At 39.4% G+C, this 230,686-nt stretch carries 200 protein-coding genes, 9 tRNA genes and 5 pseudogenes (2 of these 214 cut by a window edge); 61 read left to right on the top strand and 153 right to left on the bottom strand.

Going from position 1 to position 230,686, the window contains the following annotated elements; all coding sequences use genetic code 11:
* Together ybaK and ACYIB7_RS07900 are read right to left on the bottom strand one after the other, a co-directional pair.
* A protein-coding gene (ybaK, locus tag ACYIB7_RS07905) for a Cys-tRNA(Pro) deacylase (protein ID WP_099465669.1) crosses the window boundary here: on the bottom strand, positions 1-475 show its 5' portion. It extends 23 nt beyond the left edge of the window; only the first 475 of its 498 coding nucleotides appear in the window; it begins with the start codon at positions 473-475; the stop codon falls past the left edge of the window.
* Between the two features lie 2 nt (positions 476-477).
* Complete coding sequence (locus ACYIB7_RS07900; protein WP_480336686.1) at positions 478-2,598, bottom strand: Tex family protein; 2,121 nt, start codon at positions 2,596-2,598, stop codon at positions 478-480.
* A gap of 160 nt (positions 2,599-2,758) precedes the next feature.
* On the opposite strand from ACYIB7_RS07900, the gene ACYIB7_RS07895 reads away from it, so the two are divergent.
* Positions 2,759-4,261 (top strand): PAS domain-containing sensor histidine kinase, encoded by a 1,503-nt coding sequence (locus ACYIB7_RS07895; protein ID WP_234999272.1) that lies wholly within the window; start codon positions 2,759-2,761, stop codon positions 4,259-4,261.
* Here ACYIB7_RS07895 and ACYIB7_RS07890 read toward each other — a convergent pair.
* The 9 genes and pseudogenes from ACYIB7_RS07890 to ACYIB7_RS07850 form a co-directional block, all read right to left on the bottom strand.
* A complete protein-coding gene (locus ACYIB7_RS07890) occupies positions 4,258-5,613 on the bottom strand; it encodes an ATP-binding cassette domain-containing protein (protein WP_103982428.1) in 1,356 nt (451 codons plus the stop codon). The genes ACYIB7_RS07895 and ACYIB7_RS07890 overlap by 4 nt on opposite strands.
* Positions 5,610-6,524 carry an ABC transporter substrate-binding protein gene (locus ACYIB7_RS07885; protein ID WP_200817934.1) on the bottom strand — a complete coding sequence of 305 codons (915 nt, stop codon included), beginning with the start codon at positions 6,522-6,524 and terminating at the stop codon, positions 5,610-5,612. The genes ACYIB7_RS07890 and ACYIB7_RS07885 overlap by 4 nt, the downstream gene beginning before the upstream one ends.
* 82 nt (positions 6,525-6,606) lie before the next feature.
* Positions 6,607-6,680 (bottom strand) — tRNA-Arg (locus ACYIB7_RS07880).
* 34 nt (positions 6,681-6,714) lie between these two features.
* Positions 6,715-6,791 (bottom strand) — tRNA-Arg (locus tag ACYIB7_RS07875).
* Positions 6,792-6,825: 34 nt separating this feature from the next.
* Positions 6,826-6,902 (bottom strand) — tRNA-Arg (locus tag ACYIB7_RS07870).
* Positions 6,903-6,978: 76 nt separating this feature from the next.
* Positions 6,979-9,297, bottom strand: a complete 2,319-nt coding sequence (locus tag ACYIB7_RS07865) for a patatin-like phospholipase family protein (protein ID WP_103982427.1) — start codon at positions 9,295-9,297, stop codon at positions 6,979-6,981.
* 248 nt (positions 9,298-9,545) lie between these two features.
* On the bottom strand, positions 9,546-11,600 hold the full coding sequence (gene htpG, locus ACYIB7_RS07860; protein ID WP_103982426.1) for a molecular chaperone HtpG: 2,055 nt from the start codon (positions 11,598-11,600) through the stop codon (positions 9,546-9,548).
* Positions 11,601-11,832: 232 nt separating this feature from the next.
* Positions 11,833-13,776: an ATP-dependent Clp protease ATP-binding subunit gene (locus tag ACYIB7_RS07855; RefSeq protein WP_394340838.1), complete on the bottom strand. Its 1,944-nt coding sequence runs from the start codon at positions 13,774-13,776 to the stop codon at positions 11,833-11,835.
* 288 nt (positions 13,777-14,064) lie between these two features.
* Positions 14,065-14,388 (bottom strand): annotated as a pseudogene (locus ACYIB7_RS07850) (Clp protease N-terminal domain-containing protein); the annotation flags it as partial.
* Positions 14,389-14,594: 206 nt separating this feature from the next.
* Between ACYIB7_RS07850 and gyrA the strand changes: the two are divergent.
* Together gyrA and ACYIB7_RS07840 are read left to right on the top strand one after the other, a co-directional pair.
* Positions 14,595-17,201, top strand: coding sequence for a DNA gyrase subunit A (gene gyrA / locus ACYIB7_RS07845; RefSeq protein WP_480338436.1), 2,607 nt, complete (start codon positions 14,595-14,597; stop codon positions 17,199-17,201).
* A 40-nt stretch (positions 17,202-17,241) separates the two neighbouring features.
* On the top strand, positions 17,242-18,459 hold the full coding sequence (locus tag ACYIB7_RS07840; protein ID WP_103982423.1) for a tetratricopeptide repeat protein: 1,218 nt from the start codon (positions 17,242-17,244) through the stop codon (positions 18,457-18,459).
* A 360-nt stretch (positions 18,460-18,819) separates the two neighbouring features.
* Here ACYIB7_RS07840 and ACYIB7_RS07835 read toward each other — a convergent pair whose 3' ends face one another.
* The 17 genes from ACYIB7_RS07835 to ACYIB7_RS07755 form a co-directional block, all read right to left on the bottom strand.
* Positions 18,820-19,932 carry a universal stress protein gene (locus ACYIB7_RS07835; RefSeq protein ID WP_103982422.1) on the bottom strand — a complete coding sequence of 371 codons (1,113 nt, stop codon included), beginning with the start codon at positions 19,930-19,932 and terminating at the stop codon, positions 18,820-18,822.
* 117 nt (positions 19,933-20,049) lie between these two features.
* The gene (locus ACYIB7_RS07830; RefSeq protein ID WP_099465680.1) at positions 20,050-20,325 is read right to left on the bottom strand and encodes a DNA-binding protein; all 276 of its coding nucleotides are present in this window, start codon (positions 20,323-20,325) and stop codon (positions 20,050-20,052) included.
* 139 nt (positions 20,326-20,464) lie between these two features.
* Positions 20,465-21,157 carry a phosphatase PAP2 family protein gene (locus tag ACYIB7_RS07825; protein WP_103982421.1) on the bottom strand — a complete coding sequence of 231 codons (693 nt, stop codon included), beginning with the start codon at positions 21,155-21,157 and terminating at the stop codon, positions 20,465-20,467.
* Positions 21,158-21,160: 3 nt separating this feature from the next.
* Positions 21,161-21,934, bottom strand: coding sequence for a tetratricopeptide repeat protein (locus ACYIB7_RS07820; RefSeq protein WP_103982524.1), 774 nt, complete (start codon positions 21,932-21,934; stop codon positions 21,161-21,163).
* Between the two features lie 4 nt (positions 21,935-21,938).
* Positions 21,939-23,753, bottom strand: a complete 1,815-nt coding sequence (locus tag ACYIB7_RS07815) for a BatD family protein (protein WP_103982420.1) — start codon at positions 23,751-23,753, stop codon at positions 21,939-21,941.
* Positions 23,754-23,775: 22 nt separating this feature from the next.
* Positions 23,776-24,513 carry a tetratricopeptide repeat protein gene (locus ACYIB7_RS07810; protein WP_199163445.1) on the bottom strand — a complete coding sequence of 246 codons (738 nt, stop codon included), beginning with the start codon at positions 24,511-24,513 and terminating at the stop codon, positions 23,776-23,778.
* A gap of 14 nt (positions 24,514-24,527) precedes the next feature.
* Positions 24,528-25,547, bottom strand: a complete 1,020-nt coding sequence (locus ACYIB7_RS07805) for a vWA domain-containing protein (RefSeq protein ID WP_103982419.1) — start codon at positions 25,545-25,547, stop codon at positions 24,528-24,530.
* A gap of 15 nt (positions 25,548-25,562) precedes the next feature.
* Positions 25,563-26,549, bottom strand: coding sequence for a vWA domain-containing protein (locus tag ACYIB7_RS07800; RefSeq protein WP_103982418.1), 987 nt, complete (start codon positions 26,547-26,549; stop codon positions 25,563-25,565).
* Positions 26,546-27,556: a hypothetical protein gene (locus ACYIB7_RS07795; protein ID WP_103982417.1), complete on the bottom strand. Its 1,011-nt coding sequence runs from the start codon at positions 27,554-27,556 to the stop codon at positions 26,546-26,548. The genes ACYIB7_RS07800 and ACYIB7_RS07795 overlap by 4 nt, the downstream gene beginning before the upstream one ends.
* 9 nt (positions 27,557-27,565) lie before the next feature.
* Positions 27,566-28,435 carry a DUF58 domain-containing protein gene (locus ACYIB7_RS07790; RefSeq protein WP_103982416.1) on the bottom strand — a complete coding sequence of 290 codons (870 nt, stop codon included), beginning with the start codon at positions 28,433-28,435 and terminating at the stop codon, positions 27,566-27,568.
* Between the two features lie 102 nt (positions 28,436-28,537).
* Positions 28,538-29,533 carry an AAA family ATPase gene (locus ACYIB7_RS07785; protein WP_099465688.1) on the bottom strand — a complete coding sequence of 332 codons (996 nt, stop codon included), beginning with the start codon at positions 29,531-29,533 and terminating at the stop codon, positions 28,538-28,540.
* 154 nt (positions 29,534-29,687) lie between these two features.
* Positions 29,688-30,956: an HU family DNA-binding protein gene (locus ACYIB7_RS07780; protein ID WP_103982415.1), complete on the bottom strand. Its 1,269-nt coding sequence runs from the start codon at positions 30,954-30,956 to the stop codon at positions 29,688-29,690.
* The gene (locus ACYIB7_RS07775; protein WP_099465690.1) at positions 30,949-31,239 is read right to left on the bottom strand and encodes an HU family DNA-binding protein; all 291 of its coding nucleotides are present in this window, start codon (positions 31,237-31,239) and stop codon (positions 30,949-30,951) included. Before ACYIB7_RS07775 ends, ACYIB7_RS07780 begins: the two co-directional genes overlap by 8 nt.
* Before the next feature lie 77 nt (positions 31,240-31,316).
* A complete protein-coding gene (gene rimO, locus ACYIB7_RS07770; RefSeq protein ID WP_480338435.1) occupies positions 31,317-32,615 on the bottom strand; it encodes a 30S ribosomal protein S12 methylthiotransferase RimO in 1,299 nt (432 codons plus the stop codon).
* Positions 32,612-33,565, bottom strand: coding sequence for a signal recognition particle-docking protein FtsY (gene ftsY, locus ACYIB7_RS07765; protein WP_103982413.1), 954 nt, complete (start codon positions 33,563-33,565; stop codon positions 32,612-32,614). Before ftsY ends, rimO begins: the two co-directional genes overlap by 4 nt.
* A 58-nt stretch (positions 33,566-33,623) precedes the next feature.
* On the bottom strand, positions 33,624-34,763 hold the full coding sequence (gene nspC / locus ACYIB7_RS07760) for a carboxynorspermidine decarboxylase (RefSeq protein ID WP_103982412.1): 1,140 nt from the start codon (positions 34,761-34,763) through the stop codon (positions 33,624-33,626).
* A 194-nt stretch (positions 34,764-34,957) separates the two neighbouring features.
* Positions 34,958-37,243: an ATP-dependent helicase gene (locus ACYIB7_RS07755; RefSeq protein WP_480338434.1), complete on the bottom strand. Its 2,286-nt coding sequence runs from the start codon at positions 37,241-37,243 to the stop codon at positions 34,958-34,960.
* A 98-nt stretch (positions 37,244-37,341) separates the two neighbouring features.
* Between ACYIB7_RS07755 and ACYIB7_RS07750 the strand changes: the two genes are divergently transcribed.
* From ACYIB7_RS07750 to ACYIB7_RS07705, 10 genes are all read left to right on the top strand, one after another.
* Entirely contained in the window at positions 37,342-38,646 is a 1,305-nt protein-coding gene (locus ACYIB7_RS07750; protein ID WP_480338433.1) for an alpha-L-fucosidase, read from the top strand.
* 210 nt (positions 38,647-38,856) lie between these two features.
* The gene (locus tag ACYIB7_RS07745; RefSeq protein ID WP_103982409.1) at positions 38,857-40,089 is read left to right on the top strand and encodes a Cof-type HAD-IIB family hydrolase; all 1,233 of its coding nucleotides are present in this window, start codon (positions 38,857-38,859) and stop codon (positions 40,087-40,089) included.
* Positions 40,086-41,180 carry an isochorismate synthase gene (locus ACYIB7_RS07740; RefSeq protein ID WP_103982408.1) on the top strand — a complete coding sequence of 365 codons (1,095 nt, stop codon included), beginning with the start codon at positions 40,086-40,088 and terminating at the stop codon, positions 41,178-41,180. The genes ACYIB7_RS07745 and ACYIB7_RS07740 overlap by 4 nt, the downstream gene beginning before the upstream one ends.
* 12 nt (positions 41,181-41,192) lie before the next feature.
* A complete protein-coding gene (gene menD / locus ACYIB7_RS07735; RefSeq protein ID WP_480338432.1) occupies positions 41,193-42,857 on the top strand; it encodes a 2-succinyl-5-enolpyruvyl-6-hydroxy-3-cyclohexene-1-carboxylic-acid synthase in 1,665 nt (554 codons plus the stop codon).
* A gap of 8 nt (positions 42,858-42,865) precedes the next feature.
* Entirely contained in the window at positions 42,866-43,690 is an 825-nt protein-coding gene (gene menB / locus ACYIB7_RS07730; RefSeq protein ID WP_103982406.1) for a 1,4-dihydroxy-2-naphthoyl-CoA synthase, read from the top strand.
* Between the two features lie 12 nt (positions 43,691-43,702).
* The gene (locus ACYIB7_RS07725) at positions 43,703-44,755 is read left to right on the top strand and encodes an o-succinylbenzoate synthase (RefSeq protein ID WP_480338431.1); all 1,053 of its coding nucleotides are present in this window, start codon (positions 43,703-43,705) and stop codon (positions 44,753-44,755) included.
* A gap of 34 nt (positions 44,756-44,789) precedes the next feature.
* Positions 44,790-45,908: an AMP-binding protein gene (locus tag ACYIB7_RS07720; protein ID WP_103982404.1), complete on the top strand. Its 1,119-nt coding sequence runs from the start codon at positions 44,790-44,792 to the stop codon at positions 45,906-45,908.
* Positions 45,909-45,910: 2 nt separating this feature from the next.
* On the top strand, positions 45,911-47,872 hold the full coding sequence (locus ACYIB7_RS07715; protein ID WP_103982403.1) for a DUF3857 domain-containing protein: 1,962 nt from the start codon (positions 45,911-45,913) through the stop codon (positions 47,870-47,872).
* 5 nt (positions 47,873-47,877) lie between these two features.
* Positions 47,878-49,479, top strand: a complete 1,602-nt coding sequence (locus tag ACYIB7_RS07710) for a DUF3857 domain-containing protein (protein ID WP_103982402.1) — start codon at positions 47,878-47,880, stop codon at positions 49,477-49,479.
* Between the two features lie 172 nt (positions 49,480-49,651).
* Complete coding sequence (locus ACYIB7_RS07705; RefSeq protein WP_103982401.1) at positions 49,652-50,359, top strand: hypothetical protein; 708 nt, start codon at positions 49,652-49,654, stop codon at positions 50,357-50,359.
* A gap of 354 nt (positions 50,360-50,713) precedes the next feature.
* On the opposite strand, the gene ACYIB7_RS07700 is transcribed toward ACYIB7_RS07705, so the two are convergent.
* Complete coding sequence (locus tag ACYIB7_RS07700; protein ID WP_480338430.1) at positions 50,714-51,286, bottom strand: hypothetical protein; 573 nt, start codon at positions 51,284-51,286, stop codon at positions 50,714-50,716.
* Positions 51,287-51,531: 245 nt separating this feature from the next.
* On the opposite strand from ACYIB7_RS07700, the gene ACYIB7_RS07695 reads away from it, so the two are divergent.
* The 7 genes from ACYIB7_RS07695 to ACYIB7_RS07665 all read left to right on the top strand — a co-directional run bounded on the left by ACYIB7_RS07695 (position 51,532) and on the right by ACYIB7_RS07665 (position 56,274).
* Complete coding sequence (locus ACYIB7_RS07695) at positions 51,532-51,879, top strand: DUF3876 domain-containing protein (protein ID WP_103982399.1); 348 nt, start codon at positions 51,532-51,534, stop codon at positions 51,877-51,879.
* A gap of 69 nt (positions 51,880-51,948) precedes the next feature.
* Positions 51,949-52,380: a LytR/AlgR family response regulator transcription factor gene (locus tag ACYIB7_RS07690; RefSeq protein ID WP_455628054.1), complete on the top strand. Its 432-nt coding sequence runs from the start codon at positions 51,949-51,951 to the stop codon at positions 52,378-52,380.
* 79 nt (positions 52,381-52,459) lie between these two features.
* Positions 52,460-53,335 (top strand): DUF2589 domain-containing protein, encoded by an 876-nt coding sequence (locus tag ACYIB7_RS07685; protein ID WP_103982397.1) that lies wholly within the window; start codon positions 52,460-52,462, stop codon positions 53,333-53,335.
* Positions 53,336-53,365: 30 nt separating this feature from the next.
* Positions 53,366-54,178 carry a hypothetical protein gene (locus tag ACYIB7_RS07680; RefSeq protein WP_103982396.1) on the top strand — a complete coding sequence of 271 codons (813 nt, stop codon included), beginning with the start codon at positions 53,366-53,368 and terminating at the stop codon, positions 54,176-54,178.
* A gap of 9 nt (positions 54,179-54,187) precedes the next feature.
* On the top strand, positions 54,188-54,802 hold the full coding sequence (locus ACYIB7_RS07675) for a DUF2589 domain-containing protein (protein ID WP_103982395.1): 615 nt from the start codon (positions 54,188-54,190) through the stop codon (positions 54,800-54,802).
* Between the two features lie 241 nt (positions 54,803-55,043).
* Positions 55,044-55,463 (top strand): hypothetical protein, encoded by a 420-nt coding sequence (locus ACYIB7_RS07670; protein WP_103982393.1) that lies wholly within the window; start codon positions 55,044-55,046, stop codon positions 55,461-55,463.
* 7 nt (positions 55,464-55,470) lie between these two features.
* On the top strand, positions 55,471-56,274 hold the full coding sequence (locus tag ACYIB7_RS07665) for an N-acetylmuramidase domain-containing protein (RefSeq protein ID WP_480338429.1): 804 nt from the start codon (positions 55,471-55,473) through the stop codon (positions 56,272-56,274).
* A gap of 297 nt (positions 56,275-56,571) precedes the next feature.
* Here ACYIB7_RS07665 and ACYIB7_RS07660 read toward each other — a convergent pair whose 3' ends face one another.
* The 8 genes from ACYIB7_RS07660 to ACYIB7_RS07625 all read right to left on the bottom strand — a co-directional run bounded on the left by ACYIB7_RS07660 (position 56,572) and on the right by ACYIB7_RS07625 (position 64,653).
* Complete coding sequence (locus ACYIB7_RS07660) at positions 56,572-56,823, bottom strand: fibroblast growth factor (RefSeq protein ID WP_103982391.1); 252 nt, start codon at positions 56,821-56,823, stop codon at positions 56,572-56,574.
* A gap of 230 nt (positions 56,824-57,053) precedes the next feature.
* The gene (locus ACYIB7_RS07655) at positions 57,054-57,509 is read right to left on the bottom strand and encodes an ATPase (RefSeq protein WP_103982390.1); all 456 of its coding nucleotides are present in this window, start codon (positions 57,507-57,509) and stop codon (positions 57,054-57,056) included.
* Positions 57,510-57,559: 50 nt separating this feature from the next.
* On the bottom strand, positions 57,560-59,380 hold the full coding sequence (locus tag ACYIB7_RS07650) for a V-type ATP synthase subunit I (RefSeq protein WP_103982389.1): 1,821 nt from the start codon (positions 59,378-59,380) through the stop codon (positions 57,560-57,562).
* Positions 59,377-60,000: a V-type ATP synthase subunit D gene (locus ACYIB7_RS07645; RefSeq protein WP_099465719.1), complete on the bottom strand. Its 624-nt coding sequence runs from the start codon at positions 59,998-60,000 to the stop codon at positions 59,377-59,379. The genes ACYIB7_RS07650 and ACYIB7_RS07645 overlap by 4 nt, the downstream gene beginning before the upstream one ends.
* A 76-nt stretch (positions 60,001-60,076) precedes the next feature.
* Positions 60,077-61,396, bottom strand: a complete 1,320-nt coding sequence (locus tag ACYIB7_RS07640) for a V-type ATP synthase subunit B (protein WP_099465720.1) — start codon at positions 61,394-61,396, stop codon at positions 60,077-60,079.
* A 24-nt stretch (positions 61,397-61,420) separates the two neighbouring features.
* Complete coding sequence (locus tag ACYIB7_RS07635) at positions 61,421-63,178, bottom strand: V-type ATP synthase subunit A (RefSeq protein WP_103982388.1); 1,758 nt, start codon at positions 63,176-63,178, stop codon at positions 61,421-61,423.
* A 2-nt stretch (positions 63,179-63,180) separates the two neighbouring features.
* Entirely contained in the window at positions 63,181-64,059 is an 879-nt protein-coding gene (locus ACYIB7_RS07630) for a DUF2764 domain-containing protein (protein WP_480338428.1), read from the bottom strand.
* 3 nt (positions 64,060-64,062) lie between these two features.
* Positions 64,063-64,653, bottom strand: a complete 591-nt coding sequence (locus ACYIB7_RS07625; protein ID WP_099465723.1) for a hypothetical protein — start codon at positions 64,651-64,653, stop codon at positions 64,063-64,065.
* A 156-nt stretch (positions 64,654-64,809) separates the two neighbouring features.
* Here ACYIB7_RS07625 and ACYIB7_RS07620 point away from each other — a divergent pair, with 156 nt between their 5' ends.
* Both ACYIB7_RS07620 and ACYIB7_RS07615 read left to right on the top strand, forming a co-directional pair.
* The gene (locus tag ACYIB7_RS07620; RefSeq protein ID WP_103982386.1) at positions 64,810-65,310 is read left to right on the top strand and encodes a GNAT family N-acetyltransferase; all 501 of its coding nucleotides are present in this window, start codon (positions 64,810-64,812) and stop codon (positions 65,308-65,310) included.
* Positions 65,303-65,467, top strand: a pseudogene (locus tag ACYIB7_RS07615) (pyridoxine 5'-phosphate oxidase C-terminal domain-containing protein); the annotation flags it as partial. The gene ACYIB7_RS07620 and the pseudogene ACYIB7_RS07615, both read left to right, overlap by 8 nt.
* A 66-nt stretch (positions 65,468-65,533) precedes the next feature.
* On the opposite strand, the gene ACYIB7_RS07610 reads toward ACYIB7_RS07615, so the two are convergent.
* The 3 genes from ACYIB7_RS07610 to ACYIB7_RS07600 form a co-directional block, all read right to left on the bottom strand.
* A complete protein-coding gene (locus ACYIB7_RS07610; RefSeq protein ID WP_158228549.1) occupies positions 65,534-65,686 on the bottom strand; it encodes a hypothetical protein in 153 nt (50 codons plus the stop codon).
* A gap of 66 nt (positions 65,687-65,752) precedes the next feature.
* Positions 65,753-66,670, bottom strand: coding sequence for a DMT family transporter (locus tag ACYIB7_RS07605; protein ID WP_103982385.1), 918 nt, complete (start codon positions 66,668-66,670; stop codon positions 65,753-65,755).
* Positions 66,671-66,684: 14 nt separating this feature from the next.
* On the bottom strand, positions 66,685-67,908 hold the full coding sequence (locus ACYIB7_RS07600; protein ID WP_103982384.1) for an MFS transporter: 1,224 nt from the start codon (positions 67,906-67,908) through the stop codon (positions 66,685-66,687).
* A gap of 207 nt (positions 67,909-68,115) precedes the next feature.
* Here ACYIB7_RS07600 and gad point away from each other — a divergent pair, with 207 nt between their 5' ends.
* Together gad and glsA are read left to right on the top strand one after the other, a co-directional pair.
* Positions 68,116-69,558 (top strand): glutamate decarboxylase, encoded by a 1,443-nt coding sequence (gene gad / locus ACYIB7_RS07595; protein ID WP_480338427.1) that lies wholly within the window; start codon positions 68,116-68,118, stop codon positions 69,556-69,558.
* 3 nt (positions 69,559-69,561) lie between these two features.
* Positions 69,562-70,524: a glutaminase A gene (gene glsA, locus ACYIB7_RS07590; protein WP_480338426.1), complete on the top strand. Its 963-nt coding sequence runs from the start codon at positions 69,562-69,564 to the stop codon at positions 70,522-70,524.
* 259 nt (positions 70,525-70,783) lie between these two features.
* On the opposite strand, the gene ACYIB7_RS07585 is transcribed toward glsA, so the two are convergent.
* On the bottom strand, positions 70,784-71,551 hold the full coding sequence (locus tag ACYIB7_RS07585) for a potassium channel family protein (RefSeq protein WP_099465730.1): 768 nt from the start codon (positions 71,549-71,551) through the stop codon (positions 70,784-70,786).
* 232 nt (positions 71,552-71,783) lie between these two features.
* Between ACYIB7_RS07585 and gadC the strand changes: the two genes are divergently transcribed.
* Positions 71,784-73,280: a glutamine/gamma-aminobutyrate antiporter GadC gene (gadC, locus tag ACYIB7_RS07580; protein ID WP_103982381.1), complete on the top strand. Its 1,497-nt coding sequence runs from the start codon at positions 71,784-71,786 to the stop codon at positions 73,278-73,280.
* A gap of 93 nt (positions 73,281-73,373) precedes the next feature.
* Here gadC and ACYIB7_RS07575 read toward each other — a convergent pair whose 3' ends face one another.
* The 7 genes from ACYIB7_RS07575 to ACYIB7_RS07545 are packed head-to-tail and all read right to left on the bottom strand — an operon-like array spanning position 73,374 to position 82,870.
* Positions 73,374-74,771 (bottom strand): putative oxidoreductase C-terminal domain-containing protein, encoded by a 1,398-nt coding sequence (locus tag ACYIB7_RS07575; RefSeq protein WP_103982380.1) that lies wholly within the window; start codon positions 74,769-74,771, stop codon positions 73,374-73,376.
* A 33-nt stretch (positions 74,772-74,804) separates the two neighbouring features.
* Complete coding sequence (locus ACYIB7_RS07570) at positions 74,805-75,809, bottom strand: Gfo/Idh/MocA family protein (RefSeq protein ID WP_103982379.1); 1,005 nt, start codon at positions 75,807-75,809, stop codon at positions 74,805-74,807.
* Positions 75,806-76,597 carry a glucosamine-6-phosphate deaminase gene (locus tag ACYIB7_RS07565; RefSeq protein ID WP_103982378.1) on the bottom strand — a complete coding sequence of 264 codons (792 nt, stop codon included), beginning with the start codon at positions 76,595-76,597 and terminating at the stop codon, positions 75,806-75,808. Before ACYIB7_RS07565 ends, ACYIB7_RS07570 begins: the two co-directional genes overlap by 4 nt.
* Positions 76,598-76,605: 8 nt before the next feature.
* Positions 76,606-77,799 carry an N-acetylglucosamine-6-phosphate deacetylase gene (nagA, locus tag ACYIB7_RS07560; RefSeq protein ID WP_480338425.1) on the bottom strand — a complete coding sequence of 398 codons (1,194 nt, stop codon included), beginning with the start codon at positions 77,797-77,799 and terminating at the stop codon, positions 76,606-76,608.
* A gap of 1 nt (position 77,800) precedes the next feature.
* Complete coding sequence (locus ACYIB7_RS07555) at positions 77,801-79,132, bottom strand: sugar MFS transporter (protein WP_103982376.1); 1,332 nt, start codon at positions 79,130-79,132, stop codon at positions 77,801-77,803.
* Between the two features lie 30 nt (positions 79,133-79,162).
* A complete protein-coding gene (locus ACYIB7_RS07550; protein ID WP_103982375.1) occupies positions 79,163-80,503 on the bottom strand; it encodes a Gfo/Idh/MocA family oxidoreductase in 1,341 nt (446 codons plus the stop codon).
* Positions 80,504-80,536: 33 nt separating this feature from the next.
* Positions 80,537-82,870, bottom strand: a complete 2,334-nt coding sequence (locus ACYIB7_RS07545; protein ID WP_480338424.1) for a glucuronyl esterase domain-containing protein — start codon at positions 82,868-82,870, stop codon at positions 80,537-80,539.
* Between the two features lie 228 nt (positions 82,871-83,098).
* On the opposite strand from ACYIB7_RS07545, the gene ACYIB7_RS07540 reads away from it, so the two are divergent.
* The 3 genes from ACYIB7_RS07540 to ACYIB7_RS07530 all read left to right on the top strand — a co-directional run bounded on the left by ACYIB7_RS07540 (position 83,099) and on the right by ACYIB7_RS07530 (position 87,170).
* Positions 83,099-84,658 (top strand): DUF4435 domain-containing protein, encoded by a 1,560-nt coding sequence (locus ACYIB7_RS07540; protein ID WP_103982373.1) that lies wholly within the window; start codon positions 83,099-83,101, stop codon positions 84,656-84,658.
* Between the two features lie 97 nt (positions 84,659-84,755).
* Positions 84,756-86,528, top strand: coding sequence for an ArnT family glycosyltransferase (locus tag ACYIB7_RS07535; protein WP_103982372.1), 1,773 nt, complete (start codon positions 84,756-84,758; stop codon positions 86,526-86,528).
* A gap of 3 nt (positions 86,529-86,531) precedes the next feature.
* Positions 86,532-87,170 carry an HAD family hydrolase gene (locus tag ACYIB7_RS07530; RefSeq protein ID WP_480338423.1) on the top strand — a complete coding sequence of 213 codons (639 nt, stop codon included), beginning with the start codon at positions 86,532-86,534 and terminating at the stop codon, positions 87,168-87,170.
* A 92-nt stretch (positions 87,171-87,262) separates the two neighbouring features.
* Here ACYIB7_RS07530 and ACYIB7_RS07525 read toward each other — a convergent pair whose 3' ends face one another.
* From ACYIB7_RS07525 to ACYIB7_RS07505, 5 genes are all read right to left on the bottom strand, one after another.
* Positions 87,263-87,748: an outer membrane beta-barrel protein gene (locus tag ACYIB7_RS07525; protein WP_099465741.1), complete on the bottom strand. Its 486-nt coding sequence runs from the start codon at positions 87,746-87,748 to the stop codon at positions 87,263-87,265.
* Between the two features lie 45 nt (positions 87,749-87,793).
* Positions 87,794-89,434: a dipeptidase gene (locus tag ACYIB7_RS07520; RefSeq protein ID WP_103982370.1), complete on the bottom strand. Its 1,641-nt coding sequence runs from the start codon at positions 89,432-89,434 to the stop codon at positions 87,794-87,796.
* A gap of 13 nt (positions 89,435-89,447) precedes the next feature.
* Positions 89,448-90,857: a sodium:proton antiporter NhaD gene (nhaD, locus tag ACYIB7_RS07515; protein ID WP_103982369.1), complete on the bottom strand. Its 1,410-nt coding sequence runs from the start codon at positions 90,855-90,857 to the stop codon at positions 89,448-89,450.
* A 38-nt stretch (positions 90,858-90,895) separates the two neighbouring features.
* Positions 90,896-91,732, bottom strand: coding sequence for a deoxyribonuclease IV (nfo, locus tag ACYIB7_RS07510; RefSeq protein WP_480338422.1), 837 nt, complete (start codon positions 91,730-91,732; stop codon positions 90,896-90,898).
* Between the two features lie 192 nt (positions 91,733-91,924).
* The gene (locus ACYIB7_RS07505; RefSeq protein ID WP_099465745.1) at positions 91,925-92,464 is read right to left on the bottom strand and encodes a pyruvoyl-dependent arginine decarboxylase; all 540 of its coding nucleotides are present in this window, start codon (positions 92,462-92,464) and stop codon (positions 91,925-91,927) included.
* A 235-nt stretch (positions 92,465-92,699) separates the two neighbouring features.
* Between ACYIB7_RS07505 and ACYIB7_RS07500 the strand changes: the two genes are divergently transcribed.
* On the top strand, positions 92,700-93,347 hold the full coding sequence (locus ACYIB7_RS07500) for a superoxide dismutase (RefSeq protein WP_480338421.1): 648 nt from the start codon (positions 92,700-92,702) through the stop codon (positions 93,345-93,347).
* Between the two features lie 210 nt (positions 93,348-93,557).
* Here ACYIB7_RS07500 and ACYIB7_RS07495 read toward each other — a convergent pair whose 3' ends face one another.
* The 6 genes and pseudogenes from ACYIB7_RS07495 to ACYIB7_RS07470 form a co-directional block, all read right to left on the bottom strand.
* Positions 93,558-94,613, bottom strand: a complete 1,056-nt coding sequence (locus ACYIB7_RS07495; RefSeq protein ID WP_103982368.1) for an alpha/beta hydrolase — start codon at positions 94,611-94,613, stop codon at positions 93,558-93,560.
* A 45-nt stretch (positions 94,614-94,658) separates the two neighbouring features.
* Positions 94,659-95,225: a DapH/DapD/GlmU-related protein gene (locus ACYIB7_RS07490; protein WP_103982367.1), complete on the bottom strand. Its 567-nt coding sequence runs from the start codon at positions 95,223-95,225 to the stop codon at positions 94,659-94,661.
* 8 nt (positions 95,226-95,233) lie between these two features.
* Positions 95,234-95,377 carry an SDR family oxidoreductase gene (locus tag ACYIB7_RS07485; RefSeq protein WP_394340837.1) on the bottom strand — a complete coding sequence of 48 codons (144 nt, stop codon included), beginning with the start codon at positions 95,375-95,377 and terminating at the stop codon, positions 95,234-95,236.
* 26 nt (positions 95,378-95,403) lie between these two features.
* Positions 95,404-95,526: pseudogene (locus ACYIB7_RS07480) on the bottom strand (oxidoreductase); the annotation flags it as partial.
* 133 nt (positions 95,527-95,659) lie between these two features.
* Complete coding sequence (locus ACYIB7_RS07475; RefSeq protein WP_480338420.1) at positions 95,660-96,502, bottom strand: AraC family transcriptional regulator; 843 nt, start codon at positions 96,500-96,502, stop codon at positions 95,660-95,662.
* 197 nt (positions 96,503-96,699) lie between these two features.
* Positions 96,700-97,596 carry a helix-turn-helix domain-containing protein gene (locus ACYIB7_RS07470; RefSeq protein WP_103982365.1) on the bottom strand — a complete coding sequence of 299 codons (897 nt, stop codon included), beginning with the start codon at positions 97,594-97,596 and terminating at the stop codon, positions 96,700-96,702.
* Between the two features lie 219 nt (positions 97,597-97,815).
* Here ACYIB7_RS07470 and ACYIB7_RS07465 point away from each other — a divergent pair, with 219 nt between their 5' ends.
* The 4 genes from ACYIB7_RS07465 to ACYIB7_RS07450 all read left to right on the top strand — a co-directional run bounded on the left by ACYIB7_RS07465 (position 97,816) and on the right by ACYIB7_RS07450 (position 99,992).
* The gene (locus ACYIB7_RS07465; RefSeq protein WP_103982364.1) at positions 97,816-99,069 is read left to right on the top strand and encodes a DUF418 domain-containing protein; all 1,254 of its coding nucleotides are present in this window, start codon (positions 97,816-97,818) and stop codon (positions 99,067-99,069) included.
* Positions 99,070-99,272: 203 nt separating this feature from the next.
* The gene (gene trxA, locus ACYIB7_RS07460; protein ID WP_099465752.1) at positions 99,273-99,632 is read left to right on the top strand and encodes a thioredoxin; all 360 of its coding nucleotides are present in this window, start codon (positions 99,273-99,275) and stop codon (positions 99,630-99,632) included.
* A gap of 164 nt (positions 99,633-99,796) precedes the next feature.
* A tRNA-Thr gene (locus tag ACYIB7_RS07455) sits at positions 99,797-99,870 on the top strand.
* Between the two features lie 39 nt (positions 99,871-99,909).
* Positions 99,910-99,992 (top strand) — tRNA-Tyr (locus tag ACYIB7_RS07450).
* A gap of 191 nt (positions 99,993-100,183) precedes the next feature.
* Here ACYIB7_RS07450 and ACYIB7_RS07445 read toward each other — a convergent pair.
* From ACYIB7_RS07445 to ACYIB7_RS07395, 11 genes are all read right to left on the bottom strand, one after another.
* Positions 100,184-101,281: an ABC transporter permease gene (locus ACYIB7_RS07445; RefSeq protein WP_103982363.1), complete on the bottom strand. Its 1,098-nt coding sequence runs from the start codon at positions 101,279-101,281 to the stop codon at positions 100,184-100,186.
* A 10-nt stretch (positions 101,282-101,291) separates the two neighbouring features.
* Positions 101,292-102,404 carry an ABC transporter permease gene (locus ACYIB7_RS07440; protein WP_103982362.1) on the bottom strand — a complete coding sequence of 371 codons (1,113 nt, stop codon included), beginning with the start codon at positions 102,402-102,404 and terminating at the stop codon, positions 101,292-101,294.
* A gap of 4 nt (positions 102,405-102,408) precedes the next feature.
* Positions 102,409-103,143 carry an ABC transporter ATP-binding protein gene (locus tag ACYIB7_RS07435; protein WP_103982361.1) on the bottom strand — a complete coding sequence of 245 codons (735 nt, stop codon included), beginning with the start codon at positions 103,141-103,143 and terminating at the stop codon, positions 102,409-102,411.
* Positions 103,144-103,155: 12 nt separating this feature from the next.
* A complete protein-coding gene (locus tag ACYIB7_RS07430; protein ID WP_103982360.1) occupies positions 103,156-104,055 on the bottom strand; it encodes an ABC transporter ATP-binding protein in 900 nt (299 codons plus the stop codon).
* Between the two features lie 18 nt (positions 104,056-104,073).
* Positions 104,074-104,964 carry an HlyD family secretion protein gene (locus ACYIB7_RS07425; protein ID WP_103982359.1) on the bottom strand — a complete coding sequence of 297 codons (891 nt, stop codon included), beginning with the start codon at positions 104,962-104,964 and terminating at the stop codon, positions 104,074-104,076.
* Positions 104,965-104,986: 22 nt separating this feature from the next.
* Positions 104,987-106,279, bottom strand: coding sequence for a TolC family protein (locus ACYIB7_RS07420; protein ID WP_480338419.1), 1,293 nt, complete (start codon positions 106,277-106,279; stop codon positions 104,987-104,989).
* Between the two features lie 24 nt (positions 106,280-106,303).
* Positions 106,304-106,933: a TetR/AcrR family transcriptional regulator gene (locus tag ACYIB7_RS07415; RefSeq protein ID WP_103982357.1), complete on the bottom strand. Its 630-nt coding sequence runs from the start codon at positions 106,931-106,933 to the stop codon at positions 106,304-106,306.
* Positions 106,934-107,084: 151 nt separating this feature from the next.
* The gene (locus ACYIB7_RS07410) at positions 107,085-108,077 is read right to left on the bottom strand and encodes a glycoside hydrolase family 43 protein (protein ID WP_103982356.1); all 993 of its coding nucleotides are present in this window, start codon (positions 108,075-108,077) and stop codon (positions 107,085-107,087) included.
* A 29-nt stretch (positions 108,078-108,106) separates the two neighbouring features.
* Positions 108,107-109,306 carry an L-serine ammonia-lyase gene (locus tag ACYIB7_RS07405; protein ID WP_103982355.1) on the bottom strand — a complete coding sequence of 400 codons (1,200 nt, stop codon included), beginning with the start codon at positions 109,304-109,306 and terminating at the stop codon, positions 108,107-108,109.
* 25 nt (positions 109,307-109,331) lie between these two features.
* Positions 109,332-110,465 (bottom strand): acyltransferase family protein, encoded by a 1,134-nt coding sequence (locus ACYIB7_RS07400; RefSeq protein ID WP_103982354.1) that lies wholly within the window; start codon positions 110,463-110,465, stop codon positions 109,332-109,334.
* An 18-nt stretch (positions 110,466-110,483) separates the two neighbouring features.
* Entirely contained in the window at positions 110,484-111,599 is a 1,116-nt protein-coding gene (locus ACYIB7_RS07395; RefSeq protein ID WP_103982353.1) for an acyltransferase family protein, read from the bottom strand.
* A gap of 152 nt (positions 111,600-111,751) precedes the next feature.
* Here ACYIB7_RS07395 and ACYIB7_RS07390 point away from each other — a divergent pair, with 152 nt between their 5' ends.
* A complete protein-coding gene (locus ACYIB7_RS07390) occupies positions 111,752-113,242 on the top strand; it encodes a cobyric acid synthase (protein ID WP_103982352.1) in 1,491 nt (496 codons plus the stop codon).
* Between the two features lie 89 nt (positions 113,243-113,331).
* Here the strand turns inward: ACYIB7_RS07390 and ACYIB7_RS07385 are convergent, their stop codons facing one another.
* Positions 113,332-113,826, bottom strand: coding sequence for a UpxY family transcription antiterminator (locus ACYIB7_RS07385; RefSeq protein WP_099465764.1), 495 nt, complete (start codon positions 113,824-113,826; stop codon positions 113,332-113,334).
* A gap of 212 nt (positions 113,827-114,038) precedes the next feature.
* Here ACYIB7_RS07385 and ACYIB7_RS07380 point away from each other — a divergent pair, with 212 nt between their 5' ends.
* From ACYIB7_RS07380 to ACYIB7_RS07360, 5 genes are all read left to right on the top strand, one after another.
* Positions 114,039-114,548, top strand: a complete 510-nt coding sequence (locus ACYIB7_RS07380) for a ferritin-like domain-containing protein (RefSeq protein WP_099465765.1) — start codon at positions 114,039-114,041, stop codon at positions 114,546-114,548.
* A 180-nt stretch (positions 114,549-114,728) separates the two neighbouring features.
* Entirely contained in the window at positions 114,729-116,033 is a 1,305-nt protein-coding gene (locus ACYIB7_RS07375) for a phenylacetate--CoA ligase family protein (RefSeq protein ID WP_103982522.1), read from the top strand.
* A gap of 29 nt (positions 116,034-116,062) precedes the next feature.
* Positions 116,063-116,488: an acetolactate synthase gene (locus ACYIB7_RS07370; protein ID WP_099465767.1), complete on the top strand. Its 426-nt coding sequence runs from the start codon at positions 116,063-116,065 to the stop codon at positions 116,486-116,488.
* A gap of 73 nt (positions 116,489-116,561) precedes the next feature.
* Positions 116,562-116,702: a symporter small accessory protein gene (locus ACYIB7_RS07365; RefSeq protein ID WP_199163443.1), complete on the top strand. Its 141-nt coding sequence runs from the start codon at positions 116,562-116,564 to the stop codon at positions 116,700-116,702.
* Positions 116,699-118,243: a sodium:solute symporter family protein gene (locus tag ACYIB7_RS07360; RefSeq protein ID WP_103982351.1), complete on the top strand. Its 1,545-nt coding sequence runs from the start codon at positions 116,699-116,701 to the stop codon at positions 118,241-118,243. The genes ACYIB7_RS07365 and ACYIB7_RS07360 overlap by 4 nt, the downstream gene beginning before the upstream one ends.
* Positions 118,244-118,294: 51 nt before the next feature.
* Here ACYIB7_RS07360 and ACYIB7_RS07355 read toward each other — a convergent pair.
* From ACYIB7_RS07355 to rpmB, 10 genes and pseudogenes are all read right to left on the bottom strand, one after another.
* Positions 118,295-118,513 (bottom strand): annotated as a pseudogene (locus ACYIB7_RS07355) (hypothetical protein); the annotation flags it as partial.
* Positions 118,514-118,578: 65 nt separating this feature from the next.
* Positions 118,579-120,246 (bottom strand): DNA repair protein RecN, encoded by a 1,668-nt coding sequence (recN, locus tag ACYIB7_RS07350; protein ID WP_103982350.1) that lies wholly within the window; start codon positions 120,244-120,246, stop codon positions 118,579-118,581.
* A gap of 6 nt (positions 120,247-120,252) precedes the next feature.
* Entirely contained in the window at positions 120,253-121,155 is a 903-nt protein-coding gene (porD, locus tag ACYIB7_RS07345; protein ID WP_103982349.1) for a type IX secretion system protein PorD, read from the bottom strand.
* Positions 121,152-122,363: a bifunctional phosphopantothenoylcysteine decarboxylase/phosphopantothenate--cysteine ligase CoaBC gene (coaBC, locus tag ACYIB7_RS07340; RefSeq protein ID WP_480338463.1), complete on the bottom strand. Its 1,212-nt coding sequence runs from the start codon at positions 122,361-122,363 to the stop codon at positions 121,152-121,154. Before coaBC ends, porD begins: the two co-directional genes overlap by 4 nt.
* An 83-nt stretch (positions 122,364-122,446) precedes the next feature.
* Positions 122,447-123,598: an iron-containing alcohol dehydrogenase gene (locus ACYIB7_RS07335; RefSeq protein ID WP_103982348.1), complete on the bottom strand. Its 1,152-nt coding sequence runs from the start codon at positions 123,596-123,598 to the stop codon at positions 122,447-122,449.
* 4 nt (positions 123,599-123,602) lie between these two features.
* Positions 123,603-124,373 (bottom strand): 3'-5' exonuclease, encoded by a 771-nt coding sequence (locus ACYIB7_RS07330; protein ID WP_103982347.1) that lies wholly within the window; start codon positions 124,371-124,373, stop codon positions 123,603-123,605.
* Positions 124,374-124,383: 10 nt separating this feature from the next.
* Entirely contained in the window at positions 124,384-125,508 is a 1,125-nt protein-coding gene (gene dnaN / locus ACYIB7_RS07325) for a DNA polymerase III subunit beta (RefSeq protein WP_103982346.1), read from the bottom strand.
* Between the two features lie 208 nt (positions 125,509-125,716).
* Positions 125,717-125,869, bottom strand: coding sequence for a DUF4295 domain-containing protein (locus ACYIB7_RS07320; RefSeq protein WP_099465773.1), 153 nt, complete (start codon positions 125,867-125,869; stop codon positions 125,717-125,719).
* Between the two features lie 16 nt (positions 125,870-125,885).
* A complete protein-coding gene (gene rpmG / locus ACYIB7_RS07315; RefSeq protein WP_007657199.1) occupies positions 125,886-126,074 on the bottom strand; it encodes a 50S ribosomal protein L33 in 189 nt (62 codons plus the stop codon).
* A gap of 17 nt (positions 126,075-126,091) precedes the next feature.
* The gene (gene rpmB, locus ACYIB7_RS07310) at positions 126,092-126,331 is read right to left on the bottom strand and encodes a 50S ribosomal protein L28 (protein ID WP_099465774.1); all 240 of its coding nucleotides are present in this window, start codon (positions 126,329-126,331) and stop codon (positions 126,092-126,094) included.
* A gap of 314 nt (positions 126,332-126,645) precedes the next feature.
* Here rpmB and ACYIB7_RS07305 point away from each other — a divergent pair, with 314 nt between their 5' ends.
* The 9 genes from ACYIB7_RS07305 to ACYIB7_RS07265 all read left to right on the top strand — a co-directional run bounded on the left by ACYIB7_RS07305 (position 126,646) and on the right by ACYIB7_RS07265 (position 136,600).
* On the top strand, positions 126,646-127,248 hold the full coding sequence (locus ACYIB7_RS07305) for a nitroreductase family protein (RefSeq protein WP_480338417.1): 603 nt from the start codon (positions 126,646-126,648) through the stop codon (positions 127,246-127,248).
* Positions 127,249-127,389: 141 nt separating this feature from the next.
* The gene (gene lpdA, locus ACYIB7_RS07300; protein WP_480338416.1) at positions 127,390-128,739 is read left to right on the top strand and encodes a dihydrolipoyl dehydrogenase; all 1,350 of its coding nucleotides are present in this window, start codon (positions 127,390-127,392) and stop codon (positions 128,737-128,739) included.
* Positions 128,739-129,467 carry a lipoate--protein ligase family protein gene (locus tag ACYIB7_RS07295; RefSeq protein WP_103982343.1) on the top strand — a complete coding sequence of 243 codons (729 nt, stop codon included), beginning with the start codon at positions 128,739-128,741 and terminating at the stop codon, positions 129,465-129,467. Before lpdA ends, ACYIB7_RS07295 begins: the two co-directional genes overlap by 1 nt.
* Positions 129,468-129,578: 111 nt before the next feature.
* Complete coding sequence (locus tag ACYIB7_RS07290) at positions 129,579-130,925, top strand: dihydrolipoamide acetyltransferase family protein (RefSeq protein WP_480338415.1); 1,347 nt, start codon at positions 129,579-129,581, stop codon at positions 130,923-130,925.
* 21 nt (positions 130,926-130,946) lie between these two features.
* Positions 130,947-132,980: an alpha-ketoacid dehydrogenase subunit alpha/beta gene (locus tag ACYIB7_RS07285; protein WP_103982341.1), complete on the top strand. Its 2,034-nt coding sequence runs from the start codon at positions 130,947-130,949 to the stop codon at positions 132,978-132,980.
* Between the two features lie 27 nt (positions 132,981-133,007).
* On the top strand, positions 133,008-133,547 hold the full coding sequence (locus ACYIB7_RS07280; RefSeq protein ID WP_480338414.1) for a flavodoxin: 540 nt from the start codon (positions 133,008-133,010) through the stop codon (positions 133,545-133,547).
* A 165-nt stretch (positions 133,548-133,712) separates the two neighbouring features.
* Positions 133,713-134,285: a DNA-3-methyladenine glycosylase I gene (locus tag ACYIB7_RS07275; protein WP_480338413.1), complete on the top strand. Its 573-nt coding sequence runs from the start codon at positions 133,713-133,715 to the stop codon at positions 134,283-134,285.
* A 166-nt stretch (positions 134,286-134,451) separates the two neighbouring features.
* A complete protein-coding gene (locus tag ACYIB7_RS07270; protein WP_103982338.1) occupies positions 134,452-135,348 on the top strand; it encodes a hypothetical protein in 897 nt (298 codons plus the stop codon).
* Positions 135,341-136,600, top strand: a complete 1,260-nt coding sequence (locus ACYIB7_RS07265) for an HAD-IA family hydrolase (protein WP_480338412.1) — start codon at positions 135,341-135,343, stop codon at positions 136,598-136,600. The genes ACYIB7_RS07270 and ACYIB7_RS07265 overlap by 8 nt, the downstream gene beginning before the upstream one ends.
* Before the next feature lie 230 nt (positions 136,601-136,830).
* On the opposite strand, the gene ACYIB7_RS07260 is transcribed toward ACYIB7_RS07265, so the two are convergent.
* The 19 genes from ACYIB7_RS07260 to ACYIB7_RS07170 all read right to left on the bottom strand — a co-directional run bounded on the left by ACYIB7_RS07260 (position 136,831) and on the right by ACYIB7_RS07170 (position 157,232).
* Positions 136,831-137,241 (bottom strand): hypothetical protein, encoded by a 411-nt coding sequence (locus ACYIB7_RS07260; RefSeq protein WP_103982336.1) that lies wholly within the window; start codon positions 137,239-137,241, stop codon positions 136,831-136,833.
* Positions 137,242-137,709: 468 nt separating this feature from the next.
* Positions 137,710-137,793: transfer RNA gene (locus ACYIB7_RS07255), tRNA-Leu, on the bottom strand.
* 15 nt (positions 137,794-137,808) lie between these two features.
* Positions 137,809-137,892 (bottom strand) — tRNA-Leu (locus ACYIB7_RS07250).
* Positions 137,893-137,940: 48 nt separating this feature from the next.
* Positions 137,941-138,013 (bottom strand) — tRNA-Gly (locus ACYIB7_RS07245).
* Between the two features lie 96 nt (positions 138,014-138,109).
* Entirely contained in the window at positions 138,110-138,931 is an 822-nt protein-coding gene (locus ACYIB7_RS07240) for a purine nucleoside phosphorylase I, inosine and guanosine-specific (protein WP_103982335.1), read from the bottom strand.
* 41 nt (positions 138,932-138,972) lie between these two features.
* Complete coding sequence (locus ACYIB7_RS07235; RefSeq protein WP_103982334.1) at positions 138,973-140,229, bottom strand: amidohydrolase; 1,257 nt, start codon at positions 140,227-140,229, stop codon at positions 138,973-138,975.
* A gap of 6 nt (positions 140,230-140,235) precedes the next feature.
* Positions 140,236-141,552 (bottom strand): DEAD/DEAH box helicase, encoded by a 1,317-nt coding sequence (locus ACYIB7_RS07230; RefSeq protein ID WP_480338410.1) that lies wholly within the window; start codon positions 141,550-141,552, stop codon positions 140,236-140,238.
* Between the two features lie 3 nt (positions 141,553-141,555).
* Positions 141,556-142,200 (bottom strand): chloramphenicol acetyltransferase, encoded by a 645-nt coding sequence (locus tag ACYIB7_RS07225; protein ID WP_480338409.1) that lies wholly within the window; start codon positions 142,198-142,200, stop codon positions 141,556-141,558.
* A gap of 11 nt (positions 142,201-142,211) precedes the next feature.
* Positions 142,212-143,567 (bottom strand): dipeptidase, encoded by a 1,356-nt coding sequence (locus tag ACYIB7_RS07220; protein WP_480338408.1) that lies wholly within the window; start codon positions 143,565-143,567, stop codon positions 142,212-142,214.
* A 323-nt stretch (positions 143,568-143,890) separates the two neighbouring features.
* On the bottom strand, positions 143,891-144,271 hold the full coding sequence (locus ACYIB7_RS07215; protein ID WP_103982519.1) for a GtrA family protein: 381 nt from the start codon (positions 144,269-144,271) through the stop codon (positions 143,891-143,893).
* A gap of 174 nt (positions 144,272-144,445) precedes the next feature.
* Complete coding sequence (locus tag ACYIB7_RS07210) at positions 144,446-145,789, bottom strand: citrate/2-methylcitrate synthase (RefSeq protein WP_099462847.1); 1,344 nt, start codon at positions 145,787-145,789, stop codon at positions 144,446-144,448.
* Between the two features lie 18 nt (positions 145,790-145,807).
* Entirely contained in the window at positions 145,808-147,067 is a 1,260-nt protein-coding gene (icd, locus tag ACYIB7_RS07205; RefSeq protein WP_103982331.1) for an NADP-dependent isocitrate dehydrogenase, read from the bottom strand.
* A gap of 15 nt (positions 147,068-147,082) precedes the next feature.
* Entirely contained in the window at positions 147,083-149,332 is a 2,250-nt protein-coding gene (locus ACYIB7_RS07200; RefSeq protein ID WP_480338407.1) for an aconitate hydratase, read from the bottom strand.
* A 394-nt stretch (positions 149,333-149,726) separates the two neighbouring features.
* Complete coding sequence (locus tag ACYIB7_RS07195) at positions 149,727-150,725, bottom strand: glycoside hydrolase family 130 protein (RefSeq protein WP_099462850.1); 999 nt, start codon at positions 150,723-150,725, stop codon at positions 149,727-149,729.
* 21 nt (positions 150,726-150,746) lie between these two features.
* Entirely contained in the window at positions 150,747-152,060 is a 1,314-nt protein-coding gene (locus tag ACYIB7_RS07190; protein ID WP_103982329.1) for an MFS transporter, read from the bottom strand.
* A gap of 77 nt (positions 152,061-152,137) precedes the next feature.
* Entirely contained in the window at positions 152,138-152,452 is a 315-nt protein-coding gene (locus ACYIB7_RS07185; RefSeq protein WP_099462852.1) for a hypothetical protein, read from the bottom strand.
* A 49-nt stretch (positions 152,453-152,501) separates the two neighbouring features.
* Positions 152,502-154,922, bottom strand: a complete 2,421-nt coding sequence (locus tag ACYIB7_RS07180) for a cytochrome c biogenesis protein (protein ID WP_480338406.1) — start codon at positions 154,920-154,922, stop codon at positions 152,502-152,504.
* A 44-nt stretch (positions 154,923-154,966) separates the two neighbouring features.
* Positions 154,967-156,058 (bottom strand): chorismate transformation FkbO/Hyg5 family protein, encoded by a 1,092-nt coding sequence (locus ACYIB7_RS07175; protein WP_103982327.1) that lies wholly within the window; start codon positions 156,056-156,058, stop codon positions 154,967-154,969.
* Positions 156,059-156,278: 220 nt separating this feature from the next.
* Entirely contained in the window at positions 156,279-157,232 is a 954-nt protein-coding gene (locus tag ACYIB7_RS07170) for an NAD-dependent epimerase/dehydratase family protein (protein WP_099462855.1), read from the bottom strand.
* 177 nt (positions 157,233-157,409) lie between these two features.
* Between ACYIB7_RS07170 and kbl the strand changes: the two genes are divergently transcribed.
* Together kbl and ACYIB7_RS07160 are read left to right on the top strand one after the other, a co-directional pair.
* Positions 157,410-158,600, top strand: coding sequence for a glycine C-acetyltransferase (kbl, locus tag ACYIB7_RS07165; RefSeq protein WP_480338405.1), 1,191 nt, complete (start codon positions 157,410-157,412; stop codon positions 158,598-158,600).
* 323 nt (positions 158,601-158,923) lie between these two features.
* Positions 158,924-159,769, top strand: a complete 846-nt coding sequence (locus ACYIB7_RS07160) for a histidinol-phosphatase (RefSeq protein ID WP_103982325.1) — start codon at positions 158,924-158,926, stop codon at positions 159,767-159,769.
* Here ACYIB7_RS07160 and ACYIB7_RS07155 read toward each other — a convergent pair.
* The 9 genes from ACYIB7_RS07155 to ACYIB7_RS07115 form a co-directional block, all read right to left on the bottom strand.
* The gene (locus tag ACYIB7_RS07155) at positions 159,766-160,167 is read right to left on the bottom strand and encodes a lipocalin-like domain-containing protein (protein ID WP_480338404.1); all 402 of its coding nucleotides are present in this window, start codon (positions 160,165-160,167) and stop codon (positions 159,766-159,768) included. The two genes, ACYIB7_RS07160 and ACYIB7_RS07155, sit on opposite strands and share 4 nt — an antisense overlap.
* A gap of 1 nt (position 160,168) precedes the next feature.
* Positions 160,169-161,296: a bifunctional histidinol-phosphatase/imidazoleglycerol-phosphate dehydratase HisB gene (hisB, locus tag ACYIB7_RS07150; protein ID WP_103982323.1), complete on the bottom strand. Its 1,128-nt coding sequence runs from the start codon at positions 161,294-161,296 to the stop codon at positions 160,169-160,171.
* On the bottom strand, positions 161,293-162,330 hold the full coding sequence (gene hisC / locus ACYIB7_RS07145; protein WP_480338403.1) for a histidinol-phosphate transaminase: 1,038 nt from the start codon (positions 162,328-162,330) through the stop codon (positions 161,293-161,295). The genes hisB and hisC overlap by 4 nt, the downstream gene beginning before the upstream one ends.
* On the bottom strand, positions 162,327-163,607 hold the full coding sequence (gene hisD / locus ACYIB7_RS07140) for a histidinol dehydrogenase (protein ID WP_480338402.1): 1,281 nt from the start codon (positions 163,605-163,607) through the stop codon (positions 162,327-162,329). The genes hisC and hisD overlap by 4 nt, the downstream gene beginning before the upstream one ends.
* A 2-nt stretch (positions 163,608-163,609) precedes the next feature.
* Entirely contained in the window at positions 163,610-164,461 is an 852-nt protein-coding gene (gene hisG / locus ACYIB7_RS07135) for an ATP phosphoribosyltransferase (RefSeq protein ID WP_099462862.1), read from the bottom strand.
* Positions 164,462-164,709: 248 nt separating this feature from the next.
* Positions 164,710-165,027: a DMT family transporter gene (locus ACYIB7_RS07130; protein ID WP_099462863.1), complete on the bottom strand. Its 318-nt coding sequence runs from the start codon at positions 165,025-165,027 to the stop codon at positions 164,710-164,712.
* A 62-nt stretch (positions 165,028-165,089) separates the two neighbouring features.
* Positions 165,090-165,806, bottom strand: coding sequence for a DUF5036 family protein (locus ACYIB7_RS07125; protein WP_480338401.1), 717 nt, complete (start codon positions 165,804-165,806; stop codon positions 165,090-165,092).
* A 46-nt stretch (positions 165,807-165,852) separates the two neighbouring features.
* Entirely contained in the window at positions 165,853-166,305 is a 453-nt protein-coding gene (locus tag ACYIB7_RS07120) for a DUF4268 domain-containing protein (RefSeq protein ID WP_099462865.1), read from the bottom strand.
* A gap of 3 nt (positions 166,306-166,308) precedes the next feature.
* Positions 166,309-169,173 (bottom strand): M16 family metallopeptidase, encoded by a 2,865-nt coding sequence (locus tag ACYIB7_RS07115; protein WP_480338462.1) that lies wholly within the window; start codon positions 169,171-169,173, stop codon positions 166,309-166,311.
* Positions 169,174-169,304: 131 nt separating this feature from the next.
* Here ACYIB7_RS07115 and ACYIB7_RS07110 point away from each other — a divergent pair, with 131 nt between their 5' ends.
* Both ACYIB7_RS07110 and ACYIB7_RS07105 read left to right on the top strand, forming a co-directional pair.
* Positions 169,305-170,474, top strand: a complete 1,170-nt coding sequence (locus tag ACYIB7_RS07110) for a mechanosensitive ion channel family protein (RefSeq protein ID WP_103983217.1) — start codon at positions 169,305-169,307, stop codon at positions 170,472-170,474.
* 148 nt (positions 170,475-170,622) lie between these two features.
* The gene (locus tag ACYIB7_RS07105; RefSeq protein WP_480338400.1) at positions 170,623-171,897 is read left to right on the top strand and encodes a mechanosensitive ion channel family protein; all 1,275 of its coding nucleotides are present in this window, start codon (positions 170,623-170,625) and stop codon (positions 171,895-171,897) included.
* Here the strand turns inward: ACYIB7_RS07105 and ACYIB7_RS07100 are convergent.
* The 5 genes from ACYIB7_RS07100 to ACYIB7_RS07080 form a co-directional block, all read right to left on the bottom strand.
* Positions 171,878-173,404, bottom strand: a complete 1,527-nt coding sequence (locus ACYIB7_RS07100) for an MBOAT family O-acyltransferase (protein WP_480338461.1) — start codon at positions 173,402-173,404, stop codon at positions 171,878-171,880. The two genes, ACYIB7_RS07105 and ACYIB7_RS07100, sit on opposite strands and share 20 nt — an antisense overlap.
* Positions 173,405-173,418: 14 nt before the next feature.
* Positions 173,419-174,789: a GDSL-type esterase/lipase family protein gene (locus ACYIB7_RS07095; protein ID WP_103983195.1), complete on the bottom strand. Its 1,371-nt coding sequence runs from the start codon at positions 174,787-174,789 to the stop codon at positions 173,419-173,421.
* Positions 174,761-176,209, bottom strand: coding sequence for an SGNH/GDSL hydrolase family protein (locus ACYIB7_RS07090; RefSeq protein WP_103983194.1), 1,449 nt, complete (start codon positions 176,207-176,209; stop codon positions 174,761-174,763). Before ACYIB7_RS07090 ends, ACYIB7_RS07095 begins: the two co-directional genes overlap by 29 nt.
* Before the next feature lie 33 nt (positions 176,210-176,242).
* The gene (locus ACYIB7_RS07085; RefSeq protein WP_103983193.1) at positions 176,243-176,842 is read right to left on the bottom strand and encodes a rhomboid family intramembrane serine protease; all 600 of its coding nucleotides are present in this window, start codon (positions 176,840-176,842) and stop codon (positions 176,243-176,245) included.
* A 109-nt stretch (positions 176,843-176,951) separates the two neighbouring features.
* Complete coding sequence (locus tag ACYIB7_RS07080; RefSeq protein WP_103983192.1) at positions 176,952-177,449, bottom strand: glutamine synthetase; 498 nt, start codon at positions 177,447-177,449, stop codon at positions 176,952-176,954.
* Between the two features lie 395 nt (positions 177,450-177,844).
* Here ACYIB7_RS07080 and ACYIB7_RS07075 point away from each other — a divergent pair, with 395 nt between their 5' ends.
* On the top strand, positions 177,845-179,512 hold the full coding sequence (locus ACYIB7_RS07075; RefSeq protein WP_480338399.1) for a formate--tetrahydrofolate ligase: 1,668 nt from the start codon (positions 177,845-177,847) through the stop codon (positions 179,510-179,512).
* 69 nt (positions 179,513-179,581) lie between these two features.
* Here ACYIB7_RS07075 and ACYIB7_RS07070 read toward each other — a convergent pair whose 3' ends face one another.
* From ACYIB7_RS07070 to ACYIB7_RS07050, 5 genes and pseudogenes are all read right to left on the bottom strand, one after another.
* The gene (locus ACYIB7_RS07070; RefSeq protein ID WP_103983190.1) at positions 179,582-180,403 is read right to left on the bottom strand and encodes an alpha/beta hydrolase; all 822 of its coding nucleotides are present in this window, start codon (positions 180,401-180,403) and stop codon (positions 179,582-179,584) included.
* A 14-nt stretch (positions 180,404-180,417) separates the two neighbouring features.
* Entirely contained in the window at positions 180,418-181,899 is a 1,482-nt protein-coding gene (gene proS, locus ACYIB7_RS07065) for a proline--tRNA ligase (RefSeq protein WP_480338398.1), read from the bottom strand.
* Positions 181,900-182,560: 661 nt separating this feature from the next.
* Positions 182,561-183,049 (bottom strand): annotated as a pseudogene (locus tag ACYIB7_RS07060) (thiamine pyrophosphate-binding protein); the annotation flags it as partial.
* Positions 183,050-183,160: 111 nt separating this feature from the next.
* Entirely contained in the window at positions 183,161-184,243 is a 1,083-nt protein-coding gene (locus ACYIB7_RS07055; protein WP_480338397.1) for a cytochrome-c peroxidase, read from the bottom strand.
* 65 nt (positions 184,244-184,308) lie between these two features.
* Positions 184,309-184,476, bottom strand: a complete 168-nt coding sequence (locus ACYIB7_RS07050) for a hypothetical protein (RefSeq protein WP_480338396.1) — start codon at positions 184,474-184,476, stop codon at positions 184,309-184,311.
* Between the two features lie 263 nt (positions 184,477-184,739).
* Here ACYIB7_RS07050 and ACYIB7_RS07045 point away from each other — a divergent pair, with 263 nt between their 5' ends.
* Positions 184,740-184,868 carry a hypothetical protein gene (locus ACYIB7_RS07045; protein WP_480338395.1) on the top strand — a complete coding sequence of 43 codons (129 nt, stop codon included), beginning with the start codon at positions 184,740-184,742 and terminating at the stop codon, positions 184,866-184,868.
* Between the two features lie 3 nt (positions 184,869-184,871).
* On the opposite strand, the gene ACYIB7_RS07040 is transcribed toward ACYIB7_RS07045, so the two are convergent.
* From ACYIB7_RS07040 to ACYIB7_RS06990, 11 genes are all read right to left on the bottom strand, one after another.
* Positions 184,872-187,262 carry an outer membrane beta-barrel protein gene (locus tag ACYIB7_RS07040; protein WP_480338394.1) on the bottom strand — a complete coding sequence of 797 codons (2,391 nt, stop codon included), beginning with the start codon at positions 187,260-187,262 and terminating at the stop codon, positions 184,872-184,874.
* Between the two features lie 135 nt (positions 187,263-187,397).
* Positions 187,398-188,648, bottom strand: a complete 1,251-nt coding sequence (locus tag ACYIB7_RS07035; RefSeq protein ID WP_480338393.1) for a carboxypeptidase-like regulatory domain-containing protein — start codon at positions 188,646-188,648, stop codon at positions 187,398-187,400.
* A 132-nt stretch (positions 188,649-188,780) separates the two neighbouring features.
* Positions 188,781-189,509: a carboxylesterase family protein gene (locus ACYIB7_RS07030; RefSeq protein ID WP_480338392.1), complete on the bottom strand. Its 729-nt coding sequence runs from the start codon at positions 189,507-189,509 to the stop codon at positions 188,781-188,783.
* A 25-nt stretch (positions 189,510-189,534) separates the two neighbouring features.
* On the bottom strand, positions 189,535-189,882 hold the full coding sequence (locus ACYIB7_RS07025) for a Spy/CpxP family protein refolding chaperone (RefSeq protein WP_480338391.1): 348 nt from the start codon (positions 189,880-189,882) through the stop codon (positions 189,535-189,537).
* Positions 189,883-189,929: 47 nt separating this feature from the next.
* A complete protein-coding gene (locus ACYIB7_RS07020; RefSeq protein WP_480338390.1) occupies positions 189,930-191,285 on the bottom strand; it encodes a formylglycine-generating enzyme family protein in 1,356 nt (451 codons plus the stop codon).
* A 17-nt stretch (positions 191,286-191,302) separates the two neighbouring features.
* Complete coding sequence (locus tag ACYIB7_RS07015) at positions 191,303-192,724, bottom strand: formylglycine-generating enzyme family protein (RefSeq protein WP_480338389.1); 1,422 nt, start codon at positions 192,722-192,724, stop codon at positions 191,303-191,305.
* A gap of 12 nt (positions 192,725-192,736) precedes the next feature.
* Complete coding sequence (locus tag ACYIB7_RS07010) at positions 192,737-193,180, bottom strand: hypothetical protein (protein ID WP_480338387.1); 444 nt, start codon at positions 193,178-193,180, stop codon at positions 192,737-192,739.
* Positions 193,181-193,191: 11 nt separating this feature from the next.
* Positions 193,192-193,521 carry a hypothetical protein gene (locus ACYIB7_RS07005; RefSeq protein ID WP_480338386.1) on the bottom strand — a complete coding sequence of 110 codons (330 nt, stop codon included), beginning with the start codon at positions 193,519-193,521 and terminating at the stop codon, positions 193,192-193,194.
* 4 nt (positions 193,522-193,525) lie between these two features.
* Positions 193,526-194,071: an RNA polymerase sigma factor gene (locus ACYIB7_RS07000; protein ID WP_480338385.1), complete on the bottom strand. Its 546-nt coding sequence runs from the start codon at positions 194,069-194,071 to the stop codon at positions 193,526-193,528.
* Positions 194,055-194,261, bottom strand: a complete 207-nt coding sequence (locus ACYIB7_RS06995; RefSeq protein WP_129942979.1) for a hypothetical protein — start codon at positions 194,259-194,261, stop codon at positions 194,055-194,057. The genes ACYIB7_RS07000 and ACYIB7_RS06995 overlap by 17 nt, the downstream gene beginning before the upstream one ends.
* Before the next feature lie 6 nt (positions 194,262-194,267).
* Positions 194,268-194,630 carry a hypothetical protein gene (locus ACYIB7_RS06990; protein WP_480338384.1) on the bottom strand — a complete coding sequence of 121 codons (363 nt, stop codon included), beginning with the start codon at positions 194,628-194,630 and terminating at the stop codon, positions 194,268-194,270.
* 1,350 nt (positions 194,631-195,980) lie between these two features.
* Between ACYIB7_RS06990 and ACYIB7_RS06985 the strand changes: the two genes are divergently transcribed.
* On the top strand, positions 195,981-196,235 hold the full coding sequence (locus tag ACYIB7_RS06985; RefSeq protein ID WP_480338383.1) for a hypothetical protein: 255 nt from the start codon (positions 195,981-195,983) through the stop codon (positions 196,233-196,235).
* Here ACYIB7_RS06985 and ACYIB7_RS06980 read toward each other — a convergent pair.
* Entirely contained in the window at positions 196,232-198,550 is a 2,319-nt protein-coding gene (locus ACYIB7_RS06980; protein WP_480338460.1) for an Eco57I restriction-modification methylase domain-containing protein, read from the bottom strand. The two genes, ACYIB7_RS06985 and ACYIB7_RS06980, sit on opposite strands and share 4 nt — an antisense overlap.
* Positions 198,540-200,039 carry a type IIG restriction enzyme/methyltransferase gene (locus tag ACYIB7_RS06975; RefSeq protein ID WP_480338381.1) on the bottom strand — a complete coding sequence of 500 codons (1,500 nt, stop codon included), beginning with the start codon at positions 200,037-200,039 and terminating at the stop codon, positions 198,540-198,542. The genes ACYIB7_RS06980 and ACYIB7_RS06975 overlap by 11 nt, the downstream gene beginning before the upstream one ends.
* Before the next feature lie 664 nt (positions 200,040-200,703).
* On the opposite strand from ACYIB7_RS06975, the gene ACYIB7_RS06970 reads away from it, so the two are divergent.
* Positions 200,704-200,907 (top strand): helix-turn-helix domain-containing protein, encoded by a 204-nt coding sequence (locus ACYIB7_RS06970; protein ID WP_480338459.1) that lies wholly within the window; start codon positions 200,704-200,706, stop codon positions 200,905-200,907.
* A 12-nt stretch (positions 200,908-200,919) separates the two neighbouring features.
* Positions 200,920-201,213, top strand: a complete 294-nt coding sequence (locus tag ACYIB7_RS06965) for a helix-turn-helix domain-containing protein (RefSeq protein ID WP_005641696.1) — start codon at positions 200,920-200,922, stop codon at positions 201,211-201,213.
* Between the two features lie 64 nt (positions 201,214-201,277).
* Here the strand turns inward: ACYIB7_RS06965 and ACYIB7_RS06960 are convergent, their stop codons facing one another.
* The 3 genes from ACYIB7_RS06960 to ACYIB7_RS06950 form a co-directional block, all read right to left on the bottom strand.
* Entirely contained in the window at positions 201,278-202,489 is a 1,212-nt protein-coding gene (locus ACYIB7_RS06960; protein WP_480338379.1) for a site-specific integrase, read from the bottom strand.
* A gap of 19 nt (positions 202,490-202,508) precedes the next feature.
* Positions 202,509-203,735 (bottom strand): site-specific integrase, encoded by a 1,227-nt coding sequence (locus tag ACYIB7_RS06955; RefSeq protein ID WP_480338378.1) that lies wholly within the window; start codon positions 203,733-203,735, stop codon positions 202,509-202,511.
* Between the two features lie 242 nt (positions 203,736-203,977).
* Positions 203,978-204,050: transfer RNA gene (locus ACYIB7_RS06950), tRNA-Lys, on the bottom strand.
* A gap of 168 nt (positions 204,051-204,218) precedes the next feature.
* Between ACYIB7_RS06950 and ettA the strand changes: the two genes are divergently transcribed.
* Both ettA and ACYIB7_RS06940 read left to right on the top strand, forming a co-directional pair.
* The gene (ettA, locus tag ACYIB7_RS06945) at positions 204,219-205,907 is read left to right on the top strand and encodes an energy-dependent translational throttle protein EttA (protein WP_103983093.1); all 1,689 of its coding nucleotides are present in this window, start codon (positions 204,219-204,221) and stop codon (positions 205,905-205,907) included.
* Between the two features lie 18 nt (positions 205,908-205,925).
* Positions 205,926-206,582 (top strand): 3-keto-disaccharide hydrolase, encoded by a 657-nt coding sequence (locus tag ACYIB7_RS06940; RefSeq protein ID WP_103983092.1) that lies wholly within the window; start codon positions 205,926-205,928, stop codon positions 206,580-206,582.
* Between the two features lie 44 nt (positions 206,583-206,626).
* Here ACYIB7_RS06940 and ACYIB7_RS06935 read toward each other — a convergent pair whose 3' ends face one another.
* Positions 206,627-207,178, bottom strand: coding sequence for an EamA family transporter (locus ACYIB7_RS06935; RefSeq protein WP_480338377.1), 552 nt, complete (start codon positions 207,176-207,178; stop codon positions 206,627-206,629).
* Positions 207,179-207,345: 167 nt separating this feature from the next.
* Positions 207,346-208,863 carry a replicative DNA helicase gene (gene dnaB, locus ACYIB7_RS06930; RefSeq protein ID WP_103983091.1) on the bottom strand — a complete coding sequence of 506 codons (1,518 nt, stop codon included), beginning with the start codon at positions 208,861-208,863 and terminating at the stop codon, positions 207,346-207,348.
* A 206-nt stretch (positions 208,864-209,069) separates the two neighbouring features.
* On the opposite strand from dnaB, the gene ACYIB7_RS06925 reads away from it, so the two are divergent.
* On the top strand, positions 209,070-209,996 hold the full coding sequence (locus ACYIB7_RS06925) for a magnesium transporter CorA family protein (RefSeq protein WP_099462896.1): 927 nt from the start codon (positions 209,070-209,072) through the stop codon (positions 209,994-209,996).
* A 382-nt stretch (positions 209,997-210,378) separates the two neighbouring features.
* On the opposite strand, the gene ACYIB7_RS06920 is transcribed toward ACYIB7_RS06925, so the two are convergent.
* From ACYIB7_RS06920 to rfbA, 16 genes are all read right to left on the bottom strand, one after another.
* The gene (locus tag ACYIB7_RS06920) at positions 210,379-212,622 is read right to left on the bottom strand and encodes a GH92 family glycosyl hydrolase (protein WP_103983090.1); all 2,244 of its coding nucleotides are present in this window, start codon (positions 212,620-212,622) and stop codon (positions 210,379-210,381) included.
* 79 nt (positions 212,623-212,701) lie between these two features.
* Entirely contained in the window at positions 212,702-214,837 is a 2,136-nt protein-coding gene (locus ACYIB7_RS06915; protein ID WP_480338458.1) for a glycoside hydrolase family 20 protein, read from the bottom strand.
* Between the two features lie 686 nt (positions 214,838-215,523).
* Complete coding sequence (gene rplT / locus ACYIB7_RS06910; protein ID WP_099462899.1) at positions 215,524-215,868, bottom strand: 50S ribosomal protein L20; 345 nt, start codon at positions 215,866-215,868, stop codon at positions 215,524-215,526.
* A gap of 106 nt (positions 215,869-215,974) precedes the next feature.
* Positions 215,975-216,172 (bottom strand): 50S ribosomal protein L35, encoded by a 198-nt coding sequence (gene rpmI, locus ACYIB7_RS06905; protein ID WP_103983088.1) that lies wholly within the window; start codon positions 216,170-216,172, stop codon positions 215,975-215,977.
* Positions 216,173-216,223: 51 nt separating this feature from the next.
* Positions 216,224-216,865 (bottom strand): translation initiation factor IF-3, encoded by a 642-nt coding sequence (infC, locus tag ACYIB7_RS06900; protein WP_103983087.1) that lies wholly within the window; start codon positions 216,863-216,865, stop codon positions 216,224-216,226.
* Between the two features lie 41 nt (positions 216,866-216,906).
* Positions 216,907-218,856 carry a threonine--tRNA ligase gene (gene thrS / locus ACYIB7_RS06895; RefSeq protein ID WP_103983086.1) on the bottom strand — a complete coding sequence of 650 codons (1,950 nt, stop codon included), beginning with the start codon at positions 218,854-218,856 and terminating at the stop codon, positions 216,907-216,909.
* Between the two features lie 51 nt (positions 218,857-218,907).
* Positions 218,908-221,031 (bottom strand): tetratricopeptide repeat protein, encoded by a 2,124-nt coding sequence (locus ACYIB7_RS06890; protein WP_103983085.1) that lies wholly within the window; start codon positions 221,029-221,031, stop codon positions 218,908-218,910.
* A gap of 146 nt (positions 221,032-221,177) precedes the next feature.
* Complete coding sequence (locus ACYIB7_RS06885; RefSeq protein ID WP_099462904.1) at positions 221,178-221,507, bottom strand: acyl-CoA carboxylase biotin carboxyl carrier protein subunit; 330 nt, start codon at positions 221,505-221,507, stop codon at positions 221,178-221,180.
* A gap of 12 nt (positions 221,508-221,519) precedes the next feature.
* Positions 221,520-223,067 (bottom strand): acyl-CoA carboxylase subunit beta, encoded by a 1,548-nt coding sequence (locus tag ACYIB7_RS06880; RefSeq protein ID WP_099462905.1) that lies wholly within the window; start codon positions 223,065-223,067, stop codon positions 221,520-221,522.
* Between the two features lie 10 nt (positions 223,068-223,077).
* Entirely contained in the window at positions 223,078-223,635 is a 558-nt protein-coding gene (gene def / locus ACYIB7_RS06875) for a peptide deformylase (protein ID WP_099462906.1), read from the bottom strand.
* A complete protein-coding gene (gene ruvX, locus ACYIB7_RS06870; protein ID WP_103983084.1) occupies positions 223,632-224,057 on the bottom strand; it encodes a Holliday junction resolvase RuvX in 426 nt (141 codons plus the stop codon). The genes def and ruvX overlap by 4 nt, the downstream gene beginning before the upstream one ends.
* A gap of 69 nt (positions 224,058-224,126) precedes the next feature.
* Positions 224,127-225,524: an undecaprenyl-phosphate glucose phosphotransferase gene (locus ACYIB7_RS06865; RefSeq protein ID WP_103983083.1), complete on the bottom strand. Its 1,398-nt coding sequence runs from the start codon at positions 225,522-225,524 to the stop codon at positions 224,127-224,129.
* Positions 225,525-225,622: 98 nt separating this feature from the next.
* Positions 225,623-226,768, bottom strand: coding sequence for an OmpA family protein (locus ACYIB7_RS06860; protein ID WP_103983082.1), 1,146 nt, complete (start codon positions 226,766-226,768; stop codon positions 225,623-225,625).
* A 112-nt stretch (positions 226,769-226,880) separates the two neighbouring features.
* A complete protein-coding gene (gene gmd, locus ACYIB7_RS06855; protein WP_103983081.1) occupies positions 226,881-228,032 on the bottom strand; it encodes a GDP-mannose 4,6-dehydratase in 1,152 nt (383 codons plus the stop codon).
* 34 nt (positions 228,033-228,066) lie between these two features.
* Positions 228,067-229,140, bottom strand: coding sequence for a GDP-L-fucose synthase family protein (locus tag ACYIB7_RS06850; RefSeq protein ID WP_103983080.1), 1,074 nt, complete (start codon positions 229,138-229,140; stop codon positions 228,067-228,069).
* A 17-nt stretch (positions 229,141-229,157) separates the two neighbouring features.
* Complete coding sequence (gene rfbA, locus ACYIB7_RS06845) at positions 229,158-230,030, bottom strand: glucose-1-phosphate thymidylyltransferase RfbA (RefSeq protein WP_103983079.1); 873 nt, start codon at positions 230,028-230,030, stop codon at positions 229,158-229,160.
* Between the two features lie 124 nt (positions 230,031-230,154).
* Here rfbA and ACYIB7_RS06840 point away from each other — a divergent pair, with 124 nt between their 5' ends.
* Positions 230,155-230,686, top strand: partial view of an HdeD family acid-resistance protein gene (locus ACYIB7_RS06840; protein WP_099464010.1) — the 5' portion only. Its footprint extends 53 nt past the window's final position; the window shows 532 of its 585 coding nt (coding positions 1-532); it begins with the start codon at positions 230,155-230,157; the stop codon falls past the right edge of the window.

Here is a 230,686-nt window from a genome sequence, read left to right as displayed (position 1 = left end):
TCAGATCAGCAACTGTAGCCTGGGTTTCCTTGATCAGATCGGTAGGGGAGATTTGTATTTGCAGTCCACGTTGCCCGGCACTTACATATATTTTATCAAATTGTGGAGCCGTACAATGAATGTAGGTTGGAAAATGTTTTTTCATACCAACAGGAGAACAGCCGCCGCGAATATAACCGGTTAAAGGTAGTAGTTCTTTCATAGGAATCATCTCACACTTTTTATTGCCGGATACTTTTGCTGCTTTTTTTAAATCAACTTCATGATCTCCGGGAATAACACATACAAAATAGCCACTTTTATCACCATGCAAAACTAACGTTTTGAATACTTGTTCAATGTCTTCACCCAGTTGTTCTGCTACATGAATAGCGCTCAGATCGTTCTCGTCTACCTCATACGGTACTAACTGATAAGCAATTTTTGCCTTGTCAAGCAGCCGCGCTACGTTGGTTTTATTTATCTTCTCTTTCATAATCACAAGCTTTTCATAGACAATTGCACACGTTTACGAATTAAATCCACACTAAGTACTTTTACTTTTACATGTTGATGAATGGATACGATTTGTGTAGGATCACTAACATATCTATCAGCTAACTCCGAGATATGGACTAAGCCGTTTTCCTTAATACCAATATCTACGAAACATCCGAAATTTGTAATATTAGTAACAATACCCGGTAATATTTGCCCTTCTTTCAAATCTTCTATTGTTTTAACATCCGGATCAAAAGCAAAAACCTGGATGGTCTGACGAGGGTCCCGCCCCGGTTTATCCAGTTCTTCCATAATATCCAGTAATGTAGGCATACCAACTTTATCAGAAACGTATTTATCTAATTTCAATTTATTCTTTATCTCCTTGTTCGAAATAAGTTCCGCTACAGAACATTGTAAATCTTTTGCCATTTGCTCTACAATGGGGTAACTTTCCGGATGTACGGCCGAATTGTCCAATGGGTTTCGGCCACCTTGTATACGAAGGAATCCGGCACTTTGTTCAAATGCTTTATCTCCCATACGGGGAACTTTTAAAAGCTCTTTGCGAGAAGTAAAAGGGCCGTGTTCAGTTCTATAGTTTACAATATTTTGTGCTAATGTTGGTCCTAATCCAGATACGTATGTCAGTAAATGTTTGCTGGCTGTATTTACATTTACGCCAACCAGGTTTACACAACTCTCTACAGTCTGATCAAGACTTTTCTTTAATGCGTTTTGTTCCACATCGTGCTGATATTGCCCTACACCAATGCTTTTCGGATCAATCTTTACCAACTCGGCTAAAGGGTCCATCAATCGGCGTCCTATACTGACAGCACCACGCACCGTAACATCGTATTCTGGAAATTCTTCACGTGCGGTTTTTGATGCGGAATAGATAGATGCCCCGTTTTCGCTTACTACAAATACCTGAACCTTTCGTTCATAACGAATATTAGTAATAAACTGCTCTGTCTCACGGCTGGCAGTTCCATTACCAATCGCTATTGCATCAATAGCATATGTTGTTACTAATTGAGATACTTTGGATGCAGCTTTGTTCTTTTCATTCTGTGGCGGATGCGGATAAATAGCTTCATTATGTAACAAATTGCCTTGTGCATCCAGACAAACCAACTTACAACCGGTACGATATCCAGGATCAATACCCAATACACGCTTTTGGCCTAAAGGAGGAGCCAAAAGTAATTGGCGCAAATTTTCTGCAAATACACGAATAGCTTCTTCATCCGCTTTAGCTTTACTTAAATTGGCAAACTCAGTTTCTATGGATGGTTTAAGCAATCGTTTAAAAGAATCATCTATGGCTTCAGCCACCTGGTCAGAAGTATCATTACGCCCTTTCACAAAACGTCTTTTCAATCTATCCAGACAAGAATCTGTATCCGGTGATATGCTTATGCGGAGTATTCCTTCTGCTTCTCCGCGGCGTAAGGCCAACAACCGATGGGAGGAACAACGGCTCAAAGGTTCGCTAAATTCAAAATAGTCTTGATATTTAGTGCCTTCTTCTTCTTTACCTTTTACTACCTTTGAAGAAATAACAGCTGTATGACTAAATGAATTTCGCACTGTATTACGAGCATCCTCGTTTTCATTTACCCATTCGGCTATAATATCGCGCGCACCTTGTAAAGCATCTTCTACACTCTTAATTTCATTTTTCACAAAATCTTTAACGCGATCAAAAAGCCGGCTTTCGTTTTGCATCATTATTACTTTAGCCAAGGGTTCCAGACCTTTTTTACGGGCTATTTCAGCCTTAGTAATACGTTTGGGTTTATAAGGAAGGTAAATATCTTCTATTTCCGTACTATCCCATGAATCTTCAATACGTTTTTTTAAATCCAGTGAAAGTTTTCCTTGTTCTTCTATTGAGTTTAAGATTGTCTCTTTTCGCTTTTTTATCTCTGTCAGTTTATCTAACTGATCTTTGATATTGCTGATTTGCACTTCATCCAAACCACCTGTCGCTTCTTTACGATAACGGCTAATGAAAGGAATTGTAGCTCCTTCATCTATCAACCTTATTGTTCTTTCAACTTGTCCTGCCGGAATATTTAATAAACGCGAAATAAGCGCATGAAATAGCATAATTGTAATTTTATTTATGATTCGTACTACAAAGATAACAATTGCATTTTAATTCTGTTTTGCCGGATTAGTTCTTAACCTGAATATTTGTTCCTTTCACGTTCATTTATTAGATTTGCCAATCGATATACCTTGATAAACAACAAATATCATCAGAAGTGTGAATAAAATAAATAACTCTTTAAAACAGTCTTACAAAGACCTCTCCAGCTTATTGTCTAACATAGTCAATACTGTTCCCATGTACTTGTTTGTGAAAGACACAGGAGATAATTTCCGTTACGTATATTCCAGTCCTATGATGAATATGCTGTACGGACGCTATCATGATGAAGTCGAAGGTAAAACAGATTTTGATTTATTTATTGATCCTGTAACCGCACAAGCATTTCGTGATAAAGACATGGAAATTGTAAGTACAGGGAGAATGCAGCATTTCGTAGAACAGATAATCGATCCCCAAGGGCTCTTACGCTCCATAGATACTATCAAAACACTTGTTCCACGAGAAGGAAAACCTCCTTATCTATTGGGAATATCGTGGGATATTACAAAACAAAGTCAAACCGAGGACGAATTGCATCGATATAATAAACGGCTGGCTATGTCTTGTCAGGCTGGGCGAATATATCCGTGGGTATGGGATATGATTAATAACACGGCAGAGATTTCAATAGTGGACAACGGGCAAATCAAGCAGATTTCTATTACCCATGAAAGTTTTACTGATAAAATTCACCCTGACGACCAACAGATGTATCATGATCAAACAGTCGATTTTATTTCAGGAAAACAAGATACGCTTCGTTTTAGTTTCCGATGCAATTTCTTTACGGAAGATGAATATGTATGGTATGAAAAAGTAGGAGAAGTTTATGAATACGACCAAGATAAACGCCCTTATAAATCAATTGGCATACTTCGGGACATCACAGCAGACAAACGTCATGAAGAAGACATGAGAGCTAAACAGTTAGCAGAAGAGAGCGATCGTATGAAATCTGCCTTCATTGCCAACATGAGTCATGAGATACGTACACCCCTGAATGCCATTGTTGGTTTTTCCACATTAATGGCTCAGACAGAAAATCCTCAAGAAAAGCAAGAGTATCTGAAAATTATAGAATCAAGCAATGAGTTTCTGTTACAGTTGATAGGGGACATATTGGATATTTCTAAGATTGAATCAGGAAAATTGGAATTTATTTATTCATCTTTCTCTTTAAATGAATTATTTGCTACACAAGAATACACTTTCAAGATGCGTGTCGAGCCTGGTGTAAAAGTCATATTCGAAAATACGGATTCCAATTACAGCATTATTTCAGAAAAGACACGATTAACGCAGGTATTAAGTAATTTCCTCTCCAATGCAATCAAGTTTACAACGGAAGGATCTATCCGTTTTGGTTATAAAGTAATTGAAAAAGGTATTTATGTGTACGTAACAGATACAGGCATAGGAATACCTGAAGAAAAACGGAATACCATATTTGAACGTTTTGTGAAATTAAATAATTTCAAACAAGGTACAGGATTAGGACTTTCTATCTGTAAAACCATAATTCACATATTAAATGGAGAAATAGGGGTTGAATCTGAAGAAGGAAAAGGTTCAACATTTTGGTTTACAATACCTTGCCATCCGATTAAGAGCAATTAGTTCAAGCAGATGATTTGATCAGCCAGACGTCTTAATTCATCAACATTATGTGATGTAAATATAATGATTTGCCCACTCTTTCTCTGTCTGGACTTTATATATTCAATAATACTGTTACGTACGGCTTCATCTAACCCTTTAAAAGGTTCATCCATAAGAATTAAAGGAGATCGATACAGCAATGCCCTGGCTATGGCAACCCGTTGTTGCTGACCGTAACTAAGTGATCCTGGATAGACTGAAGCTATTACATCATTTAATTGCATTTCTTTCAGAATTTCTTTTATTTGTTGCAGTACTTGACTTTGAGGTATCAAACGGGCAAGAGGCAAAGCAATATTTTCTGAAACAGTAAGCCACGGTAAAAGTTCCGGTTCCTGAAAGACAGATGCTATACCATAATTAAGATTCGCTGTTATTTTACCACGAACCGGTATTAATGTTCCGTTTACCAAATTCAGCAATGTTGTTTTTCCTGCTCCTGACGGCGCGGATATACCATAAATCTTTCCCGGTTCAAATGTATAAGAAAAAGAGTAAAAACCATATTTATATCCTACTTCAGATACCAAGATAGGGGAAAGATTATATTCTTCCCTTTTTACAGATGAAGAGAAGCGAATATTTATTTTTCTGACAGAAAGCCAATTGATTCCTTTGTCAAAAAGAAAACTGACAAGAATAGCAACAATTGTCCACGCCATTAACTCGGGAACAGCAATAAAACTTTGTGCACGTTTCATTTCACTACCAATACCGAATGTGCATTGAGAAAGTACTTCCCCCATAATAATAGCCCGCCACCCGAAACCAACAGCAGAAGCCAGTCCACTATAAAGAAATGGTTTCAACTGCGGATAGATCACTTGTACCAAAGTATTATATCTCCCTATATGAAATAATGAAGCCATCACAGAAAATCCCGATTGCAAATTACGTATTCCTTTCGTCAGATTTTCTGTGAGTAAAGGAAACATAGTTAGAAAAGCGATCATTAGCGGAATACTCTCCGGATTTAAAAAGATAAGTGCAAGTAAAATAAAAGAGATAACAGGTACCGATTGCATAATGATCAGTAATGGGCGGAATAGCTCATATAATAACTCATATCGGGCAAACAAGCTAGCGCATACCGAAGCTACAGCCAACGATAATACCATACCGATTATTCCCCGGGCAATTGTAGCTCCTATAGAAAAATAAAATGTTTCTGCAGATAATAACTCAGTCAATGTATGTATTAACCGCGGAAGGGTAGGGATAAGCTCCGGTTGGTCCAATATATAGGCAAAGACTTCCCATCCGATCAACAATAGAAATATAGAAAATAATATAGTTATCTTTTTTTTCATTCTCTTTTTGATATAAAACTGCTATCCGGCAATCTACCACCTAAAGCTTTGGGTTCATATTGCTCTATTAAGCGAAGAAAAGAATCGATACTCTGTTGTGCTTCTTTTGCTGTTTGGTAATAAATTTTACAACGTTCTATGCATTCCGGAGTAAGCATTCCGGGAGCAAACACATGTCTTTCTTCCAATATTCTGATTGCCTCTACAGGGTGTTCCACAGCAAATTGGCATGAAGCTCGTAATATACTGTCTAACTGTGAAGCATCTTCTGAAAGTAAAATATTGCAGACTATTGCAGTTTGAGGGAATTCCGGAGATAAACCTTCAGGATTATTCAAATCTCCGATGATACGTAATGTTGTATCTTTTCGCAAAGCCATACTGACAAAAGGCTCACTCAAAACAACCATTTCAGCTTTGCCGGCCAGTAGAGCCTGCAATACTTCCGGCGCCGTACTGAATGAATAATTCATGGAATATGTCAACCTTTTACGATCTAAATAATAACGAGTCAAAATGTCAGGAGTTGTACCTGTACCAAACAAGTACAATTCATTCTTAGAAGAAGGAAAATTTTTACCTATTAAATAAAGTGTGCCCCATAAAGGACAGCCTAGTAAAGGATAACGAATTCCTTTATTATATAAATTAGCAGCACTTATCATAGGAAGTACCGCAATATCTGCTTCTCCCTTAATCAAAGATGCCTGTATAATATCAGGAGAATCAGCAATAGTAATAGACACTGCCTTTCCATTAACTACGGGTGGAAATTCTAAACATTGGGCAAAAGCAATTGCAGAAGGCCCTTTCAAAACAGAAACACGTATAACATCCTGTTCCTTTCCTTTTTCTGTTTTTTTACACCCGGCAATGTATAATAAAACTATAAACAGACAGAGATACTTCATAAACAAAAAGTTTACGGCAAAGGTAATAAATAGTAGAAAAAGAAAAAGTTCCAAGAGAATATCAATCTCTGGAACTTTTCTGTGACCGCGACAGGATTCAAACCTGTAACCGGCTGATCCGTAGTCAGCTACTCTATTCAGTTGAGCTACGCGGCCAATCTTTATATTTATGTTTAAACTTGATTCGAGATGGTGACCGCGACAGGATTCAAACCTGTAACCGGCTGATCCGTAGTCAGCTACTCTATTCAGTTGAGCTACGCGGCCAATCTTCTATTTATGTTTAAACTTGATCTTGAAATGGTGACCGCGACAGGATTCAAACCTGTAACCGGCTGATCCGTAGTCAGCTACTCTATTCAGTTGAGCTACGCGGCCATTATTTCTTGATTGCGAGTGCAAAGGTAGACTTTTCTTTTATATATACAAATATTTCATCCTGTTTTTTGTCTTCCTAGTCTAACATTTTAGGGTTAAATATTAAGTAACCAATGTTTAACCCAACATTGAAATTCTTACTTGGATAGCTATATCCATTAGCATACAAGCTGATAGAAAGGAATGGTAATTGTAATACCAGAGCTGCTTCGCCCATATAATCAAACGAATGAAGAAATTTACCATAATAAGGTACACCTATATATGTATCATTTATGGGAATCACTCTTTTCTTGATTTCATACAAAGGAGCAAATCCATACATATCTAATCTTAAATGCAGCAACTTGCTGAACTTAAGAATAGGAGAAACTCCCACTGCAACATACTGATTTGCCCGGAATGCTTCATTAAACACAATTTTACTGTGAGGAGTAGGAGTGAATGCCGGAGCTTGCAAAACAGAAGATGTGTAATTATTCATCAGGTTTTTACTGGAAATTACCATCTCTGCCAAATATCCCATATTAAAGAGATTATTTAAATGTTGATACCATAACCAACGGCCTTTCATTTGCAACCAACTATGAGTTGTCTGCTCGAAAGGCTCTTTTAATGACTTATTCGCAGACGGTTGATATTTCTCTATCCCTGTAACATATTGGGCAATGACAAACTGCTGACGTCCGCTAATGGGGAACTGTTTCGAATCCAATGAATTTTGTTCAATGCTTAAAGAACCACTGAATAAATCATACCTGCTACGATCAAATGATGCGTCAGGAAAAGCCACTTTCGACGTTTGCAGATAATAATCGTTCAATTGTCCGTAAGCAAAACCTATTTCAGCTTTAGCTTTCGTTAAAAAGGCAAAGCCCAGTTTAAGTTTCATATATAACTCTTTTTGTTTTATGAACGAAGGAACAACATCTTCATAAAACAAAGACTGGCTTTCCGAAAACCTTCTTTCCGAATATACACCTTGCCAGTTTACATAGGATGGAATACGTGACTGAAGATAGACACGTCCGTTCAACATTACTCCGCTAAAAGAATTACCTACCTGGAAGTTTGTATTCACATCTGCGGCAAAACGCCCCAAATATTGATACCCAAGTCCTAAATATAACTGATTGGCCTGATGAGACGATACATTTCCGCCAAAACCGACAGAGACTTCTTCTTTCATCTTCACATCCAGATACAAGTCAAATTTCTTTTCTTTCCTGTTGTATACCGCATGAGGCATAATCTCTTTTATCTTTGAATAAGTGAGCATCTTAAAGTATGCGCGCTTGAATTCTTCCATCGAAAATTCACGATTAATGTCTCTATGCAACTGTGATTCTATATATTTACGCTGAGATTCCGAAACACCTGTAACATAGATGTTCTGGAAGATCAGGGGAGGAAGATTCTCTTTATATACCTTTCTACGCATATTCAGACTATCCAGAGAGACTCTTCTCGGTACACGTTGTTTGATGGAATCAATTATAGACATAGTCCGTTTATATCCAATATCCATCAATTCTTTTGATTTTTGGAAATCTAGTAATGAGACATTGGGAAAATTAAACTTAATCATCATACCTTCATCTTCCGGCACATCATAATCTGTTTTTTGCATAATCATCGTTTCCAATTGACTATAAGCATTGCTGGACGGCTTATTATTTCCCCCCGCCACAACAGAGCCAAATATAAAATCAGGATGAAAAGCATCTTTCATAGGATTAACGGGGAAATTATCATAAATACCTCCGTCAAAAAGCGGTACACTATCTTTCCAGATAGGCTGAAAGAAGAAGGGAAATGTCATTGAAGCACGAACAGCATCCCCTAAATCTCCATTTTTAAATACAATAGCTTTTTTAGTATAAATATCGGATGCCACACACCGGAAAGGAACAAACAAATTATCGAAATTCCATCCGGCTTTTGCCGTTGCTTGCGAAAACAATGCCATAAAGGCCTGATTCATCTGGATTGGATTGATCAGGCTTTGCGGCAAAAAACTGGCTTTAATCTGTAGAGAATCGGACATATCTATTGAAAAATGAGCAAACTCGGGAGTAGGATAGGGTTCTTTAAAGTAATAGATATATTTTTCTTCCACGGTTCCGCTTTGCCAATAGCTAAATTCCTTAGATAACATCAACTCTAACATTTCTTCGGGCGTATATCCCATAGCGTAAAGACTTCCCACAATTGCGCCGGCCGATGTTCCGGTTATATAATCTATAGGTATCCCGTTTTCTTCTAATGCTTTTATTACTCCCAAATGTGCGGCTCCCTTAGCTCCACCGCCACTAAGTACCAAACCTACTTTCTGAGCCGATAATGGGTGTATAAGTGTAAAAAAAAAGGCTATGAGGATTGTAATTTGCTTCATATTTATGCTTCAACTCTGTTTATGGATTCAAATGTACAGGTTATTTTATGTAATACAAACAGAGGTTTGCATATTTTTGTTTTCAAAGCGGGACTTCTTATTGAATAAACCTACCTTTTCAAATCATCAGGATGTTTTTTATAAATCATCGGGATGATTTCGTGAAATGATCGGGATGATATTAAAACGAAACAGGCGCTTCATTATAAAAATGAAGCGCCTGCAATAGAAGATTCTTTAATATATAACTATTGACCAATCATTTGAACACTTCTTTTGATAAAACGGCTCAAAGCCTCACCCTTCAACATGCCATTACCCAGTAAAGCAAGATCAATCAACTGGCTAACCATATTATTGGAATTAGCATATTCACTTAAAATAGTATTGGCTTTTTCGTGAAGTTCTGCAATTTTATGGCTTGTATTTGTCATATCTTCTTTTTCCTGGGAAGATATTTCTTCTTCTTTTTTCTTACTCTGAGCTTCACGAAGGTCTGCCTGACGAGTCTGCCAACCTTTCAAATCGGCAAGGATCGGTTTTAATGTTTCACCGCATGCATTTTCTTCATCCGTCAAAACTTGTTTGATCAGTGAATGATCTGTGTTTAATACCAAATTGTAGCTATCCGGCATTTCACCATAAAATGACATACCCGGTTGCATAGACGACATTTCGCGCATACGGCGCATATATTCACCCTGTGTCAGCATAACCGGATTAGCATTTTCGCCCAGTGCTTCAAATGTAACATAGAATTCTGTCTTTTCAATTTTAGGCATCTGGCTTTTGAAGACTTCTTGTAAAGCATTTTTTTGATCTTCATCCAATGTAACTTTTCCGGAATCTTCCTTGCGAATCAAATTATCAATAGTATCACTGTCTACGCGGACAAAGCGTGTCTTCTCAAACTTCTGTTCCAGTTGGCCAATAACGTGTACGTCCAATTGGCCGTCCATAAGCAAGACACTATAACCTTTATCTTTTGCAGCTTGGATGTAACTATATTGTTCATCTTTTTTAGTCGTATAAAGATAAATCAAATTACCGTCTTTGTCGGTCTGGCTGTCTTTAACCAATGCCTTGTATTCTTCAAATGTATAATAGACATCATCTACGTCTTTCAATAAGGCAAACTTGGCTGCGCGATCATAAAATTTTTCGTCTGTCAGCATACCGTATTGGATGAACAACTTCAGGCTATCCCATTTTTCTTCAAATTGAGGACGTTCCGACTTAAATATTTCTTCCAGGCGGTCTGCAACTTTTTTAGTGATATGATTAGATATCTTTTTCACATTCTGATCACTTTGCAGATAAGAGCGGGAAACATTTAGCGGAATATCCGGAGAATCCAATACGCCGTGAAGCAGAGTCAGGAATTCCGGAACAATACCTTCTACAGAGTCCGTTACAAATACCTGATTACAATATAGCTGTATCTTATTGCGATGCAAATCTATATTGCTCTTGATACGCGGGAAGTACAGAATACCAGTCAGGTTGAATGGATAATCTACATTCAAATGAATCCAAAACAAGGGTTCTTCGCTCATTGGATAGAGGTCACGATAAAACTTCTTATAATCCTCGTCTGTCATATCAGCGGGTTTACGTACCCATGCCGGTTTGGTATCGTTTACAATATTGTCTTCATCCGTATCTACGTATTTACCGTCTTTCCATTCCTGTTTTTTCCCAAAAGCAATGGGTACAGGCAAGAAGCGGCAATATTTGGTTAACAGCCCGTTAATCTTATCCTTATTAAGGAAGTCTTTATTGTCATCATCAATATATAGTATAATATCAGTACCCCGGTCTGCTTTTTCGGTTTCTTCCATCGTATATTCGGGCGTACCGTCGCAACTCCACTTCATTGCAACAGCACCTTCTTTATATGATTTGGTAACAATTTCCACTTTCTTTGAAACCATGAAAGAAGAGTAGAAACCGAGTCCGAAATGACCAATAATGGAAGCCGCATCATTTTTGTATTTTTCTACAAATTCTTCGGCTCCGGAAAATGCGATTTGGTTGATATACTTATCTATTTCTTCGGCTGTCATACCGATACCACGGTCGGAGATCGTGATCGTATTGTCGTCATATTTTACGTGAACAGTAAGATCACCCAGATCACCTTTAAATTCGCCTACGGATGAGAGCGTTTTTAGTTTCTGGGTAGCATCTACAGCATTTGACACTAATTCACGTAAAAAGATTTCGTGATCACTATACAAAAATTTCTTGATAATAGGGAAGATGTTTTCGCTGGTAACACCAATGTTTCCTTGTTTGCTCATAATCTTATGTCTTTTATTTATTGATTACTTTTATCATTTACCCTTATTTATACAAAATAAATGCCAAAAACCGGATGACTGACATAACGTAAAATGAGGGTGACATTATTGCAGGCGGTGTGTCTTCCTCCAGTAATTTCCGAAATATCATCCCCTAAAAAAAGAAATTCCTTCCGAAAGAAATAAAGATTTCTCTCGGAAGGAATCAAAATAGAGTAGAGAGGAAACGGGGCTATTCCGCAGCCTCTTTCTTTTTAATATCGGTTGTTATTTTCTGTTCTTCGGAATTAAAGTCTACTGTAATCGTATCGCCATCTTCGACAGATGCACGTATAATTATTTCGGCCATTTCGTCTTCCAGATATTTTTGGATAGCACGTTTTAACGGACGGGCACCAAACTGTACATCATATCCCTTGGTTGCGATAAAATCTTTAGCCGCATCTGTAATAGATAACTTATATCCCAGATTAGCCACCCGCTTATACAGACCTTCCAGTTCAAGATCTATTATCTTATGGATCGCTTCTTTGTCAAGCTGGTCAAACATGATAATATCATCTACACGGTTCAGAAATTCGGGAGCGAAGGCTTTATTCAACGCTTTCTGGATAACACCGCGAGAGAAATCCTTATCTGTCTCTCCTGCAAGCGACGTATTAAAACCTACCCCCCGGCCAAAATCTTTCAACTGACGAGTACCGATGTTTGAAGTCATAATAAGAATTGTATTCTTAAAGTCAATTCTACGTCCCAAACTATCTGTCAAACGTCCTTCGTCCAACACTTGCAACAATAGGTTGAACACATCCGGGTGAGCCTTTTCTATTTCATCCAAAAGAACGACAGAGTAAGGTTTACGACGCACCTTTTCTGTTAGCTGACCACCTTCTTCATAGCCCACGTATCCCGGAGGCGCTCCTACAAGACGGGACACAGCAAACTTCTCGAGATATTCGCTCATGTCTATACGTATTAAAGCATCTGATGAGTCAAACAGATATTCGGCCAATTTCTTAGCTAAATATGTTTTACCTACGCCGGTAGGCCCTAAGAACATGAAGGTGCCAATAGGCTTATTCGGGTCTTTCAAACCAACACGGTTGCGTTGAATTGCTTTCACAATTTTCTGTACCGCATCATCCTGTCCGATTACTTTATTCTTTAAAACTCCTGACATTTCAAGCAATTTCAGGTTTTCCGCTTTTGCAATGCGTTGAACCGGAACACCGGACATCATGGCAATAACTTCTGCAACTTTGTCTTCATCAACTATTTCACGATGTTCCTGCAGTTCTTTTTCCCATTTAGCCTTTTCTGCTTCCAGTTGCAACAGAAACTGGCGCTCTTTATCCCGGAAACTAGCTGCCAATTCAAAATTCTGAGATTTTACGGCTGCCAGTTTTTCGTTCTTTGTATCTTCAATCTTAGCTTCGAGTTCTTCTATGTTCTTTGGAACTACAATATTGGAGATATGCACGCGTGAACCTGCTTCGTCCAACGCATCTATAGCTTTATCCGGAAAATTTCGGTCGCTGATATATCTTTCTGTCAGCTTCACACATGCTTCCAATGCTTCCGGTGTATAGATAACATTATGATGTTCTTCATAACGGGGTTTGATATTATTCAATATCTGAAGAGTTTCCTCGGCTGTGGTCGGATCAACAATAACTTTCTGGAAACGACGCTCCAAAGCACCGTCTTTCTCTATATTTTTCCGGTATTCATCCAAAGTTGTGGCACCAATGCATTGTATTTCACCACGTGCCAAAGCAGGTTTCAACATATTGGCTGCATCCATGGATCCGGACGCAGAACCTGCTCCAACGATAGTATGGATTTCATCAATAAACAGAATTATATTCGGATTCTTTGCAAGCTCATTCAGAATAGCTTTGATACGCTCCTCAAACTGTCCGCGATATTTTGTTCCTGCCACAATAGATGCCATATCAAGACTGATTACGCGCTTATCAAACAAAACACGGGAGACTTTGCGTTGAATAATACGTAATGCAAGTCCTTCTACAATTGCAGATTTACCAACCCCCGGTTCTCCAATAAGAACAGGATTGTTTTTCTTCCTACGGCTTAAAATCTGTGCAAGACGCTCTATTTCCTTTTCGCGTCCAACTATCGGATCTAAACGATTCTCGGCAGCAGCACGTGTCATATCCGTACCAAAGTTATCTAAGACAGGCGTATCATTAGATGACTTTGGCGATGCTCCTCCTTGTTGTGCACGAGGTGATTCTTTACGTGCAGAAAAACTTTCCTCTTCATCATCCTCTTCGTCATCTGTAAATCCATCGCTTATCTCGTCAAAATCATCCTCTTTTATACGGGTTAATCCTGTTCCGCTTACCAAATTATTGTAAACGGCACGGTAGTCGACACCAGCTTCATTCAGGACTTTAGCTGCAACATTAAATTCTTCTTTCAGTATAGCCAGAAGAAGATGCTCTGTACCTGTCTCTTCACTTTTGAACATACGGGATTCCAACATACTCATACGTAAAACACGCTCTGTCGTTTTGCTGATTGCTATTTCATGTACTGAATCCTCCGAATCAAATGTATTCTTTATTTCCTGTTCTATCTTTTTCTTTATATCTAAAGTATCGGCGTTCAACTCACGCAATACCTGCATGGCTTTCCCGTCGCCATCGCGAATGATGCCAAGCATCAAGTGTTCCGGTCCGATATAGCTGTTTTGAAGCCTCGCAGCTTCTTCACGGCTATACTCAATCACATCAATTAATCTTTTTGAATAATTATTTTTCATACTATATATTAATGTACTAGTCTATGTGCAAAGTTAATAATCTCTTCTAACTATTCATCAAATTTCGTGCCATTATTCACAAATGGGAAGAGAAAAGGCTTTATAACTAAAATTTCGTGATAAAAGCTTTCGTGATAAGCGGAAAAGCATTACTTTAGTGCAATTTTTCAGAGGTGAAATATTGAGTGTAATTAATATAAAACTAAATGGTTGATCAAGACAGAATTATTAAGATTAACATTGAGGAAGAAATGAAATCTGCATACATTGATTATTCAATGTCTGTTATCGTTTCTCGTGCTCTTCCTGATGTTAGGGATGGTTTTAAGCCGGTTCACCGCCGCATCTTGTTTGGAATGAATGAACTGGGAAATACATCCGACAAACCTTATAAAAAATCTGCGAGAATTGTTGGTGAAGTTTTAGGTAAGTACCATCCACATGGAGACTCGTCCGTGTACCTTGCGATGGTTCGTATGGCACAAACCTGGTCTATGCGTTATCCGTTAGTAGACGGGCAGGGAAACTTTGGATCCGTTGACGGCGATAGCCCTGCTGCAATGCGTTATACAGAAGCTCGTTTGAGTAAACTTGCCGAAGAAATGCTTCGCGATATAGATAAGGATACTGTAGACTTTCAATTAAACTTTGATGATACTTTAAAAGAACCTACTGTTCTTCCTACACGTATACCTAATTTATTGGTAAATGGTGCTTCCGGTATTGCTGTTGGTATGGCAACCAATATGCCTACTCATAACCTAAATGAAGTATTGAATGGTTGTATGGCATATATTGATGCCCGTGGAGAGATTGAAGTAGAAGACCTGATGCAATATATCAAAGCCCCTGATTTTCCAACCGGAGCAACCATTTATGGATATGCCGGCGTGAAAGAAGCTTTTGAAACGGGTAGGGGACGTATTGTATTACGCGGTAAAGCTGAAATAGAACAAGACGGCAATCATGAAAAGATTATTATTTCCGAAATTCCTTATCTGGTTAATAAAGCAGAGCTGATTCGCTATATTGCTGATCTGGTAAACGAAAAGCGTATAGAAGGCATCTCTAACGTTAATGATGAATCGGACCGTAGCGGTATGCGCATCGTTGTGGATGTAAAACGTGATGCCAATGCAAATGTTGTATTGAACAAATTATACAAGCTAACTGCTTTACAATCCTCTTTCAGTGTAAACAATATTGCCCTGGTTAATGGCCGTCCAAGACTGCTGAACTTAAAAGACCTTATCAAAGCTTTTGTTGAACATCGTCATGAGGTAGTAATTCGCCGTACTAAGTTTGAATTACAAAAAGCAGAAGAAAGAGCTCATATTTTAGAAGGCTTAATCATTGCTTCCGATAACATCGACGAAGTTATCGCTATCATCAAGTCTTCTAAAAGTCCGGTGGAAGCCATTGAGCGATTAATGGAAAGATTCTCATTATCGGATGTTCAATCCCGTGCGATTGTTGAAATGCGTCTTCGCCAATTAACAGGACTTGAGCAAGATAAGCTGCGTGCAGAATATGAAGAAATTGAAAAGTTAATCGCATATTTGAAAGAAATTCTGGAAAATGATGATCTTTGTATGAAGGTTATCAAAGATGAATTACAGGAAATCAAAGACAAATTTGGAGACGAGCGCAAAACCGATATTATATATGCTTCTGAAGAACTGAATCCGGAAGATTTTTATGCTGATGATGAAATGATCATTACAATTTCACACATGGGCTATATTAAGCGTACACCGCTTAGCGAATTCCGGGCACAAGGTCGTGGAGGAGTAGGGGCTAAAGGTTCCGAAACACGTGATGAAGATTTTGTTGAGTATATATATCCTGCATCAATGCATGCAACGTTGCTAATCTTTACAGCAAAAGGCCGATGTTATTGGTTGAAAGTTTATGAAATACCGGAAGGAGCTAAGAACTCTAAAGGCCGTGCTATTCAAAACATCTTAAATATAGAATCGGGTGATAAGGTAAATGCCTTTATCCGTGTTAAAAAGTTAACAACTGATACAGAGTTCATCAATTCCCACTATTTGTTGTTCTGTACCAAAAGAGGTATAATTAAAAAGACCTTATTGGAAGCATATTCCCGTCCTCGCCAAAATGGAGTAAATGCCATTACATTACGTGAAGATGATGGATTAATCCAGGTTTGTATGACAAATGGAAATAATGAGGTATTAATAGCAAATCGTAATGGCCGTGCCATCCGTTTCCATGAAAATGCAGTTCGTGTAATGGGACGTACAGCTACCGGAGTAAAAGGTATGACTCTCGACGAAGACAGTATTGACGAAGTTGTAGGAATGGTTTGCGTAAAGAATAAAGAAACCGATACGATACTGGTTGTATCTGAACAAGGTTACGGAAAACGTTCTAACATTGAAGATTACCGTATAACAAATCGTGGTGGTAAAGGTGTGAAAACAATCAATATTACTGACAAGACTGGTAAACTGGTTGCTATAAAGAATGTAACTGAAGAAAACGACTTAATGATTATAAATAAATCAGGTGTCGCTATTCGTGTAAAAGTATCAGATTTGAATGTAATAGGTCGTGCAACTCAAGGTGTTCGTTTGATTAACCTTGATAAACGAAATGATGAAATAGCTTCTGTTTGTAAAGTGATGTCTGAATCTGAAGAAAAAATAGCAGAAGAAAAAGCAGAACTGGAAGCTTTGAGTGAGAGAACCGTAAATGAAAATGTTGTATATTCGGGCACAAGTCTTGAAGATGTTGATAATGAAATCAATAACGAAAATAATGATCCTGAAAATACAACAGAAGAATAATTTAAACAAATAGAAATATTAATCTCAAATTAACATCGCAATGAAACGAGTATTATTAACAGCTGCACTATGTATTGCAGCATCTGCCTCATTCGCGCAGAAAAAAGCCGTAAACGAGGCTCAAAGTATTGCAAAGGGAGATAAACCGGATTTTACTGAAGCAAGAACTCTCATAAAAGGAGCTCTGGAAAATCCGGAGTCTAAGGATGATCCTAAGACTTGGTATGTTGCCGGTTTTATTGAAGACCAACAGTTCAGCAACGAAAGAACAAAACAAGTGTTAGGTCAACAACCAAACGAACCTGTTATGTATGAAGCGTTAGGTAATGTATTACCATATTTCAAGAAAGCTTACGAATTGGATCAGTTACCCAACAAAAAAGGTAAAGTAAAACCTAAATTCACAAAAGATATTAAAGGCATTTTGGGAGCTAACCACTTGTATTATATAAATGGTGGAGCTTATTATTTCGATCAGAAAGATTATCCAAAAGCTTATGATTTCTTCCAGCAATATCTTGAAATCTCAGATCTGCCAATGTTTAAAGGCGAACAAGTTGCCGAAAAAGATTCAAATTACATGACCGTTCAATTTTATGCAGCTGTTGCAGCTACACAACTTGGCGATTCTCAGAAAGCTATTGCAGCATTGGAACGTGCAAAAAACACAGACTATAGAGCGAATGACGTATATCAGTATTTGTGTTATGAGTATGAACAAGCCAAAGATACTGTTAATCTGGAAAAAATATTAGAAGAAGGTAGAATCAAGTTCCCGGATGAAAAGTATTATTTGATGAGCTTAATCAATAATTATATCTACTCTGATAGAAATGAAAAGGCTATTGAATACTTAAATACTGCAATCGCTAAAGATCCCAATAATCCCGAACTTTATAATGTAATGGGTAGAGTTTACGAAACAGGTTTGAAAGATTATGACAATGCAGAAAAATTCTTCCGTAAAGCATTAGAATTTAATCCGGACTATACAGATGCTCTTAGCAACTTAGGTCGTATATTTTATAATCAAGGTGTAAACAAACAGGGTGAAGCCAACATGATCAATGATAGCAAACAATATCAGGAAGAATTAGCTAAAGCTAAAGATTTATTCAAGAAAGCACTTCCATATTATGAAAAAGCTCATCAATTGAAACCAGAAGATAAAGAATATATGACAGCATTAAGAGGCATCTATTATAACCTAAACATGGGTAAAGAATTTGATGCCATAGAAGCTGAAATGAATCAATAATTATAATGATCAAAAAATAAAGGGACAGTCTTTAGTAAGGGCAGTCCCTTTATTTTTTGTATTAGTTTTGTTTAGTTCCCAATTTTATCTTCCAAGATACTTATTAAACATAATCGTAATTATAATCCAAAACCTTTGAATATCATATTAACTCCTGATTTCATGCAAAAACAAAAAAAGCCCGTATACAACTTCCCAGTTACATACGGACCAAACAAATAACAAACTCTACTTATATGAAAAAACAAATACTACTAACAAATTATTATGAAATTGACAACGGTTATTTGTCGCTTTCATTTATATAACAAGGAACAATATCAATAGTTCAAAATACATATAATTTTTTTCGTGTTTTTTCTACGCATGCATTACCAACAACGGCGTATCAGTATGAAATAACATTTTCCTTGCAATACTTGGATTGAACATACGAGCTAATAAATTTCTACGATAAGTGCTTAGCGCAATAACATCGATATGCTTATCACGTACAAATTTTTCTACTGCAATCAGCAAATCTCCATCATCTAAAACAGTATGGCTTATATTAGCATCAGGATAATGTTTTTTGAAATATTCGCGGACTCCTGACAAACGTATTTCATTCCATTCATTTTTACTCGTCGAAATATTAAAAAGATGAATATGTACATCATATCCTTTAATGATCTCCATAAATTCATCGAATGCAACAAGGTCGCGTTGATTAAAAGACGTTGCAAATGCTATATTTTTAGCTTCGCCCAAATCATTAAATGGAACATTTTCAGGAATAGCTAATACAGGAACTCTGTTTACTTCTATTACTTCACCCGTAACACTTCCTATCAGATCCATGTCTTTCTGGCTCTTGCCTCGAGTACCCATAACAATCAAAGTAGGATGATAATCTTTGCTATATGCAATGATTTCTTCTTCTGGTAATCCTTCCCGTAAGACGTAATCATATTTTACTTTTGGCAATTCTCCAGAATTCATCTTCCGATTAATATGCATACAGATATTTTGCATATCCACTTGTACGCGTTTCAATACATTCTGAACAGATTCCTCTTCATTTACCTGATATGCAAGCGTATCACCCATTGGTATTGCAGACGGGAAATATGGACTAAAATATGCATGCATCAACATTACTTCTGCACCTACTTTATGTGCATAATTAATACCAAGTTCACATGCTTTTATCGAATAATCAGAGAAGTCTATTGGAATCAAAACCTTTTTCGTTTTAGACGTTTCAGTTTCTGCTTCGTCTTCTTCACTTAACCATTTATGGTCTTCAATTATGCGTAAAGCATGTGGTAAGTCACTTTCCTTAATTCTCACACGTACACCCGCAGAAATTACAGGTTGAATCTGATTTACATTCATAATGTAAACTTCAATACCTTCTGTTTCCAGTATAGTTTTCAAAATCTGAGCCTTTTCATACGTGTGAATAGCTAATGTAACCAATTTGTCTTCCATACCAATTAATTTTATTTATTAAACAATCGGAATAATCTAAAAGTTGGTCTAAAAAAAAAATCCCAAAGCATCTCTTTATTTCAGCTATGGGATTTTTTATAAAAGTTGAAAATATCTTTACGCTTCCTGTGCTATCGACACTTCGTCTTTTTCAGCAAGTATCTGTATAGCACGCTCAAATATTGTTGTATCATCTAAAACAACCAATCCTCCATCCGGACCTGGTTCAATATGTATACCACAGCTTTTTCCGTCTTTAAAATTATGTCCGCCAAAATAATTACGAACAGTTTCGACTGATATACCCAATTCATCTGCGATACGATGAGTACTGCCGTCAGGCAAATTGTCTTTAATTCTACGCAATTCGTTAAATGTGATCGTTTTTGTCATGGCTTCCTTATTTTGAAGGTTAATACTTTATTGTTAATTTTGATGCCACTAACTTAGCAATTTAAAATTACAGAAGCAAATTAATTTCATTGAAATAACATTATAACCCTTATGCTTTACGACATATTATAACAAAATGTCACCTAAGACAATTAATCAATAATTGATTGAATATCAAAATCATAAGAATAGTAGCCCATATAGCATAAACAATCAGATTCTTCTGTTTTGTGGTATAAATGAATGAAGGTAGCTTCTCCCCTGCTCCATCAACAAGCTTACAACGTACGTGTACATATATATAATATGTCAAATAACCGAAAATTATACCAGCTATTGCACCGGGAATAATATCTGTAATAAAATGAACACCTAAATATATACGTGAGTAAGCAGTCAAAGTAGCCCATATAAATATGGTCCAAGTAAATAATCTGTATCGCAGCAGTAAAGTCATCAAAGTCGCAAAACCAAAAGCATTCGCCGCATGGCTTGATATAAACCCATATTTACCTCCACGATATCCAAATACAGTTTTCACCTGATCCATAAAATCCGGATGATGAGTCGGACGGAAACGTGTAAAAATAGGCTTGCATACATGGGAGGCAAATTGGTCACATAAAGTTATAACCAATACAATAGCCAATAAAATAAGAATCCATTCTTTCCAATTCTTTTTGTATACTATCACTAAAAGAATAAATACAGCCAATGGCAACCAGACCACTTTGCCCGAATAAAGCCACATAAACTGATCAAGGAAAGTAAAATTGCTACCATTAAGCATAAAGAACGCATCGCGTTCATAAACCAACAATTTTTCTATCATTAACTAGATTTTTTCTATGTCTTTACTTGGCATCCAACCAACATTTCCATCTTCCAATACGATCTCGCTCCATTCGCCAAGTGTACTTTTAACAGATACTTTAGTACCTTCATGAAGTATGAATAAATCCGTACCACTAGCATCCGGAGAACTCTTCACTGTAACTGTAGGTGCAAAAACAATAGCATGCGTACGATTAACAAGTTCATCTTTCTGATGTTTTGCAAAGATATTGGAAAAAATCACCAACACCAAAAACACAAGCCCCAAGTAAAAACCAGCCTTTTTCAAACGAATCCATCTTGAAAAGAAAAATAGAATAAGACAGCCTATAAATAGGATAAAACATACAATTCCCATACGAGCCCATGAATCTACAGCTGCATTATTCTGAATTGCATTAAACCAATCCGTCAGGAAAAAATTCTCTATAGGTTCAATTTTATCAATAGACTTTTGTCTTGCCATTTGCAAGTTAAAACGAACATCGGCATCACTTGGATCCAGAACTAATGCACGTTCATAATTCAATATTGCCGGTGCAATTTTTCCTGCTTTATAGTATGCATTTCCCAAATTATAAAAAATCTCTGCCGATTCGCCATTACTTTTCAGAATGTTTTCGTAAAGTTCTATAGCTTTGTTATAGTTTTCTTTTGTATAAGCTTCTTCCGCTTCTTTTATAGCCGTATCTTGAGCATATACTATATTCCATGCAAAACATTGAACCAAGAATAAGAAAAATAATATCTTCTTCATATATCTATGTATCTTCATTTCCTTACTTTTTAATTGTATTCTCCATTTTACCAATGGCATCTACCGTTAAATCATATAATTTATCCATTGCATCAGAAGCCTGAGACGGAGCATAACGAGCAAATTCACATGTATTCAAGATATCCATAAACTCATTAATCAGAGTCTCTTCTACTCCATATTTTGTCAATTCCGCTTCTACATTGTCTTTACTAAGATTTGCTTGCGGTATATTAAGTTTATCGCTTAAATAGCCCCATAAAGCACGAAGGACTTCGTCATAAAACTCTTCTTTTTTATTTTCCTTCATTAATTTACCCGCAATCTTCAAACGCCTTACTGCCATTTTATTAGCTTTCTTGGTACGTACCAACGCAATATTAGAATTCTCTTTGACCTGTTTACGGTAAATAAAGAAAAATACAACAAATAATATAGCCGGCACTAAATAGCACATAAAATACATAGCCGAACCAAAGAATATATCATTTGTTGATGTAAAGGTCACACCCTTGGTCTTCAAATAACGAATGTCTTTGCCAAGATACTTTACACTTTCTTTGTTACTGAAGTTAGACATAACAGGTGCATTACCTTCTTCCTCTTTGCCCTTTTCAACATGAAGCTTATAAGGTTCACTAGTGAGTGTTTTATATGAGCCACTTTTCACATCAAAATAAGAAAACGCAATGGCCGGTATCTCAAAGTCTCCTGCATAACGCGGAATGGCCATATATTCAATCGTTTTCGATCCATTTACCCCTGCAGTCGAAATTTTAAAGTCTGTTTCAACTTTCGGATCATAAACATCAAAATCATTCGGAAAAACGACTTCTGGATTTTTTATCAACTTGATATTTCCACTTCCCGAAATCTTTAATTTTATAGTAACAGCATCATTTGTTTTTACATTATCAGAACTTATGCTAGAAGCCATGGTAAAGTTTCCTACTGCACCCGAAAATGACGCAGGCTTTCCCGATGGCAACGGTTTAACGTTTATAGTAACAGGAGCTGTTGTGAGTATCTTATTTACATCTTGATAAGAATCAAAGAAATCATCAAAGATACTACGGACTTTTTGTTGTGTAGCTATACGGATAACGGCATCAAATTTTCCTCCATCGATTGTAATGTTTCCCGAACGCTGTGGAAACAACACCGTCTGTCTAAATATGACAGTGAAATAGTTACGGCCATTATAATGTTCTTGTGTCCACTGTTTATTGGGCAAATCTATCTCTTGTACCAAAAATCCTTCAAACTCGGGATATTTCATATTATTCAATGTACAAGGACGAGTAGCATACAACTTATATGTAACTAAAAAACCTTCTTGTTCAAATACATTCCGATTAGACACTTCCATTCTTACAAAGTAATCGTCTTTACCGATAGCAGTAGCAGAACTGTTGCCACTTCCTTCATTTCCATTGCTACTGTTATTTGCTTTATCAGGAGGAAGTACTTTTATAACTAATCCATTAGACGTATAATTTGCACCTTTTACTTTTATTGATGCCGGAGGAATATTAAATGTACCTTCTTTTTTAGGCATCAGTATATACGTATAACTAATAGATGTTTCACTTTTACTTTGACCATTTGTCCAACTACTGCTATATGACGTAGATTGGGATGGTCCCATCAAAACATCAAAATCAGACAATTCCTGCACTCGAAGATCTTTACATTCGGCATTAACAGTATAAGTTAAACGGAATTGTTCTCCCATTACCACAGCATCAGGCGCAGTAGCCTTGAAAACCACATCGGTTGCTTTTACAGTAATACCTGCTGTTAATATAAGAACGAATAAGAAAATTAATTTCCTCATTATGATTATATATTTCTTTTAATTACCACTCTTTATCTGTTTTACGACGTTGTTGCTGTTGCATTTGCGCCTTCTTCACTTTCTCTTGCGTATCTTTTTCATCCTGCAAGAAAGCATCCAACATTTGCTGAGCATTATCTTTACTCATTTGCTCGTTTTGCTGTGGCTGTTCTTGCGTTTTATTCTGTTTATTATCGTCTTGTTTCTGTTGCTGTTGTTGTTGCTGATCATCTTTCTGATCTTTATTTTCTTGTTTATCCTGATTCTGCTGATCCTGGCTTTGATCTTCATTCTGTTGATCTTGCAACAATTTTTGAGCTAAGGCCAGATTATAGCGCGTCTCATCATCTTTAGGATTTAAACGAAGAGATTGTTTATACGATTCCACACTCTTGCCATAATCCTTTTTTTGCATAAAAATATTTCCGACATTATGGTAAAGCTGAGCCAAACGGTCTTTACCTTCCGGTGTTTCCACCATTTTTTCTCCTTGTCCGGCAATCAATTGATATTGTTCGGCTGCTTCGTCATATTTTTTCTGTTTATAAAGAGAATTTCCTAAATCATAAGTACCTTCGACCGAGCGGGGATTTACATCCAGACTCTTTCGATAGGCAATTTCTGCCTCCGTATACTTTTCGTTTTGATAAAGTTTATTCCCTTCACGTACATTTTTACGTTCAGCCTTTTGGGCAAATATAGTTCCGCTACAGAACACAAGTGCCGATATATATATTATAGTTTTCTGCATATATTTCATCGTCCAATTCATAATTAAGAGAATAATTTCACTTTCCTGAATATACGATTCTTACGATCCAGTGTCATAAAATCTGCAATCAGCAAGAACAAAGCAATCCATGCAAATATCTGGAACCGTTCATCATATTCGGAATATACTTTGCTATCCAATTCCGATTTATTCATTTTATCAACCTCTTTTTCCAATGCTTTTAAAGCGGAATTTGTGTTATCAGCACGCACATACATACCATTTCCCGCTGCTGCAATCTCCTGGCACATTTGCTCATTAAGCTTTGTAATAACAACATTCCCTTCTTTATCTTTCATATAGTTATTACTTCCCGGAACAGGTATCGGAGCACCTTTTGGGTCACCCATACCTACAATATTCACATGAATACCTTTTTCAGCAGCAGCTTTAGCTGCACCTACAGCGTCATCTTCATGATTTTCGCCGTCCGTAATCAAAATAATTGCTTTATCCGATGTCTCATTTGGCGTGAATGATCGAGCAGCCAAGTTTATTGCTGCACCGATAGCAGTACCCTGGCTGGAAACCATAGATGGGTTAATAGAAGACAAAAACATCTTCGCCGAAATATAATCGGAAGTAATCGGTAACTGTGTAAAAGCATCTCCTGCAAAAACGATCAGTCCTACTTTATCATTTGTAAAACCATCCGTTAATTTAGCCAGCATTTGTTTGGCCTTGTCCAAACGATTCGGGGTGACATCTTCGGCAAGCATGGAATTTGAAACATCCAGACAAACCATTATTTCTATTCCCTGACGTTTTACAGTTTCCAGTTTAGAACCAAACTGAGGTCCTGCAATAACAAAAATAACCAATGTAATGGCTCCGAACAACAGCCAAAATTTCAAGTGCTGGCGCTTAGGTGACACTTCTGGCATCAATTCAGCCAATAAAGCTGGGTTACCATATTTTTTAATTGCTTTTTTCTTCAGTATTAAAGCATATACATAAAATGCCACTAATGCCGGCAAAATGAACAGCAAGTATAAAAAGTCCGGATGTGCAAAACGAAACATAAGCCTTTTTTTATTTTATGGTATATTTCTCAACAATGTATTTCTCAACAAAACTTCCACCAGTAACAAAGCAAATACCAATAAGGCCCAGTTCTTATATTCTTCCTGTTTCTTACTGTATTCCTGTACACTGATTTTTGTTTTTTCCATCTTATCAATCTCAGAATAAATCTCTTTCAGGCTCGCATTATCCGTAGCACGAAAATACTGACCGCCTGTTGTTGCCGATATCTGCTTTAATGTCGGTTCATCTATCTCTACCGGAATATTCTGGTATTGAATACCAAATGCCGTCTGGAACGGATATGGAGCCATGCCTTTTGTTCCTACGCCGATTGTATATACACGTATGCCAAAAGTCTTGGCAATTTCGGCAGCAGTTACCGGCGCTATTTCTCCTGTATTATTTGAACCATCAGTCAGAAGTATAATTACTTTTGATTTAGCCTGACTATCTTTAATGCGGCTAACGGCATTAGCCAGTCCTAAACCAATAGCAGTTCCGTCTTGTATCATACCGCTTTGTATATCCTTAAAAAGATTCAGCAAAACTGTATGATCCGTAGTTAACGGACACTGAGTAAAACTTTCTCCCGAAAAAACAACCAAACCAATATTATCATTCGGCCTGCCGTTTATAAAAGATGCTGCTACATCTTTGGCTGCTTCTAAACGGTTAGGTTTCAAATCCTGAGCCAACATACTTCCGGAAATATCCATTGCCAGTATTATATCTATACCTTCCGTTGATGAATTTTGCCAGCTATTTGTTGACTGCGGACGAGCTAAAACCACAATAAGTATTGCAACAGCAGCCATTCTTAAAACGAAAGGGATATGACGCAGATATACTTTCCATGATGTTACTCCCGGTACATTAAACGCCTCAGAAGAGGAAACCTGCAAACTTGCCTGACTTTTGCGTAGTTTGTAAATGTACCATCCGATCATCGGGATGAGCAACAACAATAAATACAGATATAGGGGATTTGCAAATATCATTTTTCTTCTTTCATTATATTTGAATCATTCTTTTCTCCTGGTACTTCCTCTGCTTTTTCAGCTTCAGGAGTAGCAACTTCTTCCACACGTATTGTCTGATTAATGAATGTGTATGCATTAGTCATGCTTAGATCATTTTCATCAGGTAGCGGATGCATCTTTGCAAATTTTACATAATCAGACAACTGCAAAATCTGCTTTAAGTTATTAAATACAGGTTTTGCATCTGCTTCATCACGGAGCACATCCAGAATTTCTGCAGAAGTCATTTCCATTGCATTGACGCCAAAACGTTCAACAACATACTTACGCAACGTTTCCGTTATCAAAGTATAATATTCCTTGTTACGTCCCTGCTGCCATAATTTCTGTTGCTTAATTTCGTCCAGTTCCTTTATAGCCTGTTCGTGAGGCGGAAGTTTTGGTTCCGGCTTCTTAAACGGTATCAGCGATTTTTTGCTACGCAGACGTTTGATAACGTAAGCAATTACACAGATCAGGAATAAAGTTAGCAACACCCCATAAATGATCGGATAATAGTCCGCCAAGACAAAAGGAGGCTTCCATATATCCTTTATATCATTAAACTCTTCCGGTTTATCTGCATTAACAGGTATAGTAGAAACCTTTAGTGCGACCTGATTCGAATAAATGGTATCTAAACCGTCTATCACCTTCAGCGGCGGCAATAAATATAAGGAAGAATCAAACGAGGTTATCAATACATCTTGTTTAATTAACAAGCGGTTATTCTCAATATCCACAGAATCCGGCTTAGAAAGGTTTAACACTTCTACGCCAGTCATCAACGTATCGTTAGGAATAACTATTTGTACAGGACGGTCTTTATCCGTCGTTACTGTCAGATGTAATACTGTCTGTTCACCGATTAATATGGCAGCCGAATCGATTGCAACATCTATCAAGGTTTTCTGCGCATAAACCTTCCCGCTCACCAGGGAAGTAGTCAGTAAAATAAACAGTATGCCTTTCTTTATCAGTTTCATTAGTTCGCTTTAATTACGTTTGTCAAATAGAGCAATCAATGCTTTCACATAATCATCTTCCGTGCGGATAGAAACAGAATCCACTCGACATTTCTTAAATGAATCACTCATTTCACTCTGCCGCTGTTGCCACCATTCCTGATAAGCCTCGCGAACACGAGCAGATGAACTGTCAATCCATTGTTCCAAACCGGTTTCTGCATCCTTAATTTTCATTAGTCCAACATTAGGAAGTTCTGCCTCACGACGATCATACACCTGGATAGCAACTACATCATGCTTACGATTAGCTATTGTCAGTGCATCCTTGAAACTTCCCTTATTAATAAAGTCGGAAATAACGAATGCAGTACAACGTTTCTTGATTGCATTTGTCAAATATTTCAGTACTTGGCTAATATCTGTTTTTGTATCTTCCGGCTGGAAGTCAATCAGTTCACGAATGATATAAAGGATATGCTTTTTACCCTTCTGGGGTGGAATAAACTTTTCTATCTTATCGGAGAAAAAAACAACACCTATCTTATCGTTATTCTGTATGGCAGAAAACGCCAATGTTGCAGCTATCTCCGTAATGATCTCCTTCTTCATTACGTTTACGGAACCAAACTCCCGGCTTCCGGATACATCTATCAGCAGCATCACCGTTAGTTCGCGCTCTTCCTCAAATACTTTGATATAAGGACGAACATATCTCGCGGTTACGTTCCAGTCGATGTCCCGAATATCATCGCCGTATTGATATTCACGTACTTCGCTGAATGCCATACCACGACCTTTAAATGCCGAATGATATTGGCCGGCAAAAATATTACGTGACAGACCACGGGTCTTTATTTCAATCCGACGAACCTTCTTTAATAGTTCACTAGTTTCCATTGTTTCGTTTCCTTTAATTATTAAACTGATTTTTTATTCCTTTCGGATGAAATTTGAATTTCTCCCGAAAGGAATCGGAATTTCTTCCGAACGTATCAATAATTAGGGAACCTCAATCTTGTTCAAAATTTCGCTGATAACTTCTTCGGAGGTCAAGTTGTTTGCTTCAGCTTCATAACTCAAGCCGATACGGTGGCGCATTACATCGTGGCATACGGCACGAACGTCTTCCGGTATAACATAACCTCTGCGTTTAATAAACGCATAAGCCCGGGCAGCCAAAGCTAAATTAATAGAAGCACGTGGAGAAGCTCCGAATGAAATCATGTTGGATAAATTTGCCAATCCGTGTTCCTGAGGGAAGCGGGTAGCAAATACAATGTCTACAATATAACGTTCGATTTTTTCATCCAGATAGACTTCGCGAACAATATTGCGTGCTTCAATTATTTCTTGCTTGGAAAGTGTCGGTTTAATTTCAGGTCTTGCACCACTTATATTTTGACGGATAATTAATTTTTCCTCTTCTTTTTTCGGATAATTAATAATAACCTTCAACATGAAACGGTCTACCTGTGCTTCTGGCAATGGATAAGTTCCCTCCTGCTCGATCGGGTTTTGTGTAGCCATTACTAAAAACGGCTGCGGTAGTTTGTAAGTATGCTCACTGATGGTGACCTGGCGTTCTTGCATGGCTTCCAAAAGCGCACTCTGAACTTTTGCCGGAGCACGGTTAATTTCATCAGCTAACACAAAATTAGCGAAGATCGGACCTTGTTTTACCTGGAATTCTTCGCTTTTCTGACTATAAATCATTGTACCGATTACGTCGGCCGGAAGCAAATCCGGAGTAAACTGGATACGACTGTATTTCGCATCAATCAGCGATGCCATCGTTTTAATAGCCAAGGTCTTTGCCAAACCAGGAACACCTTCCAACAGGATGTGTCCGTCTGAAAGCAGACCTATCAATAATGATTCAACTAAATGTTTCTGACCAACAATAACCTGGTCCATACCCATCGTAATCATGTTCACAAACGAACTTTTGCTTTCAATTCGCTCATTCAACTCACGAATGTCTACTGTCTGACTCATAGAATTTCTTTATTTTGTTGTTACTGTTTTTTGCTTTACTTTTTTTAGATGCACAAAATTAGAAATGTTAAATTCGTAAGCTTCACTTTTGCAGTTAAATAATACTAACTTGCATATTGTCGTTTTGTTTTATTTTACTTAAAAAAGGTGCTTTTTATTTTCCCCCGGATAATATTTGAGTTTGGAGAGCAGCAGCTTTAGCAATCGAAGTACTGCTATGTGCATCTATACCATAAAGTTCTGGTAAGGGAATAACTATTTCAGTGCCGACAGGAACATTATTCGGATCTGCAATGACATTTTTATTATGCTCATATAAATATACCCAGAAAATCTTATGGCCATAATGTTCAAGAGCTACCAAAGTCAAACGGTCGCCTGCTTTGATCTTGACTTTTACCAAATCATTTTTCGCAGGTTTTGCTGTAGCTTGTACGGTCTCTTTTATCTTAACCGGCTCTTTTTCGGGTATTTCTATTTTTTCGGTCATTGTATCTGCTGACGTTACATCCAAGGTATCATTGTAATCAACTACTGCCATATCCAATGAATCCGAAAGTATTGCATTATCAGGCTCTTCTTTCTGTTCTATTTCAAAGGAGCCATTGCCATTACTATAATTATAGGTAAAAAATGGTTTGAAATCAAAAAACAGATACACGCCAACAATACCAACCAAGACGAATGTAAAAAGTACGATAATCATCCGTTTCAAAAAAGAGTGCTCGTTACGGTCGTAATCTTCACGCATAACTTCCTGAAAAGAATAATCCGGATAATCGGCATATTCATTTACTCTTTTTTCAGATCCGGATACATCTTCAATAGGTTCAATAGGCGGCACTTCAGCTTCTGGAGTTTTTTGTTGCTCCTCTTGTTGTTGTTCTTTTTTTTCAACCACCACTTCCTCTAAAGACTCCTGAGAAGTTTCTATTATCTGTTCTTCTTTTTGAAGAATATCTACTACCGGCTCTGAGGGAGTTGTTGGAAATTTTTCGTCAATAATTCTTTCTTCCGGTATTATTTCCTCTACTGATTCATCTTCTGCTTCTCTATCCGAATCATCATCATTAGATTGGTCTGTATCAGAAAAATCCACATTTTCATTAACTTCTGTTGTTTCAAAGAATGAAAAAGGTTTATTTACCAACTCTTTTAGTTCCTTATCAGGAAGAAATGAAAACTTATAATGTTCCGGAATTAAAAAACGTTTCCCTGTATTTACGTGGATACTTTCACGTTTTTCTACAGCTATGATTTTAAATGTTCCCAACCCTTTTATCTTAACGGATTTATCGGTAAAAACACCATCCATCACAACCGAAATCAACACTCTGAGAAAACGTTCTGTTTCCTTTTTATCTTTACCAGTATACTCTGCAAGCAAACCGGCCATATCTTGTATTGTGAGCCGGCTATTCATTATCACTCAATTCTTTAAGTTTTGTTTTAATTGTGGTTCCCGGTTTGAATACCGGAACTAATTTAGGAGGTACTAAATAACGTTTTCCATTTGCAGGATTAACAGAAATACGCTCCGTTTTCTTTTTTATTTCAAACTGTCCAAAGCCCGAAAGATATATAGAATCGTTATCGATTAATTTAGATCCCAAAATAGAATTGAAAGCAGACAACATTTCCGCAGTATCTTGTGCAGTCCAGTTTAATTTATTAGCAACCTCCTCTATCAATTCTTTGTTTTTCATACTTTCCATAAATCTAGATTCAGCTGCTATATTAGTTATTTTTTTGTAAACCGACAAACTTATTTACAGTTTTTATATCAACCTAACACTTTGCCATACAGGTCGAAAGCCTGTGCATCTTCGACTTCTACATCATAAAATTCACCTAAGGTTAGCCGATTGGCTTTGTTAATCAAAAGCTCCGGGTCAACCTCCGGGGAATCAAACTCTGTACGTCCAATGTAGAAACCGTCTTCTTCCCTGTCTATAATAGCTTTAAACGTTTTACCAATTTTTGAGGTATTTATTTCAGAAGAAATACGTTCCTGAATACGCATTATATAGTCCAGCCGTTCTTCTTTCACTTCCTGCAGAATCTCGTCTTGGTAACGTTTATATGCATATGTACCTTCTTCATGGCTATATGGGAAAGCCCCCATACGTTCAAACCGTATTTTCCGGATAAATTCAACTAATTCTTCAAAATCTTTTTCCGTTTCACCCGGATGGCCAACCATCAATGTTGTTCTTAAATGAATGCCGGGAACTTCTTCTCTCATTCGTTGTATAAGGTCGTACGTCTCCTGTTTAGTAATATTACGACGCATCCGCTTTAACATATTATCACTAATATGTTGAAGAGCAATATCCATATATTTGCACACATTCCCACGCTCACGCATTACGCGCAATAAGTCGTAAGGAAAATGAGCCGGATAACCGTAATGTAAACGTATCCATTCCACTCCCGGTATATCGGATATACGTTCTACCAATTCCGGTAAAGCATATCGCTTATATAAATCAAGTCCATAATATGTTAAGTCCTGAGCAATTACCTGGAATTCTTTTACCCCTTGCCGGACGAGCAAACGAACTTCTTCCTCAATAGTTTCCATAGGTAAAGATTGGTAATGTCCGGTACTGATAGGTATGGCGCAATAAGAACATGTGCGATCGCAACCCTCTGCAATTTTAAGATATGCGTAATGGCTGGGGGTCGTAAGCACACGGTCGGCAGATAAATCCTTATTATAAGATTTACCTAAATCAGATATAAGTTGTTTCCAGTTAAATTTTCCGTAAAAATGGTCTACTTCGGGCAGTTCTTTCTGCAGATCTTTCATAAAACGTTCAGACAGACATCCCATAACAAACAGCTTACCTATCTTTCCTTTTTTCTTCGCTTCTCCCAATTCAAGAATCATATTAATAGATTCTTCCTGAGCATCGCCAATAAATCCACATGTATTTACAACGACTATTTCACCATTAATTTTATGAGGGTCATGCTCTACTGTGTAGCCATTGGCTACAAACTGACGCATAATCTGCTCTGAATCCACCAGGTTCTTCGAGCAACCTAATGTTATAACGTCTACCTTATTTTTTCTCATTCTCCAAATAATGAATTTACAAATTCCTTCTTCCGGAACACCTGTAAATCTTCGATACCTTCTCCTAAGCCAATATATTTTACCGGAATACGGAAATGATCGGAAATACCAATCACTACACCACCTTTGGCTGTTCCATCCAGCTTAGTTACGGCAAGCGCATTTACTTCTGTTGCCGCTGTAAATTGTTTTGCCTGTTCAAAGGCATTTTGTCCTGTAGAACCATCCAAAACCAATAAAACTTCATGAGGAGCGTCTGGAATAACTTTTTTCATTACATTTTTAATTTTGGTAAGCTCGTTCATCAGATTTATCTTATTGTGCAAACGTCCGGCCGTGTCTATTATAACAACATCCGCGTTATTTGATTTGGCAGAACTTAATGTATCAAATGCCACAGAAGCAGGATCGGATCCCATTTTTTGCTTCACAATAGGTACACCTACACGTTCGCTCCAAATAACCAACTGCTCAACGGCGGCTGCACGAAAGGTATCGGCTGCACCCAAATATACATTTTTACCGGCTTTTTTAAACTGATAAGCCAATTTTCCTATAGTTGTGGTTTTTCCCACACCATTCACCCCAACAACCATAATAACATATGGTTTATGCTCTTCGGGTATAGTAAAACCATCGGCATCTTCTGTATTATTTTCTGTAAGTAAACTAGCTATCTCATCTCGCAATATAGCAGTCAACTCGTGTGTATTAACGTATTTATCCTGAGCTACTCTTTTTTCAATGCGGGAAATAATTTTCAATGTTGTATCTACACCTACGTCCGATGTTATCAATACTTCTTCCAAATTATCCAATACTTCGTCATCCACCTTATTCTTACCTGCCACAGCCCTGGTAATTTTGGAAAATACGCTTTCTTTCGTTTTAGATAATCCTTTGTCTAAAGTTTCCTTCTTTTCTTTACTGAAAAAGCTAAATATACCCATATTTAAATACTTAATTTATATCAGATTGAATAACACCGCTAAAGTACTACTTTTTTTATTAACTCATCCGGTTTTTATAATCTTCATAACCGAAAGTACGATAAACTTCCAATTTATCCTCTTTGCTCCATAAAGCTAGAGAAGGATGCGGAATACCGTTAAACATAGTTGTCTTAACAATTGTATAATGAATCATATCTTCAAATATAAGTTTGTCGCCTACAACCAAAGGTTTGTCAAATGACCAGTCGCCCATATAATCGCCACTCAAGCAACTGTTACCACCTATGCGATAGCTAAATTTGCCTTCTCCCGGATCCACCGCCTGACGAATAACCGGTTTATAAGGCATTTCCAAACAATCAGGCATGTGACAAGTAAATGATGCATCAATAATAGCCGTTTTGATGCCATGATTTTCTACAACATCCACAACAGTTGTCAGCAAAAATCCTGTTTGCCAGGCAAACGCACTTCCCGGCTCCATTATAACCTCCAGATTCGGATATTTTGCTTTAAATGATTTCAACAGACCAATTAAATGCTCCGTATCATACCCTTTTCGCGTCATTAAATGCCCTCCCCCCATATTGAGCCATTTTATATAAGGCAGAAAACGGCCGAAGCGCTTCTCCACCTCCATCAATGTCTTCTCCAGGTCATAAGATGAAGATTCGCATAATGTATGAAAATGCAATCCTTCTATTCCTTCTGGCAATTTGTTGCCTAACAATTCACTTATAACTCCCATGCGTGAACCGGGAGCACAAGGATTATAGAGTTCCGTTTCCACATCCGAATATTCCGGATTAATACGTAATCCACATGAGACTTTATTACCATCGGCTTGTATCATTGGATAAAAACGCTCAAACTGCGAAAGGGAATTAAATGTAATATGACTGCTATATTTCAGAATAACAGGAAAATCCGCTTCTGTATAAGCAGGAGAATACGTATGCGCCTTGCTTCCCATCTCTTCGTAAGCCAATTGCGCTTCATATTTAGAACTTGCCGTGGAATAAGGGATATATTCTCTAATAATAGGAAATGATTTCCACATGGCAAACGCCTTAAATGCAAGGATTATATTCACATCGGCACGCTCTTTTACACTTTTAATCAGGGACAGGTTATTCCGAAGTAAACGTTCTTCCATCACATAACAAGGTGACGGGATTTTGTTTATATCAATCATTTAGTTCTCTTTTATCCATAATTAGCTGGCAAATGTATGAAAATCTTATAACAATTCCATTGTTGCAACCATTAAAACAATCAAAATAACAAATCTGTTGCCAGTCTTTTTTTATCAGGGTAGCATTAAAATAGAACATGGCAGGCAACCGGCAGCAATTTGGTCGGCATCAAAATCCGAAATGTCCCAAATATTTATAATACAGTCAGTTTAGCAAATTTAAGTAATAATTGTTTCTGACCGAAATGAACAAAGTCAACCGATGCCTTAGCATTACCTCCAGTACCTTCTATCGCCATAACCTCTCCTTCGCCAAAACGGTCATGGCGAACTTTGGCACCTACAACCAAACCGGGCAAGTCTATATTTGCTACAGACGATGTACTTATAGTTGCAGATTCGATTTTAGTCAAATGAGAAGGTTGGGGTTGTTGGAATGGAGAGGTAAATGCCGGACGTTGCTGATATTTATCTCTCATAGATGCGAAAATATCAAACGAGTTTACAGACGATGACGGTATATCCAGATACCGGCCATCAATATCTTTCAAAAAACGGCTTGGTGAACATATTGAACTTTGTCCGTTACGATATCTACTTTTAGCATAAGTCAAAATACAATTTTGTTCTGCGCGGGTTATAGCCACATAGAACAAACGCCTCTCCTCTTCCACTGCGCGCGGATTATCTTTTGACAATTGAGATGGAAATAAATCTTCTTCCAACCCGACAACAAAAACATTCCTGAATTCCAAACCTTTGGCTGCATGCACTGTCATCATTGTAACTTTATTAGCCTGTTCCTCCTTATCATTATCCTGATCGGTCAGCAAAGCTACTTCTGCAAGAAAACCGGCTAAAGTTACTTGCTCGGCACCTTCTTCCTTTCTTATTTCACAATACTCGGCAACACCTTTCAGTAGTTCCTGAACGTTCTCTGTTTTACTAACTCCTTCCACCGAACGGTCTTGCAATAAATTATTGATTATGCCGCTTTGTTTTACCACAAGTGCAGCCATATCTTCTGCTGAGAGGGTTTTATCCTGTTCAATAAATCCTTCAATTAATTCACGGAAAGCGGTTAATTTATTGGAAGTTCCGCTATTTATAGAAACAGTATATTCCAAAGGCGCCTGTAATACAGTCCACATACTTACATTATGCTGGCTGGCGGCAGCCACAAGTTTATTGACTGTTGTATCGCCAATTCCACGAGTCGGATAATTAATCACTCTCTTTAATGCCTCTTCATCATGCGGATTTATAATCAAACGAAAATAAGAAATAACATCCTTAATCTCTTTCCGTTGATAGAATGACAAACCTCCATATATTTTATATGGTATATTCCGTTTACGAAGAGCCTCTTCCAAAATACGTGATTGCGCATTCGTCCTATATAATATAGCAAAATCTGCATAATCATACTTTGGGCCGTTCATCCTCATTTCGCTTATTCTGGCAGCAACAGCGTATGCTTCTTCATAATCGGAATAGGAAGCGATTACTGCAACCTTGTTCCCCTCTTCATTTTCCGAATAAACAGTTTTTCGTATCTGCTCTTTATTTTTATCTATCAAACTATTGGCTGCATTGACAATGTTCTGTGTCGAACGATAATTACGTTCCAGTTTAAAGATACGGCATCCTTGATATATATTCTTGAATTGTAATATATTATCAATATTCGCCCCGCGAAATGAATAAATACTCTGTGCATCATCTCCCACTACACAAATACGTCCGTGTTCTTCGCAAAGACGTTGTACAATTAAATGTTGTGCAAAATTCGTATCTTGGTATTCATCAACCAGTACATATTGAAAATGCCTGCGGTATTTTTCCAATATGGCCGGATGATCCCGAAATAAAATATTCGTCTGTAATAATAAATCGTCGAAATCCATAGCTCCGGATTGTTGGCAACGGCTCTGATAACGCTTATATATCTCACGCAGCAAAGGGATCTTTGCATTTATATCACTTTCTACCAACTCTTTATTCTGTTCGTAAGCTTTCCACGTTATCAATGCGTTTTTTGCATTGGAAATACGGCTCTGAACCATTCCGGGACGATACACCTTATCATCCAATTGCATCTCTTTTATAATTGCCTTCAGAAGACTCTTTGAATCGGATGCATCATATATTGTAAAATTAGACGGATAGCCGATATATTCTGCTTCATAACGAAGAATACGTGAAAATATAGAATGGAAAGTACCCATCCACAAGCGTCTGGCCACTTGTTCGCCGGTGATAGCCGCAATACGTTCTTTCATTTCCCGTGCGGCTTTATTGGTAAAAGTCAGAGCTAAAATACTCTGAGGCGGTAACCCTTGCTGTAACAGCCAGGCAATTTTATAAGTAAGTACCCTTGTTTTACCGGAACCTGCACCGGCAACAACAAGAGATGCCCCTTCACAAAACATTACCGCTTCTCTTTGATTTTCATTTAATTGATTCAAATATTCTTCCACAAACTATCCTTTTTAGTATTGCAAAGGTATAAAATTCGTATTGATTAATACAGATAAAAGTTATACCTTTGTTCACATAACAACAAATTCACATAATAATGAAAAAATCAATTATGAGTCTGCTAATGGCAGCCAGCCTGGCATTCCCGGCTATCGCCCAGCCAGGTTACACTCCAACCAAAGAAAATTTGGACGCACGGAAAGAGTTTCAGGATAACAAATTTGGAATATTCCTTCATTTCGGCCTCTACAGCATGCTTGCCGATGGCGAATGGATCATGACGAATAAGAACCTGAACTATAAAGAATATGCCAAACTGGCCGGTGGTTTCTATCCATCTAATTTTAATGCTGCAGAATGGGTATCGGCAATAAAAGCTTCGGGGGCAAAGTATATTTGTATCACAACCCGCCATCACGATGGTTTTTCACTTTTCAATAGTAAATATACAGATTATAATATTGTAAAGGCAACTCCGTTTAAGCGTGATATTATCAAGGAACTGGCAAAAGAATGTCATAAACAAGGTATAAACCTTCATTTTTATTATTCGTTACTGGATTGGTACCGGGATGATTATTATCCGTTGGGACGTACCGGCCATGGAACAGGAAGAACCACGCACGGAGAATGGAAAACATACTACCAATTCATGAATAACCAACTTACAGAATTACTGACCAATTACGGAAAAATCGGCGCAATATGGTTTGACGGCTGGTGGGATCATGACCAGGATCCGGATTTCGACTGGCAATTCCCCGGAATGTATGAAAACATTCATAAGCTACAGCCGGCTTGTCTGATTGGTAACAACCACCACATTACTCCTTTTGCAGGTGAGGATATCCAAATATTTGAACGCGACCTTCCAGGAGAAAACACAGCAGGTCTTTCCGGCCAGGACATCAGCCACCTTCCTCTGGAAACTTGTAATACGATGAATGGCATGTGGGGATACAAGATCACAGACCAGGATTATAAATCTCCCAAAACATTAATACATTATCTGGTAAGGGCAGCCGGAATGAATGCCAATTTATTAATGAATATAGGCCCGCAACCGGATGGTGCATTACCTGCCGTATCAGTGGGACGTCTGAAAGAAATGGGTGATTGGATGAAGATTTACAGTGAAACAATTTATGGTACCCGCGGTGGATTGGTTGCTCCTCGTGACTGGGGAGTAACAACTCAAAAGGACAATAAATTATACGTCCACATTCTTGAGCTGCAAGATAAAGGATTATTCTTGCCTATTACAGATAAAAAAGTTCAAAAGGCCATTTTATTCAAAGACAAAACTCCTGTCAGATTCACACAAGATAAACAGGGAGTGCTCTTGAAACTGGCAGAAGTTCCAACCGACATAGATTATGTTGTAGAATTAGAACTCAAATAAATCTTCCCGATCATTTTGTAAAATCATCCCGATGTTTTAGTAAAAACATCGGGATGATTTCTTATAAGCTCACTGTATGGATCGATATTAACCCAGCATGCTTTTTACAAAGAATTATATCGGTACATTAAGAATTTACAACAGGAATCCGGCCATAAAAATTAAGAATATCGTTATATTTGTACTTTAATCAGTTAAAATCAAGGCGCCATGAAGTATAAATTATTAGTCCTCGATATAGATGGAACGTTACTCAATGACAATAAAGAGATAACACCCCGTACACAAGCCGCCCTTCTGAAAGTACAACAGATGGGAATACATATCGTATTGGCATCAGGCAGGCCTACCAATGGCGTAATGCCGATAGCCAAGAAATTAGAATTAAATCATTACGGAGGTTTTATACTGTCGTACAACGGCGGGCAGATTATCAATGTCCAAACCGGAGAATTACTTTTTGAAAAGCGGATAAATCCGGAAATGCTTCCTTACATAGACAAGAAAGCTAAGAAAAACGACTTTGCAATTTTCACCTATCACAAAGATTATATCATTACAGACAAACCGGATAACGAACATATTAAGCAAGAAGCAATACTCAGTAATATGGAAATAAGAGGCGTAAACGATTTTGTTGAAGCTGTGGATTTCGCCCCTTGCAAATGTATGCTGGTAAGTGATGACGAAGAAGCGTTAATCGGTCTGGAAAATCATTGGAAGAAACGGTTAGGTGGTGTATTGGACGTATTTCGGTCTGAGCCTTATTTTCTGGAAGTGGTTCCGCAGTTTATTGATAAAGGAAACACATTAGGTGTATTATTAAGTAAACTATCCGTTTTACCGGAAGAAGTAATTGCTATCGGTGACGGTGTGTGTGATGTTTCCATGCTACAGGGAGCCGGACTAGGCATAGCGATGGGAAATGCCGAAGATTCGGTAAAAGCATGTGTAGATATTACAACTTTAACAAACAATGAAGACGGTGTTGCTTTTGCTGTCGAAAAAGCTGTTTTATCAGCTATCCGACCAACAGAAATTCCGTTAGAACAGTTGAATATGCGTGCACGTCATGCACTAATGGGAAATCTGGGGATTCAATATACTTACGCTTCGGAAAACCGGGTTGAAGCAACAATGCCTGTTGACGAACGGACACGGCAGCCTTTTGGAATTTTACACGGAGGAGCTACTTTAGCACTAGCAGAGACGGTTGCCGGCCTGGGTTCTATGATCCTGGCACAACCGGATGAAATTGTTGTCGGTATGCAAGTAAGCGGCAATCACATGTCGTCGGCCCATGAAGGAGATACTGTGCGCGCCGTAGGAACCATTATTCACAAAGGGCGTTCATCACATGTCTGGAATGTCGATGTATTTACTTCCACCGATAAGCTGGTTTCTTCCATCCGGGTAGTAAACAGCATACTGAAAAAGAAATGATAACAGAAGATAATCAAAAAATAATAGATTCGTTAATAGAACAAGGAAAAAGTTTTGCCATATGGCGCATTCCCGGAGAAGATGCAGTCCATTTTCGGATGCAATCATCCGGTTCTCCTTGTTTAATTTATAACATAGAAGACTTGAATAAACGGAGTGGTTTTGTAATCGCTCCGTTCCGGGTTTGTAAAGAACACCCCATTGTGCTAATCCAACCAGACTGTTTCAGTCTGCCGGAGTTTACAGAAGAAAAAGCATACATCCGGAAGAAAAAAGAATTTCTCCCGGAAGAAATCCAAAATTCATCCGAACAGAATGAAAAAGAAAGATATGCACAATGCTTCTCTATTTTCAGTCAAACTCTGCATAAAGGTGATTTGGATAAACTCGTTTTATCCCGAAACCGAACAATTGACAAAAAGGATGAATTTTCACCCGGCGCAATGTATTATGCAGCGGTAAAACGTTACATCCGTTCGTACATATACCTGTGCCATACGCCTGCAACCGGAACCTGGATCGGAAGTACCCCGGAAATACTGCTTGCCGGCCATAACGGGCAATGGCAGACTGTAGCTCTTGCCGGAACCCAACCAATACAAAATGAAGAAATTCCCCAAAAATGGGATGACAAAAATTGGCGCGAACAACAGTTGGTAGCATTCTATATCCGTCATCAACTGGCATCCCTAAATATCAGGCCTCATGAAAATGGTCCTTATGCCATACGTGCCGGAGAAGTATCCCACCTGAAAAGTGATTTCAATTTCTCTTTACCGGATAGCAATAAGTTAGGAAATGTATTAGCTTTGCTTCATCCTACACCGGCAGTATGCGGATTACCCAAAAAAGAGGCTTATCAATTCATCTTAAAAAATGAAGGATATGACCGCAGTTATTATTCCGGATTTATAGGATGGCTGGAGCCACAAGGCAGAACAGACTTATATGTCAATTTGCGTTGCATGCATATTGAAGAAAAGGCATTAACTTTATATGCCGGCGGTGGTTTATTAGCATCTTCCGCCTTGGAAGATGAATGGCAGGAAACGCAGGACAAGATGCAAACAATGCAACGATTGCTTAAATAAAAAACGATACACATGTACTCAGACAAAAAAAACATTCTTCAATTAGTAGCTTTGTTAAAAGAATATGACATCCGTAATATTGTTTTATGTCCCGGAAGCCGTAATGCTCCGATTGTACATACATTAGCAAACCACCCTTTCTTTCAATGTTACTCTGTGACAGACGAAAGAAGTGCCGGCTTTTTTGCTACCGGATTAGCATTACAAAGTGGAAAACCTGCTGCTGTATGCTGTACATCAGGAACGGCATTGTTAAATATACACCCGGCTGTAGCAGAGGCCTTTTACCAGCAAGTGCCACTTGTTGTTATATCTGCAGACCGGCCTTCCGCCTGGATCGGACAAATGGACGGGCAAACTTTGCCACAACCCGGCGTATTCAATTCCCTGGTGAAAAAATCGGTAAACCTGCCTGAAATACACACGGATGAAGACGAATGGTACTGCAATCGTCTGGTCAACGAAGCTCTGTTGGAACTCAACCATCATGGTAAAGGACCGGTACACATTAATATCCCGGTTTCAGAACCTTTATTCCAGTTCACTACCGAAGAATTACCAGAAGTACGCGTTATCACGCGTTATCAGGGACTAAATGTCTATGATAAAGAATACAATAATCTGATCGAACGTTTAAATAAGTACAATAAACGCATGATGATTGTCGGACAAATGAATCTGATTTATTTGTTTGAAAAGAAAATCTGCAAACTATTATACAAACATTTTACCTGGCTAACCGAACATACGGGCAATCGTACTGTTCCCGGAATTCCCATTAAAAATTTCGATGCTGTAATTTATTCGTCTCCCAGTGATAAACAAGAAAAACTTATACCAGATTTGGTTATTACTTATGGAGGGCACATCGTATCAAAACGATTGAAACAACTTCTTCGTAAACATCCACCCAAAGAACACTGGCATGTGTCGTTGGATGGCGAAGTGGCTGATTTGTATGGTTCCATAACTACTGTAATAGAAATGGATCCGTTCGAATTTTTGGAGAAAATAGCTTACATGCTCGAGAGCAGCAAAATTTGTGAATATCCGAAGATGTGGGAAGCTCTTTCAAAAAGTATCCCAGAACCACAAGTTCCCTACTCGGAATTGTCAGCCATAGGCTCGCTTATCAGAACTATACCTGCAGAATCGGCCTTGCATTTGGCTAACAGCTCTACGATTCGCTATGCCCAACTTTTTTCTATTCCCGAATCTGTTGAAGTATGCTGCAACAGAGGTACCAACGGAATAGAAGGTTCGATGTCTACTGCTATCGGTTATGCTTCCGTTTCGGAGAAACTAAACTTTATTGTAATCGGTGACCTGAGTTTTTTCTATGATATGAACGCTTTATGGAACAATTATATCCGTAATAATGTACGTATCATGCTACTTAATAATGGCGGAGGAGAAATATTTCAGTCTTTACCAGGTTTCAAGATGACTGAACAAACACACAGGTTTGTTACTGCAACTCATTCCGCTACGGCACAAGGTTGGGCAACAGAGCGAGGATTTCAATATATGGAAGTCCATAATGATGAAGAATTGGCAGAAGCTATGAAAACCTTTGTACAAGTAGAATTTACAGAACAACCATTATTGATGGAAGTATTCACAGATAAAGCAAACGATGTGAAAATATTAAAAGATTATTATCACCAACTTAAATAAAAAAAGATATGTCAGCAAAAAGAGATTGGACGACCATTAAAGAATACGAAGAGATTCTTTTTGACTTCTATAAAGGCATTGCCCGTATCACAATCAACCGCGAACGCTACCGCAATGCTTTCACCCCAACAACAACAACAGAGATGAGCGATGCTCTATACATTTGCAGAGAGCGGCAGGATATTAATGTGGTTGTACTGACAGGAGCCGGAGACGTTGCTTTTTGTGCCGGAGGCGACATGCACGTCAAAGGTCATGGAGGCTATATCGGTAAAGACGGCGTAGCCCGTTTAAACGTATTGGATGTACAAAAACAAATCCGTTCACTGCCAAAACCTGTTATTGCAGCTGTTAATGGTTTCGCCATTGGCGGAGGCCATGTATTACATGTCGTATGCGATTTAAGCATAGCCTCCGAAAATGCAATATTCGGACAAACAGGACCACGTGTCGGTAGTTTTGATGCCGGATTCGGATCATCTTATCTTGCCCGTATCGTGGGACAGAAAAAAGCACGCGAAATATGGTTCCTTTGTAGAAAATACAATGCACAGGAAGCTTTAGATATGGGGCTTGTGAATAAAGTAGTTCCTCTTGATAAACTGGAAGATGAATATGTACAATGGGCAGAAGAAATGATGTTGCTCAGTCCGTTAGCCCTTCGTATGATTAAAGCCGGGCTTAATGCGGAATTAGATGGCCAGGCAGGAATACAGGAACTTGCAGGAGATGCGACAATGTTGTATTATATGACAGAAGAAGCCCAGGAAGGTGGTAAAGCATTCCTGGAAAAACGCCGTCCGCAATTTGAAAATTATCCCAAATTCCCTTAATACAAAGGTTTTATGAATATACAAATCTTCCCCCGTCTTTTACACTTCAAACAACCGGCCGGGACATCCAGAGGTGTTTATACCACACGCAAAAGTTGGTATTTAATACTCACATCAAAGGAAGAACCGGGACGATTTGGTATTGGTGAATGTGCTCCGCTGCCCAATTTAAGTTGTGACGATTTGCCAGACTATGAAAATATTCTGAAAACTGTATGTGAATCTTTCCAATCGAAACAAATCATAGATAAGGAAGTTCTTCGCCCCTATCCGTCAATCCTATTCGGAATAGAAATGGCTGTCCGTCATTACGAAACCGATAGTTATGCTTTATGGAATACTCCCTTCTCCCGGGGTGAAACCGGAATTCCTATAAATGGGCTAATCTGGATGGGAAGCCATGGCAAAATGCTTGAACAAATCCAGAAAAAAATGGAAGCCGGCTTTCGGTGTATCAAATTAAAAATCGGAGCTATCAATTTTGAAGAAGAAATAGATTTATTGAAATATATACGTAAACATTTTTCCTCCAAAGAAATTGAATTGCGTGTAGATGCCAATGGAGCTTTTTCGCCGAAAGATGCATTAGAGAAGCTAAAACGATTAGCAGAGTTAGACCTTCATTCCATAGAGCAGCCTATCCGTGCAAAACAATGGGAAGAAATGGCTCAGCTAACAACATTGTCTCCTTTGCCCATTGCTTTGGATGAGGAACTGATAGGATGCAACACTTCAAAAGAAAAAGAAGAATTATTAACAACAATCTCACCTCAGTATATAATTCTAAAGCCATCATTACACGGAGGTTTTTCCGGATGCAAAGAATGGATAGAAACAGCCGGTAAATTTAAAATCGGCTGGTGGATTACTTCTGCTCTCGAATCAAATATAGGATTGAATGCTATCGCTCAATGGTGCGCAACGTACGACAACCGACTTCCACAAGGATTAGGTACAGGTTTACTTTTTACCGATAATATAGAAATGCCGCTCGACATCAAAAAAGATTGCCTATGGTATAATCCGGATGGAAAAAAACCCGACATTTATTCTATTAAACAATAAATTAAATGAATCGTGATTTGTCAAACAGTTAGTTATGCACACAACTACTTTAAAAGAATATATACTTGATATTAAAAAACAACATTTGACATTAGAAGGTGTTGTATATACGCAAGATAACATTGAGGATTTATTAAAAACAAATACGAATCAGGATACCGAGTTCAGAAATGATCTATATGCTTTCTTAGCAGACTGGTTCAATGAATCTCCTACTATCACTTTGCAAACATCAGGCTCTACCGGAAACCCGAAAAAACGAACCGTACGGAAAGAACAAATGATGCAAAGCGCAATAATGACCTGTTCATTTCTGAATTTGCAAAAAGGGGACAGAGCCTTACTCTGTATGCCGTTACTATATGTGGGCGGGAAAATGATGGTTGTACGCTCATTGGTTGCCGGATTAAATCTGGTTATTCGTACACCATCCGGACATCCGATGGCTGGCGTAAACACTCCATTTCGTTTTGCAGCCATGATTCCTTTGCAAGTTTATAATACATTACAAGTTACGGAAGAAACAGAAAGACTCAAACAAATTGACATCTTAATCATTGGAGGAAGTGCTATTGACAATGCTTTGGAAAAACAGATAAGAAAACTTCCAAATTCAATCTACTCGACTTATGGCATGACAGAAACACTCTCACATATTGCTCTTCGAAAAATAAACGGAAAAGGCAGATCTGTACGATACATGCCATTCCCATCAGTCAATATTTCACTCTCTCAGGAACAGACATTAACAATACATGCACCTTGTGTGTGCGACAACATATTAGAGACAAATGACATAGCACAGATTTTTCCTGATGGAAGTTTCTCTATCATCGGACGAAAAGACAACGTAGTAAATAGCGGAGGGGTCAAAATTCAGATAGAACAAGTTGAGAAAGCTCTTAATTCTATTATTTCCTGCAACTTTGCTATAACTTCTATTCCCGATCCTAAATTTGGAGAAGTGCTTATTTTGTTAATTGAAAAAGAAGAAGATATTGCACAACACATAAAAGAGATTTTACCCAAATACCAGCAACCAAAGCGTATTTATAAGGTAGAATCCATTCCATATACAGGTAATGGAAAGATAAACCGTCCGGAATGCAGAAAGCTCGCTATTAAATTACAGGTAACAAATAACACTATATAATTATGAAACACTTATTTATTGTAATGTTTTCATTGTTGATATACTCGTCAGCATACGGACAGAGTAACTCTTGTTGTCAGCTACCGCAAGATCCAACAACCGAAAAACAAAAAATGTATGCAACTGCCGATTATATCACTTTACTGGATAGCACTGCCGTTACAGTACAACCTTCGGGATCCGGCTCTTTTGTAATATACAAGAAAATAAAAGTACAAACACCTAAAGGAGCGGTTCAAAATCGGATTATTAAATATGATTATGATCCGTTGACTGCATTTGCAGAGTTTCGTTATGTCACAATCTATCGTACAAACGGAGATGTGATTAATCTGGATATTACTCAAGCTTGTGACTATGCCGCACCGGCACGGGCTATTTACTGGGGAGCACGCCAAATCATGATGGAAGTAGGCCGTCTTTATCCCGGTGATATTATAGAATATAAAATTGCAAAGAAAGGATTTACCTACGCCCTCCTAGCAGGAGATGATGATGAATCACGTTTCGTCCCTCCTATGTATGGACAATTTTATGACATTGTTCCTTTCTGGGCAACAGAACCTACCGTACGCAAAGTATATACAGTTTCCATCCCTATGGAAAAAGATATGCAATTTCAATTCTATCAGGGAGAATGTACTTCGTCAATGCGGTATGAAGACGGACTGAAAGTCTATACTTTTGCAATGAAGGATATGCTGCCATTCAAAAAGGAGCCTAATATGGTTGACTTATTTGACTGTGCACCCAAACTGATGATGTCGTCAACCCCCAAATGGCAAGATAAGTCTCTTTGGTTTAATAAGGTAAACGAAGACTACAATAGCTTTGCACCACTCCCCGAAGCCCAGAAAAAAGTAGATGAACTGATAAAAGGCAAAAGCACGGAAATGGAAAAGATTGCCGTTTTAACACATTGGGTTGCAGACAATATCCGTTATGCTGGCATCTCAATGGGGAAAGGAGAAGGATTTACGCTTCATAATACCAAAATGAATTATACCGATCGCTGTGGTGTTTGTAAAGATATTGCAGGGACATTAATTTCATTCCTTCGCATGGCAGGATTTGAAGCTTATCCGGCTATGACAATGGCAGGTAGCCGTGTCGAAAGTATTCCGGCAGACCATTTTAATCATTGTGTTGCCGTAGTTAAATTATCTAATGGAACTTATATGCCGCTCGATCCGACCTGGGTTCCTTTCTGCCGTGAATTATGGAGTAGTGCCGAACAGCAACAGAACTATTTGCCTGGTGTGCCTGAAGGTTCCGATTTATGCCTTACTCCTGTTTCCGCACCTGAAAACCACTATATACGTATCAAAGCAAACAATAAATTAGATATTAATGGTACTTTACGCGGACAATTTACCATTACTGCAGAAGGACAATCAGACAGTAACATTCGTAGTATTTTTACCCGAGGTTGGCAGTCTGACTGGCAAAATACTCTGGAAAAGCAATTGCTAAATATATCACCTAAAGCAAAATTGCTAAAAGTGGATTATGGTAAAGATCCGAAAAATTATCAGGCAGCGCCTATACGGATGACTTTCACATATGAGATCCCTCAATATGCTTCCGTTGCCGGAAAACACATAATATTTAAACCTATGGTGATGAATAATTTGTATAATCAGGTAAAAAGCTATTTGCGTATTAACACCGATTTAAAAAACCGCAATTACGGATTTAAAGATGCCTGTTCCCGTTTGGTAGAATTGGACGAAACAATTCAATTGCCGAAAGGATATACAATGATGCAAACAGACAAAGAAGACCATAAACAAAGTACGGCCGCCGATTTTGATGGCTCACTCAAACAAAAAGGAAATACTATTGAGCTTCATCAAAAACTTTCCTTAAAAAAACGTGTTTATGAAGCTGCCGACTGGGAAGGATTCCGTGCAGCAGTAAACGCCCATAAAAGTTTCGGAGACTATATAATAATTGAAAAATAAAAACCATGAATAAAATAAATAAAATATCCGTTCTTCTCTTTTGCTTGCTGTTTACCTCAATATCTGCATTTGCAGCATCAGAAGCAGAATACAAGAAAGTGGGAAAAACATACAAATTGAATTCTGATGGCAGTCAGGAATATCGCTACGCTATGGAGTTAACACTCTATACTCATACGGCTATGAATGGCACGTATGGAGAAAGTTTCATTTTGTACAACCCACAATATCAGGAATTACAAATACATTCTTCTTATACCGTACAAAAGGATGGTTCTATTGTTGAAACTCCTCCAAACGCTTTTGTAGAAGTCTTGCCCCGTTTTGCAGCAGACGCCCCGGCTTATAATAACTTAAAAGAAATGGTGGTAGTACATACCGGATTAGAGTTAGGAGCTACTATTTATCTGGATTATTCTATTATATCCAAGCCTGGATTCTATCCGGCACTCGATATAGAAGAGCTTCTATCTGCAACTTCGCCGGTAAAAGAGTATTCATTGACAATTATTGTTCCTCACAACACAACTCTTACGTATCATCTCTATGATTCGAGCGCGAAAGCCATTGAGACAAGCAGCAACGGGCAAAAAACAGTAAATTGGACTTTGCATAATGTTCCAGCCTCTTCCCGTGAAGCATTTCTACCGGAGAATAACGATGGTACGCCTCGTCTTATTGCTACAACTTACACATCACAATCCGAAGCTCTTGGATATATGAAACAATGTTTCAATAATTCTATGAATTATGAAAGTAAAGCGTTTGCACAATATATTACAGAAAACGCAACCAATGATAAAGAAAAGATAGAAATTACTCAACGCCATGTTGTTGAGAATATAGATCTATGCCCAATTCCTCTGGATTATACAGGATTCACCATTCGCAACGCAGATGATGTATTACGTAGCGCTTATGGGACAGCAACAGAAAAAACACAATTACTCTGTTCTATGCTTAATGCAGCTGGTATAAAATCGGAAATAGTTGCTTTCTATCCTGCAAATATAGATGCAAACATTGCAGGTATTCGCAGTATAAAAAAATTTATGGTAAAAGCGACTTCCAACAGTGAAGACCTGTATTTGTCAGCTTTTAACATGGAACCAATTAATGTAAAAGCCCGGGGCATATTAGATAACATTTTCACACTTGATGGAAAACAAATCCAGGTGAATACCCAACCTCTTATTATAAAAGAAAACAAAGAAATAAATATTGATGCCTCTATGGCAAAAGGTGGTTTTATAATTTACACATTACCTGTTCTATTAAAAGGTATAGATACGTGGAATATTTCATCATTGCCTAGCAAACGCACCGGATTGTTTGAAATACCCTCTCTCCTACAGGAAGAAATTACCTACGCAATAAATAATGCTGAAGGATTAACATTAAAAACTCCAGTTGGACAGACCGTGGTAAGTAAGCCTTACGGAAAAGTTACACAAACAATTACTTCCAAAGACAGTACCATTGAAGTAATTCGCACCATCGAATTGAATAAGCAACAATTTACTCCGGCTGAATATAGCGATTTGCGTGTTCTTCTTAATGAATGGACAGATCCAAACAATAGATTATTATTATTTTCAGAAAAATAGAGAAACAGGTTCTACACCAGATTGATCAAATAAAAGCCCTGCGAATTAAAATAATTCCGGGGCTTTTATCTTATAGGAAACATAACCCGGAAAAGAAAATACCATAACCAATAAATAGATTGATTTCTCTCTGGATGAATACCGATATTTACCCTGTAAAAAGAGATAATTCATGATTGGTTTACTAAAGGCTTTATATCAAAAGTTTAAACAACATGCTGATTGGTGGGCTGATTATACAACGGAACTATCTGTCGTAATAATTAGCATTACTGCCACATTTTATGGCGAAAACCTGATAGAAAATTATATAGAGGCAAATGAAGATCTCCAGGTTATGCAAATGATGGTAAACGAACTAGAGTATGATTTAGTTGAGCTTTCCAACATACAAAATCACTGCAAAGATGAAATCGCATTTTCTGAATTACTTTACCGTAATATCATCCAGAAAGAAAATATTGACGAAAATATTGTAAACCGATACTATAATCATCACCGTCTTTATTACTATTGGTTCCTGAAAAATAATGCCTTAGATATGACAAAAGTATCAGGCACCATGCAACGAATGAAAAACAAGCAATTATTGCTTCAACTGTTTGAATGCTACGAATACATTAATATCATAAAAGATATGGATACTCACTATAGAGAAGTCCGGATTGAACAACTCTCCAATTTCTATGCCCATCTACCAAATAATGCACACGTCCCGACCGCAAAAGAGCAATGGAAGCAAATAGCACAAGATAGCACCTTTTGTCAATACATGCTGACTACACTTCCGTTAATGGCAAAATCTATAACCAATACAAGTATAAATACGCAGAAAGTACTCCATAAAACAATTAATATGATCAATGAGGAGTATAAATAAATTCATTTATGGACGAGTTATACAGATTATCAAAATATTCCGCATTATAAACTGAAACATGCGAGCCTATCGTCTTCAACAATTAGCAGAATATGATCGTCATCCAATCCGTTTTTCCGTAGCAATTGATAAATGGGCAGCATAAGCATTCGTCCGCCGGGAACCGTCTGATGTATTATATTCCAATATTAAATGTTTTCCACTATATATAAATCAGCCAATTGGAAATAGGTGTATCCTGATTCTAATCCGTATAATTGATGCATAGGAATATTTTTACCCCCTATCCATTGACGTATGTATGCACCTACACAATCGCCTGTTTTTTTTACCATTGAACCTATTATATCGTAATCAGAATCCTGTTTGCTTTTGTTCTTGCAATATTCCCCTGAAAATATCATCATTATACGATAAGTCACCGAGTCCACCCGGAGTAAATAATACGCGGACCTCATATTGTGTACCTGCTACAAAAATAACAGGAACTCCTCCTACAGGCTCTCCGTTTGTTCCATTAGCTATATCCTGACTAGCAAAATGGATTATTGAAACTCCGGGTATCTCAGGAATATTTATACGCCAGGTTGCATATATAGCATTTTCAGATGTTCTTTTACCATTGATCCGAATAAAAATACCGTCATCCGATACAAAAGAATATTCATACGAATCTTTAAGAACAATTTTGATCCCTGTAATATCTGAAAATAATTGACATGGCACATCACTCGATGTAACCTGAACAACGTATTCACCATCCATATATCCATCCAATTGGCATGTCAGCTTATCTACCGGATAACAAAAATAAGAATGAAACTTTTGTACAACTTCTTTACTTGTTTTACAATTTGTATAATCTGTTTCTTCTTTTGAACAAGACAAACATAATATGGCCAATAATGCTAAAGTGACAGATTTCATAATACAACCTCCTTTTATTATTTATTTATAAATTGATTCGGTTGCAAAACTAGATGAATGCTCTTGACAGAATAATTTTATTTTTTGGTTTGGTGATATTCCTTTTTACAATATTACCGGATAATTTCTATATATCCGGAATTATACCTAAACCAAAAAATAAAAACAATAATCCAAAAAGTTTCTTGCTGCTAAAATAATCAGACTTGTATTTTTGCTTCAAACATCATTCTATTTACAATATTATGAACAAAATTATCATTACATCAATACTACTTTCTTATTGTTTTTTATTTTTATATGATTGTAAGAAACAGACTGATACATCATCCATTGATTACATCTGTGGAAATTGGATAAGCATACAAGGGCGACCGCGTATCTCTATCCTTTCAACGGAGAGTGGTTACATTGCTATAGTGCATCATATTACTGTAAACAGAGAAAAATATCCTATTATTTATCCCATCTTACAAACCCAATATGGAACCTATATTCAAGCAGAAGGACGTATTTTTATATCATATAGCAAGAAAGACAGTACTCTGTTTCTATCCCCTGGTGGAACTTACATCAGAGAGGAATATAAATAAAAAATGATCAGTGTAATTCACTGATATTTCATTATAGCTTTCACCGAGCTCTTTAATTCTATTTTTAGCATGAACACAAAATCTGAATCTATCTGTCATGTAAAAGACGGATTATTTATTCGCCAAAAAGATTTCTTCCGTAAATATCTGTATACCGATATCCAATGGATAGAGGTAGATGGAAGTTACTGTGAAATTCATCTAATGCAAGGTACTAAAATTATTATTATTCATTCATTGACGGAGATGGAACAAAAATTACCGTCAACCATCTTTGTACGCATTCATCGCTCTTATATTGTAAATATGCATAAAGTGGATGCTTTTATAGGAAATATATTATATGTTGGAAAAAAACAATTGCCTGTAAGCTGTCCTTACAGTCAACAAGTATCTGCATGTTTCGATATACTGGAAGAAACAAAATCGCCATTCAAATACAGAAAACGAAAAAATAAAAAGGATATTCCTTCAACTAAAGAAGATAATTTCCACGACTAACGTTTATCCATAGTTTTGCATCGTAAGCTTACGAAAACAACAGTATTAAAAACAACAATTAAAAAAGGAGATTATTATTATGGCTATTGACAAAACTCCGTCGCAAGTTGCAACCAATGCATTGCAGGCAATTCCTTTTGGATCAATTATTGGCGGCCCATTACAAGCATGTATTGAAGCTCAGGCTATGGCAGCACAAACAACCTGGAAATTTATTCAGGAAGTCGGCTTGAACGAAGATCCGGAAACACACGAAAAAACAGCTGTTACCGTATCTTTTTCATTCTTACAAGGAGGACGCATGGTACAGTTGAATGTGCCTTTGTTGACAATCGTTCCTATTCCTTATATCGCTATCCATAGTATCGATATTAATTTTAAAGCCAGTATTTCTGCTTCATCATCCAGCACGTCAGAAGTATCAGAGAACACAAGTATGGGCGGTAGTGCTGAAGTGACTGCCGGTTTGAAAGTTGGCCCGTTCCACATGGATGCAAAGATGAATGCCAACTATTCATCAAAGAAAGACTCTAAAGCTACAGAAGAATCAAAGTACAGTGTAGAATACACTATGGACGTGGCTGTAAAAGCCGGTCAAGATAGTATGCCTGCAGGTCTTGCCAAAGTTTTGGAATTATTAGGTAACGCTTTGGATGTATCCGATCCTGAAGGTACATTGGAAGTTAACAGCACCCGTTTTACAATTAACGGACAGGAAAAAGCACGCTTAATAGCAACGTACAAAAACAAAAACGGCCTATTGTCTCCAAAAGCATTGAAAATTAGCGGCGGAAACTCAAATGGAGAAGACTTTAAGATAGATGGCGACAGTAAAGTTATCGAATTGAGCGCAGGTACATACAAAGTATTTGTAGAAGGCGGCAAGGAAGTCGAAATCAAAGTCGAAACTGCATCAGCCAACAATAATGCTGGAGAAGATGGTATAGAAGATTAAAAGCAAAAAGTTAATTAAAAAAATCATATTATGGCTCAGTTAAGTTCAGTAATAGGCTCTATTTTAAGAGACATCATTTCAGCACAGCATGAAGCTAATCTTTACTCGCTGGCACTTAGCGAATCGTACGGAAAAGACGGAAAAGTAAAAGATTTCCAACTACCAAACGTTATGGTAAGCGATATGGAATTAGAATTGAAGTATGGTGTAAAAAATGCATCGGAAAGTCAACAACAGTTCAATATTAAGTACAATAAATTCAGGCAATTTCTGAATGAACTTTGCGAAGAAACAGCAAAAGTTGTAATCAGTAGCGTTATGTCCACTATAATGACCTCGGACATAGAGGGTAAAGAAGGTGAAAAACACTTTTTTGAAAGACTTAAAAGTGAAACGGCTTTCCATAGAGAATTCTGGGCTTTTCTGAGTCGTAATATGAGAAAAGCTTTCCGGTCAAACATATACGAAGCGGTAGACAGAAACAATGGTTCTATCAAACAAGAAGTTATATTAAGTAGAATCACAGACGTAGTCCGAAAGAAGTTTCTATATGATACTGATCTTGATGAACTATTCTCTGGTACAGAAGGCGATAAACTACGTGAAACAGCAGAAGTAAATATGCAAAAAGCTATTTCCGGATTAATTGAGAAGCTTTCCAAAGATGCCAACTTCAAAAAGTTCAAATCATTTCCCCAACTAGATGTTGCTATTACAGCCGAAGAACTTATAAATATGCCGGAAGAAGCAATCCATTCGTTTAAATTAAAATTTAGTCCACGCAGTTTTTCCCTTTCGCAATTAGAAGAAGAAGAAAACTATGAAGACTTCGTTATGAAATAAACAAAAGTTATGGAAGATAAAAAGAAAAGAACCAATAGCAGCCAGGTAATGGAACTACAGCAATTAATAGCAGGTCCGTTAATTGCAACTATTGAAGCCGATGCGTTATCGTCCCGTAGTTATCTGGATTATCTGATGAAAATAGCTTTTGATTCATACGATCCGGCAACAGGTAAAACAGGAAAAATACGGATGCTGACTTTCAATTATACCAATCAAGATGTGAATGGAAATAAACAGCAAAGTGTAAGCATTCCATTGTTAACACTCGTACCTCTACCTCTACTACAAATTCAAGAAGCCGATTTCGACTTTGACATCAAAATTCTAGATGCGTTAACAGAGACTACTGAAGAACATTTCTCTACAGAAGAAGGAAAAAGTGTCAGTGAGGATAATAATGGAGGATTCAAACTTCGTGCATCATTAGCACCTAAACAAAGTGACGGAACAAATTCCGGTAATATCCAGCAAAGCTTATCAGCCAACATGAAAATCAGGGTTAAAATGCGTCAGGCCGATATGCCTGCCGGATTATCAAACTTACTCCATTTAACGGCAAACAATGTGCAAGTAGAGGATATTGAAGTTGAAGAGGTAACCGAAGAAGAAGGAGGTAAATAATGGCAAATATAGAAGACAATGCCCGTGAGCAAAAAGTCGGGCTCAAATGCCCGCAATGTGGAAAATTTATTCATACATCAATCTATGAATTAATTACATCCCGAGGATTACAATGTCCTTCGTGTCATCTACAACTGACGATAGACCGGACAAAGTCCAAACCCGCAATAGATGCTTTACGAAAAGTAAAACAAGCTCAAGATAATCTTGAAAAGAAAAGTCATTTTAACAGATAATAAAAATGGGATTTGATTTCTTTCGTAAATTAAAGATGCATATATGGCAATTAGTCAGCCGTAAAGGAAAAAACGATCACCAAAAAGGAAATGGATGTTACCAAAAAACAATCTATTTCCTTTTAAAAAATCAATCTCCGATTGGTAAGGCTAAAAGCAAACGACATCCGGAAATAAGGATTATTAAAGTAAGCAGCTTTACAGATGCTTATCTTTTTTTCCTCCGCATGTGTGATCAACGGCTTTTAGAAACACGTAAAGCGGCCGATTACTTATATTACAGTGTAACTTTCCCAAACGGGAAAGGCTATATTGAGTTATCTGATAAAGTCGGAAATATACACAAAAATACAGTAGCTATACTAAAAGTAAAAATTCCCGATTTAAAACCAATTTTTTCTGAAATTAGATTTATAACAACATAGACATATTATGAAAACGATAAAATTAAGCAATACAGGTAAAGATGTCCGTTATCTTCAGGAGCTATTACTTCAAAACGAATATAAACAAGAAATAAATGGTACATTCGATGAAGCCACACGTGAAAATGTCATTCTGTTTCAAAGTAAACATAACCTGGATACCGACGGCATTGTGGGTATTGTATGCTGGGATGCTCTGACATTTTCCAACAGACCTGCACAAGAAAAAATAACTGAAGAAGATATTATTTTAGCAGCAAATATGTTAGATGTGGAACCGGCATGCCTCAAAGCCGTTTTAAAAGTTGAAACCGGCGGACGTGGTGGTTTTTTGGCTCCGGGTAAGCCTGCAATACTTTTTGAAGCTCATCATTTCTGGAGAGAACTAAAAAATGTCGGCATTGATCCTGTCCCTTTACAAAAAGAACATCCTAATATATTATCTCCAACATGGAATCAAGAGCTTTATAAAGGAGGAATAAAAGAGTATGACCGTTTAAATGAAGCCATGAAGATTCATGAAATAGCAGCCTTGATGAGCATCAGTTCCGGCATTGGTCAAATTATGGGCAGCAATCATAAATTATGTGGAGAAAAAAGTGTAATCGTTTTTATGGAAAAAGAAAAAAAGAGCGAACAAAATCAACTCCGCCACTTCATTATATTCCTACATAAGTCTAAATTAGCTCAATTCTTAATCGACAAAGACTGGGCAAATTTTGCAAAAGGACATAATGGTCCCAGCTATGAAAAGCACCAATACCATCTGAAATTAAAAAGTGCATACGAAGAACTGACAAAGCAAAAATAAGTAACCTTATCTTTTATTCTTCATTTCAAAAAAATTATATCTATAGAAGATCATGAATTACATGAATATTATAATTATGACAAAATAATGACATACAAATCAACATAATATTTTGACACAACTGCACAACGAGTATAATCTTTAATTCAATTATATAGTATAATTACCATTAATTTGATCCGATTTTCAACAAAGTTGAATCAAATTCTTAATATTCTACTAACAATGCTCGGTGAAAGCTATTTGGAATATCTGGAATTTAATAAGCGATGCCAGAGCTATTCTCTGACATCGCTTTTACATCAAACTACTATTACAAAACAAAAAATTTCCTGCTCCTGCACCGGCAAACGAACGAATACCACTGCCATCCATTCGTAAATATACGCCCGGATATTTTACAGACTCGATAGTTACAGTACCGTCACTTTGTGCTTTAATATTAAACTTTCCTGTATCTTCCATACCTTTCTGACAGTTTACAACACCACCTCCAGATCCTGTTTTAGATGATTGAATATATAACGGCTTTGAAAAATCTACATTCATAACAATAATCTTAAAAAATTAAACTTTTATCCTTTTGTAAGCTTACCTTACAAAGATGAATCTAAAAGAATGTACTCAAAAAATTAATATTTGAAATGTATATTTTCCTTTGTAAATAACTTAATATTCCACTTTTTGAAACAACTATAAGGACATATTTCCCCTTTTTAAACAACAAAGAAAGGCTTCCCAAAAGGAAGCCTTTCTTCAAAACCTATTCTTTAATTTAATTATGCTACCGGAAGTGTTCCTCCAATCAAAATAACAACCAGTAAAGCCAGAATTGCATATAATTCAGGGAATACGGCCATCACCATAGTTGCACCAAAAACATTATGACCGGCACCAACACCTGCAATACCGTTAGCACAAACCTGAGCCTGACGGATAGAAGAATAAAGGCCGGCAAATCCTAATACCAGACCTGCACCAAATACACCACAAGCTGTTAGCCATGAAATGCCTTCGACCAAAAATTTCTGCATCATAAAATAACCAACGAATCCATACAATCCCTGTGAAGATGGCAATGCACTTAATGCAATATAAGTACCCAGTGCATCCGGATTCTTCTTCATTGCACCTACAACAGCGTTACCACAAATTGTAACACCATAACTACTGCCGATAAAGGTTAAACCTGTCATCAATGCAATACCCAGATAAGCTAATAAAATTGGTCCCATAATAAAACTGTTTTTTTAATTTATTCTTTTGTTGTTACTTAAATTACTATTTATAATTGTTTAAAAGGTTTGTATTCCTTACCGCCACCTTCAAATTCAGCATTTTTATAATACTCAACGAAAATAAGACGAAGCGGATGCACCAATGAACTAATGGTACACAAACCTATATTTATCGAATGTCCTACCAGAAGGATCAGTAACATACAGATAATACGTGCTACAATATTCATACCTTCCGTCATATCCACAGCCAGTGAATTAAACACGCCTCCTAAAATGGAGCCGGTCAGTCCAATTGCAAACAAACGGATATAAGATAGTGTATCACCCAATAGCCCGGAGGCCATATTATAAGTGTTCCATAATCCGGTTCCGAAATTCAGGAATACATTCTTGCCCGGCGTATTGTAAAGGAACGCAACCAGCAACCCTAATCCGGCAATTCCAAGGAAGATATCAGATACTATTTCCGGTAAATGAACATTCAACATAGGAAGACCAAACACACAACACAAGGCCGTGATAATGAACACCCATGCAAATGGAGCAACACCATATTTCGTACCTTTCTGAGACATTGTTTTTAAAGCTGCAACAGCTTTACCAAATATAATCTGAACCAATCCGATAATAATTGAGAATGTCATCAGATTATCACTATTCACAAAGTACTCCTTAACGGCTGAAAATGCAGGAACCTTTGCCAATTCTATACCAAAGAATGAACCTGTACAAGTACCAACAATAACCGCCGCTAATCCCAAATATTGGAATAAGGTCAAATAGGGTTTAAAGTCAGGATTTACCTTTCTTTTCAGAATCGTACAAACTATAAGCACTAACAGGCCATATCCTCCGTCACCAAAGCAAAGCCCGAAAAACAACATGAAAAATGGGGCAAAGAAAGGTGTGGGATCAAATTCCGTATAATTAGGCAACGAAAACATACGTGTAATCGGTTCGTATAGTTTGCTGAACTTATTATTACGTAATTTGATAGGAACAGAATCACCTTCCTCTATTTCCAAAGCGTGGAAGAAATATCCGTGTTTTTCCAAACCTGCTTCCATCGCCGGTGCATTTTCTGTAGGAACCCATCCTTCCAATAACATCAACTTGTCACCAGCTTGTTTATCCGTTTGAACTAAAGCATTTGCTAAATTAAACTCGTTTTGCAAACTCCGGTCAAAAGCATCCAACGTATTATAATCGTCGACGGCCATCCGTTTCAGCTCATTTTCAACATCTTTAATTTCTTGAAGACATTGCTTGTAGCGGATATTCAATTTAGCTATTCCCATTGCCGGCATTTTAGGACGGTCGGCATCGATATCAATCAATGTACCTTCTTTAGTTATTGTTACAAAATAGGTAATCGACTGAAAATTATTTATGAGAAATGCATTATATAATTCACCCCAAACCGGTTCATATTTAGCTGTCGGACAAGAAAAAAAAGTAATATCATATCCGGCTCTTTTCAGACGATTAATATTTTGATAACTAAACTCGCCCCATATCGACATATAGTCAATATCCTTTTCCAGAGATTGCTTATAAGCTACAAGTTGAGTTTTCTTTTCTTGCAGTTCTTCTATTTTATCAAGCAACTTCAAACCATCCTTTTTGTCAAGTTCACGGGCCGGAGCTAACTTAATATCCTTTTCTGAAGCATGCAGATTCTTAAAGAAACGCATCAAGACATTAACCCTTTTGCGTTCAGACAGAAGTTTTTGAAGGTTGTCATCATCAGTAATAGATTTTGTTTCCCGGATATGGACAACCCCCAGTTCACGCAATAAGCTCAGAAAGGTATCATATTCCTTATGGTATACCATATAGGCATATTTGCTCATCTTTACTATCATACTTCAGCCTCCTCTTTTTCTTCTTTTGCCTTACGTTTTTCCTGATTAGACCGCATGATCTTTTGTGAAGATTTAGAAAGACTCTCTTCATCTTCCATAAACCGTTTCACTTTACGAATCGCATCTTTATAGCCCGGAATCTGCACTTTTTCAAAAAGGTTTACTTTTTGAGTAGTCTTTTTCCTGGCATGCTCCAACAACTCCAGCTTCATATTCGAAAACTCTGCTTCAATACCCGTACGAGCCAATTTTTTCAGCAACTCGATACCGTCGGTATACCAGGCAGGAGCATTAAAAAGACTATAGTGTCCTATTTCAAACTTTATTTCGTCGAGTATAGGAACAACCACACCGGCTATTTTCTTTGTCGAAAGAGTCACATCCTGCACTTTAATCAATTCAGGATTAAACTCATTCCACAAAGCAACCATGTCTTCATAACTCTGAATCTCTTGTTCCAGCTGAAGTTCCAATCTATTCGCTTCATCTTTGGTTCGCTTCACTTCGATACGCAACGCACTTTCCTTGCTCTTAATAGTAGGCAGGGAACGTTCACGCATCTTCAGTTGCTTTTCCAGTTGCTGAAGTGATGTTTTATTATATTGAAACTTTATTGCCATATTTATATATTTTAGATTCCATTCGGAAAAAAATCAAACTTCTCTCGGGAGAAATTCCAATTTCGTTCGGAAGGAATTATTTCGGCCAATATTTATCTACCAGCGCCTGCTTAATATTTACTTCTTCCGGAGTGAAATAATGTGCAAACAAATTCCATGCAACATCAAGCATTTCTGTTGTATCCAAATTAACATCAATAGCAAGCAATTTTGATGAATAATCTTTTGCAAATGCCAATGTACGGTTGTCGTAGTCAGTCAGGTCAAAACCATTTTCAAGCTTAGTCTTCGCATTGGCGGCATCGGCGTACAAACGGACTGCCGCATTCATTACCTGAGGATGATCTTCACGCGTTTTCTTTCCTGTTACCAACTGTTTCAAACGTGATAAGCTTCGGAATGGATCTACAATAACCTTACCTACGTCACTGTCACGACGAAGATACAACTGGCCTTCCGTAATATAACCGGTATTATCAGGCACTGCATGCGTAATATCGCCGCCAGACAATGTGGTTACAGCAATAATCGTAATAGAACCACCTGCCGGGAACTGAACTGCCTTTTCATAAATCTTAGCCAGGTCAGAATATAAAGAACCCGGCATTGAGTCTTTTGAAGGAATCTGATCCATACGGTTAGACACAATAGCCAAAGCATCGGCATAGTTAGTCATATCCGTCAACAACACCAATACTTTTTCATTCTTCTGAACTGCAAAATATTCGGCGGCAGAAAGAGCCATATCCGGAATCAAGATACGTTCTACGGAAGGGTCTTCCGTTGTATTGATAAAACTAACGATACGGTCCAACGCACCGGCATTGCTAAATGTATTCTTGAAAAACAGGTAGTCATCATTTGTCATCCCCATACCACCTAAGATAATCTTATCCGACTGAGCACGTAATGCTACCATAGCCATTACTTGGTTAAAAGGTTGGTCTGGATCGGCAAAAAACGGAATCTTCTGTCCTGTCACCAATGTATTGTTCAAGTCGATGCCGGCAATACCTGTAGCGATCAACTCTGAAGGTTGTTGACGACGAACCGGGTTTACAGACGGACCGCCAATTTCCACTTCTTTTCCTTCGGGCACCGGACCGCCATCGATCGGATCACCATAAGCATTAAAGAAACGGCCTGCCAACTGATCTCCAACTTTCAAAGAAGGAGCTTTACCCATAAACACTACTTCTGCGTTTGTACGAATACCTTCTGTTCCGGAAAACACCTGCAGCGTAACTTCGTCGCCGATAATCTTTACTACCTGAGCCAGTTTTCCATCAACGGAAGCCAACTCATCATACCCGACACCTGTTGCTTTCAACGAACAGGTAGCTTTTGTTATCTGGGTAATTTTCGTATATATTTTTTGAAATGCTTTTGTTGCCATAACATTATTTTTAGCTGACGGTTATCATTGTTCAACTCGCTCCTTAACCAAAGCATCCAGTTCTGCATTGAACTTTTTAAACTGGTCACTTTCATATTCGGAATAGTTCATCTGTTTGAAGATATTAATCATCTTCTTAAAATAATCCATAACTTCCAGGAAAGTATCAAACTTAAAATCAGCACGACAGATATTTACTACCTTATCCAGCATAAATTCCTGACGGGCCAGTGGAGTTACGGCGTCAATTGTATCAAAAGCGTCCTGCTGTAAAATAACAAAGTCTATAAGTTCAGACTTCCAAAATGTAACGTGATATTCAACAGGAACTCCATCGTCACCCAAAATATTGATTTGCTCGGCAATTTCCTTACCACGCAACATACGGGTTTTGATTTCATTTACTTTCTCGATCCAGGCAGGAGAAATATGTTTTGCTATATATTCTTGAAATTCGGGATATTCGAGATACTTGGAATAGCTGTCAATCGGATTTACAGCCGGATAACGTTTACGGTCTGCACGTTCCTGCTCCAGCGCATAGAAACAACGAGCTACTTTTTTCGTATTCTCTGTTACGGGTTCCTTTAAGTTACCGCCGGCCGGAGATACCGTACCAATAAACGTTACAGATCCTGTTGCATTATTATTTAAGTGTACGAAACCTGCGCGGGCATAGAAATTTGCCACAATAGCCGACAAGTCCATAGGAAACGCATCCGGTCCGGGAAGTTCTTCCAAACGATTGGACATTTCACGCAACGCCTGTGCCCAACGGGAAGTAGAGTCCGCCATTAGCAAAACTTTCAATCCCATACTACGGTAATATTCTGCAATTGTCATTGCCGTATATACAGAAGCTTCACGTGCAGCAACTGGCATGTTGGATGTATTTGCAATAATAATGGTACGTTCCATCAGCTTACGTCCCGTATGAGGGTCTACTAATTCAGGAAATTCAGTAAAGATTTCCACAACCTCATTTGCACGTTCACCGCAGGCAGCAATAATTACAATATCAGCTTCAGCCTGTTTGGAAATAGCATGCTGAAGTACAGTTTTGCCTGTACCAAAAGGTCCGGGAATAAAACCGGTACCACCTTCCACGATCGGGTTAACAGTGTCTATCGTACGAACGCCTGTTTCCAGCAATTTATAGGGACGGGGTTTTTCTTTATAGCAGGTAATAGCTTTCTTTACCGGCCATTTCTGGATCATAGTAACATTAATATCGTTACCATTCTCGTCTGTAAGGACAGCTATCGTTTCGTTGATGGTATATTGCCCGGCCGCAATTACGGACTTTACAGTAAATGTACCTTGAAATGTAAAAGGCACCATAATTTTATGAGGTTGGAAGTTTTCATCCACTTCACCCAACCAGTCACCGGCAACAACCTTATCCCCGGCTTTCGCCAATGGTTTGAAATCCCACTTTTTATCATTATCAAGCGCAAATGTATATTCTCCACGCTTCAGGAAAACACCATCCATCTTATCCAGGTCATTCTGCAAACCGTCATAATTACGCGACAACATGCCCGGTCCCAACGTTACCTCTAACATGTGTCCCTGGAATTCGGCCTCATCACCTACCCGCATACCACGTGTACTTTCAAACACCTGTACAAAGGCATTCTTACCTATTACTTTAATTACTTCCGACATCAGTTTCACACCTCCGACGGAAATGTAACAGATTTCATTTTGAGAAACCGGCCCATCCACCTCAACGGTTACCAGGTTGGATACGATTCCTTTTACAATTCCTTTCGTAGCCATAATTATTTATTATTGTTTCTTTTAAATTCTTCCAACGCATTTTCACTTCCCTTCTTCATTGCGCCTATTATTTCACGGAACGTTTTCTCGCCTGTATTTTTATCCAAAGTTACCCAACGTTCTATCATTTCCAGCTTCAACAGATAAGCAAATACACTTTCTATATCAAACGTTTTAAAAAACGTGTTATCGTCAAGCCATTTCCATTTCAGAATATCTACTTTTTTTTCACGTACTATAAGATCCGATTCTTCTGCTATCCGCTGTAGTTCGGGTAAATAATCTATAGTATCGCCTAATCCGAAGTCGCGCGCATTAGAAGTACGAATACTTTCTGCAACGTCATTATGCCCCACGATATAACCCGCCTTATCAAAACCATATTTACGGCAAGTAATGGCCGTTAGCATATTGTTTATATTCAGGTTAAGTTCAAACCACTCTCTTACAAAAGCATTCCCGCAATCCATCGCGTATGAATAATATAGAGCAGCCAAACGGTCTTCCCACGAAATATACTCCTTTTCTCCTTTATTTTCCTTAGCTTCTTCTGCCAAATAAAGCTTGAAAAATTCAACGAAATAAGAAGGTATGTTATTGTTTTTAGGAGGTTTTTCTTCTTCTTTCAACGCCTTATAAAGTTCGTTGAATTCGTCGTACGTAATCCTTCCCCGAGGATCAGAGTCTCTGTCCGGATATTTGGCATGATTAATCACGTTCAGATTCTCATACTTGAGAAAAAACAGATCAATCAATTTCCTGTCAGCATCAGACAATTGATTATCAATCTCTTGCCTGAATTCGGCAACAGAATAAGTCAGTTTGCTATCATCTAATGCAATATTGGGGAGTCCGGCTATTAAGTAATAATACTTACTCATAATTTAGAATAACATTTCTACCAACTGCGGACGAAGAAATTCCTTGAAGAATGTCACAAACTCCTCTTCACCAAAGGTTACTTTATAGGAGCCGTCAGCCGGAATAATTGCGAATGAGGTTTCTTTACCGTTTACTTTCTCTATCTTGACACCTTTATTTAGCAGGTCTTTAGCATTAGTTTCAAAATATTTGGCAAGTGCATCCGCATCATTTGTCTGAATAGTAAGAGCTTCATTTTGCACCCATTCTTTTGTCATATCAAGGATTACTTTTTGCATAAATGCCTTATCAGAAACAGCCGCTTTCACATTTGAGGAAACGATTTCTCCTGTAATGAGGTTTGCCACTTCACTCTTTAGCGCCTCAACAGATTGGGTAGCAAATAATTTTAACTCTGCTTCCGTGTTTTTCTTCAATTCGGAAGCCTGTTTTTCAGCGGCGGCAACTATGCGTTTTGCTTCTGCTTCTGCTTCACTTATAATAGTTTGCTTCTGTGAATTAGCATCTGCAATAATCCGTCCAGCTTCTTCATTCCCTTTCTCTACTCCTTCTTGGTAGATTTTGTCGGTCAGTTCCTGAATTTTTGTATCCATTTCCTACTTATATTATAAATTATATTTTCACTTATAGTAAACGCCCACAAAGATATTCTTTTCCTTGAATAAACCTCATTTTAAATGTGAAATCAAGCTAAAATGCAGTCCCATTTATTTTAATTTGTACATTTGTTCGTTTAAAATAAATATAATATGTTCTCAATTAAAAAAGCAACAACAGATGATTGTTTAACAATTCGTTCCCTGGCTTTCCGTACTTGGGGAAACACTTATGGAAGTATTCTATCCAAAGAACAGTTGGATTACATGTTTGACATGATGTATGCACCGGAAAATATCCTCAAACAAATGAACGAATTACATCACCAGTTTTTCATCATATTCAAAGACGATGAACCGGCAGGCTATTTATCTATCGAGAAAAAAGAAAATGATTTATTTAATTTTCAAAAAATATACTCGCTACCCGAAACCCACGGAAGTGGCATAGGGAGATATATCATAGAACAAGGCATTGCTTATCTGAAAAGCATCTGTTCTACCCCTTTTACCATAGAATTATATGTAAACCGGCATAATCCGGCTGTCAACTTTTACAAACATATGGGATTTGAAGAAGTCGCAATCCGCGACCACCATATCGGAAACGGTTACTATATGAACGACTTTATTATGATAATGAAGCTCCCTTGAAGAATCTGATACTTACTTTGCCAACAGACCCTATAAAAGTAGAATAGGTGTCCGGATTTCTCCACAAAGCCAAGTAATACAAAGCAGGCATGACCGCATTTTATACACTCAGAATGGAGACGATAAAACGTGGAAGATTGAAAGGTTGGCTCCATAAGAAAAAATGTTCCCGATGATTTGTACAAATCATCGGGAACATTTTATAAAATCATCGGGATGTTTTTTATTTCTTGGCATCAGTTGTCTTTTTAGGATAATCTACAATCCGTATAGTCGTTACCTTTACGGAATATATAACTGCCAATTTATCGTTTGTAGGTTCCCCCAAAGCTAACCGGTACTTCAACATCTTCCTTCTTGCTTTTTCTCTGTTCATAGCAGATCCGTTTTATAGTTAATACTAACACAGTAACATTTTTGTATATACAATTAGTTCCTGCCTTTAAGAAAGATTTGCAGCTTTTTTCTCTTTTCCTTCAGCAATTTCTACTAAATAAACGCCAAAACATATTAGCAAAATAGCTGTCGTTTGCATCCAGCTAAAACGATCCTGACCTAAAAGTAAAGAAGTTATAGTTGCCACAATCAGTATCAAATAACCATAAATGGCAACCAATGTCGTACTCAAATATTCTAACCCGACAGGAACAAGGAAATAGGTCAGTACAGTTGGAAATATAAGTACAAACATCAACACAACAAATGGCCACCATTGAAATGCATCCGAAAACAAACGTGCCTCGAACCCATAAAAAGGTAAAATGATTAAACTGGAAAATGCAGCTCCCGTAAATGTATAACGTAGCATCGTTATCATATCCACCGACATTAAAACCCGTTTACTTAACACCAGATATACGGCATAAAACACAGAACTTGCCAGACATAGCATATTCCCATTAAATGCATCCGCCGCCAAATCATCACTTTTTTGCGTCAGAATACAAAGCAAGGCACCTCCCAATCCAACGGCAATGCCTAAAATCTTCATAAATGTAACCTTCTCTCTATAAAACAGGACCATGATTACAAACACCCATATCGGTTGCAGACTGGTGAATATAGAACTCGACACGGGTGTAGTTTTACTTAATCCTATCAGGTAAAGGAACATAAAACCATATATTCCGATCGCCCCTAAAAGAAACAACATTACTTTATCTTTCGATGAAGCCGGTTCTTTTTTCATAAACAACCCTATGATCCAAAATGCCACCGCTGCAAATACACACCGCAAAGTAGCCCCCAGCAGAGGACTCAACCAAAACGGCAATAAATACTTCAAGGCATTCATGTTCAAACCGCTGAATGTCTTACCGACAACCATACTGATATTCGCTTCTAACTTTTTATTCTTCACTGTTTATACTTGTTTTATAATTTATCATCAAATAAGAATGAATCTCGTTTTACATAAGCAAAGACAGCCGCAATAAGTGCAATACATCCATTAAAAATAAAAGCAAACTGTTGGGATTTTATATCAAACATCGACTGGAAAAAATCGATAATGAACGGGCATGATAAAATAGCCAGATAATTCATTGACATGACAAACGCAAGCGCCAAAGTCACTTTTTTCGGAATAGCCGTCCGCGTAGTTTTATCATAAGCAATCGGCTGGATAACACCATATCCCAATCCTATTAAAATACATCCCAAACCAATCAACCACTCGGTTCGCGAAACTACTATCAAGGCCATCCCTACAGCAATACTCAGCAAACTGTAAAACTTCGTCTTATTCCTGAGCAAGCCTACTATCTGGTTCAGCATAAGGCCCGGTGCCATAATAGCCAAAAAGAACAACGAAATCATCAGTCCCGAATTGCCACTCGTAAACTTATACTCCTTCATCAGGAAAGGCAGGTTAAAACTAATGATTATAACCAAGTAAGTAGCTAACCCGTAGAAAAGCATAATCTGGATCAGCTTCTTTATATCTACTCCGAGTTTACCTTCTATAACCACCTGACCGGATGGTATTGCCGTCGTTTTTTCGGAAACCGTAGCCGGTTCCACCTTGTCCATATTATTCTTTAAATAAAACGACAGGACAATGGAAACGATAGGCAACAAATATACGGCAAATGGCAGATGCCAGTTAATTTCGGCAAGATAGCCGGTAACAATCGTTGCTATTACCAATGTAACGTTTGTAATAGCAGAACTTAACCCAAATTGTTTCGTACGATACGCCCCGATAAAAAACTTAGAGATCAATCCTGTCGATAAAGGTACTATCAACCCCGAACCTATTCCCATCAATGCACTGACTGCAATTAATTGCCACATTTTATCAGACAGCAAATATAACACACCGCTAAGTGCAAAAATAATCAGTCCTGATTGCAACAGCCATATCGTATTTACTTTCTCATTCAGTTTACCAGCCAAAATAATGAATGGAATAATCAATAAGGAAGGCAACGATGACAACATCTGGATATCCAGTTCCGTCGATTTGGGAAAAATAACGGCCAATTTCCCCAAGATAGGAGACACTGCCAGACCTGGTAACGCGTTTAAGGCTGATATAGACCATATGCCCACCAGTGTGATTAAAGGGATGGTTCCCTGTCCTGTTTGTATTTTCATAAGATACAGTATTTATTCTACGAAAAACAAATCATATACGATGAAAGTTTTGCATATATCGGTCGAGTGTGCTACGGCACTAAAAAACGCCAAATAATGTAAAACGGCAAAACATTCGGAAAAGACATCTGTTTGGCTATAAACGCTCGATGGGACATAAATTCCCATTGATTCAAACATATTATTAACATCAAAAACTAAATCAAAATGAAAGACTCAGATTTCAGAAAAGGTGATGCCAAAACGGCAATTTTCGGTTCCGAAATGATGTTGAATCCCTCTCCGGTAGATAAAATACCTGATGGTCCTACGACCCCGGAGATTGCGTACCAGATGGTAAAAGACGAAACCTTCGCACAAACACAGCCACGTTTGAACTTGGCAACCTTCGTTACCACATACATGGATGACTATGCAACCAAATTGATGAACGAGGCAATCAATATCAACTACATCGACGAAACGGAATATCCGAGAATTGCTGTTATGAACGCAAAATGTATCAACATAATGGCTAACCTTTGGAATTCTCCGGACCCTGAAAAATGGAAAACAGGCGCACTGGCCATTGGTTCATCCGAAGCTTGTATGCTAGGGGGTGTTGCCGCATGGTTGCGCTGGCGTAAAAAAAGACAGGCACAAGGAAAACCAACAGACAAGCCTAATTTTGTTATCTCGGCCGGATTCCAGGTTGTATGGGAGAAATTCGCACAGTTGTGGCAGATAGAAATGCGCCAGGTACCTTTAACGTTGGACAAAACAACGCTTGATCCGGAAGAGGCATTAAAGATGTGTGATGAAAACACCATTTGTATCGTCCCTATCCAAGGTGTTACATGGACTGGTCTGAACGATGATGTGGAAGCCCTTGACAAAGCCCTTGATGCTTACAATGCAAAAACCGGTTATGACATTCCGATCCATGTAGATGCTGCCAGCGGTGGTTTCATTTTACCATTCCTGAATCCTGAAGTAAAATGGGATTTCCGCTTGAAATGGGTTCTTTCCATCAGTACGTCAGGACATAAATTCGGATTGGTTTATCCGGGGTTAGGCTGGGTTGTCTGGAAAGGTAAACAATACTTGCCTGATGAAATGTCATTCAGTGTAAATTATCTGGGAGCCAATATTACACAGGTAGGTTTGAACTTCTCTCGTCCGGCTGCACAGATACTGGGACAATATTACCAATTTATCCGTTTGGGATTTGAAGGTTACAAACAGATACAGTATAACTCTTTGGAAATTGCCAAATACATCCACGATGAAATAGGTAAAATGGTTCCGTTCGTTAATTACAGTAAGGAAGTTGTAAACCCGCTATTCATTTGGTATCTGAAACCGGAATATGCACAGAAAGCAAAATGGACACTTTACGACCTGCAGGATAAATTGCAGCAGAGCGGCTGGATGGTTCCTGCTTACACATTACCGGAAAAACTGGAAAATTACGTAGTTATGCGTGTTGTCGTACGCCAGGGATTCAGTAGAGACATGGCCGACATGTTGCTTGGAGACATTAAGAATGCCATTGTAGAACTTGAAAAACTGGAATATCCTACTCCTACCCGTATTGCCCAGGATAAAAATATTCCTATTAAAGGAAAAGTCTATACACATACCGGTTCAGGGCATTCAACAAAAAAGTAATCTATGGAGAAGCATATAACATTAGCACAATTGAAAGAGGTTGCACAGAAGGCATACAACCAGTTCAAGTCCAACACGGACGGTAAGAATGCCGACTATATTCCTTATCTTGCCAATATAGACAAGAACCTCTTCGGTATCAGCATCTGTCTGCTTAACGGGCAAACAGTCGAAATCGGTGATACGGAGTATCGCTTTGGTATCGAATCGGTATCAAAAGTACATACCGCCATCCTTGTTTTGCGTCAGTACGGCGCGCAAAAGCTACTGGACATGATCGGAGCCGATGCAACCGGACTTCCATTCAACTCCATCATAGCCATATTGCTGGAAAACGACCACCCTTCTACTCCATTGGTAAATGCAGGTGCCATTACAGCATGTAGTATGGTTCAGCCGGTAGGTGATGCAAAAAAGAAATGGGATGCCATTGTATCCAACATAACCGATCTTTGCGGAAGCGCTCCGCAGTTGATTGACGAGTTGTATAAATCAGAATCGGCAACGAACTTCAACAATCGCTCTATCGCCTGGTTGCTGAAGAATTACAATCGTATTTACGACGATCCCGACATGTCGCTTGATCTTTATACACGCCAATGTTCTTTAGGAATTACAGCCAAGCAACTTTCTGTAGCAGCTGCTACGGTTGCCAACAAGGGAGTAAATCCGGTTACCAAAAAAGAAGTATTTGAAGCAGATTTGTCGCCCAAAATCACATCCCTGATTTCTACCGTTGGCTTCTACGAGCATACAGGAGACTGGCTCTATACCTCCGGTATTCCGGCAAAGACCGGCGTAGGTGGCGGCGTAATGGGCGTATTGCCCGGACAGTTCGGTATCTCGGCTTTCGCACCTCCATTAGACGGATCAGGCAACTCTGTTAAAGCGCAGCTTGCCATTAAGTACATCATGAACAAGCTGGGATTAAATGTCTTTGGCGGAGATCACGCTGTATTTGGATAAAAAGCCCGGAATTAAGGAACGCAGGTAACGCAGACTATATTAATTATTAATAGAAGTCTGCGTTACCTGCGTTCTCTGTATACTAAAGGGACAGTTAAATCTAATTCATGCCCTTGTTTCGTAATACCTACGAAGTTAATAACATCGTTCTTTTAAAACCGTCAGACTACTCTGACGATTATAATACGCTCGTTCTACGGTCGGCAGATCATTAAAATAAGGTCAGAAACATACGGCTCGTTATAGCTGAAGGTGTTTTTTATTTCTCCGGCTGGCTTGGTTTAGCGTCTTTGCCCGCATTTGTGGTTTCGTCTGCATTTTTATTCTGATAATATTCCATTTTTTGAGCATTTGCTTTCTGTACAATGCTTGTAACGTAGACAGTAAAGATTGGGAACATCATCATACCCAGTGCAGCAAGCACTACAGACAGAATACGTCCGGTTGTAGTTACGGCCTCAATATTCGATCCTACAGTCGTAACGTCCATGAAGGCCCACCACAGCGCATCACCGTAATTGTGAACCCCGGTGTTCACTCCCAATTCGAGCACATAGAAAATAAGGCTGGAAAAATAAACAGTGGCAAACAACATCGTTATATAAGAAACAAATAACCCCGATGCTCTATTATAGGATAACCAGCCAACTACAATAGCCAAGGCATATCCACCTCTTACCAAAGGAATAAATTGGATAAAGTAATTTACCTCCTGCGAAAATTCAAGTTTGAAGTAATGAATAATGTACTGGTAGGGAATAGCTACAAGAAAGAAGATAAAATGCGAACGAATATAACGCACTTTATTTTTCGATAAGAAAAATTCAAGAAAGAAATCGAAAAGAAAAAACAAACATATCCACAATTGTATCTTCTTGTACGAAGGTTGCGTGTAGAATTCTATATTATTAAATGTATCGAGCGAAATGCTTATCACCAAAAAGAGGGACATAAGCAAAATCAATACATGCAACACTCCGTAAATACCCTTTTTACGAAGTACGATTTCATAAAGAGCCATCTTCATTATATTATTTTTTAGTAGTTAAGAAGTCGGGAAGACTGTAGCTAACTACTCGTCTTCCCGACTTCCTGATTAATGACGATAACAAAAGCATCGGAAAAATTGTTCCACAGCGAAATATGTTAATTAACCAAGTTTGACAAATCCGTCATGAAACATCTCCAGAGTTGTATTGTTATTACCACAGACTTAAACGCAAAGTGACATTGTATTCACTTTTTAAAAACATAAATCTATGGCAAATATTAACAAAGCAGTGAAACTGGGAGTGTTTACTCTCGCAATCATGAACGTAACGGCAGTTGTATCTTTACGCGGACTGCCGGCCGAAGCAGTTTACGGACTGAGTTCGGCATTTTATTATCTTTTCGCCGCAATCGTATTCCTGATCCCTACTTCTTTAGTAGCCGCCGAACTGGCCGCCATGTTCCAGGATAAGCAAGGTGGTGTATTCCGATGGGTAGGCGAAGCATACGGTAAGAAATTAGGATTTCTTGCAATATGGGTGCAATGGATCGAAAGTACGATATGGTATCCTACCGTACTTACATTCGGTGCTGTGTCTATTGCCTTCATCGGAATGGATCATCCGGAAGATATGTTGCTTGCCAATAATAAATATTATACGCTGGCAATTGTATTGATCATTTACTGGTTGGCTACTTTTATTTCCCTGAAAGGTTTAAGTTGGGTTGGTAAAGTTGCCAAAGTCGGTGGCATGGTAGGTACAATTATTCCGGCTGCCCTGCTTATTATCCTGGGTATTATATATCTGGCAACCGGGGGACATTCCAATATGGATTTCAGCGGCAGCTTCTTCCCGGACTTCTCCAAATTCGATAACCTGGTTCTGGCAGCTAGTATCTTCTTGTTCTATGCCGGTATGGAAATGGGTGGTATCCACGTGAAAGATGTAGATAATCCTTCTAAAAACTATCCGAAGGCTGTATTTATCGGCGCTTTAATCACAGTTATCATTTTCGTGCTGGGTACATTCGCATTAGGTATTATTATCCCTGAAAAGGACATCAACTTAACACAAAGTTTGCTGGTTGGTTTCGATAATTATTTCAAATATATACACGCTTCATGGCTGTCTCCCGTCATTGCCATAGCATTAGCATTTGGTGTATTGGCAGGCGTATTGACATGGGTTGCCGGTCCTTCCAAAGGTATCTTTGCTGTTGGTAAAGCAGGTTATCTTCCTCCATTTTTCCAAAAAACCAATAAATTAGGTGTACAGAAAAACATTCTGTATATACAAGGCGCAGCAGTTACTTTATTGAGTTTACTGTTCGTTGTTATGCCGTCGGTACAAAGTTTTTATCAAATCCTGTCACAACTCACAGTGATCCTTTATCTGATAATGTATATGTTGATGTTCTCCGGTGCTATCGCATTGCGTTATAAAATGAAGAAACTAAACCGTCCTTTCCGTATTGGTAAAGGAGGAAACGGTTTGATGTGGATTGTCGGCGGACTTGGATTCTGTGGTTCACTATTAGCATTCATATTAAGTTTCATCCCGCCGAGTCAGATTTCAACAGGAAACAACACCGTATGGTTTGCCGTATTGTTTATCGGAGTAATTGTTGTAGTAGCAGCTCCGTTTATTATCTACGCAGTCAAGAAACCGACATGGGTTGATCCTAATTCTCAATTTGAACCGTTCCATTGGGAAGAGAACAATACGCAAAACACACAGAGTACTCAGAGTGCACCGAAAGCCTGATACATAAATCTGTCTGTTTATTAAATAAGAAAGGATGTATCCCTCACGGACACATCCTTTTTCTTTATAAAATACGTAGGTAGTTGTATGGACTTATTTCGAGTCCCCTGCCATACTCAATGCTGTTGTGGTTAGATAATATTTAGTAAGCATATTAGGAATTTCCCATTCCGGCATATTCCCTTGATTCAAATAACCGAGATATTTCCTTATAACGGACGAGAAATGTTTTTCATGTCCCGACTGAAGTTCAACAGGAACAACGATTTCCCAACGATTCCCCTCCTCTTTAAGGGCTACTCCCGGGTATTCCGTCTGCAAGTCGGCAATTGCCTGATCCAGCATCTGACGGTAAGTGGTTTTATTAATCTTTTTATCTCTTTCTATATATAACTTCGGTACAAATCCTTGCTCTTCTCCCTGGAGAATAGAGATGGTTCCTTTCGTCCCGCGAATAATAGATTTATGAATATCTCCAGCTCCTTTAGGCGCTTCAAAGTTCCATATCACACTTAAATCTATCAGCTTACCTTTTGCCATATATTGAAAAGAGCCGTTAGAATAGACATTCAATACGGAATCAGAAACATATTTACCGAGAAAATCCGGATACTCAGTTAATCCGGTAGACATAGTAAATTGTTGTTTTGACAACGGAGTTGCCCAATGTTTAGCCGAAAGAAGCTGTATATCTTTCTTGTAATCTACAATCTGTTCGGGGAAACACTTCCAATGGATCAGGTCTACCAGGTGTGTTGTAACATCTACTATACCTTCGCCTTGCTGCTCTACATCATAATACCATACCGGACGTATCAACGGTTTACCGGATACCACTTTATAAAAATGATGTATGCTGGAAACAGATACTGCCGGTTCCTTCTCCGTACCATCTACGAGTTCACCGAAAAGTTCCGGATTCTGCATCAAAAGGCGTTGTATCTCACTCCATACATCGTAGCGTTCCGTCATTATATCATAGAGCATTACGTTGTTTTGAGCTGCTACCCCAAATGCCTTCTCCAATTTTTCAAAACTGGCTTTGTCTATAGCCATCGGCTTATCCGAAAGGACATTGAATCCGGCAGATACAGCTTGCAGGATATAATCGGTCTTATCGCGGTTATTACCGGCAAGCACAACAACGTTATGACTTTTCTCAGTCTGTCTTTCCTGCAGCATTTTTTGCAGGAAGTCGTTGCCACGATAAACAACTTCGTTCCAATGCGTAGGTTTCTCTTCGCGGTTATTGTAAGATTGAATAAGTTTAAGATGGCTATCCAATTCCGGCCCGTCGGGTGCATAGACATAAACAGTAGAATCAACACCATCCAAGGCTTCCTTTTGTACTAATGCAGCATGGAAATGGCCGGGAGCTAATGTTATCAGTCTTACCTCTCCGTTCTGATCAGAGGAATTATCTACTGTCTTCTTCGATGCCGGATTGCAGGCACACAAGAGGATTGATAAAAGATATAGTGCATATTTCATAAATACCGAAGTCTTTTTACTTATTTATCCAGCTTAATATTTAGCAACGATTTTAGCAGCCTCGTATCTGGCTTTGTCATAAACAGCCTGCATAGATACCGGGCAACCACCCTGGCGCTTGCTTTCGTTGGAAGCTTCCATGAATGTAAAAATCTCTATAGTTTCTTCCGGTGTAACAGGAACAACTTTTGTCTTGAAAAAATTCACTATCTGAACCAGCAGGCATTCATATCCGCTATATTCGCCAACCTGGACCTTTCCGCCTTCGCAGTATGCCGTTCCACCATAAGCATCCTTACCTTGACGAATACCACGGAAAGTACCGATACGTCCGTCTTCCCAAAGACCAACTACAACATCTGTACCTTTTGCCGACGTACGTGAAACTTGTTTGCAACCTGTACCCATTACAGTGTAAAGAGTTTCCACACCATGTATACCGTACCATGCAAAGTCGGTATGAGATGGTTCGCCAGGAGCTGGAGAACAACAGTCTGCTCCCATGATCTTCCCGAACTTGCCATTACGCAAATCCTGATTTTGCGGAACATAGCGCAAAGCAGAAGAAGAGAATACAGGAACTTTGTATTTATCAGCCAGCATGAAGATGGCAATAGTTTCTGTAAGGTCTGCGGCAACCGGTTTGTCTATATACAAGGTTTTGCCAGCTTTCAAGACTTCAAGAGCTTGTTCAAGATGCAAGTTTCCATCGTTTGTTTCAAGCATAACGCAATCCACTTTCTTCAGCAGGTCTGCAATGGAGTTGACTATCTCAACGCCATTTTCTTTCGCTTTATCTATATATCCCGGAATACGCTTCATACTATTTTCTATAGTACGGGAGCCATACGGATAAGCAGCCACAACTTTAAAACCTGAAAACTCCGGTTTGGGATTCTTGCTATTCAGCATACCTATAAAGGCTGGTGAATGTGAGGTATCTAATCCTATAATACCAACTTTAACCACTTTCTGTGCATAAGTCACACCTATAGCAAGACATGCTATAATGATAATGGATAGAATTCTACGTTTCATAATGCATTTATTTTTAATTTAACTATTTCTTGTTTTAAAAGAGATGCGCTATCAGCATCCAGATACAACGTTGCTCCTTGCTTGCGTCGTAAGATGGAAGCCGGGCAAATTTCGGAAATTTCTCCGTTGATTGTATTATAAACGGCCTGCGATTTTGTCTTGGCCGGTACAATACAATACATAAACCGGGCAGATACGAGTGCCGGTATCGTCAGTGTGAAAGCATGGGTAGGCACTTCGGACAAGTTGCTGAAACAACCGTCGTGAACTTGCTGCATACGACATTTTTCATCAAGTGAAACAACTTTCACCAAACGGGGATCATTAAAATCTGCCACATGTGGATCGTTAAATGCGATATGCCCGTTCTCTCCTATTCCGAGGCAGACAATATCTACAGGGTAATCTTTCAACAACTTGGAATAACGGGCACACTCAACGTGAGGTAAAGTTGTCTGCCCGTCAATGTAGCTCACACTCTTAAAAGGTATACGGTCGAACAACCGCTCTTTTAAAAAATTGCCAAAGCCTTGTGGTGCATCTTGTTTTAACCCGATGTACTCATCCATATGGAAAGCGTTAATTTTGGTCCATTCAATAGTGGTATCGGCAGTCAATGCCTCTAAAAATTCATTTTGGGAAGGGGCAGCAGCAAATATCATATTAATTTCATCCTTTTCCTGTAATAACTTATGTATGCAGGATGAAACTTCCTTAGCAGCACTTTCTCCCATTTCCCGGCGGGTGGAATAAATCTCAACCGTCAACTCATCTTTTGTAAAATTCATTGTAGTTTTTATGGTTTTAAAATATTATATACGACATTTCCTTCTATTATAGTTGACTTGATATTAATATTTTCATCACAGATAACAATATCGGCATCTTTACCTATAGCTAAAGAACCTTTCCGTTCATCTATTCGCAAGATACGCGCAGGCGTAGAGGTAATCATTCGAATTGCTTGGGCAAACGGGATTTCTGCAACTTGTATCATTGTTCTTACCAAGCGATCTGCCGTTGCAACACTTCCTGCGAATGCTGTCCGGTCTGGTAGTTTTGCAACTCCATCTTCAATAATGACAGGTTGTCCTCCTTGCAAACTTCCTAAAACAGATGGTCCATCAGGCATGCCTGCTCCTCTCATTGAATCTGTCACCAATGCTATCTTGTCCGGCCCTTTGAACTTGCAAACAAATTGAAGAAGGCTTTTAGGAAGATGCACACCGTCTGCAATAATTTCAACAGTCATGTCATCTACCATATAAGCAGCCTCAACAACTCCTGCATATCTATATGCATTTCTACGCGTTACAGAAGACATACATGAATAAAAATGTGTAACATGAGTAAAGCCTGCGTCAAATGCCTGTAAAGTTTCTTCATAAATAGCATCCGTATGTGCTATAGAAGGCAAAATATTCCTGGACCGTAATATTCGTCCAAATTCCATAGCTCCATCCAATTCAGGAGCCAGACTCCAACGAATAATGTCGTCTGTTGCATCCAGAATCTTCATATACTCTTTAGGAGACGGATTCCGTAAATATTTAGGGTCCTGTGCTCCTCGTTGGTTATAAGAGAAGTAGGGGCCTTCCAGATGCAGTCCCAGGAAGGTTGCCCCCTTCTTATTTAGTGGTTTTACGTGATTGTATATTTCAAAAGTATGGAACAATTCTTCATTTGTACTGGTAAGCGTTGTTGGTAACAAAGCCGTAGTGCCATGTTTAGCATGCATCTCGGCAGCACCAAGATAAGCCTCGGGAGTTGCATCCATAAAATCATATCCTCCGGCTCCATGCGTATGCATATCAATAAAACCCGGTACTACATAATTACCATTTGCATCTATATAGTCTATAGTACAAACGCTATTTACGGTATCCTTCAGTTCTATAATTTTACCATCAGAATAAGCAAGGTCCTCCCTACTGATTGTACCGTCAGGAAGAAGTATTTTTCCATTCTTTATAATTGTTATTTTATTCATCTCATCTAGTTTTGAATGACCATGATTTAATCTTATGTCCATATACGGCAAAAAAGATCAGATAAAGATAGCATGGTGTCAATATCCAATAAGCATGCCGTATGGAAAACATATCTGCCAAATGACCGTATGCCAACGGAAGTACAGCATTACCGCATAATCCCATTACCAACAAAGACGAACCAATCTTGGTGAAACGTCCTAATCCTTTGATAGAAAGAGGCCATATTCCGGCATATATCAGTGAGTTGGGAAATCCCAATCCGACAAGGAACCAGATAGAAAGATTGGCTTCATGGCCGAACAAAGTTAGATCTATATGAGTGGATAGAGCCACACCAAGAGAGAATATCAATCCAAGTATACAGCAAAACTGAAAGGCACGTGTCTGTGATACATATTTGGGAATCAATACGATTCCCAGCATATATCCGAAAATTGTTGCAGTCAGTGTGTATGAAGGAAATACTTTTGCCTCAAGCAGATTTATTCCCATCGAACCGGCATAACCGATAATAGTATCAATAGCAATTACCTGTGTCCCTACATGCAGAAACATAGCAAATGCTCCCAGAATCAAGTACGGAAACTGGAATATGGAAGTGTGCGTTCCTCCAGAGCTTGCCTCTTCCTTATTTTCTTCCTCCTGATTAATCTCCGGCAATACCGAATAGCGGATAAATATACCTACGGCAAACAAAAATACACTAAGAATAGTATATGGCCATATTACCCGGCAAATCAAATCGTCAAGAACCAGATTTTTCTCTTCTTCCGTATAAAAACCAGCATCCAGTTGATCGAAAACAGCAGCATCACTGACTTTCAGGATTACGGCAGCAAAGATCAGCGGAGCGATAATACCGGCAAACTTGTTGCAGATACCCATTATACTGATTCGCTTCGCCGCACTTTCTATCGGCCCAACAATGGTAATATAGGGATTTGCCGCAGCTTGTAATATAGTCAATCCGGTTCCTATGGAAAAAAGTCCGATCAGAAAAATCAAATACGTACGCATCAATGCTGCCGGCACAAACAACAACGCTCCTGCCGCCATACAAAAGAAACCATACATAATTCCTTTCTTAAAGCCGGCTCGTTTCAGAACATATGAAGCCGGTACGGACATTACCAGATAGGCTATATAAAAAGAAAATGTTACCAGATAAGACTGGAAATGAGTTAACTCACAAGCAATCCTAAAGTACGGAATAAGAATTGCATTCACCCAGGATACAAATCCAAAGATAAAAAACATCATTCCAACAATAGTAATCGCCATGTACATGGTTCGCTTTGAGTGGATCGGTGCAGTATTTTCTACAGACATAATTTTATTCAAGGTTAATTCGATTTATGATTATAACTTCATTTCCCATCCTTTTTCATACGTACGTCCCCAATATTTATTGGCTTCGCAGTCGTTCAGAATACGTCCATTCTGATGGTCTGTGGTTAACATATGTCCAGAACGTTGAGCGATATTACCCAACTGTACTAACAATGTGCTTTTATGACCAGACAGAATATCTGCATTCAATGGAGTACCCTTACGGATACCGTCGAAGAAATTCTGGATATGAAGAGCATCCAGCTGTTCTGCCGGATTCATCAGATTACGAGGATCAATAGCAATCTGACTCTTTACGTGTTTTACAACTTTATCATCCAAATCATATACAGTATACGCATTGGCTCCAGTAATCAGTAAGCTACCTTTTTCTCCGTAGAACATTGCTCCTACCGTACTGCCTTCTACTCCACGACCATTACAGCTACGTCCTTCCCAGGTCATGCATTTATTATTGCCAAATTCTATATTGACTATCTGAGTATCCGGTGTTTCCCAGTCGTCATTATAACAATAGCGTCCACCAACAGATGTGACTTTTGTAGGGTAATCCAACTCCATACCCCAACGAAGAATATCCACCATGTGAGTTCCGTTATTCAATGCTTCACCTGTACCCCAACGCCAGAACCAGTGCCAGTTATAGTGAACAACATTATCTTTATAGGCTACACGGGGAGCCGGGCCTTGCCATAATTCCCAATCCAACCAGTCAGGAACTGCAACCTCTTTACCAATACCAATAGACGGACGATTGTTCGTATACCAGCTCTTTCCGTAATAAACTTTACCGATAATCCCGTTCTTCAACTCCCGAATACCTTCTTGTACATTCGGCCACGAACGACGTTGATTACCCATTTGTAATAATTTGTTATACTTCTGGGCTCCACTAACTAATATTTCCCCTTCTTCCGGAGAATGGCTACAGGGTTTTTCCAGGTATACATTTTTACCGGCTTGCATAGCCAGCAAAGCAGCCGGTGCATGCCAATGATCAGGAGTTGCAATAATGACTGCATCCATATCTTTAGATTCTAACATCTTACGAAGATCTTTGTCTGTCTTCACTTTATTTCCTGCTATCTTCTGGATAGCTGAAGCACACTTCTGGATAGCCCGGCTGTCAACATCACATACATGGTTAACTTCACAACCTTCCTGTTTAGCAAAGTTAGAAGCCAGAGCAAGCCCTCTTGAATTAACTCCTATAGCCCCGACTCTTATCTTGTCATTTGCTCCAACAATATTATTATAACTCTTGGCACTAAAACCTTCCAGTACGCCTCCAAATGATAGCATTGCTGTTCCAACAGCTGCCTTCTTAATAAAATTACGCCTTGTTGTCATGTTTTCTTGGTATTAAATATTAGTTTATTATTTCTATTTTATCTGTTGTTGAAAAAAGTCTGCTATTTGATCTGTCATCTCCCAAGATATTCTATTTATATCCAAAGGCTTTTGCACATTAAGTGATTCCTTTTTTCCATATATATCATATAAATTAGATACAGCATCGATACAGGATTGTACAGCCTTTTCATCTTCATATCTGTCCAACGCCGGTGCAACAATCATCAATGGACGTGGCGCTATGCAAGCCATAATTTCAGCATAATCTACCGGAACTTTTCCCGGTTCATCTACAAACCATCCCAAACGAGGAATAAATCCATGAGCATCGGCATAACTACGAATACTTGCATACTGTTTATTGCTAGTTCTCCATGGAGTAACAGAAGCTACTGCAGCTACCCCGGCAATACGGACATCCTGTGCTGCGGCTATCATACCAACAGTACCACCAATAGTATTTCCTAAAATAAATATGTTTTTATTATCAAGAAACGAAAATGCGTCTACAGCATCAACACAGTATTTAACATCTTCAACCATCTTTCCCATTTTACTCCATTCAGAGAACCGGTCATAAAAATATTGTGCTTCCAGCATACGAGTACCAAATCCGAACATGTCAATTGCCAAAACAGCAAATCCTTTATCTATAAGATGCTGGAATAAATGGCTGTTTCCCCTACCAGTCAGGTCTTTGTTATATCCATGCGCATATCCATGCGCATACGAATACGAATGCAGGTATATTATAACAGGCAGCTTAGCATCCTTTTTCCTGTTTTTAGGGACATACAGGTTTCCACACATATGATTTCCCATAGCCGTATAAGGTGCTATATGCATTATATCAGCATTAGGAACAACCGGACGTTTGGTAATCCATCCTATCCAATCTGTTTCAAAACTTGGAACGGGAACAATCTCTACAGGTTTGACCTGAGGAGGTTTAGTACCTAATAACCAATCAATATGATGCTGAATAAGTTTTTTGTCTGATAAAAATGCGATAGTGTCCCTATATTCTGATTGTAATATTACCGGATGTATCTGGTTTTTCGTTTGCTTTTCAGCCTGATGAGTCTTTGCCCATTTATCAAAAGTAAAATCGAAATAAAGATTGTTTACCCAAGGATACTGCTTCCTGCCGAATTGTATGTCCAGAAAGTCCAAACCTCTTTCCAAATCGCGAGCCATAGCAGCATGTTCTCCTAACCGGGCATATACGGCTATCTTATTATCAGCCTTCAAGAAATCATATACTTTCTTTACTGACTGGTAACATTGTTCATTCGCCCACGGGTTCAATTGTTCCTCTACTATCGAATATTGAAATAATAAAGGACGGGGTGCTATCAAAGAAATCATTAGATTCTGGTCTACCGGCAACTTATCTTCCCGTCCAAAGAAAAAACGTAACCGGGGATGGAACCAATGCGCAGCATTGGCCGTTATATCATCCAGCGTTTGATTACAATATTGTGGGTCGCTAAAGCGCCATGGAGTTATCCCTCCCGTACCACAGCTACTTGTAATAACGGCTGTTATACGATCATCAAACGCTGCCGCCCATAATGATTGTTTGCCATTACGGGAATGTCCGGTAATAGCAATTTTTCCCTTGTCTACTTCCGGACGGGTATACAAATAATCTACCACACGTGAAGCTCCCCATGCTCTACGCATCAGACAGGTAAAGTCATAATCGGGATATATTTCCTGATAATCTTGCGTATCATCTTTTTTATCGGCAGCAGCATAAACACAGGCTATGTATCCGCGTTCAACCGCCAATTGCGCCCAATTACGGTGCGACCATTGTGTCATATAAACAGGAAGCGGACGATCTCCATCTGGAATCATTAATTCTATTGTCATTTTAGCCTTATTGGAAGGACCAAAACGCATCTCTATCATCTGGATAAGTACGCCTCCCTCTTTATGTTCAGACAAGATTACAGATTGAAAAGACGACGGAGCCGGTGGGCGATGGCCTGATACCCAATATTGGTATTTATCTTTTATATCGTTCCTTTTCACCTGCCATTGATCTATTGAGGTAATATTTACCTGCTTACCATTCTTATCCATCACCAAAGGTTCAGGTAAAAACGGAACAGATACCATATTTTGAAAATCCGGCGGCAATTCTCCGGTACGATGCAACCAATCAAGCCATGTACTATCCTGTATAGTTATGCGCCGGCTTATGTTTGCCCGATGATCTTCCGGGACATTTATAGCAAGTATCTCTTTTAAGTACTGCTCACGACGTTCTTGTTCAGCAGGACTTTGTGCATATAACGCAGAACACGTAGCATACAACATACTAACAAGAGCGAATATTATTATTCTTTTAGACATACAATGATTAATTCAAGGTTGACATATTTTCGATTATCAAAGATAAAGGTTTATATACTCATGTGTTACTCAAATTACGCCTAGCTACCTTCATAAAACGTCTTTTTTATATTATCTCAGATACCAATACATAGCCCGAATATAACGTTTATAAAATGTTTTCACAATTGAATATCAAAAAAATTATATACTTTTGAGAAATAAATAATCTTATAATACCGGGATATCATGGAACTAACACTCCCTCAAAAACTAAATACACAAGAACCTATTTCATTTGACACAAAAGTACTAGTTGTAATAGGCACCAATGGAGCCGGCAAAAGTTCTTTCGGAAAAAAACTACTTAACATATATGGAGACCAAGCAAAAGAAATCTCCGGTTTACACGCTTTATTTATCAGCGGAACAAGTGATACCATTTTAGAAGAGGGCAACGAATTCTCTCATCTGCAATCAATGATTACAGAAAGACTTTTTATGCCTCGTCTTTCGGAATATGAAAAACTTATTTTGCGCTTGCAAAGTGAAGAGTTTGAAGCTGCAGTTAATTATAAAGAAGAATGTAAAACAAACCGGGAACTCATTCCTCCTGTCACAAAAATAGATCAGATACAGAAAATATGGGAGAAAATGTTCCCACATAACCGACTAGTTCGCAAATCCGGCTTCATTGAATTAGCATCTACCAGCAAAGACAGCAATTCATATACAGCAGGAAGGATGAGCGATGGCGAAAAACTAGTATTCTATCTGATTGGTGCAATCCTATGCTCCCGCCCTAATTCATTATTAATTATTGAAGAACCGGAAACTTTATTGCACAACTCTATTAAAAACCTTCTATGGGATGAGATTGAAGCAATGCGGCCAGACTGTACCTATGTATATCTTACGCATGATATAGATTTTGCCACCTCACGCCGGGACAGTAAGCGAATATGGATACGATCTTATAATGCCGATGCACAAATATGGGATTACGAGCTAATTGAAAGTAATGAGAGTTTCCCCGAAGAAGTTTACATGGAAATATTAGGAAGTCGCAAACCTATCCTTTTTATAGAAGGGACAGACACAAACAGTATTGATAGCAGATTATATCCTCTTATCTTTCCTGATTATACGGTTAAGCCAATGGGAGGATGCCAAAAAGTCATAGAAACGACCAAAGCTTTCGGGCAATTGAAAGATTTCCATACCTTGGAAAGTAAAGGGATCGTAGACCGTGATCGTCGGACACAAGGAGAAATAAACTATCTGCACGAACAACATATATATGTTCCGGATGTAGCAGAGGTAGAAAACCTGTTGATGATTGAAGAAGTTATTAAAACAGTAGCACACCGTTTAATGAAAGATCAGGACGATGTATTCATGCAAGTAAAAGAAAATGTCATTAAACTATTTGAAAAAGATTTAGAATCGCAAGTTATCCTTCATGCCAAACATAGGGTAAGAAAAAAATTAGAAACAACTGTAGACCGCAAAATAACAACAATCGAACAACTGTCTGAACACGTAGAAGACATACGGCTAAACATCCATGTACAAGAAATATACGACAATATCAAAAAAGAATTTGTTCAATACATTATCAATAGAGATTATAAAAATATACTCAGGGTTTATAATCAAAAAGGGATGTTGCCGCAAAGTAAATTATGCAACATTTGTGGCATAAACAATAAAGAAAGTTATTTGAATCTCATCCTTTCAATTCTTAAAGAGAATAAAGAAGATGCAAAAGCCATCCGTACAGCCATTAAAGAATCTTTAGGAATATAAAAAGTTATCCTAAAAGGGAGGATAAGTCCGCAAAAAATTGTTCTTTTGCATCTTGTTTTTAATACAAAAGGGAAGTCTTTTTATAAACAATAAAAATATGCGCACACCTACTCTACAATACCTTTATCTGCAAAAGCCAATCACAATGGTGGTAATTATTTGTATTATTTCAGTATTACCATGGATTGGGTTAGGAGATTTTTCAACTAAAGGAGAGCCACGCGAAGCGGCCGTTGCTACTTCTATGCTTGAAAGTGGAAACTGGATTCTGCCACAAACATATGCAAATGAATTTGCTTATAAGCCACCGATGGCGCATTGGTTAATGGCTATATTTTCATATCCGCAAGGGCATGTGTCCGAATTTACTTCCCGTCTACCGTCTGCATTAGCTTTTATCACTTTAATAGGTTTTGTACTTTTGTTTTTTGGTAAGCGGATTGTAAAATTCCAGGAAGCATTTATCGCTACTCTCTTGCTGGTAACCTGCGTGGAGTTACACCGGGCCGCTATGACAACGCGTGTAGACATGTTATTGACCACCTTCATTGTTATTGGTCTTTTCCAGCTCTACAGGTGGGAGGATAAACTGGAATTAAAAGGATTACCCGTAATCATTCCTATATTACTTGGTTGCGCTGTTTTGACAAAAGGCCCTGTTGGAGTCATATTGCCATTATTCGTTTTCTTCGTTTATTTATTGATGTTGAATAAATACAACGCCCTTACTATATTCAAAGCATTATTATATATCGGTGTTTCTTCCCTCTTTTTGCCTTTGTTATGGTATGTATCAGCATGGAAACAAGGTGGCGAAGATTTTCTTAATGTTGTATTAGCAGAAAACTTCGGACGTTTCTTTCATTTGTCAACACCAGCCATCAACTATAATTTAGGACACGAAAATGGCATTTTATACAACTTTGGAACATTAGCAGCAGGTTTTATTCCCTGGACAATTTTCTTTTTCTTTTCTTTATTCGGACTAAAAATCAAAAAAACAAATATGTCATTCAAAGAGATACTGAAAGATATTTGGCAACGCATCCGTTCCATGGAAAAAGTTCGTTTGTTCAGCCTGGTAGCTTTAGTCTGTATCATCTTTTTTTATTCCATTCCTTCAAGCAAACGTAGTGTATATTTAATGCCCGCTTATCCATTCATCGCACTATTTCTGGCACAATATGCACTTTATATCACTGAATACAGGACAAAGGTAACACGTATATTTGCTGCATTTCTGGCATCTACCGTAGCTGTGGTTATAATCGCCATATTATTAACCATGTCGGGAATTATCAATCCGGTCACAATTGTTTCTCAATATTCGTCAAATCAATCCGTATTATACAATGTTCAACTTGTAACAAATGTGCTAACATTCAAAAGCTTATTAACTACAACTATAGTTACGGTTGTATTATTATCTCTGGGAACAGTATATTACCAGATGTTCAAAAAGATAAATATTAAAATACTATACGCCACAATAGCTCTTACTTTCACAGTAAATCTGCTTATTGATGGTGTAATAATGCGTAGTATTCGAAATGGTAACTCTTCCCGTCCTTTCGCCGAAAAGATTCGTAAAGAATATCCATTAAACGATAATAATATGTTTGTAATGAATAATCTGAAAGAATATACAAACATGTACGGTTTAAATTTCTATCTGGGAAATAAGTTCCATAATTTTGAAACAGAACAGCCGGAAAGCGGCTATCTTTTAGCTACAGACATCAGTTTGAATAAGATCATACAGAATTACGAGGAAAAATACATATTCAAAATACTTACAACGACAGAATATGCAATCAGTGAATTGCGCCAGAATATGGTATTATGTAGCTTTACAAGAAACAAACAATAGAACATGAAAAAGATAAAAACTGCCCTTTTTGATTTCGACGGCGTAATAGTTGACACCGAACCTATATACGATATTTACTGGAATGAAGCAGCTCACCGCTACGGGTTGGGTATAAACGACTTTGCTTCCCTTATAAAAGGAACAACTTTACCCTATATACTGGAAAAGTACTTCTCCAGCCATTCCGAAGAATTCCGTCAAAGAGTAATAGATGAATCGAATGCATTCGAAAAGGAAATGCCGTTTCCTCCTATGCCCGGTTCCATCGAATTTTTGCATATCCTCAAAGAGCATGAGGTAAAGATAGGATTGGTTACCAGTTCGGACGACATAAAAGTAAAACGGGCTTTCCATCTCCTTCACCTGGACAATATATTTGACACAATAGTTACAGCCGACCGCATAACCAAAGGGAAACCGGATCCCACGTGTTATTTATTAGCTGCATCGGATTTGCAGGAATCCCCGGGCAATTGCCTGGTTTTTGAAGATTCATTTGCCGGCATACAATCCGGCACTTCTGCCGGTATGCGTGTTATAGGGTTAAGTACCAGCAATCCGGCTGAAACAATAAAAGATAAAGTATACAAGGTTATACCTAATTTCGAAGGTTTTACGTTTGCTGATTACCAGAGCTGGTAATCATTGAAAATAAACCGGTTAAATATCTATTTTAAAAGTCCCGTCTTTTGTGTTTAAAAGACAGGACTTTTAATTTACTGTATTACTATTTTTTAGAAATTATATCCGACACGAACACCAACCATAGGTCTGCTCAGATCTTTAATAATCAAGTATTTCACTTCCAGCCCTACACTCAGGTTGTTTGTAGCATATACTTCACCACCCAAACCAATATTGGCACCAAAACGGGTAGCATTAACTGAGAGTCCCTGGCCTAAACTTGATTTCCAAAAAGACATATCTAAACCGGCCAACGGATAAAAACCAAACATTTCACTCAACTTTACTACATAATGAGCATTTACGTCAATAGCCCATGCGCTCAACGTATTATTCTTCACATGATAGGTCAGAGACGGAGCGATACGGAAATCATCCAAAATACAATACCGGTAATCCAAGCCTAACGTAGCATTGCCTATATCATCAAACCCGTATCCGATATTAAACCCAACTGATGATCTTCCCTGTTCCGTTTGTGAATAAGCACCTAAACTAATAACGGCCAGCATAATCATAATGACAAATTTTTTCATACACTTTTATTTTAGTTCAACATTTACATCACAAATATAAACTATTTATTTTACTTTCAACCGTTCTCCGGCACTCTTTACAATACAACGGTAATATTCTTCGTCATATCCCGGAAAATCAGGTGAAGCAGACAATCCATAACCATTTTGTTTAAAATGTCCGTTTTCTTCCTTCTTCACATTACCATCCATATATTTAACCAAAAGATATTCACCCAGTTTTTTCCAACGGGTAGTTGCAGCATCAGCATTGGTTGTACTAAACCAAGTCAAAAAACGAACGGCTTCAGCCGGATTTTTTTCATATAGTTTAACGGCGGCAGCATCTATAGCCGGCAATGCTTCTTTGTAGCTATTTTCCAATTCTTGTTGAACAGGACGTATATCCTGTATCATATAGCTATATTTTCCATAAGCCATATTGGCTACCCAATTGTGAATCCAGAAAGCCGATGTCCACGAAAAATTCATCATGTCTCCATTTCCTACACGATAACATTCCGGTACATCCGTTACAGAACAATAAACCGGAGTAAATACAGCCATGTCCGCGTCGTCAACCCCAAACCAAAGAACACCGCCAACAGCATCCGGCAACCAGTTTCGCATTTGCGGAACAATTACAAAACCTGTTTGTTGTGTAGCAATTGCACGTTCGTTTGTGTATTCCTGCCCATCAACATTAAAGGTCATAGGGCGCCACCGATAAGGAACTTTATAAGAGCCGGCCCCAGCATCCTGCGTCATATCCAAGTCGGTTCCTTCAAAATGGTCACGCATCGCATTCTGAACATCTTGAACAGACAATAAACGATCCGGTTTAATGTACAAAGGCATAGGCTCCTTTGAAGGATCGCCTTTTATAAAATCGGCATATTTATCCATCGACTTATCATATTTTCGGAAGAAAGACCATACACGGGCTTCACATCCACGCAAAGCACTGAACTCATATGGACAATAAGCCTTTGCAAAACTAAAATCCTTATCTTTTCCCTTAAAATACCCTTTTTCACGAGCAAAAGAAACCACATCCGGAGAATACATACAATTTTCCTTGTCGTCAAATGGTATCTGCTGAATACGAGACTGGTTAGCATGTGCGGCAATACAATCGTCAGGAATACGTATAGCAACCCATACCGCACCTTTATTGCCTACACCTTTTCCTATCATTTCCATAATCCATGCTTCATTTTTATCGGCAATGGAAAAAGACTCTCCGCTACTGTAATAACCATATTCTTTAACCAGATCGGTCATTACCTTAATAGCTTCACGTGCTGACTTTGATCGTTGCAAGGCTATATAAATAAGACTTCCATAATCCATAATACCCGTTGAATCTTCCAATTCGGAACGACCACCAAAGGTACTTTCTGTTATAGCAACCTGGTATTCATTCATATTTCCTACAACAGAATAGGTTTGTTCTACCTGGGATATTTCCCCGAGAGGTTTACCCGTATCCCATTCATTCACCTGAAGCATTGTTCCTTTAGGCCATGTTGCAGCAGGCCAACGGTATAATTCACCATACAATGTATGTGAATCGGCAGCATAGCTTATCATTACCGAACCATCAACCGAAGCTTTTTTACCGACTAACAAACCTGTACAAGCTTCTGTTTCCTGACCGGCAAATATAACCGCACAAACGGCTATCAGTATCCATTTTTTCATCATATATAAATAAAGTTTAAGCGAATAATAACATATAAGTAGCAGCCCCGCAACAATAACCTATCAAAGCCAGAATAGAAAATCGTTTCGTATAATACATAAAATCAATCTTCTCTATCCCCATTACTGTAACACCTGTAGCAGAACCAATAATTAAAATACTACCACCCGTAACAGCACAATATGCCAGGAATGTCCAGAAACCGCCATCCGACATGAAAAATTGTGCATAATGAGACAAACCGACAGTCTGTTCTACAACAGGATACATACCCATTGTTGCAGCAACCAGTGCAACATTGTCCACACATGAAGAAAGAGCACCTATGACAAAACTAATAAGATAAGGCTCGTGCACATGCTTATCTAAAAATGCAGACATAATACCTAACTGGCCGGATGTTTCCAATGCCCCTACAGCCATCAAAATACCTAAGAAAAAGAAAATCGTAGACAAATCTATATTAGGTAATAATTGTGCTATACGTAATTTTTGAGATTCATGCATATGTAATTTACTATACATAATATCCGTGTACACCCACAAAATCACTAACCCCAACAATACGCCTAAAAATGGAGGCAGATCTGTCAACATCTGAAACACAGGCACCAATGCCAAAGACAAGATACCTATTATGAATATTATTTTTCGGGAACGTGTTGGAATCTCCGGAACATATTCATCCGCCTGTTCTTCTTCACTCATAACCCGCAATGTAGTTCCTTTTTTAAACAACCAAAAATGGGCAATAGAAAGAGGAACGAGCATATTTATTAATGCAGGAATAAAAACATGAGAAATCTGATGCATAGCTGTTACGTTCTTTCCAACCCATAATAAAATTGTCGTCACATCACCTATAGGAGACCAGGAACCGCCGGCATTAGCTGCTATAATAACCATACAAGCATATTTCAAACGGTCTGTCCGATCTGGTACCAATTTACGAAGCACAGCCATGATAACTATCGCCGCAGCCAGATTATCCAGCAACGCCGAAAAAAAGAATGTTGCAAAACTTATATACCATAACAACTTTCGCTTATTCTCCGTACGTATATAACCCGTTACGGCACGAAAACCACCATGTTTATCCACAATATCGACAATCAGCATAGAACACATTACAAAAAATAATGTTTCCGATACATTTCCCAAATGAAATACAATAGACCGGTTTGTTATGAAATTAACAAATTGGACATGGGCAGGCTGATTCAGCATATCCGGATTTTGTGTCAGAAAGTCCAGGAATATAGGATTCGATCGTTCAATAAAGATGTTATATGCATCAAACATCAAAATCATCCACAGCGAAATGGCCATAAATAAAGCTATGGCTGCTTTGTTAATCTTTATCTTGTCTTCCAGGGCTATCGCCAATATTCCCAAGACAAAAATTACAGGCATCAAAATGAACATAAATGTAATATTTTAGTTAATTTGCCGAATAAAAACGATCATAAGCTATATAAATATTTTATTTCATCAGCCCAGATAGATTCATCTGGCGTCTCTAATATAAGCGGTATATCATCAAAACGGGAATCGTTCATAATCATTTGAAAAGGAATAATTCCCATTACTCCTTTTCCTATGCTGTCATGGCGGTCAACTCTTGATCCCATATCTTTTTTAGAATCATTCAGGTGCATTCCTTTCAAATAAGAAAAACCTATAACTTCATCAAAATGCCGGAAAGTTTCCTTAAAACCATTCTCTGTTTTTATATCATATCCTGCAGCTAGCGTATGAGCAGTATCAATACATACGCCCACCCTGGATTTATCTTCTACTTTATCTATAATATATGCAATCTGCTCAAACGTATAACCAAGATTCGTGCCTTGTCCGGCCGTATTTTCTATTACGGCACAAACACCGTTCGTTTTGCCTAACGCCCAATTGACAGACTCTGCGATACGAGTTAAGCATTCTTCATCTGTCATTTCATTTAAAGAACTTCCGGGATGAAAATTCAACAAGTCAAGCCCCAGTTGTTCACATCGCTGCATCTCATCTAAAAAAGCAGCACGGGATTTCAGCAATCCTTCTTCTTCCGGATGCCCTAGATTAATAAGATAACTGTCATGAGGCAGAATATGTTTAGGTAAATAGCCAAATTCCTCACAACGTTCTTTAAAAAGAGAAATACTATTTTCTGGTAATGGAGCAGATTTCCATTGACGTTGATTACGAGTGAAAAGAGCAAAAGCCTTTGCTCCTATCGCCTGAGCATTCAAAGGTGCATTTTCGACACCTCCCGATGCAGACACATGAGCTCCTATGTATTTCATATTCTGTTTATTTATATTATTCACCTTCAATCTTACATCCGTAAAAATGAATATCAACAATAATTTATGTTTATTGTTATTCGTCCGGAATGGCAACATTTATCTATTCCGGTCAGCAAATATAACAAAAAACCGCCTTCCCCGAAAGGAAGACGGCCTTATAAAAATGTAATATAAAATTCCCCTGAATGCTTATTCTTCAATATCCGGTTGCAAGAAATCCAAAAAGCATAAAGCAGCCAAAGCTGTCCCATATCTTTTTTCGATGGTAATCCCTTCCGTTATAAAGTTAAGTTCACCTAAATAATATTTATCGTACGTCTTCTGGTGAAGATCATTGATTACACGAATCAAACGGGACTCAAGTTCTTCAATACGATAACGACCACTAACCTCACATACAAGTCCTCCCACTTTCTCATCAAAGTTTTCATCCTTGTACATCCAAGCGTAAACCACACCAGCAGATACAAACTCATCCTGGTATCCATGAGACACTGCCATGATAGTTTTCATTTCAGAACCAAATGGAGGAAGATCTATTTCATCCATGGTTGCCAGATGTGCCGTTGCTGGAATAACAGACGAATATGTCATAATATTAAAGTCTGATATACCGGCATCATAAAGAGCCATGTGATAAGAACCCGCATGTTTTTCCAGATCAGATTCACCACTACCCTTTGTAATAAAAAAGGTGTTTGGAATTAAATTCCCAACTTTCTTTACCATCTACAAAATATGTTTTACTTATTAATAATGTATTGAGCGTGCAAAAATAAAAACTTATTCGGGATTTTTCTCCTTTTCCGGGCAGAAATAAATCATCCCGATCATTTTTGCAAATTATCAGGATGATTTATAAAAATGATCGGGATGATTTTTCAAATTCTTTTTTCGTTCCTTTAAACAAATTCAATGCCTGGCATGTTATAATAATACAAACAACATTAAAACATATAAGGCCATGCTTACATTATGTCTTAGTTTATTATTGTTGATTACAAATAGTCAAATAACAGATAAAAAAGAAGAAGTCATGAAATTCGAATTAATTCAATTACCCTATGCAGCAAACGCTCTGGAACCGGTAATATCAAAACAGACCATTGAGTTACATCATGGGAAACATTTACAGACTTATGTAAATAATCTGAACAATCTTGTACCAGATACCAAGTTCGAAAACGCACCTCTTGAAACAATTGTAAAAGAATCGGATGGTGCTATATTTAACAACGCAGGGCAAGTTTTAAATCATAATTTATATTTCACTCAATTTTCACCTAAAGGCGGAGGAGTACCAACTGGCAAACTTGCCGAAGCAATAAATAAGGAATGGGGTTCTTTTGAGAATTTCCAAAAAGAATTTGTTGCTGCAGGCACAGGCTTATTTGGCTCCGGTTGGGTTTGGTTAGCCGAAGACAACAATGGTAAACTTTCAATAACCAAAGAAGCAAACGGCAGCAATCCTGTTGTTAAAGGATTAAAACCTCTTTTAGGTTTCGACGTTTGGGAACATTCTTATTATTTAGATTATCAGAATCGTCGTGCCGATCATTTGAATGCTTTATGGAAAATTATTGACTGGGACGTGGTTGGCAAACGGTACTAACCGAAATTAGCTCAAGTTTAAAATGTAATAAGAAACCGCCGGTAACATTCCGACGGTTTTTTTATTTTAGATTTCTGTCGGTTAGACTTAATCAATTGAGAAATAAAGGCAATGATTTAGCAACCATTGATTTTCAGCATTTTATAAAAAAATAGCCCAAAAGTCGAAAAGACAAATGGGCTACTAAAGTGTGTTTTAAAGTTATTCTACCTAAAAAGATTTTTTAAAAAATATCTCTATCTTATCAAAAGGAATCACTGCCAAATTATCGTATAAGTCTGTGTGGTTCGCTCCAGGGATAATAAGTAGTTCCTTATTCGCTCCGGTCAACCTCTTATAGGCATCTTCGCTGAAATAGCGTGAATGTGCCTTTTCACCGTGTATCAATAACACTGCACTGCGGATTTCGTCTATGTATGCAAGAATTGGAAGATTAATGAAAGACAGAGATGCGGTTTTATTAATTCCATCATTGGAATTGGGTGAGCGGTGATGGTAGCCACGTTCTGTTTTATAATAATCATGATATTGGCGCACAAAAAGCGGTGCTTCTTCCGGTACAGGATTTACGACCCCTCCATCACGATCGTAAGTTCCGTTTTGGTAATCTTTTGTGCGTTGCTTGTTAAGTTGTACGCGAAGCTGATAACGGTCATCGGCAGACATTGTATCAAAGTACCCATTGGCATTTACACGGCTCATATCATACATCGTAGAAGCAACGGTAGCTTTGATGCGGGGATCGTTAGCCGCTGCGTTCAAGGCAAATCCGCCCCAACCGCAAATACCGAGGATACCGATTGATCCGGAATCCACATCCTCACGGGTCAGCAGATAATCGACCGCCGCACTGAAATCGTCTGTACTTATTTCAGGAGAAGTAAGATTGCGAGGAGTACCGCTGCTTTCGCCATAAAACGAAGGGTCGAAAGCAATAGTCAGAAAACCTCGCTCGGCAAGGGATTGTGCATATCGTCCCGATACCTGTTCTTTTACTGCGCCATACGGTCCGCATACGGCTACTGCCGCCAACTGTCCGCTTGCATCCAACGGCTTGTAAAGGTCTGCTACAAGTGTTATTCCGTAGCGGTTATGAAATGTAATTTTAGAGTGGGTCACTTTTTCGCTTTCGGGAAATGTTTTGTCCCATTCTTGAGTTAATTCTAAAGTATCCATGTCTGATGAGTTTTTATACTTAATTGTTTCCGATGCCATGACATCCGTAAGTGACAGAAATATCATTATGGCAATAATTTGTAATTTCATACTATTATTGTTTTTGTTCTATCATATTTCAAATGTTTTTCTAATTTATTTGACTTCAATATTCTTAATAAACCGAGCGGGGTTTCCTGCTACCACCGTCATAGGCGGCACATCTTTGGTAACGACACTGCCAGCTCCGACAATCGCACCGTAACCAATGCGCACTCCCGGAAGAATGGTTGAATTGATGCCAATCCATGCCCTATCTTCTATGACTATCGGACGACCATAGGTTGCACTGCGGTTTTCCGGATTCGGGTCATGGTTGATGGTTATCAGATTGACTTTCGGACCGATGAATACATCATTGCCGATGGTAATACCTCCACGACCAAAGAAAGTGCAGCACTGCTGGATGAAACACCCCTTTCCGATGGTAATCGGCTTGCCATAATCAATATAAAGCGGCGGTAGCACCGTTGTACTCTCTTCGAGTGGTTTACCAAGAATCCGTCCCATATAGTCATGGACTTCTTCAGGAGTACGATAACCTGTATTCATTACTGTTGCAGTCTTAATAGTTTCGAAAATATCGGTAATCAACGCCTCGTAACCCGGTTCGTTTGGGGAAACCATCTCGCCTGACAAATCTTTTTCAAAAATATCTTTCATGTTGTTCCTTATTTAATAGTGATACCTCCGTCTACAATTAAGCCATGCCCGTTCATATAAGTTGCTTGCAGACTGCATAGCCACAATACGGCATCGGCGATTTCTTCGGGCTTACCCAAACGTCCGTAAGTAGCTATAATCCAATCAATCATTTCTTTTACAGCTTGAGTGTCGGACTAATATCTGACAAAACGGTAATATAGCCTGCACGGGCAAATGCTTCTGCACAAGCAAGACCGATTCCCATTCCTGCACCTGTCACCAAAGCCACTTTTTCTTTCATTGTTTTTGTTTCTGCCATAATTATCTGATGTTATCTGTTATAAGCTCTAATTATTTTCTGATGCAAAGGTAAGAGGTCTATGACATTACGGCTTTGTTGTGTGGTTCAAAGTGCTTTGCCGGGAAGTCCATAAATAAAAAAGTCCCGCAATCTATGCGAGACTCATTCCGTGTTGCAGATTCCTTGTAGGAGGAATACCGTATTTTTCTTTATAAACCTTCGAGAAATGCGAGAGATTCTTAAAACCGACCTCAAAACAAATCTCCGACACTTTGCGTTCGCCTTTCTGTATTAGTTCGTGGGCTGCTTCGAGGCGACGGCATATCAGCCATTCACGAGGGGAAAGAGGACTGCATTTTTTGAAATCCCGTTTGAATGTGGAAAGACTACGTCCCGTATAATTGGCTATTTCTTCCATTGAAATGTCATTCATGTAATTGTTCTCCAAGAAATTCAGAATATCAATTTTCCATGGGTCGGTAAAATCGAAAACCGATGCGTACAGATTCTTGTTCGTATTGAGCAGTACATACATTCCCTCAACCATTTTTAGTTGCAGCAACTCTTCTGACGGTTGGATGCCCGAATCGAAATAAGGTGTCATTGATTCGAACAGGCTTGTAATATCCGGACGGTTAGATGGCAACTTATACAGACTTACTTTCTCCCTTTTGGCATCCTTTGGGATTGAGTTCGGTTTTAACTTGTTGTAGAAGCTACGCAAGAATTTAGGCGTAAACATTAGAAAAATAGCCTTAAATTGCTCTCCATTCCACGCTTGTTTTGTCATGCGAACACTGAAATCCTTACAGATAAAGGCGCAGTTGCCTCTATGCAGCTTTGTTGTTTTTCCTTTTTCTTCAATTGCCATTTCACCGGAATAAATATAAACCAACACGTGGGAATGGTTTCGGTGTGTGCAGCTCATACCTCCGTCAAAATACATCGCAAAAAAGATGTCCGAATAACGTAGTGTATTGATTCTGTCTGTCATTTCTTTATTTGATTATAACTATTATTTCTTTTGCAAAGGTAACCCTTTTCAAAAGAAATAATTTTGTTGTATAGCTCAAAAATTAAATGCCTCGCCTCATTTTTTTAAGTGATAGGCTTATATGTTGATATGTCGGTACGCTTTACTCGAATTTACTTTTCCGCTATGTGTTTATTTTAGATTTCATTCGCGAAACTCTAACTTACACTTTTATATTTATTCGGAGTTACACCGACTACTTTTTTAAAAAGACGACTTAGATGATGGGGATACTTAAATCCCAAGGTATAGGCAATTTCACTAACCGATCGATTACCCTCCGAAAGTAGCTTTTTTGCCCACTCAATAGTGACCAACTGGATATATTCTTGTGCCGATTTTCCGGTTTCTTTTTTAATCAGATCACCGAAATAGTTAGCAGACAGGTGTAACTCCCCGGAACACCAGGCAACAGAAGGCAGACCCAATTTTTGGGGCTTATTTGAATTGAAATAGTCGTCAAGGAGGTTCTCGAAACGACTTAACAGATCACGATTTACAATCTCACGAGTAACAAACTGGCGATCATAAAAACGTACACAGTGATTTAGCAACACCTCTATGTTGGCCGCAATAATTTGTTTGCTATGTTTATCAATAGCATGTTCCAACTCTTCACGTATTTCATTAAAACAATTAATAATAATATGGCGTTCACGTTCTGACATGTGTAAAGCTTCGTTCGACTCGTATGAAAAGAATGAATAATTTTTAATCTGCCTATCCAGTAATGTACCGCGCAGTAGATCGGGATGGAACATAAGAATCCATCCGCGCGGATTACGAGTTTCGCCGTTATCATTTATACCTGCAACCTGTCCGGGGGAGACAAAAACAAGTGTTCCCTCCCGGTAATCATACTGATTACGACCATAAATAAGTGGACCGCAATCAAGTTGCTTGAGGATAATACAGTAGAATCCGAAATTCTTACGGCTATGACGGATCACCTCTAACTGAGACATATCAACAACACTTACCAAAGGATGATATGTCTCCACTCCTAACAACTCGTTGTAGTCTTGTATCGAATCTAATTTTATAATATCACTCATATATTCTTTTTATTATTTGGTATAACTTTCTGCAAATATAGGAAAACACATCCAACCCCAATTCAGGCATTCCTAAAATCAGGAATATTGGTTTTTGAAACTGTAATTTATCTATGGACGGGCCTTTGTGCACACTCTATCTTTGCAGAAACAATTTATAGGTGGATCGTTAAAACAACATGCTTACAGCTTTACAAATAATTATCAAATAGTAAAAAAATGGAACAAAGTAAAACTATTTCAGCTCCCCAAAGTCGAATTCACGTTCTGGATGCATTAAGAGGATTTGCACTGCTCGGTGTCATACTTATGCATATGCTGCAACATTTTGGTGTTTTTTCAGGTATACCCGCGTCAGAGCCACAATTTCCTATGCTGGATACAGCTATTCAATGGCTTTCCCAACATGTAATAATGGGTAAGTTTATTAATATTTTTGCATTTCTTTTCGGATTAAGTTTCTTTATACAAATGGATCGGGGTGCCAAAAAAGGAATTGATTTCCGAAAACGTTTTATCTGGCGCATGGTTATTCTTTTTGTGATAGGCATCGTTGGCAATAGCTTTTTCACTGCCGATATTTTACCTATATATGCTGCTTTCGGAGTAATCATGGTATTACTGTTTCCCCTAAAAAACAGAATACTGATTGTTATTGCCCTGCTTCTGTTGATAGGTACGCCCCGCATTATTTCAACGAGTTATGATCGTTTAGTAAAAACAGAACAAGTAGAAAATATGCCACAAAGACCAGTATCTAACGAAGCAAACAAAAACAGACCGACTTCTTCTGGGAAAACAATGGAAAAACCATCATTCTTCAAATCGGCAAAAAGAAACTTAACCACCGGATTTGTAGGGAAATTAAATTATCAATTTGGTTTGAACGGACGCGGATATGTAACAATGGCTCTTTTTATTCTGGGCTTAGTAGTAGGGCGTTTGCGTTTTTTTGAAGGAGTAGAAACACATAAAAAAAGGAACATACTGCTTTTTGTAGGATTTACTCTTGCTTGCTCTCTCATCAGCCTGATCCCATCGCAGGAAGTTACTTTCAGAATGCTCATGTCAGGGGTAAAACTATCTCCCGAAATGCTGTTGTCCATGGCGCTTAATGATATACATACGGTACTGTTTTCCGGAGCTTTAGGACTTGGTTTTATACTCCTGTTCCAGACAGATAGTGTTGGAAAATACCTGAACGCCATCATTCCTTACGGACGCATGGGATTGACTAACTATGTAGCACAAAGTATTGTGGGGGGAATTATATTTTCTATGTGGGGTTTGGGTGCAATATTCGGCAATTGGGGAATCACTGAAGTATTTGTCTTAGGTTTGGTTGTATATGTTATACAAGCCATATTCAGTAGATACTGGCTGAACTACTATCTATATGGCCCTTTAGAATGGTTTTGGCGTTCGGCTACCTATCTCAAAATACAACCATTTAGAAAAAGAATTAATTCTTAATCAGGCAACCTGTTTTTTGGTAAAAAATAATATTGACTATACCTCTGTTTTTAATTTACTTTCAGCGAAATTGTTTATTTTATGATGTCCGAAGGAAATTTGCCAATTATAAAGGAAAAATAGACATTTACAAAATAAACTTATAGCCATATCTTTGTTATATAAAAAACAAAACAATATAAACTAAAAAAGGAGATTGATTTATGAAAGTAACAGAATTAACAAAAGCTGAATTTCTAAACAAAGTTGCAGATTATGAAGCAAGCCCTAATGAATGGAAGTATAAAGGAGACAAACCTTGCATCGTAGATTTTTATGCAACATGGTGTGGTCCGTGTAAAATGATTGCACCGATTTTGGAAGAGCTGGCTGAAGAATACAAAGGTAAAATAGACATTTATAAAGTAGATACGGAAAAAGAAGAAGAACTGGCTGCCGCTTTTGGCATCAGAAGTATTCCTACCTTACTTTTCTGCCCCATGAACGAACAGCCTCAAATGGCAAAAGGAGCTATGGGCAAAACCGATTTTAAAAAGGCCATAAACGAAGTGCTTTTGAAGTAAGCAAACATATTATACTAAAATAGTGGTAGAGAAATGCTATGAGGTTTATCAAATCTCACATTTCTCTATTATTTTTGAGAAAAATACAATTTAATTTTCAAAACCTATTGCATGTATAAAAACAATTGCTACCTTTGCACCCGCAAACAAACAACAAACTATTCGCCTCTTTAGCTCAGTTGGCCAGAGCACGTGATTTGTAATCTCGGGGTCGTTGGTTCGAATCCGACAAGAGGCTCAAAGGATAGACAAAAGTCAATCCGGTTTACTGGAATAAGGGCAGTTACCAGAGTGGCCAAATGGGGCTGACTGTAACTCAGCTGGCTTTCGCCTTCGGTGGTTCGAATCCATCACTGCCCACTTCAACACCAAAGAGACTGGTTAACAATAAAAAGTTAGCCAGTCTTTTTTGTTGTCTACCCTTAATGTTTGATAGCTTACCCTATTCAATTTAATTGCCTACCTGAACAGTTTCAAATCTTTCCTATTTTTGTTTTCTAAAAGAGTGGCTATATCCTGAGTACCGGAGATTCCTTCCGGAAAAAATTAAATCAGTTGCTTTTTCGATAGCCAACAACTGCCAGTATATTAAATGCTATGGCAAAGAAACAAATTACTCCAAAATGTACGGATAGGTCGGCCAATGTACTGCCTTTCATATAAACCATACGCATTACTTCTACAAAATAACGCAAAGGATTAAACAATGTCAGATTCTGCGCCCATTCAGGCATACTGCTGATAGGCGTAAACAATCCGCTCAATAATATAAAAATAATAAAGAAAAAGAATGCCGTAAACATAGCTTGTTGCTGAGTAGACGACACTGACGAAATAGCAAGCCCGAATCCGGTAAACGCTATCAGATAAGCAGCTGCAAAAAGATATATAATTCCAAGATTACCTATTGGAACCAGGCCATATACAAGCCAGGCTATAAAAGTCCCCACAGTAAGCAATATCAGGCCTATTATCCAAAATGGAATTAATTTGGAAAGCAGGAACACCGATTTAGGAACAGGTGTCACATTGATCTGTTCTATGGTTCCTTTCTCCTTCTCGCCTACTACATTGAGAGCGGAAAGAAATCCACCTATAATCGTCATTAAAAAGGCAAGGATACCGGGAACCATAAAATTCTTATAATCCAAATGCGGATTAAAAAGATTAGTAGAGCAGATACCCGACAAAGACATACCGGAATCAAACCCTTTTTCTCTGTTAAAATCCTGAATGATGGAAGAAAGATAAGAACTACCCATTCCTCCCTTCGTGCCATTTACGGCATTGGCGGCAATCAGAACTTCTGCATACCCTTCCTTTCCCAACTGTTTTTCCGTACCCGCCGGTATTTCAAGAATAATATCCGCCCGGTTGCTTTCGATAGAAGCCAATGCCTGATTGTACTCAGGAGAAACATCCGTTAGCTGGAAATAACCTGAAGAAAGAACCTTGTCCGTTAGTTGTTGGGATATAACGGAATGATCATTATCAACAATACTGAGGTAAATATTCCTCATCTCGAAGTTAGCAGCAAAAGGAAGGATAATTAATTGCATCAATGGCACAAGAAATATAATTCGAGGCAAAAAACGGTCGCGCCGAATCTGCTTGAATTCTTTCTCCAATAAATATCGTAATGTTTTCATAAGCCTATTTTTATAAACGGATTTTGAAACGTTTTACACTCAGCAACATCAAAAAAGCTACCATTACTGTAAGGATAGCAATTTCTGGCAGAACAGATCCGATACCCAATCCTTTTATCATCACGTCTTTCACTGCTATAATATACCATTTGGCCGGGACAATGTTGGAAAGCCATTGTAACACAACCGGCATATTTTCTATAGGAAAAACCATTCCACTCAATAATATTACCGGAAGCATCAATACCATAACACAAACCAGCATCGCCGACTTCTGCGTGTCTGCCATCGTCGAAACCAACAAGCCGAGGCATAATGCTACAAATGCATACAATATAGAAATAAAGACCAGCAAGGTAAGACTTCCCGCAATTGGCACGTCCAGCAAAAAATACGCAATAACAAGTATGGTAACAATGTTTACCATACTCAACAACAAATAAGGAATTGCTTTTGCGATAACTATATATGCAGGCTTCATAGGCGAAACAAGTAGAACTTCCATCGTTCCCATTTCTTTTTCTTTTACAATTCCAACCGAAGTCATCATTGAGCAAATCAGAATTAAAATCAATCCCATTACACCCGGTACAAAATTATAGGCACCTTTCATCAGGGGATTATAAAGGAGATGAACAACAGGTACTAGTCGAGAACCAGAAACTGAAAACCGGGAATCTGAAGTTCCGTTTGCAATGCTAAAGTTTCCGTTATCCATTATCAATTGACTCATATATGCCGTTATTTGCGTCGCCTCATTCGGATCGGTGGCATCGGCCAGCAATTGTATGGAAGCATCATTGGAAGTTGCAAAATCTACAGGAAAAACAATAACTAAACGCACCTTGTTCCGGCGAAAAAGCTGTTGGGCTTCTTCCATATTATCTACCATTTTGTATAAATTAAAATACTCGCTGGCACTAATACGGTCTACCAGTTTCCGGGTAATATCCGTACGGCTTTGATCTAACACAGCAACGGGTACACTTCTGATTTCTGTAGTAATGGCATAACCAAATATAATAATAAGTATAACCGGAATGCCCAACAAAATCATCATAGTACGCATATCGCGGAAAATATGATAAAACTCTTTCCGGACAAATGATACAAACTGCTTCATAGATTTACTCTCCTCTTTTTGCTTTACGTGCCAAAGCATGGAATACGTCATTCATATTATCAGTATTGAAAGAAGCTTTAAGGGCAGCAGGACTATCCAAAGCTTCTATCTTACCATCCACCATGATAGAAACACGATTACAATATTCAGCCTCGTCCATATAATGAGTGGTAACAAACACGGTAATACCACGTTCGGCCGCCTGATAAATCAACTCCCAGAACTGACGTCGCGTTACAGGATCGACGCCTCCCGTAGGTTCATCCAGAAAAACGATACGAGGATCATGGATAATAGCGACTGAAAAGGCAAGTTTCTGCTTCCATCCCAAGGGCAGAGAATCCACCAATGTATTACGTTCTCCTTCCAGATCGAGCACATGAAGAAGTTCGTCGGTCTTTTCCTTCAGCTTCTTTCCGGACAATCCATAAATTCCGCCATATAAACGGATATTTTCCCATACTTTCAGATCGCCGTATAATGAGAATTTCTGGCTCATATACCCAATATGTTGTTTAATCTTCTCCGTCTCTTTATAGACATCAAAACCTGCTACACGAGCCTCACCCGAAGTTGGTGCAGATAAACCGCAAAGCATACGCATAGCTGTAGTCTTTCCTGCTCCGTTAGCTCCCAGGAATCCAAATAATTCACCTTCCCCCACGTTAAAACTGATATGGTCTACAGCTGTAAAAGATCCGAAGCTTTTTGTCAGGTTTGTTACATCTATTACATTCATTTCTGTCTCATTTTACAAAGCCATAAAACAATCTTCTATCGAAGGCCTTATAAGCTCCAACGTTACATCCGTATATCCTTTTTCCCTGATAAATTTTTCCAAACCAACTATATCATTTTTACCATCTTTCAATGCCAAATGGTGAGAATCGCCAAATGCGTAACATGAATATGTATCAGGATAAGAGCGCAAATCTATCAGCAATTTATACATAAAAGAACCATGTACTGCATATAACGGGCGAGTATATGTAGAACGAATACCTTCCGGAGTATTAACTGACAAACACTCTCCAGAGCGCATCAGTGCTATACGATCACAACGTGAAGCCTCATCCATATACGGTGTGGAAACAAGAATAGTAATTCCTTCATTCTTCAGCCGATCCAGCATATTCCAAAACTCCACGCGCGAAACAGGATCGACACCTGTTGTCGGTTCATCCAGAAAAAGAACTTCCGGGCGATGGATCAGAGCACAACTCAATGCCAATTTTTGCTTCATTCCTCCGGATAATTTGCCGGCACGACGATTTTTAAAAGGTTCGATCTGCACATAAATATCACGTATTAAACCATAGTTTTCTTTTATAGTCGTATTAAATACAGTAGCAAAGAATTTAAGATTCTCTTCCACTGTCAGGTCCTGATAGAGAGAAAAACGTCCTGGCATATATCCCACACAGTGACGAATTTCCTTATAATCCCGTGTAACATCCAGGCCGCAGACCGTAGCAGATCCACTATCCGCTAACAATAGCGTTGTAAGAATACGAAATAGCGAAGTCTTTCCTGCCCCGTCCGGTCCAATCAACCCAAACAGTTCACCTGGTTTTATCTCCAACGATATATCCCGTAAAGCCGAAACACCGCCATAACTTTTGTTTATATGTTGAACATCTATATTGTTCATAGCTATCAGTCATTATCATCAATTAAATACCGTCTCTCCATACTGTCCTATCTTTAGATAACCATCATTTTTCACCGCTATCTTAATAGCATAAACCAGATTGGCACGCTCATCTTTTGTCTGAATGCCTTTCGGTGTAAATTCCGATTTGTCCGAAATCCATGTGATGACACCAGGATATTCGCGACGTTCTTTATCTCCAAAGTCTGCAAAAACATGTACTGGTTGATTCAACTTCAATTGGGAAAGCTGATCGCCGGTTACATAAGCACGGAGATACAGCAAATCAATATCGGCAATTTTATACAAAGGTTTGCCAGCTGTCGTCACTTCTCCTGTTTCGGCATATTTCACCAAAACGGTTCCGGTAACCGGATTCGTTATACGGCTCTTTTGTAACTGGTCATCCAGTTGCATAATCTGATATTGTATGCTTTCGGCATCCGCATCGGCTCCGCCTTTGGTTTTGTCCAATGTAGAATATTGAGCATCCAATTGCTTTTGAAGAACCTTTATATTATTGACTAGGTCGTCCACTTGTTTTTGATTGCCGGCTTTTGCCTTCACCAGATTTTCCATGCGTTGTTGTTCACTACGTGCAACAGCAATCTGTTGTTCCAACGTAGCAATCTGTTTATGTATGTCCGGTTTACGGATATCCACAGACCTAAGTCCGGCCATTAATTGCATTTTACGAAAATATAATTGTGTGCTATCCACATATCCTACAACATCACCTGCATTCAGGCGATCTCCTTCTTCAATATTTAACTCCATAATCTTACCGGTTGCTTCGGAAGAAACCATCACTTCGGTAGATTCAAATGCACCGGTTGCATCAAAATCTTTCTTATTACCATTGCATGCTGCAAGTAATGCTACCAGACTGAATAAAATCAAGTGTTTCATATCTGTATAAAGTATTATTTTTCTAATTAGTTGTGTACATATAATCATATATTGACTGCAGTTGCTGAACCTTATGCATGGCAGCTGTCTGGCGTGCCATATCTTCGGCATTGATTTCACGAATCAGATCCGTTACTGAGATAACCCCGTTTTCCAATTTGGCTTCAGCAGCTTTCTTTATACTGGTACGCAGACGTATTATATCATTATCCGCACGTATCAGGTCTGTTATTTTACGAATCTCCGTATTTTGTTGTATCAATTGCAAATTGGTATTAAAAAGAAAAACGTCTTTCTGTACTTCTATCATTTGCCTGTTAACATCCAATTTCCGCCTGTCATTTTTCAAAGTGTATAGCTTGCCTAAATTCCAAGTAAGGCGAACACCTGCCATATAAAAACTACTGAATTTATCTTCCAGCATATTCAATCCCGGACGGCCATATCCTCCTTGTAAAAAAGCACCTACACGAGGCATAATTCCGGCTGTAATCTGCTTGTCCTGCATCTCCAGCAACTGGTTCCGGGCATCCAATGCGCGAAGTTCAGGACGGTTGATCGTTTGCGGCAATGAACTTCCCGGCATTAAAGGAGTTTCAAGAATGGCATCTTCTGTAATGGGCTTTCCAACCAATGTTCCCAGCATCTGGCGATAAGCCATACGCGAAGCCTTCAATTCTATCTCCTTCTGACGGGCATTCAAAAGTTCAACCTGCATACTTTCCAGATCAGATTGGTTGGCTACTCCATTAGCTATCATTGCCTCGATACGGTCTATATTTATCTGTAATTCTTTCTGAAGCAAAGCATTTTGAAGAAGTAATTCGTCTTGCAGCAAACAACCGAAATAAAGCTGATTTACGCGTTGGTTCAAAGCATAAAGATCACTCTCCAACTGTTCACGGTTAGCTTCGGCCTCTGCTTTGGTTATCTGTTTGGTTGCATGAATAACACCTCCGTCCCAAATCGTTTGATTTACTTCCGCCACAACTTGATATTGATCTTTGCCCAGTGTAGGAATCTGTATACCCGGTATAATAGCAGAAAACTTATCTGCATCAAACGGCAATTTAGTGACATCGCTCTGATAAGTAACCTTCGCATTTAATGCCACTTGGGGCAACCATCCCTTCCCTGCATTAGCCAAGTTATAATCTCTGGTACGGTTAATTAACCCGTATTGCCGGATTTGAGGATAATTATCATGTGCCCAATCATAACACTGCATAATACTAACTTTACCTTCTTGCGCCCTTAAAGGAACAATAAAGGCACTCACTCCAAACGATAATAGAATTATACAAATTGATTTCATAAATTATTCTGTACAAATAAATGATTACTTATTATCTGGTGTCAGTAAACGGATCATAATATCCGAAATAAAAGTTTTTCGTTCTTCTATAAATGCGTCAAAACGTTCTTCCTCTCCATTAAAAAAAACAGTAGTCAACGGAGAGCGTGCCAACATAGGAAAAATAACTAACCCGATTAAAGTTGAAGCCGTATAAGCCAACGGCATCTTTTTTATCAAACCTTTTTCCATTTCTTCCAGCATCTGTTTCTGTAACTTTATTAAAGGCTGCACCCGGGATGGATCTCTCATCACCACTTTGTACAAATGTTCCGGATCTCTGTTAAATTCATTTACAACAAAAATTGGGAATGAAGGATTTGACTGCATTATAGCAACATACTCGTTAACAATCTTTGGTATCTTCTCAAGGCAAGTCGTAGGCTCATTCATTATAGAATCAATATTTGGAAGCAAAACGCCCATTAATTGTCCGAATACAGCTTCAAAAAGCATTTCCTTGGTTCGGAAATAATAATGCATAGCTGTTCGGCTAATACCCACTTCCTCAGCAATATCTCCCATTTTGGTAGCTTCATATCCTTTTCGGACAAAGACTTGTTTTGCAGCTTCTATGATACGGAATTCCATATCCTGCACTTCTTCTGTATTCATACGTCATATTGTTATTATTTATTTCGTCCCATATGTCTGACATATGTGTCAAAAGTAAAATAAAAAAAGAAGAACATTATAAATATGTTCTTCTTTTAATGTTTTTTATCTTTACCCCAAAAGCATCTGTATACAATAACCAATAGAAAACTTATTTAATTGGCCTTGCTTCTACCCCTTCGAATGTAATCTTTACCGGATTAATAAAACCATCTTTATCAAAAGTCATCTTATCTATACAGGTTACACGATGGTCACGCCCTGTATCTCCCAACGGGCGACGATGATAAACAATATAATAATCTTCAGAGTTTGGTATATGCATTACAGAATGATGTCCTGCACTTGTAGCAACTTGAGGGTCCTGTTGAAGAATCTTTCCTATACGCTTAAACGGACCAAAAGGAGAATCAGCAATAGCATAAGCTACACAATAATCAGGATTTCCCCAGCCACCTTCGCTCCACATAAAATAATATTTACCATTCTTCTTAAACATAAACGGACCCTCTACATAACTTTCAGGAGTAATTTCTTTATAGATTTCACCATCTTCAAAAGGAACAAGACCTGTAAAATCATCATTCAGCAAAACGATGTTACAATGTCCCCAGCCCCCATAATACATATAGTATCGTCCGTCTTCGTCATGAAAAACAAACTGATCGATAGGTTGCGCACCATTTACAATTTCATTGATAAGCGGCTTACCCAACAAATCTTTATACGGTCCTTCCGGTTTGTCGCTTACAGCAACACCGATACCGCCCACTTCGCCTTCATGTACATCATTTGCACTAAAGAAGAAATAATACTTTCCATCCTTACTGATAATAGAGGGAGCCCACATTGCTCTGTTTGCCCACTTTACTTCCGTCGTATCAAGGATAGACGGATGCTTTGTCCACGTCACCAAATCTTTTGATGAATAGCAATCAAAAAATGTCTGTTTTTCGTATAGATCACTTGTGGTTGGATAAATCCAATAGGTATCATCATAAATAATACCTTCCGGATCGGCATACCAACCCTCAAATACAGGATTACCGCTTTTTGCAACTTCTTCCGTTTGCTGTTGCTTTGGCTGACCACACGCAAAAAATAAACTTACAGTCAACAAAGAATAAATAAGGTCTTTTTTCATCTTGAGTATATTAAACACATTAGTAAATATTACCGCTCCATTTTAGCTAGTCCGCCTTCTGAGGTTTCTTTATAAAGGCTCGGCAAATCGTTTCCAGTCTGGCGCATGACTTCTACCACCTGATCAAAACTTACCCGGTGTTTCCCGTCGGAAAAGTTGGAAAATGTATTTGCATCCAGTGCACGGGCAGCTGCAAAAGCATTACGTTCAATACACGGTATTTGAACCAATCCGCACACCGGATCACAAGTTAATCCTAAATGATGCTCCAATCCCATTTCGGCCGCATATTCTATCTGGGCTGGCGTCCCACCAAACAACTGGCTTGCAGCAGCAGCAGCCATAGCACAGGCAACACCTACTTCTCCCTGGCAACCAACTTCGGCACCCGACACAGAAGCATTCGTTCTGACCACATTGCCAAATAAACCGGCCGTAGCCAAAGCACGCAAAATACGTGAATCGCGGAACTCTCTAGAGTCCTTTAAATGATAAAGTACAGCCGGCATAACGCCGCACGAGCCACAAGTCGGTGCCGTGACAATCTTTCCTCCATTTGCATTTTCTTCAGAAACAGCCAAAGCATATGCATATACCATTCCACGGCTTCTAATGCTACTGCCATACCCTTTTGCACGGATCATATAATCGGAAGCTTTGCGACGCAGTCCTAATCCTCCGGGAAGAACTCCCTCCGCTTCCAAGCCGTTACGTACAGCTTGTTGCATAACCTCCCATACCTCAGCTAAATAATCCCAGATCGAAGGCCCTTCGCACTGTTCTACATATTCCCAATAGGAATGCCCGCTTTTCTCACACCATGCCTGAATATCCTTTATCGTCTGCATTTCATAAACCTGTGCCGTTTTCAGTTCATTGAAACTTTCGTTTGCCAACGTACCACCTCCGATACTATAAACCGTCCAACTATCTAACACTTCGCCACTTTCATCAAATGATTCAAACAACATTCCGTTCGGATGAAACGGAAGAAAGTTTTTAGGTTCCCATGTTATGTTTGTTTTAGCTACCGGCGATAATACTTCCAGAATAGCAGCATCCGTCATGTGTCCTTTCCCTGTAGCCGCCAAACTTCCATACAAGGTAACATTAAAACGTACTGCACCCCTGTTACGATCTAAAAACATTTGAGCAGCACGCATCGGCCCCATTGTATGGCTGCTAGAAGGGCCATGACCTATACGATATATTTGTCTGATTGATTCCATGTGTAAGTTTCCCAATTAAATGTGTTTATACTTTTAGAAATATATTGCGTTTATAAAGCAACCACAAAATTACATAAATAACCAATACGTTGCATACGGCAATAAGTACCTGATAATAATTGCCCATATATTGCTGCAAACCAAAAAATAAAGACTCGCCAATACACCTGAAATTAATTACCATAGTCAGCATGTATGCTACAATAGAATTCATTCCATATATCTTTAGCCAATTCAAATGTTTGTTATGTCCTTTGCAATCTATCCAATAATAAAAAATGCCCATCAGCAAAAAACAATACCCACTGCTCACCAACACCATGGAGCTAGTCCACAACTTCTTAATAACCGGCATTTGCAATCCCCACAACCAACCTGCAGCAACCATAGCGACACCAATACCAAACAATAGCTGCAGTTTATATTTACGGGTATATTCATTTTTCAATATCTGCCCGGCAAACAATCCGGTCAACACTGTCACACCAAAGTTCAGGCTACTTAATATCCATGTATAATTATACCAACCGGCAAACACAGTCTGCCCATCAACTATCGTAGCAGCATCCCGGAAACGTCCTAATACAACACGGTCTACCCATTCGGCCAGGTTGCCGTCAGGGGTATAAACACCACCTCCATAACCGTCTACCGTAACAAATTGCATTAATCCCCAATACAACAGTAACAAACCGGCCGCCACACCTATTTGTGCAGCAAAACGAATATGCAGAAACAACATGGCAGCAATCAAATATCCCATTGCTATAGATTGCAAAGTATTCGAATACAAATAAATTTTATCAAGATCCAATGCCAGTAAATTCCCCTGGCACATCATGCCAAATACCCATAATAGCAAAACGCGTTTCCCTATACGACGATACACAGCCGTTTTATCCGGCATTGCCTTATAACGCGATAAAGCAAACGGTATAGATACACCGGCCATAAACATAAAGAGAGGCATTACCAAATCCCAGGAAGAAAAACCCTCCCACTCCACATGCGAAAAGCCCCACATCAATGAATTGAACCAAGGTGCGTCAATCGCACTTTCCAGAGGATATAACACCACCTCCAGGACAACAAGACAAAAAAGGTCGAAGCCACGTAGAACATCCAGTGACTCCAACCGTTTGTAGACCGTCTTTTCCATATAATAATGATAAAAAATTTACACTTTTAAGAATATGCGTTGACGATATAAGAAATAAAGGAATCCCCAACAAATAGCAATATAAGTAACAGCCCCCATTAAAGGTTGAGCTGTTTCCGGCAACAACTTCGTTATTCCCCCGAATATAGAATTTGCAGTAAACGAGAAGTTTATGAAACGTTGTGCCAGATAAATCGTTATGGAATTCATACCGATAACAGTAAAGAATAAAGTCCAGCCCCGAAATCCTTTTACATCTATAATATAATAAAACAAAGCAAACAATATCATAGATATACCTCCTACCGTACAAACAAAAGAACTTGTCCAAAGATTTTTATTAATCGGGAAAAACAGATTCCATATTACACCGGAAACCACCAAAATAAGGCCAACTACCAGTAAATAAAGCACCTTCTTTGTCTCTGTAAACTCTTTCTTTTGTAATTTAATAAATTCGCCAGTAAACATCCCCAGTAAAGCAGTAGCTATAGCCGGAACTGTAGATAAGATTCCTTCCGGATCGTGTATTTTCAAGTAAAGATGCCCAGGCAACATGATTCTGTCTACATATCCAACCAGACATCCTTCCATACTAAACACATCCGCACCATTCCCGTCCGGAGCCGGAACAAATGCTAATAGTAACCAATAACCAATCAAAATTCCCGCCGTGATCCAGACTCTCGTAATAGTACGAGTATTCACAAACAAGATTGCAGCAAACATCCAAGCCAGGCCTATTCGTCCCAACACGCTTGCATAACGTTGGTTTTCAAAATCCAAAGACAATATACCGCCATATACAAGTCCCAATATCACCAATGTAATACCGCGGCGTATAATTTTTTTATAAATAGCCGAATCTGTCATACCCGAAGCTCTTTGCTTTTCCAGAGAGAAAGGAAAAGAAATGCCCGCAATAAAAAGGAATAGCGGGAATATCATATCTTCAAAAGACAACCCATGCCATTCAACATGCTGCATCTGCTGGGCTATAGCCTGAAAAAATGGAGTTGGAAACAATGTTGCCAAAGCAATAAAAAGAGGGCCCCCGCCCATAATGAAAAACATGTCAAAACCTCTGAGGGCATCTAATGACTGTAAACGTTGTGGTTTTTTCTGCACTGTCATTTCTATCTATATTTTAAAGTCAGACGCAAATATAAACAGAAAATTTAAAATTCATCTGCATGAAAACTTAATTTATAAATAAGACAATCAAAGGTTGATCTATTGTTAATTTATCACATAAAAACTACCTTTGCACAACTTACTGAAAACAAATGAAACAACATCTGAAACCCATCATGTTTGTAGGGACTTGCTCCGACGCTGGCAAGAGTGTAATTAATGCAGCTTTCTGCCGTATATTCAAACAAGACGGTTACAACCCAGCCCCTTTTAAGGCACAAAATATGTCTCTTAACTCCTATTCCACTTCTGAAGGTGGAGAAATGGGACGTGCCCAGGTAGTACAAGCCGAGGCATGTGGTATTGCCCCACACACAGATATGAACCCGGTTTTACTAAAACCGACAAACGATAAAAGTTCCCAAGTCGTATTGAACGGAAAACCTGTCGGCAATATGTCTGCCAAAGATTATTTCGGGATACAGAACCAGAAAGAAGAACTCTTTAAAGAAGCCTTCGAAGCATTCAAAAGACTGGAAAGCAAATATAATCCAATCGTTTTAGAAGGTGCTGGCAGCATATCCGAACTCAATCTTCGCGACAGGGATATTACCAATATGCGTATGGCATTAAAGGCAGGCGCCTCCACATACCTGATAGCAGACATTGACAAAGGCGGTGTTTTTGGTTCTGTATATGGAACTATAGCTTTGTTAAAAACAGAAGAAAAGGCATTGATGAAAGGTATTATTATCAATAAATTCCGTGGAGATGCATCTCTTTTTGAAGAAGGTAAAAAGATAATAGAAAAATTGACCGGTGTACCTGTTGTTGGCATTATTCCCTGGTTTCGTGATATAAAAATAGAAGAAGAAGATTCCGTTGCGTTAGATATGAAAACAAACACATTCCGTGACGGAAAAATCAACGTAGCCATTATCCTGCTTAAACGCATGTCCAACTTTACCGATTTCGACGTCTTGGATATGGACCCCCGTTTCAATCCCTACTATACAAATAATATAGAAGAAATAGAGAAAGCGGATATAATTTTATTGCCGGGCTCAAAAAACACATTGGCAGATTTACAGCACTTACGTGCCAACGGAATAGCAGAAGCAATCATCCGGGCGCATAAAGCAGGAAAAAAAGTTATTGGTATTTGCGGAGGCTATCAAATGATGGGCATCCGTCTGGAAGATCCGGAAGGTATAGAGGGAGAAATACCTGCAGTGCCAGGTCTTGGACTCTTGCCACAATGTACAATCATTGAAAAAGAAAAAATAACCAAACAAAGCACATTCAGTTTCTTACCCGAAAAATCCGGCAAAATTAAACAATGCCGGGGTTATGAAATCCACATGGGACGTACTACCTTGCTAAACGATGCCCCTGACAGCCCGGTTGTCTTATTGGAAGACGGTCGGCAAGACGGTTATTACCTGAGCAACCGGTGTTGGGGAAGTTATATGCATGGTATTCTTGATAATCCGGTAGTTCTTGACAATATGGCTGAAGGATTCGATAAGGAAGAAGCAAACAACCTTTTTGATTATGTAGCATTCAAAGAAGAACAGTATGATAAGCTAGCCAATCTGGTACGAAACCATGTAAATCTGGAGTATATATATTCCACATTATAAAACATCCCGATGATTTTACAAAATCATCGGGATGTTTTCCTAAAATGATCGGGAAGACTTAAGAAATTCCAACTATGCAGAGTTAATTATCATTTCAGACGATTGACTCTTGCCACGTCTTCAAGACGCACGCATACGGTAGCACCCAACTGTTCCAGAAACAACAGGGCATGGCTCTTTTTTATCTTTTTTACTTTACCGGAAACAGATTTCATAGCCCCACATAAAATTTCCACTTCATCACCGGCAATAAGAGGATGTTCGGAAGCCATTTCCAAAAATTCTTTAATAGCATCAATCTCTGCCTGCCGTACAACAGCCGGCTTGCCATTATAATATACAATACGTGAAACACCATAAACACGGATCAAATCACGTAACACAGGATCTGTACATCTAACAAAAATATAGGAACTGAATAAAGGGATATCGACCATTTTCACACGATCAGACCACACACGCGGCGTACGATGAAGCGGAAGCCAACATTCTACACCTAAAGCATCTATTCGTTCTTTTACTTGTTTTTCAGCTCGGGCAGCAGTATATAGTACATACCAATTGGTATCATTTGGCTTTATCATGCAAAATCACTCTATTAAATTGAGCGGCAAATATACTATATTTTCACCAAAACAAATATTCTTCCGATTTGGTTATTACAATACAAAGACTAAGAATGCCAATCTTAATTAATGGTAAGCACAATAAAGATTAGATAATTTATAAACAATGAATTTGTCAATTTGTTAGAAGTATATAAAACAATAACGTTTCATTCTAAAATTTTATAATTATGGCAAAAGAAACAGTCGCAATTTTACGAGGAAAACTGGACGTAGAAAATCTTTTATCTCAATTAAACGCAGCTTTAGCCGAAGAATGGCTGGCATACTATCAATATTGGGTAGGTGCATTAGTAGCAGAAGGTGCAATGCGCAAAGACGTCCAGGATGAATTTGAAGAACATGCCGAAGAAGAACGCAAGCACGCTCAATTATTAGCAGATCGCATTATTGAACTGGATGGCATTCCAGTACTTGATCCTCAAAAATGGTTTGAATTGGCAAGATGCAAATATGACGCACCGAAAGAATTCGACACAGTCAGTCTATTAAAGCAGAACGTAGCTTCGGAAAGATGTGCCATACTCAGGTACCAACAAATTGCCCAGTTTACCAACGGATTGGATTACACAACTTGCGACATCGCAAAACATATACTTGCAGAAGAAGAAGAGCATGAACAAGACCTGCAAGACTACTTAAAAGACATTGCCAGAATGGAAAATACTTTTAAGAAATAAATTTAAAAAGAATATTTGTACAGGCATGAGTTCAAAAGGATTCATGCCTGTATTCATTTATAGCCCTTTCTTACCACTATATCGAACAAAAAACAACTACAAATGCTACACAAATTCAAAATAAACAATACATTTGCAGTCTATTTATATGAATTAAACATACTAATAATACAAAAAATCATGATGTATTGGCAGAAAGACATAGAAACCTTAAATCGTGAAGACCTGGAAAAACTACAGTTGGAACGATTAAAAAAAACAATTGAATTAGCCGGACATTCTTCTTTTTATCAAAAAGTATTTGAGGAAAACGGAATTACACCCAATAGCATCCTTTCTTTAGAAGACTTGCAAAAAATTCCATTCACGACAAAAGACGATTTACGCAACAATTATCCTTTCGGTATGGCTGCAATACCGATCAAAGACTGTGTGCGTATTCATTCGTCCAGCGGAACAACCGGAAATCCTACAGTTGTACTACATTCATCAAAAGACCTGGAACAATGGGCAAACCAAGTGGCACGTTGCATGTATATGGTAGGAATACGCGATACGGATGTATTCCAAAACACATCTGGCTACGGTATGTTCACCGGGGGATTAGGATTTCAGTATGGAGCCGAGAAGTTAGGTACATTAACAGTTCCCGCAGCTGCAGGGAACACAAAACGCCAGATTAAATTTATTCAGGATTTCGGAACTACTTGTCTACACATTATCCCTAGCTATGCAACCCGTTTAGCTGAAGTAATGTATGAAATAGGTATCGATCCGCGTAAAGATACAAAACTGCACACCGTATGTATTGGAGCCGAGCCTCATTCGGAAGAACAACGTCGGCGAATTGAACAATTATTAGGCGTAAAAGCATATAACTGTTTCGGTATGTCGGAAATGAATGGCCCGGGAGTTGCATTCGAATGTACCGAACAAAACGGACTTCATATCTGGGAAGACTATGTAATTGTAGAAATTGTAGACCCTGTTACTCTCAAACCTGTTCAGGAAGGAGAAGTTGGAGAGTTGGTTCTTACTACCATAAACCGTGAAGCAATGCCGTTAATACGCTATCGCACACGCGACTTAACCTGTATACTTCCGGGCAAATGCCCATGTGGACGTACACATAAACGTTTAGCCCGCTTCAAAGGCCGTAGCGATGATATGATTATTCTGAAAGGTGTTAATATTTTCCCTATCCAGATTGAAAAAATATTAATGCAATTCAAAGAATTAGGCAGCAACTATCTTATAACGATAGAGACATTCGGCAATAACGACGAAATGCTTATTGAAGTAGAATTAAGCGACTTGTTTACTGACGATTACAGTGTGTTGCAAAGGCTGGCTAAAGATATTACGCGTCAACTGAAAGACGAGTTATTACTTACGCCACACCTCAAACTCGTAGCAAAAGGATCTTTACCCTCTCAGGAAGGAGGCAAGGCTATTCGCGTAAAAGACTTACGTAAATTTGTGTAATTGTATAACAAGATTAAAAATATACAGCCATGACAGTAAATCAAATTTCTATTTTTCTGGAAAACAAGTATGGAAAGCTAAGTGAGATACTGGCTTTACTTGCAGAAGAGAATATACGTATTATAGCTGCCACTGTTGCCGACACTTCCGAGTATGGCATCTTACGTATTATTGTCAGTGATCCGCAAAAAGCATTCAAGATACTTAAAAGCAATAATGTAAGTGCCAACCTGACTGAAGTATTGGCAATTGTCACCGATTCATGTGCAGGTAGCTTTGCCAAAGTATTGACTCATTTCACAAAAGCCGGTTTAAGCATTGAATACATGTACTGTTTTTCTATTAGAGATAAATCGATCATGATTATTCGCACAAACAACCGGGATGCTGCACGGGAGGTTATTCGCCGGCAGAATCTGGAATATATCTGCGAAAACGACTTAATAAAATTATAATCATCTCTTACCCCGGGAAGAAGAATTTTCTCCGGGGTAAATTTTATCTACTCACCATTAAAACAAATAACAAATGTTTGGAATAGACGACCCTGGTATCTGGTTGGCATACCTGCTGGCATTTGCCTGCCTTTTATATTCTATCTGGTTCGGAATAACCACATGGAATAAAGATGATAAAGAAAGTACTAACTCTAAAAAAGAAAAGGAATGAGCACACTTACTCTGGGTATTGTCGTTATTATTTACATGTTTGTCCTTGCATGGTTGGGATATCTTGGTTATAAAAGCACAAAAAATGCCAGTGATTATTTATTAGGAGGACGAAAAGTAAATCCGTTTATCATGGCTTTGTCTTATGGAGCCACATTTATATCGGCATCAGCCATTGTAGGTTTCGGAGGAGTTGCTGCAACATTCGGTATGGGAATCCAATGGCTCTGCTTGCTTAATATGTTTATGGGAGTTGTAATCGCATTTATTTTATTCGGCAGAAAAACACGCAAGCTGGGAGAAGAACATAACGCACGCACATTTCCTCAGTTATTAGGATTGCATTACAAATCCAAAGCTATCCGGATATTTATAGCCACAATAATATTCATAGGAATGCCTTTATACGCAGCTGTTGTTATGAAAGGAGGTGCTGTGTTTATTGAACAAATGTTTAATATAGACTTACACCTGGCTTTACTTATCTTTACGTTGATTGTCGCAGCATACGTTATTACAGGTGGTATTAAAGGTGTTTTATATACAGATGCGTTACAAGCAGTTATCATGTTTTCTTGTATGCTTTTCCTCCTATTCTGGTTCTATAGAATCATGGATATGGGATTCATCGAGGCCAACCGGAAGCTGACGGAAATTGCCCCAATGGTACCTGAACGGTTCAAAGATCTGGGTCATCAAGGGTGGACAGCTATGCCTGTTACCGGTTCTCCGCAATGGTATACATTAGTTACCTCTTTGATTCTGGGCGTAGGTATTGGCTGTTTAGCCCAACCTCAATTAGTGGTTCGTTTTATGATGGTGGAAAGTACAAAACAGCTCAACCGGGGTGTAATAATAGGTTGTATATTTTTAATTGTCACTGTTGGAGCAATATATCATGTCGGTGCTTTATCAAATTTATTCTTTCTAAAAACCGAAGGCGTTGTTGCTTCGGAAGCAATCAAAGATATGGATAAAATTATCCCGTTGTTTATTAACAAAGCAATGCCGGATTGGTTCGGTGCTGTATTTATGCTCTGTATCCTATCTGCCAGCATGTCTACATTAAGTGCGCAATTCCATACGATGGGAGCCGCTTTCGGAGCAGATGCTTTTCCGAAATTAGGACGCAGCAAGAACCCGAATTCAACAATGGGTGTACGAATCGGTGTATTATGTTCTATCTTATTAAGTTATATAATATGCTATGCATTAAGCGACGGAATCATAGCCCGAGGTACTGCATTATTCATGGGAATCTGCGCAGCAACTTTCCTGCCTTCCTACTTTTGTGCTTTATACTGGAAAGGTGTAACCCGCCAGGGAGCATTAGCCAGCTTATGGGTTGGCGCATTAGCAAGTTTATTTGCCATGCTATTCCTGCATAAAGCGGAAGCTGCTCCAATTGGCCTATGCAAGGCTTTATTCGGACAAGATGTATTGGTTAATGTCTATCCTTGGTATGCTATCGATCCTATTTTGTTTGGTCTTCCATTATCATGTATCACTATTGTTACAGTGAGTTTGCTAACAAAAAGATAGAAATAATAGACACAAAAAGCGAAATTAGCATTTCTTATAATTCAAAAAATATTATTTAGCAGTTATAATCTTGACAAATACATAGAAAACCATACATTTGCAATGTGGTTTTTTCATAATAGTATTAGATTTAAGGTTAACAAAGTTGGTTAGGGCTTGTCGGGAGACAAGCTTTAATTGTTTTATAGAGTTTCCTCCTAAAAGAACACGTTTGTCATTCTCCACTACCCTATGAGATACATACGCCAATTGTCCACACTTTACACAAATCGTCCTCTTCCCCGATTCCTGAATATTTGTTCTTCCAATGATGAAGTCATTATCTTTCTCGCGAATTAGTTTGTCTTTAAATGTAACAGTTCCCTGGCATTAGCCATTGATGCCTCGGTCAAAGAAGCACCGCTCAGCATACGAGCCACTTCTAGTATGCGCTCTTCGTTAGTAAGCTGCTTAATACGGGTTATTGTTCTATCGGAAGTATCTTCTTTATATACAAAGTAATGCTCTTTGCCTTTTGCTGCGATCTGAGGTAAATGGGTTATGGCAAATACTTGCATTTTTGTTCCCAAGTCTTGCATAATATCTCCCATCTTATCGGCAATATCACCAGACACTCCTGTATCTACTTCGTCAAAAATAATGGTAGGCAAAGCTGTAAAACCGGCAATCATGGCCTTTAGGCATAACATCAAACGGGAAATCTCGCCACCAGATGCAGTTTGAGCTACAGGCTGCAAATCTCCACTCTTATTTGCTGAAAACATAAACCGGATATCATCCATTCCATCATTATCCGGCTCCTCCTTTGCCATCACATCAACACGAAAACGCGTATTTGGCATCCCCAACGGTATAATCATATCAACCAATTGGCCAGCCATACCTTTTGCTGCAATTTTTCTTTGATTACTAAGTACTGAGGCCTGTTGAAGTAATTCCTTATACGAAACCTCCGATTGTTTACTTAATGATTCTATTTGTTCTTCAAAGGAGTCTATTTCTTTTAATTGGGCTTCATATTTCGATTGAATATCCAATAGTTCTTCCACGGTGGAAACGTGGTGTTTCTGTTGCAGAGAGTAAATTGTATTTAAACGCTCATTCACCCATTCCAAACGTTCGGGGTTAAATTCAACATCTTCTCTCATCGTATCAGTTTCAGATGCTAAATCATTCAAATCAATATATGCAGAACGCAAACGTTCGGATATATCTTTAGCTTTCGAAAAATAATGTTCTAAAGAATCCGCAGTTGAAAGAGCTTCTTTTATATATTGAAGTCCTCCCATTTCATCACCATTTAATAGTTCTGAAATCTTATAAAGAGAGCTTTTTATTTCCTCAGCATGTGAAAGTGTTTCTTGTTCTTGTTCCAAATCTTCCTGTTCGCCGACAATCAAACGGGCTTCGGATAATTGCTCCAACTGAAAACGAATATAATCTTCTTCCTGTTTTGTTTGAGCAGCTTTATCTTTCAATTCTTTTAATTCTTTTTGCAAGGATTGAAAACGATTATATTCTTTCCGGTAAAGAATCAAAAGAATCTCATTTTCAGCCATTACATCGACAACTTTTAATTGAAAGCGATTATCACCCAATAACAGATTCTGGTGTTGCGAATGTATGTCGATTAAACGGCCTCCCAATTCTTTCATTACAGGTAAAGCCACAGGAGAATCATTTATAAATGCACGGGATTTGCCTGAGGCAAAAAGTTCCCGACGCAAAATACAACTTTCATGATCATATTCAAGATCATTTTCCTGAAAAAAAGATTCCAGCTGATATTTCGAAATATCGAATACAGCCTCAATTATGCACTTATCGGCACCATTTTTTATACTTTTCCCATCCGCACGTTGTCCTAATACCAATGATAAGGCTCCCAGAATAATTGATTTTCCGGCACCCGTTTCACCCGTAATTACTGAAAAACCTCCGTCAAACTGAATATCAAGACTATCTATTAAAACAAAATTCTGGATAAATAACGATTTCAACATAGTTTTTTATTTTTTGAGAGGTTCCAAACGTGTTGTCTCGGTAGGATAAATATTGGAAAGGATTTTCAATCCTTCTTGCTTTTCCTGTGTGGTAGCCTTAGAATAAATACTTACGACTTCATCGAGCTTTGCATCGGAAAAGATTTGCAATAAAACAGAAGTAGGGCGTGCGCTCCGAACTTGCTCCAATGCTGGTAAAGCAGAAATTATTGTGGTACGTCCGCGATCCGGATTTGCAGCCATTTCATCAAGGCCTTTTCTATGATATGTATACCACATATCCCGGAATATACCAGAAGTATTATCTGTTAATGCAGTAGAAACAGCATGTCTGTTCTGATTGCTGTCAAATGCTTTCCAGCCTGTCCATGTACCTTGCGCCTGAGCCAAAGTTACAATTTGCTGTGCCTGCTGATAAAAAGCAGTTCCTCCCTGTGGAGAAAAACTGTCAAAGTCCAGTCCTAAAATCGTATAAATATAAAATACAATAGTTGCAATCAAATTACTGTTTACAACATTCTCCGTATATTCCAACGGTTCAAACTGAGTATATTCAAAATCGAGCTGTTTATCACGGAAATTAAGCAACGTAGTCGTATATGTCGAGTTATATACAGGACGACGTGCCTGAACTTGAATTTCCCCTTTAAAACTGTTATCGGAAGCCTCCGACATCACAATGGTAAAACTGCAATCAATCCGTTCATTTACGGCAAACGTAGCATCTGTCCATTTCTTATTATTAATAAATTCGGTCAGTGCTTTTTGTAAAGTAGTAAACACATCTTTATTAGATCCCTGAATTTTATCGCTATTGATAGTTACGCGGGCATTCAATTCCTGTGCCTGCATTGCCCAAGAAAACATCGATAAAAAGAAGAAAAATAACAGTTTCTTAATCATTTTCATTTTAATAATGTTGCCAGCTTATTTATGATATCGGCTGCCACCTCCTGTTTGCTTTTTAAAGGATACTCAATCTTCTCTCCCTGCCTGTCTATAATGGCAATTTTATTTGTATCGCAACGGAAGCCGGCACCTTGATCTCTGAGCGAATTCAAAACGATAAAATCGAAGTTTTTACGCTGCAATTTACTTTCTGCATGAAAAATTTCATCTTTCGTTTCCAGAGCAAACCCAACTAATATCTGATTCTCTCTTTTTATAGCACCTAAAGAAGCTGCAATATCTTTATTAGGCACTAAATGAAGCATCATATCTCCTTTTGTTTCACGCTTTATTTTCTCCGGTTCTTGATTCTCCGGACGATAGTCGGCCACTGCAGCACACAAAACAGCTGCATCAGATGTAGGAAATTCGGATATAGCCGCCTGATACATTTCTCCGGCAGATTCCACATCAATCCGTTTTATATTAGGATGATTAACCTTTAAAGAGACCGGACCCGCGATCAAAACAACTTCCGCTCCTTTCCGGGCACATGCCTCCGCTAAGGCAAATCCCATTTTACCGGAAGAATAGTTACCTATAAAACGTACAGGATCTATCTTTTCATATGTCGGCCCTGCCGTTATTAATATCTTTTTTTTTTCTAATTCGGTTTTTGAGGCAAAAAAGCTTTCCAAAACCTCTATTATCCGGTCCGGTTCTTCCATACGTCCTTTTCCCACCAAATGACTAGCCAACTCACCTTCGGCCGGCTCTATAATATAATTACCAAAAGAACGTAATCTATCCAGGTTTTGTTGTGTTGTAGGGTGAGCAAACATATCCAAGTCCATTGCCGGGGCAACAAATACAGGGGCCTTACAGGAAAGGTAAGTAGTAATTAACATATTATCGGCAATGCCATTTGCCATTTTGCCAATTGTAGAAGCCGTTGCCGGAGCCACCAACATGACATCGGCCCACAAGCCCAAATCTACATGGCTATGCCACGAACCATCCCGATTGGAAAAGAAATCACTAATCACAGGGTTACTGCTTAAAGCAGACAAAGTGATTGGCGTTATAAATTCTTTCCCCGCCGGTGTAATGACTACCTGCACCTCTGCCCCTTTTTTCACTAATCCTCTAATAATGCAGGCAGCTTTATAGGCAGCTATGCTTCCGGTTATTCCCAGTATAATATGTTTACCTTTCAGTATATTTTCCATATAACCTTTTTTAGTTCCATTCGGAAGAAAAAGTAATTCCATTCAGAAGAAATTTGAATTTCTCTCGGATGGAATTATTTTTATTACAAACGCATCATCAGAATTTCACGGGCAACTTTATAGTCTATATTACCATGTTCGCCCAATTTCCAGCCTCTTTGTTTCATAGGTTCAACCAATGCGTCCAAATCAAATTCTTTAATACCATATTCACTCAAACGAGTTTTCAATCCCATATACCGGAAAAAGTCTTCGGTAGCTTGAATCGACTTTTGTACCAATTCATCGGTAGTCTCTCCCGTAATACCAAACACGACTTCACCCATGCGAATAATTTTTGCCTGTTTCTCCTTGTGCATATAAGCCATCACTCCCGGAAGGATAACAGCCAATGTCTGCGCATGATCCAGCCCAAACTGAGCAGTCAACGCATATCCCATACGGTGAGAAGACCAATCCTGAGGAACACCTTGCCCGATCCAGCAGTTCAGAGCATTCGTTGCCGCCCACATCAGATTGGCGCGTATATCATAATCATGAGGGTTCTGTAAAACTTTACGGCCTTCTTCAACGATTGTTTTCATCAAACCTTCGGCAAAATAATCTTGTACTTTCGCATTTACCGGATAAGTCAGATATTGTTCTATCACATGGATAAAAGAGTCGACAACCCCATTTGCAACCTGACGTTCAGGCAACGAATAAGTAACCTCCGGATCTAATATTGCAAATTTAGGGAATACGGCAGGGCTGGCAAAATTCAGTTTTTCATGTGTGGAAACACGTGAAATAACAGCTCTTTCATTCATTTCCGATCCTGTAGCAGACAAGGTTAACACCACCCCCAACGGTAAGGCCTGCTTAATAAATCCGCCTTTTGACAATATATCCCACGGCTCTCCTTCATAGCAGGTAGCCGCTGCAATAAATTTAGTGGCATCAATAACAGAACCACCGCCAACAGCCAGGAGATAGGTTATCTGTTCCTTCCGTACCAGTTCAACGGCTTTCATACAAGTTTCATAATGAGGATTAGCCTCAATACCTGAAAATTCGATTACATTGAAGCTTTTCAATGCCTCAACAACCTGATTGTAAATACCATTTTTCTTAATACTTCCTCCGCCATATATCATCAACACCTTACTACCTACTGGTACTAAAGTAGATAAACGTGAAATCGAACCTTTACCAAATACGACTTTCACCGGATTACAAAACTCAAAATTATTCATTTTTCTATTTTGAATTAAAGCCTCTCAACTTAATTTCTGTAAACATTTTCTTTGTGTTTAACGGAAAATCGCCATTCATGATCCAGGTATAATAACCGGGGTCCGTCTTCAGAACATCTTCTACCAGACGGCCTTTATATTTACCGAAATTAATTATTTCTTCCCCCTTATCATTATAAATCATACGACCGGCAAAGTCTACATTATTATTGAAGGACGAAAATTCCGATAAAAAGTTAATATCATTTTTCAATTCGGAATATCTGTCCAACTGGGCTTTCAGCACTTCGTAAGTAGCCATAGTATCTGCTTCTGCCGTATGGGCATTCTCCAAATCTTTATTACAATAAAACTTATATGCAGCAGACAAAGTACGCTGTTCCATCTTATGGAAAATTGTCTGCACATCTATAAACTTACGCTTATTCAAATCAATATCAACTCCTGCACGCAAAAATTCTTCTGCCAGCAAAGGAATATCAAAACGATTAGAATTATATCCGGCTAAATCGCACCCCTCAATCTGTGCAGCCAGCGATTTGGCTATTTCTTTAAATGTAGGACAATCTTTTACATCCTCATCTGTAATTCCATGAATAGCGGTAGATTCGGCAGGTATCGGCATCTCCGGATTTACCCGGCGTGTTTTTGATTCCTCTTTCCCATTCGGAAAGACTTTTACGAAAGAAATTTCAACTATACGATCTTTTACTATATTTACACCCGTTGTCTCCAAATCAAAGAAGACTAACGGGTTTCTTAAATTTAATTGCATTCTATCTTTATTAATCATTCAACATCATTGGCATAAGCAACATCAGCAGGTCTTCATCTTCTTCATTTTCTGAAGGAACAATCAAGCCTGCACGTGAAGGATCAGCCAATTCCAATATGACTTCTGCCGAATTGATATTACTTAATATTTCTATCAAGTAGGTAGCTTTGAAACCGATGTTCAAGTCTGTCCCATCAAACTGGCAAGCAATCTTTTCCTCTGCAGAAGTCGAAAAATCAATATCTTGTGCAGATACAATCATTTCTCCTCCTTTTAATTGTAGCTTTACTAAACTACTTGCCGGATTTGAAAATACAGAAACACGTTTTAATGCATTCAGGAATGATACGCGGTCTATCGTAACTTTAAATGGATTTTCCTGCGGGATAACGCTGTTATAGTTTGGATAACGACCTTCTATCAAACGGCAAACCATTTCAAAATTAGAACAGTTCACATAAGCATTATTATCGTCAAACTTAATAGTCACAGCCTCCGTTTCCTTAGACAGCAAACCTTTCAATAAATTTGCGGGCTTTTTAGGCAATATAAAAGATGCCCTTTCCGGTGATTTCACCGACAAGTTACGAAGACGAACCAATTTATGACCGTCCGAAGCAACAAATGTCAAATCATCTGTATGGATATCGAAATAAACACCGTTCATCACCGGACGAAGTTCATCGTCTGCTGTTGCAAATAAAGAACGTCCAATACCATTCAAAAGCGTTTGAGCATCCATAGAAACAGAAATTGCATTTTCATTCAAAGGTTTCTGCAATGGATAAGTATCGCCTTTCTGACCAATAAAATTATACTTACCATTCTGGAAATGAATAAAAATTTCCAGGTTTTCATCATTTATATCAAATGTAAGCGGTTGCTCCGGCAGTTCTTTTAATGGATCTAGCAAAATCTTGGCAGATACGGCAAAAAGACCATTACCCTGTGCATTCATCACTTCAACAGAAGTTACCAGACGAGTCTCTGCATCAGAAGCCGTCATTGTAAGTTTATTTCCTTCCAAATTGAATAGAAAACTATCCAGGATAGGTAGAGAATTCTTAGATGCGATAACCTTACTTATAGACTGTAAACGGGATAATAGCGCAGTGCTGGATACATCAAATCTCATAGCTTTTAAATTTATCTGTTATTATTATTGTCTAAACAAAATATACAAATGATCACTATACAGAAAAATAACATCCGTGTATAGCCGAACAAAATTAAAAAAATATTTCATTCATAGCTACTCTATACTTTTAAAAGTTTCAGTATAAAAAAAGAGCCTCTTCCCTTTAAACGGAGAAGAAGCTCTTTTCATCTGCTTTACGCCTATATTACTTAGCGAAATAATCTTTTACTGCTTCATTCGGAATCATTTCTTCCTGAAAAATGTAAGCACCTGTTTTTGGAGACTTAACCATTTTAATCACCTTTGAGAAGGTACGGCCGTCACCTTTTTTAAATGTTGCAACTGCTTTTTTTGCCATCGTTTAAAATCTCCTATTACTTAATTTCTTTGTGTAATGTCATTTTCTTCAGGATCGGGTTATATTTCATCAATTCCAATCTCTGAGTTGTATTTTTTCTGTTCTTTGTGGTAATATATCTTGAAGTACCCGGCATACCACTTTCCTTATGTTCGGTACATTCCATAATAACTTGAACTCTGTTACCTTTTGCTTTCTTTGCCATTTTTCAACTCCTCCAAATTAAGCGTTTAAATAACCTTTTTCTGCCGCCATTTTAATTGCTGCATCCAAACCAACCTTGTTAATAGTACGCAAGCCTGCAGCTGAAATATTCAGGCTAACCCAACAATCTTGTTCTACCCAATAGAACTTCTTAGTAAACAGGTTCACATCAAATTTACGTTTCGTTCTTCTTTTAGAGTGTGAAACGTTGTTGCCAACCATTGCTTTCTTTCCGGTAATTTGACAAATTTTAGACATCTCTTTTTATATTACATGTAATGATTCAAAAATACTCCTTTCGCAATCAGGGCGCAAAGTAAAGCATAAATATCAATCTATGCAAATTTTCACTCCTTAAATGCACGACAAACCTCCATTTCCGAACTAGCATCACGAACAGACTGGGAGATTAATTATGTAACCGCTTATACGTTACGGGGTGCAAAGATATAAATTTATTCTATTTGCTAATAGAAAACAGCTAAAAAAACTAATATTTATTTTCGAAACAAATAAAGCAAGGTCTTTGTTTTTATTACAGATAACATAAAAACAACATAATACATATAACCATGGTACGAAATTTTAAAGAAGCAATTAAGAACCGTAGAAGCTACTACGGACTAAAAAACAGTTCCTCAATAACAGACGGTGAAATCAAAGAAATTATCGAATTTGTAGTTACTCATACACCATCTGCTTTCAATTCCCAATCTACAAGAACGGCACTTTTACTTGGTGAAAACCATAAAAAGCTATGGCAAATAACGAAAGATATTTTGAAAAAGCTATTACCCGAAGAAGCTTTTAAAGCAACAGAATCAAAAATTAACAATTCATTTGAATCAGGATACGGAACAATCTTGTTTTATGAAGATATGTCCGTAGTAGAGCATTTACAAAAATCATTTCCTACCTACAAGGATAATTTTCCTATCTGGTCTTATCAAACTTCAGGAATGCACCAATTTGCAATCTGGACTTTACTTGAAGACAATGGTTTAGGAGCATCTTTACAGCATTACAACCCGCTTATTGACGAGGCGGTAGCAAAAGAATGGAATATTAATCCCGATTGGAAACTGATGGCGGAAATGCCTTTCGGCATTCCGGCGGAAACTCCTGCGGAAAAACAATTCAGTCCTTTAGATAAAAGAGTTATAATATACAAATAGTCTATATATAGTCGCTACTATGACTTTTCGAAACCATAACGATAATTTTCCAAAATCATAACGATGAATCAAAAAAATCATAGTTATGACTATATGTAATTTCGGTTGCCCTGGCAGACGATAAATAAATAAGAATAAATCATGGAATTTGATATAGCAATTATCGGAGGCGGACCGGCCGGCTATACAGCCGCGGAAAGAGCTTCCGAAAATGGATTAAAGACAATCCTTTTTGAAAAAAAAGAAGTAGGCGGTGTCTGTCTGAATGAGGGATGTATACCGACAAAAACATTACTCTATTCGGCTAAGCTTTTAGATCATATAAAAGGTTCGGCTAAATACGGAATCCTGGCAGACAACAATCCGGGTTTTGATTTAGGTAAAATCATCGGACGTAAAAACAAAACCGTAAAGAAACTGGTATTAGGTGTCAAATCACGACTTACCGGAAACGGAGTAACTATCGTGCAAGGAGAAGCTCATATTTCAGGAGAAGAATCAAACAATATCCTGATTCATTGCGGAGAAAACAATTACAGAGTAAAGAATCTATTGCTTTGTACAGGTTCGGAAACCGTTATCCCTCCGATCAAAGGTTTTTCGGATATTGATTACTGGACTTCCCGCGAAGCACTCGATATAAAAGAATTGCCCCAATCTCTTGCCATCATCGGTGGTGGAGTTATAGGCATGGAGTTTGCTTCGTTTTTTAATAGTATGGGAGTAAAAGTAAAAGTTATCGAAATGCTACCGGAAATTTTAGGTAATATGGATAAAGAAGCTTCCGCCATGCTCCGGTCCGAATATAATAAAAAGGGAATCGAATTCTTTCTAAACACAAAAGTAACAGAAGTATCTCCCGGTAAAATAACAGTGGAAAAAGACGGGCAAATTTCGGATATTGATGCCGAAAAGATATTGGTAAGCGTCGGACGTAAAGCCGTTACGAACGGTTTAGGTTTAGAAACCCTGAACGTAGAACTTTCCCCCAAAGGAGTCAAAGTAAACGAATACATGCAGACCTCCCATCCCAACGTATATGCATCAGGAGACATTACCGGATTTTCGATGCTGGCACATACAGCCTACAGGGAAGCGGAAGTAGCCATTCATCATATACTTGGTATCGAAGACCGGATGAGCTATAATGCTATTCCGGCTGTTGTTTATACCAATCCGGAAGTTGCCAGCGTAGGAAAAACTGAAGAAGAATTAATTGCTTCCGGGCAAAATTACCGGGTTCGCAAAATTCCAATGACCTATTCCGGACGGTATATGGCAGAAAATGAAGGAGGTGCGGGCTTATGCAAATTATTGACTGACGATACCGACCGGATTATAGGATGCCATCTGGTAGGAAATCCTGCATCCGAGATCATTGTAACTGCCGGTATTGCGGTCGAAAAAGGTTATACGACCGAAGAGTTTGAAAAAAGTATTTTTCCTCATCCAACCGTAGGAGAAGTCATTCACGAAAGTTTATATATATAATGTTGTGCATTTACAATACATCTACAGACCCTTATTTCAATCTGGCTGCAGAGGAATATCTTTTCTCTACGTCTGCTGATGATATCTTCATGCTTTGGCAGAACGAACCGTCAGTCATAATCGGAAAGCATCAGGATGTATGGTCGGAGATCAATATGGCTCTGGCAAATGAACAACGAATTAAAATAGCAAGACGGTTTTCCGGAGGAGGTGCAGTCTACCACGATCTGGGGAACCTGAATCTTACTTTCATTCAAAATAACACATGCCCTGATTTTACGTTTTTTACCGGTCAAATCATAGATTTTTTGTCTACATTCGGAATCAATGCAGTTCCGGATGTAAGACAAGGTTTAACTGTAAATAACCTGAAAATATCAGGTAGTGCACAATATATAAGAAAAGGACGGATTATACATCACGCAACTTTGCTCTTTTCATCCGACCTGGATGTATTGAACAAGATATTGGATGTTCCGGAAAAACAGATCAACACCGGTAAACAACACAAATATTCCGTTTCATCCGTAAAAAGTGAAGTCACTAACCTATCCACCCTCCTTCCTTCTTATTGGTCAATCAAAGAATTTAAACAAAAGGCAATTAACTATTTCGGTGGAAATAGTAAAACTGGCACTATCTATTCGTTTAATAAAAACGATCTGATAAATATTGAACGTTTAAGAGATGAAAAATATGCTAAAACAAGCTGGAATATAAACACTTAAGCTATGCAAAACATAACATTCTGCCTCTTTCGTTTGTTTTAAAATAGGGGAAGATGATTCAGGCAAAATATACGGAATCCTACCCAACAACTATATAAATCATGTAAACGTATGGCTCTATTTGAAATAAAAATGCCCAAACTGGGTGAAAGCATAACAGAAGGCACCATCATAGCTTGGTCTGTTAAAGTAGGCGACAATGTCCAGGAAGACGATGTCCTTTTTGAAGTAAGTACAGCAAAAGTAAGTGCTGAAATTCCTTCGCCTGTAGCAGGAAAAGTGGCTGAAATCCTTTTTAATGAGGGCGACACTGTTGCTGTAGGCATTGTTGTTGCTAAAATTCAACTGAAAGGTGAAGGAGAAGAAAGCAACTCGGGTTCTCCTATTCAGGAAAAAGAAGCTCCGAAAGCAAACAATACAGAAACTAACTCAACGGAATCCGGACAAAATAAACCGGCAACAGCAACAAACGTGACCATTTCATCAGGAAAAATAACGAACGAAGATGACCGTTGGTACTCTCCCGTTGTTCTGCAAATTGCAAAAGAAGCTCATCTGTCCAAAGAGGAACTCGACCAAGTTCCCGGTAGTGGATATTTGGGACGATTAAGCAAAAAAGATATCAAAGAGTATGTTGAACGGAAAAAGAACGGAAAAGAAAATGCACCGGCAAAATCGGTAGAACCGGTAACATCGAAAGCAACACCTGCTCCACAGAGTACTGCAACTGCCGCTCCTAGTCCTAATATACCTGTCTCTAGCGAAGATAAGGTAATAGAAATGGATCGGGTACGCCGTATCATAGCGGATCATATGGTTCTTTCCAAGAAAGTATCACCGCATGTTACAAGTGTTATCGAAGTAGATGTAACAAAGTTGGTAAAATGGCGTGATCGTACTAAAGATAATTTCTTCAAACGCGAAAATGTTAAGCTAACTTATATGCCGGCTATTACAGAAGCGACTGCTAAAGCATTAGCTGAATATCCATTACTAAATTCATCTGTAGATAGTTACAAAATCATATTAAAGAAACACATAAACATTGGAGTAGCTGTGTCTCTAAACGATGGCAACCTGATCGTTCCTGTCATACAGGATGCAGACAAGCTAAATTTAAACGGATTGGCCGTTAAAATAGACACTCTGGCCACTCAGGCAAGAGATAACAAATTATCTCCTGACAATATTCAAGGCGGAACATTCACTATTACAAATTTCGGTACGTTTAAAAGTTTATTCGGAACTCCGATTATCAACCAACCTCAGGTAGCAATCCTGGCAGTAGGATATATTGAGAAAAAGCCGGCAGTTGTCGAGACACCGGAAGGAGACACAATTGCGATCCGTCATAAGATGTACTTATCCCTTTCTTATGACCACCGTATCGTAGACGGCGCTTTAGCCGGTGCTTTCTTACGCTACATTGCCGATTATCTGGAAAACTGGAACAATTAATTATCCGTTAATGACATAAATATGAAAAAGTACGATATAAATAACACAGACAAAGAAACTTTAGGTAAATGGTATTACCTGATGACTCTTGGACGAGCCCTTGATGAAAAAGCTCCATCTTACCTCCTGCAATCACTTGGCTGGTCTTATCACGCTCCATATGCCGGGCATGATGGCATACAATTGGCAATGGGACAAATATTCCATAAAGGTGAAGATTTTTTCTTCCCTTATTACCGCGATATGCTGGCTGTTCTTTCAGCCGGAATGACGCCTGAAGAAATTATTCTGAATGGTATTTCAAAAGCAACAGATCTTACAAGCGGAGGCCGGCACATGTCAAACCATTTTAGTAAAATGGAATGGCATATCGAGAATGTTTCTTCCGCAACCGGCACACACGATCTGCATGCTGCTGGAGTTGCGCGTGCCATGGTTTATTACAATCATAAAGGAATAGCGATGACTTCACACGGTGAATCCGCTACTTCGGAAGGTTATGTATATGAAGCCATCAATGGTGCAAGTAATGAAAGACTACCGGTTATCTTCGTCATACAAGATAACGGATATGGTATTTCTGTTCCTAAAAAAGATCAAACAGCCAACCGGAAAGTGGCCGATAATTTCTCGGGGTTCAAAAACCTAAAAATCATTCATTGTAACGGAAAGGACGTTTTCGATTCTATGAATGCAATGACAGAAGCACGCGAATATGCAATAGAACACCGTACCCCGGTCATTGTCCAGGCAAACTGTGTCCGTATCGGTTCCCATTCCAACTCGGATAAACATACTTTATACCGCGATGAAAACGAACTGGCTTACGTAAAAGCCGCCGACCCGTTGTACAAATTCCGCCGGATGTTGCTGCGGTACAAACGTTTTACAGAAGATGAGTTAAAAGAGATCGAAGCTAAAGCTAAAAAAGACCTCAGTGCAGCCAACCGTAAAGCATTAGCTGCCCCTGACCCCGATCCTTCAACCGTATCGAAGTATGTTCTCCCCGATCCGTACCAACCTACAAAATATCCGGATGGAAACCCCAAGCAGGATGGAGAAAAAGAGACGATGGTTACGGCTTTAAATAAAACATTAAAAGCCGAATTCCGCCATAATCCCAACACATTCTTATGGGGACAAGACATCGCCAATAAAGAAAAAGGCGGTGTATTCAATATCAGTAAAGGTATGCAACAGGAATTCGGAGAAAAACGGGTTTTCAACGCTCCTATTGCCGAAGATTATATTGTAGGAACAGCCAACGGCATGTGTCGCTTCGATCCTAAAATACATGTAGTAATAGAAGGTGCTGAGTTTGCCGATTACTTCTGGCCTGCTGTCGAGCAATATGTAGAGTGTACACACGAATATTGGAGAAGTAACGGACAATTTACACCCAATATCACTTTGCGGCTGGCATCCGGAGGTTACATTGGGGGCGGATTATATCATTCCCAGACCATAGAAGGAGCATTAGCTTCTTTGCCCGGTGCAAGAATCGTCTATCCATCGTTTGCTGATGACGCTGCAGGTCTGTTGCGAACAAGTATCCGATCTAAAGGGTTTACTTTGTTTCTGGAACCAAAAGCCCAGTATAATTCAATAGAAGCTGCTTCTTTTGTGCCCGACGACTACGAAGTCGCGTTCGGTAAAGCCAAAATACGCAGACCGGGAAATGATCTCAGTATCATTACTTACGGAAATACAACCCATCTTTGTCTGAATGTTGCCGAACAACTGTCAAAAGAACATGGGTGGAATGCCGAAGTAATAGACCTGCGTTCATTAATACCATTGGATAAAGAGACAATCTTTGCCTCTGTCAAGAAAACAAGCAAAGTTTTGATTGTACACGAAGATAAAGTATTTGCCGGTTTCGGTGCCGAGGTTGCCAGTATTTTAGGAACAGAAATGTTCCGGTACCTGGATGCTCCTATCCGGCGCGTAGGTGCATTATTCACTCCGGTAGGTTTTCATCCCGTACTGGAAAAGGCAATCCTACCGGGTGAAGAACAAATATACAAAGCAGCAAAAGATTTGCTTGAATACTAGAATATCAACTTGTAAATCAGAAATAAAATGAAAATAGGATTATTCTATGCTACCGGAACTCATAAAACGGCGTCCGTTGCCCGGAAAATACAACAGGAATTCGGAGAAAACATAGTAGATATCATCCCCATCGAAAATGCTTCCCAAAAAGACTTCGAAGCTTATAGCCATATCATAGCCGGCTCTTCTACCTGGTTTGATGGCGAGTTGCCTTCTTATTGGGATGAAATATTGCCTGAATTATCTACTTTGGATTTAAGCAAGAAGAAAGTGGCAATTTTCGGATTAGGAGATCAGAAAGGTTACCCCGACAATTTTGCCGATGGAATCGGGATATTAGCAAACGAATTTCTATCCAGAGGTGCAATATTAATAGGTGAGACTTCTCCCGAAGGCTATACATTCAATCAATCCCAAGCACTAAGAAACGATAAATTCCTTGGTTTGGTACTCGACATTGAAAATCAGCCCAAACAAACTGACGAACGTATAAAAGGATGGGTAAAACAATTAAAAGAAGAATTCAAAGAGAATAAAACAGGACCTAAGGATAGCTTTATTTGCTAATTTATAAAAACAAAAAATCCATATAATTAACTCAGAATCAAAACTTCCGAATTAGTTATATGGATATGGTATTAAACATGTTTTGCATCAAAAATATAACTTTATTTGGTGGTTACCAATATGAATATTACTTTTACATTAAACGGTACACAAATAAATAGCATTATGCAAGATATAGTAAATGGACGCTGCGGTTGGTGCGGAACCGACGAACTGTATATGAAATACCACGACGAAGAGTGGGGAGTATTGGTAACCGACGACAAAACTCTATTTGAGTTTCTTGTACTGGAAAGTGCTCAAGCCGGATTAAGTTGGATAACTATCCTCAGAAAGCGGGAAGGTTATCGCAAAGCCTTTTGCAATTTCGATGCCGAGCGGGTCGCACAAATGACCGATGAAGATGTTGAGCGCTTGATGCAGTTTGACGGCATTGTGAAAAACCGCTTGAAAATTAAATCGACCATCACCAACGCAAGACTATTTCTTGCGCTGCAAAAGGAGTTCGGTAGTTTTTACAACTACACACTTTCATTCTTTCCCGACAGAAAACCGATTATCAATACCGTTCAATCATTGAGCGAGATTCCGGTATCTTCTCCCGAATCCGATGCAATGAGTAAGGATATGAAAAAACGTGGATTCAAATTCTTTGGAACAACAATTTGCTATGCCCACTTACAAGCTTCAGGATTTATCAACGACCACTTGACAGGTTGTATTTGCCACAAAAGATGAATAACAATATGATTTTCCCATAATAAGCCTAAGACAAACAAAAAAAATTGCATAATTTGTTTTTATATTTATTAATTATATATTTACGAATATAATAATTATTGCCTATTTATCACTTTATTTTTTTGGTCTTGCTAACTGGTTTTAACAAACACACATTACTATTATGGAAGATATTAATAAGAAAAACAAAAGATTAATAATCGCAGCCTATACGATTTTAGTACTTATAGCTATTGGAACAGGTTATTTGGCTTATGAGAAAAAAATCCCTGATTTTACTTCATTTTTTTGGGGAATATCATCTAGCTTCATTGCTACAGTATTTCTCTATACAATCCTAAAGTTTTTTCTTGTTAATTCTGATGATGTTGTAATTAAAAGAATTGATGACATTCAAAAGGAAAAACTGATATCAGATGAAAAGCTTATTCATAGAATAGATGAGATGATGTCATCAAAGATTATGCCTTTGAGCTATAATATTAATGAAGCAGAATCGTTATCAAAATTCTTCAAATCCATTAATTTAGAAAAAACCGATTCCATCTATTTAACAGGTTACAGTATGGCCCACGTATTCCAACAACACAGAAATGATTTTATCGAAATACTCAATAGGAAAATAGAAGTTAAAGTTCTGCTGATAGATCCTGATAGCACCGCAGGGCAACTAATGAAAGAGCGGGTAGGTCCTACCCATATTGTAGGCGGACCACATAGGCGAACATTGAGATATATTGATGAAATTAACGATTCAGTTTCCAACAACTCAAAAATAATAGTCAGTAAGATGTCTTGGATTCCTAGCTGTTCGCTAATATTAACCAAAAATTCCAGGGAAGACTACTTTACATTAATGATCGGAGTCAATGGTTTTAATCTGAACAATGCGAATAAACAAGCTCCCCGTCGATTGTATTCTGTGATCAATTCAACATTTAAAGATGAAAAAATAGCTTTTTATCAATCTAATTTCGAATACTTATGGGAAGAAAATTCAGGGAATATATACCAGGACATAAAACAATATATAAAACAATACTCAAATATATATGAATAAGTTTGCTTTTGTATTAGTTGGAGGAATTTGCAGTGGAAAAAGTACTTTTGCCAACAAACTAGAAAAAACAGGTGACTTCTTCATTGTTTCAAAGGATAAGTGTATCTATGAAAGTGATATGTTATGCCGCGAACATATTTTCAAATCATGGGAAGAGGTACGAGAAGAACATATCAATAATCTAAATGGCAAAAATGTTATACTTGATGAAACACTGAGAATAGGCAAACTTGATAAAATTAAAGAAAAAGGATATACAATCATTGCCGTCTTACTGGAAAAAGACAGAACTATTCGCGAAAAGAGGTTGTTGCAGCGGAATGCATTAAACAAACAATATCTTTTGGAATTATCAAGAATTGCAAATATTGATTTTCATTTATGTAGTCAGGAAGTTCGTAGGAACTATTGGCGTGATAAGCATTTCCGTGATTCGATTCCCCAAAAAGAACAAACTCAATTTGATGAAATATTAAAGAAACTATATTTACTCGGCTCTACTTTTATTAAAGACGAGGAACCCAATCCGGTATGTTATAATCAGATTGATTACATCATAAATGCAGAAGATATAGACGTTGATAATGGAGTTGAGATTTCAGATATCATAAAAAAGTGTACATCATATCATGAATATAAGAAGCAATGGGCAAAAAAAATCAAATTCTGTATTTGGGATGTTGGTGGAGTCTTCTATCATTATTCACTTGAAAAGCTAAGTCAATGGTGTTCTCAAAAAACTATTGACTACCCAAAGTGGGAAAGTCTTAAAGGGACATTCAGTTTCAATGATTATATGTTAGGCATTATTACCTTTGATGAGTTATGTGTAAACATTTGTCAATACTATAGTATTCCATATTTGCCAGAATATAATTCACAGATCAAACAATGCCTGGAAATGGGCGTTGGAGAAGTATACTCTGAAACAGAGGAAGCTATTAAGTATTTAAAGAAGAAAGGAATAGTTAATTGTGTACTTTCTAATGCTTTACCTATTTTAGCAGACGATGGCAATTACCCTGAACTAATTGATTCGGAACATAGATTTTATTCATTTATTTTTCAGAGACTAAAACCTGACAATGATATTTACAAAATGATGCAAAATAAACTCAATACACCATTCGAAAATATGATTTTCATAGATGATAAAAAACGTAATATAGATGCAGCTATCGAGCTCGGAATTTATTCTATTCTTTATCAGCAGGAAAATATTAAAGATGCTATAAAGAAAATATTCGAATAATATACAGTCTCTATGAATGGTGGATGAAAAACAATTTACAAAATTATATTTGTCGAATTTTAAATCATTCTTTGGCTTCTCTAAAAGAAAGATACGTGTATTTAATATATTTGACAAAACTCGTAACTAATTCAGATGCGTTTCTTTTCCTTATTGATGAGTGTTTAGCATACACTGAATATAAATCTTCATGGGAGAATCTTTTTTACTTTCGGAATTCCGGATATCGGTCATTTTTTTAGATCGGAAAATAATCCATATAGTAGCATTTTCCCACCAAGGAGAAATGAAACACCGATTAGGATGGATCCAGCAACGATCAGTTGAATCGCTTCCGTATCAGTCTTTGTTGGAAATTCCATATATTCGGATAGCAATGCCAAAAACATATATATTGATCCCAAAGTAAACAGCAACCCTAGTAAAAGACGACTCCACAGTATCTTTTTGAAAAGTTGCATGATTAGTAATGTTACAATAGTCAGGGAAAATAAAATCATAAATATATTTACAATATGCCAACTAGCAGATAAACTATGAAAATTACTACAAGTCAGTAAAGCAAAGAGGATGATATACCAAATCTCAGGTAAAGAATCTATGAATCTTTTGGACCAAATTTTAATAATTAAGATGTTCATAAATAATTGTGTTTAATGGTTATATTTAAATAACGATCAAGGATTTTTTTTAGTATAATCTGTATTCAAGTTTATTTTGTTGAACAGGAAACAGACCTAATGATCATACGTAGTTTGTCGATATGAAAGGATCTGTAGATTATCTTAATAAGGTTCGTTTTATTTTTATTCAGTAAACATATCCCCTAATCCACAAATAAAAATAGGCTTCTTTTTTAAGGGATGGTAGTCTTGTTACGTAAGTTTACAAATAAATGAAACCGTAATGGCTACTACGGCACTTCTTGCTGGTTGGATTAATTACTTGTCAAGCTTTACAGTCTTTTCAATAAGGTTACTTTTTTATTTATCATCATAATCATTGTTTAGATATTCCCCCCCCGCAGTCACATAATTAAGGCTGGCTGAATTTGATTTTTCCGTAACCACAACAGAATATACTGCAAATCAAACAAATAGATAAGTTAGTGCGCAGGATGAGACTCGAACTCACACGCCGGAACCGGCACTACCCCCTCAAAGTAGCGTGTCTACCAATTTCACCACCTGCGCGTCAATTAAATGCGGTGCCCAGAACAGGACTCGAACCTGCACGATCGCAAAACCACTCGCACCTGAAACGAGCGCGTCTACCAATTCCGCCACCTGGGCATTCATTACAATTGAAAGGATGATCTCATTCACTCCTGCTATCTTGGGAGCGGAAGACGGGACTCGAACCCGCGACCCTAACCTTGGCAAGGTTATGCTCTACCAACTGAGCTACTTCCGCGATAACGGGTGCAAAGATAGGGGTAATTTTCAATTATCCAAAAGAACAATACAATTTTTTCATGCCTTTTATTCCCATCCGTACCCGTTGAAATGACTATATTCTAGCAACCAATTCTTTAAATAAAACAGTCATTACAGAAGCTGCTCTATCTGCTGCCTTAATAACATCGGTGCCATCATTCACGAAGTCATCGGCAAAATGATAACCTTCGTTTGTGATAACAGACATACCGAATACACGTATACCTGCGTGACGAGCAACTATTACTTCGGGAACCGTACTCATACCGATAGCGTCACCTCCCACTTTACCATAACAAGCGTATTCCGAGGGAGTTTCATACGAAGGACCTGTCAGGCCTACATAAACGCCTTTCTTCAACGGAATGTTATGCAATGTGGCAATCTCCTCCATATAACCTATAAATTCGCGGTCATATGCACGGGTCATATCAGGGAAGCGCGTGCCGAACTGTTCATTATTAGGTCCTATAAGCGGATTCGGCATCATATTGATATGATCCCGGATAATCATCAGATCGCCCACTTTAAATGTATTATTGATACCTCCGGCTGCATTTGACACTAACAGGTTCTCTATCCCCAACAGTTTCATTACGCGGACAGGAAAGGTTACCTGCTGCATTGTGTAACCTTCATAATAATGAAAACGTCCCTGCATGGCCAACACCAGCTTTCCACCCAATTTTCCACATATAAGATTTCCTTTATGTCCGGTAGCCGTAGAGCTCATAAAGTTAGGAATCTCCTTATAAGGAATAACCGTAGCCTCCTCTATCTGATCGGCTAGCGAACCTAGCCCACTGCCTAAAATAATAGCTGTTTTCGGATTCCCTACGATGCGGGATGCCAGATAAGCTGCCGTTTCATCGTATAAATCATTCATTTTATCCATAGTTGCCTCCTATTATATATCTGTTTTATTTTCAATGCTTTTCATCGCGACATCAAGTTATAAGCAATCCGCGCTGTCTGTTCCATTATCTCGTCCTCACCCGGAACTTTTTTATTTTCCATCAAAACTTTACCATTACAAATAACCGTATCTACGCAACTGCCATTGGCTGCATAAACCAGATTAGACACGAAGTTAAAGTTCGGCGTAAATGCAGGAATACGCAGGTCTATCAGATTCAAATCTGCCAAATACCTCTCTTTCACACGTCCGGCTTTTATACCTAATATAGAAGCTCCCTGTTCGGTTGCAGCATCCAGCATCTCCGCCGCAGTAAGAGCCTCCGGGTCTTTTCTCCAGGCTTTTCCAAGCAATGAAGCTAATTTCATAGCTTCTATCATATCCAGATTATTGGAAGATGAACAACCATCGGTGCCCAAACCAACTGCAATGCCCGCTTCTTTCATCTCCTTAAACTGGAAATGAATACCGGAAGCCAGTTTCATATTCGATGCCGGGTTGTGAACCACCTTTACCCCATGATCTGCCAGCATCCTGATTTCATCTTTATCCACATATATGCCGTGAGCAATCACCAAGCGGGGAGAAAGTATTCCCAATTTATATAAATAACGTACAGGCGTGAGACCGAATTGTTTGACCGAATTGGTCACCTCCTCTTCTGTTTCTGCCAGATGCAAATGGATCAGCACATTTCGTTCGGCCGAAAATTGATCTATCCACCTCAGAAGTTCGCCCGAAACAGTATAAATAGCATGTGGCCCGATTGCATATTTAATTCGATCGCCATACACATCCATATCCGAATACAGCTTTAGATTATGCGCCTTGCATTTCTCTGCCTGTTCCGGCTCGAAATGATCGAAGCAAACACCCGAAACGACGGCCCGTATTCCCATCTCTTCGACAGCATCAGCCGTTGCACGAAACTTATGATACATATCAAAGAAGCTGGTTGTGCCACTCTTTATCATCTCCAGACAAGCCAGTTTAGCTCCCCAGTAAACGTCCTCGCGGTTCATCTTTGCTTCATTCGGCCAAATCTTCTGTTCAAGCCAAGGCATCAGTGGCATATCATCGCCATACCCCCGGAAAAGAGTCATCGCCGCATGTGTATGTGCATTCACAAAACCGGGCACTACGGCCTTCTTCGTACCATCTATCACCCTATCGGCCGTAACAACCAAGTCTTTTCCAATCTGCTTTATATATTTGCCCTCAACATAAATATCCGTTTCAACGCCATCCAGGTAAACGTTCTTAATCAACAAATTCATAGGTCATCAATTAAATTTAGCTTTCATATTTTTAATCTTTTCATCGCGGATTCGCACTAACAAAGCCGATAGCTTGTCTCGCCTTACCGCAGCAAAGGCACAACTCTCCTTCACCTCTACCACACCCAGATCGTCTTTCTCCAATCCGCCTTTCTGAAACAGGAAACCAACCACATCCTTTTTGCTCAGTTTATCACGCTTGCCGCGATTGATCGTAAGTGTTACCCATTCAGGACGCACCGGTTTCTTTGTTCTCTCAGGAAGAAAGAATTCGTCCGGTTCACGCACGATGTATTCGGGTACAGACTCTATTTCATTCAGTATGATGAAAGCATTCCCTTCCGCATTCATTCGGGCCGTACGTCCGTTTCTATGAATATAAGCCTCCTCATTCACCGGCAAGTGATAATGGATCACATGCTTTACTTCCGGAATATCCAAACCTCTGGCAGCCAGATCGGTCGAGACAAACACAGTAGCGCTTCCATTGCGGAAGTGCGAGAGTGCTCTCTCCCGCTCGGGTTGCTCCATTCCACCGTGAAAATAATCATTCTCCACTCCCATCTCCGTCAGGTAATTGCTTACGCGCTCCACCGCTTCACGAAGGTTGCAGAATACCAATGCAGATTCGCCATTCAGCTCGCCCAGTAATTTATACAACGTTTCCAGTTTATCTTTTACAGGCGACTTCACTATCCGGACAGTAAGACCTTTGACCTGCTTCTCTTCCGTAAGAAAAGATAAACGAACCGGAGCCGTTATTCCAGTAAACGGCGGAATTTCCACCGAAGCCGTAGCAGATGTCAATACTCGTCTCCGTACACCAGACAGATGCGCCAATATTTCCTTCATCTCCGAAAGGAATCCCAATTCCAACGATTTATCGAACTCATCCAGAATAAGCGTTCTCACCGTATCTAAATCAATATTTCCACGCTCAATATGATCGAGAATGCGTCCCGGCGTACCAATAAGAACCGTAGGCGGATGCTCCAGGCTTTTCTTTTCCGTCCTCAACGGATGTCCACCGTAACAACAGTTTACCTTATAACCCGAACCCATCGAGCGAAATACCGTCTCTATCTGCAAAGCCAATTCACGCGACGGGGCAATGATTAATGCTTGTATTTTCTTTTCTTCGTCTGTCAGTGTAGTAAGCAATGGCAGTAAGAATGCCAACGTCTTACCCGACCCTGTGGGACTGAGCAAAACCATATCTTTACTTGTACCTGCATCCAATACAGCCTGCTGCATCTCATTCAATGCCTCAATGCCGGTATTCGTCAGCGCACGTACGACTCTTTCATCTTTCTTTATTTCCATATATTACTTCAGATATTGTTCTACCCGTTTATAAAAATCGGCTATATGAACGCCGTCCACAAAACTATGGTTTACATACAAGGCAATCGGAATTACCAGATTGCCTCCTCTCATAACAGCTTTTCCAACATTCAGCAACGGATAATTGTTGCCAAACTTATGATGTTGCGTATGCGTCATAGACGTAAAGAATAGATCCGGCGTTGCACTTACCAGGATAACATTATACCGGTCATCCTCTGATGCCCCGTTTTCAGCAGCATACGGATCACCGTCTTCCGGAATATTCCGAATGATAGAGGAGGCTTCGGCATGAAACGCTTCAAAGTCTTCTATCCAGGGAATGCGGACTGTAAAGAACTTGCCGTTGTCATTCATTTTGATCGGTGCTAGCGCATCTACTTTATCATAAAATAAAACCTGCTCCCGGTCGTCAAACCGGAACCTTAACTCCTTTATCTCGTTTACCGCACGAAGTATGGCATACAGGTAATGCAAAAAGAAAGACCGGCCGTTTGCCTTTGCTCTTTCTTTTGCCATTTCACACTCTACCTCGGAAGTCACGGAGATGCAAGGATTGATAAAATCCCGGAAGAATTGGTAATTATCCCTCCGTTCCCAGGTTTCAATATCGATAATCTGCTTCATTAATTGAATACTTATTTAAACTCCTTATAAAACCGGGCTACAGCCTCTATACCTTTATAGAATATATCCAACCGGCAACTTTCATTCGGTGAATGGATAGCGTTTTGCTCCAAACCGAATCCCATCAAAACAGTCTTTATACCCAATATTTGTTCAAAAGTAGATATAATAGGTATGCTTCCTCCCCGGCGAACGGCCAGCGGTTTCATGCAGAAAGCAATGCCTACGGCCTTTTCGGCTGCCTGGTAAGCAGGCATATCAATCGGGCAGACATAGCCTTGTCCGCCGTGGCTTGGCGTAACTTTAACCGTCACATAATCCGGAGCTACACGAGCCATATATTCTTCAAACATCCGCGAAATCTTCTCATGATCCTGATGCGGAACCAGGCGGCAGGAAACCTTGGCAAATGCTTTTGATGGCAAAACCGTCTTGCTACCCTCACCTGTATAACCACCCCAGATACCGCAAATATCGAAAGACGGACGGCAACTGTTACGCTCAAGCGTAGAATATCCCTTTTCACCGGACAAAGCCTTCACTCCGATAGCTTCCATATATTTCTTTTCGTCAAAAGGAATCCGGGCAATCATTTCGCGCTCTGCCGCAGAAACTTCTTCTACATCGTCATAAAAGCCGGGGATAGTTATACGTCCGTCTGCATCCGTAATATCAGCCATCAGCTTACACAACACATTTATCGGATTGGCTACCGCACCTCCGAAATGCCCCGAATGCAAATCACGGTTTGGCCCCGTTACCTCCACTTCCCAATAGGCCAGGCCACGCAAACCGGTCGTCAGCGAAGGTGTTTCGGCACTTATCATGCTTGTATCAGACACCAGTATCACATCCGCCTTCAACAACCCCTTGTTCTTTCGGCAAAAAGATTCCAAACTGGGCGAACCTATTTCTTCTTCCCCTTCAAAGATGAACTTTACGTTGCAATGCAGAAGATCATTTTTCAAAGCTGTTTCAAAGCCTTTCACCTGGATCATTCCCTGCCCTTTATCATCGTCCGCACCACGGGCCCAGATACGGCCGTCGCGTAATTCGGGTTCAAAAGGGTTGCTTTTCCACAATTCCAATGGCTCGGCAGGCATTACGTCATAATGGGCATATACCAAAACAGTTTTAGCTTCCGGTGAAATCATCTTTTCGCCATAAACCACCGGATTGCCGTCTGTTGGCATCACAACTGCCTTATCTGCACCCGAAGCCAGCAGGAGTTCTGTCCATCTTTGTGCACAGACCTGCATATCCGGTTTATTTTCATGTTTTGCACTGATCGACGGAATACGTATCAACGAGAACAATTCATCCAGAAAACGGTCTTTATTAGACTCAATATAAGTTTTAACCGACATAGTATTTTACTTTTAGTTTTTTGTCAAAGATAGCTCCTTTGCGCCTATTCTGCAACAGGCACTCTTCAAAATATAAACAATCCGTTTAATTCTTTTCACCGGACATTTTAATAAAAAGGTACTATACATTTATTCTTTTGACCCGGGTCGAAATTAAATTTCACCTGGGTCAAAATTAATTTTAAGCTAGGACAAAATCAATTTTCAGCCAGGTAAAAAGAATAAAAAGTCCTGAACTTTTTTCTAAATTATACGATGTTTTAAATCAGGGAAAAGGATATCCGCAACTTTAACCGGAAAGTATTCAAAGTCAACACATATGGTTAGTGCCTGAACGTAATCTTTTTATTCATCATAAAGTTAACAGCTCCATACACAAAAAGTCCAAGGAACTGAGCCAAATATTCGTTCACGTCTGCAACTTCAACCATCATTAAAAGGGAAAGAAACTGGGCGCCGTATGCACATCCGAAAGCGACCATAAACAAAGGGATTTCTTTTTTAAATTGTCCGTTGCCTGAAGAAAAAATCCAATACTTACTCCAAAAGAAATTATTTATTAAGGCAGCCACATAGCCGGCAACATTTGACCATAAATAATTGCAATCCAGCACATCCATCAATACTCCAATTACAATAGCTGTAATTAAAGCATTTAATGTTCCTACCAAAACAAAACGAAGAACACGTACAGATTCTTTCATACACACAATTATTTGTTTTATTCTGCTGCTCTTAACAGCAAAACAACTGCAAAGATAAGAAAGCCAAAACAAATACGCATACAATACAAGAAAAAGAAAACTGCCGTTTTCCTGCGAATGGAACAACGGCAGTTTATCAATACTCATTTTATAAAGAGCAGCACCCTAATTTTTTCAGCGTTCGTTAAGCGAGGTATAAACTTGCTCGTCAAGTACGTTTTTGTATGCCGGACGAATGATACGCTTTCCTTCAAAGTTAAGTTCTTCAATGCGGTGAGCTGTCCAACCTACAATACGCGACATGGCAAACAACGGTGTATAAATTTCCTGTGGAAGCCCTATCATTTCATATACGAAGCCCGAATAGAAATCTACGTTAGATGAAACACGCTTCTTTGTTCCTTTATGCTTGGCAAAACATTCAATGGCACGTTCCTCCAGTAATTCAAGAAATGCAAATTCTTCTTCACGTCCTTTTTCTTTAGCCAGTTCGCGAGCTAATTCTTTCAATACGATCGCACGAGGATCGGAAATCGTATAAACAGCATGGCCGATACCATAAATCAAACCGGTCTTATTATAAGCTTCCTTGTTTAGCATACGCATAAAATAGGTATCGATTTCATCCACATTTTTCCAGTCGGCAATATGTTCTTTCAGATGATTGAACATATCTACGACCTGTATGTTTGCACCTCCATGCAACGGGCCTTTCAGCGAACCGATACCGGCAGCTATGGCAGAATAGGTATCTGTCCCTGTAGAACTGGTTACACGTACGGTAAATGTAGAGTTGTTACCGCCGCCATGTTCGGCCTGTAACACAAGCAATAAATCCAGTGTACGGGCATCCAGGTCGGTAAAATCGCGTTTCAACATGTGAAGGAAGTTTTCCGCAATAGAAAGATTCTCATGCGGATGACGGATGTGTAACGAACGTCCTTGCGTACTATGGCGGAAGATATTATAGGCATAAGCTATTATCGTAGGAAACTTAGAGATTAGCTCGATAGATTGGCGCATCAGGTTATCGCGCGAGGTATCTTCGGGATTCGGATCGAAAGTGTACATTTCCAATACACTACGAGCCAGAATATTCATGATGTTCTGACCTTCCAGATCCAGAATATTCATCTTTGTCTTCTGCTCTAAAGGCATATTATCATTGATCAGCTCTCTAAAAGAGCTCAATTCTTCTTTATCGGGAAGCCTACCCGACAACATCAGAAAAGCAACTTCTTCAAACCCAAAGCGTTTTTCCTTAATAAGTGCATGTGCAATATCTTCGACATCATATCCTCTATAGAACAGTTTACCGGGAATAGCTTTCAGGCCACCTTCAGGAAGGCGTTCATATCCTACTACGTTACCGATTTTAGTTAATCCTACCAATACACCGGTTCCGTCTTCATTACGTAAGCCACGTTTCACATTATACATCGGGAATAACTCATTATCTATTTTACACGCGCCTCTTGCCTCTTCCGATAATTTATAAATAAGATATTCTTTCTTCATTGCGATACTATTTTAATATTATAAAAGTGATATTATAAGTTCACCAAATTCTTTGGTGCCAAGAGATTTACCGCCAGGCATAAAACGAGCCAGATCGTAAGTTGCTTCTCCCTTCTCAAATGCTTTTTCCAAAGCCGAAGTGATAAGTGAAGCCGCCTCATTCCATCCCATATATTCCAACATCATTACCGAAGAGAGCAATAAGGACGATGGATTCACAATATTTTTACCTGCAATAGTAGGAGCCGTACCATGAGTCGCTTCAAAAATAGCATGTCCGCTTACATAGTTGATATTTGCCCCCGGAGCGATTCCGATTCCGCCTACCATAGCTGCCAGCTGGTCAGATATATAATCTCCATTCAGGTTCAGGGTAGCAATAACCGAGTATTCTTCCGGAATCAGCAATGTGTTTTGCAAGAAAGCATCAGCAATGACGTCTTTTATAATCAGCTTTCCTGCCTTAGACGCTTCAGCTAAAGCTATTTCGGCTTCCTCCTCTCCTTTTTCCTTCTTAATCTTTTCGTACTGTGGCCAGGTAAAAGTCTGACCGGCAAACTCGCGTTCGGCTAATGCATATCCCCAGAGCTTAAACCCGCCTTCGGTGAACTTCATTATATTACCTTTATGAACCAGTGTCACACTTGGCAAATGATTTGTTAAGGCATATTCGATAGCTGCGCGTACCAAACGTTCGGTACCTTCTATAGATACCGGTTTCACTCCAAACGAGGAAGTCTGGGGAAAACGAATCTTCTTTACTCCCATTTCATCGGTCAAAAACTTCAAAAACTTTTGAGCTTCGGGTGTGCCTTGCTGCCATTCGATCCCTGCATAAATATCTTCGGTGTTTTCGCGAAAGATATACATATCCACTTTCTGCGGTTCCTTTACAGGAGAAACTACTCCTTTAAACCACCGGACCGGACGAAGGCATACATATAAATCTAATGTCTGGCGAAGTGCCACATTCAATGAACGGATACCTCCGCCAATAGGCGTTGTAAGCGGTCCTTTTATTCCCACCATATATTCGGTGAATGCATTCATTGTCTCATCAGGAAGCCAGTTGCCTGTTTTAGCAAATGCCTTTCCACCGGCCAAAACCTCTTTCCAATGAATTGCACGTTTACCATTATAGGCCTTTGCTATAGCAGCATTCACAATCTTCTGACTTACAGGAGTAATCTCCGAGCCTACACCATCGCCCTCTATATAAGGAATTACCACCTGATCGGGTACAATCAAACGGTCTTTTTGCTTTGTTATCTTGTCCATACTATTCTATTTAGATTATTCGTGTGCCGCATTCAGTGCAGAACCTGCCTTAAACCATTTTATCTGTAATTCATTATAGGTATGATGTACAGGGAAAGATTCTTCGGAACCATCCGAATGACGAAGTACGGCAATTAAAGGTTTACCCGGAGCAAAAGCATCTAAACCGGTAATTGATATTTTGTCATCTTCTCGGATCTTATTATAGTCATCCTTATCGGCAAAGGTCAGGGCAAGCATACCTTGCTTCTTCAGATTTGTTTCATGAATACGGGCAAAGCTTTTCGCCAAGATTACTTTTACATTCAGAAAACGCGGTTCCATCGCTGCATGTTCGCGCGATGAGCCTTCCCCGTAATTTTCTTCGGCTACAACAATAGACGAAATATCTTCTTTCTTATATTGCTTGGCAACAGCCGACACAGCATCATACATACCATCCAGCTGATTCAAAACATAATTCGTTTTACCATTAAATGCATTCACCGCACCCATCAACATATTATCGGATATATTTTCCAGATGACCACGGAAACGGAGCCAAGGACCAGCCATCGAAATATGGTCGGTTGTACATTTACCTTCCACCTTAATAAGTAACGGCATATCCAACAAGTCGGCACCATTCCAGGGAGCAAACGGTTCCAATACCTGTAAACGGCAAGATTCCGCATTGATTTTTACCTCATCCGACGAAGCAAAGGGAGCGATAAAGCCGTTATCCTCTACCGCAAAGCCTCTGGCAGGGAAATCCATTCCCTGAGGTTCTTTTAATTTTACTTCGCGGCCATCTTCAGTCTTTAACGTGTCTTTAAGAGGATTGAAACACAAATCACCAGCAATAGTCAGCGCTAAAGTCAACTCGGGAGAAGCCACAAAAGCATGTGTATTCGGGTTGCCATCTGCGCGCTTTGCAAAGTTGCGGTTGAAAGAGGTTACAATAGAATTCTTCCGGGTATTATCGTCCGTATGACGTTTCCACTGTCCAATACATGGTCCACAAGCATTCGCCATTATTACTGCACCTATACGTTCAAAGTCTCCTATAATACCATCCCGTTCCGCCGTATATCGAATCTGCTCGGAACCCGGATTAATGATCAGCGGGGCAGCAACAGGAATCTTATCTTCATACGCCTGACGGGCAATCGAAGCTGCCCGGCTCAAATCCTGATATGAGGAATTGGTACAAGAACCGATCAATCCGACTTCCATTTTACGAGGATAGCCGTTTTCTATTACTTTAGCGGCAAACTCTGAAATAGGAGTTGCTGCATCCGGAGTAAAAGGACCATTAATGTATGGTTCCAGTTCAGAAAGGTTAATCACTATCACGCGATCATAATACATATCAGGATTAGCACGTACATCCTCGTCGGCCTCCAGATACGATGAAATCGCTTCCGCTTTAACTGCAATACCTTCACGACCGGTTGCCCGCAAATAAGCAGCCATATTATTATCGAACGGAAAAAGAGAAGTAGTTGCTCCTACTTCAGCGCCCATATTACAGATAGTTGCCTTTCCGGTTGCCGACAAAGAAGATGCTCCAGAACCAAAATATTCAATAATTGCGTTTGTTCCGCCCTTTACCGTTAATATACCAGCCAGTTTAAGAATCACATCCTTGGGAGAAGCCCAACCATTCAACCGTCCGGTCAGTTTAACGCCAATCAATTTTGGCATCTTCAATTCCCACTCCATACCAGTCATCACGTCTACAGCATCAGCACCTCCAACTCCGATAGCAACCATCCCTAATCCTCCGGCATTTGGCGTATGCGAATCCGTACCCACCATCATTCCTCCGGGAAAAGCGTAGTTTTCTAAAACCACCTGATGGATAATACCTGCACCCGGCTTCCAAAAACCGATGCCATATTTACCCGATACTGTCTTAAGGAAATCATATACTTCACGGTTTCCATCGGTTGCTGTCTGTATATCAGCTTTTGCACCAATGTTAGCTTGTATAAGATGATCGCAATGCACAGTAGCCGGCACTACAGATCTGTCTTTTCCTGCATTCATAAATTGCAACAATGCCATCTGTGCTGTAGCATCTTGCATTGCTACGCGGTCGGGACGGAAGTTTACATAGTCTTCACCCCGTTTGTAAAGACGTACGGAATGTTCATCATATAAATGAGCATAAAGGATTTTTTCGGCCAAAGTCATCGGACGGCCTAAACTTTTCCGTGCGCTATCTACCCGTTTTGGGAATTTGGAATAGAACTCTTCCAGCATTTCAATATCTTGCACCATATTTTGTAGTTTTTAGATTATCAAACACCTTATCTGCAGGCTTTTTACAAATATATTAAATAGTATAATTGCTTTCATTTGAAAATGTCTATGAGAAAATAGAGTCTGTCTATAAGTCCTGAAAGTACAATCCCAATCTATTCCCCATACACTCAAACCTATCATGATGTATTATATAAACATAACGCATTTATAACTTATTTTGTTCAAGATTTCATCGTTTAAAACACTGTTTTGCTAAATCATTGATGACCGTTTGTACTACAACGTCTGAAAAGATATTCTTCTAACAAAGAAACCCATTCGGATGGAATATTGGTTCCATCCGAATGGGTTTTAAATTTCTCCCGGAAGAATCCTTTAAAAGGTTCTTCGAAATTTTCTTTCCTCTATATTAAATAATCGAGTTCTTCTTTGTAAATTCTATAATTTCGTCGATATATCCAAATGCCAGTCCGGTTACCGTATCAGCACATCCGTAATAAATAGCTATACGGCGAGTTTCCGGATCATGAAGTGCGGCACATGGAAATACCACATTAGGCACATCACCCATACATTCGTAATCTTTCTGCGGAGACAGCAAGTAAGGACCTGAGCGGAATTTAACTTTCCAAGGTTGTTCCAAGTCCAAAAGAGCAGAACCAAAGCTATACACATAACCATTACAAGAATGCAACACGCCATGATATATCAGCAACCAGCCTTCAGATGTTTCAATCGGAATAGGACCCGCACCTATCTTCATGCACTGCCATGCACTGTCTTCAAACGGTGCCGGAGACATCACATGGCGATGTCTTCCCCAGAAACACATATCAGGAGATTCACTATAGAAAATATCTCCAAACGGGGTATGGCCATTATCACTCGGACGACTCAGCATTGCAAAATTGCCATTTATCTTCCGGGGGAACATAACTCCATTACGGTTAAATGGTAAATAAGCATTTTCCAATTGATGAAATGTTTCGAAATCATACGTATATGCAACTCCGATTGTAGGACCATGATAACCATTGCACCAGGTTACATAATAACGATCTTCAACAAAACATACACGAGGATCATACGCATATACAAATTCACCTATTTCTTTATCGTCACATTCAAATTCAAGTTTCTTTTCATTAATATTCCAATGAATACCATCGGCACTGAACCCTACGTGAAGGCGCATACGTCTGTTTGTATCGTCGCAACGGAATACACCGGCATAACCACCTTTAAAAGGAACTACAGCACTATTGAATACACTGTTAGAAGCAGGCAATATATCACGTGGAATTACCGGATTTTCCGAATATCTCCACAATACATTATTACATCCTTCCGGACGATCTTCCCAAGGCATATCCGGCAATGCACTACCGGCAATCTTTAATTTATCCATATCTATTATTTGTATTAAATGTCAATCTTTCAATTTTTCGCCTTTATCATTATATGTAAAAGGAACAAAATATGCGACTAAAAATGACGGAATCATAGCAATTACTGTAAATACAAAAAAATATTTATAACCGATCCAATCGCTGATAAATCCGCTAATCATACCTGGAACCATGACTCCTAAATTCATAATTCCCGACGCAAAAGCATAATGTGCCATCTGGTGCTTGCCTGCTGCAACCTGTTGCATCATGAACAAGATCAAACCGGCAAACCCGAATCCATAACCGAAATACTCGAATATAATGGCTGCAGCAATCAATATTCCGCTTGTAGGTTGGTAGAATGCCAGAAACATATATACAAGAAAAGGAATATTAAAGCAACAACATAGTCTGAACAGCACTTTACGCAATCCTTTTGCAGAGATATAATATCCTGCAAGCACCGAACCAAATACGAATGCCGCCGCACCAAAGGTTCCATAATACAAACCTATCTCCTGTTCCGACAATCCCAATCCCTGTTGATCAACCGGAGCTTTCAAAAACAAGGGCACAATTTTAACAACAAATCCTTCTGCAAACCGGTAAAGAATGATAAAACAGATATACCAGACGATATGTTTCTTGGTAAAAAATTCGCGGAATACATCCCACAGTTCTATCATACTTTCTTTCAAGGAGACATTCTCTTTAGCGGCTTTGCCCGAAGGCAACATTTTCGTATGATACAAACCAAGCAGCACCATTATGACACCACAAAGAAACATAACCGACATCCATGCGTATACAATAGCATTTTCACCATCATATTTCCGCGAAAAATAACTAATCATATAACCTGCCAGATAGACCAATCCCCCGGTTGCCACGATCTTAGCCAGATTATAGAAAGCTCCCTGCCAACCAATATATTTAGCCTGATCTTCGGCCGACAGTTCGTCCATATATACACCATCGGTGGCAACATCATGTGTGGCACCACTAAAAGCAATTATAGCAAGCAAAGCAATTGCAATTGCAAAAAAGTTAGGCATATTCAGCACTAAAGCCACCAAACCAAATACACAACCGGTAAGAAGCTGCGTCAGTACGACAAAGAATTTCTTGGTACGATACATGCCCAACAAGGGACTCCACAAGGGTTTCAATGTCCAGGGTATCATAATTAATGAAGTCCAAAGGGCTATCTGTGAATCGGATATTTTCAATCCTTTAAACATCAGTACAGCAACCATATTCAATACAACAAAAGGAAATCCCATCGCAAAATAGACGCTGGGAATCCAGGTCATCGGACTATAGCGGCGTTTGGTAGATTTATCTTCACTCATGTCTTAATTGTGTTTTTCATGCATGCAAATATACGTAGTTTATATCAAAATGGCAACCGGGCCATCAGACATATAAATCACTTCATTTCCATTATTTCAACCGCAATACCTTCTTCTTCAATGAACGCTATTGTGAGGTGTTCATCACAAACGGCCGGACCAAAAAGTATTTTTTTCCCTTTCAACTCTTCTTCTATCGAAGGAACAATATAAGCTACATGCGCTGTAGTCTGTACCAATTCCGGGAGGCAGCTTCCGGCTTCAAAACGCAAAAATTCCAAATGATTCGGACTTTTTGAATGATCGGTTAACCAAACTTTCAATCCTTCGTTCAACACAGCTCCTTCTTTCTTCTCTTTCGTAGGGATTCCTACATGACTAAGTGTTCTCATTACTATTATATTTAAAATATTAAAATCCATTTGTTACAAGTAAATATCACTACAATCTCTTCCGGTAAGCCCAAACTGCAACTATCCCGATTATAGCAAACGCCGCATAAAGATAAACAAAAACCCCATTCACGTTATCGTTTTGACCATATGAATGCATTCCGCTTAAAAAATAATTTACGCCAAAAAAAGTCATCAACACAGAGGCAAAAGCGACAACAGAGCCAAAGTTAAATACCCACAGGGTATCCAGTTTCTTAATTAAACGGGCATGAATAACTATTGCATACACAATCATAGTAATAAGAGCCCAGGTTTCTTTTGGGTCCCATCCCCAGTATCGTCCCCAGGATTCATTAGCCCATACGGCACCTAGAAATGTTCCGATAGTCATCAATGCCAGTCCTACCAACATAGACATCTCATTCACAATAGTCAATTCACGGATACGTGCAGATAACATCTTACGGTTATTATCTTTCATAATACACATCATAACAAGATTTGTCAACCCTATCAAACAACAAATCCCAAAGAATCCATAAGCAGCCACAATAACTGCCACATGGAACATTAACCACGGAGATTTCAATACCGGAACCAATGGATTAATCTGCGGGTCCATCCAACTCAAACCCGAAACAAACAAAATAATCCCTCCAAATAAAGTAGCTAAAGCAAATGTAACAGGGCTACGACGTACAAACAGCAACCCAGCCAAAACAGTAGCCCATGCCACATACACCATCGTTTCATAAGAATTACTCCAGGGAGCATAGCCCGCAATATACCAACGCATACCCATACCATATATATGGAAAGAAAATACGGTTAATACAGCTATTCCAAGCAACCAGAAAGCAACATTGAGCCAACGTTTCCGGTTGAATAACATAACGAATGAAAAAACCAGCAATAAACCACCTAATATAAGATAGCCTATTTTACAAAGGCGAAAAACATCCATTTTATTATATTTAATCTCAGCCTGTATCTTTTCAGGACTAATATTTACCGAACTACCTTTTGCCTGCTGATACGTATTGATCATTCCTACAATTTCATCGGCTTTCTTCCAATCGCCTGTTTTCATTGCGTCCCGGACTTCTTCCAAATACCAATTCATAATATGAGAAACAAACATCGAATCTTTGCCACTGAAAACCGACAGGTTATCTCCGGGAGAATACCATTTATGGTTCGGATCTCCTTCTTTCGGAAAGAGATTGAGCATCTGAAAGTTAATTAATTGATGGAATATATTGATTTGTTCATCCAATTTCAACAAATCCTTATCAAAACGGGAACGTTCGTTTGGCATCTTATTGTACGCTTCTTCCAGTTTTTCTTGCAACTTATAATTCCCGTTACTGTCGAATACCTCTACATAAGCACATTCGTCGTCCGTCAAATCATAATAAGATGCCAGTTCTTTATTTGTCATAGAAATAAGTGGAATCCGTATCCACATTTCAGGCAATGCCAGCAAGCTCAGCAAAAATTGATCCGAATTAAGGTTGACTATTTTATCCGACTTATGTAATTTCCGGAGAATTTCCGATGAAAAGGTATTAACAGGAAGCATCCGGCCATTTCCGGACTGGATAGGAAGGGCTCCAAACTTAGCTGCATGTTCGGTATTAATAGTATATTTCTGTACAGCATCCATAACAGATGATGAACCCGGATTTGCTATTATCGGATTGGTCGTCAGAAGGAACAAAAAAAACAATAGATTCGTTGTACTCCGAAGTTCTTTCAATCGACGGCTTAACTTCATAAAACGAGAATTTTTACCGACAAAACAAAAAACAAATCCTATCACTAAAAGTATATATCCCATATACGTAATATTACGCCCCCAAACATCTTTATTTACCGAAAGCACCGTACCTTTTTCATCCTGATCATATGAAGCCTGATAAAAACGATAACCTTTTATATCCATTACATTATTCATATATACACGTTCATGTAATGTTTTTCCGTCAACGTGCACCAACAATTCACTTTCATAAGAAGAAGGACTGGCTGATCCCGGATAACGCGTTAAAGTAAACTTCACGAGTTCGACAGTAAATGGAAGCGTATAGGTAGTTGTATTATCAGAAGTATGAATAGCCATCTGGTCACTCGATTCACCCTGGCGAATATGTAAAACGCCCTCTTCTGCAAAAAAATGAGATACCAAAGCTCCTAGTAATATAATAATAAAAGCTATATGAGTAATCATCAGTCCCCATTTACCTCTTTTCAGATATTGATGTTTAATTACAACTGCAATAAAATTAATAACCAACAAAAACTGAAGTAAAAAAAATAATGGAGAATAATAAATCATAGCTTTTGCCGCCATCGTTCCATGATACTTCTCAATAAAAGTAGCAAAAGCAAGCCCTAAAGCATAAATTAATAGTAAAACAATAGTTGCCCGGAAAGAGGAAAAAAACTTTTCAAGAGTTGCCTTCATTTGTTTTTTGTTTAAATAGAGATAATAATAATGATTTATGATATTTATAATCGGGCTATTCCTTCTATTTCAATAAGCAACTCATTTCTACAAATATCAGCGCACATATAAAAAACCGGGATGTTCAAATGATATGCCTCCATCAATCTCCTAGCTTCTTCATAAAAAGAACGATCTTTTAAATAAACCCTTAATATACAAAGTCTGGCATTGCCTGCTAATTGATCAATATTCTCCATTGTAATACGCAATTGCTGCTCAAGTCCTATATCCGCCAGACTATTTTCTCCACGGATTGCAGCCGTACCCGATATATATATAATCTGGTTCTTATTGCATACAAGACTTTTTGCCCTCTCAAATTTCGGAGTAGTCTTTTGTTCACCCGAAACCGCCAATACTTGTTCCGAATATGCATAGGCTGCAACTTGTAATTTATTATCGATAGGCACAACATGCATAGAATCTTTCAATATGGCCGCATCCAGATCAACCAAAACACCTCCGAAACTAGCCCCAATTCCGGTTGCAGCAGGATAACCATTCGTCCATCGAGCCTTCTTGTAAAAATCCGTACGGGCGTTATTAAAAGATTGATAATGCTGATTCTCTCCGTCAAAAGCCGTTATATGTTCTATATAATTCCATTGACGAATAATACTATTGATAGGAAAACCTTCTTTTTTCAATACAATCATGATTGTATTGAAAACATCTGCCGACTGTTGCTCTATATTATAATTGATTACATCTCCCTGGAAACCTCCTGCAAACAGAAATCGTGCACACTCATTCTCCAGGATAACATAAGGTAATCCGCAGAAATGACGGAAAGTAACTTGTTCTTCATCTTCTAACCGATAACTGTGTACCTCCATAATTAAAGGAGCATCCATAGGTGGTTGGGATACATAGCTAAGCGCAGGCTCACGATCTCCATAATATGCCCGGATTTTCTTACGCAATATAACGCGCCGCTCTACATATTCTATATTCGATGAAGGAGTTCCAAAAAAGGATAAGCGAAGGATTGTCTCATTTTCGGGAAGCTGCGACAACAGATTATCCACCATTTCCGGAAAGCCGGCTCTCTGTGTTGCATAAACAGTATAGTGTATTTTCTGGCAATAGTTCATGTTTTCCAAATTATTCAGATATCTATGATCACTCTCTTTTTTCGGATCACGTTATGATGATCAAAAGTAAACCCGCATATTTTAAACAAGGAACGATATGTATAAAAATAAGTTAAGTATGTTGCAAAGCATTATTCATCAGGAATGGCCATATAAAAGAAGAGGCTGACAAATAGTTATTTATAACTTCTCTGTCAGCCTTTTGATTAATATCATTTTTCTATTTCTTAGAATGATCTTTCAGTTTAGCCAGCATATCCTGCGTCATTGCATCCAAATCATATTCCGGCTTCCACCCCCATTCCTGACGGGCACAAGTATCATCCAGAGAATTTGGCCACGAATCGGCTATAGCCTGACGCAACGGATCTACTTTATATTCCATTTTGAAATCGGGCACATATTTTTTAATATTGTTATATATAATTTCCGGATCAAAACTCATAGAAGCAATATTAAAGGAATTACGATGCACAAACTTGGTAGAATCGGCTTCCATAATTTCTATTGCAGCACGTAATCCATCAGGCATATACATCATATCCATGAAAGTACCGGCACTAATAGGACAAACAAATTTCTCACCTTTTGCAGCAGAGTAATAAATATCGACAGCATAATCTGTTGTTCCGCCCCCCGGAGGTGTAACATAAGAAATCAGTCCGGGAAAACGTACCGAACGGGTATCAACCCCAAAACGGATATTGTAATAATCGCTTAATAATTCGCCGGAAACTTTAGTTACTCCATACATAGTACGCGGATTACGGATCGTATCTTGCGGTGTTTTATCCTTCGGCGTATTATTTCCGAATACTCCGATAGAACTTGGTGTAAAGACTGCACAATGCATTTCACGTGCAACTTCCAGGACATTAAACAGCCCTCCCATTCCTATTTTCCAAGCCAACTGGGGTTTAGCTTCAGCCACTGCCGACAGTAAAGCAGCAAGATTGTAAATAGTGTCTACATTATACTTTGAGACAGTTTCAGCGATTTGTTGTTCGTTTGTAATGTCTACAATTGCAGACGGCCCAGATTCCAATAGTTCACCTTTCGGCTCTGCACCGGGAATATAGCCGGCTACAATATTTCCACCGTAGATGCTTCTCAATTTCATGGTTAACTCTGATCCAATCTGACCGGTAGAACCAATTACCAATACATTCTTCATTGCGTTTATTAGCTTTAAGTTTTTTTCAGCCGCAAAGGTATAGAGAATAAAACGGTTTAAATGCTATTTTCTTCTGTTTTTTAATATTATTATTCAAAAAAAAACACCACCTTTGTCTGTCACATAAACATAATAAAAACAAAACTCACATCTATAATACTAAAAAAATAAAGTTTTATGTACGGAAAACTTAAAGATTTCTTGACTAACGAATTGGCAAATATTAAAGCTGCCGGATTATACAAGAACGAAAGAATCATTACCACGCCTCAAAGAGCTGATATTAAAGTAAACGCCGGAGACGAAGTGTTAAATTTCTGCGCTAATAATTATCTGGGGCTTTCAGATAACCAGCGTTTGATAAAAGCTGCTAAAGACGCCATGGATACACACGGATACGGAATGTCCTCCGTTCGTTTTATCTGCGGAACCCAAGATTTGCATAAACAACTGGAAGCGGCTATCTCCGATTATTTCAAAACTGAAGATACAATTCTGTATGCTGCCTGCTTCGATGCCAACGGAGGTTTATTCGAGCCTTTGTTCTCGGAAGAAGATGCTATTATTTCAGATGCATTAAATCATGCATCTATCATTGACGGTGTCCGTCTATGCAAGGCTAAACGTTATCGTTATGCCAATGCAGATATGGCAGATCTGGAACGTTGTCTTCAGGAAGCACAAGCACAGCGCCATCGTATTATTGCCACAGACGGCGTATTCTCTATGGATGGAAATGTTGCTCCTATGGATAAAATATGCGCATTAGCTGAAAAATACGACGCACTTGTCATGGTAGACGAATCTCACTCTGCAGGCGTTGCAGGCCCAACCGGCCACGGTGTTGCCGAACAATTTAATGTATATGGCAAAGTAGACATCTTTACCGGCACATTAGGTAAAGCTTTTGGTGGAGCCATGGGTGGATTTACAACCGGGAAAAAAGAAATTATTGATATGCTGCGCCAACGTTCGCGTCCGTATTTATTCTCAAATTCCGTTGCGCCTGCTATCGTAGGTGCCAGTTTGGAAATGTTCAAAATGTTGAAGGAAAGCAACACATTACACACCAAGTTAATGAACAACGTTAACTATTTCCGTGATAAAATGATGGCTGCGGGATTCGACATCAAACCAACTCAATCTGCAATATGTGCCGTTATGCTATACGATGCAAAATTATCCCAGGACTTTGCAGCACGCATGCAACAAGAAGGTATTTATGTGACAGGATTTTATTATCCTGTCGTACCGAAAGAGCAAGCACGTATCCGGGTTCAGCTATCTGCAGGTCACGAAAAAGAACATTTGGATAAAGCGATTGCAGCCTTCATCAAAGTTGGAAAAGAATTGAAAGTAATCAAATAAGAAAATAAACATCTATACACCAATCAGGGTGCTGCGGAAAGTTAGTCATGTTGTATGATAACATAACAAACTTGTGCAACACCCTTTTTTTAGTAGCCTATCCTCTTCAGGTTAGTTGCCTACCCAAATTCAGTCAAATGCAAGTCTCGGCAAAGAGCCATTTCATGGGCAATATAAACTCATAGTTATGACTTTTCGAAATAATAACTATGAATCAAAAAAATCATAACTATGAGTTCGTTTTTTGTTCAATAGAATTAAGGTTAGTCTGGTTAGTAAGCATTATCTTTGTCATTACAACATTTTATAAATAAAATAACGGAATGCAACTTAGCAATTATCATAGTCATTGTACATTCTGTGACGGGCGAAGCCTGCCGGAAGACTTCATAAAATTCGCTATATCCAACAAATTCAGAGCATACGGATTTTCTTCCCATTCTCCCCTGCCTTTTGAGACATTCTGGAATATGTCCAAGGATAATATGTCCGATTATCTGATGGAAATAGAACGGCTAAAGAAAAAATACTACGATCGGATAGAAATATACGTCGGGTTAGAAATTGACTACCTGAATAAAACCTATAATGCATCGATACCTTATTTCTTGAATCTTCCGCTCGATTACAGGATCGGTTCCATTCATTTCTTACCCGTATCAGACCACCTGACAGAAGAAAACATGGTTTGTATAGACGGTTCGTTCAAAGATTACGCTTTATCCGTAAAAAAGCATTTTGGCAATGACATTCGATTGCTTGTAAAACGATATTTCAACTCAACATCAGAGATGATTGAAGCCGGAGGCATCGACATTGTAGGTCACATGGATAAAATTTACATGAACGGACAAAAATACGCCGATTTTTCAATCGATGAAGATTGGTATATAAAACCTTTCAAAGCCTGTCTCGAACTAATTGCGGAAAAAAAACTCATGGTAGAGATAAACACCAAAAACCTTTTGAAAAAAGAAGAACTTTACCCTCATAAGAAATATTTAGCTCTATTACAACAGATGAATATCCCCGTGATGGTAAATTCGGATTGCCATTACCCGCAATTAGTAAATGACGGCCGCACCGAAGCTTTCTCTTTACTGAAAGAAGCCGGATTCAGAACCACACGCGAACTAATCAACGGTAAATGGCAAGATGTAGCTATTTAAAACTTACGGAAAGTATATCTTTTACCTTCGTTTTCCAATATAAGTTTTTTACGGTCTGCTTTTTCAATGATAAACACACGCGTAGTTGAAGTCCAATCCGTATATTTCAGGAAAGATTCAACCGGTTTCGGATTCGATATAAGTTCAAGCAGTAATTTATTATCTCCTTCTTTGGTATTAAAACCATAGCAATCCCGAATGTCGTCTGAGGCCGGATCATAAATCTGATACATAAACAAGGATGTCTGGAAATTATAATATATCGTATCAACATCTTGTACTATACCGTTTTCTTCAACCTGTTGCAACTGCCATTTGCCATCCAGCTTGTCATAAACATCATTGCTACATGCGGCCAGCAATAATAGACCAATTGCAATTATTAAATTCTTTATCATTTTAAATTACTCCTTTTGTACTTGGTAAACTATAATGGTAAATATCCCTGCGTATCGCCATTTTGATAGAACGTGCCAGAGCTTTAAATATACCTTCTATTTTATGGTGTTCATTCGTACCTTCCGCTTTTATATTCAAATTCATACGCGACGCATCACTCAAACTTTTAAAGAAATGAAGAAACATTTCGGTCGGCATATCACCAACTTTTTCACGATGAAATTCGGCATCCCATACCAACCAAGGACGTCCGCCAAAGTCCAAAGCAACACTACACAAGCAATCATCCATAGGCAAAGTAAAACCATAACGTTCTATTCCTCTCTTGTCTCCTAAAGCTTTCAGCAAGGCTTCACCCAAAGCGATGGCTGTATCTTCTATAGTATGATGTTCATCTACATTAAGATCGCCTTTAACACGAATAACCAAATCGATACCGGAATGTTTACCTATTTGATCCAACATGTGGTCAAAAAAACCAAGTCCCGTCTCAATTTCTGTCTTTCCGTTACCATCCAGGTTTAGTTCCACATAAATATCGGTCTCTTTTGTTGTACGTTGTACAATGGCACGACGTTCGCCGGCATACAGAAATTCCGTAATTTTATCCCAATCGTCAGTAATAAGTACCGGAGACAACGCCATACCTTTTGCCATTACCTCCTCTCCTACACTGTCAGTATCTATTAACCAGATACTTTTAGCTCCCAAATTCTTCGCCAATTCCAGGTCTGTAAGACGGTCACCTATTACATAGCTATTCGCCAGGTCATACCCGCCATCCAGATATTTTCCTAACATTCCTGTACGAGGTTTACGGTTAGGTGAATTATCTTCAGGAAAAGAACGGTCTATCAGAATATCATCAAAAACAATCCCTTCTCCTTCCAACGTTTTCAGTATCATATTATGAGCCGGCCAGAAAGTTTCTTCAGGAAAAGAAGATGTTCCCAGACCATCCTGGTTTGTAACCATCACAAATTCAAAATCCAGATTTTCACGAAGGAAATATAAATTTCTGAATACTTTCGGATAAAATTCCAATTTATCCAGATTATCCAACTGGTAATCTACCGGAGGCTCAATAACCAATGTCCCGTCCCGATCTACAAAAAGAGCTCTTTTCATAATGGAATACTTTTCAAAGCATTTAATATCATTTTATTCTCTTCCGGCGTACCAACCGTAATGCGTAAACAGCCCCGGCACATGGTTACATTATTGCGATTACGTACAACTATGCCTTGTTTTACTAAATAATTATATGCATTATTGGCATTTCCTACTTCCACCAATAAAAAGTTGGCATCCGAAGGATAAACCTTAAACATATAAGGAGATTCTACCAAAGCTTTCTCCAAGCGTGCACGTTCATAAAGAATCACCCGCAATTCCTCACGCATGTTTTTCTCATTTTCCAACACGGCCAATGCTGCTTCCTGTGAAGGTTTACTCACGTTATACGGATACTTTATTTTATTAAAGACACCTATAATTTCAGGAGAAGCAAATGCCATACCCAAACGAATTGCAGCCGCTCCCCAAGCTTTTGATAAGGTCTGCAGAACAATTAAATTGGGATATTTATCTAATTCCGAAAGAAACGAAGGCTGGGAAGAAAAATCTATATATGCTTCATCTATCACAACAAGTCCCTGAAACCTATCCAGTATTTTACATATTTCATTCCGGTTTAAACTATTTCCGGTAGGATTATTCGGAGAACACAGAAAAACAACTTTAGTCCAATTGTCATCCAACTCTATTATTTTATCCGCATCCAGATCAAAGTTGCTATTTAATAAGACCTTTTTACATTCCACATTATTCAAATTGGCACATACTTCATACATGCCATACGAAGGATCGATCATAATTGCACAATCCATCCCGGGTTCGCAAAACGCCCTGAATATTAAATCGATAGCCTCATCACTTCCGTTTCCCAAAAATATAGAAGATGTCTCAACACCTTTTAGTTTCGAAATACGTTCTTTCAATTGTATTTGCAAAGGATCCGGATAACGGTTATATGCTGTATTCCATGGATTCTCGTTTGCATCCAGAAATACGGAAGCTTCCCCATGAAATTCATTTCTTGCAGACGAATATGGCTTCATGTTCCATACATTTCGCCTTACCAATTTTTCCAAACTAATCATAATGTCTTCAGTCTAACAGTTACAGCATTACGGTGTGCATCCAGCAACTCATTTGCAGCCATCGTCTGAATTGCGCCACCTAAGTTACGTATTCCCTCGGAAGTAATCTCCTGGAAAGTGATCTTTTTGATGAAACTATCCAGATTCACGCCACTATAAGCTTTTGCATAACCATTAGTAGGCAATGTATGATTTGTCCCCGAAGCATAGTCGCCGGCACTTTCCGGCGTATAAGCACCCATGAAAACACTTCCCGCATTCTCTACTTTTTCGGCTACATCAGAATAGTTTTCCATTTGAATGATCAAATGTTCCGGGGCATATTGGTTCGTAAAATCAATCACTTCCTGTTCATTGTCCAAAACAATAATACGGCTATGGGATAACGATTTCTCTGTAATTTCTTTACGACTCAGCTTTTCCAACTGACCTTCGATAGCCCGTACGACTTTGTCTACAATATACTCCGATGTTGTAACCAATATGGCCTGGCTATCCACACCATGTTCTGCCTGCGATAAAAAATCGGCAGCAATAAAATCGGGATTAGCTTTTTCATCAGCAATCACTTCCACCTCAGATGGACCGGCAGGCATATCTATTGCCACATCTTTCAAACTTACAAGTTGTTTCGCAGCCGTCACATATTGATTTCCCGGACCAAATATCTTATACACCTTTGGTACAGACTCCGTACCATAAGCCATTGCAGCAATAGCTTGTATTCCTCCTATCTTAAATATTTTATTCACACCCGCAACTTCTGCCGCAAATAATATGGCAGGATGTACTCTACCGTCTTTATCCGGCGGCGTACATAATACTACCTCTTTACATCCGGCAATACGCGCCGGAACAGCCAACATTAATACTGTGGAAAACAATGGCGCCGTTCCTCCCGGAATATACAAACCGACTTTCTCTATGGCAACTGCTTTTTGCCAACATGTCACGCCGGTAATCGTTTCCACCTTCTGGCCTGTAAAACGCTGTGAAGCATGGAATTTCTCTATATTTCCCTTTGCCGTACGGATTGCCTGTTGCAATTCGTCTGACACCAGATTCTTAGCTTCGTTAATTTCTTCTTCGGAAACCTGTAAATCAGAAAGCGTTACATTGTCAAACTTTTCTTCGTATCGTCTTACTGCCGCATCACCTTCTGCGCGTACTTCATTCAAAACCGGACGAACCGTATCAAATAACATACTTACATTCAATGCCGGTCTGGTCAATAATAAAGGCCATTCTTCCCTTGACGGATATTTAATGATTTCCATAGCTATAATATCATTTTCTCAATAGGGATAACCAAAATGCCTTCTGCCCCCAATGATTTAAGTTTACCAATAATTTCCCAAAAATGTTTCTCTGCTATAACAGATTGAACAGAAACCCAATCTCCATTAGCTAAAGGAGTCACCGTCGGACTTTTCATTCCCGGTAATACTTCTATAATCTCATTCAGTTTTTCCTTTGGAGCATTTAATAATACGTATTTCTTGCCTTCCGCTACTTGAATTGCCTCAAAACGGAACAATAGTTCATCCAAAATAGCTTGCTTTTCTTCCGACAATTCATTATTTGCAATCAGCAAAGCTTCGCTCTGCATAATTACTTCAACTTCTTTCAATTGGTTGCTCACCAAAGTACTGCCAGAACTTACAATATCAAAAATGGCATCTGCCAGACCAATGCCCGGAGCTATTTCTACCGAACCGCTGATAACATGAAATTCGGCTTTTACTTTTTTTTCGGCCAGATAGGCTTTCAGAATCTCCGGATATGATGTAGCAATCGTTTTTCCTTCAAACCATTCGATGCCCTTATATTCTTCCTCTTTCGGAATAGCCAGAGATAAACGGCACTTACTGAATCCCAGACGTTTTATCAGTTTGGCTTCCCCACCCTTTTCTACGTATTCATTTTCTCCAACGATGCCTATATCTGCCACGCCATTGGCTACAGACTGTGGTATATCGTCGTCACGCAGAAATAATACTTCTACAGGAAAGCCTTTTGCCGATAAAAGCAGAATACGTTTCCCCCGGTTCAACTTGATGCCGGCTTCTTCCAGCAATAACATGGTTTCGTCGTATAAACGACCTTTTGATTGTACTGCAATTCGTAACATAAGTATTTTGTTTTAAAATTATCATCTTAAAAACAAAATAAGGCTTACCGTATAAACGGCAAGCCTTACTTGTTTATTGCGAATCTTTACTATCACACAGCCCACCGAACTATTGCCCGTTGTAATGATGATGGCGATGATGTAAAGCTATTCTTTTCATTTATTTCATTATTTACGTCACAAAGTTACAATAATTATTCATTTAACAAATAAATCTGTCAAAATATTATCTATTCCAGCTTAATTTTTCACGATGCTAATTTCAAACCTATTATTCCGGCAATAATTAAGAAGGCCGATAGCAAACGCCAAATACTTGCCGAGTCATGAAAAAAGAAAATACCGATCAACAAAGTTCCTACGGCACCAATGCCTGTCCACACAACATAAGCCGTACCAATAGGGATCGTTCGTTGAGCCATATACAAAAAATAACCGCTCAGTCCCATCGATACAACGGCTAAGGCTAGATACAGAAAACGCAATCCCGTTGTCTGTGCCAGTTTCATACCAACCGGCCATCCTATTTCAAAGAAGCCTCCCAGCAATAAATAAATCCATCCCATTTCCTTACTTATTATTTATACCATTAAGTGTGGCTATAAATCTCATTTTATATTAATCAATATTAGTTTACGCGGACAGTCACACTTGTGTAAACATTGCCCAAACGAATATAGACCTCATATGTACCCGATATACCGTTAAATTCAGTAGATGTTCTATTTAAAGTCATTCGCAATACACCATCACCGGCAGAAATATCGAATACTTCAGAAACGCCGCCATACCAAAAACATTCCGTATTTTTAGGCAATTCCATTGAAACCGTTTCACCAACATAAGTTACCGTTCCGAGAGATTTTCCATACTCAGGCAGACCTTGTGCATCAGGATAAACAGAAACATATTTCACAATAGCTCCGGTTTGAACATCATCAACTGCAATCGGAGCTACGACATAAAAACGATAATAGGCAGCCCCGGTCATTATCGCCCTGGTTCCCGAAGGAAAATCAAAGACAGTTTCCGCATCAAAAACCTGATACATATTTCCTGTTGCCACAGCAACCTCACGTACAAGGTTATTTAATCTTGGTTCAACCTCTTTTCCTATTCCGCCAACATTACCAATTTCGGAAATCAGACACGAATTGGTATAGAAATTATTCGCTTTATTTATATAAACATCAGATGTTCCAAGTCGTGTCTTTCCGTTTTGCTCGTTAAGCATATTAAGAGAAACCGTTCCTTCCGGATCATCTGGCACATCATCTTTAGAACAAGATGTTCCTAAAAACAAAACTCCAGCAAACAAAAGCTGGAACAACACATTTTTCTTCATTTTTATTATTTTGTAGTTATAATAGACAAAAGTACGACAAAAACCTTTACTCTCTCAGATACTCAGCAATCTTCATAAAATTTCTTTCTAATAAATACATCTGGCGCGACATAAAAGAAAAGAATTCGCCCCAATGCTCCCGACGATGAAAGTCTATACCTTCTTTTGCCGTATAAATACGTGCTACTTCATTTCCGGCTTCACGTGTATAACAAATATCCCAGATAAGTCCGTTTGGAAAATCTTTTTCCAGAACTTCTTTGTACCAGGTCAGTTTTTCAAACATCTCAAGACGTTGGTCTTCCTGACGATGAGCAACCTCCAATATCACATAAGCACCGTTTCGTGTAGCATCGAACTTCAACTCCACTCCTTTTACTTTCGTATTCAACGTCCAAACTTTTTTCCTTCCGCGTAGATAAGGCTGAACTTCACAAAAAGCAGCAAAACTTTCCCAAAACTCTACTTTCAGGTTCTTTAATTCGTCTTTACTATACATTCATTATTTATAGATGTCTTTTCTTTTTACTTTGACGATCGTTCCGAACGATGCCAGTTTTTTCATATCAATATGCTTAGAACTTCCTACAATAGCATATACAACCGGACGTCCTGCCACATGTTTTTCATAGAAACCGGAAATATCTTTCATGTGCATATTCTCAATATCCGCCAATAACTCCCGGTTCGGATCTGTATTATATCCATTACGCAAAGCGGTATATATTTTAGGAGAAATCTGTCTGAATGAAGGATATTCATTATTCACAGAGTTTAATATCGATTGCTTAACTGCATCGACACGCGCTTCCGGACGTTCGGGCATTTTCTTTATCAACGAATCGAGTACAGTCATTGCATCCAATGTTTTGTCTCCCTGCGTAGAAAGCATAGTAACAAATGTAGCAGGCTTGTCCGGCAACTTAGCCGACGGTTGATTAATACGGGCATTTACACGATATGCAAATGAACGGAATTCCCTTATCTCCTGAAACATCAACGAAGACATATCTCCACCAAAATATCCGGTAAAGAGTTTTGCAGCATGACGCGTCTCCTCATCCTTCAACGCATCTCCCTGTATATATCCGTAAACTATACTTTGCGACACATCCGGCATATCGAAAAAGTAGACAACCGGTTCGTCATAAGACAATGTTTCCCGATAATACGGATAAGCAGAAGGAACATTAATTTCCTGAACCGGCAAATTCTCTTTTAACAAAGAAATCACCTCATCCATAGAATGTGAACCGCAATAATGGATAGAGCATTCTACTTTACGAGCCTCGTTAAAAGCGTCTACCAACTCCTGGCCTTTCAATTTCTTTATCCGGGACAACGGCAATTTCGTCCAGAAACGGGACTGTTCACCATACATTACTTTTTCCAACAATGCTTTTGCCAAACTTTCACTGGATTTCGCAAACGCTTTATTGCTTACCTTCGCATCGTCAACAATTTGGCCTAGCTTTTTATTATCAGCTTTAGCATGACGCATAAAATCACCTACTAAAGTAAGTGTTTCTTGTAAATTTGCCTCAAAACCACTCACCTTAACATCAAAATCCGTATCGCTCACCTCAAAAGCCAACGTACTTCCCAATGTCTGCAAACGATTACGAAAATCATTGAAAGACAAAGAATCCGTACCGATAAAATGCAAATAACCGGCTGTCTGGTTCAATATAGGCCGTTCCAATGCACCTATACCAAAAACCAAATGCAAAGAAAATATATCATTTACCGGATTAGGAGAAGCATACAGAGTTGCCAATGAAGTAACCGGCCGTATTTTTATATCTTTCTCGAAATCAAGCAAACGTGGTTCCAGCTCTTTTTCCGGCATTTCCTGTAATTGCTTCACATAATTGGAAGTAGCATCTTTATTCCTCGGTACTACCGGAGTATAATCCGGCTTAGGAAGATTATCCTTCGGATATTTACCCGTTTTCTTCGTTACATATAAATAGTTTTCATTGAAATATTTACGCGCCACGTCCATAACATCTTCTTTTGAAAGATCATCAATGCGGGCAACTTCATCCAAATAATCGTTCCAGCTTTTCCCTTGTGAAAAGATACGCATCATAGCTTGTGCACGCACACTTATATCTTCTAATCCGGAATCATATTCACGCTTTTGTTCAAGTTTCAGGCTCTGGAAAGTCTCTTCACTAAAATCTCCGGTTTTAATACGGTTTATTTCCTTCCAAACCAATTTTTCGGCAGCCGAATAAGATTGGACAAACAATTTCGGGACAACAAGAATTCCCAGAATGCCTGCCTCGTTCATACTCTCATTCACAGCCATAGAAGCCATAACTTTATGCTCCACTGTCAGTTTATCCAGGTAGCCGGTTCCGTTTGAATTGTTCAGAAGCGCCATTGCTATATTCAAAGCCACCTTATCTTTATGATTGGCCGGTACGCCTCTGAACCCCAATGCCATTGCTTTCACAAATGGTATCGGAACCTTTATTTTCATCTTTTCCTTACCTTTAAAAGGAGGGATCTCTACAATCTCCCTCTGAGGTGCTTCACCTTTACGGATACGCGAAAAGGCAGATTCTAAAATAGGTAAAACGGTTTTGGCATCAAAGTCGCCACTTAATATCAATCCCATATTAGATCCCACATAATACGTTTCAAAGAATTTCTGCATTTCGGATAAACGAGGATTCTTCAAACTTTCGGTACTCCCTATAATCGGATAAGCATACGGATGCGGATAAAAATAGCGCTCAGTCAATTTTTCAATTGCCTGGCTACCGATCATATCGCTATACATGTTCTTCTCTTCATATACTGTTTCCAGTTCACTCTGAAAAAGACGAAAAACCGGATTCAACAAACGTTCGCTGTTTATTTCTGCCCATTGCGTAATATATTGCGGAGAGAAAGTATTGAAATAAACAGTAAAATCGTAAGAAGTCCCGGCATTTAATTTAGTGCCGCCATATCTGGAAATCAAACGGTCGAACTCATTCGGGATAACATATTCTGCGGCCCGGACACTCATTTCATTAATCTCTTTTTGAATAGACGAGCGTAATTTGCTGTCTTGAGTAGCAGCCAATTCATCATATTTTGCGGCAATAGAATCCAATACTACCTTTTCGGCATCATAATCTGTCGTGCCGATTTTATCGGTACCTTTAAACATCATATGCTCAAAATAATGGGCAATGCCCGTATTCGGACAATCTTTAGAACCGGCTTTCACCACAACAGCACCAAAGACTTTGGGTTGTGTATGATCTTCATTCAGCCAAACGGTTAAACCATTGCTCAACGTATGCTCATAAACTTTGAGCGATTCCGGTATCTGAGCAGATAGGATATTTGTATAACATGTAAGTGCCATGATTTGCAATAGATGTTTCATCAGAACTTCATAAGTTCGTAAATATTGCAACAAATATACAATTTTCCGGACGAACAAAATAAACTAAATAGCGATTCGTATGTTATCTCATTAAGATGAAAACGATTATTATGATAAATTTAGGAACTTGGATGAACAAACTGCTTATCGGATGGGGAATAGATCCCAAAATTGCCAACACATTCGACGAGTCGATTATTGCTGTCTTAATGGTAGCCGTTGCAATAGGTTTAGATTATATTTTCCAGGCTATTTTCGTAGGTAGTGTACGAAAAATAGCCCAGAAAACCCACTATACATGGGACACTTTGATGATTAAACGGAAAGTTGTACATAATCTGGTACACGCAATTCCCGCATTCTTAGTGTACAATTTATTACCAATGGCATTTGTTAACGGCAAAGAATTATTAGTCATTTCCCAAAAAATATGTTCAATTTATATTGTCATTTCCCTACTATTAGCAATTAACGGTCTTTTGCTAATGATGCTGGATATGTCCACACTCAAGAAATCCATGAAGAACCGCCCGATGAAAGGATTTATACAAGTGCTTCAGGTATTGGTATTTTTTATTGGAGGTATTATTATTATAGCCATTATAGTCAACAAATCGCCGGCAACTTTATTTGCAGGATTAGGCGCCTCTGCCGCTATCTTAATGTTAGTATTTAAAGATACGATTCTGGGATTTGTTGCCGGAATCCAATTATCGGCCAATGATATGCTCAGGCCCGGAGACTGGATAACCATACCAGCAGCCAATGCGAACGGAATTGTGCAGGAAATTACGTTGAATACAGTAAAAATTCAGAACTTCGACAATACAATTTCGACGGTTCCTCCTTATACATTGGTCAACAATTCCTTCCAGAACTGGCGTGGTATGACAGAATCGGGAGGCCGGCGAGTAATGAAATCTATTTTTCTGGACTTGAATACGATCAAATTTTGCACACCGGAAATGCTGGATTCCTTAAAAAAAGATGTTCCTCTTTTATCCGATTATAACCCGGCCGAAGGTGTTATTCCTACAAACTCACAGGTATTTCGCGTATACATAGAACGTTATTTAACCAGTTTACCAATAGTTAACACCGAGCTGGATTTAATAATCAGCCAGCTGCAATCCACCGAATATGGTGTTCCTATCCAAATTTATTTCTTTTCACGTAACAAAGTATGGAAAGATTATGAACGCATCCAGTCAGACATCTTTGACCACTTTTTTGCTATGGTTCCCAAATTCGAACTGAAGGTATATCAATATTCAGACTAATACTCTTATAAAAAACATCAGGATCATTTTCTAAAAAGATACCGATGTTTTTAGAAAATGATCCTGATGTTTTAGTAAAATGTAAAACTCTCTACATTTATTATTATCTTTGATAACCGGAATAGACAATCAGATAAAATAACCAGATATGCACACAATTCAAGAATGGATAACCGAACGTCTGACAGACCTAGGTCTTGTTAATGATGCAGCCAGCCAATTAGACAATACTATTGTACTCTTGTTTATCATTCTTATTACAATAGCTATCGATTACACTTGCCGCTATATTTTCCTCGGCATGTTTAAAAAGCTGGCCAAAAGGACAAAAAACCAATGGGATGATCTGATTGTGGAACGGAAAATCATTAATAAAATGATGCATATCATTCCGGCCATACTGGTATATATACTGGTTCCCTTTGCTTTTCCTCCCGAAGAATTTCCTAAACTATTAATTTTCCTACAAAAAGTATGTGCTATTTATATCATAGCCGTATCTCTCCGTTTCATCAGTGCATCACTGAACGTTATTCATGAAATTTACAATCAGAAAGAAACATTTAAGGATAAGCCTTTAAAAGGATTCATACAGATTATTCAGGTAACTATATTCTTTATCGGATTCATCTTCATTATCAGTATTCTGATTAATAAATCCCCTGTTACATTATTTGCCGGTTTAGGAGCCTCGGCTGCTATCCTGATGCTAGTATTCAAAGATACAATATTAGGTTTTGTTGCCGGCATACAATTGTCGGCAAACGATATGCTACGCGCAGGGGATTGGATTACCATGGATAAATACGGTGCAAACGGAACAGTAATAGAAGTTACCCTAAATGCCGTAAAAGTAAAAAACTTCGACAATACCATTACAACAATTCCTCCTTATGCTCTCGTTACAGATGCTTTCCAAAACTGGCGAGGTATGAGTGAATCTCCCGGACGCCGTATCAAACGCTCCATAAATATAGATATGAACAGTGTATGTTTCTGTAATCAGGAAATGCTTGATAAATTCCGTAAAATATCTCTAATAACAGATTATATCGATGGGAAAGAAGAAGAATTGCACCGTTATAATGAAGAACATCACATAGATAATTCCATATGGGTAAACGGCAGAAGACAAACTAACTTAGGAGTCTTCCGGGCTTATCTTGTACGTTACCTGCAAAGTCTGCCTGATGTAAACAAAGAACTTATTTACATGGTACGTCATTTACAACCTACTGAAACAGGAATACCTATTGAACTCTATTTCTTTTCATCTATCAAAGATTGGGTTCCTTATGAGGGTGTACAAGCCGACGTCTTCGATCATATCTTAGCCGTCATTCCGGAATTCGGTCTAAGTGTATTCCAGAATGTATCAGGATCGGATCTGCGGAACTTAACCTTTAGAATTGGAAATAAATAAACGGCTGTACTCCCGCACTTTTAAATTGTACCACAATAAAAATAGCAGTAGCTAAAATAGCAGCCTGGAGTAACAAAGGAGAACGGGTAACAACTCCCTGCAACCAGTTTTCCGTTTTTTTCGGCATGAAATGCAGTATATATCCAATTACCATAAGTATAAATACACCTTTATATCCCATAACAAACTGCATAAATACTTCGGGATGAAAGTTTGTAAAAATCTGGGTAAGTACCTCTTCTACTACTTTCATCGAGCTTGCACGGAATAATATCCACCCGAAACATACCAGGTGAAAAGTAATCAATATACCTGCTATCCTATTCAGGGGCTTCATTTCGGCACCCAGTTGTTTGAAACCAAAATTACCGATAAAAAATTTATCGACCGCTAATGCAATCCCATGCAATGCGCCCCATAATATAAAGCTAACGGATGCCCCATGCCATAGACCGCCCAAAAGCATCGTAATAAGCAAATTAATATAAGTCCGCACCCTTCCTTTACGGTTTCCACCCAACGATATGTACAAATAATCCTTCAACCAAGAAGATAATGAAATATGCCAACGCCTCCAAAACTCGGTAATAGAAGCCGACTGATACGGAGAATCAAAGTTCATATTAAAACGGAAACCCAATAGCAAAGCTATACCGATTGCCATATCCGAATATCCTGAAAAATCGCAATAGATCTGTAAAGCATAACCATATACACCCATCAGATTTTCCAAGCCGGTATAAAGCAACGGAGCATCGAATATACGGTCTACAAAATTCATGCTGATATAATCGGATATAACTGTCTTCTTAAATAATCCGCATAAAACAAGGAAAAGGCCTTCGCCAAACTCTGAACGGGTAACCTGCGGAGTTTTATAAATCTGAGGGATAAAGTCGCGTGCACGCACGATAGGACCAGCTACCAACTGAGGAAAGAACGAAACATAAAACACATAATCGATCCATCGGTTAAGAGGTTGTATGCGTCCTCTGTAGACATCCATAACATAGCTGATGCTCTGGAACGTAAAAAACGAAATGCCTACCGGCAAGAAAATATCCAACGGTTGGTAGTTTATACTCTGCATAGCTGTATTTCCCAAATGATAACCCAATTCATGGCCGATAGAAGCTATCACTTCCCGTAAAAAGTTGAAATACTTAAAATAGCCCAGCATTCCCAGATTAACACATAAACTTAATGTCACAAATAATTTCTTCCTCAACTTCGATGAAGTATGGAAAATTCCCTGTGCTATACAAAAATCGGAAGTTGCAGTAAAAACTAATAACCCGAACCACAATCCACTACTTTTATAATAAAAATAAAGGGAGAACAGAGTAACATAAATTATACGTGCCAACAAATGTTTCCTGAGAGACATGTAAACTATCAGGAATCCTATAAACAAGAAAAAGAATAAACCGCTACTAAACAGTATCGGCGCATTATGATGGTAAACAAACAGTTCTCCTAACTTTTCCAATGAAAACATACTATCCATTGCATTTACAATTTTCAATTCTCACTTTTATTCTCTCTCGTTTGATTATATGTATCCATCAAAGCACGGAATAAAAGTATTCCTTGTTCCTGATAACCTTCTTTTGTAAAATGAATCCGGTCACGTCCGAACATCTGCTTTTCTTGCCACTTACGTGACGATTTTTTACCTCCTGTAGCACTAAATAAATCCCAACAAGCAATTCCTTCCTTACGGGCTACATCAACCAAAGCTTTTGCGGCACGTTGGGTATTGTCATTACGGACAAAAGTACGTTTCTTATTCACCCTAACCCGTTTATAACATTCGGGAGGCGTAGTAAGCAGTATGCAAACATCCGGCATATACTTTTTTACAAGCCGGATAAAATCTTTTGCCTGTCCTTCAAATTCCTGTGACGTAAAATTACGTCCGAAAGTCTCATTCGTTCCCAAGGAAATAATGAGCAACGAAGGATTAAGTAACGCCAGCTGGCGTACATAATTCTCATCTGTATAATTTACAAACATAGCTCCGTTTACTCCTATTGAATGGTAAAGAATACCCGGTTTACCGTTCGTCAGGTTAAATCCGTAATATACGGAATTAAAAGAAGAAGCAGGCAGCAACGTATCTGTCCCCTGTTTACGACGCGTACTATGCAATTGCAGAGTATCTGTCAAAAAAGAAATATGGAATGTATCGGCAAGTATTCCGGGAATGTGAATCCCCTTATCAAAAGATACATGAGCAGATTCTTTTGACTTCCCGGCAGGAAGCATCGGCATGGATTTATCGCCTCTGTATAAAACAGCTTGGTTAAAGGAATATCCGGCTCCATTATTAGGAGCAATACTAATATCAAAGTTTACAGAAGGTGATTCTGTCTGAATTCCTATTCCACCAATGCCAAGAGACGTTTTCTTCACCTTTTGTATGCATCTCCCTGCAATCCATTCTTTAACGACTGACGAAATAAAATAGTCATCCGGTTCGTTTGTCTTGCTCAGCTTCAATGGTGAAATCCACCCTCGTCCCGCATTACCGAACTGTTGCTGTAAAAGGCGCATTGCCTGTCCGCTATAGTGCCCCGCCTGAATATGCGAATCGCCTAAATGCACGACCGAGATAACAGTATCCTTTCCGGCCCGCAAAGAATCCAATGCTACAAAAAACGATTCTATAGAATGGGTATCATCCGTAATACGACATAAAGAATCTGTAACAGGTATTGTCGTTGCCGGCCAGGAAACAGGGACAAAAGAAGTTGTCAGTGTATCTCCTTCTGATAATGGTAGCATATTATCATCTATAACTCCTTTCGTAAAACGGGGAGTAAGTAATGCCGATATCCATATCAGTAAAAGAATGCCAATACTAGTATATTGTTTTTTCTGCTTCATCATAAAATTCTTTTTCCAACAATATGGCTTCATATAGAAAAGAAGCTATCTCTTTTCCTCCTCTGAAACTAAGGTGTGTATAATCCTTGCTTGCCCAGTTTTTTTCTACATAACGAACCATGCTATTCTCTCCTCCCATTGCTCCAAACACATTCCAGAATGGAACACCTGCCCGTTTTGCTGCCTGACGTTGTGCATGCAACAAAGCTAAAACAGCCGGCATCGTCTCAAATTCGCCATCTTCTTGTTTACTCCGGTCCGAAACACCCAACATTAATATATCTGCCTGGGGAAAGCACAACTGCAAATGGCGAATAACACCTACCATTCGTTGCGTATACCAGCCATATTGTAAAACATCTTCGCTCACTACGTTCAGACCATATTGCAGTATAATCAAATCATACGGACGTATTTTATTCAATGCCTGGCAACGGGGAATATCCATACGCTCCAATATCAGTCCAGAATTACCCCGTAAAGAAAAATTATCTACCACAACACCGGTATTATCTTCCAAAGCTACACCCAAAGCCCGTAAATCCGATGCATCCGTAAACACAAAATCGGCCTTATTAAATGCACCTGTCAATTCATACTGAGTGACAATAGCAGTAGGCGGCAACACCACATGCAAGGTATCAGTTTCTCCATTACAAACAACACTCATTTTTGTATTTTTGCTTTGTTCATAAATGAACTTTAATGAAGATACATTCTGAAGCTCCGGATAACGGTTGGTTGTTTTCATCGAAACAGAAGCTTTTTCTCCCCGGGATTCAAACATCATACCGGAAAGGGTATATGCGTGTTCATGGTCTGTAAGCATCGACCACATTGTCCAACCGTCACTATGTTGTTCAATCGTCGGACGGAATTGTGCAGCAACAGAATTTACAGGAACAAAACCTACACCTCTTCCACCGAATCGTTTCTGCATATTCGAACGAAAATCTGCAACCATAATATCGCCTTCGATAAAAGAGTCACCCAAGAAAGCGATCCTCACAGGACGCTTGGTTTGTTGCCGGTTATTCAATGCTGCAAAAAAACGTTTTAAACCGATATGGCCGGCCGAATAATCTTCAATATGCATACCTAACGAATCTGCACCTTGTACTGCATAAACGGCTTTATATAAGGAATCACGTATTACCAAAGCCATCGAATCAATATTAGCAACTTTCAATATAGAATCGCGAAAAGCAGCCGAGTCTACCGGCACCATCTTCTCTGCTTCCAATTGCTGCCTCAATGAGTCGAGAGAAAGCGACCGTGGTTTTACACGTATATCGGCCAGCAAATCAACCTTCTTTATTTTATACCCAAACAACCGATCCGGCAACCGGTACATGCCAAGACACATTACAAATGTGATCAGGAGCAGTATCAGTAATCTACCGAAATTATTATCTTTATCCATCTGCTTTTTCTTTCGGAGCTGCAAAGGTAAGGATTACAATCCAAAGTGTGAAAGAAACATATTCAGCAATGAAGGCTCCAGTAACATCGGAAAAACAAAACCGTAAACTGCTCCATAGAAATGGGCATTATGATTAATATTATCTCCGGCCTTTCTTGCCATATACTGGCAATATATCAAATAGAGCACTCCAAATAAAATACCCGGTATCGGTAAGATTGCAAAAAACAGGATTTTACCCCACGGATCAAAAAATATAGAAGAAAACAGAACTGCAGAAACTGCACCCGAAGCACCTATAGATATATAATACGGATCATTACGATGCTTAATAAGGTCATAAACCGAAGCAATAATCATCCCTCCAAAATATAAAGCCAGGTAAGCTCCGTTTCCAAAGCCCATATACTTAAATGTTTGCTCCATATATACGCCAAAAGACCAGAAGGTAAACATGTTTACCAATAAATGTGTCATATCTGCATGTATGAAGCCATGAGTAACCAACCGATACCATTCATGGTTCTTAACCGTACGGTAAGGGATAAATGCCAATTTCATAAACAACTCCCTGTTTCCGAAACATATAAAGGAGAGAACAACTGTTATGCCAATAATTATGTATGTAATCATATCTATCTCAAATTAAGGGTGCAAAGTTATATAAAATAATGATACGAAAAAGCCGGTTGAAGAATAACTTCACGCCGGCCTTTTTATAACATAACATGTATATAACTGACTATCTTAAAATAGCTTTTAATTGCTCCATATGATAACATAATGTATTCATATAAGGTTTAACCGTATTGTGATACATAATAGCTTTCGCATGCATATCTTCCAGCTCGTTCAATTTGCGATTGGCTTTACGCATTTCGCAAGCATTGTAACGAATACCGGAAATATGCCCTTTAATATTTTCAATAACCCGGTTGCCTTCGTTAAAGACCTTTTCAGCTTCTTCCGGAGCATATACTGAATAAGCTTGCAACGAATTATCAAGCAGACTTTGTTGGTAAACTCCAGCCATAGGTAAAAGTTGGTGAATAGCATGATGGCACAATGAATGTACTTCTTCCTGAAGCTTCCGCAATTCTGTTTCCCATTTCGACTCACTCAATCCGTCTTTATCAGATTCCACGCGGCTGTTAAAGATGCCGGACATAACCTTTTCCCATACTTCTGCTACTACCGATTTAGTAGCGATCGTTACCAAACTAAATCTTACTGTTGACATAATACCCAATCTTACATAAATTATACTTCTATCATCATCCCAATCGCCTCATCTTTCTTTTTATCACACAAAGATGATTTATTATTTCTTTTTAATATCATCACGACACAAAATTAAACAAATTATCACATATACAACAACAGGACAGCAATTTTATAATTCTTTAAGACTAAAACAATCAAAATGTATCATTTTTGCTAACTCCAGTAAGCAAAAAGACTTATTTATGACACATAAACCTATCAACACAAAGTCAAATTAACCAATTTTATTACCACAAATCCAAAATGAAAGATAAAAACATTCTATCTACCGATAACAAACCTTATCATCTATCTTTTTGTTATTAAATTAAAAATCACTTATTTTGTTTACATTTTAAACTGACATAACACATGAAATCGGACATTGAAATTGCACGGGAAGTTTCTCTGTGCAAAATAAAAGAGGTTGCTTCAGGACTTGGTATTCCCCGGGAGGAAGTACAAAACTACGGCAGATATATTGCCAAAATTCCCAATCATCTCATCAATGAGCAAAAAATAAAGGAACACAACCTTATTTTAGTAACAGCCATCACTCCCAATAAAGCAGGTGTCGGTAAAACAACAGTCTCAATCGGCCTTGCCCTTGGATTGAATAAAATAGGTAAAAAAGCGATTGTGGCATTACGTGAACCATCTTTAGGCCCGTGTTTCGGGATGAAAGGCGGAGCGGCCGGCGGAGGCTATTCGCAAGTGCTGCCTATGGAAAACATCAACCTTCACTTCACCGGAGATTTCCATGCTATTACTTCAGCCCACAACATGATAACGGCTTTACTGGATAATTACATTTATCAAACCCGCAATAACTGTGAAGGGCTTAAAGAGATTAAATGGAAACGTGTATTGGATGTTAACGACCGTAGCCTGCGAAATATAGTATCCGGGCTGGGTGGTTCGGCAAACGGAATACCGACTGAAACCGGATTCGACATTACTCCCGCATCTGAAATAATGGCAATTCTTTGTCTGGCAACAGACCTGGAAGACCTGAAACGCCGCATAGGCAATATATTATTGGGCTATACTTATGACGACAAACCCTTTACTGTAAGAGATTTGGGAGTAGCCGGAGCCATCACTGTCCTGCTGAAAGACGCGTTACTGCCAAACTTGGTGCAAACAACCGAAAATACAGCAGCATTCGTTCATGGCGGCCCGTTTGCCAATATTGCCCATGGTTGCAACTCCATCCTTGCAACAAAAATGGCTTTGACCTACGGAGATTATGTAATTACAGAAGCCGGATTCGGCGCTGATTTAGGAGCCGAAAAGTTTTTCAATATCAAATGCCGTAAAGCCGGGCTAAACCCCAAGCTAACTGTTATCGTAGCAACAGCACAAAGCCTGAAACTGCACGGCGGTGTGTCAGAAGACAAAATAAAAGAACAAAACATAGAAGGATTAAAAAACGGCCTAGCCAATCTAGACAAACACATCCGGAACATACAAGGTTTCGGCCAGCAAGTAATCGTCACTTTTAACCGTTTTGCTTCTGATACGGACGAAGAAATTGAACTTGTCTCACAGCATTGTAAACAAATGGGTGTAGGATTTGCCATGAATACGGTCTTTGCCGAAGGAGGTGAAGGAGGTATTGAACTTGCCAAACTGGTAGCAGATACAATAGAAAACTATCCATCCGAACCGTTGAAATATACTTACGAAGAAACAGACAGTGTACGTACAAAAGTGAAAAAAGTAGCTGAAAATATATACGGAGCTTCTTCAGTTGTATATACTACGTTGGCCGACAAAAAGATAAAACAGATAGAAAGCCTGGGAATTTCCCACTATCCTATCTGTATTGCCAAAACGCAATACTCTTTCTCATCCGACCCAAAAGCCTATGGTGTCGCCAAAGATTTTGAGTTAAAGGTTCGCGACATTATCATCAACAACGGAGCTGAAATGATCGTCGTTATAATGGGTGAGATTATGCGTATGCCGGGGTTGCCCAAAGAACCCCAAGCCAAAAATATAGATATTGTTAATGGTATGGTTGAAGGGCTAAGTTAAAATCCGAACCTATAAAACAGACAAAAAAACAGCCGTTGAAGTGTTTCAACGGCTGTTTTTTATATACATTCATTTTTTCTTGTTCCTGTCAAAAAAGTTCTTGAAGAATAATATCTGGTAACCAATAGCATTCTTCCAGTATTCGTTGGTATGACCTCCGGGACGGACAATGAAATCATGACCAATTTTATATTTTAAAAGTTTCTTATGAAAATCATTGTTCACTTCAAAAAAGAAATCGTCATAGCCACAATCAAAAATTAAAGCTAAATCGCCGCTTCGCAAACGATCAATCTGATTGATTGCAGTGTGAGCTTCCCATATTTCACGATTTTCGGATTCTGTTCCTAACTTCTCCGCCATTTCCCAGTTATTAGGGAACGGACGGATATCCAACCCTCCACTTGTACTGCCTGCAGCGCCAAACACGTCTTTATGGCGCAAAGAAAGCCACATAGCTCCATGTCCACCCATACTCAGGCCGGTAATGGCACGAGCCGAACGATCTTCGATTGTAGAATAATGAGAATCTATGTACTTTATCAATTCGCCAGAAACAAAAGTTTCATACCGTAAAGAAGGATCTTTCGGGCTATCCCAATACCAGCTATTGCGGTTACCGTCGGGGCAAACAAACATAATTCCATACTGATCGGCCAACTGGGGCAAATCCGGCCGTATTGTAACCCACGTTTTTGCATTACCACCATGACCATGCAGCAAATAAACAACCGGAACGGGAGTTTTACTCTTTTCAGGAATAACAACAACAACCTGAATATCTTTTTTCATTGAAGGGCTGTAAACTTTTATCGTATCTACAACTCCTGCCCTTACTGAAAAAGCGATTAATAACAGCAATACAAACAAAATACTTTTGGTCTTTCTCATAACGTTATTTGATATTAATAAGCTCTTGCAAACAATACGCGACGGGCCGAAGGCTTTCCTGTTACCATACATTTGCCGGGGGTCATGTCACCTTCCAAAGGCAGGCAGCGTATCGTGGCTTTCGTTTCATTCTTTATCTGCTCTTCCGTTTCGGGTGTACCGTCCCAATGAGCAAGAATGAAGTTGCCATCTTCAATCTTTTCTTTGAACTCGTCATACATATCAACCGTAATGGTATTGGCCGTACGATGATCCAGCGCTTTCTTAAAGATATTCTGCTGGATTTCTTCCAAGAGGTTCTTTACATATTCTTCTATGCCGTCGCAAGTGATGGTTTCCTTTTCCAACGTATCACGGCGCATAATTTCTATCGTGTTGTTTTCAAGATCGCGGCCACCCATAGCCAGACGTACCGGAACACCTTTCAGTTCATATTCGGCAAACTTCCATCCCGGCTTTTTGTTATCGGAATCGTCATACTTAACAGAGATGCCCATCGATTTCAATGTAGCCATAATACCGTTTACCTTTTCACTGATCTGAGCCAATTGTTCTTCACTGCGATAGATAGGAACAATCACCACCTGAATAGGAGCCAGATGCGGAGGCAATACCAAACCGTTGTCATCCGAATGCGACATGATAAGCGCACCTATCAGACGGGTCGAAACCCCCCACGAAGTAGCCCAGGCATAATCCGTCTTACCATTTTTATCAATAAAGGTTACATCAAATGCCTTACCAAAATTCTGTCCGAGGAAGTGGGAAGTACCGGCCTGAAGGGCTTTTCCGTCTTGCATCATTGCTTCAATCGTATAAGTATCGAGTGCACCTGCAAAACGTTCGCTTTCAGACTTCACCCCTTTGATAACCGGCATAGCCATATAGTTTTCGGCAAAGTTGGCATACACATCCTGCATCTTCTTTGCTTCAATTTCTGCTTCTTCGCGCGTAGCATGGGCCGTATGTCCTTCCTGCCACAAGAACTCGGCTGTACGAAGGAACAAACGGGTACGCATCTCCCAACGCATAACGTTAGCCCACTGGTTACACAGGATAGGCAGATCGCGATAAGACTGAATCCAGTTCTTATACGTATTCCAGATGATAGTTTCCGAAGTAGGACGGATAATCAGTTCTTCTTCCAGTTTGGCAGCCGGGTCTACAACCACACCTGTCCCATCGTGATTTGTTTTCAGACGATAATGCGTCACAACGGCACATTCCTTAGCAAATCCTTCTACGTGTTCGGCTTCTCTGCTCAAGAACGACTTGGGGATTAAGAGCGGGAAGTAAGCATTTACGTGACCGGTTTCCTTGAACATATCGTCCAATATACGTTGCATCTTTTCCCAGATTGCATAACCGTATGGTTTGATCACCATACAACCGCGTACGGCAGAGTTTTCCGCCAAGTCCGCTTTAATTACCAAATCCTGATACCACTGTGAATAGTTCACACTTCTAGGAGTAAGTTCCTTCAGCTCTTTTGCCATTTCTTTATAATTATAGTATTCTTAATTTTTATATTTTATAACGGGAGGCAAAGGTATAAAATTATCGTTTATCATTGTACACCATAACAGAAATACTATAACACAAAACAGCACTCTTTTACTCACATCCTTTTACTCTCTCGGACAAAACGGAGAACCTTTGCGACTGGCAGTTGCCGGTGTATCGCCTCCCCCTCCCCCTTTGCCTTAGCCTCCTGCCTTGTCCGGCGTCCCGATCTCTCCTGTCAGACCAATCTCCCTAAGTAGGGAGAAAGAATCTCCCTAGGTAAGGAGAAAAGATCTCCCTAGGTAGGGGGAAAGTATCTCCCTAGGTAGGGAGATTGATCTGACAGGAGAGTGTCAATGGTTCCGCCAGGGGAGTGTCAATGCCTCCTGCAGTCGGTAGCGGGCCGCCGCCGCTTTTGGTTGAAAGAGATAGCCTCCCCCCCCCGAATTTGTGTTACCGGACGCAGAACGCGCAGACGAACCTTTAGAACACTTCTTTCCAATGCTTTAAATTTGTCTCTATCGTATCGCGCACTTCCTGCGAACGGCCTTCCATCATTAACTTGTACATTGTCTGGGCAAAACCAAACATATGATTAAACTCAATCTTAGGAGGCATAGCCAATGCGTTCGGGTCTGTCATGATATTAACAAGAACCGGAGCTTTAAGTATCTGAGATAGTTCAACTAATTCCTTATGAGCTTCTTGTGCTCCTATTCCGCAGTAAATAGTTACCTTATCCGCTTTATTCAGCAAACCGGCCAATTCTTCAATTTCTTTTTGAGAAGGGCAAACACGCTGGCGTGTAGCAAATGGTTGTGAAGAAGAAAGAGGAGCTTGTGCATCCTCTGCTGCCAAATCGCCAGGCAGACCGATTACACCTACACCACGTGAAGAAATAGCCGCCTGAATAGCACCCTGCAACATACGGGGAAACTGGTCTGCTGTTGTAGCTACCTGATTATAATAGCTGCAATCGTCAAATAACTTTATGGTATTCGTTTCCTGAAAATATTGCGTACCGAATTCATAAGAAGGTAATGTAGAAGCTATAGCCAGAACCGGAGCACCGGAACGGTGAGCATCATATAATCCATTAATCAGATGAACATGTCCGGGTCCGCTACTTCTACCAATTGATCCGCAACTTTCTTTGCCATGATAATTCGCTTTTTGTTTTCGTTATTATGTTTTATAAAAACTATATCCGAAACAAAAAAGTTTTGCGGAAGCCGGTAAAGATTTCCAGTTGCTCTAGTCAGTTTGATAACCGTCTGTCAATGTCTTCATAAAAGCAACGATAGCTGCTTCTTCTTCAACTGTAAGACCCAGATTTCCAAGTTCATCTTTATTAACCGTAGCCGGATATTCGGCAGGAGGAAAATCTTCGATATCACGCACATTATAAAAATGCACTATTTCTTCCAGCGTTCTGAAATATCCGTTATGTCCGTACGGAGCAGTCAATGCTATATTCCGTAAAGTAGGAACACGGAATTTACCATATTGGGCACTATCTTTCAGGAAAGACCCCAATCCTAAATCAATCGTATCACGGCCATGAACGTTATAAGGTTCTGATACCATATAAAATGGATTCTCAGGGTTACAAGGTATTCCCAGGTTATCATATGTATGATCGGTAAACAATATACGGCCGGCACGTTCGTCTTTATCCAATATATGGCATTCGGCGCAAAGGCCTTTATCTTTAAATAATTTATACCCTTTTTTTTCTTGCTTGGTAAGTTTACATTTTCCCTCTTTCCATGCATCAAATTTAGATGTAAACGGACTTACTTCAGCAGAACGCTCATAAACAGATAAAGCATTATTAATACATTTGTAAATCGAATCATCAGATAATGGCTCTCCATAAATTTTTACAAACTGCGGATAATAGGGTGCTTTTTTCACTTTCTCCACAACCACCAGATAATCTTTATTCGCCATTTCCAAAGGGTTAACAAATGGTTGAGCAGCCTGTTCTTCCAGTGTATTAACGCGGCCGTCCCAGAAAAGGCCACCTATATATGTATCTTCCTCTTCATCATAATACAACGGAGGAACGAAGGATGAATAAGCGCAAGTCATTGAATTCCGGTTACTGAACCGTCCTTTAACAGCGCCTTCGGAAGTAATACGTGAATACTTATCAGCAAAACCAACTTCGGGAGTATGGCAAGTTGCACACGATTCCCCCGCCGGTTCCGATAAATTCTCATCGAAAAAGATCGCTTTACCAAGCAATTCTTTTTCATTCAAAACCGCTTCTTGTTTCAAAGAACAAGAAACAAGCCCAAACACAACAAAAACAGTTAAAACAACGAATCGCATCTTATATCCAAAATAGTATTACAAACTTTTGCTACATATATCAGGCGAAGATACGATTTATTTATTTATCCTCTGCTTCCCAGGCTATCTTTATCAGGATTTACCTCTTTAACAGCTTCTTCAACCTCCTTGTCTGTTACTTTATGAGCATTTTCAGCAGCAAATTGCTCTACAGGATATTTATTTTCCAAACGCTCTATGTTTTCATTTTCTTTTGTATCCTTTGCTTTCATAATCTCTACAGTTTAATCGGTTTATATGGCCTCTAACAGGGCTAATTGCTATATGGTTCACACATTAAACCCGAAAGCTGCAACATTCAATAATTTTTTCAATTTATTATTGAGCTTTATAGCGTTTTTTCTGTTTATCCAAAATACGAATAACCTATTAAAGTAACAGCAGAAAAAGACTTTACAATTTGGGGAATCGTTACATATTCCATAAAGAATCACATTCAAAAGAAACGGTAAGCATAAAATAATAAATGATGTATATGGTTGACCAGTTTAAAGAAAACTTTTTTGACAATTATTCTACGGAAGATGTCCGGATAGAAGCAACGCTGCGTGCCATCGCCATAGAAAACGAATCAAAAAAGGTAAAAATTAACTGGAATTGCTAAGAGTTATTGTAAATTTTTCAACTTACTGAAATAAGGTTGTCTCAACCAAATCGCCCCATCTCCCACAGCCACAAACCGTTGCTTGGCACGTGTTAAGGCCACATTTAATAAGTTAGGTTTGGATGAAGCCCAGGAAGCAGCCCCTTTAGACTTCTCATCCAGCCCCAGACATAAAATTACACCTGCTGCTTGCTTACCTTGAAACGTATGGACTGTTCCGATGTGGGCGTCCAACCACTTTTTTAGTTCGTTGTCTTCTATTGATTTATAAGTAGCCAGTGCTTGCTTAATAGGCTGACGTAATTCTTTTTTCAAGATGGATGGTATTTCCGAGAATGGAGAGATCACGAACAAATCGGGCAGATCCTGTTGGTGGCATATCTCATCAATGATCATTTGCCTGATCAGAGCACCTTGTTCCGGTACGTAATGCCGTCCACTCACCTTGCCCTCCACCTGCACAAATCCATTCTGCATAAACAGTAGAGAACTATCTGCCAAAGTAGAGTTATACATCATGCCATTATATGCGATCTCATTGGCTATGGAAAACATCGGGTCGACACAGCGGCGATGCACCCGTAGCGGAGAGCCGGTCCAAATATCATTCGTTATCCAACCATACGGATTGGCACGATCGACCATTGACTGAACAGAAAGAGAAGTCTGTATCTGTGTTTTATCCAATCCGAAATGACGGCTGATATTATTGACAATCTGCTCAGGTATTGTAACAACGGGTTCTATCTGAAAAGGATCTCCTACGATAACAGCCCGTTTAGAGCGCCAGATAGCTCCTGCCGCCGCTTGTGGAACAGCCTGCCCTGCCTCGTCTACAAATAGCCAGGGGATTGTTCCTGTTCCCATTTGACTAAACATGCGTTGAATGGAAGCAAATGTGGAAGAAATAACAGGGACTATCAGCCAAAATGTATTCCACATCGCCTGTATTTCTTTTTCCGTAAGATCTCCTCCTGTTTTAAGAAAACTGAAGAAACCCTCCAGCGTTGTTTTTATGCGGCTCGACATGACATTGGCTCGCAGTATAAACAACTCGTTCACTTTCATTGCTTCAATGAACAACTCGGATTGCAATTGTTTAAGTCTCTTCGAATACCAAGGAGAGGTTTCCTGTACCTCCTTTGATTCGATCCGTTGCCAGTATGAAGCATCGGCGTAGGCTCCTTTCAATTCCTGACGGGCGGCTTCAATCGATTTCGACAACTGGGCATAGTTGCCATTTAGTCTGTTATATTCCTTTTGGCTTTGTTCTTGTATTTTTCTTTGTTTTTCTGTACGTAAGCCAAGTGTTTGCAACAAGGCTTTCTGCTTGGTTATCTCTTCAGATAATTGATTATATTCCGAGAAAGCAGCAGAGTAAGAGGTTGTAAAATCTATATTCTTATTGATATTACTTCCGATAATTATTTTAGGTATTAAGTTCAGCTCACGTGTGTCGCTTGTCACCCCATTAAAGACAGTGGGGGTATTGGTGTAATTGGCAGCTATGCTGACATTGATATTGCTGCGGATCAAATCAAGCGGAAACCCGTAAGTCAACATGGATTGCAATGAATAATAGCCATTCAAGTTTATCGGTCGGGTAAACTGTGCCCCCTTGTTGAGTGTCACAGAAGGCATCAACTCTATATTCTCATTGGCTACAAACGTGCTGTCTCCGATGTACTTCTGTTTAAAGGTAGCTCCCAGCATGGCGATAAAAGTATGTCCGGACTTTGTCGTATGTATATAGCGAAGATTGGCTATATGCGATATTTCCTGATCCAGATAAGGGTTCCCAGCAAACAGAAACAGGGGATTTGAATTGTTGACCACAGATTGCAAATCCGTTATGGACGGCGAAGACGTGATGCTACGGTAACGGAACTGCAATGAATTGGTTTGGTCTAAGATATAGTGGAACATCAGTGAGGGAAGGACTGAAAAATAACTGCGGGAGTGCTGCTCAGATTGAGGATAGGTTAAATCTCCCTTCAAGTTTGCCCATTGGGTTTCCAGTCTCAACATGGCATTCCATCTGTCGCTCTGATAACGAATACCTACATTCCCGGATTGGGTCAGATAATCCGACCGATATATACTGGAAAGATTTTCATCCAGTTGCTCGTAGGATTCCTCGTCCGGTTGTGACACAAAAGTCTTTTGTCCGTTCTCCGAATCAGAATAATTAAGCTTATATCCCAACTGCAACTGAAGCTCATCGGATATTTTTTCAATAAAAGTCAGGTTGGAACGGAAACTGTATTGTTTTTTGATATTATTCTTCAATTGGCTATATTCTTCAGGAATGTTCTGTTCTAAAGGATTATACAATAAATCCGTAAAATCTGAACGGTTACTACCATCCGTATTGCTCATGCGTCCGCTCAGCATCCATGATAATGTTCGTCCCGGTTTTGTGAAACGATGACGGAACAGCAAATCCGCACCAAGATTATAGGCTTTGTTTTCTCCAACTGCTGTGGTACTTGTTTCATTGCTCAGGGTCCCGTCGGTTTTGTTTGTCCCTTACAATGAATTGTTGCTGTCCATATTTTGAAAGCTCAAAGATGGACGAAAAAGCAACGAACTCCGTTCGTTTATCTGGTAATCCAGCTTGAAATTGAACCGATGATTCCAGTTGGTCAGGTAATTCTCTTTATATTCTTCATAAGACATTCCAGCCAATGCTGCATCCCAATAATTACGGTTTGTTTGTTGAAGGGTCTGATTGTCTGATTTATTGAAAAAATAGCTCGAAGTTATCTTTAGCTTTTTCCCCCATTGATCTACATAATTCAGTCCCAGCCCATTGGTAGATGTAAGTCCGTCCATGCTGCCAATCATGAAGTCAGCTACGGAACTTCCACTTTGGTAACCTTTTTTCCCGCCTCCATTCCGGAATCCTTTTCTTTTGTTTCCAGAATTAGAAGATAAGATTTCGGTCAAATCTTCTTGTGAAAAATTCTGCTGATTTACATTGTTGGACATGCCTAATACTGATATACGTTGATTTTCATTAAAGAAATTCAGATTCCCATTTACCTTATAACGTTCATCAGTACCATATCCCACAGTCATCTCTCCAAAAGTTCCTTGTCGGAATCCCGTTTTCGTGACGATATTTATAGTTTTAACTTCTTCGCCATCGTCAAATCCGGTGAACTCAGACTGGTCACTTTTCTTGTCAAAAATTTCGATACTGGCAATAATGTCCGAAGGCAGATTCTTGACAGCCAGACTGACATCCCCTTCAAAGAATTCCTTGCCATCCACTAAAATCTTTTTCACTTGCTCTCCCTGAGCCTGAACAATACCGCCCTCGACAACAACACCGGGCATTTTTGCCAGCAAATCCTCAGCCGAGCTTCCCTGCATTACCTTGAACGCCTCCGCATTGTACATGAGACTGTCACCACGTTGTTCGGCTCGGGTAGCACGTCCCTTAACTGCAACCTCTCCCAGCAACTGTGAGTTTTCCTGCATATATACATTGATTTTGTTGGAAGTATTTGCTATTTTAACAGTTTCCATAAAAGCTTTATAGCCTATATAAGATATATTTAGGACATAAGTACCTGCTTTAAGCTTATTGAAATAGAATTGTCCGCTCAAATCAGTAGTTGTAAATAAGGCACTCCCATTTTCTGGAACCAATTTGACTGTTGCAGAAATTAAGACCTCATCCGAAGCCTTGTCTTTTACGACACCACTTAAGCTTTGAGCTGAAACGGACAGTGACAGGCATAGACATGCCACAAGCAAAAGTATTCTTACCATAAAAAACAGCTTTGATTAAAAGAAGAAATTGATCATTCACCTCCAAAGGAAGCCAGAATCTTATTTTTTCAATAAAAGCGGCTACCGATGACTCTTTTATCGTAAAGAACATTGGGGGATTGTATATACCGACTATTCGCTTGAGCGTATATGATTGAAAATCCAATTGAGACGTTTGTCCGTATAGCTCTCTGTGCAAGTCTTAATATGTGACCAGCCATTTTCCACGTCAAGTATAGTTTCCCCATTCAGCTCCTTTAACCGTTCCATAAAAGAAGTGACTGGAGCAATGTCCATTAGGTTATCGCCAGTCCCCATCACCGTGCAGACCGGAGTCTTGGCGAGCAGAGCAGCATCTATTGTGTCCGGATTTCCGGCTACCGGCATAACAGCGGCAAACAAGTAAGGATAGGCAGATGCCATTTTCCAAACCCCTGTTCCTCCCATAGAACCGCCCATTAGATAGATACGGTCTGGATCCACTTTTCCCTTGTTCATGTATTCATCAACAAGATTTTTTATAATCTCATTTGTCTGGACTCCCCACGTAAGGGAGTCCGGACATTGAGGTACAATCATAAAGGCATTAATACGGTTTCTGCAAAGGTAATCGGCAATCGTATAGATTGCATCTTCATTCATTTGTCTGACATTATCACTTCCACGCTTTAGTCCGCCATGCAAATAGATTACTAATATCGGTTTCTGTTGTGTGCCACCGGCTGTTATCACCGTTTCCCTGTAAGGAAGTATGATGTTATTATATGACCATACATTGAAACCGAAGTCTGAATCTGTGTATCTGCATGGTGTAGCTGATGCCCAAATGCTCATGTACAAAAGAATAGTTATGATTATCATGCGCTGCCGCTGTATTCGCAGTAAATCATTCTTTCGACTGACCACGCTTTCCTTTCTTCATGTCAGCGATTGACTGTTCTATCATCTGCTTGTAGGTCGTTTGCTGTTCGGCTGTCAGCAGAAGGCAGATGTCCGCCGTCAGTTTTTCGAGGGCTTCCCTGCGCTTTTCACGGGGATATTTCTGCTTGTTGAAATCCGCATACAATTCACGGATTTTCGTTTTCTGCTCATCGTTTAGGGTCAGCTTTTCATCCATTTCCTTGATGCGCTGTTCAGTCCGCTGTTGTGCAGTAAGCTTGGTTTTACTTTCTTGTGCAGGTACCTGCAAGGTGGTAGCGATGGCAATGGCCATCATTAAAAACATTCTTTTCATACTAAATTTCTATTATGAGTTGATAAAAAGTAGATAATAATCTCTGTCTATTTGGATTGGGGAGTATCTGTTCTGACAACCCGGAACCCCACATTGGCATAGCCTTGGTTTCCGGATCGTACATCGTCCGATTTCTCGCTGCGGCAGTCGTCACGTTTGGCATCCCAACTGCCTCCTTTCACGAGATACTGTCCGTCGGCGTCCGTTGAAGTGGTCCACTCCCAGCAGTTGCCCCAGAAGTCAATCCCTCCACAGGCACCGGTAGATTGCTTGTAGGCATCTACGGCAGTCAGCCCCGACTCCAGATGATTGGCATTCATAGCTACGTCTTTAGGCATGTGTCCGGCACCTAAGATCCATTCTTCTTCATTGGGTAATCGGTAGGTATGCTTGCTATCCTGAGCCGTCAGCCATTGGCAGTAGATCTGTGCATCATGGAGGGAAATGTTCACCACCGGATAGTTGTCCTGTCCTGATTGGTAGATGAAGCCGGGGTTAAAGGCAGCATACTCAGCATTGGTGACGGGAGTATACCCGATATAAGCCGTCGCATCGGAAGCACCACGCAGCACCATCCACGCATCCTTCGGATTATCGTCCCTTCGGGGATCGATGAAACGGAGGAACTGTTGCCGGATTCGTGTTTCACGGTTCTCCACCATCTCATCAACGATACCCTGCATGTGTTCCACAATGCTGTAAGTACGGGCTTCGCGTTCCAGTTCGCGCAGCTTATTCTTCTTTCTGGCCACTACTTTGTCGTAGCGTACCCCCATCTGGTCGAGTAACGCCTGTCTGTTGGCTTCCGTCGGATTCTTCCGGTATAGGACGAAGAGCTTATGTGTCTTGGAGTCCATTTTAGGCCGCCCTTTTTCCACCAGCGGTGCACCGGGCTTGTCAAATTCCAATTCACTTTCTACCAAATCATCAGGACTGATAAACTTACCCAACTCTACTTGCTGATGTACTCCGAAATAGTGCGCCACCAGACCGTCCTTGTAAATGGAGAACCTATATCCTCCATACAGATTGCAGAGGAGGGTGGAAATGTAGTAGTCCTTTCCGGGAGTGAACCCGGACTTCTCACTGGAGATGTAGGTAATAATGGTGCTGGTATGCGCCATATCACCGACTACGGTTTTCCCAAAAGCATCCTGACGGGTGATTGCCGTACCAGCCAGCGGAAGACCGTCCACACTTTCCACTTCTATCTTCACCACACCTGCCATCGGAAGGTTGAATCGGATGCCACAACGCTGTTCGGCACTCCCTTCATACCCGTCTTCCTGGTCGGTCTGATGAATCGATACTGTTATTTTTGAGTCGCTGTCATCCTTCTGTGCGGACACAGCAGTGGCCGTCACAATGGCAACAGCCATTGCTAAAAATATTTTTTTCATCATGTAATGTGATTAGATAATTAGATGAGATCTGTTCTTACGACTCTGAAACCGACGTTGGCATAGCCTTGGCCTCCGGAACGAACGACGTCTGATTTTTCGCTGCGGCAATCATCGCGTTCCGAATCCCAGCTGCCCCCCTTGATGATGTACTGACCCTCAGCATCCGTTGAAGTGGTCCATTCCCAACAGTTACCCCAAAAGTCAATGCCTCCGCAAGCTCCGGTGGTATGACTGTAAGCATCTACCGCTGTCAGACCCGTCTCCACATGACCCGCATTCATGGATACATCCTTGGGCATGTGTCCGGCACCTAAAATCCATTCTTCATCGGTCGGCAGACGGTAGCTGTGCGTCGGGTCATTCTGTGCCAGCCAATCGCAATAGGCCGTGGCTTCCTCTACGGTGATATTCACCACCGGATAATTATCCTGTCCGGCTTCATAGAGAAAATCCGACTTAAAGGATGCATATTCCGCATTGGTAACGGGTGCATAACCGATGTAGGCATTGGGAGCGGAAGCACCTCTCAGCACCATCCATGCATCATCAGGATTGTCGTCATTTCGGGGGTCAATGAGGCGCAGGAATTGCTGTTCAAGCCGGATGTCACGGTTTTCCACCATTTCATCCACAATTTCCTGCATTTCTTCCACCACATCCAAGGTGAGGGCTTCTCTTTCCAGTTCGCGGAGTTTGGCTTTTTTACGGGCTACCACTTTATCGTAACGAATACCCATTTGATCCAACAAAGCCTGCTTGTTTTCTTCCGTAGGGTTTTGCTGATATTGACGGAGAAGTGCCGTTGTAGTGGCATCCAGTTCCGGGCGTTCTTCTTCTACAAGCGGCGCATCCGGATCGTCAAACTCCAATTCTTCCTCTATCAGGTCAGCGGGCGTGACGAATGAGCCCATTTCCACCGTTTGATGCACACCGAAATAATGTGCCACGAGGCCTTCCCGATAAATGGATAGGCGATAACCTCCATAAAGGTCGCAAGGCAAGGTAAAAATGTAGTAGTCTTTTCCGGGAGTCAAACCGTTTTCATCCGGGGTATTGAGCACCAGAATGGAGTTGGCATTTTCAACTTCCCCGGTCAATGCTTCCCCTGACTCTCCCCATTGGATGCCGGTTGTTCCGGCCAAGGCATAGCCATCTACACTTTCCAACTCTATTTTTGTGATTCCGGACAACTGAAAATTCAGTTTCAAGCCACTGTAAATACTACGTAAATCCTGTGTACTTGGAAAATTCAACGCAGCAATCCCATTTTCATCATATCCATCGCTTCCTGCCACTTGTTCGACAAGAACGGTCATGGTTGGATTTCCACTGCCGGATACTTCTCCCGGTTGGTCTGTAATCTCATCACTGTCACAAGAAGACAAGGCTGTCGTCATCAAGAACGACAAACAGAATATGCCAAATGCTTTTAATTTCATAATTTTCATCTTTTATTTACGGTTATCTTTATTTTGAGAACGTTGAAACAGCCGGTTCATCATTCTTCTTTCCAATACATATACTTTTTCAATTTGTGTGGGCGTCAGAAATTTGCTGTACTTCAAATAATACTTCTTACGTAGGTCGAGTATCTTCTGACTATGGGCAAACCTTTCGTTCATGGCTTGTTCAGCCTCTTTATCCGAAAGATGGGCTTTCTCTCTTTTCGGTCGGGGACCTAATGCCCAGATTTCTTTCTGGAACTGGCAGAAAGTTTCTACAAACTGTTGGGCTATTTTTTCATCCATAGCCATTTCATTTGCGATGAACTGAGCCTGTGTCTCGGCCAGTTGTTCACGGGTCATACGCTGCTGTTCGCTCTTTTGGGCATACGTATTTACATGGAACACAATCATGACCAAGGCAAATACAACTACTTTAGTGATATTCTTCATTTCCTTTGTTATTATTCGTTCATAAACAGATCATACTGATAAGTCGCAAACAGGTAATCCTGATCGCTGCTGCTCAGATTGGCAAAAGCCTTTTCCACATCTTCAAAACTATTACTTGAATCATGGGGTAATAAGTTGAAGACAACCAATAATGCAATACTTGCCGCCACAAGCCCTCCCGTCACAGAATACCAAAGGCGAAAGTTGCGTTTGGGCTTGGAAGGAAGCATCTCCAATTTTACAGTTTCCCATATGTTGTTTTCCATATCATCCAAGAAACCGTCCGGTGCGGTATAAGGCAGCCGTTTACCTACGCGGTCGAAATCAAAATCTTCTTTCATACATCTAATTGTTAGCATTCATGTATTTGACAATCTTATCTTTGGCAATATGATAGCTGGACTTTACACCATCAGTTGTTGAACCGATAATTCCGGCAATCTCATCATATCCCAAATCATTATAGTATCGTAAGTTAAAAGCCAGCTGTTGCTTGGTAGGCAAGGATAAAATGGCTTTTTGCAACTTTACAGCTTCCAAATCATTGTAATCGACAAATTCATCAGCCATCAGATTGCTTAGCTCACTCGAAGAATCATCCAATGACACCCGTTCCTCTTTTTTATACCGATCCAACAGGCACAAAGCTTCGTTGGTGGCAATACGGTATACCCAGGAACGGAAAGTGCATTCGCCTTTAAAATCGGATAATGACCTGAATACCCTTATAAAAGTTTCTTGCGTTGCATCCTGTGCATCTTCATGGGTTACAACCAACCTTCGGATATGCCAGTAAACCGCTTCCTTATATTTTGTCATCAGATAGCGGAAACCTTTCTCCGGTTCCTTAGCCGTTAGCTCCACCAGTTCCTTGTCATCCTTTATGCTCATAAACAGTCGGGGATTCACTTGCCATATAGATGGAAGGTGTATTTAACTTAGTCATATCCGTAATCTGTGAGTTAATGACCATACAATGCCTGTGGTGATGGGGATGACGAGACTTGCGTACAGTCACACAGGATTGCAGCAAAAACAAGACTGTCACTCCCAGCATCAGTAGTTTCCAAATCTTTTTCATATCCTATTATCTTTTGGTATATATTTTCTTTTTCCCTCTAATTACGAGTTGTATGGGATTTTTCTTATCCATGGCAAAGGCATCCAGTTCAGCTTCTGCCGCAGCTCTACTGAGTTGCGTCATCTTGGCATATTGTTTAATCGTCAGATATTTGTTCGTTTTCAAGTAAGCCATAGCCATTGCCAATCTTTCCTTTCGATTGAATCGGTTACTGATATAATGGAGCATGTCCGGTTTAACCACAACGGTAACAACCCGATTAGAAGGATAGTAACAATAGTGACGCCAATGTTGGGCGTTTACAACTCCGCAAATCAACAACCTCACCAAAATTGGCATTCCTACCTTTTCTTTTATAGTTGTATACATAGTTACTATTTTTTTATTAGACAATTTTATCTTACATACCTTTTCATGAGCTCATTTAAATGGACGTTCTGTATAAAAGACCTTGCAGACGAATTAAAGTAAAATTGGATTAGCATTTTTTTTCTTGTTTTTTTAATTTCATAAAAGAAACAAGAAAAAATAATATAAAAAATGGACTTTTTGTCTGAAAGATAAAGTCCCACGAATAAGCCTGCGATTGTTTTTGTATATTTTTATATTTTGTTGGGATTCATAAAAGAAAAGGTGGTGTTTTTGTATAATTTGGGCGCTATTATCAACCATTTACGTAGGGATGATCGGTTTATCGACATTTAGTTTGCTGAAGATAAATGTATATCAGGTCGTATACTACATTATTTTCTCATCAGTATTTAAGATAGAAAAAAATGTTTTCATAAAAAATTAGGCGACTTCGGAGCCTGATTAACAGAGGGTTTGGCGGCAGGTATGCCGCCAAACCCTCCTGTTTTCGTTTAACGAAAACACAACTTGCTGTCCGCAGGAGCGGACCACGTTTATCCAATAATTATTGTGTATCAATCCATTGTATGGCTATTCTCCTGTGATTTTCGGGGCATTTCCATTAGGTATTTGTCGGCCGCTCTCCCCATAAAAGGATGGATATTTCTCCATAACCATATAACTTACACCCATAATTCGGGAATAAGGAGGCGAATATACGGGAAATCTGCCCTTTACATGCCCTATTGTCCATTAATGGATTGTTACTTCTACACATCTACAAATGGAGAGCGGCAGTGAGCCGTATATGCTTCATGTTTTTTCTGCATTATCTCCATTAATGGATTGCTACTTTTACACATCTGCAAATGGAGAATGACAGGTAGCCGTATACGCCTTATTGTTTTTTCATCGTTTCCATTAATGGTTTGATATTTATACACTTCTGTAAATGGAGATTTTGAGATATCTGTATCCGGAAGGGTGCGTGCGACATTGGCTTCCGGATATCAAAATAAGGATATCCGGCTATATTGCAATTCTGTGATAGCATTATCTGGATAGCGTATCATACGGCTATATACAAATATGGTTACACTATAATTCATAGTTGTGATGGAGGTGACTCTTCCCATCTGGTAACATGGCCATAATACTACGAGAAAAAAGGCAACAACCGCAGAGAAAAAACGAATGACAGGAACGATTACTGAATGACAGATTCCGACAAATAACCGGATGTAATACGGTTATTTGATAATCAGGCAAATAGAAAGTCCAGTACATGAGAATTCAGGCGATCATTTGGATTATCTGTTGGCAGTATTGAATTCACAAGCTATAACATGGTATAGCTATGTGACTAATATGAATAAAACTGGCGTTGGAGATGTTCAAGTTGGAGGTCAAAATATAGCGACTTTCCCTATACCTTTTTATGATGCCAATAAAATAGAACTCATTGAATTAGCAGAACTTGCAAACAGTATAATAAATAAAAATATCAATCTACCATTTATTGACTCTAAAATAGAGGGTTTGGTTTCAATGATATATGGATTCACGAGTGAAGAAACTAATTTTCTACATTCATTTGTTTCTTCACTCCGAAAGTCTATTTAAACAGTTTGCTGGTTTTCAATATATTGAATTTCATCTGAGGTAAGTTTATAAACATCATACATCAACTTATTGCTAAAACATTCAAAATCCGTAATACTCATCTTGCCTACTTTCAAATCATTGAAAGCAGCAAGATGAGTATTTAGTTGTTCAGTAGATAGCTTAGCAACAATAAGCTGTTCTATGGTATACTTTTTCCATCTAATTGTCCCTACTCCTGTAGTTGTCCCTACTTTAGAAAACAACCATTCAGACACGGACGAATTTAAAGCAGACAAAAGGTATTCAATACACTCGCCTTTCATGTAAAAAGAAGTTGCTTCTGGTATATATTCTCCAAAAAAGTCGAAAGCAAATTTTGATTTATCAGATATTTCTCCCCATATGATTTTTGGCTTAGAAAAATCCTCCCAATACTTGGCCCCCCAACGTTGCATAGCATACCACTCATATCGAATTCCTGTCTCTGCTTTGTTTCGTTTAGAAAGTGGTTCTTTATATTCCAACATATGGTTATATACAGCAGGATATTGTTCTTTAAACGCTTTTTCTGCCTTTTCAGAAGCACCAGTTATAGATTCATCAAATTGGTATGGGAAATGCCAAGGGATATATATTAGCCATTGCCCTGCCCAGTCATATCCATACCTCTTTATATCTCTGCCACGAAGAATCGGTCGTATAAGTTCAGCCGTTTTTTGACGTTCATCTTCTGTTTGACAATTCGCTAGTATCTCATCACGCTTTTCGGTAGATATGATAAAAGCATCATTGAAACCAGTTTTTATCCCGTAGTTGATTTGGATGTTCCAATCCTTCAAGGGTATTCCCACAGACTCAATCTTCTGCTTGATGCTCTGTTCAATGGGAGACAATATCACCCACGGGATAGAATCTGCAAAGTTACACTTCACGCCTTGTTGTTGCACGAAATCGCTCAAATTATTCAAGCCATTCGCATCTTGTACCAAACAAGCTTGTGTGTTAAAAATATTTGCTGCTTTTTGAGATAAAAGAATATTTGCTTCTACCGTTATTGCATCGAATATTTTTATGCCTGCAAAATCTACCAACATAATAGGATTGGTCTTGCTTGCGAAATAACCTCGCAAGGCTTCACCATACCCTGCACGCATCCATTTATTAGACGTGATATAGCAAAGAAAACCATTGGGAGTAAGCAGGTTCATACCCAACTCATAGAAGAGGCAGTAAATATCACCAGTGCGTGCATAAGTTATGTAACCCATGCATTCTAATACATCGGCACTCTTACCCATAGATTGTAACTGAATGTAAGGTGGATTGCCAATGATACAGTCAAATCCCAAGAAGTTGCCTTCGGCATCGAGTACTTCTGGAAATTCTATACGCCATTCGAATGCACCAAGATAAATTTTGTTGGAGCGTATTTCCTCAAATATATTTTCTAATGTCGCAATTTCTTTCTTTAAATCGGCAATGCGCTTGTCCGACGCTTTCTTTTCCTTTTTTGTCGGTTCAAACAGTTGAGGCGCTTGTAAGTTTGCCAACTCAGAGCGGCGTTTGTTCAATCTAACCAATCGTGCATCCCGGCGGTTGATCTCTGTTTTCAGTTTCGACTTGATTTCTGTTATAAACGTTTCCAAATCCTGCTTTTCGCTTTTACTTTGGGCATTTTTATATTTAGCTACAGCTTCCTTATATTGGCTGATGCTGATACTAGACTCTCGCAGTACGGTCTGAATACTGTCTGTCAAAGCGAATCGGTGAAGCAAAGAATTTCCACATTTGATGTTAATGTCGATATTTGGTAAGGTTTCTAAATAAGTGTAATTACTTTCAGCCGTATAGTAAGCATTCTTCAACAATTCAATCCACAGTCGTAGGCGGCAAATCTTCACAGAATTGGGGTTAATATCAACGCCAAATAAACAGTTCTCAATAATTTGACGCTTCTCCTTGAAAAGAGTTTCCTGCATGCGGCGACTTTCCGCATTGAGTGGGTTGTAAGCAAATAAATTACCTTCGGCATCGGTCACAATCAGCTCGTCATTTTCAATGGCAAGTTGATAGTCCGCTTTGCGGATACGCTTACCGGTAGCATCTACCAAAATACCCAATTCATATTTCAAGAGTATCAGTTCATTGAGAGCAGACACAAGAAAGTGACCCGAACCAACAGCTGGATCACACAGCCGCAAACTGTTAATTAGTTCATTAGCTTCGACTATATTGTCGATATGGTTGTATAGATCTATACGGGTGGTACAATTCCAGCCATAATAACCATTAAACTTTTGCAACACGGTCTTGGTGATTGCTTCACGGCACATGAACATAGTGATAAAGCCTGGAGTGAATACCGAACCATCCTTGTGACCATTTATTTTCTCGAATATAAGCCCTAAAACAGAAGCATTGATGAGTGTTTTTGCCTCTTCTTGCACTTCTTTCACTGCCTTCGCTCGCAAAGTTATAAGCATCGAGAAAAGCAAACAAATATTGCAGGGTGGGTAATGCGTTGACTTGTAGATTGCGTTTTTTATTCCGTAATACGCTACTCGCCAAAACAGGAAGTACCGTACGTTGTGAAAGGCTGTTTATCTTAATTGTTTTACTTTCCAAATCTGTCACCTCGAAAAGAGAACTGTTAAGATAGGGAACGTAAACAAAATCACGCATAATGGAGTGTGTGCGGCTGCTCATGTCACGTGCAAGCACTTGGAAAAAGAGTGTGTTGAGATCATCATAGTCATGAATCTTAGTTATTGAAAGAAATTTATAGATTGCATTTCCATTGTGGTATTTCAACATCTGAGCCTCCAACAGTTTCAAGAAAAGGATGCGATTCATCCAAGTAATACACAATTCCATTGCAACATTGAATAACCGTTCCTCATAATCATTCCCATACAAACTACCATTTATGTGACGCAAACAATCTTCTGCATCCAGTTGGTTAATAGTATTCTCTAGTAATGAAGCCTCGTCACGCCGTTCCACAGCTTTGCGTACAATCACGGTTTTATTATTCTCTTTGCGTTCCTCAATACCAATAATGTGTAGCAGCTCAGTGTAGAATCCACGGTTGAGCGAATTGCTGTCATTTTGGAACGATAGCTTCAAAAGATGTGTATCGCTGAATATCTTATAAAGTTCGATAAGTTTGCGTGAAGCGCTACCGTCTGTTCTATCAAGTAGGTGTTGATAGTCTTGTAAGTTAAAGTAAGTGTATTCAAGGCTATCTTTCACCTCCTCAATATAGGTTGTTGCAATTTCAGTATAGAAGAAATCGGTTTTGTTACTAGTTTTGCGTCCATCCACAAAGTCTTGAAACTCACGACGTAATTGTTTGTTGTGATAGAATTTGCGTTCAAACTCATGGGCATCAAAAATAAAGAATTCATGAATATTAGTAGCGATGAGATATTTAATATCATTGTTCTTCTTATTGACACGTTCTTTAAGATAGTATAGCAATAATTCCTGCAAAGCCTTACGATTAAGATTGTCATTAGAAATCATCTCACCTTTGTTGGTGGTACTCTTTACTTCAATCAATAACCCTATATTGGACTTGATAGTTTTATCCAATCGGATAGCCAAATCAATATCTTCTTCGGGAGCCATGTAGTATGGCTTGTAGAACGTTTCACTCAGAAAATTACGTAAATGTTCTTTTTGCGTGTGTTCTCTTTGCCCATCCACAATATTGTCTCTCAATGTGCGAAGGGCATTTTTGAATAAGTCAAAATCTGTTGTTTCAATCGCAACCTGTCTATATGCTTTGTTCAGAGCTTGATTCGGTTTGAGTAGTCCCATAATGTTTGGTAAATAAGTTAATAAAATACAAAGGTAGCCTAAAAACTTGATAATAAAGAATGAACGTATTGGTTTAACGAAAGTTTGTTCTACTGCCAGCCATTATCAACAGACAATAGCAGACAGTAGATTTGACATGATTCTACTTATTATATTGTAATAGTCAGTCAAAGTAATCTTTTCACATCCGGATCTATCACAGGTTGGATAAGTTGTTAACCTGAAGGTAATCGGTCTGATGGTATAGGAACAAGAAGAAGTCTGTAATCATGGCATTTATCCGGGTAGAGAAGCCACATCTTTTTATTGCCGGACTTCCGGCATTGCCTCATCTATGTGTGAAAAGGAGTTTTTTCTTTCACCACAACGTTCCTTTCACATACCCAAAGGGGGGTAGTGGATCCAGACCCGCTTCAGCTTTCTTTTTCCTTCCCATATGACAAAAACCGACTATCCATGACTATTCCTGCCAGTGTGCCGGTCGCGCTTGCCTCTCATGGTTTCTTCCCTTATATTCGCACTGACATTTAAACGAGTTGAAAATATGGAAATATGCTACATCGAGGCCAGTGTCCTTAAGAGGATGCTGGCACGCGCCGAGAACCTGTCCACACATGTGGACAGATTGTATGAGAGAAACCGCTGTAAGGAACCCGGAGAGTGACTGGACGGCCAGGATGTCTGCCTGCGCCTTGACATCTCGCCACGTACCCTGCAGACCCTCCGCGATACCGGACGGCTGGCGTTTACCTGCCTCCAGCGCAAGTTCTATTACAAGCCCGGGGATGTGGAGAAGCTGATGGCCTACGTCGGCATCAGACGCAAGGAGAAGGCAATGAGAGAAGGAAGGAAGAACGGAAACCTTTAAAGAACGGAAGAGATGGAAGGCATTATCGACAAGGAGAACGAACGTGTCCGCAGGTTCTTTGCCCTGCTGGACAACATGGAGAAAAAAGTGGAGCGTCTTGCCCGTGACAACCGTCCTCCCTTCAACGGGGAACGGTTCCTGACCGACAGGGAGCTTTCTGGGACGTTGAGGATCAGCCGCAGGTGCCTGCAGGATTACAGGGACCAAGGACGGATTCCCTATATCCAGCTTGGCGGGAAGATCCTGTACAGGCAGTCGGACATCGAGAAGCTGTTGGAGGAGAACTATCACGCTGCATTGGTATAATATCGTATTCAAGTTTAAGGATTGCCGCCGGAATCGTAAATACAATTCCGGCGGCAATTTTTATTTAGCCTGCGGCTTCCTTGCCGGCCGCAGGCTTTCTTCTTTCCATCAGCCAGTCCATGTCCGAGGATATCTTCCGGTCGGTGACCTGGGCGTAGACCTGCGTGCTGTCGATGTTCGTATGGCCCATCATCCTGGCGATGCTCTCTATCGGAATACCCGCGGTCAGTGTCAGGGTCCCGAACGAATGCCGGGCCATGTGGTAGGACAGGTTATCTTTCATGCCTAATACCACGCCCATTCCATGTACCTCGTACCAGAGGACGTCGCGGACCGGCAGCGGGAATACCGGCCTGTCGTCATCCGTGGTGTTGTAAAGATCCAGTATCTGTCCGGCTATGGGATGCAGCGGGATGAACGTCTCCACGTCCGTTTTGGCGCGGTGGATGCGGATATACCTCCTTCCTTCCGAGGTCCTTCCGATATGTCGGGGATGGAGAGCCCTCGTATCCACATAGGCCAGACCGGTCAGCGAGGAGAAGATGAACGTCCTGCGTGCCAGCTCCATCATCGGGTCGGGCAGCGGGGTTTCCATCATCCGCTTCAGCTCACTGCGGCTGATATGCCTTAGTTTAGGCGCTTCTTTCCTCTCGTATGCCACGTCCTCTATCGGATTGGCTCTTAGTACATCCCTGTCCACGGCGATGTAGATGAGCCGGTTGAGCCAGCACAGGCAGTGGTTCACGTGTCCGTTCCTGTGTCCCAGCTCTTTCTTGAGGAAGACCTTGAACGATTCGGCGAACTCTTCGGTGATGTCCGAAAAGGCGATGTCCTTCATCCCGCGGGATTCGATGAACTGCCTGAGGTTAAGCTGCGTGGTCTTTGACTGGCGGTAGGTGGAGGTGGAGTTGATCTCCTTGGAGCGGACCCTGAGCCGTTCGCGTTCCACCTCTCCGGCCTGCAGAAGGTATTCCGGCACGGAATTGGCACCGGATACGGTGGTCTTGAGCAGTTCGGCCGTGACCACTCCCTGGTTCCTCAGCAGGTTCCCGTACGCCTCTTCCAGCCGGTTGCGGAAGGCGGTAAGGCGGTTGTTCTCCCTGGCTGTTTTGATTTCACACTTCTTGCTGTCCCAGTCCCCGGGTTTGCAATAGATGCCTGTCGTGACAGCCGATTTCTTTCCGTCGATGCTGATCCGGCAGAGAACGGCGGTCGTGCCGTCCGATTTTATCTTGTTACGGTTGATGTAGAATAAAAGCTTGAATGTACTGCGCATGATAATGATTGTTTGGGGATTAAAGAATAAGTTTCAAATCGCGGGTTGCCTTGACGAACCTGTCCATGTCCTCGAACAGTCGCTTCGGGGTTACACGCGCGTATATCTGGGTGGTCTTTATGTTGGAGTGTCCCAGCATCTTGCTGATGGTCTCGATCGGCACCCCTTCCTCGAGCGTGACCAGGGAGGCGAAAGAATGCCTTCCGATATGTGTGCTAAGATTTTTATGAATTCCGCACACATCGGCAATCTCTTTCAAATAACTGTTCATGCGTTGATTACACAATACAGGCAATAGTTTTCCGGTACATTCTGCCACATTTTTATACTTTTCAAGTATAGAAGCTGCCACAGGTAGCACAGGAATGTTACACATGATTTTTGTCTTTTGCCGGTTCTTCCTTATCCAAAGTTCCCCTTTGTTGTCTTTTACCAAGTGTTCGGGTGATAAATCTTTCACATCGCTGAACGCCAAGCCAGTAAAAATGCAAAAGACAAAAACGTCACGTACCTGTTCTACTCGTTTAATTGTAAACTCTTTGGCGAGAATGATTTTAATCTCGTCCATCGTCAGAAATTCAGGATCGGTTTCTTCCAATTTGAAACGGTAGTAAGCAAACGGATCTTTCTTTATCCAGTCGTTTTCCAAAGCAATACGGATAATCTTCTTTAAATTCTTCAATCGGGTAATAGCGGAGTTCTGCGCACAACCTTTTTCGATCTTCAAAAAAGCATCGAACTTAGAAATGAAGTTGGCTTCCAAGTTGTTCAGGGCAATATCCGATAACTGATATTCTTTCTTAATGAATTCCTCCAAATATCGGGTAGTGGTTTCATACCGTTGAACGGTTTTACTAACAAAGTCTTTGCCGATCAGCTTACGGCTTTGTTCATTATGCTCCCTGAATACCTGCAATAGTGTTTTGTTATCTTCGTCCACACCGTAAAATAGTTTTCTCACAAGATCAACGGTGATAACCTTGTCGGAAGTTTCCAGTTCCCTATAAATTTGGTGTATGCGTGAGCGTGTGATTTCTATGTAATGGTTCAGTTCCACCGACATACGGTCTTTGCCTTTTGAATTCTCTTTAGCCTGATTCCATAGGTTTACGGGACAGCTTCTTTTGATAGAAATATCTACCATACAGCCGTTTACGGTGATTCTCATGCACACGGGTGCTTCTCCGTTCTTTAATAATTTGCCTTTCTTGATGAAGAACAATACAGAAAATGATTTTCGAGCCATTTTTACATCGTTTTTAAAGTTACAAAACTATGTATTCTCTTCCAAAGTAAGTCTATGCAAAATACTATGAATCAGTGAGAAAGATGCAAATTCGTGGGACTTTTTTGAACTAAATTTTAGTCCCACGATTTATCCACCGATAATATGCTTGAAACGGCTATTTTTTGCTACCTGCCAGAAAAAAGAAATCCCCGATAATTTTTGATTATCAGGGATTTGCTTGATTTTTCTTTCGTTTTCAGTGATCCGCCTGGGGTTCGAACCCAGGACCCCATCCTTAAAAGGGATGTGCTCTACCTGCTGAGCTAGCGAATCATCCTAATGCGTTACTTCTGTAATGCGGGTGCAAAGATAAAGTATAGAGTTTAATTATACAAATTTTGAGAGATTTTTTTTAGAATACAGGAAAAGTTTTAGAGTATACCAAAATAATCATGTACTTTTGTCTACAAACAAACTATTTATAATTATATATCTAACAATATGGCAGACGATAAGAAAATTATTTTCTCTATGGTGGGCGTAAGCAAGATGTTCCCGCCTCAAAAACAGGTACTAAAAGATATATATCTTTCTTTCTTTTATGGAGCTAAGATTGGTATTATCGGTTTAAATGGTTCTGGTAAATCTACCCTGTTGAAAATTATCGCCGGCATTGAAAAAGAGTATCAGGGAGATGTGATTTTCTCACCTGGTTATTCAATTGGCTATCTGGAACAAGATCCGAAATTGCAATCGGGAAAGACTGTGAAGGAAATCGTACAGGAAGGTGTACAGGATATTGTTGACACACTAAAAGAGTACGAAGAGGTGAACGAAAAATTTGGCGATCCCGAAGTATTGGAAAATCCTGACAAGATGGATGCTTTGATTACCCGTCAAGCTGAATTACAGGACAAGATAGATGCAACGGATGCCTGGAACCTGGACAGCCGTCTGGAACGTGCCATGGACGCTCTTCGCTGTCCACCCGAAGATCAGGTAGTTGACACGTTATCAGGAGGCGAACGCCGTCGAGTTGCCTTATGCCGCTTATTGCTTCAACAACCCGACGTATTGTTACTGGACGAACCAACCAATCATTTGGATGCCGAATCCATAGACTGGCTGGAACAGCATCTACAACAATATCCAGGCACAGTTATCTGCATCACACACGACCGATACTTCCTGGATCATGTGGCCGGATGGATTCTTGAACTAGACCGTGGAGAAGGTATTCCGTGGAAAGGCAACTATTCGTCATGGCTGGATCAAAAGACAAAACGTATGGCTCAGGAAGAAAAACAGGTGAGCAAACGTCGTAAAACGTTGGAACGTGAGCTGGAATGGATCAATATGGCTCCGAAAGCACGTCAGGCCAAAGGCAAAGCCCGTTTGAACTCGTATGAGGCTCTTTTGAATGAAGACCAGAAAGAACGCGAAGCCAAACTGGAAATCTTTATTCCGAACGGACCGCGTCTCGGTAATAAAGTAATAGAAGCGCAACACGTAGCAAAAGCCTTTGGCGACAAATTGTTATTCGACAATCTGAACTTTATGCTCCCTCCCAATGGAATTGTTGGCGTTATTGGCCCTAATGGTGCTGGAAAAACGACATTATTCAAGATGATTATGGGAATGGAAAGCATTGACAAAGGCTCTTTTGAAGTGGGCGAAACGGTTCAGATTGGCTATGCAGACCAGACCCACAAAGATATTGACCCGAAGAAAACCGTTTACCAGGTTGTTTCCGGAGGACAAGAGTTTATACGCGTCGGAGGCAAAGAAGTCAACTCTCGCGCTTATCTTTCCAAATTCAATTTTGCAGGAGCCGACCAGGAAAAGCTTTGTGGCGTATTATCCGGCGGCGAGAGAAACCGGCTACATTTGGCTCTTACCCTAAAAGCGGAAGCAAACGTATTATTGCTGGACGAACCTACCAACGATATAGACGTAAATACGCTCCGTGCACTGGAAGAAGGATTGGAAAACTTTGCCGGTTGTGCCGTTGTTGTTTCACACGACCGCTGGTTCCTTGATCGCATCTGTACGCATATCCTTTCGTTTGAAGGGGATTCGAACGTTGTATTCTACGAAGGTACATATTCCGACTATGAAGAATACAAACGCAAACAATTGGGTGATGTAGAGCCCAAACGTGTGCGTTATCGTAAACTCATTGCAGACTAATTATATAATATTAATACCATGAAGAAAAGACTAATCTCTCTGGCAGCCATAGCTGTTGCCCTTTTATGCTCTGGAAGTGAAGTTGTTGCACAGAAAACTATCAAGTTATTTAACGGCAAAGACCTTTCCAACTGGAATTTTGTAGTAGACAAAAACTCTGTTCCCGCCGATCAGGTATATTCCGTAAAAGACGGCATAATAAACATCACCGGCCAGCCTTTCGGCTATATGTACACGAAAGAAAAGTATGGCGACTACAAATTGCATTTGGAATACCGCTGGCCAAACGGTAAAGAAAAAGCAAACAGTGGCATTTTTTTACTGATCACCGATCCGACAAATCCCTTCCCGAATGGTATCGAATGCAACCTGATGCTTGACAATGCAGGCGACTTTGTTGCCCTTAACGGTGCCGATTTGGCCGAATATCAGGGCAAGCCCGGCGAGCCCCGTCCGATGTTTCCCGTTGTAAAGAAATCGGGGGAAGACACAGAAAAACCTGCAGGAGAATGGAACGAAGTAAACATCTTCGTGAAGAATGGTGTAATTACCGTTTATGTTAACGGCGCACTTAAGAATATAGGAACAAGCAACCAAAAGAGCGGTTATATCGGTCTGCAAAGCGAAGGAAAGGAAGTACAGTTCCGCAACGTAACGCTTACTCCGTGGGAATGATCTGAATAAACCATGCAACTCATCTAAACAGTGTGATGCGGCGATCAGACAAAGAACAACGATACGCCGCACACACTGATTATCGCTCCAATAATTTCCTTCAAAGTAACCTTCTGCTTAAAGAAAAACCAAGCGGGTGCCAGAATGATTATCGGCGTAAGCGCCATCAATGTGGAGGCAATGCCAGCCCCCGTATATTGCACAGCCATTAACGAGAAAGAGACACCCAGAAACGGGCCGAATATGGTTCCCCCGGTTGCCGCCGTCATTGCTTTGCAGTCGCCAAAGGAACGGACAAAGGCTTTGCCTTGCCGCATAGACAGCATTACGATCAAAAAGCCGCTCACTCCCACTATGGCACGTATCAACGTAGAGGCAAATGGAATCATTTGTACAACGACTGTATTGGCAGGATCGGCACTTTCCATATAACAGGACATTCCTAATTTACTGAACACCAAGCCTACGCCCTGCCCTACTCCGGCACCTATGCCAAATAAGATGCCTTTGGCAGGAAGTGTAAAATGCCATTTTTCGGACCCGCCACCACCCCGGCCCACAATGGAAAGACCGATACCAAACAGGGTAACCACCATTCCGGCAAGCGGATTATATTAAGTGGCAACGCCCCTATCCGCTTGCCGGCATACTCAAAACATAATGCGGTTATTGTCCACGAAGCCGCCACACCTAAAGATATAATTTCTCCCGTATAAACCTGCAAGGAGGAAAGACTGCCTATCGCCATAATGTATTTTATCCGCTAAAACGGTACCTCGTTGCTGCTTCCCTGATTCAGGAAATCGGCACCTGCCGGAGGTATAGGAGGCAAAGGTTCCGGCGCACTGTTCATATTAGAAGAGAACTCGCGGATCGGGATGTCTTCTTCTATGTTCATAAACTTGGCAAACTCGTTTTTGAACCGGAGTCTCACATCTCCTGTTGCACCGTTACGGTGTTTGGCAATGATGATTTCGGCAAGGCCTATCAATGAGTTTCCACGTTCATCTTCTGTAATCTTATAATATTCGGGACGATGAATAAAGCAAACCATATCGGCATCCTGCTCAATTGCACCTGATTCACGCAAATCGGCCAACTGGGGGCGCTTCCCTTCTACTCCTTGGCGGCTTTCAACACCACGGTTCAACTGTGACAGGGCAATAATAGGAATATTCAACTCCTTAGCCAGGCCTTTCAGAGATCGCGAAATGGTACTTACTTCCTGTTCACGGCTACCGAAGTTCATACCGCTGGCATTCATCAACTGCAGGTAGTCAATAATAATACATTTGATGCCATGTTCGCGCACCAGACGGCGCGCTTTGGTACGCAATTCAAAGACTGACAAACTGGGCGTATCATCCACATAAATAGGCGCATCATAAAGTTCCTTGATTTTAAAGTCCAGCTGCTCCCATTCGTAGCTCTCCAGGCGTCCGCTCTTAATCTTTTCGCCCGGAATCTCACATACGTTCACAATCAAACGGTTCACCAACTGCACATTGCTCATTTCAAGCGAAAACAAAGCTACCGGAGTATTGAAGTTAACCGCCATATTCTTAGCCATAGAAAGCACAAACGCAGTCTTACCCATCGCAGGACGGGCGGCTATAATGATAAGGTCGGAATTCTGCCAACCCGAAGTAATCTTATCAAGCCCTTCGAAACCGGTTCGCAGACCGCTCAAGCCTTCCTTCTGGTTGGCTGCTTTCTGCAACATCTCCATTGCATCCTTGATTACGGGATTGATCTGGGTAACGTCTTTCTTTACATTACGTTGGGATATTTCGAACAGTTTGCCTTCGGCTTCCTGCATCAGATCGTCTACGTCAATGGTTTCGTCAAATGCTTTGCCCTGAACCATAGCTGTGAAAGAAATCAGTTCGCGTGCCAGATATTTCTGGGCAATAATGCGGGCATGGTATTCTATATGGGCGCTACTGGCCACTTTACTGGTTAGCTGGGAAATATAAAAAGGTCCTCCCACTTCTTCCAGCTCGCCTCTGCGTTTCAACTGCTCGGTCACAGTCAGCATATCTACCGGACGTTGGCTGATAGCCAGGTCTACAATAGCAGAATAAATCTTCTCATGCGACTTTTCGTAAAAACACTCTGGCTTCAATATTTCACTTACTATTGAATATGCGTCTTTCTCGAGCATCAATGCCCCCAGAACAGCTTCTTCCAGTTCGCGAGCCTGTGGTTGCAAACGTCCCATATCGGGCACTACCACTGTCTTCTGTCTTCCTCTTCCTGTATTCTTGGTTCCTTCTGCCATTGTTCATTACTTAATTGGGGAATCAAAGGTAACATTTTTTGCCAAAGTATACAGAAAAAAGACTATCTTTGCGACCGTAAAAAGTAATTATCAATTATGGACGACAGTATTCCGCGAGAACAGACAGACAAGTACAAATTAATGTAGCGCGGAGGATATACCACCTCATTATCCTCTGCACTCAACAATGATGAAAGGAGGCAATAATGAGAAGTTTTCTTTATTGTGAAGCCGGCTTTGTAGAAAAAAAGCAATGGCTTCCTAACTGCTGGGTTAATGTAGAATGCCCCACTACGGACGATATCCGATATCTTATTAACGAATTCCAGGTTCCCGAATCTTTTCTTAGCGACATTGCCGACACCGACGAGCGTGCCCGCATTGAATATGAGGGAAAATGGTTGCTTACGATCCTGCGTATTCCGGTACAAAGCAAAGAGCAAGGGATTCTTTTTACTACCGTACCTATCGGAATCATCACAAATAATGAAATTATAGTAACGGTTTGCTATTATAAAACAGAACTGATCTCTGACTTTATCCGGTACACACGCCGCAAGGAAGTGGTAGTACGGCATAAATATGATTTGATATTACGTCTTATTCATTCGTCTGCCGTTTGGTATCTGAAATACCTGAAACAAATAAATTATGCCGTTTCGCAGGCAGAGAAGGCATTAGAGAAAAGCATCCGCAATGAAGATTTGCTTACGCTGATGAAGTTGGAAAAGAGTATGGTTTTCTTTAATACCTCTATCCGCGGCAACGAAGTGATGCTTACCAAACTGCAAAGTATTTTCCAGGACCCGATTTATATGGACAAAGAATTAGTAGAGGATGTAGAAACCGAGTTGAAGCAGGCTCACCTGACAGTAAACATATACAGCGACATTCTTACCGGTACGATGGATGCCTTTGCCTCTATTATATCCAATAATGTGAATACAATTATGAAACGCATGACGTCTTTATCCATTATCCTGATGGTGCCTACGTTAATTGCCAGCTTTTATGGTATGAATGTTCCAATTTATATGGAAGACATGCCACACGGGTTTATTCTCATTGTTTTATGCTCCATTTTTCTATCTGCTACGGCATTCTTCATATTCAGAAAGATCAAGTGGTTCTAATAAGCCCAGACTTTCCCAAGCCCGGATATACCGCCGCCTGTACACCCTCTTTGTCTTAGCCTCATTCGGCTTCCCGCCCTTCCCTGGTTGAACCATCCCCCTAGGTAGGGAGAAACAATCTCCCTAGGTAAGGGGAAACAATCTCCCTAGCTAGGGGGAAATAATCTCCCTAAGTAGGGAGATGCTTCAATCAGGGGAGTGTCAATGATTTCTGCAGCCGGCAGTGGGCAGCCGACGCTTTTGGTTGAAAGAGATGCCCCTCCCCCCCCGGATTTGTATTACCGGATGTAGAACACGCAGAAGAACGCAGACCCTATTGATTATTAATAAAATCAATAGGGTCTGCGTTCCTTAATTCCGGCTTTTGACAGCCTCTTCTTAATTACTTATGTGTATCTTCCAGAATATATTTAAGTACGCCTGCATTTACAAGTTCTTCCTGTGAAATGGTATAACCTCTCAGTTTCTTATCACCGGCATATACGTCCTTGATATAAATATCTTCCGGCTTATTGTGTACAGACTCTATTACCAACCGGCCTTTGGGATAGAACTTCTTATCCAGTTGGATCGTTATCTTGTCAAACGTTGGCGAAGTTACTACATAGTTCACATCTCCGGGGCAGGCCGGATAGAATCCCATCATGGAGAAAATAGCCCAGGCAGACATCGTTCCCGTATCCTCGTTGCCCGGCACACCATTCGGCGCATTATGATAGGAGTCTTTCAACAATTGACGGACAATCTTCTGCGTACGCCAGGCCTCGCCTTTAAAGTAGCTGAACAGATAAGGATATGCAATATCGGGTTCATTGGCCGGATCATAATACCCTTTATCGAACACCATCTGAAGTTTGTCTACAAACTTCTTATCACCGCCCATCAACTTTGCCAACCCTTTAATATCGTGCGGCACATAGAAGGTGTAGTTCCATGAATTGCCTTCATGGAAGCCCGGACTTGGTTCAAAGTTCTCGCCTTGCTTCGGATCGAAAGGGGAATAGAACGTCCCGTCCGGCAAAATAGGGCGAAGCGTGCCGAACTCTTTACTATAATAGTGTTTATAGCCCAAAGAGCGGTCGCGGAATAGCTTGGCATCTTCTTTCTTGCCCAAAGCTCCGGCAAAGTTGGCCAGGTTCCAATCGGCAATATAATATTCTAAAGCATGGGAGACTGAGTTGTCGTATTGTTCGCGCAGTGGCACATAGCCTTTGCTGAAATAATCGTTTGCATCCGGACGGAGCAGGTTAAATTCGCCCGGAGTAGTTGCTCCTTTGCGCATAGCTTCGTAAGCTGTTTCCACGTCGAAATCGCGTAAACCGCGCATCCATGCATCTACGATATAAGGTATGGAAGGATCACCTTCCATGGTGAGTGTCTCCCGTCCGTAAAGCTCCCATTTGGGCAACCAGCCGCTTTCCTTGTACATATCGATCATGGTACGGATTATATCGAGCTGACGTTCGGGGTAAAGTAGTGTCATCAACGTGCTGACATTGCGATAGGTGTCCCATAAAGAGTAAACTGTATAACGGTTGCCTGTTGTATGGCCAACTTTCAGGCTTTCCATCATCGGATATTCTCCGTTCACATCCTGAATAATGTTCGGATGGATCAGCAGATGATACATGCCGGTATAAAAGATTGCTTTCTCGTCATTTGTGCCTCCTTCTACCTTCACCCGCGAAAGATCGTTGTTCCACATCGCGCTGGCTGCTGCACGTACTTTATCGAATTCGAAGTTGGGTTGCTCCGTATTCATATTCAGACGGGCATTCTCGATGCTGACGAAAGAAACGCCGACTTTCACCTCTATAACTTCGTTTTCGTCTGTATCATAAGTAAACCAGACGCCAACATCATCGCCACTCATTTCGCGGGTATACTTGGTATACAGTTTATATTTGCCGGAATAGGCATCCCATTCGGCCTCTACGCCTTTCATCTCGCGTTGTTTCTTCCAATACCCCATTTGCTTGGGAGCTTTGCTCACCTTCATTACAAAATAGATAGGAAACACGGCTTGCGGATTATAGCAGAAAGTTCCCAGTAATTTGCTTCCTTCTATCTCTGTATCGTTCACGATGCGAACGGTTGCTCCCGATTCGTTTGTCAGGCCTTCACCCAGATTCATCAGGATATTGCCCTGCCCTTTCGGAAAAGTAAAGCGGCTAAGTCCGGTACGCATGCTTGCTGTGGCCTCGGTCTTGATTCCATATTTAGTCAGCGTATTGCTATAGTAGCCGGGATGAGCCGTTTCATCTTTATACTGGCTGCCGTATTCTTTATAATCTACATTAAGTTCGCCGCTTGTAGGCATCAAAAGCAAACTGCCCAAATCCGGGCACCCTACACCACTAAGGTTTACATGAGAATAACCGGTAAAGAAGTTGTTGTCCGACGTATACGGCGTAGACCACCATTGGGCATCTTTGTCGAACTTATTCGTTGCGGAACCCATTACATTAAAAGGAACAACGCTCATCATTCCTTGCGGGCATATAGCGCCGGGATTAGTTGTCCCGTAATTGCTCGTCCCTATGAAAGGATTCACATAATCTACCGGTTGTTGTGCCGATGCCATAAGGCCGCCACACAAGAGAAAGGTCATTAATTGCTTCTTCATTTATCTATTAATTTTAGTATTATTACCGAGTTATAAGTAAAAAGACTTCCCATGCGTAAGTAGAAAGTCTTCCTCCGATCTACCAGATTACTATCTCGTCTGCAAAGATGAAACCGTTGTTTACTTCTGTTGCTTTCAGGCGGATATACCGGGCTTTCCAATCGCCGGAGAACGTATATTCCTGGAAAGAAAGATCTTTATCCGTATTGGATATCGTTGTAGGAACAACTCCCCGGGATATGAAGTTTTCGCCATCTTCGGAAGTTAACAGTTCCACTTCACCCGGTTGAAAGACGCCTGGGCCAATCAGTTGCATAAAACGAATAGAAACTTTATGTATATCTGTTTCTTCTTCCATATCCACCACGCAGTCGAGGTCATTCAGATACCCTTGCCAACGTCCGTCCAAATAGGTAAGACCGCCACGATAGCCATCCAGCAGGGCATTCATTCCGCCGGCCATATATCCGCTATAGAGTTTACTGTTATAATGTATAGGTTTGTTGATGCTCCGGTGATAGTCTACTTTCTTTTCAGTAGGCGTTCCCTGCAATTTGCCGTCACGGAAAATGGCAGCTTTGATATAAGCGGAGTCTTTCACAACAATAGCTCCTTTATATAATGTTGAAGAAGCTGTAGGTACAGATCCGTCGGTTGTATAGCGGATCTCGGCCGGATATTTCTCGGCATCAAGCACAACTTCTATCAGCTTCTTTACTGTGTCTACTTTCATCACAGTTTCTATTTCGTCCGACAAGGTAAAAGTATTTATACCCATCTTTTGCAATACCGGAATATTGGCATTCATACGTGGCTTAAAGTCTTCCCAGCTACGCAAGTCTTGCGGTGTCCAGGCAATTTCGGCCAGCGCAAGAGCACGGGGAAACATCATATATTCTAAATGATCGGTTGTCTGGATATACTCAGTCCACGTATTAGCTTGCACGCCTATAATATGTTTGCTCTCTTCCGCAGTCAATGAATCGACGGGAACAGGGTTATAGCTATATACATGCTTAACCGGCGTATAACCGCCAATTGCATACGGCTGTGTTTTAGGATCGGCCTGATAAAAATCAAAATACATATAACCTCCGGGAGTCATAATCACATCGTGTCCCATGCGGGCAGCTTTAATACCTCCGTTTTCGCCGCGCCACGACATCACGGTTGCTTCCGGCGCCAGACCGCCTTCAAGTATCTCGTCCCAGCCTATCAGTTTACGGCCTTTAGAAATCAAGAACTCTTCGGCGCGGTGTATCATATAGCTTTGCAGTTCGTCTACGCTTTTCATGCCTTCTCTGGCCATCAAAGCTTGACATTTAGGGCACTTCTTCCAGGCGCCTTTCCCGGCTTCATCACCTCCGATATGGATGTATTCGGATGGGAAAAGGTCTGTTACTTCCGTCAGTATATCTTCCATAAAGGCAAAGCTCTTTGGGTTGCCAATACAGAAATCGCCGTTCTGATAGGGCTTGCCTGAGCAGGACAATTCCGGATAGGCAAACAACACTTCATCCGAATGGCCCGGGAATTCGATTTCGGGGATAATGTTAATGTGGCGTTCGGTAGCGTAGGCTACCATTTGCCTGATATCCTCTTTGGTATAATATCCTCCATAAGCACCGGGAGTGCCCTCAGGAAGGTATTGGCGGTCTTTGCCGTCCCACCATTTCTGCCAGTCGGATTCTGTACGGAAAGCTCCTTTGGTAGTCAGTTTAGGGTATTTATCGCTTTGAAAACGCCAACCTCCAGCGTCGGTAAGATGGAAATGAAGAGTATTCAGTTTATAGTAAGCCATAGCATCAAGTAGCTTAAATACCTCCTCTTTGGGGAAGAAATGGCGAGACACGTCTAGATGCAACCCACGGTAAGGAAAACGAGGAGTGTCATAGATATCGACATAAGGAATACCTTCGGGGGTGCCTAACTGACGAAGCGTCTGTTTGGCATAAAACAAGCCGGCATCGGTAGCCGCTTCCGCTTCAATTCCTTTCGAAGTGACTTTGAGCCGGTAGGCTTCGGGATTTCCACCATCAAAATTTTCATGGAGGATATACCGGATAGTACCGGATTGCCCCTCTCCCATCAGCAGGTTGGTATCGGCTTGGAAATAGCCGGTGCCAACTACCATTTCGGCAGGTTTGGGAATAAGTTTTACCCGCATGGTTTGTTTGGGTGTACAAGCTCCCATGAGGAACGCCGAAGCGACCATACAAAGAGCAACATGTTTAAATGACTGTTTTGGCAGTTGCATAGAATCGGTTATTATTTAAGTGTTTCTTTCTTGGCGGGTAAATATACGAAGATTAGTTATCTTCCCCAAGATACAGATACTAAAAAGTCGCTAAAGGAGGCCGCCTTTATACTTCCGGAAATACAAGAAACGAATGTTTTGCAGGTATTATACAAATGCATACTTTTACAAAAATAGAAGGATAATGCAAAATAAAGAACTTTGCAAACAAGAAAAGCTCAAATCGTTTCCTATTTTATTGTCCAATTCTGTTATGGATGCCGTAATGCGAGTTCATATCCAATAAAAAAGGGAAAACCTCATTTGAGATTTTCCCTTCCGTATTGAAAAAGCCGCACCGTAGATATGAACAAACTCCGTATGACAGGATTTGAGTGCTTTGTCACCTTTGTAATCCGCCGTGCTAAGCATACCCCGAAGGGCGCGGCCCGCCATTAGCAACAAGAGCTATGTCTCGGAATTGAATAAACTGATGAGTTTCCCAATCGAACAAGTGCGGCTTAACTCATCTTTCTTTTCACAAAGATATGTAATAGGATTGATAATTCCAAACATTTTCCTTGAAAAAAGTATGTTTTTATTCTCCATAAAATAAAAAAAGGCCTTTCTTCCGAAAGACCTTTTCATTCATGTATAGCATAAATTTACTTTACTTTTGCTACGATAGCTTTGAAAGCTTCAGGATGGTTCATGGCTAAGTCGGCCAAAACCTTACGGTTCATCTCGATGCCGGCAGCATGCAAAGCTCCCATTAAACGAGAGTAAGACAAACCTTCCAAACGTGCTGCAGCATTAATACGTTGAATCCACAATGCGCGGAAATTACGTTTTTTGTTACGACGGTCACGGAAAGCATAAGTCAAACCTTTTTCCCATGTGTTTTTAGCTACAGTCCAAACGTTCTTGCGTGCACCATAATAACCACGGGTAAGTTTTAAAATCCGTTTTCTTTTTGCTCTTGAAGCAACATGATTTACTGATCTAGGCATAATTCTAATCTGTTTTGAATGTTAGCGTCATCCTTTTCAGATGATCTTAATTTGCTAAATGCATTCGGTTAATAAAAATCGTTTAAAACTCGCTTAATTAAAAAGATTACTTCAAGCCAAGCAATTGCTTAACATTGCTTACATCTACACTAGCTACTAAACCTGTGTGAGTAAGATTTCTCTTCTGCTTCGTAGTCTTCTTTGTCAGAATGTGACTCTTAAAAGCGTGTTTTCTTTTGATTTTACCTGATCCGGTAAGGGCGAACCTCTTTTTGGCACCGGAATTAGTCTTCATCTTAGGCATTTTCCAATTATATTTAATTATTAAACTTGACTGCCTTTAATCGGCAGATTATTAATCTTCTTTTTCTTCTTTACCGCTGGCAGAATCAGTCTGCGGTTTAGGAGATACTACAACTTTCTTAACTACCGGCTTAGATATCTCCACCTTTTTAGGAGACGGGACACTATTTGCAGCCTTCTTTGGAGTAAGCATGATAATCATTCGCTTTCCTTCCAACACAGGCAATTGCTCCACTTTTCCATACTCTTCCAAATCGTTTGCAAAACGAAGTAACAATACTTCTCCTTGCTCCTTAAAAAGAATAGAACGGCCTTTAAAGAACACATACGCCTTCACCTTTGAGCCTTCTTCCAAGAAACCTTTAGCATGTTTCAATTTAAAGTTATAATCATGATCGTCAGTCTGAGGTCCGAAACGAATCTCCTTTACAACGACCTTAACAGACTTAGCTTTCTGCTCTTTCTGACGTTTTTTCTGTTGATAGAGGAATTTCTGATAATCAATCACTCTACAAACGGGGGGCGCAGCATTTGGTGAAATTTCAACCAGGTCTAATCCTTGGTCTTCAGCCATCTTTAGAGCCTGAGATGTTGGATATACTCCCTGTTCTACATTATCACCTACTAAACGAACTTCACGAACACGAATACGTTCGTTAATTCTATACTGTTCTTTCTGATTGTCATTCTTCATTCAAAAATGATTTATTCTCCTCGTTATTAGTTATTTAATCTTTACTTTTTTTGCCAGCGATTCATCATATCCTCTACCTCGCCATTTAAAAGCGCTGCAAAGGTAGTAATTTTCATCGAACCTTTATCACCTTCGCCCTGTTTTCTTACAGAAACTTCATTATTTTCCGCTTCCTTCTCTCCGACGATAAGCATGTAAGGAATTCGCTTCAATTCATTATCACGAATTTTACGACCTATTTTTTCGTTTCTATCATCTACAAGAACACGAATATCTTGTTCTTCCAGCTGACGGGCAATACTCCATGCATACTCATTGAATTTTTCACTGATAGGCATAATACATACCTGATCAGGAGTAAGCCACAACGGGAACTTTCCACCTGTATGTTCGATCAATACAGCCACAAAACGTTCCATTGATCCAAATGGTGCACGATGAATCATTACCGGACGATGCTTCTTATTGTCTTCACCGGTGTATTCCAATTCGAAACGTTCCGGTAAATTATAATCAACCTGAATTGTACCCAACTGCCAACGACGGCCAATAGCATCTTTCACCATAAAATCCAATTTCGGACCATAGAAAGCAGCCTCACCATACTCTATCTTTGCTTTCAAGCCTTTTTCCTGACATGCTTCGATAATAGCAGTCTCTGCTTTTTCCCAATTTTCTTCGGAACCGATATATTTCTCACGGTTTACTTTATCCCGCAAAGAAATCTGAGCTTCAAAATTTTCGAAATCCAACGCTTTAAAAATAATGAAAATAATATCCATTACTTTCAGGAATTCATCTTTTAACTGATCAGGACGGCAGAACAAGTGAGCATCATCTTGCGTAAAACCACGTACCCTGGTTAAACCATGCAATTCGCCACTTTGTTCATAACGATAAACCGTACCAAACTCTGCAAAACGCAAAGGCAGGTCTTTATATGAGCGCGGGAATGATTTATAAATTTCACAATGATGAGGGCAGTTCATCGGTTTTAACAAGAACTCTTCACCTTCTTGCGGAGTATGTATCGGCTGGAAAGAATCTTTGCCGTACTTGGCATAATGGCCTGAAGTTACATAAAGTTGTTTTCCTCCGATATGTGGAGTCATTACTTGTTGGTAACCATATTTCTTTTGAATACGTTTCAGGAAATCTTCCAATTTCAAACGCAATTGCGTACCACGTGGCAACCATAACGGAAGCCCTGCTCCTACTGCTGTAGAGAAAGTAAACAATTCCAGTTCTTTACCGATTTTACGATGATCCCGTTTCTTGGCTTCTTCCATCAATGCCAGATATTCATCCAACATTTTTTTCTTTGGGAAAGTAATACCATACAAACGAACCAGCTGTTTACGCTTCTCATCACCACGCCAATATGCACCGGCAACACTCAGAATCTTAACAGCTTTCAAATAAGATGTATTCGGCAAGTGCGGACCACGACACAAATCAGTGAATGCACCTTGTGTATAGGTTGTAATCCTACCATCTTCCAATTCACTGATAAGTTCCGTTTTATACTCTTCGCCCCTATCACCAAACATTTTCAAAGCATCCGCCTTGGAAATGTCCTGACGTTTGATTTCTTCTTTTCTGGCAACCAACTCCTGCATTTTTGCTTCGATAGCAGGAAAATCGCCTTCTTTAATAACTGCTTCACCCGGATCTACATCATAGTAGAATCCATTTTCGATAGCCGGTCCTATACCGAATTTAATGCCCGGATACAATTCCTGTAATGCTTCTGCCATCAAGTGTGCACTGGAATGCCAGAATGCATGTTTACCTTCTTCGTCTTCCCACTTGAAAAGCTTAACTGAGGCGTCTTGAGAAATGGGGCGGTTTAAATCCCATATTTCACCGTTTACACCTGCAGCCAGAACATCCTGAGCCAGACGAGGACTGATGCTTTCTGCTATCTGCATTGCAGTCGTTCCTTCGGCATATTCTTTTACAGAATTATCCGGAAATGTAATCTTTATCATAATCTGTTTACTAAAATTCTTTTACTAATCTGCAAAGGTAGTATTCTTTTTTTAATTATTGCTCATCATACGTTTAATTATACTGTATGCATTAATGATTCCGAGCTCTCCCGCCTTACTCAAATCAGCAACACCCCGATTAGCGTCTCCTAACGACAAACGGGCAAGCCCACGGTTAAAATAAGCCTCGGCAAATTCAGGATCTCTTTGAATCGCTTCAGTATAATCCTGAATAGCTGCACGGAAATCACGTTGGACACAACGCAAATTGCCCCGGTTAAAGTAAGCATATACAAATTCAGGATTCAACTTAATTACCATGTCATAATCACGCATTATCATCTCATGCTCATAAGCCCGTTTATTATCTTTCAACATGGCTGTCGATGCATCCGTGTTATTATTTTGAAGCTGCGTTTTTTTCCCCACATTAAAACTCATACTCATTGTCGAAAAATCATCATCCGATGAAGCAGACTGCGATTGGTTATAGTCCAGTTGTTTATAACGTACTACAGCCCGGTTAAAATAAGCCATCGCGAAAGAAGGATCCAATTCAACAACTTTATCATAATCTTTAATTGCTTCTGTAAAGTCCTGTACCAACATAAAATCCAAAGCTCGCCCCAAAAAAGCATTAGGGTCTATTGGATTCTGAGCGATCTTAGCCGAATATTCATCTATCGACGCAAAATGCTGGGCGATCTGATCTTCATTTAGAGCTGCTTCTTCATTAGTTAAACGAAGTTTACGCTGCAAAATCATTTTTTTGTTAAATTCTTCCAGTTTTTTATCATAATAGACTAGCTTTTTAACTGGATCGGGTTTCTCATAATATGTCAACACAAACTGCGGCTCCAAATCTACACGGACATTCCGATCCTGTACACGGCCACGCACTTCGCTCTGATATTTACTCTTACGCTCTTGTTCTTTATCGTAAACAACAAGACGATTGAATTTATCAATATTCTTATCAGACTGCTCACGTGTATTTTCCTTCTTTCCGCCATTGTTACTATTCGTCTTAGAATTGGAAGATGCATCTGCTGTTGCCGTGCCGGTTTTGCCTTCTTCCCGTTCTTTCTTCATTTTTTGTTCCAACTCGTAAGCCGTCCAGTTATCACGATCGGCACCAGCAAAATCACGCATCTTGCGTTTTGCTTCCGCACGATTATAATATCCCGGCAAGAAGTTAGGATATTGCCTTATAACAAAATCAAAATCATTAACAGCTCCGGCATAATCGCCTGTTTCCACACGCAATAAAGCCCGGTTATAATAAGCCATGTAGTTATCCGGTTCTTCTTCTATAACAACATCGAAGTCTTCAATAGCGCGATTATTATCTCCAACCTGAAAACGTAATAAACCCCGGTTAAATCGAGCTATCAGGTTACGTTTATCCATACTGATAACTTGATCGTAATCGGCCATAGCTCCACGCAAATCATTCAACTGATAACGCACAAGGCCACGGTTAATATAATAGCCTCCTTCACGAGTGTCCAAACGAATAGCTTCATTCAAATCAGTCAAGGCTTTTTTCAGATCATTTGTCTGATAATATAATATTGCTCGATTTCCATAAGCAGGAGCATAGTACGGGTCCATCTCTATTGCTTTGTTATAATCGGCCAAAGCTTTTACGCTATCTCCTTTTTCAAGATACATTGCTCCACGGGTAAGATAATTCATGGAATACTTCGGATGAGCTTCCATCAATACTTTAAACACCTTTTCCGCCCCATCATAGTCCTTCTTTTGTATATACGCAACCGCTTCATTCACGAGCATCTGCCGATCTTCACGTTTAAACTCAAGCCCTTTCTGATAGTCTGCAATTGCTTCATCATACTTTTCCTGACTTTGGCGGGCGATTCCACGTGCATAATATGCCTGAACTAAAAACGGATTGCGCTGAAGACATAAAGAACAATCTTCTTCTGCTCCTTTATAATCATCCAAATTGATCTTTGCTACAGCACGATAAAAATAGGGTTCAGCCAACCAGGGTTTTGCCTTAATTACCTGATTAAAATACTGTATAGATAAAACATAATCTTCAAAATATAATGCGTTTCGCCCGATTGCTAACACTCGATCCGTATTAATCTGTGCACACAACGAAAATGTACATATTTGTATTATTAAACAGAGTATTGCCTTTTTCATTCTAAATTAATTGTATAGGTGAAAGACGATTCACCCGAATAGGAGGCAAAAATAAGTAATTTATCTTATTCACACTCCATCTTAATAATAAAAAACTCCCGTACAACATATAGTTACACGGGAGTCTGCTTTATTACCTTATTATTTTATTTAGGTTCTATCTTTACCATCAAATGATTCTTTCCAATCTTTTCTCCCTCCTGAACACCGATCTCTGCAATTACACCTGAAACAGGAGCTACTACACGATTCAGCATTTTCATCGCTTGATGAATAAGCAATAATTGACCGGCTTCTACTGTTTCTCCTTCTTTCACTTCAATCTTAATAATAGTTCCGGGTAAATTAGAAATCACATCACCAAGAAACGGCTTGTGCCATACCTGGCGGTTCTTGTACTTCTCGGTAAGCAACGTTTTATATTTACGTGCTGTTACGATGAAGTCTACAAATTCTTTGTCTTCTTTATTTTCCATACCTATAACTAATTAGAACGGAGGCAAACCATGCTTTTTAGCCGGACGATATTCTTCTTTCTGGACAGAAAGTTTCAACGCATGCAACAACAATGAACGTGTTTCTTTTGGCTCGATTACAGAATCAATAAATCCTTTAGATGCTGCAACAAACGGATTTGCAAACTTCTCAATATACTCTTTTACTTTAGCCTGACGCATTGCATGCTGATCTTCGGCTTCCATGATTTCCTTACGGAAAATAATATTAGCCGCACCTTCCGGTCCCATAACTGCAATTTCAGCACTTGGCCAAGCAAACATAAAGTCTGCACCTAAATGACGGGAGTTCATAGCAATATAACCACCGCCATAAGCTTTACGCAAAATAACTGTAATCTTAGGAACAGTAGCTTCAGAATATGCATACAACACCTTTGCCCCGTGACGAATTACACCTGCATGTTCCTGATCTACACCAGGTAAATAACCCGGCATATCTTCCAATGTAATAATAGGTATATTGAATGAATCGCAGAAACGGATGAAACGTGCAGCCTTGTCTGCACTGTCACAATCCAATACACCTGCTAGATACATAGGCTGATTAGCTACGAATCCAACTGTTTCACCACCCATACGCCCAAAGCCAATCACAATGTTTGCTGCCCATAATTCCTGGATTTCAAGAAAATCCGAATCATCAACAATACATTTGATAACATCACGTACATCATACGGCTGTTTCGGGTCTGCAGGAACAACCTGTTCAATATTCAACATAGCAGATGGCTCTTTCGGCTCTACAGCTTTTGCACGCTCCTGGTTGTTCCAAGGAATAAAGCTGACCAAACGTTTCACCTGCTCAAAACATTCCTGTTCACTCATTGCGTAGAAATGAGCATTACCCGTAATTTCTGCATGTACACGGGCTCCTCCCAAATCTTCCATTGAGATATCTTCTCCCAAAACGGTTTTGATTACATTCGGACCTGTAATAAACATCTTGGAAATGTTTTCCACTACAAAAACGAAGTCTGTCAACGCCGGAGAATAAACAGCGCCCCCCGCACAAGGTCCCAATATCAATGAAAGCTGCGGAATTACTCCCGAAGCAATTGTATTACGATAGAATATTTCACCATATCCAGCCAAAGCTCCAACACCTTCCTGAATACGTGCACCACCCGAGTCATTAATGCCAATAATCGGACATTTCATCTTTAGTGCATGATCCATGATCTTTGTAATTTTACGGGCGTGCTGCAAACCTAATGAACCTCCGGCAACTGTAAAATCCTGCGCATAGATACAAACAGGAGCACCAAAAATCGTACCAGTACCGGTAACAACACCGTCACCAGGCAGATCCTTCTTTTCCATACCAAAGTCACGACCATCGTGCTTTACAAACAAATCGTACTCGTGGAAAGAATTCTTATCCAACAAAGAGAGAATACGGTCACGGGCAGTTAATTTACCCATTGCGATCTGCTTTTCGATAGCAGCCTCACCTCCACCCATCTCAACGACGGCTTTCTTTTCCCTCAGGGTCTGAATGTTTTTACTTAAATCTGTCATATTTATTTTTTTACTTACCTACAGCCTTAATGCGATATGAGCAGCGGGCTGTCCCTTTTATTATATTATTTAGTTTGCCTTTATTCAATTGACGGCGAATTGCCGAAATATTATCTATAAAAACATGTCCGGTCAGATGCTCACATTCATGTTGCACCACACGTGCTGCAAAATCTTCAACAACTTCATCATGTTCTTCCCAATTCTCATCAAAATATTTTACACGGATTTTTTTTGAACGGGATACTTTTTCATGTATTCCGGGAAGACTGAGGCAACCTTCTTCCATCGCAACTTCTTCTTCGCTACGTTCTACAATCTCGGGGTTAATCATTGCACGTTTAAACCCTTTACATTCAGGACAATCATCACCCAACACATCGGCATCTATCACTAATACGCGTATTGACAGTCCTACTTGCGGGGCGGCCAAACCTACACCATCCGCATTATACATGGTTTCATACATGTTTGCCACCAGTTGCTTTAATTCGGGATACTCTTTTGATATGTTCTCAGCCTCTTTCCGCAATACGGGCTGGCCATATAAATATACAGGTAAAATCATAAATTATTATATTTTTTACTTTCCAAATATGCTTGCAGGATAATTACCGCACTAATCTCATCTACCAGACCTTTTTCCTGCCGCTTCTTCTTCTTTAAACCACCTTCAAGCATAGCTTGATGAGCCATTACAGACGTAAAGCGTTCATCATAATATTCTACCGGGATATCAGGGATTGTTCGTTTAAGATGAGTCACAAAAGCCTGGATATATTTCATATTTTCGGACAACTCATTATTCATTTGCTTCGGAAGACCTACAACAAAAAGATCGACAGATTCACGCGAAATATATTCCGACAGATACTTCACAAGCTCTCCGCTTGGAACCGTAGTAAGACCATTTGCAATCATTTGCAATGTATCTGTAACTGCCAAACCGGTACGTTTCCGACCGTAATCTATTGCAATTATTCTTCCCATCGGCTGCAAAGATAGCACAATTATAATTACAGATTACACAAATTCGGAAAAAGTGTGCAACCTATATCATCAATAAGCATTCTTCTCTCCTTTGAACATATTTAAAATTGTTACGACTATAATTTTCAAGTCCAGGAAAAAAGTCCAGTTTTCGATATACCAAACGTCTCTTTTAACACGGCCTTCCATTTGTTCAAGTGTTTTGGTTTCTCCTCGATAGCCAGTCACCTGAGCCCAACCGGTCACACCCGGTTTTACCAAATGTCTAACCATGTATTTATCTATAAGTGCAGAATATTGTTCCGTATGTCTCAACATATGTGGACGTGGTCCGACAACCGACATTTCTCCTTTTATTACATTAATAAACTGGGGAAATTCGTCCAGATTTGTCTTTCGTAAAATATCGCCAATACGTGTTTTACGAGGATCATCTTTCACAGCTTGCAATGTATCGGCTTCCCGGTTTACTTTCATTGTCCGGAATTTATAACACTCAAATTCCTGACCGTATAATCCGGTTCTTTTTTGTTTAAACAAAACAGGACCGGGCGAACTCATTTTGATTAAAACACCTATTACAACATATAATACAGGATATATAGTAACCAATATAATAAAAGAAAAAACAACATCAAAAGAGCGCTTCAATGCTCTGTTATAAGCGGCTTGCAATGGTTCTCTACGTACTGTCAGCAATGGAATAGACTCCATCACTTCCATCACCAGGCTCTTCTTTATATTTCTGTAAAATTCCGGAACAATATAAAAACGAACCATATGCTTTTCCGCAAAGTTCAGTATCCTTAATATCTTCTCATCATTCGTTCCAGGCAACGTACAGTAAATCTCGTCAACATCATGAGCTAAAACGTAATTTTCCACCTCATTCGTCATTCCCAAGTAATTGGGTAATGCACTTTTCAATGATAAATTATCATCAAAAAACCCCATTACACTAAAACCATAAGAAAGATCATCTTTCATTACGCGATAAAGTTCCATTCCATTTTTTCCTGCACCAACGATAATAATCTTCTTAAAGTTATATCCTTTCTTACGGTAGATTTTCAATGATACGCGTACAATAACGCGCCATAGTGAAAATATAACTATCGCAGAAAAATAATAAACAAATAAAAAGGTCGCTAAGATATCACCAACATTTAAGAAAATGAGACAGGTTGCAAACAGAAATATCAAGAAAGTAACCAACACAAATGCCCGTTGCACAATTTTATCAATATAAACAACAGGCATGTGCAACTGCATCGGCACAAAATACAAAGAAAAGAAGTAACAGAAATTCAACAACAAAAGAATTTCCCTGAAATTATGAGCTATAGCATTTGTATAATGTTCACCCAATATATAAAATACCAACACAAAAAGGGCATTCAGAACAATTAAATCCCCTACTCCGACCAGCCATTGAATCAGATAGCTATGTTTTTTATTTAGTTCCATACAAACTTGCTAAAATCTCACAAAAGTAATCAATATTTTCGAGCAAAAAAAAGGCCACACGGATTGTGTAGCCTTTTTGTCATATAATTTCTGACAAATTAATTATTTGCACTCATAATAACAACACGGTTCCAGTTATTTACACCATAAGGCTGAACATCAGAGCCTCTCCATTCAATGGAAATCTGTTCAGATGGTATACCGTATTTATCGATCAATTCTTTAGCAACGGCTTTAGCACGTTTTTCTGAAAGGCTCATATTGTATTTAGAAGTACCGGTATCTTTATCTGCATAACCAATGACTTTAATCGGAGTCTTGTTATTCTTCATAAATTCAGCAGTATTGTAAATATTGATCTGTTGGTTCTTGTCAATCTTGGCACTGTTCAGACGGAAATAAACTATATTGTCTACATAGTTATTTACAACCTCAGTTACCACTTCTTCACATTCAGGACAAGAAACCGGGCGTTTGCTCAATTCATCATTAGCTGCACGCAAAGAGTTGATCTGATTATTCAAGTCATTCAACAAGTTATAATCCATCGGCTGAAGAACTTCAAAATCTGTCTTACCTAACTTGAATGTCAAACCGGCACTTACCTGGGCAATACCGTCAGACAAATGATTCATTTCAACACGGTTAAATTGTTCGTTCAACAAAGAACCCTGTGCTTCAATGTTAATATCTACACGTTTGCTAACACGGAATGCCATCAAAATACCTGCATTTAAAGAAGGAGATTCTGATCTTGCAAATTCAGCAGCTTCTGTTGTTTTGAAACGCTGGGCATAACCAAAACCGACCCAAGGAATAAAATGGAACACTCTTGATTCATTATAAACACCCCAGAAATTAGTTACATCCCACAACAAATCCACATGACCTGCTACATATTTATTATGCTGCATAAGTTGGGCATTGTCACCTACAAATCCGTGAAGAATACCACCGTTGAACTGAGTACGGAATGCCAAATACGGATTAAACCATTTACCAAAAGAAAATTGAGGTGCAAAATTCAAACGGTTCCCAAAATCAGCTTTGTTGTTCTGGTCTCCCAACAAAATGCTAGCACCACCAGCAACAGAAATAAACCAATTATCTCTCGCTCTGTTCTTTTTAAAATTTGTTTTATAGCCTTTCTCAGTACTGAAACCTACCTGAGGTTGAAATTCCTGCGCGGAGACAGAAAATACAAATCCTGATAATAAAGCTAAAAGTAAAATCTTAGTCTTCATATTTATAACATTTAAATTAAACAATCAATTCACCTAAAAAAAACGTTTAAAGACAACGCAAAATTAACTCATTTTTCAATTATAACAAATAAAAGTTGTATTTTGTTTTCTGCTACTCAAAATAATTCAAAATTTTATATCCCCCTTCTCTCAGGTAGGATTCTTTCTTCATCAATTTCACATCAGATAACACCATATCCTCTATTAATGTTTTAAGAGAATACTGGGGTTCCCATCCCAAACGTTCACGTGCTTTAGTCGCATCGCCAATTAAAAGCTCAACTTCCGTAGGACGGAAATACTGAGGATCAACCCCCACAACTTCCTCCCCTATACGTTTATTAGCATTTTCAAAATAAACTTCACCTACTTTTTCTTTAAATATTTTTTCATTTATAGAACGCAAAACGGCAACTTCATTAACACCTTCACCATGGAAACTTACCTCCATGCCAACTTCTTCGAAAGTCATTTTTATAAAATCCCGGATTGTCGTTGTAATACCCGTTGCAATTACGTAATCAGAAGGTTCATCCTGTTGTAAAATGGCATACATGGCACGAACATAATCTTTGGCATGCCCCCAGTCCCGTTTAGATGACAAGTTTCCCATATAAACTTTCTCTTGCATATTCAAGGCAATACGGGATATTGCGCGTGTCACTTTACGAGTCACAAATGTTTCTCCGCGTAATGGTGATTCATGATTAAACAAAATACCATTTGATGCATGCATTTTATAAGCTTCACGATAGTTAACAGTAATCCAGTAACCATAAAGCTTAGCTACTGCATAAGGACTTCTCGGATAAAACGGAGTTGTTTCTTTCTGAGGAACTTCCTGTACCAAACCATACAATTCCGAGGTCGAAGCCTGGTATATACGTGTTTTAGGAATCAAATTCAGCAAACGCACTGCTTCCAATATACGCAACACGCCTAATCCGTCAGCATTGGCTGTATATTCCGGGGTATCAAAACTGACCTTTACATGGCTCATAGCTGCCAGATTATAAATCTCATCCGGTTGAACTTCCCCTATTATACGGGTAAGGTTCAAGCTGTCTGTCAAATCACCGTAATGCAATATAAGATTACGGTTTTCAATATGCGGATCCTGGTATAAATGGTCTATCCTATCCGTATTAAACATAGACGAACGGCGTTTGATACCGTGCACCGTATAGCCCTTCTTTATTAAATACTCAGCCAGATAAGCACCATCTTGTCCTGTTATTCCTGTAATTAACGCAACTTTATTCATATTTTATTTCAAATTATCATTCACCAACCATTAATTATAAATTCTCCAGATACCATTTATATAAACGCTCAACGCCTTCATTTATTTCGACTGAATGGTGCCAACCCAGAGAATGCAGCTTCGTTACATCCGTCAGCTTTCGGAGCGTGCCATCCGGTTTTGAGGAATTAAACTTTAAATCGCCCTTATACCCGATCTTTTCTTTAATTAATGTAGCAACATCTTTTATACTAAGTTCAATACCGGTACCTATATTTATATGGGTATTACGGACTTCGCCTTCTTTCTGGCGGACATCTGCAAAATCTATATGTTCCATTATATAAACTGAAGCATCGGCCATTTCTTCACTCCATAAAAACTCACGCAAAGGTTTCCCCGTTCCCCACAGTTCAACTTCACCCTCCCGTATTCCATATTTATCCAAAACGGCAATTATTTCATTTTCCGATGCAGAACCGGAAATCGTTTCTACCGGGCGAAAATCCAAATCCTTCCGGATGAAATCAAAATTTCTCTCGAACAAACATTTTCCGAGATGTATTTTACGAATCATTGCAGGAAGCACATGTGAAGTCTCCAAATTAAAATTATCATTAGGGCCGTATAAATTTGTCGGCATAACGGCAATATAATTCGTACCATATTGCAAATTATAGCTCTCACACATTTTAATACCTGCAATTTTTGCAATAGCATAAGGCTCATTTGTATATTCCAATGGAGAAGTCAGCAAACAATCTTCAGGCATCGGCTGAGGAGCTTCACAAGGATATATACATGTACTTCCTAAAAACAAGAGTTTCTTAACTCCATTTTTATAAGATGCATGTATAACATTATTCTGAATCATCAAATTAATGTAAATAAAATCTGCACGATAACGGCTATTTGCCATTATACCTCCGACATGCGCTGCCGATAAAAATACATATTCAGGTTTTTCCGCTTCAAAAAAAGCATTAACAGCTTGTTGGTCTGTCAGATCTAATTCTGTATGTGTACGAAAGACAAAATTAGTATATCCTTTGTCCTGAAGATTCTTTAATATAGCCGATCCGACTAATCCACGATGGCCGGCTACAAATATTTTACTCTCTTTATTCATCTCTGATTCAAATTTTTTCACCTCAATAAATTAAGCAAATACTGCCCATACTGATTCTTAACCATAGGTCGAGCAATTTCAGTCAATTTTTTTGCACCGATCCATCCGGCCCGATAAGCGATTTCTTCCAAACAAGCAACTTTCAACCCTTGTCTCTTTTCTATTACCTCTACAAAAGTAGATGCTTCCGAAAGAGAATCATGCGTCCCTGTATCCAGCCAGGCAAACCCGCGTCCCAACAATTTGACTTTCAATTCTCCATCTTTCAGAAATTCCTGGTTAACCGTTGTTATTTCCAATTCACCCCTTGCCGAAGGTCTTATCCGGCTTGCCACCTGAAGAACCTTATTCGGATAGAAATAAAGGCCGACTACAGCATAATTTGATTTCGGCTCTTCCGGTTTTTCTTCAATACTCAAAACATTTCCTTCCGAATCAAACTCGGCTACTCCATAACGCTCCGGGTCATTTACATAATACCCAAAAACGGTAGCTTTCTTCTCTTTTTCAGCATTGGAAACAGCTTCTTTCAGCATAGAAGTAAAACTCTGTCCGTAAAAAATATTATCACCCAACACTAAACATGCCGAATCATTTCCCACAAAATCGGCTCCTATGATAAACGCTTGGGCCAATCCGTCCGGAGAAGGTTGTTCTGCATATTCAAAATGAACGCCATAATCCGAACCGTCACCCAATAAACGGCGAAAACCAGGCAAATCCTGAGGTGTCGAAATAATCAGGATTTCACGTATGCCGGCCAACATAAGAACCGACACCGGATAATATATCATTGGTTTATCATATATAGGCAAAAGCTGCTTGGAAACACCTTTCGTAATCGGATATAATCGTGTACCCGAGCCACCTGCTAAAACGATACCTTTCATGCGTGTACAATCTGTTAAATTTAGGGCAAATATATGTAAAATATTCTACAAGAGAGGAGTTTCGGAACTTTTCTTTGGGACGGTTTGTTACATGAGAAAATTAAAATTAAAAAACAGATTCAATATGAAGACTTTTATCGATCAAATTAATTATGCCGTAAAAAACTGGTGGATGTCATTGTTAATAGGCATTTTGTATATCATCATTGCTATTTATTTAATGTTTGCTCCTTTGGCTAGTTATATTGTTTTAAGTATACTGTTCAGTATATCGATGTTTGTCAGTGGGATGTTTGAAATTGCATTTGCAATCAGTAATAAAAACAATATTTCCAGTTGGGGATGGTACCTTACCGGCGGTATCGTCGATTTGATTCTGGGTATTCTTCTTATGGCTAATCCGGGCTTAAGCATGAGTGTCTTACCATTCATTTTAGCTTTCTGGTTAATGTTCAGAGGATTTTCAGCAACCGGTTATTCTCTTGATTTAAAAAGATATGGTACACGTAATTGGGGCTGGTATATGGCTTTTGGCATATTGGCTATCATTTGTTCTATCGGTATAATATGGCAACCGGGAGCCGGGGCATTTACTCTTGTCTACCTAATAGCCTATGCTTTACTTATCATTGGAATATTCAGGGTAATGTTAGGCT

The organism is Parabacteroides sp. KHUB-03 (assembly GCF_056640975.1).
Note: the sequence above shows the minus strand (reverse complement) of the source record. Positions and strands in the feature narration are given on the sequence as shown.

What these genes read in the sequence shown, in the direction of transcription:
- ACYIB7_RS07900 (WP_480336686.1), bottom strand. Translation starts at nt 2,598, where the DNA reads ATGCTATTTCATGCGCTTATTTCGCGTTTATTAAATATTCCGGCAGGA.
- ACYIB7_RS07890 (WP_103982428.1), bottom strand. Translation starts at nt 5,613, where the DNA reads ATGAAAAAAAAGATAACTATATTATTTTCTATATTTCTATTGTTGATC.
- ACYIB7_RS07885 (WP_200817934.1), bottom strand. Translation starts at nt 6,524, where the DNA reads ATGAAGTATCTCTGTCTGTTTATAGTTTTATTATACATTGCCGGGTGT.
- ACYIB7_RS07865 (WP_103982427.1), bottom strand. Translation starts at nt 9,297, where the DNA reads ATGAAGCAAATTACAATCCTCATAGCCTTTTTTTTTACACTTATACAC.
- htpG (WP_103982426.1), bottom strand. Translation starts at nt 11,600, where the DNA reads ATGAGCAAACAAGGAAACATTGGTGTTACCAGCGAAAACATCTTCCCT.
- ACYIB7_RS07855 (WP_394340838.1), bottom strand. Translation starts at nt 13,776, where the DNA reads ATGACACGTGCTGCTGCCGAGAATCGTTTAGATCCGATAGTTGGACGC.
- gyrA (WP_480338436.1), top strand. Translation starts at nt 14,595, where the DNA reads ATGGTTGATCAAGACAGAATTATTAAGATTAACATTGAGGAAGAAATG.
- ACYIB7_RS07840 (WP_103982423.1), top strand. Translation starts at nt 17,242, where the DNA reads ATGAAACGAGTATTATTAACAGCTGCACTATGTATTGCAGCATCTGCC.
- ACYIB7_RS07835 (WP_103982422.1), bottom strand. Translation starts at nt 19,932, where the DNA reads ATGGAAGACAAATTGGTTACATTAGCTATTCACACGTATGAAAAGGCT.
- ACYIB7_RS07830 (WP_099465680.1), bottom strand. Translation starts at nt 20,325, where the DNA reads ATGACAAAAACGATCACATTTAACGAATTGCGTAGAATTAAAGACAAT.
- ACYIB7_RS07825 (WP_103982421.1), bottom strand. Translation starts at nt 21,157, where the DNA reads ATGATAGAAAAATTGTTGGTTTATGAACGCGATGCGTTCTTTATGCTT.
- ACYIB7_RS07820 (WP_103982524.1), bottom strand. Translation starts at nt 21,934, where the DNA reads ATGAAGATACATAGATATATGAAGAAGATATTATTTTTCTTATTCTTG.
- ACYIB7_RS07815 (WP_103982420.1), bottom strand. Translation starts at nt 23,753, where the DNA reads ATGAGGAAATTAATTTTCTTATTCGTTCTTATATTAACAGCAGGTATT.
- ACYIB7_RS07810 (WP_199163445.1), bottom strand. Translation starts at nt 24,513, where the DNA reads ATGAAATATATGCAGAAAACTATAATATATATATCGGCACTTGTGTTC.
- ACYIB7_RS07805 (WP_103982419.1), bottom strand. Translation starts at nt 25,547, where the DNA reads ATGTTTCGTTTTGCACATCCGGACTTTTTATACTTGCTGTTCATTTTG.
- ACYIB7_RS07800 (WP_103982418.1), bottom strand. Translation starts at nt 26,549, where the DNA reads ATGATATTTGCAAATCCCCTATATCTGTATTTATTGTTGTTGCTCATC.
- ACYIB7_RS07795 (WP_103982417.1), bottom strand. Translation starts at nt 27,556, where the DNA reads ATGAAACTGATAAAGAAAGGCATACTGTTTATTTTACTGACTACTTCC.
- ACYIB7_RS07790 (WP_103982416.1), bottom strand. Translation starts at nt 28,435, where the DNA reads ATGGAAACTAGTGAACTATTAAAGAAGGTTCGTCGGATTGAAATAAAG.
- ACYIB7_RS07785 (WP_099465688.1), bottom strand. Translation starts at nt 29,533, where the DNA reads ATGAGTCAGACAGTAGACATTCGTGAGTTGAATGAGCGAATTGAAAGC.
- ACYIB7_RS07780 (WP_103982415.1), bottom strand. Translation starts at nt 30,956, where the DNA reads ATGAATAGCCGGCTCACAATACAAGATATGGCCGGTTTGCTTGCAGAG.
- ACYIB7_RS07775 (WP_099465690.1), bottom strand. Translation starts at nt 31,239, where the DNA reads ATGAAAAACAAAGAATTGATAGAGGAGGTTGCTAATAAATTAAACTGG.
- rimO (WP_480338435.1), bottom strand. Translation starts at nt 32,615, where the DNA reads ATGAGAAAAAATAAGGTAGACGTTATAACATTAGGTTGCTCGAAGAAC.
- ftsY (WP_103982413.1), bottom strand. Translation starts at nt 33,565, where the DNA reads ATGGGTATATTTAGCTTTTTCAGTAAAGAAAAGAAGGAAACTTTAGAC.
- nspC (WP_103982412.1), bottom strand. Translation starts at nt 34,763, where the DNA reads ATGATTGATATAAACAAAATCCCGTCACCTTGTTATGTGATGGAAGAA.
- ACYIB7_RS07750 (WP_480338433.1), top strand. Translation starts at nt 37,342, where the DNA reads ATGAAAAAATCAATTATGAGTCTGCTAATGGCAGCCAGCCTGGCATTC.
- ACYIB7_RS07745 (WP_103982409.1), top strand. Translation starts at nt 38,857, where the DNA reads ATGAAGTATAAATTATTAGTCCTCGATATAGATGGAACGTTACTCAAT.
- ACYIB7_RS07740 (WP_103982408.1), top strand. Translation starts at nt 40,086, where the DNA reads ATGATAACAGAAGATAATCAAAAAATAATAGATTCGTTAATAGAACAA.
- menD (WP_480338432.1), top strand. Translation starts at nt 41,193, where the DNA reads ATGTACTCAGACAAAAAAAACATTCTTCAATTAGTAGCTTTGTTAAAA.
- menB (WP_103982406.1), top strand. Translation starts at nt 42,866, where the DNA reads ATGTCAGCAAAAAGAGATTGGACGACCATTAAAGAATACGAAGAGATT.
- ACYIB7_RS07725 (WP_480338431.1), top strand. Translation starts at nt 43,703, where the DNA reads ATGAATATACAAATCTTCCCCCGTCTTTTACACTTCAAACAACCGGCC.
- ACYIB7_RS07720 (WP_103982404.1), top strand. Translation starts at nt 44,790, where the DNA reads ATGCACACAACTACTTTAAAAGAATATATACTTGATATTAAAAAACAA.
- ACYIB7_RS07715 (WP_103982403.1), top strand. Translation starts at nt 45,911, where the DNA reads ATGAAACACTTATTTATTGTAATGTTTTCATTGTTGATATACTCGTCA.
- ACYIB7_RS07710 (WP_103982402.1), top strand. Translation starts at nt 47,878, where the DNA reads ATGAATAAAATAAATAAAATATCCGTTCTTCTCTTTTGCTTGCTGTTT.
- ACYIB7_RS07705 (WP_103982401.1), top strand. Translation starts at nt 49,652, where the DNA reads ATGATTGGTTTACTAAAGGCTTTATATCAAAAGTTTAAACAACATGCT.
- ACYIB7_RS07700 (WP_480338430.1), bottom strand. Translation starts at nt 51,286, where the DNA reads ATGAAATCTGTCACTTTAGCATTATTGGCCATATTATGTTTGTCTTGT.
- ACYIB7_RS07695 (WP_103982399.1), top strand. Translation starts at nt 51,532, where the DNA reads ATGAACAAAATTATCATTACATCAATACTACTTTCTTATTGTTTTTTA.
- ACYIB7_RS07690 (WP_455628054.1), top strand. Translation starts at nt 51,949, where the DNA reads ATGAACACAAAATCTGAATCTATCTGTCATGTAAAAGACGGATTATTT.
- ACYIB7_RS07685 (WP_103982397.1), top strand. Translation starts at nt 52,460, where the DNA reads ATGGCTATTGACAAAACTCCGTCGCAAGTTGCAACCAATGCATTGCAG.
- ACYIB7_RS07680 (WP_103982396.1), top strand. Translation starts at nt 53,366, where the DNA reads ATGGCTCAGTTAAGTTCAGTAATAGGCTCTATTTTAAGAGACATCATT.
- ACYIB7_RS07675 (WP_103982395.1), top strand. Translation starts at nt 54,188, where the DNA reads ATGGAAGATAAAAAGAAAAGAACCAATAGCAGCCAGGTAATGGAACTA.
- ACYIB7_RS07670 (WP_103982393.1), top strand. Translation starts at nt 55,044, where the DNA reads ATGGGATTTGATTTCTTTCGTAAATTAAAGATGCATATATGGCAATTA.
- ACYIB7_RS07665 (WP_480338429.1), top strand. Translation starts at nt 55,471, where the DNA reads ATGAAAACGATAAAATTAAGCAATACAGGTAAAGATGTCCGTTATCTT.
- ACYIB7_RS07660 (WP_103982391.1), bottom strand. Translation starts at nt 56,823, where the DNA reads ATGAATGTAGATTTTTCAAAGCCGTTATATATTCAATCATCTAAAACA.
- ACYIB7_RS07655 (WP_103982390.1), bottom strand. Translation starts at nt 57,509, where the DNA reads ATGGGACCAATTTTATTAGCTTATCTGGGTATTGCATTGATGACAGGT.
- ACYIB7_RS07650 (WP_103982389.1), bottom strand. Translation starts at nt 59,380, where the DNA reads ATGATAGTAAAGATGAGCAAATATGCCTATATGGTATACCATAAGGAA.
- ACYIB7_RS07645 (WP_099465719.1), bottom strand. Translation starts at nt 60,000, where the DNA reads ATGGCAATAAAGTTTCAATATAATAAAACATCACTTCAGCAACTGGAA.
- ACYIB7_RS07640 (WP_099465720.1), bottom strand. Translation starts at nt 61,396, where the DNA reads ATGGCAACAAAAGCATTTCAAAAAATATATACGAAAATTACCCAGATA.
- ACYIB7_RS07635 (WP_103982388.1), bottom strand. Translation starts at nt 63,178, where the DNA reads ATGGCTACGAAAGGAATTGTAAAAGGAATCGTATCCAACCTGGTAACC.
- ACYIB7_RS07630 (WP_480338428.1), bottom strand. Translation starts at nt 64,059, where the DNA reads ATGAGTAAGTATTATTACTTAATAGCCGGACTCCCCAATATTGCATTA.
- ACYIB7_RS07625 (WP_099465723.1), bottom strand. Translation starts at nt 64,653, where the DNA reads ATGGATACAAAAATTCAGGAACTGACCGACAAAATCTACCAAGAAGGA.
- ACYIB7_RS07620 (WP_103982386.1), top strand. Translation starts at nt 64,810, where the DNA reads ATGTTCTCAATTAAAAAAGCAACAACAGATGATTGTTTAACAATTCGT.
- ACYIB7_RS07610 (WP_158228549.1), bottom strand. Translation starts at nt 65,686, where the DNA reads ATGAACAGAGAAAAAGCAAGAAGGAAGATGTTGAAGTACCGGTTAGCT.
- ACYIB7_RS07600 (WP_103982384.1), bottom strand. Translation starts at nt 67,908, where the DNA reads ATGAAAATACAAACAGGACAGGGAACCATCCCTTTAATCACACTGGTG.
- gad (WP_480338427.1), top strand. Translation starts at nt 68,116, where the DNA reads ATGAAAGACTCAGATTTCAGAAAAGGTGATGCCAAAACGGCAATTTTC.
- glsA (WP_480338426.1), top strand. Translation starts at nt 69,562, where the DNA reads ATGGAGAAGCATATAACATTAGCACAATTGAAAGAGGTTGCACAGAAG.
- ACYIB7_RS07585 (WP_099465730.1), bottom strand. Translation starts at nt 71,551, where the DNA reads ATGAAGATGGCTCTTTATGAAATCGTACTTCGTAAAAAGGGTATTTAC.
- gadC (WP_103982381.1), top strand. Translation starts at nt 71,784, where the DNA reads ATGGCAAATATTAACAAAGCAGTGAAACTGGGAGTGTTTACTCTCGCA.
- ACYIB7_RS07575 (WP_103982380.1), bottom strand. Translation starts at nt 74,771, where the DNA reads ATGAAATATGCACTATATCTTTTATCAATCCTCTTGTGTGCCTGCAAT.
- ACYIB7_RS07570 (WP_103982379.1), bottom strand. Translation starts at nt 75,809, where the DNA reads ATGAAACGTAGAATTCTATCCATTATCATTATAGCATGTCTTGCTATA.
- ACYIB7_RS07565 (WP_103982378.1), bottom strand. Translation starts at nt 76,597, where the DNA reads ATGAATTTTACAAAAGATGAGTTGACGGTTGAGATTTATTCCACCCGC.
- nagA (WP_480338425.1), bottom strand. Translation starts at nt 77,799, where the DNA reads ATGAATAAAATAACAATTATAAAGAATGGAAAAATACTTCTTCCTGAC.
- ACYIB7_RS07555 (WP_103982376.1), bottom strand. Translation starts at nt 79,132, where the DNA reads ATGTCTGTAGAAAATACTGCACCGATCCACTCAAAGCGAACCATGTAC.
- ACYIB7_RS07550 (WP_103982375.1), bottom strand. Translation starts at nt 80,503, where the DNA reads ATGACAACAAGGCGTAATTTTATTAAGAAGGCAGCTGTTGGAACAGCA.
- ACYIB7_RS07545 (WP_480338424.1), bottom strand. Translation starts at nt 82,870, where the DNA reads ATGTCTAAAAGAATAATAATATTCGCTCTTGTTAGTATGTTGTATGCT.
- ACYIB7_RS07540 (WP_103982373.1), top strand. Translation starts at nt 83,099, where the DNA reads ATGGAACTAACACTCCCTCAAAAACTAAATACACAAGAACCTATTTCA.
- ACYIB7_RS07535 (WP_103982372.1), top strand. Translation starts at nt 84,756, where the DNA reads ATGCGCACACCTACTCTACAATACCTTTATCTGCAAAAGCCAATCACA.
- ACYIB7_RS07530 (WP_480338423.1), top strand. Translation starts at nt 86,532, where the DNA reads ATGAAAAAGATAAAAACTGCCCTTTTTGATTTCGACGGCGTAATAGTT.
- ACYIB7_RS07525 (WP_099465741.1), bottom strand. Translation starts at nt 87,748, where the DNA reads ATGAAAAAATTTGTCATTATGATTATGCTGGCCGTTATTAGTTTAGGT.
- ACYIB7_RS07520 (WP_103982370.1), bottom strand. Translation starts at nt 89,434, where the DNA reads ATGATGAAAAAATGGATACTGATAGCCGTTTGTGCGGTTATATTTGCC.
- nhaD (WP_103982369.1), bottom strand. Translation starts at nt 90,857, where the DNA reads ATGTTCATTTTGATGCCTGTAATTTTTGTCTTGGGAATATTGGCGATA.
- nfo (WP_480338422.1), bottom strand. Translation starts at nt 91,732, where the DNA reads ATGAAATACATAGGAGCTCATGTGTCTGCATCGGGAGGTGTCGAAAAT.
- ACYIB7_RS07505 (WP_099465745.1), bottom strand. Translation starts at nt 92,464, where the DNA reads ATGGTAAAGAAAGTTGGGAATTTAATTCCAAACACCTTTTTTATTACA.
- ACYIB7_RS07500 (WP_480338421.1), top strand. Translation starts at nt 92,700, where the DNA reads ATGCTTACATTATGTCTTAGTTTATTATTGTTGATTACAAATAGTCAA.
- ACYIB7_RS07495 (WP_103982368.1), bottom strand. Translation starts at nt 94,613, where the DNA reads ATGAAATTACAAATTATTGCCATAATGATATTTCTGTCACTTACGGAT.
- ACYIB7_RS07490 (WP_103982367.1), bottom strand. Translation starts at nt 95,225, where the DNA reads ATGAAAGATATTTTTGAAAAAGATTTGTCAGGCGAGATGGTTTCCCCA.
- ACYIB7_RS07485 (WP_394340837.1), bottom strand. Translation starts at nt 95,377, where the DNA reads ATGATTGATTGGATTATAGCTACTTACGGACGTTTGGGTAAGCCCGAA.
- ACYIB7_RS07475 (WP_480338420.1), bottom strand. Translation starts at nt 96,502, where the DNA reads ATGACAGACAGAATCAATACACTACGTTATTCGGACATCTTTTTTGCG.
- ACYIB7_RS07470 (WP_103982365.1), bottom strand. Translation starts at nt 97,596, where the DNA reads ATGAGTGATATTATAAAATTAGATTCGATACAAGACTACAACGAGTTG.
- ACYIB7_RS07465 (WP_103982364.1), top strand. Translation starts at nt 97,816, where the DNA reads ATGGAACAAAGTAAAACTATTTCAGCTCCCCAAAGTCGAATTCACGTT.
- trxA (WP_099465752.1), top strand. Translation starts at nt 99,273, where the DNA reads ATGAAAGTAACAGAATTAACAAAAGCTGAATTTCTAAACAAAGTTGCA.
- ACYIB7_RS07445 (WP_103982363.1), bottom strand. Translation starts at nt 101,281, where the DNA reads ATGAAAACATTACGATATTTATTGGAGAAAGAATTCAAGCAGATTCGG.
- ACYIB7_RS07440 (WP_103982362.1), bottom strand. Translation starts at nt 102,404, where the DNA reads ATGAAGCAGTTTGTATCATTTGTCCGGAAAGAGTTTTATCATATTTTC.
- ACYIB7_RS07435 (WP_103982361.1), bottom strand. Translation starts at nt 103,143, where the DNA reads ATGAATGTAATAGATGTAACAAACCTGACAAAAAGCTTCGGATCTTTT.
- ACYIB7_RS07430 (WP_103982360.1), bottom strand. Translation starts at nt 104,055, where the DNA reads ATGAACAATATAGATGTTCAACATATAAACAAAAGTTATGGCGGTGTT.
- ACYIB7_RS07425 (WP_103982359.1), bottom strand. Translation starts at nt 104,964, where the DNA reads ATGAAACACTTGATTTTATTCAGTCTGGTAGCATTACTTGCAGCATGC.
- ACYIB7_RS07420 (WP_480338419.1), bottom strand. Translation starts at nt 106,279, where the DNA reads ATGAAATCAATTTGTATAATTCTATTATCGTTTGGAGTGAGTGCCTTT.
- ACYIB7_RS07415 (WP_103982357.1), bottom strand. Translation starts at nt 106,933, where the DNA reads ATGAATACAGAAGAAGTGCAGGATATGGAATTCCGTATCATAGAAGCT.
- ACYIB7_RS07410 (WP_103982356.1), bottom strand. Translation starts at nt 108,077, where the DNA reads ATGAAAAAAGACCTTATTTATTCTTTGTTGACTGTAAGTTTATTTTTT.
- ACYIB7_RS07405 (WP_103982355.1), bottom strand. Translation starts at nt 109,306, where the DNA reads ATGGAATCAATCAGACAAATATATCGTATAGGTCATGGCCCTTCTAGC.
- ACYIB7_RS07400 (WP_103982354.1), bottom strand. Translation starts at nt 110,465, where the DNA reads ATGGAAAAGACGGTCTACAAACGGTTGGAGTCACTGGATGTTCTACGT.
- ACYIB7_RS07395 (WP_103982353.1), bottom strand. Translation starts at nt 111,599, where the DNA reads ATGACAGTGCAGAAAAAACCACAACGTTTACAGTCATTAGATGCCCTC.
- ACYIB7_RS07390 (WP_103982352.1), top strand. Translation starts at nt 111,752, where the DNA reads ATGAAACAACATCTGAAACCCATCATGTTTGTAGGGACTTGCTCCGAC.
- ACYIB7_RS07385 (WP_099465764.1), bottom strand. Translation starts at nt 113,826, where the DNA reads ATGATAAAGCCAAATGATACCAATTGGTATGTACTATATACTGCTGCC.
- ACYIB7_RS07380 (WP_099465765.1), top strand. Translation starts at nt 114,039, where the DNA reads ATGGCAAAAGAAACAGTCGCAATTTTACGAGGAAAACTGGACGTAGAA.
- ACYIB7_RS07375 (WP_103982522.1), top strand. Translation starts at nt 114,729, where the DNA reads ATGATGTATTGGCAGAAAGACATAGAAACCTTAAATCGTGAAGACCTG.
- ACYIB7_RS07370 (WP_099465767.1), top strand. Translation starts at nt 116,063, where the DNA reads ATGACAGTAAATCAAATTTCTATTTTTCTGGAAAACAAGTATGGAAAG.
- ACYIB7_RS07365 (WP_199163443.1), top strand. Translation starts at nt 116,562, where the DNA reads ATGTTTGGAATAGACGACCCTGGTATCTGGTTGGCATACCTGCTGGCA.
- ACYIB7_RS07360 (WP_103982351.1), top strand. Translation starts at nt 116,699, where the DNA reads ATGAGCACACTTACTCTGGGTATTGTCGTTATTATTTACATGTTTGTC.
- recN (WP_103982350.1), bottom strand. Translation starts at nt 120,246, where the DNA reads ATGTTGAAATCGTTATTTATCCAGAATTTTGTTTTAATAGATAGTCTT.
- porD (WP_103982349.1), bottom strand. Translation starts at nt 121,155, where the DNA reads ATGAAAATGATTAAGAAACTGTTATTTTTCTTCTTTTTATCGATGTTT.
- coaBC (WP_480338463.1), bottom strand. Translation starts at nt 122,363, where the DNA reads ATGGAAAATATACTGAAAGGTAAACATATTATACTGGGAATAACCGGA.
- ACYIB7_RS07335 (WP_103982348.1), bottom strand. Translation starts at nt 123,598, where the DNA reads ATGAATAATTTTGAGTTTTGTAATCCGGTGAAAGTCGTATTTGGTAAA.
- ACYIB7_RS07330 (WP_103982347.1), bottom strand. Translation starts at nt 124,373, where the DNA reads ATGCAATTAAATTTAAGAAACCCGTTAGTCTTCTTTGATTTGGAGACA.
- dnaN (WP_103982346.1), bottom strand. Translation starts at nt 125,508, where the DNA reads ATGAGATTTGATGTATCCAGCACTGCGCTATTATCCCGTTTACAGTCT.
- ACYIB7_RS07320 (WP_099465773.1), bottom strand. Translation starts at nt 125,869, where the DNA reads ATGGCAAAAAAAGCAGTTGCAACATTTAAAAAAGGTGACGGCCGTACC.
- rpmG (WP_007657199.1), bottom strand. Translation starts at nt 126,074, where the DNA reads ATGGCAAAGAAAGCAAAAGGTAACAGAGTTCAAGTTATTATGGAATGT.
- rpmB (WP_099465774.1), bottom strand. Translation starts at nt 126,331, where the DNA reads ATGTCTAAAATTTGTCAAATTACCGGAAAGAAAGCAATGGTTGGCAAC.
- ACYIB7_RS07305 (WP_480338417.1), top strand. Translation starts at nt 126,646, where the DNA reads ATGGTACGAAATTTTAAAGAAGCAATTAAGAACCGTAGAAGCTACTAC.
- lpdA (WP_480338416.1), top strand. Translation starts at nt 127,390, where the DNA reads ATGGAATTTGATATAGCAATTATCGGAGGCGGACCGGCCGGCTATACA.
- ACYIB7_RS07295 (WP_103982343.1), top strand. Translation starts at nt 128,739, where the DNA reads ATGTTGTGCATTTACAATACATCTACAGACCCTTATTTCAATCTGGCT.
- ACYIB7_RS07290 (WP_480338415.1), top strand. Translation starts at nt 129,579, where the DNA reads ATGGCTCTATTTGAAATAAAAATGCCCAAACTGGGTGAAAGCATAACA.
- ACYIB7_RS07285 (WP_103982341.1), top strand. Translation starts at nt 130,947, where the DNA reads ATGAAAAAGTACGATATAAATAACACAGACAAAGAAACTTTAGGTAAA.
- ACYIB7_RS07280 (WP_480338414.1), top strand. Translation starts at nt 133,008, where the DNA reads ATGAAAATAGGATTATTCTATGCTACCGGAACTCATAAAACGGCGTCC.
- ACYIB7_RS07275 (WP_480338413.1), top strand. Translation starts at nt 133,713, where the DNA reads ATGCAAGATATAGTAAATGGACGCTGCGGTTGGTGCGGAACCGACGAA.
- ACYIB7_RS07270 (WP_103982338.1), top strand. Translation starts at nt 134,452, where the DNA reads ATGGAAGATATTAATAAGAAAAACAAAAGATTAATAATCGCAGCCTAT.
- ACYIB7_RS07265 (WP_480338412.1), top strand. Translation starts at nt 135,341, where the DNA reads ATGAATAAGTTTGCTTTTGTATTAGTTGGAGGAATTTGCAGTGGAAAA.
- ACYIB7_RS07260 (WP_103982336.1), bottom strand. Translation starts at nt 137,241, where the DNA reads ATGAACATCTTAATTATTAAAATTTGGTCCAAAAGATTCATAGATTCT.
- ACYIB7_RS07240 (WP_103982335.1), bottom strand. Translation starts at nt 138,931, where the DNA reads ATGGATAAAATGAATGATTTATACGATGAAACGGCAGCTTATCTGGCA.
- ACYIB7_RS07235 (WP_103982334.1), bottom strand. Translation starts at nt 140,229, where the DNA reads ATGAATTTGTTGATTAAGAACGTTTACCTGGATGGCGTTGAAACGGAT.
- ACYIB7_RS07230 (WP_480338410.1), bottom strand. Translation starts at nt 141,552, where the DNA reads ATGGAAATAAAGAAAGATGAAAGAGTCGTACGTGCGCTGACGAATACC.
- ACYIB7_RS07225 (WP_480338409.1), bottom strand. Translation starts at nt 142,200, where the DNA reads ATGAAGCAGATTATCGATATTGAAACCTGGGAACGGAGGGATAATTAC.
- ACYIB7_RS07220 (WP_480338408.1), bottom strand. Translation starts at nt 143,567, where the DNA reads ATGTCGGTTAAAACTTATATTGAGTCTAATAAAGACCGTTTTCTGGAT.
- ACYIB7_RS07215 (WP_103982519.1), bottom strand. Translation starts at nt 144,271, where the DNA reads ATGAAAGAATCTGTACGTGTTCTTCGTTTTGTTTTGGTAGGAACATTA.
- ACYIB7_RS07210 (WP_099462847.1), bottom strand. Translation starts at nt 145,789, where the DNA reads ATGAAGAAAGAATATCTTATTTATAAATTATCGGAAGAGGCAAGAGGC.
- icd (WP_103982331.1), bottom strand. Translation starts at nt 147,067, where the DNA reads ATGGACAAGATAACAAAGCAAAAAGACCGTTTGATTGTACCCGATCAG.
- ACYIB7_RS07200 (WP_480338407.1), bottom strand. Translation starts at nt 149,332, where the DNA reads ATGGTGCAAGATATTGAAATGCTGGAAGAGTTCTATTCCAAATTCCCA.
- ACYIB7_RS07195 (WP_099462850.1), bottom strand. Translation starts at nt 150,725, where the DNA reads ATGGATAAATTAAAGATTGCCGGTAGTGCATTGCCGGATATGCCTTGG.
- ACYIB7_RS07190 (WP_103982329.1), bottom strand. Translation starts at nt 152,060, where the DNA reads ATGAGTGAAGATAAATCTACCAAACGCCGCTATAGTCCGATGACCTGG.
- ACYIB7_RS07185 (WP_099462852.1), bottom strand. Translation starts at nt 152,452, where the DNA reads ATGAGAACACTTAGTCATGTAGGAATCCCTACGAAAGAGAAGAAAGAA.
- ACYIB7_RS07180 (WP_480338406.1), bottom strand. Translation starts at nt 154,922, where the DNA reads ATGAAGGCAACTCTTGAAAAGTTTTTTTCCTCTTTCCGGGCAACTATT.
- ACYIB7_RS07175 (WP_103982327.1), bottom strand. Translation starts at nt 156,058, where the DNA reads ATGAACTATTGCCAGAAAATACACTATACTGTTTATGCAACACAGAGA.
- ACYIB7_RS07170 (WP_099462855.1), bottom strand. Translation starts at nt 157,232, where the DNA reads ATGAAGAATGTATTGGTAATTGGTTCTACCGGTCAGATTGGATCAGAG.
- kbl (WP_480338405.1), top strand. Translation starts at nt 157,410, where the DNA reads ATGTACGGAAAACTTAAAGATTTCTTGACTAACGAATTGGCAAATATT.
- ACYIB7_RS07160 (WP_103982325.1), top strand. Translation starts at nt 158,924, where the DNA reads ATGCAACTTAGCAATTATCATAGTCATTGTACATTCTGTGACGGGCGA.
- ACYIB7_RS07155 (WP_480338404.1), bottom strand. Translation starts at nt 160,167, where the DNA reads ATGATAAAGAATTTAATAATTGCAATTGGTCTATTATTGCTGGCCGCA.
- hisB (WP_103982323.1), bottom strand. Translation starts at nt 161,296, where the DNA reads ATGAAAAGAGCTCTTTTTGTAGATCGGGACGGGACATTGGTTATTGAG.
- hisC (WP_480338403.1), bottom strand. Translation starts at nt 162,330, where the DNA reads ATGATTAGTTTGGAAAAATTGGTAAGGCGAAATGTATGGAACATGAAG.
- hisD (WP_480338402.1), bottom strand. Translation starts at nt 163,607, where the DNA reads ATGGAAATCATTAAATATCCGTCAAGGGAAGAATGGCCTTTATTATTG.
- hisG (WP_099462862.1), bottom strand. Translation starts at nt 164,461, where the DNA reads ATGTTACGAATTGCAGTACAATCAAAAGGTCGTTTATACGACGAAACC.
- ACYIB7_RS07130 (WP_099462863.1), bottom strand. Translation starts at nt 165,027, where the DNA reads ATGGGATGGATTTATTTATTGCTGGGAGGCTTCTTTGAAATAGGATGG.
- ACYIB7_RS07125 (WP_480338401.1), bottom strand. Translation starts at nt 165,806, where the DNA reads ATGAAGAAAAATGTGTTGTTCCAGCTTTTGTTTGCTGGAGTTTTGTTT.
- ACYIB7_RS07120 (WP_099462865.1), bottom strand. Translation starts at nt 166,305, where the DNA reads ATGTATAGTAAAGACGAATTAAAGAACCTGAAAGTAGAGTTTTGGGAA.
- ACYIB7_RS07115 (WP_480338462.1), bottom strand. Translation starts at nt 169,173, where the DNA reads ATGGCACTTACATGTTATACAAATATCCTATCTGCTCAGATACCGGAA.
- ACYIB7_RS07110 (WP_103983217.1), top strand. Translation starts at nt 169,305, where the DNA reads ATGATAAATTTAGGAACTTGGATGAACAAACTGCTTATCGGATGGGGA.
- ACYIB7_RS07105 (WP_480338400.1), top strand. Translation starts at nt 170,623, where the DNA reads ATGCACACAATTCAAGAATGGATAACCGAACGTCTGACAGACCTAGGT.
- ACYIB7_RS07100 (WP_480338461.1), bottom strand. Translation starts at nt 173,404, where the DNA reads ATGGATAGTATGTTTTCATTGGAAAAGTTAGGAGAACTGTTTGTTTAC.
- ACYIB7_RS07095 (WP_103983195.1), bottom strand. Translation starts at nt 174,789, where the DNA reads ATGATGAAGCAGAAAAAACAATATACTAGTATTGGCATTCTTTTACTG.
- ACYIB7_RS07090 (WP_103983194.1), bottom strand. Translation starts at nt 176,209, where the DNA reads ATGGATAAAGATAATAATTTCGGTAGATTACTGATACTGCTCCTGATC.
- ACYIB7_RS07085 (WP_103983193.1), bottom strand. Translation starts at nt 176,842, where the DNA reads ATGATTACATACATAATTATTGGCATAACAGTTGTTCTCTCCTTTATA.
- ACYIB7_RS07080 (WP_103983192.1), bottom strand. Translation starts at nt 177,449, where the DNA reads ATGTCAACAGTAAGATTTAGTTTGGTAACGATCGCTACTAAATCGGTA.
- ACYIB7_RS07075 (WP_480338399.1), top strand. Translation starts at nt 177,845, where the DNA reads ATGAAATCGGACATTGAAATTGCACGGGAAGTTTCTCTGTGCAAAATA.
- ACYIB7_RS07070 (WP_103983190.1), bottom strand. Translation starts at nt 180,403, where the DNA reads ATGAGAAAGACCAAAAGTATTTTGTTTGTATTGCTGTTATTAATCGCT.
- proS (WP_480338398.1), bottom strand. Translation starts at nt 181,899, where the DNA reads ATGGCAAAAGAGCTGAAGGAACTTACTCCTAGAAGTGTGAACTATTCA.
- ACYIB7_RS07055 (WP_480338397.1), bottom strand. Translation starts at nt 184,243, where the DNA reads ATGCGATTCGTTGTTTTAACTGTTTTTGTTGTGTTTGGGCTTGTTTCT.
- ACYIB7_RS07050 (WP_480338396.1), bottom strand. Translation starts at nt 184,476, where the DNA reads ATGAAAGCAAAGGATACAAAAGAAAATGAAAACATAGAGCGTTTGGAA.
- ACYIB7_RS07045 (WP_480338395.1), top strand. Translation starts at nt 184,740, where the DNA reads ATGGTTGACCAGTTTAAAGAAAACTTTTTTGACAATTATTCTACGGAA.
- ACYIB7_RS07040 (WP_480338394.1), bottom strand. Translation starts at nt 187,262, where the DNA reads ATGCTGAGCGGACGCATGAGCAATACGGATGGTAGTAACCGTTCAGAT.
- ACYIB7_RS07035 (WP_480338393.1), bottom strand. Translation starts at nt 188,648, where the DNA reads ATGGTAAGAATACTTTTGCTTGTGGCATGTCTATGCCTGTCACTGTCC.
- ACYIB7_RS07030 (WP_480338392.1), bottom strand. Translation starts at nt 189,509, where the DNA reads ATGATAATCATAACTATTCTTTTGTACATGAGCATTTGGGCATCAGCT.
- ACYIB7_RS07025 (WP_480338391.1), bottom strand. Translation starts at nt 189,882, where the DNA reads ATGAAAAGAATGTTTTTAATGATGGCCATTGCCATCGCTACCACCTTG.
- ACYIB7_RS07020 (WP_480338390.1), bottom strand. Translation starts at nt 191,285, where the DNA reads ATGATGAAAAAAATATTTTTAGCAATGGCTGTTGCCATTGTGACGGCC.
- ACYIB7_RS07015 (WP_480338389.1), bottom strand. Translation starts at nt 192,724, where the DNA reads ATGAAATTAAAAGCATTTGGCATATTCTGTTTGTCGTTCTTGATGACG.
- ACYIB7_RS07010 (WP_480338387.1), bottom strand. Translation starts at nt 193,180, where the DNA reads ATGAAGAATATCACTAAAGTAGTTGTATTTGCCTTGGTCATGATTGTG.
- ACYIB7_RS07005 (WP_480338386.1), bottom strand. Translation starts at nt 193,521, where the DNA reads ATGAAAGAAGATTTTGATTTCGACCGCGTAGGTAAACGGCTGCCTTAT.
- ACYIB7_RS07000 (WP_480338385.1), bottom strand. Translation starts at nt 194,071, where the DNA reads ATGAGCATAAAGGATGACAAGGAACTGGTGGAGCTAACGGCTAAGGAA.
- ACYIB7_RS06995 (WP_129942979.1), bottom strand. Translation starts at nt 194,261, where the DNA reads ATGAAAAAGATTTGGAAACTACTGATGCTGGGAGTGACAGTCTTGTTT.
- ACYIB7_RS06990 (WP_480338384.1), bottom strand. Translation starts at nt 194,630, where the DNA reads ATGTATACAACTATAAAAGAAAAGGTAGGAATGCCAATTTTGGTGAGG.
- ACYIB7_RS06985 (WP_480338383.1), top strand. Translation starts at nt 195,981, where the DNA reads ATGAATAAAACTGGCGTTGGAGATGTTCAAGTTGGAGGTCAAAATATA.
- ACYIB7_RS06980 (WP_480338460.1), bottom strand. Translation starts at nt 198,550, where the DNA reads ATGTGCCGTGAAGCAATCACCAAGACCGTGTTGCAAAAGTTTAATGGT.
- ACYIB7_RS06975 (WP_480338381.1), bottom strand. Translation starts at nt 200,039, where the DNA reads ATGGGACTACTCAAACCGAATCAAGCTCTGAACAAAGCATATAGACAG.
- ACYIB7_RS06965 (WP_005641696.1), top strand. Translation starts at nt 200,920, where the DNA reads ATGGAAGGCATTATCGACAAGGAGAACGAACGTGTCCGCAGGTTCTTT.
- ACYIB7_RS06960 (WP_480338379.1), bottom strand. Translation starts at nt 202,489, where the DNA reads ATGCGCAGTACATTCAAGCTTTTATTCTACATCAACCGTAACAAGATA.
- ACYIB7_RS06955 (WP_480338378.1), bottom strand. Translation starts at nt 203,735, where the DNA reads ATGGCTCGAAAATCATTTTCTGTATTGTTCTTCATCAAGAAAGGCAAA.
- ettA (WP_103983093.1), top strand. Translation starts at nt 204,219, where the DNA reads ATGGCAGACGATAAGAAAATTATTTTCTCTATGGTGGGCGTAAGCAAG.
- ACYIB7_RS06940 (WP_103983092.1), top strand. Translation starts at nt 205,926, where the DNA reads ATGAAGAAAAGACTAATCTCTCTGGCAGCCATAGCTGTTGCCCTTTTA.
- ACYIB7_RS06935 (WP_480338377.1), bottom strand. Translation starts at nt 207,178, where the DNA reads ATGGTGGTTACCCTGTTTGGTATCGGTCTTTCCATTGTGGGCCGGGGT.
- dnaB (WP_103983091.1), bottom strand. Translation starts at nt 208,863, where the DNA reads ATGGCAGAAGGAACCAAGAATACAGGAAGAGGAAGACAGAAGACAGTG.
- ACYIB7_RS06925 (WP_099462896.1), top strand. Translation starts at nt 209,070, where the DNA reads ATGAGAAGTTTTCTTTATTGTGAAGCCGGCTTTGTAGAAAAAAAGCAA.
- ACYIB7_RS06920 (WP_103983090.1), bottom strand. Translation starts at nt 212,622, where the DNA reads ATGAAGAAGCAATTAATGACCTTTCTCTTGTGTGGCGGCCTTATGGCA.
- ACYIB7_RS06915 (WP_480338458.1), bottom strand. Translation starts at nt 214,837, where the DNA reads ATGGTCGCTTCGGCGTTCCTCATGGGAGCTTGTACACCCAAACAAACC.
- rplT (WP_099462899.1), bottom strand. Translation starts at nt 215,868, where the DNA reads ATGCCTAGATCAGTAAATCATGTTGCTTCAAGAGCAAAAAGAAAACGG.
- rpmI (WP_103983088.1), bottom strand. Translation starts at nt 216,172, where the DNA reads ATGCCTAAGATGAAGACTAATTCCGGTGCCAAAAAGAGGTTCGCCCTT.
- infC (WP_103983087.1), bottom strand. Translation starts at nt 216,865, where the DNA reads ATGAAGAATGACAATCAGAAAGAACAGTATAGAATTAACGAACGTATT.
- thrS (WP_103983086.1), bottom strand. Translation starts at nt 218,856, where the DNA reads ATGATAAAGATTACATTTCCGGATAATTCTGTAAAAGAATATGCCGAA.
- ACYIB7_RS06890 (WP_103983085.1), bottom strand. Translation starts at nt 221,031, where the DNA reads ATGAAAAAGGCAATACTCTGTTTAATAATACAAATATGTACATTTTCG.
- ACYIB7_RS06885 (WP_099462904.1), bottom strand. Translation starts at nt 221,507, where the DNA reads ATGGAAAATAAAGAAGACAAAGAATTTGTAGACTTCATCGTAACAGCA.
- ACYIB7_RS06880 (WP_099462905.1), bottom strand. Translation starts at nt 223,067, where the DNA reads ATGACAGATTTAAGTAAAAACATTCAGACCCTGAGGGAAAAGAAAGCC.
- def (WP_099462906.1), bottom strand. Translation starts at nt 223,635, where the DNA reads ATGATTTTACCTGTATATTTATATGGCCAGCCCGTATTGCGGAAAGAG.
- ruvX (WP_103983084.1), bottom strand. Translation starts at nt 224,057, where the DNA reads ATGGGAAGAATAATTGCAATAGATTACGGTCGGAAACGTACCGGTTTG.
- ACYIB7_RS06865 (WP_103983083.1), bottom strand. Translation starts at nt 225,524, where the DNA reads ATGGAACTAAATAAAAAACATAGCTATCTGATTCAATGGCTGGTCGGA.
- ACYIB7_RS06860 (WP_103983082.1), bottom strand. Translation starts at nt 226,768, where the DNA reads ATGAAGACTAAGATTTTACTTTTAGCTTTATTATCAGGATTTGTATTT.
- gmd (WP_103983081.1), bottom strand. Translation starts at nt 228,032, where the DNA reads ATGAATAAAGTTGCGTTAATTACAGGAATAACAGGACAAGATGGTGCT.
- ACYIB7_RS06850 (WP_103983080.1), bottom strand. Translation starts at nt 229,140, where the DNA reads ATGAATAAAGAGAGTAAAATATTTGTAGCCGGCCATCGTGGATTAGTC.
- rfbA (WP_103983079.1), bottom strand. Translation starts at nt 230,030, where the DNA reads ATGAAAGGTATCGTTTTAGCAGGTGGCTCGGGTACACGATTATATCCG.